We start from the raw sequence: 198,887 nt of genomic DNA, 5'->3' as shown, positions 1-198,887 counted from the left end.
CACTGTCTACACCCAGGTCGAAGCCCTCGTGGAGGCCCACCCTCTTCACCAGGTCCTGATGTCTTTGCCGGCCGTCGGCATCAGGACCGCAGCACGGATCCTCACCGAAGTCGCCGACAAAGACTTCCCCACCGCCGGGCACCTGGCCTCCTACGCCGGCCTGACACCGGTGACATGGCGCTCAGGGTCCTCCATCCGCGGCGACCGCGCCTCCCGAAGAGGCAACAAAGCCCTCAAACGCACTCTCTACCTTTCCGCGTTCGCGGCCCTCAAAGACCCGCTCTCCCGCGCCTACTACGACCGCAAACGAGCCGAAGGCAAACGCCACAACCAAGCCCTCATCGCCCTCGCCCGACGCCGCTGCGATACCCTCTACGCCATGCTCCGCGACGGCACCCTCTACCAGGCAAAACAACCCGCAGCAGCTTGACGAAAAACATAGGGACACTCTCACTTCCTGAGGCAAATAACCGGACGCTCTCTCAGGTCCGGTGCCTTCCCGACGAACCCTCTCTCACTCCGGTGGGAGGGGGTTCGTCGTTTCCGGCCGTAAGTGGGAGGGCATCGGGGTGGTGTCCGAACGTTCGGGCCGGGTCCAAATCATTGGCTTTTCTAACCTGTATTGCTCAGAAAACGTCGCTTTATCTTAAGTGATGGGAGGCTCATACTGATGGAAAGAAGGTCCTCACCTACGGAAAGAACGAGTGTTAGCCATGACCCACATTTCGACGGAGCCCGGTGTCCGCACCGGAAAGACGGTCACCGAATCGGCCCCTAAGGGCGGTTCACACGTACCTGAGGCCCAGGCCTTGGCCGGGGAAGCCATCGCTCTGGTGCGCCACTGGCTGACGGAAGCCGCCAAGGTGCCCGTAGACTCCTCCGCTGAACAGCTCGCCGGTGTCCTGAAGGACCCGAACGGCCTCGACTTCACGGTGGGCTTCGTCGACGGCGTGGTCCGCCCCGAGGACCTGCACGTCGCCGCCCGCAACCTGGCAGCCCTTGCCCCGAAGGTCCCCGCGTTCCTGCCCTGGTACATGCGCAGCGCCGTCCGCCTTGGCGGCACCATGGCCCCCGTCCTGCCGCGAGTTGTCATCCCGGCGGCCCGGAAGGTGCTCCGCGAAATGGTGGGCCACCTGATCGTCGATGCCACGGACGCCAAGCTGGGCCCGGCCATCGCCAAGATCCGCAAGGACGGCATCAAGCTCAACGTCAACCTCCTCGGCGAAGCGGTGCTGGGTGAGCACGAGGCTTCCCGCCGGCTCGAGGGAACCCACACCCTGCTGGCCCGCCCCGATGTGGACTACGTGTCCATCAAGGTCTCCTCCACCGTCGCGCCGCACTCCGCCTGGGCGTTTGACGAGGCCGTGGAACACGTCGTGGAGAAGCTCACCCCGCTCTTCACCCGCGCCGCGTCCTTCGCGGCCAACGGCGGCAAGGCCAAGTTCATCAACCTGGACATGGAGGAGTACAAGGACCTGGACATGACCATCGCGGTCTTCACCCGGATCCTGGACAAGCCCGAATTCAAGAACCTCGAGGCCGGTATCGTGCTCCAGGCCTACCTCCCGGACGCCCTCGCCGCCATGATCCGGCTCCAGGACTGGGCCGCCGCCCGCCGCGCCGACGGCGGAGCCGCCATCAAGGTCCGCGTGGTCAAGGGCGCCAACCTGCCCATGGAACAGGTCGAGTCCTCGCTCCACGACTGGCCGCTGGCCACCTGGGGCACCAAGCAGGACTCGGACACCAACTACAAACGCGTCATCAACTACGCACTGCACCCGGACCGGATCAAGAACATCCGGATCGGCGTCGCAGGCCACAACCTTTTCGACATCGCCTTTGCCTGGCTTCTGGCCAAGCAGCGCGGCATCGCGGATACCGCACAGCAGAGCATCGAATTCGAGATGCTGCTGGGCATGGCGCAGGGCCAGGCCGAAGCCGTCAAGAAGGACGTCGGTTCGCTGCTGCTCTACACCCCTGTGGTTCACCCGGCCGAGTTCGACGTGGCCATCGCCTATCTGATCCGCCGCCTCGAAGAAGGCGCCAGCCAAGACAACTTCATGTCCGCCGTCTTCGAGCTCAGCGAAAACGAGGTGCTCTTTGAGCGCGAGAAGCAGCGCTTCCTCGCCTCCCTGGCAGAGCTCGACGACGAAGTTCCCGGCCCCAACCGCCGGCAGAACCGCAGCCTCCCGGCCGAGCCGATGCCGCATGACTCCTTCGAGAACACCCCCGACACGGACCCCTCCCTGCCCGCCAACCGTGACTGGGGCCGGGCCATCCTGGACCGCGTCCCGTTCTCCACGCTGGGCAACGCCTCCGTGGAAGCTGCCACCATCACCGACGCTGAAACGCTCAACACGGTGATCGCCACCGCCGTCGAAAAGGGCAAGGCCTGGGGCGCCCTCAGCGGTGCCGAGCGCGCCGCCGTCCTGCACCGCGCCGGCGACATCCTGGAGGCCCGCCGCGCGGACCTGCTCGAGGTCATGGCCAGCGAAACCGGCAAGACCATCGACCAGGGTGATCCCGAGGTCAGCGAAGCAGTGGACTTCGCCCACTACTACGCCGAGTCCGCCCGCAAGCTCGACGACGTCGACGGCGCAACGTTCGTGCCCGCGAAGCTCACCGTGGTGACCCCGCCGTGGAACTTCCCGGTGGCCATCCCGGCCGGCTCCACCCTCGCGGCGCTCGCCGCCGGCTCCGCCGTCGTGATCAAGCCCGCCAAGCAGGCCCGCCGCAGCGGTGCCGTGATGATCGAGGCGCTCTGGGAAGCAGGCGTGCCCCGCGACGTCCTGACCATGGTCCAGCTGGGGGAGCGTGAGCTCGGCCAGCAGCTGATCTCCCACCCGTCCGTGGACCGTGTGATCCTGACCGGAGGCTATGAGACCGCCGAACTGTTCCGTTCCTTCCGCAAGGACCTGCCGCTCCTGGCCGAAACCAGCGGCAAGAACGCCATCATCGTCACCCCCAGCGCCGACCTTGACCTCGCCGCCAAGGACGTGGCCTACTCCGCCTTCGGTCATGCCGGGCAGAAGTGCTCCGCCGCCTCACTGGTGATCCTGGTGGGCTCCGTGGCCACCTCCAAGCGGTTCCACAACCAGCTGATCGACGCCGTCACCTCACTCAAGGTGGGCTACCCGGAGGACCCCGCCAGCCAGATGGGTCCGATCATCGAACCCGCCAACGGCAAGCTCCTCAACGCACTCACCACCCTTGGTGAAGGCGAAAACTGGGCGGTCGAACCGCGGAAGCTCGACGACACCGGCCGGCTCTGGAGCCCCGGTATCCGTTACGGCGTGCGCCGCGGATCGTACTTCCACCTCACCGAGTTCTTCGGACCAGTGCTCGGCGTCATGACCGCGGACACCCTGGAAGACGCCATCGCCATCCAGAACCAGGTGGAGTACGGCCTGACAGCCGGCCTGCACTCACTCAGCACTGAAGAGGTGGGCGTATGGCTGGACACCGTCCAGGCCGGCAACCTCTACGTGAACCGCGGCATCACCGGCGCCATCGTGCAGCGCCAGCCGTTCGGCGGCTGGAAGAAGTCCGCCGTCGGTGCAGGAACCAAAGCGGGCGGACCCAACTACCTCGCCGGACTCGGCGACTGGGTCAGCAAAGCCAGCACGGCCGGCGGCCCTGGTGAAAGCCCCAAGACGGCTGTGACCCACGCCGGCGTACGTCGTCTGGCGGGTGCCGCGAAGGACGCACTGGATGCTGCCGCCTTCGAAGCCCTGCAGCGGGCCCTGGCCTCCGACGCCCTTGCCTGGGCCGATGAGTTCGGCACCGCCAAGGATGTCTCCGGACTCAGCGCGGAGCGGAACATCTTCCGCTACCGCTCCCTGCCGGTAACGGTCCGGCTCTCCGAGGGCGAACCGGTCGCCACCCTGGTCAGGACGGTAGCCGCCGGTGTCCTGGCGGGTTCGGCACTGACGGTCTCCACCGCCGTCGAACTCCCCGCTCCGCTGCAGGCGGCGCTCGCCGCCCTGGACATCACCGCCACGGTGGAGGACGACGCCGCGTGGCTGGCCTCCGCCGCGAAGCTCGCGGACGCCGGAAAGCTGTCCGGCGGCCGGATCCGGCTCCTTGGCGGCGACGCGACGGCGCTGGCTGAAGCCACCGGCGGACGCCCGGACCTGGCCATCTACGCCCACCCGGTTACCGAAGCCGGCCGTGTGGAACTGCTGCCCTTCCTGCACGAGCAGGCAGTCAGCATCACCGCACATCGCTTCGGCACGCCCAACCACCTCTCGGACAGCCTGATCTAAGGGGCGCAGGCCCGCCCCGCCCTGCGCGACGCGGCCACCGAGTTATCTCCCACAAGGCAATCGCCGCCGGCAGGCACCCGAGGGTGCCTGCCGGCGGCGATGTCTATTTGCGGCGATATCGGTTGACGGAGCTAGCCCAGGTACCAACCGGGCGGCACCCACGAGGCCGGGACCGAGTGTGCCGAGAATTCTTCGCATCCAGTGCAGAAATACGTGACTTCACCCGGCTTCCGGACGGTGCCGTCGTGCCGGAACGTGGCCGGGACAAACGTCTCCAGGTAAATGAATTCATCCGTCCCGCAGCTTTCGCAGTAGGGGCTGCCTACAAACTCAGTGTCCACCAGGGTGGCGGCGGGGTGCGGTTCGCGCTGACTGACTAGGTCGGCGTGTGGGCTCGTTTCGTGATGCACCGGCGTGTTGCGGTGTGTCCCAACGGTCAGCGGGCGTACCGTTTTGTGGGAGTGGACTGAATTTGAGACTGAAAGTTGCGGGTGGTTCGTGGTTGGCGTCATCGCATGCCTATCCCGAACTTAGTCCGTCAGGCGCCCCCAAGGCAGCGGCGGCGGACACGGTTCGTCATCGAATCGTTGTCATTGGCTTCTGCTTAACCTTTAACAAAATTCAGCATAATTTACGCACGTAATATCTTCAATCACTTACGTGGAATAACCACCTGCCCGGGGCCAACTACCTACTTACTTAATGAGTTGCAGTGCCCTGACGCGGGCGAGTGCTGACTGCTATGCGGAGCGCTTGAGCGTGCGCCCAACAATTGCCTGAGTGAGTGCTTCGATCACTTCGGCATTGGCCAGCGGGTTGCGGATGAGGGTGAAGTCGACGTCTCCCACGGGTGGCAGGTCAAAGCGGCGGGTGATGATCTTGAGGTCATCCGGGACCAGCGAGGACGGCATCACGGCGACCCCGATGCCGGCTCTTACTGCCGCCAGGACTCCGCTGATCTGCCGGGTGGTGCACGTAATGCGCCAGGTCCGGCCCCGGGATTCGAGGGCGTCGATGGCAAGCTTCCGGCTGAGGCTGGGCGACGGGTAGGCGATCAGCGGTACAGGGTCCCCGGGCTCCAGCACGGTCTGCTCCAAGCCCACCCAGGCGAAGGCGTCGTGCTGGACCACGGTTCCGTCCTTGGCCCCGGCGACCCATTTCACGAACACGAGGTCCAGCTGGCCGGCGTTCAGTTTCCGGTAGAGCTGGTCGCTCTGGCCCACGGTGAGTTCCAGGTTGATCTGGGGGTAGATCTGGCGGAACTCCCGGAGGATGCGCGGGAGCCCAGTGATCGCGAGGTCGTCCGCCGTCCCGAATCGCAGCCGGCCGCGCATGGCGGACCCGGAGAAATAGCGGGACGCCGCATCGTGGGCGGCCAGGATGGTCCGCGCAAAACCTGCCATGGCGTCGCCATTATCCGTCAGCCGCACGTCCCTGGTATCCCGGGCAATCAGAACCCGTTTGGCCGAGGCCTCCAGCTTGCGCACATGCTGGCTGACCGTCGGCTGGGCCAGGCCGAGCCGCTCCGCCGCCTTGGTAAAGCTGAGGGTCTCGGCAACCGCCAGGAAGGAGCGGAGCTGGGCGGGTTCAAACATGGCACTCCTGGGATAACGGGCGGCGTGCCGGGTGGCGGCCCGGCACAACCGGGCAAGCCCCTCTGCGGCATTACGTTTCGCAATGTTAGTTATAGGAACAATACGCTTCATAATTCTTTGGGGCCACCATAGCGTGGACGTATCCCGCCCGCCCGCACCCTTGAGGATTCCCTGTGGCACCCCCTCCGCCTTCCACGGCAACCGTCAGCCAGCCCGTCATCGATTCCGCAGTTTCCCCGTCACCGCAGTCCGCGTCGCGGACACCGTCACTGGAGCCGCTGTCACGGCAGCCGCAGGACGTCACCCAGCCGATCGCCGTCGTCAGTGAACGGCTGCCTTGGCGCCACACCTTCATTTCCCTCCGCGTCCCCAACTTCCGCATCTTCGCCATCGGACACTTCATCGCGGTGATCGCACTCTGGATGCAACGGATCGCGCAGGACTGGCTGGTGCTGCAGCTGTCAGGCTCCGTCACGGCGGTGGGCATCACCGTGGCGCTGCAGTTCATGCCGTCGCTGGTGCTGGGGCCGTGGGGCGGGATGATGGCGGACAGGTTCCCCAAGCGGAAGATCCTCATCCTCTGCCAGTCGGTTGCCGCAGGGCTTGCCGCCGCCCTTGCCATCCTGGCGCTGAGCCAGCGCATTGAAGTGTGGCACGTCTACGCGATCGCTCTCGTTCTAGGGCTCGTCACTGTGCTGGACCAGCCGGCCCGGCAGGTCTTCGTCAACGAACTCGTGGGCCCCACGTACCTGCGCAACGCCATCAGCGTGAACTCCACGACGTTCCAGCTGGGCGGCCTGATCGGACCCGCACTTGCCGGCATCCTGCTCACTGCGGTGGGCGCAGGCTGGGCCTTCGCCGCCAACGCCGCGGCCTGCTGTTCCACGGTGGCCATGTTGCTGCTCCTGCGCAAGGACCAGTTGTTCATCTCTGCGCCCGCGCCGAAGCGCAAGGGGATGCTCCGGGAGGGGCTGCAGTACGCGCTGAGCAAGCCCACCATCTACTGGCCGTGGCTGATGGCCGGGTTCATCGCCGTTTTCGCCATGAGCCTGCCTGTGCTGCTGGCCGCGTTCGCGGACCACGTATACGACGCCGGTGCCGGCGGCTACGGCCTGCTGAACGCGCTGGTGGCGCTAGGTGCGCTCGCCGGTGCGATAACCTCCACCCGCCGCCGGCAGCTGCGACTGCGGTCGGTGGTGCTGGGCGCCGGAATGTACGGCCTGATGCTCTGCCTGGCGGCGCTGGCGCCGTCCATGGTGTGGTTCGGCGCCGCCATGGTGCTCTCCGGTTTCTGGTGCCTGATGTTCCTCACCGCGGCCAACCAGTTGGTGCAGATCAGCTCCAACATGGGGATCCGGGGACGAGTCATGAGCCTGTACATCATGGTGCTGATCGGCGGCCAGGCCATCGGCGGCCCCATGATGGGCTGGATTGCCGAGCACCTGGATCCGCACACCGCCATTCTGGTCTCCGGCGGGGTGCCGGTCCTGGCAGCGGTGGCTGTCGCCGTCGTGCTGGCCCGGCGCGGTGAGCTGACCCTCACGGTGGACCTCAGGGACCGGCGCCGCCTCCTCCGGATTGTCAGCCGGACGGCGAAGAAGCCGGCGCGCCGCCTGCCCGGGAGTGCCGGGCGCACGGCGCCCCAGCCGGCCCCTACCCGCCCAGAGGGGCGTGCGGGTACTCCGCCTGCCGCTGCTGGAACTGCAACACGTCCTTGTTGAGGATCTCGCCGCCGCGGATTTCAATGGCGCGGGCGATCGTCTCGTTTCCGGCCCAGGCCTCGGGGCCGGAGATGACGGTCTCCAGGAAGGGAAGCAGTGCCTCGCTGATTTCCCAGCTGGAGGCGTTCCACAAGTACGACGGACTATGGTCCACGGCGTAATAGTCGATATGGTCGCCCACAGTGAGCATGGGCTCGGCGAAGGTGGTGGTCTTCGCCCAGCTGAAGCCCATTCCCTCATCGCAGGAAACGTCCACGATCAGGCTGCCGGGACGGAACGCGCTGAGGTCCCCTTCACGCAGGTACGTCAGCGGGGCGTTGGGGTCCTGCAGCGTGCAGTTCACCACAATGTCGCTCTCGGCCAGGAACGGCGCCAGCGGCACCCTGCCGCGTTCGGTGATGACCTGGCTGAGGAACGGCGCCTTGTCGTCATGGTCGAACTGGGCGATCCGCACCGAGTGGATGGGCGAGCCGACGGCGGCCACGCCCCGGTTGGTGAGCACCTGGACATCGTGGATGCCGTGGGCGTTCAGCGCCGTGACGGCACCGCGGGCCGTTGCCCCGAAACCGATGACGACGGCGCTGAGCCGCCGTCCGTAGACGCCCGTGGAGCCGGTGAGGGCGAGGGCGTGGATGACCGAGCAGTATCCGGCCAGTTCGTTGTTCTTGTGGAAGACATGGAGGCCGAAGCCGCCGTCGCCCGCCCAGTGGTTCATGGCCTCAAAGGCGATCAGCGTGAGCTTCTTGTCGATGGCCAGCTGGGTGACGGCGCGGTCCTGGACACAGTGCGGCCATCCCCAGAGGACCTGGCCGTCGCGGAGTTCGGCCAGGTCCTCCGGCTGAGGCTTGGGCAGCAGGACGACGTCGGCGTCGGCAATGATCTGGCCCCGGGTGGCAATCCGTCCCACGAGGGTGGCCAGGTGGCGGTCCGAAACGCCGAACCGTTCACCGTAGCCTTCTTCGAGGATGATGTTCCGCCGCAGCTCAGGTGCTATGCGGTCAAAATGCAGGGGATGGAGCGGGAGCCGGCGTTCGTCAGGCTTGCGGGTGCTGGCCAATACTCCGAGGCTGAGGTGGTTCTGGGAACCGGTCACTTCTTTTTGGGGCTCGCTGCCTTGGTGGCGGTTGCCTTGTCGAGGGAGCTGGGCGGCGCTGCCGCGGCCCTCTTGTCGGCTCGTTTTTCCTTGATGGATTTGCCGGATTTTGCGGATGCTGCTTGACGCGGGGACTTGTCAGCCATGATTGCTCCTGTAGCGGAACCGAAGGGGTTCCTGACTTCTGACGATACAGGTAGCCGCCTAATGCCCCGGCGGAAGAAGCAGGGGGAAGGAATGGAGCGGCTGACGGGAATCGAACCCGCGTATCAAGCTTGGGAAGCTAGCGCTCTACCATTGAGCTACAGCCGCAGAGGGACCAGCCACTACCTCGGCTGTGTCCCGGTTGCGTCAACCGGATTTACTTTACCCCAGCCGTGCGCACTCCCAGAACAGGGACACGTCCGTCCGGCGAAGGCGCCCTTTCGATAACGCTTCGGTCCTTTCGATAACTCTTCGGTTAAGGCACGGCCGCAGCCGCTCCGACGCTGTCCCGGCTGACTATCCTGTTGGGGTTAGCTGCAGTATCAGGGGAACGGGCTACGCATAAAAGCTGTCCGACTATCAAGGGATCCCCGTGGCATTTGCAGAGTACGAGGTCGTCGTGGAACGCGATGCCATGACCGTGTACCACTTCCTGCAGGACGGGCTGAACCTTCCCTTATGGCGGGAAGGGATCCGGAACATTGAACTTCGCTCGGGCGCGGTGGGCGCCTGCGGTGCCGTTTATCAGCAGACCCTGGCGGGCCCGGCCGGCCGCCCCATCGCCGCGGACTTCCAAATCACCCAACTCCGGCCGGGCGCCGAGATCCAGTTCCAGGTGGTTGCCGGCCCGGCCCGCCCGCACGGCGGCTACTACCTGAGCAGCGAGGGAGCAAAGACCCGGATCAGGTTCGCGCTGGAGTCACGGCCCAAAGGACTGGCCGGACTGATGGACTTCATGATCCAACGGACCATGAAGGCGGAGGTCGCGCAGTTGGAACGACTTAAGGAAGTCCTGGAAACGCGGCCCGCGGAGCCCTGACTGACGTTTGAGCGGCTACTGGGCGAGGCGCTGCCCCGCCCACGCGCCGGTGACGGACGACGGCGACGCCAGGGTTCCGGTGCTGAGGTCCCAGTACTGCACCACGTCGCCCGCGCGTCGAAGGGCCAGCCCCGTCGAGTTCAGGCCCGTAACGTCCCGCATCGGACGGATGGCTGTAACGTCCGACCATCCGCTGGCCACCACCGTACGGGTTTCGACGCGCGGTGCCGGCGCGCCTGAGCCGCGGAAGAGGCGGACATATCCGTCGGATTGGCGGGCCAGCAGGTCCTGGAAACCGTCGCCGTCGTAATCGGCCATGGCGAGCCGGTTGGCTGAGACGCCGGACGCCATGAGCGTCCGCTCCACCAGGCCGGTCTTCCCCCGGTTCGGATACAGCCAGAGGTTGCCGGAACCGTCCAGTGCCACCAGCTGCGGGAGCCGGTTGTTCGCGCACCAGCCCCCGACCGCCAGGGTCATTCCGGCCCACCCGGACTGGCCCAGTGCCACGGCCGGAAGGAATCCGCCGCCCGCCGAGCCTGAGTGCAGAGTGACCCGTCCGTCAGTCCACTGGACCAGGACGTCAAAGACGCCGTCCCGCTCCCAGTCCGTGACAAAGAGTTCCTTGGCCGAGCCGAATCCGGTCCCGATGACCTGCTGTGCACCGTACCCCCGGTTTCCCAGTGACGGGCGGCTGACGAGTTCACCGGACGAGTTCACCGATACAAGGTCTCCGGGACCCTTGATGGCGGCTGCCGCCAGGTCCGTCGTGGGCGGCATGTGCCGCACCAGCGGATCGCACATGCTGGCGGGCTGGTCGGGCATCGCAGTGCTGCCGCCCGGGCTGCTGGTGGTTCCCGCTGGCAGCGTGCCGTATCCGAAGAAGTCCACCACGCCCCACATGGTGTAACGGTTGGGGGTGGTCTGCCAGTTGCCATCCGTGAAAGTAATGCCGATGCCCATCACACTGAACCGGGGGTCCTTCAGGATGGCGTTGTGCGCGGGCGAGCCCTTCCACCACTCCACAAGCTGGGCGGCGTCGCGGTCCCAGCGGACGGCGATGACTTCGCCGGCGCCGTTGGTGGGGCTGAGGGCCCGCGAGTCCGTCCAGAAGCTCGAACGGTGTTCGATCACTTCCCGGGACGCGATGCTGTCCGACCATTCCTGGGCCATCGCGGCTACCGTGGCGTGGTACTTCACGGCGGGCAGGCCAAACGAAGCCCGGTAGCTGTTGATGGCGTTGAACACCGCAAGAATTTGGGACGACGCGTCGTCCCTGACCAGGGCCTCGGCCGTGAGCGATTCGGTCTTGAGCGACTCCGTACCTGCGACGGGAGCGGGCTGGGTCTGCAGTCCGCCCTGGGTGGGGGCTGCCAGGTCGGACTCTGTGGCGGACAACGGAGGAATCGACGCCGGCTCGGGCGGGGAGCCCCCGGCTGGCGGGGCCGGCGGCGCTTCTGTGGAGAGGGCGCCGGCGGCGTCGACCGTGCCCGCCGTCCCGAAGGTATCGGCCAAGGCGGTGCCGCTTGGGTCCCCTTCCGTGATGTCCGGGTCCACGGCGGGGGTGAGCCGCTGTCCCGGTGCGGCCTCCGCGGTGCCCGTGTCGCCGTCGTCCGCGAACGACGGCGGGCCGAGGGTGACGCTCTGCGTCTGCTGGCCCGCAGCTGAGGACGCAGGGGGATTCGAGCTTGAGGAAGGTCCCCCCAGCTGGCCGGCCGCGGGCGGGATCAGTGCCAGGGCGCAGACCATGAGCGCCAGTGTCCGTGCCGAAATCTTCCTCAAGCCAACCCCAGATCCGTCGGTGCCGACTCCTTATGCAGGGCGGGCAACCGTCACAGCCGCAACATCAGACTTAGTCTGTAACGGAGATGACGTTCCTTAACAGCAGCAACAGTAACGCTGGACCGCGGGCTCGGCAATGGTGCGGTATTTTTGAGTGTGCTGATCTCTGACCGCGATATTCGTGCCGAAATTGATTCCCAACGGATTGTCCTGGATCCCTATGACCCGGTGATGGTCCAGCCGTCTTCCGTGGACGTCCGGATTGACCGGTTCTTCCGGTTGTTCGACAACCACAAGTACGCGCACATCGACCCCGCCGAGGACCAGCCTGAGCTGACGCGCCTGGTGGAAGTGGACCGCGGAGAGCCATTCATCCTCCACCCGGGCGAGTTCGTGCTGGGCTCCACGTATGAAACCGTCACCTTGCCGGACGACATCGCGGCACGCCTCGAAGGCAAGTCCTCACTGGGCCGGCTGGGGCTGCTGACACACTCCACCGCAGGGTTCATCGATCCCGGGTTCTCCGGTCACGTCACGCTGGAACTGTCCAACATGGCCACGCTGCCCATCAAGCTGTGGCCGGGCATGAAGATCGGCCAGCTGTGCTTCTTCAAGCTGAGCTCCGCCGCCGAATTCCCCTACGGTTCCGGCGAGTACGGCAACCGCTACCAGGGCCAGCGCGGCCCCACCGCCAGCCGCAGCTACCTGAACTTCCACCGCACCGAGATCTGAGAGAGCGTCGCCGGAAAGGCAGCCGGATCTGAGAGAGCGTCAGATGGGGCGGGCGGCCGGCCGGGGTTTTGCCGGACGGCGGCGCAGCATCTTGACGGCCGGCTCCACGTAGCGTGCCGCCAGCGGTCCCATGATGGCCATGATGAGCACGTAGGCCGTGGCCAGCGCAGCGAGGTCGTGCGGCACCACGCCGGAGGCCACCGCCAGGCCGGCGATGACGATGGAGAACTCGCCGCGGGCAATCAGCGCGGCTCCCGCGCGGAACCTACCGGGCAGGGCAATTCCCGCCCGCTTTGCCGCCCAGATTCCGGTGATCATCTTGGTGGCGGCCGTGAGGACCGCGAGCATCAGGGCCCACCCGAGGACCGGCGGGATGGACGAAGGGTCGGTGTTGAGGCCAAAGACCACGAAGAAGATGGCTGCGAACAAGTCCCGCAGCGGCTCGAGGATGCGGGTTGCGCTGTGCGCGGTGGCGCCGGAGATGGCGATGCCCAGCATGAACGCCCCCACTGCCGCCGAGACCTGCATGGCGGCGGCCAGCCCGGCAACGAGGAGCGCCGCGCCGAGCAGGTTCAGCAGGAATACTTCTGAATTTTCGCTGTGCACCGCCTTGGACACGTGGTGCCCGTGCCGGAGGGCCACCACCAGCACCACGGTGACCACTGCGAGGGAAATCCCGACGGTCTGAAGTCCCACCAGGAAGCTGACCCCGGCGAGGGTGGCCGTGAGGATGGGCAGGTATACGGCCATGGCCAGGTCCTCAAAAACCAGGATGGAGAGCACCACCGGGGTTTCGCGGTTACCGATCCGGCCGAGGTCCGTGATCACTTTTGCGGCGATGCCGGAGGAGGAGATGTACGTGACGCCGCCCATCACCATTGCCCCCACCAGGCCCCATCCCAGCAGGACAGCCAGCCCCGCTCCGGGAATGAAGTTCAGCACGAGGTCCAGGACGCCGGCTTTCCAGGACCGGCGAAGGCCGGTGACAAGCTCGGCCGCCGTATATTCCAATCCCAGCATAAGTAGCAGTAGGATCACGCCGATCTCGCTGGAGAGATGGGCGAATTCGTGCATTCCTTCGAGCTTGACCAGCCCGCCGGCCCCGAAGAACAGCCCGCCCACCAGGTACAGGGGTATGGGGGACATCCCGATCCGCCCGGCCAACCTGGCAAGCAGGCCAAGGCAGAACACGACGGCCCCCAGTTCGATGAGGGTTAGCGCGAGCGGGTCCATGCCGCTCAGCCGTTGCGCAGGATATCGGCCGCCGTATCGAGACCTTGTTGCGTTCCCACCGCCACGAGCAGGTCGCCGGGGTGAAGGACGACGTCGGGCCCTGGGGAAGGGACCACTTCGCCTTCCCGCATGATGGCGACGATGGAGACGCCGCTGCGGGTGCGTATGCAGGCCTTGCCCATGGGCTGGTTATGGAATGGTGAGTCCCCGCCGATGGAGAACTGGCGTGTGACGATCCCGGGAATTTCGCGGTGCTCCTCGGAAAGCTGCATCGCCAGGCGCTGCCCGCCCAGCAGGTTGCCCAGGGCCGCGGCTTCTTCGGCGGTCAGGGGGATGGACGCCTGGCACGTATCGGGATCGTCCCAGGTGGAAACGATCAGCTCCGTCTGCCCCTCCCGGTATTCCACCACGCCGATCCGGCGGCCGGAAGCAGTCATGAAATCCTTGCGCCTGCCAAGGCCAGGGAGGTCTGTCTCATCCACGTTCATGGCACCAGCCTAGTCCGCGCAGGGGGAGTTGGAGTGTCGAAATGGCGAATTACCGGCCGCAGCTTCAGGCCGCCGGAACGACCGCGATTTCCACTTTTCCGGGTGCCTTGACCGGCAGGAGTACCAGCAGCCCGGCCAGCAGCACCACCATGATCCCGAGGATCCCCCAGCGCTGGGCTTCGCCGGGCGCAACCAGCGGGGAGGCCACCGCGATGCAGAGCGTGAATAGTGTTGGTGCCAGGAAGCTGACCGCGCGGCCGGTGGTGGCGTAGAGGCCAAAGAGCTCCCCGGATTCACCGTGCGGCGCGAGGCGGGCAAGGTAAGCGCGGGAGGAGGACTGGGCCGGTCCAACGAAGAGGCACAGGAAGAGCCCGAACACCCAGAAGGTGGTGGTGCCTGCCCAGGCCTGGCCGAAGAAGACGTAGCTGCCGTTGCCCAGGACCAGGATGACGGTGCCCGCAAGCAGTAGTCCGATGAGCGAGCCGATGATGACCGCTTTCGGCCCGACCCGGTCATCCAGGAACCCGCCGATCATGGCCCCCACAGCCGCGACCACGTTGCCGAAGATGGCAAAGAAGATGACTTCCTTCAGTTCGAAGCCGAAGGTTCCCGCAGCGATGATTCCGCCAAACGTAAAGACGGCGGCCAGGCCGTCACGGAAGATGGCGCTGGCGAGGAGGAAGAAAATGGTGTGCGGGCTGGTCCGGTAGATCGCCTTGATGCGGCGCACCAGTAGGCCGTAGGAAGCCAGGAAACCCAGCTTGGCGGCCTGCCGCGGCCTGGGCAGCTCCGGTACGGCGAACAGGACGGGCAAGGCAAAAATGAAGAACCAGAGCGCGGAGAACACCGCCACGAGGCGGATGTTGAGGCTGTCCTCGGTGGACGCCCCGAACCAGGCGAAGCTGGGCTGGACGAACAGCTGCAGCACGATCAGGAGTGCGACGATGCCGCCCAGATAGCCCATGCCCCAGCCGAAGCCGCTGATCTTGCCGATGTTCTTCGGGGTAGAGACCTGCGCCAGCATGGCGTTGTAGTTCACCCCGGCGAATTCGAAGAAGACGTTGCCCAAGGCGATGAGCGTGACGCCCAGCAGCAGGAACTCCGGCCGAGGGAACACAAAAAAGCACAATCCGGTCAGGACCGCGACGGCGGCCGTGTTGACTCCCAGCCACAGCTTCCGGCGACCGCCGGTGTCCGAACGCTGGCCGGTCACCGGGGCAAGGAGGGCGATGGCCGCCCCTGCAATGGCCAGCGCACCGCCGAGCACCGCAGAGGCCTGGTCCTCGCCGCCGAAGGCGTTGGAGGTGAGGTACACAGTGAACACGAACGTGGTCATCACGGCGTTGAAGGCCGCCGAGCCCCAGTCCCAGGCGGCCCACGCGAGGACCTTGCCCTTGCTGGTGGCCAGGGTTCCGGACTCCAGTTTGGACGGGGGCTGCGTAGCCGCGGAGGCGGTGACGGGATTCATAGGCTGAATGCTATCCGCCGTCAGCGCAACAAGGAGTGAACGAAAGGTGGAAACTCCCCGGCGTCACGGGGAATACGGGCCCCGGCAGCCGGATGCGTGTGAAAAGTGTTTGCATCCGCTTGATAAACTGTGTGCACCGAACCTGACGAATGACCGCCTGCTCCAACTTTTGACAATCGAATTCCTGACGTTGCGGAGATACCAGTGATCACAGTCCTTGCCGTGCATTTCGCGGTGGCTGCCGCGGCGCCGTTCTTCTTCAGGAAATTCCGCAGGAATTCGTTCTACGCGCTGGCCGCGGTTCCCGCGGGCTCGTTTGTCTGGCTGCTGCTGCAGCGCGACGCCGTGTACCAGGGCGCGGCCGGCCAAGCCGACGCGGCACCAGAACCCACAGGCAGCGCCGTCACCCAAATACTTCCCTGGATCCCCGAACTCAAGATCGAGCTTGCGTTCCGGATGGATCCCCTGGCCTGGATCATGTCCCTGCTGGTGCTCGGGGTGGGTGCGCTGGTGCTGGTGTACTGCGCGCGCTACTTCAAGAACAAGGACAGTAACCTCGGCGGCTTCGGCGCCCAGCTCCTGGCCTTCGCCGGGGCCATGTTCGGCCTGGTCACGGCCGACGACCTGCTCCTGATGTTCATCTTCTGGGAGCTCACCACGGTCCTGTCCTATCTGCTGATCGGTTACGCCCGCACCAGGCTTTCAGCCAGGCGTTCGGCCCTGCAGGCACTGATGGTCACCACTGCAGGCGGTCTGGCCATGCTGGTGGGCCTCATCATCCTGGGCTTCAGCGCCGGAACGTACCGGATCTCGGCCATCCTGGAGCAGGCTCCCGGACTGGCGTCCGGGCCGGCGGCCGGGGCCGTGGCCGCCGCCGTCGTGCTGATCCTCATCGGTGCCGTCACCAAGTCCGCGCTGATCCCGTTCCACTTTTGGCTGCCTGGGGCGATGGCGGCCCCCACCCCGGTAAGTGCGTACCTGCATGCCGCGGCGATGGTGAAGGCCGGGGTGTACCTTGTGGCGCGGCTGGCGCCAGGGTTCGCGGAAACGGCGTACTGGCTGCCCATGGTTCTGGGGCTGGGCCTGGCCACGATGCTGGTGGGCGGGTACCGGGCGCTCCGGCAGACCGACATCAAGCTCATCCTGGCGTACGGCACGGTCAGCCAGCTGGGCTTCCTCACCATGGTGGTGGGCCTGGGCAAGCCGGATGCGGCGCTGGCCGGGCTGGCCCTCCTCCTGGCCCACGGACTCTTCAAAGCCACCCTGTTCCTGGTGGTGGGCATCATCGACCACCAGTCCGGAACCCGCGATCTCCGCAAGCTGTCCGGCGTCTACAAGTCCTCCCGCGCCCTTGCCGTGGTTGCCGCCATCGGTGCCGCGTCCATGGCCGGAATCCCACCGCTGGCGGGCTTCGTGGCCAAGGAATCGGTGTTCGAGGCCTTCGTGCACTACGGCACGTCCCCTGACGTTGCTGCCCCCTGGGGCCTGGTGGTGCTCGTGGGGCTGGTCCTGGGGTCCATTCTTACTTTCGCCTACAGCGCCCGTTTTATGTGGGGCGCCTTCGCGTCGAAGCCCGGCATCGAGCCCACCCCGTTCAAGGCCATTAAGCCGTCCTTCCTGTTCGCCCCTGCAGTGCTGAGCCTGCTCACCATCGTCTACGGGCTGTGGCCGGCACCGGTGGACGGCTGGATCCAGCCGTACGCTGCGGAGTTCGTGCACGACGGCGGTGATCCGGCCAAAGCCGCGGGCCACCTGGCGCTGTGGCACGGACTCACTCCCGCGCTGGGCCTAACGGCCCTCACCTTCGTGCTCGGCCTGGCCATGTTCTACGGCCGCACCCTCGTGGCCAGGGCGCAGGGCACCGTGCCGGCGTGGGTGGACGGCGACCGTGCCTACCAAATGACCATCGGCGCGCTGGACGACGTCGCCGTGTGGGTCACGGGACGCACGCAGCGTGGTTCGCTGTTCTTCTACCTCGCCGTGATCCTTACAGTGGCGTTCGCACTGCCGCTCACCGCCCTGCTCATTGCCGGGAAGCCGCTGCCCGACGGCCTGTACTTCATCGACCCCAATTCGCCGCTGCAGCTGGTGGCCGGCGCCGGCATCGTTATCGGGGCTCTGGCGGCTGTGCGGGCGAACAAGCGGTTCCTGGCCGTGCTGATGGTCTCCGTGACCGGCTACGGCATCGCACTGATGTTCGCCCTTCAGGGCGCACCGGACCTCGCCCTGACCCAGATGCTGGTGGAAACCATCATCCTGGTGGCGTTCGTCCTGGCCATGCGCAGCCTGCCCGCGGAGCTCCGGGACCGCACCGGCGGCAAGTACCGGGTGATCCGTGTGATCATCGGGGCGGCGTTCGGAGCCACCATGATCTTCGTGGCCATCTACGCCATGGGGGCCCGGGTTGCGACGCCCGTCTCCCTGGAGTTCCCACGGCTTGCCTACGAAGGCGGCGGGGGACTGAACATCGTCAACGTCACCCTCGTGGACATCCGGGCGTGGGACACCTTCGGTGAGATCTCCGTGCTGGCATTGGCCGCCACCGGCGTGGCCAGCCTCATCTTCGTGAAGGGGCGCGGCGACGGCATCCGGGCCTCGTCCTCCGTGGCCGAGGGGACAGTGGGCCGCCGGTCCAGTGCCGGCCAGAGCTCCCGTGACAGCGCGGCACTGGCCCTGAGCCGTAAATTTGCGGCCTCCACCAGGGACGCCTGGCTCGTCGCCGGGCGCACCATGGCCCCCGAGCGCCGCTCCATCATCTTTGAGGTGGTCACCCGGCTGGTGTTCCACTCGATGATCGTCTTCTCCATCTACCTCCTGCTGGCCGGCCACAACCTTCCCGGCGGCGGCTTCGCCGGCGGCCTGACGGCAGGACTCGCCCTGACCATCCGGTACCTGGCCGGCGGCCGCTTCGAACTGCGGGAGGCCACCCCGGTAGGCGCGGGCACGCTCCTGGGAATCGGGCTGGCCACGGCCGCGGCCTCCGGGGTGGTGCCGCTCCTGCTGGGCGGGCAGGTGTTCCAGAGCGCCATCATCGAACTGTGGCTGCCGGTGTTCGGCGACATCAAGTTCGTCACCTCCACCATTTTCGACATCGGCGTTTACATCGTGGTGGTGGGGCTGGTACTGGACGTGCTCCGCAGCCTGGGCGCCGAAATCGATGAGCATTTTGAAGAAGACCCGAACGGCGAGACCGAAGGGCAGGAACCGGACGGAATTCCGGCCGAAACCACCGGGAGGGGGAAGGCGTGAGCGTCAACCTGACACTGCTGACTGTCATGGGCGCGCTCTACGCGTGCGGCATCTACCTGATCATGGAACGCAGCCTCACCAGGGTGCTGCTGGGCCTGATGCTGCTGGCCAACGCCACCAATCTGCTGATCCTGGCTACCGGCGGCTACGCCGGCCTGGCCCCCATGTTCAGCAAGGATACAGACCCCGGGGACTACAACGATCCCCTCCCGCAGGCACTGATCCTGACATCGATCGTGATCTCCTTCGCGGTGACCGCGTTCATGCTGGGCATCATCTACCGAACCTGGGTGCTGGCCCGCCGCGATGAGATCCAAGACGACGTCGAGGACATCCGCGTGGCCGAAACCCCCAGCTTCGATGCGGAGGATGATTCCGAGATTCCGCTCGAAACGTCCGAGTTTCCGCTGACCATGATCGGTTCGGACGGCAAGGGCATCACCGATTCGGACCTTTCCGGCCGCAGCGGCGCGGACGGCAGCGGCCGGGGCGACAGCCCCGAAGCGGGCGAACCCACCGTGAAGGTGGGCGCCCGCACCATCAAGGCCGAGGACGCCGCCGCCGAAGAACAGCCCGGCTCCCAAAACGTGACCCCCGGCCCGGAAGGAGGCGTGAAGTGAACATCGCAAGCTTTGCCCCGCTCGCCGTCGTACTTCCCATCCTTGGTGCCGCGCTGACGTTCGTGCTGATCCGGCACTCGCGGGCCCAGCGGGCCGTCAGCATCACGCTGCTGTCGCTGACCCTCCTGCTGGAATGCGTGCTGCTGGCTTCCGTCTGGGACGGCGGAACCGCCGCCGTCAACATCGGCGGCTGGCCGCCGCCGTGGGGCATCGTGATGGTGGTGGACCAGTTCTCGTCCCTGATGCTGGTGGTCTCTTCCACTGTCAGCCTCGCGGTGCTGGTGTACGCCACCGGCCAGGGCATGGCCGACGGAGACCAGGACGCGCCGCTGTCCATCTTCCACCCCACCTACCTGATCCTGGTGGCGGGAGTGTCCAACGCGTTCCTGTCCGGCGATCTCTTCAACCTCTACGTGGGGTTCGAGATCCTGCTGACGGCAAGCTATGTGCTGATGACCCTCGGTGGAACCGGCCCACGCATCCGCGCCGGCGTCACCTATGTGGTGGTCTCCGTGGTGTCCTCCGTCCTGTTCCTCATCGCCATCGCCATGATCTACGGCGCCACCGGAACCATCAACATGGCGGACCTCGCCGTCAAGCTCGCGGACCTGGACTCCGGGACGCGGATGCTGCTGCACGTGATGCTGCTGGTGGCCTTCGGGATCAAGGCGGCTGTGTTCCCGCTGTCCTTCTGGCTGCCTGACTCGTACCCCACCGCACCCGCCCCCGTCACCGCCGTGTTCGCCGGCCTGCTGACCAAGGTGGGCGTCTACGCCATGGTGCGCACCGAGACGCTCCTCTTTCCGGGGGACTCGCTGAACACTCCGCTGATGGTGGCGGCCCTGCTGACCATGGTGGTGGGCATCCTGGGTGCGCTGGCCCAGAGCGACATCAAGCGTCTGCTCTCGTTCACGCTGGTGAGCCACATCGGCTACATGGTGTTCGGGCTGGCGATGTCCTCCGTGGCAGGACTTGGTGCGGCCGTGTTCTACGTGGCCCACCACATCACCATCCAGACCAGCCTGTTCCTGGTCACCGGCCTGATCGAACGCCGCGGCGGGAGTTCGTCGATCGACCGGGTTGCCGGCCTGGCCAAGCTGTCCCCGATGCTTGCCCTGCTGTTCTTCGTTCCCGCCATGAACCTGGCCGGAATCCCGCCGTTCTCGGGTTTCCTGGGCAAGCTCGGATTGCTGCAGGCCGGTGTTCAGCTGGGCACCCCGCTTGCCTACGCCCTGGTGATCGGCGGCGTCCTGACCAGCCTGCTCACGCTCCTGGCCATTGCCCGGGTGTGGAACCGCGCGTTCTGGCGCAAGCCCGAGGACGCCGAAAACCCCGACCCCGTGCTGCTGGCGCCCCCGGAGGACTCCGACACCGGCGACCGTGCCGGCAAACGCAACGTCACGCTCCTGCCGCGCACCATGGTGGGGTCGACTCTGGGGCTGGTGGCTTTCGGCGTCGCACTCACCGTGTTCGCCGGCCCGCTGTTCCGGGTGGCAGACCAGTCCGCGGTGGAAATGCTGGACAGGTCCTCCTACATCCAGGCGGTGCTGGGTGAAAACGCCCCCGTACCCACGATCGCGCAGCCGGAGCCCGCGCAGCCTGAGCCCGTGCAGCAGGAGGGACAGAAATGAACCGCCGACGGATTTCCATCCGGCAGGAACTGCCGCTGCTCGTGTGGCTGGTGTTTGTCTGGGGTGCCCTCTGGCAGGACTTCAGCCCCGGAAACCTGCTGTTCGGTGCGCTCATCGCCGTAGTGGTGGCCCGGCTGTTCTACCTGCCCCCGGTGGAACTGGGCGGCAGGTTCAGCATTGTGCGGGCCGTCCCGTTCGCGATCGTCTTCCTCGGCAAGGTGGTGGCCGCCAGCTTCCAGGTACTCTTCCTGGCCCTGGCCCGGGGGCCGAAGGTGACCAACGCCGTCGTCGCCGTCCAGTTGCGGAGCCACTCGGACCTGATGGTGACAGCCACGGGCCATGTCCTCTCGCTGATCCCGGGCTCGCTGGTGGTGGAGGTGGACCGCTCCACGTCGACGCTCTACGTCCACGGGCTCAACGTGCGGAGCGGGGAGGACATTGCGAACCTGCGCAAGGAGGTCCGGGATGCCGAGGCAGCGTTGATCAGGATCATGGGCACCCGCGAGGAACTGGCCGCTCTGAAAGAGGAAGTGGGCGCATGATGGAAATCGTCCTGACCATAACGGCCGTGATCCTGTCCCTGGCGGCAGCCGGAGCCATTGTCCGGATCGCCATCGGGCCGTCCCTGCTGGACCGGGTGCTGGCCTCGGACGTATTGCTGGCCATCATCGGGGCCGCGCTCTGCATAGACATGGCCGTCAACAGGCACCTGAACAACCTCATGCTGCTCGTGGCGCTGTCCATCATCGGTTTCATCGGGTCCGTGACCGTGGCGCGCTTCGTGGCCGACAGGCGGGAGCAGCCCAATGAATCCTGAACCCTCCGCCGTGGACACCATTGTTGACGCGGTGTCCGCCGTCTTCATGGTGGTGGGCGCCCTGATGTCCCTCGGTGCGGCCATCGGCCTGTTGCGCTTCCCCGACCTGATGAGCAGGATGCACGCCGCCACCAAGCCGCAGGTGCTGGGTCTCTTCCTGCTGCTTGCCTCGGTGGGCCTGCAGCTGCGGACCTGGTGGGTGTGGCCCGTGCTGTTCGTGGCGTGGATCTTCCAGGTGCTCACCGTCCCGGTGTCCGCGCACATGGTGGGCAGGGCCGGCTACCGCACCAAGCACCTGCACAAGGAACTGCTCACCACCGACGAGCTGGAAGCTGTGGTGCTGAAGGCGGCAGACAAGAAAGCCGCCGCCAAGCGGGCCGCCGACGAGGACGACGGCCCGGCCTAGCGGCGGCCCATGAGGGACTAAACGATGTCCTGGCTCTTGGCGAAGCGGGTGATGGCACGCTGCGTGCCCCGGTTGGCCAGGACCTGGATGATGGCGCTGACAGCGGCCGAAATCAGCGCAAAGGTCAGGGCGCTGCGCAGGGTGGTGGGGACGTCGTCCTTGTCGCCCTTGGGCGGCTTACGGCCGGTGATCTTTTCCCAGACGACGTCAACGGCCTTCGTGCCGGCGAATCCGGCCAGCAGGCTCACTCCGGTTCCAAGCAGCTTGATGAAAAAACTCACTCCAGTACCCCTAACAGGTGGGAAACGACGGAAACAGGGCTTCCCCTAGCCTAACCGCATCAACCCGCCCGGATCACCGCGCATTGTGACACCCGCCCCGGGATTTCGCGGCCCCGCGGGTGTAAACTGATCCACGCCCATAAGGGCGAATTGATACGACAGGGGAGCGTCGCCGTCGGGCATCACTGGAAGAGTCCAGGGAACCGGAGGCGGGCGCTGAGAGTGCGGACAGCCGCAGACCCTCGAACCTGATCCGGTTAGTACCGGCGCAAGGGAGTCGAGTTCTCAGAGTGTCCGGCAGCAGGCGGCGGAAGCCGCGGAGCGCCCGGGGAACACTCTCCCCTCCTGTACCTCAGGAGGAAGAAAATGACTGGAATTACCGCCAAGCAGTCGCTTGGCAACAGCAAGTACAGCTGGCGTGTGGTGGACATCGTGGTTGCCGCGTTGATCGCAGTGGCCGGCGGCGTCATCTTCTGGGCCTGGTCCCAGGGGGCCGCCGCAGTGTCGCCGCCCATGAACGCCGTCTACCCGCCGCTGACCGGCCTCATCGCCGGCGGCTGGATGATTCCCGCCGTCCTGGGCATGCTGATCATCCGCAAGCCCGGAGCCGCCCTGTTCTGCGAAACTGTCGCCGCCACCGGTGAACTGATCATGGGCTCGCAGTACGGAGCGTCAGTGCTGTTCTCCGGCTTCGTGCAGGGGCTGGGGGCGGAGATCATCTTCGCGGTGTTCGTCTACAAGAAGTTCAACCTGCCCGTTTCGCTGCTGGCGGGTGCCGCCGCAGGCCTCTTCTGCGGCCTGAACGACTCGTTCGCACCCTGGGGCTGGAATATCGCCTACGCTGCCGGCGACAAGCTGGCCTACATCATCTTCACAGCCATCTCGGGCGCCGTCATCGCCGGCGGCCTGTCCTGGCTCGCCACCCGCGGCCTCGCCAGGACCGGTGTGCTGAGCTCCTTCGCCTCCCGCAAGGCAGCTGCGGAGCCCGTCTTCTCCTGATGAACGCACACTGCTCATGACGCCTTCCGACACCGTCCGCCCGGCCGCGGTCACGGCACGCGGCTGGGGCTGGCGGCATGCCGGCCGGTCCCTGCCTGCCGTCCGCGCCCTGGACCTGGACATTCAGCCGGGCGAACGCGTGCTGCTGCTGGGTCCCTCCGGCGCGGGAAAATCCACGTTGCTGCACGCCCTCGCCGGGGTGCTCGGCGACAGCGACGCCGTAGCCCGGCACGATGGCGCGCCGGATGCGGATGACTCCGATGAGACGGGCGCCCTGCTGATCGACGGCGCTCCGCCCCGCGCCCAGCGGGGGCGGACCGGCCTGATGCAGCAGGACCCCGAGACGCAGGTGGTCCTTTCCCGCGTGGGGGACGACGTCGCCTTCGGCGCCGAGAACCTCGCTGTGCCGCGCACGGACATCTGGACGCGCGTCGGCGAGGCGCTCGACGACGTCGGGCTGGCTTACCTGCCGCTGGACCACCCGACGTCGGCCCTCTCCGGCGGCCAGAAGCAGCGCCTGGCGCTCGCCGGCATCCTGGCCATGCGACCGGGGCTGCTGCTCCTCGACGAGCCCACCGCCAACCTGGACCCTGCGGGGGTCCTGGAGGTCAGGGACGCCGTGGGCAGGTGCCTGGACAAAACCGGGGCCACGCTGGTGGTGGTGGAACACCGCGTGGGCGTCTGGAAAGACCTCGTGGACCGGATCGTGGTGCTGCAGCCCGGATCGGCCACGGACTCCGCGGTGCTGCTGGACGGGCCCCCGGACCAGGTCCTGGCACAGGCCCGGGACATGCTTGTTGCCGCCGGTGTCTGGGTTCCCGGGTATGTTCCCGCCACCCGGGCGCGGTCCGGCGGCACCGGAGCGCAGGGTTCTGCGGGTGCCGGTGACCCGGGGGGCGCACGGGGCGGGGGCGCCCGGGGCCGGGAACCTCCTGTTGGCGGCCGAGAACCTTGCGGTCTCCCGCGAACGTCCCCGCCGGCGGCGCTTCAAGGCTGTCCCTCCGGTACCGGTGCAGGCCGGCATCACGGCACAGGTCCGGGCCGGCCAGGCCCTGACCGTCACCGGGCCCAACGGTTCCGGAAAGTCCACGTTTGCCCTCACCCTCGCCGGGTTGCTCCAGCCGGTGGAGGGCAGGGTTTCCGCCACCGTTGACCTCAGCGAAGGCGCCGGGATCGACCCGTACAAGTGGAAAGCGGAGCAGCTGATCTCCCGGATCGGCACCGTTTTCCAGGAACCGGAGCACCAGTTCGTCACCGGCCGGGTGCTGGATGAGCTGATGTTCGGCCCGCGGCACCTGGGCCACGGCGAGGAACGCGTGGACGAACTCCTGGAGCGGCTGCGGCTGACCAAGCTGGTGGAGGCGAACCCCTACACACTCTCGGGCGGGGAGAAGCGCAGGCTGTCCGTCGCCACGGTGCTGGCCGCCCATCCCCGGGTGCTGATCCTCGACGAACCCACGTTCGGCCAGGACGCCAACACCTGGGCGGAACTGGCGTCCTTCCTGTCCGAACTCCTCGACGCCGGCACCGCTGTGGTGTCGGTGACCCACGACCAGGAGTTCAGCGACGTCCTCGGCGGCACCGAGCTGAAACTTGATGCACCGGAACCCGGCCGGCCCGGACTGCGCAACCCGGAGGTGGCCGCCCCATGAGGGAAGCATTGACTCTGCAGGCGAACCACGCCCTGCTGACCCGGGCCAATCCGCTGGCCAAGTTCGCCGTCGTCATGCTGATGACCGTGGTGCTGGCGCTGTCCATCGACTGGGTGTCCGCCTCCGTTGCGCTGGCCTTTGAGCTGCTGCTCTTCCCGCTGGCCGGACTGACCGTGGCGTTGCTCTGGCAGCGTGGCTGGCCGCTGATCCTGGCGGCTGGGCTGGGCGGCTGGAGCACCTCGATCGTGGCCCCGGACAGCGGAAGGATCCTGCTCGACGTCGGCATCTGGTCCATCAGCGAAGGTTCGCTGGAGCTGGGGCTCGGATTCCTGCTGCGGGGGCTGGCAATCGCCCTCCCCGCGGTGCTGCTGATGAGCTGCACGGACCCGACCGACCTCGCTGACGCCCTCGCCCAGAAAGCGAAGCTGCCGCACCGGTTTGTGCTGGGCACCCTGGCCGCCATGCGGCTCGTGGGGCTGATGGCCGAAGAATGGCAGACGATCGGCATGGCCCGGCGCGCCCGCGGGGTGGGCTCCCACGGGAGTCCGGGGCAGCGCCTCCGGGCGATGCTGGGGCAGAGCTTCGGGCTCCTGGTCCAGGCCGTCCGCCGGGCCTCACGGCTTGCTGTCACCATGGAGGCGCGGGGGTTCGGCGGTGCGCGGCGGACCTGGGCACGTGAGTCCACGTTCAGCACCCTGGACATCTGGGTGGTCCTCGGCGGAGTGCTGATTGCCGCCGCGGCCGTGTCCGCCGCCGTCGGCGCAGGGACGTGGAATATGGTGTTCCTCGGGCAGCAGTAGGCCCGGCCGCCACCCGATATATCGCACGGGATGAATAATCTGTGAGCTTGACGGCAGTTTCCAGCGTTTCGCAGCCTGGAATAACTCATGCGTGATATTTTTTTCGTATGACTCAAGAAACTGCTGAACACGTAGGCCTGCTGCTCCGCGATGCCCGCGGCGAGAAGGGCTGGACCCAGGGGCAGCTGGCAGCCGAGCTGGGCACCAGCCAGAGCGCCATCGCCCGGATGGAACAGGGCAAGCAGAACCTCAGCCTCAAAATGATCCAGCGGCTCGAGGCCATTGTAGGCCGCAGCATCGTCAAAGTGGGCCGCCCGCAGATGACGCACCTCCGGGTGGAAGGCGGCCGCACGCTGTCCGGTTCCGTGGACGTCAACAGCAGCAAGAACGCCGGCGTGGCACTTCTCTGCGCCAGCCTCATCAACCGCGGCACCACCACGTTGCGCAGGCTGGCCCGGATCGAGGAAGTGAACCGGATCGTGGAGGTGCTCACCAGCATCGGTGTCGAATGCACCTGGCTCAACGCCAACGACCTGCAGATCCGCCGCCCCGCAGTCCTGGACCTCGATTCCATGGACGTGGAGGCTGCCCGGCGCACCCGCAGCGTGATCATGCTGCTGGGCCCGCTCCTGGACGAATCCGCCGAATACCGGCTTCCGTACGCGGGCGGCTGCGACCTGGGCACCCGCACCGTGGAACCGCACATGCAGGCCCTGCGCCAGTTCGGCCTGTCAGTGGACGCCAAGTCGGGTTTCTATTCGGTCCAGGCCCCCCCGGCCGACGGCGACAACCGCACCTTCGTGCTGAGCGAACGCGGTGACACAGTCACCGAAAACGCCATCATGGCGGCCGCCCACCGCCGCGGCACCACGGTGATCCGCAACGCCAGTCCCAACTACATGGTCCAGGACCTCTGCTTCTACCTGCAGGGCCTGGGCGTGGTGATCGAGGGCGTGGGGACCACCACCCTGAAGATCACCGGCCTGCCGTCCATCGACGTCGACATTGAATATTTCCCGTCCGAGGACCCGATTGAGGCGATGAGCCTGATCACCGCCGGCATCGTGACCAATTCCGAGGTCACCATCCGCCGGGTTCCCATCGAATTCATGGAGATTGAACTCGCCACCCTGGAACAGATGGGCCAGGAGTTGGAGATCTCCGGCGAGTACTTTGCCCGGAACGGCCGCACCCGGCTGGTGGACGTCACCACGAAGCCTTCCGCGCTGCATGCCCCCACGGACAAAATCCACCCCATGCCGTTCCCGGGCCTGAACATCGACAACCTGCCGTTCTTCGCAGTCATTGCGGCCAATGCCGAAGGCCAGACCATGATCCACGACTGGGTCTACGAGAACCGCGCCATCTACCTCACCGAGCTGAACAAGCTGGGGGCACGCGTCCAGCTGCTGGATCCGCACCGGATCTACGTCAACGGCCCAACCCGGTGGCGGGCCGCCGAGGTGGGCTGCCCGCCCGCCCTCCGCCCGGCCGCCTGCATCCTGCTGGCCATGCTGGCCGCCCGCGGGGTGTCCGAGCTTCGCAACATCTACGTGATCGAGCGCGGGTACGAGGACCTGGCCGAGCGGCTGAACACCATCGGCGCCAAGATCGAGTACTTCCAGGACTGACCCGGCCGAACCTGCCAGCCGGGACCGACCGAACCGCGGCGCCGTTGCTGCGCCTGTCGTACGGGGCGTCACGGGGGCACAATGTATGCATGCGAACTTTCGGGGTTGAGGAAGAGCTGCTGATTGTGGACCCCGTGACCGGGGAGCCGCTGGCGCTGGCGGACGCCCTGCTGACGGGGCGGAAGCTCGCTGCCGACGACGCTCCGGACAAGCCCCGGATCCCGGACCCCCACGATCCAACCCATCACGACGGCGACACCGGGCTGACTGCCGAACTGAAACTAGAGCAGATCGAGACCCAGACCCGTCCGTGCCTGAACTATGGGGAGCTGCTCCTGCAGATCCGCCAGGGCCGGGTCCTGGCCGACACCGCCGCCAAGAAGCACAATGCACGGGTGGCGGCGCTGGCAACATCGCCGATTGCCTCCACCACGCACACCACGCCGAACCCCCGCTATGCCACCATGCAGGAGCGCTTCGGGCTCACCGTCCATGAGCAGCTGACCTGCGGGTTCCACGTGCACACTTTCGTCGAATCCCCGGAAGAAGGCGTGGCGGTCATCGACCGGATCAGGGACAAACTGGCGGTGCTCACGGCGCTCAGCGCGAACTCGCCGTACTGGAACGGCGTGGAGACCGGCTTTGAAAGTTACCGCACGCAGGCCTGGAACCGCTGGCCGACGTCGGGCCCGTCCCAGATCTTCGGAACGCACTCCATGTACCGCCGCGTGGTCACCCGGCTGCTGGACAGCGGCGTGCTGCTGGACGAAGGCATGATCTACTTCGACGCGAGGCTCTCGCGGAACCACCCCACCGTGGAAGTCAGGGTGGCTGACGTCTGCCTGCAGGCCGAGGACGCCGCCCTGATCGCCGTCCTGGTGCGCGGCCTGGTGGAATCGGCCAGCAGGGAATGGCGGGCCGGTGTGGACCCCGCACCGGTACCGACGGTGCTCCTGCGGATGGCGGCGTGGCAGGCCAGCAATTGCGGACTCCGCGGAGAACTCCTGGATTTCGGCACGTTCCGTCCTTCTCCTGCCGAGGAAGTGGTGGAGGCGCTGGTGGACTACGTGGCGCCTGTCCTGGCGGAACAGGACGAGCTGGAACTGGCCCGCGAAGGCGTGCGGCGCATCCTGGACCGCGGGACCGGTTCGGAGCAGCAGCGCCACGTCATGCAGGAAAGCCTGGCTGCGACCCCGGACGCGGCCACCGGGCTGGCGGCCGTTGTTGCCCACGCGGTGGAAGTCAGCATGCGCCGGACCGAAGCCATCACCGCGCGCGAGAAGGCGCCGGTGCTGTTGCGCGTCCGCCAGTCCTGATCAGGTTCCTACTACCCCGGAGCGCGCCATGGAAACCGAATACGCAACAGTCGCCGGCCATGATGTCACCACCATCACCTGCGTCTGTGGCAACACCGTCAGCGACGACGGACTGATCCAGGCCAACTCCGAAGGAATGCCTGTCCACCTTGGCGAGGACACTCCCGTGCCTGCCGGACTGGCCGAGTGGCCCGGGGACGAGGACCTCTACACGCTGTGCCCGGCATGCGGCCGCGTCTACCATGACACCGTCATCGAAGAGACCGGAACCGCGCCCGTGGCCTTCACTGTGGATGTTGCGTCGGGCCCGGTTGCCGAAGCGATCCGGCTGCACTGGGAGCTCGACACCTGAGGTTCCCCGGGCCAGGCGGAAACAGGTAGTGGACACTCTGTTCCGGGCTTGGTGCCGTGCCGTAGCTTTGGCGCTATCGCGTCAGTCAGCGGTGCTCGAGGGGGATCGAACGCACCGGCGGACCTGCCGGAACCCGGCCGCCCGCCAGACACGATCCCGTCCACCACTTGCGCGCGCGCAGCAGCACGCCGCATCAGCCAGGCACTGACCGCCCGGCGGATCCGGTTCCGGAACGCGCCCCGAATCTCCCGGGGCGGACCGGTTCATCGAACGGGGATCAGTCCATGCAAAGGCGCATCACACCAGCAGCCCTCCTCCTGACGGCGTTCCTGGCGCTCACCGGGTGCGGAACAAACACCGGCACCACAACCACCGGTACGGAAACCGCCACCTCGTCGCCCCCAGCCTCGAGCGCCACGCCAAGCCCGGCGAAGACCTACACGGATGCGGACCTGAGCAGCCTGCTGTCCACCCTGAAGGATTCCCAGGGGCGCCCCCTGACGGTGGTTCCCGCGGCGCAGATCGACCAGGGCATCATCAAGGCCAAGGAAGTGCTCAAGAGTGCGGTGTTCACGCCGCCGGCGTGCAACGTCTTTGCCGACAGCAACTCCCAGATTCCCGAGGACAGCACGTATGCGGCAGGAACCACCGTCTCGGCTGCGGACAAGACGGCGATAGTCGTCACCGTCATTGCCCTCAAGGATGCCAAGGAGCTGACGGACCATCTGGATGCGTCCAGGAAGGCTTCGGCGGAGTGCAGCAACTTCACCGTTGAACTGGCGGGACAGAAGATCACCACCGAGGTTCAGCCGGTAGACGCCCAGACGAAAGGCGACCAGTCCTTTGCCGCGCTGGCCAGGCAGAGCCTCTCCACCGGCGAGAAGCAGACGGCGCTGACCATGACAGGGATCAAGGGGAACTTGGCTGCCACGGCGGTGAAGGCCGGTCCGGACGTGACCCCGAACGCCGCGCCCGAGCTCGCCCAGCTGATTGACACCATCCTCGCGCACGGCTGACGGGCGGGGCGCAAGGGGCGACCCGCAAGACGCCGTGAAGCGCGAACGGACAGTTAGGGCCCTCAACAGCGCGGGAAACAGGGCCGTATCTGTCCGTTCGCGCTGGTCAGGTTCAGGCTGGTCAGATCTGTTTCAGCGCCTGCTCCAGGTCGCGGATGAGGTCGTCCACATCCTCGAGTCCCACGGACAGGCGGACCACGCCGTCGCTCAGCCCGATGGCCGCGCGGCCCTCCGGGCCCATGGCACGGTGGGTGGTGGTGGCCGGGTGGGTGATGAGTGTCTTGGCATCGCCAAGGTTGTTGGAAATGTCGATGATCCGCAGCGCGTCCAGCAGCGCAAAGGCTGCTTCCTTCGCCGTACGGCCCGCCGACGGTGAAAGCTCCAGCGTGAGCACGGTGCCGCCGGCCTTCATCTGCTGGGCCGCCAGCTCATACTGCGGGTGGGATTTCAGCAGCGGGTACTTGACCCAGCTGACCGCCGGCTGCCCCTCAAGCCATTCGGCGAGGCGCAGCGCGGAGGCCGAGGAATGGTTGACGCGCAGCGCCATGGTTTCCAGGCCCTTCGTCAGCACCCAGGCGTTGAAGGCGGATAGTGCGGGCCCGGTGTGGCGCATCAGCTGCTTGACCGGCCCGTCGATGAACTCCTTGGTGCCCAGGATGGCCCCGCCAAGGACCCGGCCCTGGCCGTCGATGTGCTTGGTGCCGGAGTACACGATCACGTCCGCGCCGAGTTCCCCGCAGCGCTGCAGCAGGGGAGTGGCAAAGACGTTGTCGACGACGACGGTCGCCCCTGCCGCGTGTGCCAGTTCGCTGACCGCGGCGATGTCCACGATTTCCTGCATCGGGTTCGACGGCGACTCAAAGAAGACCGCCGTCGTGGGCTCCGAAAGGGCGGCGCGCCACTGCTCCAGGTCCGGGCCGTCCACGAAAACCGTTTCCACGCCCCACCGGGGCAGGATCTCGTTCAAAATGACAAAGCAGGAGCCGAACAGCGAGCGGGCGGCCACCACCCGGTCACCGGCAGCCAGCAGGGCGCCCAGTGCCGTGAAGACGGCGGACATGCCGGACGCCGTCGCAAAGCAGGCTTCGGTGCCCTCGAGCAGCCGGAGCCGCTCCTGGAACGTGGCCACGGAGGGGTTGCCGTAGCGGGAGTACACAAACCGTTCGTCCTCGCCGGTGAAGGCGCGTTCGGCGGCGGCCGCGGATTCGTACACGAACCCGGAGTTGAGGAAGATCGGCTCGGCGGTCTCCTGGAAATTGGTGCGGTCAAGGCCGCCGCGGACAGCCTGGGTATCGGGGCTCCAGCCGGCGGCGTCGGGATTGAAGGTCACTTAGTTCTTTCCGAGGTTGGTGGGCAGTCCGCGGTTCTTCCAGCCGTTGACGGTGCGTTCGCCGAATCGGTCCGGTTCGCCTTCAAACCCTTCGAGGACGTTGTAGGCGGTGAACCCGGCCCGCGTGGCGGCAATCGCAGCAGCGACGGACCGGACACCGGAACGGCAGAGGAACACCAGCTCGACGCCGGAGTCCTCGGGTGCCTGTTGCTTCAGTTGGTCGACAAAATCCGGGTTGGGGATGCCGCCGGGGAAGGTCCACTGGATGAAGAGGGGATCGTTGTCCGTGGCCTTGGTGTCCGGGATGCCGATGTGCGCCCACTCGCCCTCAGTGCGCACATCCACCAGGACCGCGCCCTGTTCGAGTTTGGCCCAGGCGTCCTGCGGGCTCAGGTCCCCTGCGTAGCTCACGCGTGGCCCTCGAAAGCTTCGCCGGACAGATCGGCGTCGAACTCAAGTTCGTCCACTGCGGTTGCCACTGCAGCGTCGGAGCTGGCGACGGCCTCGGGCAGGATCACGGCCTGGGCCACGATCACGCTGGTGCCGTTGAAGGTTGCCGCCGGGCTCCCGTGGAGGACATAACCATCAGCCAGTGCGGCTGAGATGCGCTCGCAGAACGAACGGTCATCGGGGCCGGTGATGAGCCGGTAGGACAGCTTTTCCTGCGGCAGCGCCACGGGCGGGTTTTGGTCGGCGGCGGCCAGTTCGGCGGCCGGGGCCAGCGGTGCGGGTGCGTCGGACACGACGGATCTCCTTCTCTCACGCTTGCAACTCGAGTATCGATATGCCGAGTATTCACCTGAGGCACCCCGCCGCGGAAGGAGGGTTGCCGACCGGCCAGTCAGGGCTTGGCGCCGGTTCTCATTACTCCCCAAAAACGTAACACTTACGACGGCGGCCCGCACCGCCGTCGTCGTCATCTTCCGTAACGGGACCGGCCGCACCGCGGCGCCATAGGGGCACCGTCCATGCCCGGTACGTGACCCCGGATTGCAGTTACAAATGCCACCGCCGGGAGGATAATGACGGGAGATGAACCGCCGTCACGCCGGATGAAATCAGGCAGCCGTGAATGAATCGAACCGGAATACAGTCAGTCCCATGCTGCACTTCGGTTGGTTCGTGGGTCACGGTTTCGGCGTCCAGGGCTGGGGCACGCCCGGGTACGGCATCGGATACGACTGGAAAAAACCCGCCCTGTACCAGCACGCGGTGCGGGAATTCGAACGCGCCGGGCTGGACCTGTTCATCATCGAGGATTCCCTCACGGTGCCGGACACGTACGGGGGGACCGCCGAAGTGTCGCTGGCGCAGGCGTCCTTCGCGCCCAAGCACGATCCGTTGGCCCTGGTGCCCTACCTGCTCTCCGCCACGGACCACCTCGGCATTGTTCCCACCATCAGTGCGTCCTTCTACCCGCCGTTCACCGCTGCGCGTCTGCTGGCCACGCTGCAGCACTTCTCCAGCGGCCAGCTCGGCTGGAACGTGGTGACCTCCGGCAGTGACCTTGCCGCGCAGAACTACGGGCTGGACCAGCAGATCGAGCATGACCTCCGCTACGAGAAGGCGGAGGAGTTCGTTGACGTGGTGCGCAAACTTTGGCGCAGCTGGGAGCCGGACGCCATCGTGGAGGACGCGGTGGCAGGCGTCTTCGCGGACCATACGAAGGTCCACCCGATCAACCACGACGGCGAATTCTTTAAAGTCCGGGGGCCGCTGAACACCGCGCCGCTGCCTGAGGAACCGGTGCTGGTGCAGGCCGGAGCGTCGCCGCGGGGCAAGGCGTTCGCCGGCGGCAACGCGGACGTCGCAATTGCCCTGGCCAGGGGTGCTGACAGCATGAAGGCCTACCGCGATTCGATCCGGGCCGAGGCGGCCGCGGCAGGACGGAACCCCGACGACGTCAAGGTGCTGTATGTCCTTAAGCCCACCGTGGTGGGCTCCCGTGCCGAAGGGGATGAGCTGCGGGAGCAGCGCCGCCAGCTCACCCAGCGCGACATCGACAGCCAGTTGAACTCCATCTCCTACCTCTCCGTGATCGACTTCAAACAGTTCGACCTCGACGCTCCGCTCCCCGAACTCACCACGAACAGCAACCAGGGCACCCTGGACCATTTCGCCAAGGCGGGCCCGCCCGGGTCCACGCTGCGCCAGCTCCTGCAGGCCCGCAGCGGCGGCGCGGGGGACAGCATCATCGGCACGGCCGACGAGATCGCCGACTACCTGGAGGAAACCGGCGCCCAGGTGGGCGGGGACGGGTTCCTGTTCTCCGGTTTCGTTGATCCGGCCACCGTTCACGGCGTGCTGGACCGCTTGGCCCCGGTGCTGCGGCGCCGCGGGCTGCTCCGGACAAGCTATGGCGACGGCGGCTTCCGCCGGAACCTGCTGGACTTCTAGTCGCCATGGGCAGCGGCAGCGGGAACTTCCTGATCGGCACGGCGCACCTGCGGGCAAGGGACCTCGCCGGGGCCGCGGCTGATCCGGCTGTGAAGTTCGTCCTGAGCGTGGACGCCCTGGAACTGATCGGGCTCTCGCGGGAGGTGGTGCAGCGGACCATCGACTCCGGCCGCCGCGTCTACGGCCTCAACACGCTGCTGGGGTCAGGCCGGGACACCGCCGTGGACGAGAAGTCGATCCTCGCCTACCAGGTGCAGGTGGTCCGTTATCACAACAGCGGGGTGGGGGAGCTGCTCGGCGCTGATGAAGTCCGGGCCGTGATCCTGGCGCGGCTGGTGGGCTTCAGTCGCGGCGGCTCCGGAGTCCGGCCGGAGACAGCCCGCTTCTATGCCGAAATGCTCAACCGGGGCGTGGTCCCCGCCATCCCGCGCGACGGATCCGTAGGTTCCGCCGACCTGACCCACCTTGCCGCCGTGGCCGCCGTCGCCATCGGGGAAGGCCAGGCCGTTGGGGCGGACGGGCGGCTGCTGCCCGGCGGGCAGGCACTGGCCGACGCCGGGCTGGCGCCCCTGGAACTCGCGCCCGGCGAAGCCCTGGCCCTGGTCAGCTCCAACTCCTATTCAATCGGCGTCGGCGCGCTGGTGCTGCACCGCCTCCTGCGGCTCGCCGACCTTGCGGACACCGCGCTCGCGCTGTCGCTTGAGGCGACGGCAAGGCACGACGGCGGCGGCAACCTCAGCCCGTTTTCGCCGGCTGTGCAGGCGGCCAAAGCCGTCCACGGGCAGTCGGTCACTGCGGCCCATGTGCTCCGGCTCCTGGAGGACGGGTGGCTGGAGGATCCGGCCCGGGAGGCATCCGTGCAGGACGCGCTCTCCTTCCGCGCGGCACCCCAGACCCACGGCGCCGTCCGGTGGCAGATCACGGCACTGGAGGATGCCCTGGAGGTGGAGCTGAACGGCCGCGGCGACAACCCGCTCACCGACATCGGGTCCGGGCGGATGGTCTCCGGCGGGAACTTCCAGCCCATGCAGCTGGCGCTCGCATTCGAGGCGCTGCGCCTGGGGCTGGCCCATCTCGGGATCAGCAGCGAACGCCGGATTGCCAAGCTTTATCCGCCGCAGCGGCGGATCCGTCAACGGCACCTCGAGGCTGCCAGGAACGGAGCACCGCTGGAGCCGGAAGAGCTGCCCGGACTGCTGTGGTACTCGGCGGCAGGCCTGTTGTCCGAGCTCAAAGTCCTGGCGGCGCCGGCCACCCTTGGTGCGCCCACGCTGTCTGCGGATGTCGAAGACCACTCAACGCTGGCCCCGCTGGCCCTCCAGCTGCTGGAGCGTTCCGTGGATGCCGCCGGGAGGCTGCTCGCCATTGAGGCGCTGACCGCCGCGTACCTGCTGGGCGGAGCTGAGTCGCGTGCGGTGCGGCCGCTGGGAAAGGGGACGGGTGCCGTCGTCGAGCGTCTTTCCCCCCTGCTGGCCCGGCACCTGCCGGCGGCAGCGCTCGTGGAGCAGGCCCGCGCCGAACTGGACGCCTTCCTCTGCAACGGCTTCAACAGTGCCCTGGACGCCGCCCCGGAAACCCGCACCACCGGCGGGCCCGCCAGCGGCACGGAAAGGCAACGATGAGCACCATGACAGGCAGGCACGCGGTCCGGGACGCCGATGTTGCGGCGGATGCCGCAGCCGTCCTGGCCCAGGTGGGGAACACCCCGCTGGTGCCACTGGACGTCCTGGGCAGGGGCCTGGGCAGCGCGGTCTACGTCAAGCTCGAATCCGACAATCCGGGCGGATCCATCAAAGACCGGACGGCGCTGAGCATGGTCCGGGCCGCTGAGCGCAGCGGTGAACTCCGGCCGGGCGCAACCATCGTGGAGAGCACCTCCGGGAACACCGGGATCGGGCTGGCGCTGATCGGTGCACTGACCGGACACCCCGTGGTGGTGGTCACCGGGGACACCATCTCATCCGAGAAGCTCGCCGCGCTGCACCGTTATGGCGCCAGGGTGGTGGTGACGGACTGGACCGCGCCGTCGGAGTCGCCGGAGAACGCGCGGGCCGTCGCGGCCCGGATCACGGCGGAGAATCCGGGAGCCTGGCGGCCGCAACAGTTCGACAATCCGGCCAATCCGCTGGCCCACTACGAAGGGACAGCGCCGGAGATCTGGCAGCAGACGTCCGGGAAAGTGACCCATTTCGTGGCCGGTATCGGCACCGGCGGCACCATCAGCGGCAACGGCCGGTACCTGAAGGAAAAGACCGGCGGCCATGTGGAGGTGATCGCCGCGGATCCTGTTGGCTCCGTGTACAGCGGGGGCCACCCGGGCAAGATCCTGGTTGACGGCGTGGGTAACTCCTGGCCCCAGGCCGAGTGGCCCAAAATATTCGACCGCGCCATCGTGGACCGTTTCCTGCGCATTCCAGACAACGAGGTGTACACCACGGAGCACCGGTTGCTGAATGAAGAGGGACTGTCCCTGGGGCCCTCGTCCGGGCTTGCGGTGGCAGCCGCCCTCAGGGTTGCGCGGGCCGCCCCGCACGGGTCCGTGGTGGTGGCGATAGCGCCCGACGCCGGCAGCAACTACCTGAGCAAGGCCTTCAATCCGGTATGGCTGGCCGACAATCATATCCACCTGGCGGCCGAATTCGTGGAGGATTAGCTCGCGTGCTTAGCATCACGACTCGGATACGGCTAGAGACAGACAGACCGGTCTCGTTGTACTCTTTTGAAACGTTCGCGGTTCCCGCATCCTCGAAACAAGTATGCGGTGTAGTCAAGGACGGGTCCCGGGCTCAGCCGGGACCAGCTCTTATAAAGGAATAGCCAATGTCAATGGATGAGAATTCTTTTCCAGCATTGACCGATGGAGAATCGACTGCGTACCGGGGACCGCAGCCGAACCCGCCTTCGGACGTGAGTGATCCGACGATCCGTGGACAGGCGTGGGACATCATCGAGTCCGTACTGGATGACGCCACTCCGCAGAGCGAGTGGGCACGTGAGCAGTTGCGCAGCCGGATGGAATCGCACCCGGGGAATCCCGAGCGCGCCCTCCTGGAGCACCTCATGGCCACACGGAGCATCACGGATGAGCAGTCGGACGATTCCGAGCCCAACCTGCCCAGCCCTGATTTGCCGACTCCCGACGAGGACTACGGCAACACGGTGCTGTTCACCCGCCGGAGCAGGCGCCGCATCGAGGCGATCCTCGGCGACAGGATGCTCCTCACCGCGTTCCAGCCCATCCACGAGCTTGCCGGCAGGAACGTCGTCGGCGTTGAGGCCTTGACGCGTTTTGTCAGCGACGACGGCGCCAGCGCGGATCACTGGTTCAACGAGGCCGCTGCCGTCGGCCTCGGGACGGACCTTGAATTTGCCGCCCTGCAGGCAGCCCTTGTGGCCGCGGAACAATTGCCGCCGCACGTCTACGTGGCGTTGAACCTCTCACCGGCCACGTGCCTGGACCCCCGGCTCCGGGCGTTCGTGGAGCAGTCCCAACTGGCGGTGGACCGGATCGTCGTCGAACTGACGGAACGCCTTGCCGAATACGAATACGATCCTGTGGTGGAGGCACTGGCACCGCTTCGTTCGCGCGGACTTCGGGTTGCTGTTGACGGCGCCGGCGCGGGCTTCGGTTCGATGAGCCAGGTCACGCACCTCAGCCCGGACATCATTAAGCTCGACCGCAGCCTCATCGCAGGAATCGACCACGCCGCGGGCCAGAAAACCCTGGGCGCGGCCATGGTGGAGTTTGCCCGGCAGGTTGGCGCGGACCTGGTTGCCGAGGGAATCGAAACCCAGGCCGAGCTCACCGCGGTCATGGACCTTGGGATGGCCTACGGGCAGGGATACCTCCTGGGCCGCCCCTCGGTCCAGCCGCTCGACTGGGCCGCCTGGCGAACGTCGGCCCACCGCGAGGCGTCCACGTCGGGATCTACCGGCCCGGCCAACTAGACGCTCTCTCGGTTGTTGCTGCCTGAGCCGGGACGCTCTCTCAGTCCCGGCTGATCACTCGATGGCCTGCATCCTGCTGATATCTCCACGGTGCGCCTGTCGGATCATTTCGCCGTTCAATCAGGGCGGCGGGTGATCAGGCGGCCGACAACCGGCACACCAAGTGGAAGAGCGTTGGGAATTTACCGACCCCAGGTGAGAGAGCGTTGGGCGAGGGGTGGGTATAGTGCCCGCTATGGATGACAAGGCAACTCTGCACCGCTACCTGCGCACGCGGCGTGCGGACCTCCTCGCCAAACTCGACGGGCTGGACGAGTACGACGCCCGGAGGCCCCTGACGCCGACCGGCACCAACCTGCTTGGCCTGGTGAAGCACGTGGCCAGCGTGCAGCTTGGATACTTCGGCGAGGTCTTCGGGCGCCCGAGTCCGCGGGACCTGCCGTGGGACGCCGAGGACGCAGAACCCGACGCCGACATGTGGGCTGGCCCGGAGGAGACTCGGGAGCAGATCGTTGAACTCCATCGGTTCTCCGCTGAGCACAGCGACGCCACGATTGACGCGCTACCGCTGGACGCGCCAGGGGAAGTGCCCTGGTGGCCGGGGGAACGCAGGCACGTCACTCTCCACCAGATCCTGGTGCACATGTGCGTGGAAACGGCCCAGCACCTGGGCCACGCCGACATCCTCCGCGAGCTCATCGACGGATCAGCAGGCCAGCGGCCGGGAGACCCGAACCTGACATCGCGCACCGCCGAGGAATGGGCCGCCCACCGCTCGCGGATCGACGCGGCGGCCCGCGCCGCGGCGGACCAAGTGAGAGAGCGTCCGGGAAATGGGGGCAGGTGGTGAGAGAGCGTCCGGCGGGGTGGAGGGGGCTACTCGATCGTGGCGAACAGCTCGTTGAGTTCGTCGGTCAGCTGTTTCCGGAGCGCGGGCGTGCCGATTTCCTTGCCGTCGATGTGGTTCACCGGAGCCAGCAGCCGGATGCTGGAGATCAGCCACACGGCATCGGCGTCGAAGAGATCCCTCGGCTCCAGCGGGCCGTAGCCGAGTTCCCAGCCCGCAGCCTTGGCGGCAGCAAAGAGCGCACCCTGCGACGTTCCCGGGAGGATGCCGCTGTCCAGCTGCGGGGTGATGAGGCGGCGCACCGTGCGGGTGCCGCCGTCGCCGTCGTCGACCGTGTCAAGGTGAGCCAGCAGGACGGTGGACGTGGGGCCTTCGAGGACACGGCCGTCGGAGGACGTGAAGATGACATCGTCCGCCCCCTGGTTGTGGGCGTAGCGCAGGGCCGCCATGTTGACCGCGTAGGAGAGCGTCTTGGCGCCCAGCAATAGCCACGGCGCCCGTTCGCCCACTTCACTGTCGTAGCCGCGGTCCAGGAGGATGACATCGATTCCGGTCTCGCGCTGGCGCCGGCCGGCGGCGGGGACGGCGGAAGCCTGGACCCAGCAGGTGGGGCGCGCTCCGCCCTCGGCGCCGCGGGTGCAGATCAGCTTCACCACCGTCTCATCTTCCTCCGGTGTGCCGGCGGGATGCTGGGAACGGTATTCGGCCACCGCCGTCGCGATGGCCCGGCGCCAGGTGTCCTCCGCGGGGATGTCCAGCTCCAGTGCGCGGGCCGAACCCTGCAGCCGCCGCAGGTGCGCATCGAGCTTCCGCGGGTTTCCGCCAACAGCCAGCATGGATTCAAAAACGCCGTCGCCGCGGGTGGCGCCCTGGTCCGTGGCCATCAGCTGCGGCTGTGAAGCATCGGCGATCCGGCCGTCGTCGAACCGGGGGTCAAGGAAAACGAGAACGGTGGCCGGGGCAGCAGGAGTCATGCCTCAAGCTTAGCGTCGGCGCCGCTTCCTTCCCCTGCGGGGGATAGGCTGTGCTGGATGCCTCTCCGGAACCGGTCCGGCGGGCGAGTAACCGTTGGAGTCTGTCTGTGTTGTGGCCGTTTCCGCTGGTGGGCACCGCGCCTTACTGGCTCGTGCTGGCGCTGAGCATTGTTGACCTGGTCATCCGGGTGCTGGCGCTGGGAATCATTCCGGGCAACCGCCGTCCCACCACGGCCATGGCCTGGCTGCTGGGAATCTTCTTTGTGCCCGCTCTCGGACTGATCCTGTTCCTGCTTTTCGGGAACTTCAAACTCTCCCGAAAGCGCCGTGCACAGCAGGACGCCGTGAACAAGCGGGTCCGCGCCGGCACCTCCCAGCTGGCCGCCGTCGAAAGCGAATACGACGGTCCGGAATGGGTGGCTTCAGCAGCGGAACTGAACAAGACCCTCGGTTCGCTGCCCATGGTGGACGGCAACAGCGTGGAGCTACTGCCCGGGTACCCCGACTCCATCAAGGCCATGGCCGCCGCCGTGCGCGGAGCGAAGAACTTCGTCAATGCCGAGTTCTACATCATGAGCACGGACCACATCACCGACGACCTGTTCACCGCCCTGGAAGAGGCCGCGGAGCGCGGCGTCCAGGTCCGTGTGCTGTTCGACCACCTCGGCACCCTGCGGATCAAGGGCTACCGCAAGCTCATCGCGCGCCTGAAGGCCAGCAAGATTCAGTGGCGGCCCATGCTGCCGCTGAATCCTGTCCACGGCCAGTGGCGCCGGCCCGACCTGCGCAACCACCGCAAGATCATGGTGATCGACGGCGAAATCGCCTTTACGGGCTCGCAGAACCTGATCGAGCCCTCCTACAACAATCCCCGGCACCGCAAGGTGGGACGGGAGTGGGTGGAGCTCATGGCCTGCCTGCGCGGGCCGATTGTCACCACGCTCAACGTGGTCTTCGCCACCGACTGGCTCAGTGAGACGGACGAGTCCCTGGAGGACCAGCTTGCCCACCGGCCCGAGATGGCACCGGGTGCCGTGACCGCCCAGGCCGTCCCCAGCGGCCCCGGCTTCATCACCGAGAACAACCTGCGCCTCTTCAACACCCTCATCTACTCCGCCCAGCACAAGATCTCCATCTGCAGCCCGTACTTCGTCCCCGATGATTCGCTGCTCTATGCGGTGACGACGGCGGCGCAACGGGGCGTCGACGTCGAACTTTTCGTCTCGGAAAAGGGGGACCAGTTCCTGGTCCACCACGCTCAGCAGTCCTACTACGAGGCGCTGCTGGAGGCGGGCGTGCGGATCTACCTGTACAAGGCGCCGTTCGTGCTGCACGCGAAGCATTTCACCATCGACGACGAAGTGGCGGTCCTGGGGTCCAGCAACATGGACATGAGGTCCTTCTCGCTCAACCTGGAGGTTTCGGTGATGCTCCTTGGCGCCGACATCGTTGCCAAGATGCGTGCCGTGGAGGACACCTACCGGGGCATCTCCCGCGAGCTGACGCTCGAGGACTGGATGGAGCGGCCCATGGCGGTCAAGTACGTGGACAACGTCGCGCGGCTCACGGCCACCCTGCAGTAGGGCCCTGCATTAGGGCTACGCTGGAGCAGGCGGGGGTCAGCTTTCCGGGAAGCCCGCGCCCAGCGCGGAGAGGACTCCGTACGCCTTGGTCCGGATTTCGTCGTACTCCTCCTGCGGCGAGGAATCCGCCGTGATGGCCCCGCCGACGCCGAGGCTCAGCTCCGTGCCGCCGGCACCGTCTGCGCGGATCACCAGGGTCCGGATGGCCACCGCGGTGTCCATCGCCCCGCTCAGGGAGAAATAGCCGATGGCGCCCGAATAGACCCCGCGCGGCGCCCCTTCCAGGCGGTCCAGGATGGCCATGGTGCTGATCTTCGGCGCCCCCGTCATGGAGCCCGCGGGAAAGCAGGCTGCGACGGCCTCGGCGCGGGGCAGCCCCGGCTTCAGCTTGGCATCGATGGTGCTGACCATCTGGTGGACCGTGGCGTAGCTTTCGATCGCGCAGAGCCTGCTGACAGTGACGGATCCTGCGACGGCGAAGTGGCTGAGGTCGTTGCGGAGCAGGTCCACGATCATGATGTTCTCGGCCCGGTCCTTGGGAGAGGATTCCAGGTCATCGCGCAGCTCCTGGTCCCGCGCCGGTTCCGCGGCCCTGGGGCGGGTGCCCTTGATCGGCTCGGCGCGCATCCCGCCGTCGGCCGCTATCCGCAGGAAACGCTCCGGCGACGTGCTGGCCACGGTGAGCCCGCCGAACCGCAGGTAGCTGGCAAACGGTGCCGGGTTTTTCCGGCGCAGCGCCAGGTAGGTGCGCCAGGGGTCCACCCCGTCCGGGCCGGCCGGCACAGCCGCGCTGACCGCCGTGGTGAGGCACACCTCGTAGGTGTTCCCCTCGGCGATTTCATGTTGGGCTTCAGCGATCTTGAGCTTGTAGGCCTGCTCGGTGTCACGTCCGGTGAACGCCGGGGCGGGCTGTGTTCCGGGTACGACGGCGGCGCTGGCGCCGGGTTCCGAGGGGTCAGCGGCCGCAGCCACTGAGGCGGCCGCGACGGCCGAGCGGGCAAAATCCAACCATTCCGTGGCGTCCGGCGCCGCCAGGGCGAGCAGCCAGACGCTGCCTTCCCGGTGGTCCAGGACCACGGCCCGGCCGGCGAAGATCATGGCGGCGTCCGGGATGTCGGACGGAACGTCACTGCCGCCGGTTTCGCGCTTCAGTTCGTAGCCCAGGTAGCCCAGCCAGCCGAGGGTGAATTCGCAGGCGTAGCCCTCCGGTGCGCGGACCGCCCGGCGGCCCCAGACGCCGTCGAGCCAGCGGAAGAACGGTCCGGCGGTGGCCACCGTGGCGGTGCCGGTGGTCAGCCGGGTCACGCCGGAACGGTGCCGGGCCTCCTGGCCGAAACTGCCGCCGTCGTCCGCCAGAATGCTGAAGCGGCTGCGCTCGGCTGCCGCTCCCGCCGTCCGGAGCGAGGAGTCCAGCCACACGGCATTGGGCGAACGGCCGTAGAGGGAGTCGAAGAGCAGGGCGGCGTCGGGAACGCAGTCCAGACGCTCGGCATGGAGTTGCAGCCCGCGGCGGGCCGAGAGCTCTGGCAGCAGCACGGCAGCCAGGGCGGGGAGGTACTGGAGTGCCCGGAGGACGTCATCGGGGGCGGTGCCGTCGGCCCGGTTGAGCACCTGGATATCTGCATGGTCCTGCACCGCGTCCGTTGCCAGCCATTCCTCCTCCTGCGCGGCCCACTGGTCCCAGAACGGTTCGTAGGTGCTGCCGTCGCGTGCCAGGGCACGGGTGCGGCGGTCGCCGTCGGAGGACTCCGCCCACACGACGGCGTCCAGCAGCGGGCGGGCCGAGGAGGCCGCGGCACCCACACCCTCAACGATGACGATCTCCGCCGGCAGCGTTGTGCGCGCCGGGCCGTCATAGTGGTTCTCCCAGTCCCAGCTGACCCATTCGGCCGCTTCGCCGCGGCTCAGCGGGGCGAGGACGGTGGTGACATAGCGCTCGATGCCCGCCGCGAGGCCGTTCCAGCCGGGATAGATGTCCTCAAGATGGAAGAGAGACACCTTGTGGTGCTCCCGCAGCCGCGCGGCAAGCTCGATTGCGAGGGTGGTCTTTCCTGCGCCGGACCGGCCGTCGATGGCAATGATCACGGGTGCAGGGGTCATGAAATAGAGCGTACCTGCTGCCCGGACGGGTTCTGTTGCTGCACTTCCCGCCGCGCATGGTCCACGATCCCGGGCACAGCGGCCTTGATGAGGTCCCACGTGACGTCGAAGTCGGCGTGGCCGCCGTACCAGGGGTCCTCGATGCCCTGGTCCAGCAGGTCCCGGCCGGACACGGCCGGATCGAAGCTGCGCAGCATCCTGACCCGCGCCAAGGCCTCCCCGTCAGGGGCCGTGGCCCGCAGCCAGCCGTAATGGTCCACGTCCAGGGCAAGGATCAGGTGGCGGTCACGGAACCATTCGGGGCGCCATTCCCGCGCAACGTGCCGGTCCGAGGCAAGTTGGTGGGCTGCCAGCTTACGGGCGGCCCGGGGATCGATGGGGCGCCCGGCCTCATAGGCCGTGGTTCCGGCTGAATCCACCACGACGTCGCCGGCGAGCCCCGCTGCTGCGAAGGCCTCGGCCAGCATCAGCTCGGCCATCGGGGACCGGCAGATATTTCCGGTGCACACCGCGATGATCCGGTATGGGCTCGACATTGAGGACATGGAGCAAGCATGGGGGATGGCGCCCCCTCTTGGCTAGTCACAGGCCGTGCGCATTACGGGCGGCTGAACAGCGTTACGAGGCCTGTTATATCCGGTGGGCGCGGTCAGCGCCCGGGAACAGATCGCATGGCATCTCAGTTATGAGTACTGAGGAAGAAAAATGAGCACTACATGCACTGCACTGGTCATTCCGGCCCGATTGGGTGACGCCCTGAGAGCAGTGGCCCTTGAGGCGACTACAGACACTCTCCAGCGGCTGGTCGGGGGACATTTGGAATCCGTCAGCCGCGGCGACTGGCACGTCTACCTGAACGCCGAAGGCCACCTCATGAACCTGCCGCCGAACATCCGCGCAGCCCAGCTTATTCATGAGGCCGGGCTCGACCTGTCGGATGCGGCCAGGGGCACGGCCGTGTTCCTGGGCCGGACCGAGCGCGGCGGCGAGGCAGACGTACCGGAGCACCTGTTGCGCCGGGCGGAAGAAATGTTCGGCTCCCCGCTGGCAGCCTGACGAGCGGGGTTCAGAGGCCGGCCAGGCGCGCGAGCAGCGCGTACACCCCCCAGAGCCCGGCGCCCAGGAGGATGCCGAGATAGGCGAGCACAAGCCGGGTGTCGCGCAGGTAGCACTTCGACTTTGTCAGCCCCTTCCGGCGGGCTTTCCAGTATCCGACGAACCCGATGGCCGCGAACACGGCCAGGGCAACCGGGCCGGTCAGCCAACCCAGCAGTGCGATCGTGGCGAAGATGCAGAGGCGCAGCGGATCGAAGGGAACGCCGGCCTGCGGATCCGGGTCGTCGTCCGACTGGCCGCCGTGGGCGCCGTGACGGGTGGCGTGGGCGCGCAGCAGTTCCGACGGCAGGGGGCCGGATGCGATGCGCTTCGCGTCGGAATCGGAACTCATCATCATCCTTAGAGTTGGCGCACCGGGAGCAGCCGGACACCCGTGGCCGTGCTCATCCGTTGCCTGGACAGGGCCGGCCACGCCTGGACGGCGCAGAAGGGGGCGCACTGGTGATCGCCGGCGTCACTCTTGGTTCCGACGTGCACGCAGCATTGGGTGAGCCTCTCCTCGATCATGGTCGAAATGTCCATGAACGGCTTGACCATGATCCGGGTAACGCGTTCGGCCAGGAGCCTGCGCAGCCGTTGTTGCTGGCCCGGGAGTTTGCCGGCCGCCAGCGTGGTGAGCGTGCCTATCCCGAGGTCGCACTGGGTGCAGATGTTCTTCCAGAGATCCGCTGTCCGGGGGTGGGACAAGGATGACTGTTCGCTCAGAAGATCGAGCAGCGAGGACTTCATCAGGCTGCGCAGCTCCAATGGAATTGCACTGTCGGCGATGCGGTTGGCGATGCTGTCAGGATTGAGCTCCAGCCAGGCGAGCAGCCGATCGTGCCCGATCAGCGATGTCAGCGACCGCCACACCCCGGCGTCGTCCTTCAGCATGTAGCCGACTGACGCGCAGTGCGGATGCGAGCACGGCAGGGCTGTCAGGTCATGCCACGAGACCACCCCGTTGGTTTGCCCGGCCAACCTTTCGAGCACTCCCGTGTGAGTGAGCCGGTCCAGGGGATCGATGCCGTGTCCGCGGCCGGAGCCGAATACCGGCTGCAGCGCGACCCCGCCGACGAACGGGGTTTCCAGGGCCCGCATGACGACGGCGCCCACCTCGCCGTCGTTGACGCCGAGCGTTGCCGTCATCGTCAGGGTGGTGAAGACCCCTGCCTCGGACAGGCGCTCGATGGCCAGGTCCTTGAACCGGGTCAGGTCTCCGCCGCGGTGGTGGATGGAGGCTTCTTTGGACGGGCCGTCGTATTGGAGGTACACCTCCACGCGGTCCCGGTGCCTGGCCAGCAGCGCTAGGAGTTCGTCGTCGGTGGCCATGAGCATGCCGTTGCTGTTCACCATGATCCGGACGATCGGCCGGGCGACGAGCTCATCCAGAAGTTCGGCCAGGTATGGATAGAGCGTGGGCTCGCCGCCGGAGAGCATCAGGACGTCCAGCCGCCCGTTTTCGCGGGCAAGCCGGGTGTCGATATTCGCGAGTACCTCGCTGAGCGGCGCCACTCCCTGCAATTGCGGGCCTGAGGCGGTGAAGCAGGTGGGGCAGCGCAGATTGCAGTGCTCGATGATGTCCTGCAGGAGGATGCACGTGTGCTGCGTCTGCATGGCGGGAAGCCCGTAGGCGTAGGCCTCGGGTATCGGGCGGAAGTTGCCCGCCTGGTCGGGGATGTGCTGCTTGGTGGGCGCCTGCCACTTTTCCAGGTAGCGCAGGATTTCGGGCGATTCGTCATACAGCGTGCGCACCAGGCCGTGATCGGGGCAGCCGCGTTCGAGCCACACGCGATCATCGCGGATGAGCAGCACCCCGGACAGGCGCCGCACCTGGGCAAGCGGAGGATTGGTCTCATGGCAGCGCGGGCAGAACGCCGTGACATAGCGGTGGATCCGGTCGCCGCGCAACGGCTGGCCGGGGCCCGGAAGCGACCGTCCTGCGGCCAAGGGTGAAGGGCTCATGTCAGGCTCCCATCTGAGCGAGGGCTCCGACGCAGAGTCCGCCGCCGAGCAACGTGAACATTCCGAGGCCGATCAGAAGCCCGGCGCCGAAACGCGATGTCCGCCGTCTGAGCGCTAGCAGGACGGATACCAGCAAGTACAGGATGATCGGCAGGAACGCGGCCGTTCCTCCCAAGAAGCCAGACGGCCACATGGTGGGCCCGCCGAGGGGGATTGTCGCGCCAAGGTAGACGGCATAGAGCGCCAGGGCGCCGAGCAGCACTCCGAGTCCTATCGAACCCCCCTTTGGCTGTTGCGGCGTGCCGCCCGGGTGCGGCGGCGGGTTCCGGGGAACGTCAGGGTTGTCCTCGCTCATGCAACTCTTCCTTTCAACTCCGGGCGGAGCGGTTTCCCGAACACCCGCCACATTCGCCAGGCCAACAGGGGGAGAACCGCCAGCAGGAACCACTGGGGGCGGCTCATTCCCAGCCAGATCACCTCATTGCCGCGAACAAACTCCACGCCGAACCTGAAGAGCGCGTAAGCGGTCACGTAACAGATGAAGAGGTCGCCGGGGTGTGCGAGGCGATCGCGAAAGCGCCACATAACGGCGAACGCGGCAGCATGGAAGACGATTTCGTAGGCAAAGGACGGATGGAGCCCGGCCCCGGGGGTCCCGCCGATCAGTGCTGCCTGCGCGGGGGTGAGCACGATTCCCCAGTCGCCGCCGGTGGGGGTGCCGGGCAGTTCGGTGAGGAGGCAGCCGACCCGCCCCAGAACCATGGCCAGTGCGACGGCGGGTGCGAGCAGGTCACCGGTGGATTCACGGTAGCCTGTCAGCCGCTTGCCCAAGTGGACGCCGAACCATGCACCCACCAGGCCTGCGAGGATGCTGCGGTCTCCGTTGCCCCACCAGTCCGCCAGGGAGACCTGCCGGGAGATATCCCAGGTGAGCACGCGGGATCCGATGGCACCGAAGGCGACGGCGAAGCCTGCGATGGGCCACAACCGGGGATCGGAGAGGCCGCGGCGGCGCTTCTCATAGGCGTAAAACATCAGGGCTGCGACGATTCCCAGCCCCGTCAGAACGCCATGCGCAAGCCCATCTCCCGCGAAGGGAAGCCCGATCATGTGCAGAGTGTAACAGCGCGTGCTCAGGCTGCCTTGACCACGGGGAGCTCGTCCCAATGGGTGGTGTACCTGGGCGAGAGCATGGTGCGCTGCATGGACCAGTCCGGGCCGCCCCGGATTCCGGCGTGGCCCAGCCCCACCGAGCCGCGCCCGTAGCGGCGGCTGATGTCCTCCAGCAGAATGCCGATGCCGCGTTCCTCGCGCGGGTTCGCAAACACCGGCAGCGGCGATTGCTGGCCTGTGGGGCGCAGGTCGGTGACCATAATGCCGGCTCGGACGTATTTGGTGCCTTCCTCGATCCGGGGGAGCAGGGCGTGCGCGGCTCTGGTCAACAGCACCGGATCCGCGGTGGGCATGGGCAACGTGACGCAGACCGACGGGTAGGACGTGTCCAGCGGGTTGTAGTGCGAGGTGCCGGCGAAGGCAGTGAGCACCTTGGCCTGCAGGCTGTGCTTGGCCAGGCGGGCGCTGGCTTGCTGGCCATAGACGCTCATGACCTGTCGCAGGTCCGCGGCCGCGGTGATGGGCGTGGAAAACGAACGGCTGAAGATGAGCTGGTCACGTCCAATGCGCTCCTCTTCCAAGGGGATGCACGCGGTGCCATGTAGCTCCAGGACCGTGCGCATCAGCACCACCGAGAAGCGGTCCCGGATCCACACGGGATCGGCGCGGGCAAGGTCCAGGATGGAGTGGATGCCCATGCTGTTCAGGCGTTTTGTCAGCCGGGCGGCCACGCCCCAGAGCTCGATGACGGACAGCCGGCCCATCAACGCTTCGCGGGCCGTGGCCGGCATGGAGTCCCAGCGGCACACGCCGTTAAGGGCGGGATTGTTCTTGGCCCATTTGTTGGCCAGCTTCGCGAGGGTCTTGGTATTGGCAATTCCTACGCAGACCGGCACCCCGATGTTGCGGCGAACAGCTGTCTTCATGGTCTGCCCGAGATGCAGGAGTTCGTCCGGGGTGCCTTTGACTCCCAGGAAGGCTTCATCGATGCTGTAGACCTCCAGCCAGGCCGAGTAGCGGCCCAGAAGCTCCATAACACGGGCGCTGATATCGCCGTACAGCTCGTAGTTGCTGGATTTGGCCACCAGCCCCCATTCCTTGGCGCGGGGGGCGATCTTGAACCACGGCTCGCCGACCGGGATGCCAAGAGCTTTGGCTTCAGGGGACCGGGTGACCGCGCAGCCGTCGTTGTTGGAGAGAACGACCAGGGGGCGGCCTTCCAGCGAAGGATCGAAGGCCCGCTCCGCCGAGGCGTAGAAGCAGTTGACGTCCACCAGGGCAATCTCCCGGACGGTGTCCGGGGTCCGGGTTTCAGGAATCGCGAGCGCTTCAGACATGGTGCAGGCAGCGGGTGGCCACGCCCCAGATCACCAGGTCCGACAACGCCGGGACCCGGATGTCCGGATAGCGGGGGTTGTCCGCCTGCAGCACCACTCCGGACGCCGTGACCCTGAGCCGCTTGATGGTCAGCTCACCGTCCAGGACCGCTATGACCACTGATCCGTCCTTGGGGTCCAGGGCGCGGTTGACGATCAGTTCGTCGCCGTCGCTGATCCCGGCTCCTTCCATCGAGTCTCCGGACACCCGCACGATGTATGTGCTGGTGATGTCCTTGATGAGGTGTTCATTGAGGTCGATCCGGCCGTCAAAGTAGTCCTGCGCCGGCGAAGGGTACCCCGCTGCGACTGGTACAGGAGAGATCAGTACCGACAGCAGGGATGTGCCCGCATCTATCACGCGGGGACCGATAACTATGCCCACAACACACCTTTATTCGAATATATGTTCGATACTTCAGTGTAGACCCAGGCTCGGACATTCGATATTCTCTTCGCTTGCTAGGATCAGCCCCATTGTCCCGCCCGTGAGGATTCGCCTGAAGGGGAAGAGCAGTGAAGTCCAATCATTATGACGATTTTGCCGGGAACTACTCGGCTGAAAATGAGTCCAGCCTCCTCAACGCCTATTACGAGCGGCCGGCGATGATTGGCCTTGCCGGCGACGTGGCCGGTCACCGGGTCCTCGACGCTGGCTGTGGCTCGGGGCCGCTGTCCGCCGCGCTGGCCGCGAAGGGCGCCGCCGTGACCGGCTTCGATTCCAGTCCTGCGATGCTCGCATTGGCAAGACAGCGATTGGGTCCGACCGCAGACCTGCACCTGGCCGACCTCAGCAAGCCGCTCCCTTTCGCCGATGGCTCCTTCGACGACGTTGTCTCGTCCTTGGTCCTGCACTATCTGGAGGACTGGTCAGCACCACTTGCCGAACTGCGGCGCGTACTGAAGCCGGGCGGTCGCCTGATCCTGTCGGTCAACCACCCCACCGTTAGCGTGATCAACCAACCCGCCGAGGACTACTTCGCAATCCGGCAGTACTCGGAGGATTACGAGTTCGCTGGCGAGCCTGCGGTCCTGACCTTCTGGCACCGACCACTTCACGCGATGATCAGCGCCTTTACGTCGGCGGGATACCGCGTAGCCACCGTGAGCGAACCAGAGCCATCTCCAGACACACCGCACGATCTCCTTCCGCCGCGCATCCTCAACGGCGAGAGGACAGCGTTCCTGTCCTTCATCTTCTTCGTCCTCGAGGCAGACAAAGTCAGAACCGGAACCGACATGCCCGATTCGGCGGATGAGGATCTGGCTCGGTTGGCGCGACGTGGCTGAACGAAAGACCCCCGCCCGGACATGTCCGGGCGGGGGTCTTGTGCTGTTGGATCCGCTGCCGGCATCGGCCGGCCGCGGGGTTAGCGGGTCGAAGCGGTCTGCAGCGACTGTTCCATAGCGGCCCAGGCGGCGTAGCTGCCGTCCAGTTCGACGACGTCGTACCCGGCCCGGCGCAGCGCGCTGGCGGCTACGGAGTTCCGCACGCCGGACTGGCAGTAGGACACGATGGTGCCGGCGGTGGGCAGTTCATCCAGGTGCCACATGACGCGGCCGCCACTGAGCTGGTAAGAGCCCGGAACGTGCCCGGCCTTGTGCTCGGTCTTGTTGCGGACATCCAGGACCATTGCGGCGTCGAAGCCCTCGAGCTCCTCGGGCTGGATCAGCTTGGGCGTGAAGGTGGGCAGCCCGTCGATGCCGGTCAGGTAGCCCGCCACGTTGTCGATGCCCACGCGGACCAGGTGGTCCCACATGTCCTGGGCCTGTTCCTGGTCCTTGGCCAGGAGCACCAGCGGGTTCTTATCCGTCTCGGGGTTGACCACCCAGGCGCCGTAGCTGGCAACGGATTTGCCGGCCGGAACGTTCAGGGACCGGACCACGGTGCCCTGGTGGACCTCGCCGTTGGAGCGGGTGTCGATGAAGGTCAGGGTGTCTTCTGCCAGGCTCCTTGCGACGTCGGCCGCGTCCAGTTCCTGCAGCGGGGCACGTTCGCCCATGACGGCGGGGCCTTCGCGGTTTTCGCGCTTCATGCGGCCGAAGTAGGCGTGTGCGTCCGGCTGGCCGTCGAGCAGTTCGTCGATGAATCCCTGCTCGTCGTTGGCGGCCAGGTACGGGCCCCACCAGGCGTACAGCCGCTCGTAGCCCACCGTGGAGGACGGGATGGCGCCGAGGGCCTTGCCGCAGGCGCTGCCGGCGCCGTGTCCCGGGTAAACCTGGACGAAGTCGGGCAGGGTCAGGAACTTGTCGCGCAGGCTGGCGAACAGCTGCTTGGCACCCAGGAACCGGGTGTCCACGCCGCCGGCGGCTTCGTCCAGGAGGTCGGGGCGGCCGAGGTCGCCGGAGAAGACAAAGTCGCCCGAGAGCAGGTACCCGGCCTCGCTGCTGAACGCGCCGTCCGTGATCAGGAAGGACAGGTGTTCCGGAGTGTGCCCCGGGGTGTGGAGCGCCTGCACGGTGATGTTACCGATGGTGATCTTGCTGCCGTCGAACAGGCGCTCGCCGTCGAAACCGTACTGCCAGTCGGGGCCGCCTTCGCCGGAGACATAGATCTTGGCCCCGGTGGCGGCCGCGAGTTCCCGGGTGCCTGAGAGGTAGTCGGCGTGGATGTGGGTCTCGGTAACGGCCACAATCTTCATGCCGTTGGCTGCTGCGAGGGAGCGGTAGGTGTCGATGTCACGGCGGGCGTCGACAACAACTGCCTCACCCTTCCGCTGGCAGCCGATGAAGTAGCTGGCCTGGGCGAGGTCTTCATCGTAGATGCGCTCGAGAAGCATGGGGTTCTCCTTCGTAAAAGTTTGTGGGGTTCCTGGGTGGCTCCCCGTTGGTCTACTCAAAATCATAATACCCCGGGGGGTATATCGCAAATGGCGTGGCGTTGTGGTTTTGAAACCGTCAGCCGATGCTTCGGGCGCGCCACTTCGCCAGTTTCTCCAGTACAGATCTCCAGCGTCCGGACGGAGGTTCGTCCGGTGCCGGGGGTGCATAGCTCACCGGATGGCCTTCCCGGTACCACTCCGTGATGCCGCCCGCGATGTTGATCGCGTCGTGGCCCTGGGCAGTGAGGAGTGCAGTGGCCTGGCTGCTGCGCTTGCCTGAACCGCACAGGACGTAAAGCGTGCTGTTCGGCAGGTCCTGCTGCCGGAACGGCAGTTCCTCGAGGGGGACGTTCAGGCTGCCCGGGATATGGGCGACGGCATACTCGTCCTGGCCCCGCACGTCCACCACCACCGTGCGGGGCCAGATTGCCGCCAGGTCGCCGGGCGTAATACTGCGCATCGGCTTCTGTGGATATTCGTCAGGACTGATGCTGCGCTGCCTGCGCGCGCAGTGCTGCCATATCGAGGTTCTTGACGCCCTGGATGACCTGCTCCAGCCCTGCCGCATTGAGCGCGCCTGGCTGGGAGAAGACGAGGGTCTTGTCCCGGAAAGCCATCAGTGTGGGGATGGACGTGATGCCGGCAGCAGCCGCCAACGCCTGCTCGGCTTCCGTGTCCACCTTGGCAAAAACGACGTCGGGGTGCTTCTGGGACGCTGCGTCGTAGGTGGGGGCGAACATGCGGCAGGGGCCGCACCAGCCGGCCCAGAAGTCGATGAAGACAATGTCGTTGTCCTCAAGCGTCCGGGCAAGCGATTCTTCCGTGATGTCGATGGTTGCCATGGCTGAATTCCTTACGTGTGGCCGGTGGGGCGGGGGCGGGGTTGTGGCTGCGGATGAGGCAGGCCGGTTAGGTGGCGGGGAGTCCTGCGCGGCTCCAGGCGATCATGCCGCCGGTCATTGTGTCGGCGCTGAATCCGGCGCCATTGAGCGCATCTGCCACGCGGGCGCTACGGTTGCCGCTGCGGCAGACGACGATGACGGGAACGCCGGGGTCCAGCTCGGACAAGCGGGCCTGCAACTGCCCCATGGGGATGTGCAGGGCGCCGGGGATCATGCCTTCGGCGACTTCGAAGTCTTCGCGGACATCGAGGATTTGTGCGCTGGTGCGCCGTTGCTCAGTTTCGGTGACGGTGATTTCTGCCATGACTGGGTTCCTTTCCGGAGTGTGGGTGAATGTTTAGCGGACCGGTTCGCCGGCTTGGTGCCGGTCAGGCTGTGACGGTGCTGGCCGTAACCCAGGCGGCGACGGCGAAGATCAGGACGGCGAACGAGATGCGGACGTGCTTGTCTTTGAGCAGGCGGGCCAGCCGGGCTGCGGCGATTGAGCCGAGGATGGCCGGTACCGTGAAGGCCAGGACTGTGGACCATTCGATGGTGAAGCCGGCGGCGTGTGCCCCGAAGCCTGCGGCGGAGTTGATGACAATAATGGCCAGGGAGGAAGCGACGGCCTGCTTCATGCGCAGTCCCAGGAAGAGCGTGAGGGCCGGCGTGATGAGGAATCCGCCGCCAACTCCCAGCAGGCCCGTCAGGAAGCCGACCAGCAGCCCGACTCCGACGGCCTTGGGAGCGCAGGAGCGGAAGGCCCGCGTGGGGCCCGTGCTGCAAGATCCCTCTACTTCGTTGGTGCGCATCAGCATACGAACGCCGGCAACCACCATGATGCCCGCGAATGCCAGCATCAGTATGTTGGGATCCAGCAGCCGGCCCACGGCCGCGCCTCCCCACGCGGCCGGGATGCCGGCGGCCCCGACCAGCAGCACGACTGGCCAGTTGATGCCTTCACGGAACCGGGGCAAAAGTGCTGCCAGCGACGAGAGGCCAACCACCAGCAGGGAGGTGGGGATGGCCTCCGCGGGGCTGAGGCCCACTCCGTACACCAGGGCAGGGACGGCGATGATCGATCCGCCGCCGCCGACCACGCCGAGGACTATCCCGACGAGTAGCCCCAATGCCAGAGCTGAAATCATGCCGCCTGCGCCCGGTTCTGGTCGGTCTGCACCCCTGCAGCGGGCAGCTGCAGGATGGCGGATTCGCGGGTGGGTTCCTTAGCCGCCTTGTTCCACGGCATCGCGGAGAGGGCCTGGCCCATGGCGCAGGTGTTGGTCGCTGCGGAGAATGTCAGGCCCGTGCCGACAGCTCCTGCGAGCAGGCGGATTTTGGGTGAGACGAATTTGCCTCCGGCCAGGCCAAGCACCACCAGGGAGCCGGCTGCCAGCCGGACCTGGCGCTCCAGGTCCCAGCGGGCCTTGCCGCGGACAACGTTTCCGCCGGCGGCAGCGAAGCCCGGCACGCCGCCGGTCAGGACGTAAGCGGTACCGATGCCTGCGCCGCCGAGGCGCTGCCGTGCCTGCTCAGCCCGTGCGCCGGACTGGCAGACCAGCACAACACGGCTTCCCAGCCGGGTGGCCAGTTCGTCCGTGTGCTCGGAAAGCAGCGGGAGCGGAACGTTGTACGAACCGCGGATGTGCAGGGATTCGAATTCCGCGGCCGATCGTACGTCGATCACCACGAGGTCCTTGTGTTCCTGAAACCAGGTCTGCAGCGTTTCCGGATCCAGGGCGGTGACTGCGGGGGCGGCCGGTGAAGCGGAGGAGGAGGCCGAAGCGGAGGGGCGTGTCATTGATGTCCTTTCGAGACGGATCAGGTAGAGCTGAATACCCCACCGAGTATTGCAGATACCCCTAGGGGTAGTCAAAAACACCCCAGGGGGTATATTCTGGAGTGCATAACAACCCTTTATCCGGAGGCATCATGGAACTCGATTCAACCGACCTCGCACCGGTCATCAACAGGCTCAAGCGGGCTCAGGGGCAGCTGGCCGCGGTGACCCGGATGCTCGAAGAAGGCCGCGAGTGCAAGGACATCGTCACCCAGCTCGCCGCGGTGTCGAAGGCGCTGGACCGCGCGGGATTCGCCATCATCGCCAGCGGACTTGAGCAATGCCTTGTCCGCAAGGATGCGAGCATGGACACGAAGGACCTGGAAAAGCTCTTCCTGTCCCTGGCCTGAGCCGCACCCGTGCTGTAATTCACTAACGCCCAGCACTGAACCGTTCCGGCCTGACCGGACCCCAGCCGAGGAGACAATATGACGTACACCCACACCGTGACCGTCCCGCTATCCTGGAGCGACGCCGTGGAGCGTACTCGTGAGGCGCTCGCCGGACAGGGATTCGGCATTCTGTCCGAAATCAATGTCCGCGCGACCTTCGAAGCCAAGCTTGGCCAGGACGCTGCCGAAGCGCTCGGAGACTACGTCATTCTGGGCGCCTGCAACCCCGCCCTGGCCAGCCGCGCGCTTGCCGCCGAGCCGGACCTCGGTGCGCTGCTGCCCTGCAATGTGGTGGTGCGACGCGGCCGGGACGCGGGCATGACAACCATCCAGGCCATTGATCCGCAGACCATGGTGCAGCTCAGCGACAGTCCCGCCGTTGCGGAAGTAGCCAACGACGCCGATGCCCGGCTGCGTGCAGCGCTGGCGGTTCTGGAGGCGCAGGAGGCCCCGCGCTGAGCGGCTTCCGGCGCCGGGTGTGGTTATTTTCGTCACGGTTTCTGCGTCCTGCCGCAATCCTGGTTTCCCGGGCCCCATACTGAGATTGACGCGGTGATGTCCTGCGCCCGGCCAGTCAGGAGGAAGAGCATTGAACACTGTGATGTCCGTAGTGACAAACGAGTATTTCCCTGCTGCGGCGGTGCTTTTTGGAGTAGTCCTTTTTTGGACGGTCGCCTTCTTCGGGGGCCTGTCACTCCTGAGCACCAACCAGCCGCCCATTGCCACACTCACCTGGCTGCTTTTCGTCTACACTGCAGCGGTTCTTTCGCCCCTCGCGGGACTGCTGGCCGCGGTGGACCTCGTCCGCCGCTGGTGGCGGAACCGCTCCGCGCGTGCAGCCGGCCGCGTGGCCGGAACCAAGTCCGCCTAGCCCAACCAGGGGAAAACGGGTAGCGTCCACTCGCACGCGGCGGGGTGTAATCTCCTAAAATTGTTATGGGGCCGGCGGCGAAAAGCCCGCTGAGACCCGGGCTGTCCCCAGTCGCCGTCGGCCCTTCCCCGCGGCGTAATCACGCTGTGGGATGGGGCGCCGGGCGGTCTTCGCGTGGGTCGCAGGATGCGTTCTGACGCGTGCCTGTTCCGGGCCGCCTGTTTAGGCAGCCAGCCCCGTGTCCACGGGCAGTCCGCTCAGGCGCCATTCGAGCATGCCGTCGTTCAGCCTTAGGGCGCTGCGGCCCGTGGAGTGCAGAAAGTCCACCGCTTCGTAGGCGAGCACGCAGTAGGCTCCGCGGCAGTAGGCAACAATCTCCCTGTCGGGCGGCAATTCGCCGAGCCGGCTGCTGAGCTCTTCCAGCGGTATCGACAACGCGCCGGGGATGTGGGCCGCGCGATACTCCTCCGCGGGGCGGACGTCGAGCACGGTGACGGTTCCGGCCCCGACCTGAGCCAGAAGGTCCTCCCTGGTCATTTCCGCAGGCTGCCCCGCGGTGCTGTGGGCATCGTTTCCCGTGAGGCCAAGGTAGTCCGCGCGCTTTTGTTCGACGTCGGCCACGCGCGAGCGGGCGACGCTGCGCACCAGGCTGTACAAGGCGGCAACATCCGGCCCAGCCAGGGCGTAGAAGATCCGGGCGCCGTCCCTTCTGGTGGCCACCAGGCCCGCCTGCTTCAGGGCCTGCAGGTGGGCCGAGGCGGTGCTCAGGCCGAGACCCGCCGCCGCAGCGAGGGACTCGACGCTCCGTTCGCCCTGGGCCAGGAGGTCGATCAGCTCCAGGCGCTTACCGTGGCCCATTGCCTTCCCTACCTTGGCGAACTGCTCGAACAGTGCGGCCTTCTTCGCGCGGTCACCCATGCCTACCTCCAATATTCCATGTAATAATGGAATCATAGCATTCCACGTTTTCGTGGAATGCCAGACTAGCCGCGCGCAGCTCCCCGTGGAAAGCAGCGCCCGCCCAAGCAAGGAATGCAGACCCATGACCCCAGGAATCACCGCCCCGAAACCCCGGTCCGGCACGAGGGATGCCATAACGCTGGGGCTGCGGCAGAATCTCGCCCAGTTCATGATCCTGGTGGCAGTCAACGCACTGGTCGGCGGGACGCTGGGCCAGGAGAGGACCGTCCTGCCGCTCCTCGCCGGCGAAGTCTTCCACCTGGACCTCTACACCAGCGCCTTGACGTACATCCTGGCGTTCGGCGTGGCCAAGGCAGCCACGAACTACTTCGCCGGAACGCTGTCGGACCGCTACGGGCGCAAGCCGGTCCTGGTGGCAGGCTGGCTGGTCGCGCTGCCCGTCCCGCTGATGCTGATCTTCGGGCCGACTTGGGGGTGGATCGTCGCAGCCAACATCGTCCTCGGCATCAGCCAGGGACTGACCTGGTCCACCACTGTCATGATGAAGATGGACCTGGTGGGGCCGTCCCGCCGTGGCCTGGCGATGGGCCTCAACGAGGCGGCCGGATACCTCGGCGTCGCCGGGACCGCCCTGGCCACCGGCTACATTGCCTCCACCTACGGGCTTCGTCCCGGCCCCTTCCTGCTGGGTGCCGCCTTTATCGCCGTCGGCCTGGGGCTCTCAGTCCTCACTGTGCGCGAAACGCACCACCATGCCAGGGCCGAGGCCGCCAACCATGTCTCGGTCCATGAGGGGGCCCACGCGCAGCTGAGCAACCGCGAGGTCTTCACCCTGACGAGCTTCCGTGACAAGTCCCTGTCCTCCGTCAGCCAGGCGGGCATGGTGAACAACCTGAACGACGGTCTGGCCTGGGGTCTTTTCCCCGTCCTGTTTGCGGCCGCCGGGCTGACGATTGAACGCATCGGCATCCTTGCGGCGGTGTATCCGGCGGTGTGGGGCGCCGGACAGTTGGTGACGGGGGCGCTGTCCGACCGGATCGGGCGCAAGCCCCTGATCGTAGGAGGCATGCTGGTGCAGGCGATTGCGCTCGGCATGGTCGCCTTTGGTGCCGGCTTTGAAACCTGGCTGGCCGCGGCGGTGTTGCTGGGGGCGGGCACGGCCATGGTCTACCCGACGCTGCTTGCCGCCATTGGCGACGTTGCGCACCCTGAGTGGCGGGCCAGGTCGGTGGGGATCTACCGGCTGTGGCGCGACGGCGGCTTTGCCGTGGGCGCCCTGCTGTCCGGAATCATTGCCGACGCATACGGCATCCCTGCGGCAGCCGTCGTCGTGGCCGTCCTGACCGGAGTGTCCGGTGTGGTGGTGGCCGTTCGCATGCGCGGCGCAGACCACAAGCCCGCCCGCCGGACCGCGGGTGAACCTTTCCGCGATTGACCGGCTGCGATATTCTGGCTTCGGGTTATGCAGGCAGCCCGCGGATTCTTCCGTGAGGATTGCCCATGGGCCCGAAAATCCACGGCGTCAGAGGCCGCTTTGCCGGCATTGCCGAACGGCGCGTCTTCAAGTCCTTCTCCTCATTGTCGTCCGTTCCCACCGACGAACTCGAGGCCCTGGCCGGCCTCTTGACATCCAGCGGCAACACTCCGGGCCCCAACCACTCCGGCCTCGTGCGGCCGGTGGTCATGGCCGAACTGGCGCGCCGGAAAGAGGCCGGGCATAAAGGGCGGCGCCGCCCGGACGCCCCGGCCCACTAGGCGCCGCCCGGACGCCCCGGCCCACTAGGCCCGCCCGGCCCACTAGCCCCGCGCGGACGCCCGGCGCACTGGACCGGCCTATTCGGATGCTCCGACACCCCACAGCGCTTTGCGGAGCAGTGCCTTCAGCTGGGCCGACTCCGCCGCGGGCAGGCCGTCGAGGACTTCCGCTTCAGCCTTTCGTGCAGCTTCGCTGGCCTGCTCGAGCAATTTTCCTCCCTTGGCCGTTGCTGTCACGGTCTTTGCCCGGCGGTCCTGCTTTCCGGGCGCCCTCGCCACCAGGCCGCGCTTCTCCAGCTCATCCACCAGGGCCACAATCTGGCTGGGGTCCAGGCTGAGGAAGTCGGCCATTTCGCGCTGCGTCGGCTCCAGTCCGCTGTTTGCCAGTATCAGGACGGAGTACGAGCGCTCCTTGAGGTCGAATTCGGCCAGTGCCCTGTTGTTCACAACGGACCCTGCGGCGTGCAGCTTGGCCAGCAGAAATCCGAGGTCCTGGCTGATGGACGCGGCGACCAGCTTGTGGGTCTGCTCGGTCCGCTGACCGTCCTGTGCCTCGATCGTCATGTCCCACTCCAATAATCTTCAAAACAAATCGTTGACATTTTCAACTATACGTAATTTCATGGATACAGAACAGCATCCCACGTTGATGGCCGGGATGCACAAGGTCAGCTAGCAAAGGAGCAGCCATGAGCCTGTCAGGCAAAGTAGCAATCGTCACCGGAAGCGGCCGGGGCCTCGGCCTCGCCTACGCCAGGGAACTGGCCCGGCAGGGCGCCGCCGTCGTCATCAATGACGTCGACGCCGAAGTGGCTGCAGACGTGGTCCGGACCATCGAGGCCGACGGCGGGAAGGCCGCCGCCGTCGTCGCTCCCGTCGGCAGCACGGAAGTTGCCAAGCAGCTGGTGCAGGCGGCCGTTACGGAGTTCGGCCGCTTCGACATCCTGGTCACCAACGCCGGCATCCTTCGGGACAAGAGCCTGCTGAAGATGACCGACGAGGACTTCGACGCCGTCATCAACGTCCACCTCCGCGGCACCTTCACCTGCGTCCGCGAAGCGTTCGCGTACTTCAAGGAGAACGGAATCGCCGGCCGCATCATCACCATCGGCTCGCCCACCGGGCAGCGCGGCAACTTCGGCCAGACCAACTACGCCGCTGCCAAGGCCGGCATCGTGGGCATGGTCCGCACCTGGGCGCTGGAAATGAAGAAGGCCGGGGTGACCGCCAACGCCGTCATCCCGGTGGCGGCCACGGCCATGACCAAGACTGTCCCGTACTTCCAGAAAGCGGTGGAGGCGGACGAACGCGGGGAGGCCATGCCGGCCTTCTTCCGCCACGAGCTCGGTTTCGGAACGGCCGACGACGTCTCCGGGCTGGTCGCGTTCCTCGCCTCCGATGCGGCGGCCGGCATTACCGGCCAGGCGATTGGTGCGGGCGGCGACCGTCTTCAGCTCTGGACCCACCCCGAGGCCGCGGCCACCGAATACCGCGAGGGCGGCTGGCGTTACGAGGACCTCGTGGAGAACTTCGGCCCGCTCTTCGGCGGCAAGCTGCAGAGCGTGGGCGAGGAATTCCTGCCGCTGCCCGACAACCTGAAGCCGGAGGCGCAGCCTGCCGCAGCGCCCGTGAAGGTGGGCTAGCCATGGCCGCCATCCGCTACGAGCTTGGCATCGACGCCGCCACGCTGGATGCGATCGACATGCACGTCCACCTCGAAGTGGACGGCCACGGCCACGAGTCGCTCCCGCCGGCACTCACCGAGGCCTCGGCAAAGTACTTCAAGTCCGAGGACCGCACACCGTCGCTGGACCGCATCGCCGAGGTCTACCGGGAACTGAACATGGCCGCCGTCGTATTCACCGTGGACGCGCGGACCCAGCTCAAGCACGAACCAAACAGCATCGAGGACCTGATCGCTGGCGCCGCCCGGAACAATGACGTGCTGATCCCGTTCGGCAGCGTGGATCCGCGCACCGGGGCCGAGGCCATCCAGGGTGCCAAGCGCCAGGCCGTGGACCTGGGCGCCCGCGGCTTCAAGTTCCATCCCAGCCTGCAGGGCTTCGACCCCTCGAACGAACAGTTCTACCCGTTGTGGGAAACACTTCAGGAACTGGGCCTGCCCGCCATCTTCCACACCGGCCAGAACGGCATGGGCGCCGGCCTTCCCGGCGGGTACGGCATCAAGCTGGCCTACTCCAACCCGCTCCTGCTGGACGCCGTGGCCGCAGACTTCCCGGAACTGCAGATCATCATGGCCCACCCGTCCGTGCCATGGCAGGACGAGGCAAACTCCATCGCCACGCACAAGGCCAACGTGTTCATCGACCTCTCCGGCTGGTCGCCCAAGTACTTCCCGGAGTCGCTGGTGCGCATGTCCAATTCAGTACTCCAGGACAAGGTCCTGTTCGGCACCGACTTCCCGCTCATCACGCCGCAGAAATGGCTGGCCGCGTTCGCGGACCTGCCGCTCAAGGACGAGGTCCGGCCCAAAATCCTCAAGCACAACGCAGTGCGCCTGCTCGGACTGGACGGCTGAGATGAGCGTCACCACCGCTGAGCAGACCCCTTCTGCCGAAAAGACCCGGCTCTACGGCGTCTGCGACTATTACGACGCCGAGTCCCTCCTCACGGCGGACGAGCGCCGCGTGCTGGGCAGGCTGCGGAGCTTCCTGGACCGGGAGGCGCAGCCCCTGCTGGCCGATTACTGGGAGCGTGGCGAGTTCCCTACCCAACTGGCGCAGCCGCTGATCGACCTGGACCTGATGGAACCGGCGGAACTGACCGGTGGTCCTGGTACCGACCGCCACCAGGCCCGCGGCATCTACCAGGGCTTCCGGATCTTCGAACTGGCCCGCACTGACGCCTCGCTGGCCACCTGGTACACGTCCCAGGCCGGGCTCTTCCGCACGGCCATCCGGGTGGGGGCCTCACCGGAGCAGCAGGCCGAATGGATGCCGAAGGTCATCGACTTCTCCCTCAAGGGCGTCTTCTCCCTCACCGAACCGGACTCCGGTTCGGACATCGCCGGCGGACTGTCCACCACCGCCCGCAGGGACGGGGAATCATGGGTCCTGAACGGCGCCAAGCGCTGGATCGGCGGAGCAGTCAGCGCTGACGTGCTGGCGGTCTTCGCCCGGGACCAGGAAGACGGCCAGGTGAAAGCCTTCCTGGTGGACCGCGAGGCGGACGGCGTGACGCTGGAGAAGATCCACCGCAAGACCGCGCTGCGGATGATGCAGAACGCCCACATCACCCTGGACGGTGTCCGCGTGCCGGAATCCATGCGGCTGCACAACGTGAACTCCTTCAAGGATGTGGCAGCGATGCTCCGGGCCATGCGTTCGGACGTCGCCTGGATCGCCACCGGCATCCAGGCCGGTGCGTTCGAAGCCGCCCTGCGCTATGTGACGGAACGCCGGCAGTTCGGCCGCCAGCTGGGATCCTTCCAGCTGGTCCAGGAAAAACTGGCCCGCATGCTAGGAAACCTCACGTCCTCCCTGTCCCTGGTGGTCCGGCTGACCGAACAGCAGTCCAAGGGCATCTACCGCGACCAGGACTCCGCCCTGGCCAAGATGCAGACGTCCCTGCTGATGCGCGAAACCGTGGCGCTTGCCCGCGAAGTGGTGGGCGGCAACGGCATCACCCTGGAAACGGACGTGGCCCGCTTCCATGCCGACGCCGAAGCAGTCTACTCCTACGAAGGCACCCACGAAATCAACGCGCTCATCGTGGGCCGGGCCCTGACCGGCGAAAGCGCCTTCACCCGCTAACGCGGCACCAACCGGACTGCGCTTACTGAACAGCGACAACTGAACCAAACAGCAACCGAAACCCGACGGCGGCAGCACTGCACCGGCGTCGTACTTCCGCAACTCCAAAAACAACACCAGGAGGCTCACATGCCCAATCTCGTCGTCGACTTCGACAAACTGCTCACCCTCGCCGGAACCGACCTCGGCGTGACCGAATACCGCGAAATCACGCAGGAACAGATCAACAAGTTCGCCGACGCCACGGGCGACGACCAGTGGATCCACGTGGATCCGGAGCGCGCCAAAGACGGCCCGTTCGGCGCCCCGATCGCCCACGGCTTCCTCACGCTCTCCCTGATCATCCCGTTCTGGGGCGAGCTGTTCGACGTCGACGGCGTCACCACCAAGGTGAACTACGGCCTGAACAAGGTCCGCTTCACCTCGCCGGTGAAGGTGGGCTCGCGGATCCGCATGCGGGCCACCATCGCCGAAGTCACCGAGGTCAAGGGCGGCGCCCAGATCAAGGTGTCCAACACCATCGAGATCGAGGGCCAGGAGCGCCCCGCCGTCGTGGCCGAATTCCTGGCCCGCTTCTACAAGTAAGCATCACGTAACACACCCCCTTTTGTCCCTCTGTCCTAAAGGAACAGCCATGTCTGGACTCACTCAGCTTCAAGCCATGGGCACGGCCGAACGCCGCAAGGAAGCGCGCACGGTCATCGCCTCCAGTTATCTGGGCAGCACCATCGAGTACTACGACTTCCTCCTCTACGCCACGGCTGCCGCCGTCGTCTTCCCCAAGGTGTTCTTCTCCGGGATGGACGACTGGGTAGGCGTGGTGGCCGCCTACGGCACCTTCGCCGCCGGCTACGTGGCACGCCCGCTCGGCGGGATCATCTTCGGCCACTTCGGCGACAAGCTGGGCCGCAAGGGGATGCTCATCGTGTCCATGCTGGTCATGGGCGTGGCCTCCACCCTGATCGGCCTGGTCCCGGACGCCTCCGTGGCGGGGCCGTGGGGCGCCGTCATGCTGGTGGTCCTGCGCGTCTTCCAGGGCATTGCCGTCGGCGGTGAATGGGGCGGTGCCGCCCTGATGGCGCTGGAACACTCGGAGTCCGGCAAACGCGGCTTCGCGGCGTCGTTCGTAAACGCCGGTGCCCCGACCGGCGCTGTGCTGGGCACGTTCATCATGGGCGCGTTCTCATCACTGCCGAACGACCAGTTCCTCGCCTGGGGCTGGCGGGTTCCCTTCCTGCTCTCCTTCGTGCTGCTGGGCGTGGGCATGTTCGTCCGCCTCAAGGTCTCCGAGAGCCCCATCTTCAAGGCCGCCCTCGAGCAGGAAAAGCGCGAACAGGCCGAAGGTGCGCGGGCGGAAGGCACAAACGGAACGGGCGGCACCGCCCCGGTCCGCCGTGAAATACCCCTCCTCCAGGTGCTCCGCCGGCCCAAGACGCTGATCTTCACCATGCTGGCCGGGGCCGCGGGCTTCGCATTACAGGTGGTGCTGGCAACGTTCGCGGTGACCTTCGCCGTCTCCAAGGGTGCCGACCGACAGGGCGTGCTCTACGCCTACGCCGCAGCCTCCCTGGTCTCCATCGTCTTTGTGGTGTTGGGCGGAAGGCTCTCAGACAAGCTGGGCCGGCGGCCGGTGATGGTGGGCGGACTCGTGCTCTTCATCGCCTACCTCGTGCCGATGTTCCAGCTGCTGTCCTCCAACAACATCATGCTGATCTTCGTGGCGTTCGCCGTGGGCCTGATGATCCACTCCACGCTGTTCGGCCCGCTCGCGGCGTTCGTTTCCGAACAGTTCGGCACCACCTCGCGGTACACGGGCGCCTCGCTGGGCTACCAGCTGGCAACCCTGCTCGGCGCGGGCTTCACGCCCGGCATCGTGGCGCAGATCTTCAAGGATTCCGGCCAAAACACCGGGTCGGTGGTCTGGTACCTGGCCATCATGTCCGTGGTGTCGATCGTCTTCATCCTGCTCACCCGGGAACCCAAGAACAACGATCTCCAGACAGTCCGGCTCTGATCCGGCCGCCAGGGACTACCGTCTAATTAGAAAGGACTTGCCATGGACAATTTTGGCATCGGCTCGTGGCTGCAACGGCGCCGCCCGAAGTCGGGCAACAAGGCAGCAATCATCGCCGGAGACCGCGAGGTCAGCTACGAGCAACTGGCGGAACGCTCGGCCCGGCTTGCCAACGCCTTCCGTGACCGCGGCGTAGCCCGCGGGGACCGGGTGGCCTACCTGGGGGAGAACCATCCGGCCTTCCTGGAGACGCTCTTCGCCTGCGGCACCCTGGGCGCCATCTTCGTCCCGCTCAATACGAGGCTGGCACCCCCGGAAATCCAGTTCCAGCTGGAGGACTGCGGCGCCGTGCTGCTGGTGCACGCGGCGAGCCTCTCGGACCTGGCGGTCCGTGGCGCGGCAGGGACTGCGGTGGGTGGCCGGATCGCCGTCGACGACGTCCCTGTGACAGGAAATCACCACAAAACCGGAAATCACGACGACGGTGCTGCCCCTGCAGCGGATAAGCCGGCGGCGGCAGTGGAGAACTTTGAGGCTGTGGTGGCGTCCGGCGCGGACCGCCCCATCGATGAACCGGTGGCACTGGACGACGGAGCCATGATCCTTTACACCTCCGGCACCACGGGCCGCCCAAAGGGCGCCCTGCTTACCCACGGGAACGTCACGTGGAACGCCATCAACGTCATCGTGGATTTCGATTTCTCCTCCACGGACGTCGCGCTGATGATCTCCCCGATGTTCCACGTGGCCTCCCTTGATATGGGGGTCCTGCCGACGCTCCTCAAAGGCGGAACGGTCATCCTCGAATCCAGGTTCGACCCCAGCCGCGTCCTGGCCCTCATCGAGCAACACCGCGTGACGACCATGAGCGGGGTCCCCACCACGTATCAGCTCATCTGCGAACACCCCGCGTGGGCAACCACGGACCTCAGCTCGCTGAACAAGCTCACCTGCGGCGGCTCCGCGATTCCCCTGCGGGTACTCGCCGCTTACGAGTCCCGAGGCCTCCAGATCGGCACCGGCTACGGCATGACCGAAACCGCCCCTGCAGCAACGGTCCTCCCGGCGGCGCGGTCCCGGGACAAGGCCGGATCGGCAGGCCTGCCGCACTTCTTCACGGACGTCCGGATCGCTGACCTGGCTGATCCCGGCGCCGGCCCGGCGGAGCCTGGCACGGTCGGGGAGATCCAGATCAAGGGCCCCAACGTCATCCACGAATACTGGAACCGGCCCGACTCGACGGCCGATTCCTACACCGCGGACGGCTGGTTCAAGTCCGGCGACATGGGCTACAAGGACGGCGACGGCTTTGTGTTCATTTCGGACCGGCTCAAGGACATGATCATCTCCGGCGGCGAGAACATCTATCCGGCCGAAGTGGAGCAGGCCATCACCGAGCTGGACGCCGTGGGCAGCGTGGCCGTGATCGGCGTGCCGGACGAGAAGTGGGGCGAAGTGCCGCGTGCCGTGGTGCTCCTGCGGGAAGGGGCGCAGCTGAGCGAAGAGCAGCTGCGGGCCCACCTGGACGGCCGGCTGGCCCGGTACAAGATACCGAAGTCGGTGGTGTTCGTGGACGAGATGCCCCGGACGGCGAGCGGCAAGATCCGGAAGGCGGACCTGCGGAAGCTGACCCCCGCAAACGGCCAGCTGCAGTAGCGCGAACGGACAGTTGCGGCCCCGGGGGCGGGCGCGGACGGACAGTTGCGGCCCCGTCCCCGGACCGGGAATAATCTTCATAGCTAGAGACTTGAGTCAATTGCACTCAACTTTACCTACGGAGGGTACATGCCAACGTTTTTTGGACCTGCCGGTACCGGCAGCGGTTCGTTTGACGAGTTCCTTGCGCGCTACCTGCAGGGCCAGCGCGCGGCCCGGTCCGGGCGCCCCACGGACATCACCCGGCTGCTGAGCCGCCGCACCCACGAGGTGCTCTCGCTCGCCGGCCAGTTCGCCGTGGACCTGGGACACGGTGACGTGGATGCCCTGCATATCCTGCGGACGATGGCCGGGGCGGAACCGGCTATCGGTTACGTGCGCCGCGCCGGGTCTGACCCCGCGGCCGTGGCCAAGGCCGCGGAAGAACGCCTGCCGGAGAAGTCCGGCCGGCCGGGGGCTAGCGCTCCGGCGCTGACGCCGTCCGCCCAGCGGGCACTGCTGGACGCCTACCAGGTTGCCCGGGCATTCGGATCCACGTACATCGACCCGGAGCACCTGTTCTTCGCCCTGGTGCTGAACCAGGATGCCCCCGCCGGGCAGGTGCTCGCGGCAGCCGGCGTCACGCCCGAGTCCTTCCAGGCCGGCGCGCGCGAGGCTGCCGGCACCGAGCCGTCCGGAGCCGGCACCCCGGACGCTGCGGCATCCGCGCACGGTCCGGGCGCCGCTTCGGAGACTCCGACGCTGGACACCTACGGGACGGACCTGACGGCCCTGGCGCGTGAAGGCCGCCTGGACCCGGTCATCGGGCGCTCCGACGAGACGGCACAGACCATCGAGGTCCTTGCCCGGCGCACCAAGAACAACCCCGTGCTGATCGGCGAAGCGGCGTGGGCAAGACGGCCATTGTGGAAGGCCTGGCGCAGGCCATTGCCGCCGACACCGTGCCGGAGCAGCTCCGCAACAAGCGGGTCATTTCGCTGGATCTCCCGGCCATGCTTGCAGGGACCCGCTACCGCGGCGACTTCGAAGAGCGCCTGACCAAGGCGATGGACGAAGTCACCGCAAACCCGGGCCGGTTCATCCTGTTCATCGACGAGCTCCACACCGTCATCGGTGCAGGCGGCGCGGGCGAAGGCGGCATGGATGCGGGCAACATCCTGAAGCCGAGGCTGGCCCGCGGCGAACTCCACGTCGTGGGTGCCACGACGCTGAACGAATACCGCAAGGTGGAAAAGGACCCCGCCTTCGAGCGCCGCTTCCAGCCCGTGCAAGTGGGTGAGCCCGCCATCGAGGATGCCGTGCAGATCCTTTCCGGGCTGCGCGAACGGTATGAAGAACACCACGGTGTCCGCTACACCGACGAGGCGGTTCGGGCCGCCGTCGAACTGTCCGCCCGGTATGTGACGGACCGGTTCCTTCCCGACAAGGCGATCGACCTTATTGACCAGGCGGGCGCCAGGCTGAGCCTGAAACTCGGCTCCCGGCAGGATGCTGCCTCCCTGCGCGAGCGGCTGGCGGCGCTCGAGGACTCGAAGAACGCGGCGATAGCGGCGGAGGACTTCGAGGAAGCCTCCCGGCTGCGGGACGAGGCGAAGGAGCTGAAGGAAAAGCTCGACGGCGGCGCGAACGGCCAGGAAGCCCCCGGCGCCGAGTCCGCCGTCGTGGGTGAAGCGGAGATCGCCGAGATTATCTCCCGCGCAACGGGCATCCCGGCGAGCCGGATCACCGAGGGTGACCGGGAACGCCTGGCCCGGCTGGAAGAAGACCTGCACCAGCAGGTTATCGGCCAGGAGGATGCCGTGAGCCTGATTGCGAAGTCAGTTCGCCGCAACCGCACGGGCATGGGCGCCGCAGGCAGGCCGATCGGGAGCTTCCTGTTCCTGGGCCCCACCGGCGTGGGCAAGACCGAACTCGCCAAGGCCCTGGCGGGATCGCTCTTCGGCAGCGAGGACTCCATGATCCGCTTCGATATGAGTGAGTTCGGCGAGCGGCATACGGTGAGCCGACTGGTGGGTGCCCCTCCGGGGTATGTGGGTTACGACGAGGCCGGGCAGCTGACCGAGCGGGTGCGGCGGAATCCGTACTCGATCGTGTTGCTCGACGAGGTCGAGAAGGCCCACCCGGATGTGTTCAACCTCCTCCTGCAGGTTCTCGACGACGGGCGGCTGACGGACGGCCACGGGCGCACTGTGGACTTCCGCAACACGGTGGTCATCATGACCTCGAACCTCGGCTCGGAGTTCCTGGCCAGCAAGGCGGGACCCACCGGGTTCACTGCGGCCGGGGAAGGAAGCGCGTTCGGCTCGGAGAAGGCTCTGCGAGACCGCGTCCTGGCGCGGCTGCGTGAATCGATGCGGCCGGAGTTCCTCAACCGCATCGACGAGATCGTCCTGTTCCGCAAGCTCGACCAGGTCCAATTGCGCCAGATCGTCCGCCTGATGCTGAACGACACCGAAGCCCGCCTGCGCTCGCAGGGCATCGGACTGGTGGTGGGCGAGGACGCGGTGGACTGGATCGCCGAGCGGGGCTACGAACCCGAGTACGGTGCGCGGCCGATGCGCCGTGTGATCCAGCGCGAACTCGATGACCGGATCGCCGATCTGCTGGTGGGCTCAGGCCTGGCAGCCGGGGGACAGGTCATCGTTTCCGCCGACGGGCCGGAGCTGGTGGTGGCTGCCGGCAGCCCGGAGGTGCCGCTGGCTGCGTAAAGGGGAGCAGCGCGAAGGGACAGTTGCGGCCCGGCCGGCGACGCATGACGCGTTGCAGGCCGGGCCGCGTGCTGCCTCAGTCGATGACGGCCGGCGTCAGCTAACGGACAGTTGCGAACGGACACTTGCGGCCCTGGGCGTGCGGGCCCCGCTCCTAGTGGATCAGCGCCAGCATGACGCCCACGGCCACGAAAAGCACCCCGAACGTCCTGTTCAGGAGCCTCTGCCCGTGGGCATCGTGCGTGAACCGCTGGAAGGACTTGGCGGCGGCGGCGAAAAAGAACCACATGACCAGAATGTCGATCACCACAACCGTGGCGGTGAGCACCAGGTACTGGGGCAGCAGCGGCTGCTCCGGCCGGATGAACTGCGGCATAAAGGCCAGGAAGAAAACCACGGCCTTGGGGTTCAGCAGGTTCACCCACAGTCCCCGGCGGAACATGGACCCGGCCGGTTCATTCCGGAGCTCGGCCGCCTTCTCCTGGTCCAGGTCCGGCTTGTGCAGGAACTGGCGGATGCCTAGGTAGACGAGGTAGGCGGCGCCGGCGTAACGGATCACGTTGAACGCGACGGGCGAGCTGGCCACCAGGACGCCGACGCCGAGTGCCACGATCACCACGTGGATCACCAGCGCCGCCTGCTGCCCCAGGATCCCCCAGATGGAACGCCGGAAGCCCGAGTTCAGCGAGTTGCTCATGGTGTTGATGGCACCTGCTCCGGGGGTGAAACTGATCAGGACGCCGGCGCCGGCCAGGGCCAGCCAAAGGGAGGGTTGCACCCATCCAGTTTACGGGTGTTGGCCTGAGGGGCGGACGCCGTAGCTGAGGATCATGTTCCCCTTGCTGGTCCGCTGCGAATCCTGCAGCTCCAGCCGCGTCACCGGATCCCCGTCCTCGAACAGCCGCCGCCCACTTCCGGCAATGACCGGGTGCACCATGAGCATCAGCGAGTCGAGCAGCCCCGCGAACAGGAGTTGCCGGGTCAGCGAGATGCTGGCGAACACGGCAATCTCGCCGCCGTCGGTGTTCTTGAGATTGGCTACGAACTCCTCCAGCGGGGCGTCCATAAGCCGGGAATTCTGCCACTCGAGTTCGCCCGAAAGAGTCCTGGAGGCCACGAACTTCTGCAGCGGATTGATGAATGCGCCAAACCCGGCGTCGGCCGCCGCGCCGGGCCAGTAGCCCGCCCACTGCTCGTAACCCACCCGGCCCAGGAGTCCGGTGTCCACCCGGGCCATCATTTCGTTCATGCCGGCGCCGAGTTCGTCGTCGAAACTGTCGAACTGCCACAGGTTGGGGGCTTCAACTACTCCGTCCACGGAGTAGAAAAGGCCGGCCGTCAATGTGCGCATGGTGATTCTCCTCGCTGGTGGTCTTCTTGCATCCTAAGTACGGATGGGCCAGCGGGGAATGGGTGCGGCGATTTCCGAGCAGACACGGCAACTCAGTCACATTTTCCGAACATTGAGTGCACCCAGTGAGTCATGGTGCACGGAAGGTCATCGTGGCCGGAGTACTGGTCAAAGTAGTGATGAGCCCCGGCAGACATGTACCCGGTTTCGTCCTGGCCAAAATGCCCGCTTCACTGACAACCTCTACGCGGTCCAGCACGCCACACCCGTAATTGGACGTGTCGAACCTAAGCCCGCGCAATGACCTCGCCGTTGGGAATCAGGAACCAGCCGTCCTCTGTGGAACCCCAGCGGTGCCATCCGGCAGAAATCCTGGCGAGGTCGGCGGCGTTGGCGAAGCCGTATTCCAGGGCCTGGTCCGCGAAGGCCGAGTGGAGTACGCGCTCGCCCCACACCCGTGCCTGCCACCGGCGCTGCTGGCCCGTGGCGTACAGCCAGTTGCTGCTGGTGGGTGCCACGTCCGTAAACCCGGCCGCTTGCGCCCAGGAGACCAGCCGGCGCCCGGCGTCGGGTTCCGCGCCGTTGCGGCGCGCAATGCGCTGGTACAGCTCCATCCATTCGTCCAGTTCCGGGATGTCCGGGTACCAGCTCATGCCGTGGAAATCGGCGTCGCGCACCGCCACGATGCCCCCGGGCCTGGCCACGCGGCGCATTTCGCGCAGGGCTTCCACGGGATCCGTCAGGTGCTGGAGCACTTGGTGGGCGTGGACGACGTCGAACGTTTCGTCGTCGAAGTCCAGGTCGTAGATGTTCCCGGCCACGAACTCGACGTTCTCCACCCCGCGTTCGGAGGCAAGGGCAGCGGCGTGGGCGATGACATCCGGGGAGCGGTCCAGCCCGGTGACGTGTCCCGGTGCCACGAGGACGGCGAAGTCGCAGGTGATGCTGCCCGGCCCGCAGCCCACATCCAGCACGGACGTGCCCGGGGCGAGGTAAGGAAGCACGAACGCGGCGGAATTCTCCGCGGTCCGGGAGGCATGGGCGCGGACCACGGACTCGTGGTGTCCGTGCGTGTACACGTCTTCAGGCTGCTGCGCACTCATAAGGAAACGCTACCGCTCCGGGGGGAAAATGCGCGGCAATCGAAGGGAGGAAATCGGGCGGTTATTCCGGCCCCAACGCTGCCGGCCCGGCCGCTTCCGGTCCGGCCGCTTCCTGGGCTGCGCGGATGGTCGCCTGGGTCATGGACTCCATGAAGCGTGCCGCCACCTCAAGCTCTGCGGGGGTGAATTCAGCCATCGCGGCGCCCATGTGGCGGGCCAGCGGAAGGAACATGGCGCCGCCGTCGCGGTAGGCCTTGGGTGTCATGCGGAGCTGGACCTGCCGGCGGTCGGAGCCCAGCCGCTCGCGGATCACGTGGCCGGACTGGTCCAGGCGGTCGATCAATGCTGTGGTGGCGGGGGAGCTGAGATGGAGTTCCTTCCGCAGGACGCCGGGTGTGACCACCGTGCCCTTCGCGGCATGCCGCATGATGACGGCAAGGGCGTTCAGGTCCGTGCGGTGCATGTCATTCCGTCCGCCTGCTGTGTCCACATAGCGGTTGGCTTCCAGCGTGAACTCCTGAAGCAGCAACACGAGCGCCGGGGGACCGCCGGGAGTGCGGACTGCGTCGTCGTCTGCCATCCCTGCCTCCATCTGTTTCCCGGGCTGTTCTTCACGTCCGCCGTCCTGAGGATCTTACTTCAGCCCGGTGCTCCGCCGGCCCGGCACTGCTTCCCGGCCGGGCGGTAATTTCCGGCTAGAGAGGATATTTCCAAAACAAGCTAGTCTGGCACTTATCTCTATGAGAGAGATAATCTATGCTGGAATAAATTCTACTCCGTTCGCGACCTCCAGAAGGAACCATGAAACCCAAACTCCGCTCCCGGGAGCGCGTCCCGTTCTGGCTCCGCTGGCTGGTGCCCGTGTTGCTCGTTCTGACCTGGCTGGCCGTCGCCGGTGTTGGCGGCCCCACCTTCGGCAGGCTGGACGAAGTGTCATCCAACGACCAGGCGTCGTTCCTTCCCTCCGGCGCTGAAGCCACGGAGGCGCAGGACTGGCAGGCAAAATTCAGGGACTCCGACGAGATTCCGGCCGTCATCGTCGTCGAGAGCGATTCGGCCTTCACGCCTGCGCAGCTGGGCGAGGCTGCCGCCCTCAAGTCCACGCTGGAGGAACTGCAGGCGGTCGGCACGGTCATCGGGCCCATCCCGTCGAAGGACGGCGAGGCGGTCCAGTTTGTGGTCCCCATTTCCTCCTCGGGCGAGGTCAAGGAGATCGTCCAGGAGCTCCGCGACGAGGTCAAGGCGTCAGCACCGGAAGGAATGCAGACGTTCGTGACCGGTCCTGCGGGGCTGACCGCGGACCTGGTGAGCGCCTTTGCCGGGATCGACGGCATCCTGCTGCTCGTGGCCCTTGCCGCCGTGTTCATCATCCTGCTGATTGTCTACCGCTCGTTGCTGCTCCCCATCGCAGTGCTTTTCACCTCGGTGTTCGCGCTCTGCGCGGCCATCCTGCTGGTCTTCGGCATGGCCAAGCTCGGCTGGATCCAGCTCAGCGGCCAAAGCCAGGGCATCCTCTCCATCCTGGTCATCGGCGCCGCAACGGACTACGCACTGCTGTATGTGGCCAGGTTCCGCGAGGCACTGACCCACACCACCAACCGCACCGCCGCCGTCCTGACCGCCTGGAGGGGGTCCTTCGAGCCCATCCTGGCCTCCGGCGCAACGGTGATCATCGCCCTGCTGTGCCTGCTGTTCTCCGACCTCAACTCCAACAAGGCGCTGGGCCCGGTGGCCGCAGCCGGCATCCTGTGTTCGCTCTTTGCGGCCCTCACGCTGCTCCCGGCCCTGATGGCTTTGCTGGGCCGCGCCGCCTTCTGGCCGTTCCGTCCCAAGTTGGTACCCGAGGCCGAACGTGAACCCCGGTTCGTCACCGGCCTCGAAGGCCAGAAGGGGCTGTGGCGCGCCACCGGTTCCCTGGTGTCCCGCCGGCCCCGGACCGTCTGGGTCGCCTCGGTGCTGCTGCTCCTTGCGGCCTCGGCAGGCATCCTGCAGCTCAAAGCCAACGGGGTGCCGCAGACCGACGTCATCCTCACCGCCTCCAACGCGGTGGACGGCCAGGATGCCCTGGCGCGCCATTTCGACGCCGGCTCCGGCAGCCCCGCGGTGATTGTCGCCGACGAAGCGAAGGCGCAGGAGGTACTGGACAAGACCAAGGCGACCGACGGCGTCGGCGATGCCTACCTCCTGGCGGAGGGCAGCGTGCCGATCACGGGAGCCCCCGGCACCCCCGCTGAGCCCGGCGTCCGCGACGGCAAGGTCCTCATCAACGCAACCCTGAATTACGCGGCCGACTCCGGCGACGCCGAGAACGTGGTGGTGAAGCTCCGCGAGGACCTCAAGAAGATCGACGACGGCGCGCTGGTGGGCGGCGTGACCGCGACGGCACTGGACACCAACACCACGGCCCAGCGCGACCTGATCGTCATCATCCCCGTGGTCCTCGCCGTCATCCTGGTGATCCTCATGCTGCTGCTGCGCTCGGTGCTGGCCCCGGTCCTGCTGGTGGCATCGGTGGTTCTGTCCTACGCCGCGGCCATGGGCGTCTCCGCGCTGGTGTTCAACAACATCTTCGGCTTCCCGGGCGCTGATGCCACCGTGCCGCTGTTCGGCTTCGTCTTCCTGGTGGCGCTGGGCGTGGACTACAACATCTTCCTGATGAGCCGGGTGCGGGAGGAGTCACTCAAGCACGGCACCAGGCCGGGAATCCTGCGGGGCCTCGGCGTGACGGGCGGCGTGATCACGTCGGCAGGAGTTGTCCTGGCCGCAACCTTTGCGGCGCTGGGCGTCATCCCCATCATGTTCCTGGTCCAGCTCGCCTTTATTGTGGCCTTCGGGGTCCTGCTGGACACCGTGCTGGTCCGCTCGCTGCTGGTCCCGGCGCTCTCCTATGACCTCGGTCGGCGGATCTGGTGGCCCGGCAAGCCGGGGCGTCTGGAGGACGACGAGCGTGCGCTCGCCGGCTCGCGCGGCGACGAGGGCAGCTTGGAGACCGACCTGGAGGGTGCCGCGCGCAGGTAGGCGCGCTGCGGCCTCAGCCCTGGGCCTGCCACCACGCGACCGTTGCCGCTGCGGCGTGCGGCAGCGGAGTGGGATGCAGCCCCAGGGCGGCCTCGCTTGCCCGCGAATCCATCACAAAGGGCCGCTCGAACTGGTAGAGCATCTCGGCCAGCTCCCGGGTGCCGGCGGAAAAGAATCCCATGGCCCGGAGGGCCCAGCCGGGCACTGCGCCCATTGCGGGCGCGGGCACCCCGCCCGCTTCCGCGAAGGCCGCCGCAAGCTGGCGCTGCGTGACGGCCGGGCCGGTGGGAGCGTGCCACACCCGGTTCCACTGCGACGGCGTCTGCGCGGTACGGATCATGGCCGCGGCAAGGTCCGGCACATAGGTGAACGAGTGCGGCTGGTCCGCGCTGCCGATCACCAGAATCCTCTTCCCGGCCAGCACCGCCGGCACCATGCGTTCACCGGCGTGGGCGGTCAGCACCCGCGGGCCGAAGAAATCGCCCGCCACCACGCTCACGGTATTCGTGGGGGAGGCTGCACGCGCCTTCAGCAGCGCGGTGCGGACACCGCGCTTTCCGCCCTGCGCCTCCCGCGGGCTGTCCTCCGCCATCACGGCGTCCGGCCGGCTATAGGAGTAAAGGCTCTCAGGAAATACGACGACGGCGCCCGCCTCGCCGGCCGCCGCCAACACGGCCTCCTCCGCCGCCGGAAGTTCCCGCAGCCAGGCCTCCGCAGTGTAGGCGGAGCCGTGGATGCAGTGGAAAACTGCCGACGCTCCGGCGAACGCTTTGCCGAGCGGTGCGGGGTTGGAAACGTCCACAGGCAATCTGTCGATCAGCGCGTGCTCCGGGCCACTGCCGGAACGGGTCAGGACCCGCACCCGCTTGCCCTGGCCGGCCAGCTGCTCCGCCACGGTCCAGCCAACGGGGCCGGCGCCGGTCACCACATACAGTTCGGGCATTGGATTCTCTTTCCTCGGGAGCTTCAGTCTGGCTCGCTTGGGGGCTCATTGATCAGAGAGCAGTGCTCTCGAAATTAAGAATGCTCCACGCGTCAGGCAAAGTCAAGAGCAGTGCTCTCAATTGTTGACACTGCTCTGAAAAATGGAATGCTGGAGGCATGCCAGCTACCGATGCCGCCACCCCGGCGCCCCGCACACCGCGCGAGCGCGCCAGGGCGCAAACCATCGCCGACATTGTCCGGCTGGGCCGGGAGCACCTGGCTGTCCACGGTGCCGCGGCGCTGTCTCTTCGGGCCGTGGCCAGGGACCTGGGGGTCGTGTCCTCCGCGGTGTACCGGTACGTGCAAAACCGGGACGAGCTGCTGACCCTCCTGCTGATCGATGCGTACGGCGAGCTGGGGGACGAGGTGGACGCCGCCGTTGGCCGCGTGGCGGAAGCTGACTTTGCGGGGCGCTTCTATGCGCTGGGGCGTGCTGTCCGCGGCTGGGCCGTCCGCGAGCCCGCCCGCTATGCCCTGCTCTTCGGCAGTCCCGTGCCCGGGTATCGGGCTCCGGCGGAGCGCACCACGGGGCCGGGGACCCGGGTGATCTACAGCCTGATGGCCATCTTCGACGCCGCCTGGCGGGCCGGCGCGGTGCGGGTGGAACCCGCGTCCGTGGCCGCCGGGCCCCCGGCTGTGATCCCTCCGCCCCTGGCCCGCGACTTGACGTCGATCCGGGAGGAGCTGGGGCTCGGGCTTCCGGACGGGATACTGGCGCGGGGAGCGCTGGTGTGGACGTCGCTTTTCGGGGCCATCAGCTTCGAGGTATTCGGCCAGTACGGCGAAAACACGTTCGCTGCGAAGGACGTGCTGTTCGAGCATCACCTGCAGGTGCTGGCCGGCATCGCCGGTCTCGAATAGCGGGCGCGGCCGCGGACGGCAGAGTGCCGCCTACCATTTTGTGAGCGCTAACAAATTTTCCTTGTATCTCAATTTACAACGATATAAAGTGTGTCTCAGCCCGCAGCCGCCTGGCCCGGTCCAACGGGACCGCAGGAGCCGGACGGCCGGTGATTTTTTCCAACGGCTACGTCCAAAGGAGTGACGGTGAAGCAAGTTGATACACGCCGAATGCAGATGACCCGCAGGCAATTGCTGCTCGGGGGGCGGTGTGCTCGCAGGCAGCCTTTCGCTCGGAGCGAGCCTGACAGGGTGCGGAGGCGCGGCCCAGGCGGCGGGGAACGACATCCGCTTCTGGCACCTTCTCTCCGGCGGAGACGGCATCAAGATGATGGCCATGATCGACAAGGTCAACACGGACCACCCCGACTTCAGGATCAAACCCACCGTGCTCGCCTGGGGTGCGCCGTATTACACCAAGCTCGCCATGGCCTCCGCCGGCGGCCGTCCGCCGGAGGTGGCCGTGATGCATGCGGCCAGGGTGCCCGGCTATGCACCCGGCGGACTGCTGGATGCCTGGGACCTGGACCTGCTGGCGGAGTTCGGGGTCCGTCCGGAGGACTTCGCCCCGCGAATCTGGGAGAAGAGCCAGTTCAACGGCCAGGTATTTTCGCTGGCGCTGGACTCGCACCCGTTCGTGATGCTCTACAACACCGACGTGGCGGACAAGGCCGGGGTGCTGGGGAACGATGGCCGGCTGGCGGAGATCTCATCGCCGTCGCAATTCCTCGAGGTGAGCCGCGAACTGCAGCGGGTGACCGGCAAGCACGGGCTCTCCTACGGTTACCTGGGCGACGGCGCGCAGATGTGGCGCCTGTTCTATACGTTCTACCGCCAGCACGGTGCGGACTTCGTCCTGAATCCAGGGACGCCCGCGCAGGTGGAGCGGGATGTGGCCATCGACTGCCTGGAGTTCATCACGTCCCTGCTGGACAACACCATTTCAACGAAAAGCGGCGACGGCGGAACGGCCATCGCGGAGTTCGCCAGCCAGGGTTCGGGGCTGCTTTTCACCGGCGTGTGGGAGTTGCCCACCATGAAAACGGCCGGTGTTCCGCTCGGTGCCAGCACCATCCCCACCCTCTTCGGGACGCCCGCGGCCTTCGCCGACTCGCACTCGTTCGTGCTGCCGCACCAGGCTTCGCTGGACGAATCCAAGCGCCGCGGCGTCTACCAGTTCGTCGCCTCCATGCTGAAAGGCTCCTTGAGCTGGGCGGAGGCCGGCCATATTCCGGCCTATCAGCCGGTGGTGAAGTCCAAGGAGTACGCGGCGCTGACCCCGCAGGCAGATTATGCGCACGCGGCGGACATCATCAACTACGACCCCCAGGCCTGGTTCACCGGTTCGGGGTCCGACTTCCAGGGCTATTTCGCCGAGAACGTCCAGAACGTGTTCCTTGGACGGGACAAGGCCGCCGACGGCTGGGATGCCTTCATGAAGCGCATCAATACAGTCCTCGCCATGCCGAACCCGGTGTGAGCACCAGGCGCGGCAAGGCCGCCGAACCCCGCTTGAGAATCGACGTGAGCATCAATCCGCTTGTGACAAAGGAGTCCCCATGAGCACCGCCCGCACCACAGCGCCCGCCGCGAGATCCCGGCGTTCCAGGCGTGACAATATCCACGGCTGGGCCTTCTCCGCCCCGTTCCTGGCTTTCTTCCTGATGTTCCTGGTCTGGCCCATGGTTTCCGGAGCCGTCATGAGCCTCACCGGAAAGTCCCTCACCGGCGCCAACGGCGGGTTCATCGGCCTGGCCAACTACGCCGAGGCGTTCGGCGACTCGGACATGTGGCGCTCGCTGGGGAACACGCTGTACTTCACGCTGATCAGTACGGTGCCGCTGGTGGTCATCGCCCTGGCGCTGGCAGCAATCGTCAACATGGGCCTTCCCGCGCAGTGGCTGTGGCGGCTCTCTTTTTTCTCCCCGTTCCTGCTCGCCTCCACGGTGGTGTCGCTGTTCTTCGCCTGGATGTACAACCCGGAGCTTGGCCTGTTCAATGACCTGCTCGCCAAGCTGGGCATTCCGCCGGTGGCGTGGCTGAACGATCCCGCCGTGGCGATGTGGGCCATCGTGATTGCGACGGTGTGGTGGACCGTGGGCTTCAACTTCCTGCTGTACCTGGCCGCGCTGCAGAACATCCCGCAGCAGCACTACGAAGCGGCCTCGCTGGACGGCGCCGGCGGATGGCGCCAGTTCTTCTCCATTAGCCTTCCCCAGCTGGGCCCCACCACGGTGATGATCGTGATCCTGCAAATCCTCGCGTCCCTGAAGGTCTTTGACCAGATCTACCAGATGACCGAGGGCGGCCCGGGCGGGGCGACCCGGTCCATCGTCCAGTACGTCTTCGAGGCCGGATTCACAGGCTACCGGCTGGGTTATTCGGCAGCCATTTCCTACATCTTCTTCGGCCTGATCCTGGTCATCGCGCTGGCCCAGGCCTTCATCACACGGAAAAGGAGCGCCTAGCCATGGCTACCCCCACACTTTCCAGGCCCGCACTCCAGCCCAAAGGTTCCACCGAAGCGGCACCAAACCGGCCCCCGAAGGCGCCGCTGTCCCGCATCCTGGCCACCGTCGTCGTGTCCGTCCTTGCCGTGGCGTGGCTCGTGCCCTTTGCCTGGGCCACGGTCACCGCGCTGAAGAGTGAAACGGATGCCGCGTCCACCCCCATCAGCTGGATACCGGCGTCGGGCTTTACCCTCGATGCCTTTGCCAAAGTTCTGCAGAGCGGCAACATCCCCACCTGGACGCTCAACTCGCTCTTCACGTCCGCGGCGATCACCGCCATCACGCTGGTGATTTCCGCGTCCGTGGCCTACGCCATTTCGCGGATCGATTTCCGCGGCAAGAGGATGCTGATGGGCGTGATCGTGGCCTCCATCATCATTCCGCCGCCGGTCCTCATCATCCCGTTGTTCCAGCAGATGCAGTCGCTGAACCTGATCGACACGTACTGGGCGCTGATCCTGCCGCAGGTGATCCACTCGCCCATGGTGTTCGTGCTCAAGAAGTTCTTCGACCAGATCCCGCGGGAACTCGAGGAGGCGGCACTGATGGACGGCGCCGGAAGACTGCGGATCTTCACCACGATCGTGCTGCCGCTGTCCAGGCCCATCCTGGCCGCCGTGGCCATCTTCGTGTTCATCGGTGCCTGGAACAACTTCCTCTGGCCGTTCATTGCCACCAACGAGAGCTCGCTGCTCACCCTGCCGGTGGGCCTGCAGACCATCAAGAGCGCCTACGGGATCCAGTACGCCCAGAACATGGCCTCTGCGTTGCTTGCCGCGCTTCCCCTGATTGTGGTGTTCCTGTTCTTCCAACGCCAGATCATCAGGGGCGTGGCCACCACCGGCCTCGCCGGCACCTAGTTACCGCCACTCTTCCCCGCCCGCTTCACCACCCGCCAAACCACCAGGACTGGAGAATAAATGTCCCGCGCACGCATCACCATTGACCGCGACTTCACCGTAGCCGAGGTTCCCCGCCGGATTTTCGGATCCTTTGTTGAGCACATGGGCCGCTGCGTCTACACCGGCATTTACGAACCGGGCCATCCCCGGGCGGACGAGCGCGGCTTCCGCCGCGACGTCATGGACCTCGTCAAGGAGCTCGGCGCCACCGTGGTCCGCTATCCCGGCGGCAACTTCGTCTCCGGCTACAACTGGGAGGACGGCGTCGGGCCCGTGGCGGAGCGGCCGCGCCGGCTCGACGGCGCCTGGCACACCCTGGAAACGAACGCCTTCGGCCTGCACGAATTCGTGGACTGGTCCAGGGAGGCCGGGGTGGAGGTCATGGAAGCCGTCAACCTGGGCACCCGCGGCGTCGATGCCGCCCGTGAGCTGGTGGAGTACGCCAACATTCCGTCCGGCACCCGGCTCTCCGACCTGCGCCGCAAGAACGGACACGAGGATCCGTTCAACATCAAGCTGTGGTGCCTGGGCAACGAGATGGACGGACCGTGGCAGATCGGGCACAAGACGGCCGAGGAATACGGCCGGCTGGCGCAGGAGGCCGCCAAGGCCATGCGCTTCGTGGACCCGGACATCGAACTGGTGGCTTGCGGCAGCTCCAACTCGGGCATGCCCACGTTCGGCGCCTGGGAGCAGACCGTCCTGACCCACACCTACGAGCAGGTGGACTACGTCTCGCTGCACGCCTACTACCAGGAGCACGACGGCGACGCCGGCAGTTTCCTGGCCAGCGCCGTGGACATGGACTACTTCATCGAATCAGTCATCGCTACCGCGGACGCCGTCCGGGCCAAGGGCAAGCACAGGAAGCACATCAACCTCTCCTTCGACGAATGGAACGTCTGGTACACCCGGCCCGGCGACGCCGACAGCCCCGAGCAGGTGGGCAAGCACGGCTGGCGGGAGCACCCTCGCGTCATCGAGGACAAGTACAACGTGACGGACGCCGTCGTCGTCGGGACCTTCCTGAACTCCCTCCTCCGCCACGGTGACCGCGTCAAGATCGCCAACCAGGCGCAGCTGGTCAACGTGATCGCCCCCATCCTCAGCGAGGAAAACGGTCCGGCATGGAAGCAGACCATCTTCCATCCCTTCGCCCGCATGGCCGAGCTGGCGCACGGGCAGATCCTCCGGCTCGCCGTGGACTCGGACAAGTACAGTAACGCAAAATTCGGCGACGCCGACCTGGTGGACGTCAGCGCCACCTGGAACGAGGAAACCGGGCGCATCGCCTTGTTCCTCGCCAACCGCGGGCTGGAGGAAGCCGCCGACATCGAAGTGGTCCTCCGCGGCTTCGATGCCCGGCAGGTGGTCCGGGCGGACGTGCTGCGGATACCCGACGGCGCGGACCGGTTCATCACCAACACGCAGGACAACCCAGGCGCCGTCGGCCTGACTCCGCTCGAGGGGGTCAAGGCGGCCGGCGGCGAAGTCCGCGCGAGCCTGCCTGCCCTGTCCTGGGCGGCCATCGAACTGGAGGTCGTGCGCAACTGACCACCCCTGTTGAAGCGCCGGGCGGATGGATAGACTGCCCCTGCGCCCGTCCGGGCGCCCGATGCTTCCAGGAGGGAACCGTCAGTGTCAGAGAACAGCGAAATGTCGCAGAACAGCGAAGACGAAGCGGAAAAGCAGCGCACCGAACCCGCGCCGGCAGTCGAAGGTGACAGCGGCCAGTATGTCGACGGCGACTACGGCAAGGCGGGAATTGCGCACGACGACCAAGCGGCAGTCGGCGACGGCGAATATCCCGAAGGCGATTACGGAACCGCCGGGGAGGTCGAGGAACCTGCCGGCGCCGTCGAAGGCGAATACGAAGCCGGCGATTACGGCAAGGCCGGCACGGCGGGCGAGAACCTGGTGACACTCGAGGAATCCGAGTACCCGGACGGCGACTACGGCAAAGCCGGTACTGCCGGGCCGACCGCCGGTACTGCCGGGCGGCCGGATACCGCCGGGCGGGCGGATACCGCCGGGCGGGCGGCTACTGCAGAGGAGTCCGGCGACGTTCCCTGACCGCTAACCGGCTCCTGACCCACCCCTGGCCGCGGTTTCACGCACAGCGAAACCGCCGCCAGGGGTCGGCGTGTGTGGCGGAAAATCGCCGTTTTTGAGTCTCTGCGCGTACTTGGCGCGCCCAAATTACACCGGCGTTCCGCTAGTTGAGCGCAGTTGACTCAACTTTGGATTGACTTAATTCCTCCCCTGAGTAGAGTTGAGTGTAGATCGCTCAATCAGTGGGCGTGCCTGAATCTCGACCAGCGTTTCCAAGGAAAGAAGGAAGCAACACATGTCACGTGCAGTAGGTATCGACCTCGGAACCACCAACTCCGTCGTCTCCGTTCTCGAAGGTGGCGAGCCCACCGTTATTGCCAACGCCGAGGGTGGCCGCACCACGCCGTCCGTCGTTGCGTTCTCCAAGTCCGGCGAAGTCCTGGTCGGCGAGATCGCCAAGCGCCAGGCCGTCAACAACATCGACCGCACCATCGCCTCCGTCAAGCGCCACATGGGCACCGACTGGACCGTCGGCATTGACGATAAGAAGTACACCGCGCAGGAAATCTCCGCCCGTATCCTGATGAAGCTGAAGAACGACGCCGAGTCCTACCTGGGCGAAAAGGTCACCGACGCCGTCGTCACCGTTCCCGCGTACTTCAACGACGCCCAGCGCCAGGCAACCAAGGAAGCCGGCGAAATCGCAGGCCTGAACGTCCTCCGCATTGTCAACGAGCCCACCGCCGCTGCCCTGGCTTACGGCCTGGACAAGGGCAAGGAAGACGAACTCATCCTGGTCTTCGACCTCGGTGGCGGAACGTTCGACGTCTCCCTGCTGGAAGTGGGCAAGGACGAAGACAACTTCTCCACCATCCAGGTCCGCTCCACCGCCGGTGACAACCACCTCGGCGGTGATGACTGGGACCAGCGCGTCGTGGACTACCTGCTGAACCAGCTCAAGGTCAAGGGCATCGACCTCTCCAAGGACAAGATCGCCCTGCAGCGCCTCCGGGAAGCTGCCGAGCAGGCCAAGAAGGAACTCTCCTCCTCCACCAGCACCAACGTCTCCCTCCAGTACCTCTCCGTCACCCCCGACGGCCCGGTCCACCTGGACGAGCAGCTCACCCGCGCCAAGTTCCAGGACCTCACCAAGGACCTCCTGGACCGCACCAAGAAGCCGTTCCAGGACGTCATCAAGGAAGCCGGCATCAAGCTCTCTGAGATCGACCACATCGTTCTCGTGGGCGGTTCCACCCGCATGCCCGCCGTGTACGAGCTCGTCAAGGAACTCGCCGGCGGCAAGGAGCCCAACAAGGGCGTCAATCCGGATGAGGTCGTCGCCGTCGGCGCCGCACTGCAGGCAGGTGTCCTGAAGGGCGAGCGCAAGGACGTGCTGCTGATCGACGTCACCCCGCTGTCCCTCGGCATCGAAACCAAGGGCGGTGTCATGACGCACCTGATCGAGCGCAACACGGCCATCCCCACCAAGCGTTCAGAGACCTTCACCACGGCTGACGACAACCAGCCGTCCGTGGCCATCCAGGTCTTCCAGGGCGAGCGCGAGTTCACCCGGGACAACAAGCCGCTGGGCACGTTCGAGCTGACCGGCATCGCTCCGGCTCCGCGCGGCGTTCCGCAGGTCGAGGTCACCTTCGACATCGACGCCAACGGCATCGTGCACGTCTCGGCGAAGGACAAGGGCACCGGCAAGGAACAGTCCATGACCATCACTGGCGGCACCGCGCTCTCCAAGGAAGACATTGACCGCATGGTCAAGGACGCCGAGGAGCACGCAGCCGAGGACAAGGCCCGCCGCGAGGCAACCGACACCCGCAACACGGCCGAGCAGCTCGCCTACTCCGTGGACAAGCTGATCGCCGACAACGCCGACAAGCTGCCCGAAGAGGTCAAGACCGAGGTCAAGGCCGACGTCGACGACCTCAAGAAGGCCCTCGAAGGCACCGACGACGCTGCGGTGAAGACCGCCTTTGAGAAGCTGCAGGCTTCCCAGAGCAAGCTCGGCGAGGCCATCTACGCACAGGCCGGTTCGCCGGACGGTGCAACGGGTGCCGCAGGGGCAGAAGGCGCACCCGCCGGCGACGCCAAGGCTGATGAAGACATCGTCGACGCCGAGATCGTTGACGAAGACGAGAAGAAGTAATCATGCCGCATCACGGTAACGAGGAAGAACACGACTCTTCCGCAGGCCAGCAACACGCGCGCGACAGCCGGGAGAACGAGCGTCAGGAGAACGAGCCGCAGAAGCCGGTGATCCACGACAACCGCAAGGTTGATCCGAAGACCGGCCAGGCCCGCCACCCTGACCAGGAACCCGCTGGCGCCGGGCACTCCGGCGCCGGGGACGCACTGTCCCAGGCCGAGGACATCCTCAACAGCGTTGAGGTTCCGGCCGAGGAATCGGTGGCCCAGGGTGTAGGCGCGGAGGAGGCGGAGGAACTCAGGAACGATCTCCGCCGCCTGCAGGCTGAATACGTCAACTACCGCAAGCGCGTGGAACGCGACCGTGCCGTGGCAGGGGAGATGGCCGTCGTCGGCGTCCTGAACTCGCTGCTTCCGGTACTGGACGACGTCGACGCCGCCAGGCAGCACGGCGACCTGGCCGACGGCCCGTTCGCCGCGATTGCCGCCAAACTGGAGAACGCGCTGAAGACCTACGGCCTGGTGCGCATCGATGAGACCGGCGTGGAGTTCGATCCGACCATCCACGAGGCCCTCATCCAGCAGCCCGGCCAGGACGTCGAAATCGACACCGTCAGCCAGGTCCTGCGCTCCGGCTACAAGGCCGGCGAGCGGGTCCTCCGGGCAGCACAGGTTATCGTCGCAGTTCCGGCTTAGCATTACCCCATCGAGATGGCAGTTCGCAGCAGTGATTCGCAAGAACATTGCCGCGAACTGCCATCTCGGCACAAAGATTTGAAAGGAAACGCCATTGGCTAGCCAGGACTGGGTCGACAAGGACTTCTACAAGATCCTTGGAGTCGCCAAGGACGCTTCCGACGCCGATATCAAGAAGGCTTACCGGAAGCTTGCGCGGCAGCACCACCCGGACACCAATGCGGGGGACGTGGCTTCGGAGAAAAAGTTCAAGGACATCTCCGAGGCGTACTCCGTGCTCTCTGATCCGGATGAGCGGCAGCAGTATGACGCCATCCGTGCCATGGGCGGCGGCGCTCGGTTTGCTCCCGGCGGCGCGGGCGGCGCGGCCGGCGGGGCCGGATTCGAAGACCTCTTCGGCGGCCTCTTCACCGGCGGCGGCGGACGCCACTCCGGGGGCTACAGCACCTCGGGCGGCATCCCGCCGGAGTTCGCTGACCTCTTCGGCGGCCAGTTCGGCGGACCCGGTTCCGGAGCCGGATTCCAGCGCGCCCCGCAGAAGGGCGCCGACCGTACTGCCACCACCACCATCTCGTTCGCCGGTTCCATCCGCGGCACCACCATCGGCCTGCGCGAGCCGGACGGAGACGTGATCGACGTCCGTGTCCCGGCCGGGATCAAGGACGGCCAGAAGGTCCGCGTCCGCGGCAAGGGCCAGTACGGCCCCGCCGGCAACGGCGACCTGATGGTCACGGTCAACGTCAAAGGCCATGATTTCTACACGCGCGACGGCGACAATCTCCGCATCCACGTTCCGGTCACCTTTCCGGAAGCTGCCCTGGGCGCTGACATTGAAGTGCCCACGATCGACGGTGAGAAGGTCAAGGTCCGTGTCCCCGCGGGGACGCCGTCGGGACGGACGCTGCGTGTCAAGGGCCGTGGCGTCAAGCACGCGAAGGCCACCGGCGACCTGCTGGTGACCATCGACGTCGTGGTTCCGCAGAAGCTGACAAAGGAAGCGGAGGAAGCCGTCAAGGCGTTCGCCGAGGCCACCGGCGGCCAGGACGTGCGGGCCGGACTTGCAGCCAAGGCGCGGCTCTAGGAAACGCGCGTGTACGTACTGGGACTAGCGGGAGGAGCCGGGCGTGGACATTGATTTCGATCAGCCGATCTTCGTGATCTCGGTGGCGGCCGAGCTCGCGGATATGCACCCCCAGACGCTGCGCCAGTATGACCGCCTGGGCATCGTCTCTCCCAGCCGTGCGCCCGGCAAATCCCGGCGCTACTCCCAGCGGGACGTCAACGTGCTCCGGGAGGTGCAGCGGCTCTCGCACGAAGGGGTATCGCTGGAGGGCATCAAACGGATCCTCCAGCTGGAAAACCAGGTGGCCGCCCTGCAGCGCCGGGTGAGCGAATTGACCGAGGAACTGAGCCGCCGCCGCAGCCCCCTGGATTCGCGGATCTTCGCGGCCGGAGCAGCCGGCGACGTGGTGAGCCTGGCCCGCGGCCAGCGGCCCCGCGCCCGCTCCCAGGCCGTGGTGGTGTGGCGGCCCCGCCCCACGGAGTGACCGCGGACGGGAGCGCGCTGTTGTTCTTGACAGCTCAGGGATGCCGGAACAGAGTGGATGGTTACGCCTGTTCACTGCCAGTCTTCACTGTCCCGGAAGGAACGCCTCATGGCCTTTGTCTCTGTTGGAAAAGAAAACAGCACCACCGTTGAGCTCTACTATGAGGACCACGGGCAGGGACAGCCGGTGGTCCTCATCCACGGTTACCCGCTGGACGGCGCATCGTGGGAACGGCAGACCAGCGCGCTGCTCGAGGCTGGCTACCGGGTCATCACCTATGACCGCCGCGGCTTCGGCAAGTCCAGCCAGCCCACCGAGGGCTACGACTACGACACCTTTGCCGCCGACCTTAACACCCTGCTCACCGAGCTCGACCTGGCCGATGCCGTGCTGGTGGGCTTCTCGATGGGCACCGGCGAGGTGGCCCGCTACCTCAGCACCTACGGCTCGGACCGGGTTTCCAAGGCAGTGTTCCTCGGCTCCCTCGAGCCGTTCCTGCTGAAGACGGAAGACAACCCCGACGGCGTTCCCCAGGACGTGTTCGACGGCCTGCTGAGTGCAGTGAAGGAAGACCGCTACGCGTTCTTCACGGAGTTCTTCAAAAACTTCTTCAACACCGACGACACCCTGGGCAGCCGCCTCAGCGAAGAAGCGCTGCGGGCCAACTGGGCCACCGCCAGCAAATCCTCCGCGCACGCCTCCGTGGCTGCCCAGCCCACCTGGCTGACCGACTTCCGCGCCGATATCCCGAAGATCGATGTCCCCGCGCTCATCGTCCATGGAACCGCGGACAACATCCTGCCCATTGACGTGGCCGGCCGCCGGTTCAAGGATGCACTGCCCAACGCGGACTACGTGGAGATCGAGGGGGCGCCGCACGGGATGTGCTGGACCCACGCGCAGGAAGTCAACGAAGCTCTCCTGGCCTTCCTGAAGAAGTAGCGCGGAGCGGCGCTAGCTGGTTTCGGCCTGGACCCTGAGCTGCATCAGGGCCAGGTCGATCAGCGGGGTGTCCGCTCCGAGGACCCGTGCACGCCGGGTGAAGTCGCCCAGCAGGTGTTCCGCCTCACCGGGAAGGCCGGCAACGACGTCGCGGTACAGGGACGACGTGAACGTGGACCCCGGCTGCGTCAGCATCGCCAGGGATGCCTCGGTTTCATGGTCCGGCACCGGATAGCCGGCAGCCGCCGAGACGGCGCCGGCTTCCGCCAGCACCGACTGCACGAAGTCCGTGCCGCCGGGCACCGCCACGATGGCGCCCACGGGTCCCCGCATCAGGCAGGTCACGCTCCCTGCCGCGACGATGAAGACCCATTTGTGCCACATCGAGGCGAGCGCGTCGGCCGTGGCCGAAGCCTTGAACCCGGGCACGGTAAAGGTTTCAACAGCCCGCAGGACACGGTCGCTCGGCGGGCCGGACAGTTCCCCGACAGTGAGGGTGGCCAGCGGATTCATCTGCAGGATGTCGCCGTCGTCCGTGACGGTGGTGACCACCTTGACGATCCCGCCAAGAACCCGGCCGGCGCCGAAAGCAGCCACCAGCGAGTCCAGGTGGGCCATGCCGTTCAGGAATGGCACGATGACGGTTTCCGGCCCTACTGCCGGTGCGAGATCCGCCAGTGCCCGGGGCAGGGCGGAAGCCTTTACCGTAACCAGCACCACGTCGTACGGGCCGGCAAGGTCCGCCGCGGTGACCAGCCTGGGTTCAATGACGTCTTCCCGGCCGAGGCCCGTGATCCGGAGCCCGCGCCCGCGCAGTGTGGCTGCCCGCCCTTCCCGGACCAGGAACGTCACGTCCCGGCCGCCCTGCGCCAGGCGCGCACCAAAGTATCCGCCGGTGGCTCCGGCACCGACAACCAGGATCCTTGCGGCGTTCTGCTGACTGGCCATGTTGCTCCTGAGGGATATGTGTCGCCGTGAATCCCAAGATGACGGCGAAAAAGTTTCGTTCAGGTTAACTTTGCCACCCGCAGTTTCCGCCATTTTGTCAGCGAACTTACCGTCGCCGCCGCGCCGCACCGGGGGACTGGCCTCTTGTGAAATAGCGCGGAAACGAACCGTCATGCCTGGCGAAACAATTCGCTCCTAGATTGAGCCCCACGGGTCAACGTGAGGGCCCTGGAGACCAGCCGCTGCCCCGAGGCAGCGCGGAGCGAGAAGCAGGTAATCATGAGGGTTTCAGTAACTAAGCGCGCTTTGATGCCGCTGGCCGCGGCGGCCATCGTGACCGCCCTGGCCGGCTGCGGCAGCCAGATTTCGGACCCGGCGTCCGCCAATTCCACCGCCAGCGGCGGCAGTTCCTGCGTTGACACGTCCGGCAGCAGCGTCAAGGTGGGATTCATCAACTCGCTCTCCGGCACCATGGCCATCAGTGAAAAGACCGTCTTCGATTCCCTGAGCCTGGCGGCCGAGGAAATCAACGCCGCCGGCGGCGTCATGGGCAAACAGCTTCAGGTGGTCAGCGAGGACGGTGCCAGCGAACCAACGAAATTCGCCGAACGCGCCGGGAAGTTGATCCAGCAGGACTGCACGGCTGCGGTCTTCGGCGGCTGGACCTCCTCCAGCCGCAAGGCCATGCTCCCGGTCTTCGAAGCCAACGACGCCCTGCTGTTCTATCCCGTGCAGTATGAAGGCCTGGAAGCCTCCAAGAACATCTTCTACACCGGGGCCACGACCAACCAGCAGATCATCCCCGCCCTCGACTACCTCGCTGAGCAGGGCACCAAATCCATCTACCTGGTGGGCAGTGACTACGTCTTCCCCCGGACGGCCAACAAGATCATCCAGGCCTACGCGGCAGCACACGGGATGAAGGTCCTCGGCGAGGATTACGCCCCGCTGGGGTCCACGGAGTTCTCCACCATCGTGAACAAAGTCCGCGATTCCAAAGCCGACGCCGTCTTCAACACCCTGAACGGCGACAGCAACGTGGCCTTCTTCCGGCAGTACAAGAGCGTTGGCCTGTCCGCCGAATCCATGCCGGTGGTCTCGGTGTCCATCGCCGAAGAGGAAGTCCCCGGCGTCGGACTGGACAACGTCAAGGGCCAGCTCACGGCCTGGGACTACTACCAGACGCTTGATACCCCTGCCAACAAGAAGTTCGTGGCCGCGTTCAAGGCCAAGTTCGGCGCCGACCGTGTGACCAGCGACCCCATGGAGGCCGCGTACACCTCGCTGTACCTGTGGAAGGCCATGGTTGAAAAGGCCGGATCCTTCGAGGTGGACAAGGTCCAGGCGGCGGCCGGCGGCGTGTCGTTCGAGGCGCCCGAAGGAACAGTCACCGTGGACGGCGAGAACAACCACATCACCAAGACCCCCCGGATCGGAAAGATCAACTCCGAGGGCCTGATCGACACGGTCTGGTCTTCACCCAAGGCGGTGGAACCCGACCCGTTCCTGGCCAGCTACGACTGGGCCAAGGACCTGGCCAAGTAGCAGCTTCCACCACCCTGAAGAAACCCGGAGGAAAGGCCCGCTGGAATGGAACTGCTGATTGGACAGATGTTTGCCGGACTCAGTCTCGGCTCGGTGCTGCTGCTGGCCGCGCTGGGGCTGTCGCTGACCTTCGGCCAGATGGGGGTCATCAATATGGCCCACGGTGAGTTCATGATGGCCGGTGCGTACACGGCCTTCGTGGTGCAGCGGACCATCTCCGACGCCGGCGCCTCACTGCTGGTTTCCATTCCGGTGGGCTTCCTCGTGGGAGGCCTGCTGGGGCTGGTGCTTGAGGCTGTCCTCCTGCGCCGGATGTACCACCGGCCGCTGGATACCCTGCTGGTCACCTTCGGGGTGGCCCTCATCCTGCAGCAGGCCGCCCGGGACATCTTCGGCGCGCCGAGCGTGGATGTCCGGGCACCGGCCTGGCTGCAGGGAAACATCGAACTGCTGGGGGCCCCCATCCCGCTCACCCGGCTCTTCATCCTGCTGCTGTCCCTGGTCTGCCTGGCCGGACTGGCCCTCATCCTGAAGGCGACGCCGCTGGGGCGCCGCATCAGGGCGGTGGTCCTCAACCGGGACCTGGCCGAAACCAGCGGCATCTCCACCCGGCGCACGGACCAGCTGACGTTCTTTATCGGATCGGGCCTCGCCGGAGTGGCGGGCGTGGCCGTCACGCTGATCGGTTCCACCAGCCCATACCTCGGCACCAACTACATCGTGGACGCCTTCCTGGTGGTGGTGGCCGGCGGAGTCGGCCAGATCAAGGGGGCCGTCATCGCCGCCTTCGCCCTGGGCGTGCTGCAGTCCGTCTTTGAGTTCTCGACGACGGCCAGCATCGGCAAGGTCCTGATCCTGGTGCTGATCGTGGTCTTCCTGCAGCTGCGGCCGCAGGGAATCTTCAGCCTCAAGACAAGGAGCCTGGCATGAGCACCTTCCTGCAATCCCGGTGGAGTGTCCTGGCCGGCTTCGCCGCGGGTGCTGTGCTGTTGCTTGTGGCAGCACCCGCCGCGCTTTCGGTCTTCAACCTCGCCCTGCTGGGAAAGTTCATCTGCTTCGCGATCGTGGCAGTGGGGATCGGACTGGCGTGGGGTCGCGGCGGCATGCTGACCCTGGGCCAGGGGGTGTTCTTCGGGCTCGGCGCCTACATCATGGCCATGCACCTCAAGCTGGCGGACGCCGCCCTCTTCGGCGGGTCCGGCGTGCCGGACTTCATGTCGCTGTATGGCAGCGGCGAGGTCCCCGGGTGGTGGGAGCCGTTCCGGAGCCCGGTGGTGACCCTCATCGCCGTCGTCCTTGTTCCGGGGCTGGTGGCGCTTGTCCTGGGGCTCGCCGTCTTCAAACGGCGGGTCAAGGGCGCCTATTTCGCGATCCTCAGCCAGGCGCTGGCAGCCGCTTTCGCCGTGTTCCTGATCGGCCAGCAGGCAACCACCGGCGGCTCCAACGGCCTCAGCGGCTTCCGGTCCTTCTTCGGGTTCGACCTGAAGGACCCCTCCAACAAGCTCATGCTGTATTCGATCGCTGCCGTGGTCCTGCTGCTGGCCCTTGCCGCGGCGCGGCAGCTGATGCGCAGCCGGTTCGGCGAACTCCTGGTCGCGGTCCGGGACCAGGAAGAGCGGGTCCGGTTCCTGGGGTACGACCCCGCCACCATCAAGACCGTGACCTACGTGATCGCAGCAGTCATGGCGGGGATCGCCGGTGCCCTGTTCGTACCCATCGTGGGGATCGTCTCGCCGGCCGATGTGGGCGTCATCCCGTCCATCGCCTTCCTGATCGGCGTGGCAATCGGCGGCCGGGCCACCCTCCTGGGCCCGGTCCTGGGAGCCCTCAGCGTAGCCATTGCGCAGACCAGCCTGGCGTCCACCTTCCCGTCGTTCTGGGTCTATTTCCAAGGCCTGCTCTTCGTGCTGGTCATCGGGTTCATGCCCGGCGGCCTCGCCTCGCTGCCGCGGCTCATATCCCAGCTGAAACAGCGCCGGACAGGCCAGCGCAGCACGGCGCCTGCCCCCGCGGCGACCCCGGACTCCGCAACGGCACCAACCACAATCCCGGAAGGGGCAAGCCGATGACCACCCCCACGCTCCTGCCCGGCGGCGAACCACAGGCCGGCGGCCTCCGCCACGGCCGGCCCAAGTACCTCGAGGTCCGCGACCTTACGGTGGCCTTCGACGGCTTCGTCGCCGTGGACAAGGTCAACCTCGGCGTCACCCAGGGCGACCTGCGGTTCCTGATCGGACCCAACGGGGCCGGCAAGACCACCATCATTGATGCGATCACCGGGCTGGTTCCGGCCACCGGGTCCGTGAACCACACCGGCACCGAGATCCTGGGCCGGAAAGTCCACAAGATCGCGCGGCTGGGGGTGGGCCGGACGTTCCAGACGGCCAGTGTCTTTGAAAACCTCTCAGTCCTGCAGAACCTGGACATCGCCGCCGGCCCGGGCCGGAAGGCCCGCCAGCTGCTGAGGAGGCGGAAGTGCGTGGACCGTGCCGTGCAGGAAGCCCTGGAGATCATCGGGCTGGACAAGGACGCGGACAAGCAGGCGGGAACCCTGGCGCACGGGCAGAAGCAATGGCTGGAAATCGGCATGCTGCTGGTCCAGGACTCGGATGTGCTGCTCCTGGACGAACCCATCGCCGGAATGAGCCAGGACGAGCGTGACGAAACCGGGCAGCTGCTCCGCAGGATCGCCGCAAGCCGCATCACGCTGGTGATCGAACACGATATGGACTTCGTCCGGGAGTTCGCCACCTCCGTGACAGTCCTCGCAGCGGGGAAGGTCCTGAGCGAAGGCAGCGTGGCACAGGTCCAGGCGGACACAAAAGTCCAGGAAGTCTACCTCGGGACCGCCGGAATGGAAGGGCACTGATGCTGGAGATCACGGACCTGCAGACCGGTTACGGGCGCACCCAGGTCATTTCCGGAGTGGATATCACCGTCCCTGACGGGTCACTGGTTTCGATCCTGGGGCACAACGGAGCCGGGAAGACCACGCTGCTGCGTGCCGTCGTCGGGCTCCTCAAGCCCACCCGCGGCACCATCACCCTGGACGGCGAGGACATCTCCGCCCTCCGGCCGCACCAGCGGGTGGCACGCGGCATGGCCTACGTCCCGCAGGGTCAGCAGTCGTTCGGACAGCTGACCGCGCTGGAGAATCTCCAGCTCGTGGCTGACGGACGCCGGAACGCCAAGGAACGGGTGGCCGAGGCGCTGGACATGTTTCCGGCGCTGAACCCGCTGCTGGCCCGCCGGGCCGGCCTCCTGTCCGGCGGCCAGCGGCAACAACTGGCCATCGCCCGGGCGCTGATCACCGAACCCACGCTGCTCATCCTGGACGAGCCCACCGAAGGGATCCAGCCCAATGTCGTGGCCGAAATCCAGGAAACCATCATCAAGCTGTCCCAGCGCAGCGGGATGCGGGTCCTGCTGGTGGAACAGCACATCGGCTTTGCGCTGAACGCCGCGGACAGCTACTACGTGCTGGCCGCCGGCCGGGTGAGCTCCCGTGGCACCGGTGGAGCGGAATCCGCCGGGCAGGTCCGTGAAGCGATGCTGATCTGAGCGGGCCGCCGCAGGGGAGCGGGACGCCGGACTGAGTACCCGCGCGCGGACCCGGAGGGCCCGGCCGGCAGAATAGAGTACACACTACTCGTGACGGACCGCGGACCCAGCGGCTTGAATGGACCACAGCTTGGTCTCACAGCTTGGTCTCTGGTCTCTGGGGGTTTTACTCATGTGTGTTTTGTGCGTTCCCATGGTGTCTTGTCCGCGCCCTGCCATGCAGGGCGGCGTCCGATGAGCGCGGGGATGGAATCCGTTGCCCTCTTCGCCGGATCGATGGCCGGTCTGGTCATCCTGTCCCTGGGGCAGGCCATGGTGGTGGCTTGTCTCTGCTTTGACATGGTCCGTGCACTGTCCGTGCCCAGGTCCCACCGGCGCTATGTGGCCAGCACCGTCTTCCGGACGCTGGCCCTGCCGTCGGTCCTCGTCATGGGCATCAGCGTCCTGGTTGACGCCGTGTTCTGGTCGTGGATGGACGTTGCCATGGGAGTCTTCGTCATCGTGATGATCATCTTCCGCCTGCACCACGACAAGGACGAGGACAACTGGTGGAAGGGCAAGGGCAAGAAGCTCGCCCGCTGGGCCCGGAAACAGCTGTCCTCGGGACGTTCCCTGGCCCCGGCCATGGGCTGACAGGCAGCCCACGGCGCCAGTTCCGAACCGGGGGCTGCCCGTCAGTCGTTGAAGAGGCCGGCCAGGTCCTCGGCCGTCAGGGAACCGCCTGAAAGCGCATCGCCCTCCATGACATCCGCGAACAGCTGCGACTTCTTGGCCTTCAACGCCATGACTTTTTCCTCGATGGTGTCCTTGGCAACCAGCCGGTAGACCATGACGTTGCGGGCCTGGCCGATCCGGTGGGTACGGTCCACCGCCTGCGCCTCGGAAGCCGGGTTCCACCAGGGATCCAGCAGGAAGACATAGTCCGCCTCGGTCAGGTTCAGGCCGAAGCCGCCGGCCTTCAGGCTGATCAGGAAAACGGGGGCCGAACCGTTCTTGAACTCGTTCACTACGTCCGAACGGTTGCGGGTCCCGCCGTCGAGATAGCAGAATTCGATCTTCTCCTCGATCAGCCGTTCACGGACCTTGCCCAGGAAACCGGTGAACTGGCTGAAAATCAGGGCCCGGTGCCCCTCGGCCACCAGGTCCTCCAGCTGCTCGAAAAGCACGTCCAGCTTGCTGGACCGGACCCCGGACAGGGACGGGTCCACCAGCGATGCGTCCAGGCTGAGCTGGCGGAGCAGGGTGAGCGACTGGAAAATGGTGAAGCGGTTCTTGTTGACGTCTTCAATGAGGCCCAGGATCTTCTGGCGCTCCCGCTGCAGGTGCGTCTGGTACACCTTCTGGTGCCGCGGGTTCAGCACCACCTCAAGGATCTGTTCCTGCTTGGGCGGCAGGTCGTGGATGACCTGCTCCTTGGTGCGGCGCATCATGAGCGGACGGACACGACGGCGGAGCTTGTCCAGCTGCCCCTTGTCGCCGTTCTTTTCCACCGGCTTCTGATAGTACTCGGCGAACCTCTTGGGACTCGCGAACAGGCCGGGCGCCACAATCGAGGTCAGCGCCCAGAATTCCATCAGGTTGTTTTCCAGCGGCGTGCCGGTGATGGCCAGCTTGAATGCAGCCGGCAGCTTGCGCGCGCACTGGTAGGCCTTGGACTGGTGGTTCTTGACGAACTGCGCCTCGTCCAGCACCAGGGCGGCCCACTCCCGCGAGGCATACGCTTCGTAGTCGATCCGGAACAGGGCGTAGGAGGTAATCACGATGTCCGCGCCGGCCATGGCCTCGGCCGGGTCCACCCCGTTCTTCGCGAACGTTTCGCCGATGGCGCGGACGGTCAGTCCGGGAGCGAACCGCGCGGTTTCGGCTTCCCAGTTGCCCACCACGCTGGTGGGGGCCACCACGAGAAAGGGTGCGGCGCCGTCGGCCGCTGTCCCCTCAGGCGCCGTCCCCTCAGGCGCAGTCCCCTCAGGCGCGGCGGCTTCCTTAGCAGCACAGACCAGTGCGAGGGCCTGGACGGTTTTGCCCAGGCCCATGTCGTCCGCCAGCACCCCGCCCAGCCCGTGCTTGTAAAGGAAGCTGAGCCAGTTGAAGCCTTCCAGCTGGTACGGGCGAAGCTCGGCGTTCAGGGTCGCCGGCAGGGGCAGCCCCTTGATGCCGCCTTCCAGCAGCCCGCCCACGGCCTCGCGCCAGGCGGCGGCCTGCTCGTCCACAACGCCGAGGTGTGCCAGTTCGTCCCAGAGCCCGGCCTGGAACCGGCTGATCTGCAGCGGCGCGTCCTTGTTGTCCTGGAGGGAACGGGCCTCCTCGATCAAGGCCCGCAGCTGATGAAGTTCCGGAAGGTCCAGCGAGAAGTAGGCGCCGCTGGGCAGGAGCATCTTCGTCTGGCCGGCGGCAAGGGCGGAGAACACGGCAGCGAAGGAAACGGGCTGGCCTTCGAGGGAGATCTGGATCCCGAGATCGAACCAGTCTCGCTGGTCCGTGGCCTTGGTGGAGATGGCCACCACGGGGGCTTCTTCGGCCTCCCGGTAGTCGGCGATCTCACCTGAGGTGTCCACCACCACGTCCGGGGTGTTGCGGAGCCTGGGGAGCACTTCCTCGGTAAAGGCAAGGGTGTCCAGGCCGCTCAGTTCGGCCGAGGCGGCCAGCCGCGGAGTGCCCCAGCCGCCGGTGGCGGATTCACCCAGCTTGGGGACAACCTCCCAGGGCTGCCCCACGGCCTCGAGGATGCGGGCCTCCGTGGGGTCGTCACGGTAGCCGTGGTCGCCCGGGTGCCTCCACAGCGGCTGCGCCGTGACCAGGTTCCCTGACGTGTAGTGCCATTCCCAGTGCAGCCGGACTTTGTGGTCGGCGCCGTAGTTGGCCAGCAGCGACAAGGTAGGCACGGCCAGCGTGGGCAGCTCCACGGACTCGTCCGACGCCGTGACGCGGGCTGCCTGCTTGAGCTTGGGGTAGAAGCCGGTGAGGAAGCGGGTCTCGTCCCGCGCCGGAATGTGCAGGGTGCTGCCGGCCGTGACGAACGTCAGGAGTTCCTCGCTGAGGCCGCCCTCCAGGGGAGCCAGCGTGATGATCGATCCGTTGCCCGTGCCGGGAAGCGCGTCCGCTCCGGACGTCAGGAAGATCCCGTGCGCCGGCCGGCCGATCGTCCCCACGGACGCCGGATCAACCACTTCCCCTTCAACGGTGATGGTGGGAGCAAGCGTCAGCCCGCCGTCGTCGGACGTTTTCACGGTTGCGACGGCGGCAGGTGCGACGGCGGGAGGTGCGACGGCGGGAACGGCGCCGGCACCAGAGCCTGCCTCCCTGCCGGACGTGCCGAAACGGGTCAGGTTAAGCCCCACCGAGGCCGGCTCCTCCACGAACCGGACGGGCTCCTGGCTGCCGGCGTGGACCAGCGCGACGCCGATCTTCCGGGCCTGGGCCAGCAGGCTCCACAGGTTCTTCCCGGCGTAGGTGTTCAGCCCCAGCCAGGGCGCGGTGGAATTGTGCTGCCGGTTGGCGAGCGCGGTGTGGGACGCGAGGAATTCCTGCATCCACTCCACATGGGCCTCGTTGCATTCACGCCGGTAATTCAGGTAGCTCAGGGTGTTCCAGGAGACGTCGCCCCGGATCCACTTGCCTTTGGCGCCCATGATCACCGGGCGCGCCTTGAGCTGGCGGACGCTGCGGAGCGGATCACGCCGGCCGGTGTAGGAAAAGTGCGGGGCCGGCTCTTCAATGTCGAACTGCAGCGCCAGCGGGATGCCGTTGGTGGACGGGGTGATTCCCGGCCGGGCAATCAGCGGGCCCAGCGCCTGCTCCCAGTCCGGCATATCCTGCGCCAGGGGTTCGCGGGACAGGCGGGTGGCCTCGGCCGGGGCCAGGAGCTGGACGCGGATGGCCGGGCTGTCCTCGGCCGCGAACAGCAGCGCAGCCACATGCTTGCAGTCCTTGCGCACCGGGCAGCTGCACACTCCCACCGTGCAGCTCCAGCCGCCCGCCTTGCGGACCAGCTTCGCGGTGGTTGAATAGGGCGCGTCCGAGCCGCCGCGGACCTTGCCGAGCATCAGCCCGGTGGCGGCATCAAAAGAGATCCCCGAGACCCGGCTGCCCATGGCGTAGGCGAGTCCGGCCGCGAGGGAGCGGTCGTTGATCGCGGGGGTCTGTATTGCCAGTGCCGCACTCTCGTCCGGTTGGGATGGCATGGTGCGCGCTACTTTCAGCGGGTCAAAAATCTGCAGGTTATCTGATCCATCTTACCGAGCCGGAAGAGGCCCTGAAACTTCGCCCAACGTTCAACTCCGCCTCAACCTGCGGACCGGTCCGGCGAATAGCGTGAAAGGGTCCTGAGCACCACCCGCTTTCAGCAGTGAAGATTTCCCATGAGCACCGGTCAGACCGCCAGCAAGCACCCCGTCGTACTGGCAATCGACAGCACCGAGGCAGCCAACGAGGACGTTGTCGACTCCAACGTGACCGTGGTCAACGCCATGTACGCGGAGCTCCTCGACGCCCCGGAAATCGCGCCGAACGCCCTGCGCAGCTACTACGTCGACTTCTACCTCACCCAGGCGCTGGCCGGAGGCTTCGGCCAGTACGTCTTCACGGTTCCGGAACGCGAAGAGATCGACGCCTACGTCCGCGAAGGACTGGAAGGCATGGGTGCCGTTGCGCACCTGGCGCTGTTCAACCGCACCGTCGCGGCCTTCGACGCGCTCTCCGAGGACGACGCCGACGCTTACTTAGACGGTGACGCAGAAGGGGACGCGCTGGGGGACGCGCTGGGGGACGCGCTGGGGGACGCGCTGGGGGACGCCGACGGCGGGACCGCCACCCCGGAGGCGGTCAGGGAACTCGAAGAGCTCGACGACGCCTTCGAGTCGCTGCTGGAGACCGAGGACATCCTGGCCCTCAATGCCAACTGGCTCCGCGGCCAGGACGGCCTGCTGCTCCTGGACGATGAGCAGTTGGAACTGCATATCGCCGAGCGCGTGGCGCAGATCCCCAACCTCGCCGAACGCCAGGCCGAGGCGGCGGAGGAGGCCCTGGAGAACGCGCCGGAGTTCGAACTGATCATCCGCGAACTGTGCGACGTCGCCGGCCAGGAGCTGCAGAAAATCACCATGGGCGATCCCAACTACGAGCACAACGGCGAAACCGTCCTCGCCTGGCACTTCACCACGGACCGGGGTGATTTCATCATGGTGGAAGAGGACGAGGAGGCCTACATGATCAGCCCCGCAACCAAGGAGATCGTTGCCGCTGTGGAGTTCGAAGAGGCCGACGCCTAGGGTCCCGCACAACTCCGGACGGGTCGCGGGGGGACACCTGAAGGACCCCCGGCGGCAACGCGGCCGTGCGCCACCTGTAAAATTGAGCGAAATCAGACCAACAGCACAAACGCCGGCGCCGGCTTATACCGGCGCCGGCGTTTCTGCATCACGATGATCGGTGGACATGTCGCTCAGGTTTCTCCCCAGCAAACTCACGCCACGGGCCCTGTGGGCCGCGGTGGCCGCTGCCTTGGCGCTCGTGCTGGTGGCGGTGGCCATGGTGGTGGGGTCGGGGTCGAAGCCTGAGGCGGCCGGGCCTGCGGATGACGCACTGGCCGACGTCGCTGACGCCCAGGCCGAGGCCAAGGAAAACTCCGGCCACTATGGCTCGTTCTGGCTGGCAGGAGGAGACCGCAGCCTCGAAAACCTGGCGCGTCCGTTGCGGACCGACGGCGTCTCGGACCTGCGTGCCATTGAATGCGCCGACGGATGGGTGGCCGCCGTCCGGGTAGGGGAGGACGTCTTCACCCGTTCCAGCGGGCAGGACTCCGGTGTACGGGCAAAGGCGGTGCGGGCAGGCGCCGCGGACATTCCCCGCCCGGACTGTGTCACACCTGTCGCGGTGGAGGCCATGCTGGCCGACCTGGGTGCCGGGCCGGAACTGCCCGTGCCGGCGGAGTCTGCGTTCGCCCGGCCGGAGGGAGCCTCCGCCTACCGGCCCAGCTACCACATCACCCCGCGCGAAAACTGGATGAACGATCCCCAGCGACCGTTCTGGCTGGACGGTCTCTGGCACTACTACTATCTCTACAACGCCGGCTACCCGGAACAGAACGGCACTGAGTGGTACCACCTCACCAGCACCGACCTGGTCCACTGGAAAGACGAGGGCGTGGCCATTGAAAAGTACAAGAACGGCCTGGGCGACATTGAAACCGGCAGTGCCGTGGTGGATTACGAGAACTCAGCAGGGTTCGGCAAAGGCGCCGTCATCGCCGTCATGACCCAGCAGGACGACGGCGTCCAAAGGCAGTCGCTGTTCTATTCCACTGACAAGGGCTATTCGTTCAAGCCTTACGACGGGAACCCCGTGATGGACAACCCGGGGGAGCAGCACTGGCGCGACCCGAAGATCATCCGTGATGACGCGAACAACCAGTGGGTGATGGCCCTGGCGGAGGGTGAAAAGATCGGCCTGTACGCCTCGGCCAACCTGAAGGAGTGGCGCTACCTGTCAGGCTTTGAACGCAAGGGCCTGGGGATCCTTGAATGCCCCGAACTCTTCCAGCTCGACGTCGACGGCGATCCCGCCAAGAGGACCTGGGTGCTTGCTGCCAGCGCCAACGGGGCCGAGGAGGGAAAGTCCACCGGCGTCGCGTACTGGACCGGGACGTGGGACGGGACCCGCTTCGAGCCGTCGGACCAGAAGCACCAGTGGCTGGATGACGGCTCCGACTTCTATGCCGCAGTGACCTGGGACGACCCCCGGCTCACCGAGGCCCAGCGCATGGGGTCCCGTCACGCCATTGCCTGGCTGAACAACTGGGCCTACGCACGCAAACTGCCTACCGAAGACTGGCACGGCGGCGCCGACACCGTGGTGAGGGATATCCGGCTGAAGACAGTCTCCGGAAAGCCCACGCTCGTCTCCACGCCCACCCCTGCGTTGAAGTCGCTGGAAGGGGAGACTGCCACCGTGGAGAACCGCAAACTGACGCCGGACGGTGCAGCCGGGCTTCCCGCGACGGGCCATCCCGCTTCGGCTGGCGGGGCGTACCGACTCGACCTGACGCTCGAACGCGCGGCGGGCGACGACGGCTCCGAGGCCAAGGTGGAGCTGCTGGCCGAAAACGGGGTCTTCGCCACGGTGGGCTATGACTTCGCATCGGAAACCGCCTTCGTCTCCCGGGACGGCGCGGCCAGGGAAACCGTCGGACTCGCGCCCGACTACGGCGTGCTCCGGCGGGCGGCCTCCGCACCCCGCGAAGGCCGCGTCCAGCTGACCGTCTACGTGGACTACAGCTCCGTGGAAGTGTTCGTCAACGGCGGCGAACGGACCTTATCGTCACTGGTTTTCCCCGCCGGGGCACCCAAGGGGCTGAAGGCGCTGGCCAAGGACGGGACGCTGACGCTCAAGTCCTTCAGCTACACGCCGATGGCCGCCACGTCCTGATCGGCCCCGTGATGATCGGACCGGTCCTGGGCCGCCGCGTCCTGGGCCGCCCGAAGTTCGTCGAGGGTGGGTGGGTTGGCGCCGGGACGGCTGACCGTGATGGCGGCCGCCGCCGATGCTGTCCGACCGATGGCCTCGAGCACGGAAGGGGCCAGCCCGGCGGCGCCGCGGGTCAGCAGCCCCAGGATCAGTGCGGCCATGTAGGAGTCGCCGGCGCCGATGGTGTCCGCCACGGACGTGGTCACGGACGGAATATGAAGGCTGCCTTCGGCCGCGCGGAGCAGTGACCCCTCGGCTCCGGCCGTGATGACAGCCAGCCCGGCGCCCAGGGCCAGGATCCTCTCCGCCGTCTGCTCCAGGTCCTGCCCCGGGTACAGCCAGTGGGCGTCTTCGTCGCTGAGCTTGACGACGTCGGTCAGGGGGACGAGTTCCTCGAAGAGGGACTTCGCTTCACTGTGGCTGCCGAGCAGCGCCGGCCTGATGTTGGGGTCGTAGGTGACCATGCAGTCCCGGTGTGCCTGCTCCAGCAGGGTCCGGACGGCGGCGGCGCCGGGTGCCAGGAAGGTGGCGATCGAGCCGGTGTGAAGGACCTTCGGGAAATAGGCCGGCGCCAGTGGCTTCAGCCGCCAGTCAATGTCGAAGACGTAGCTGGCCGAACCGTCCGCGGCAATCGTGGCCGTTGCCGAGGCAGTGCGTTCGAGGGAACGGGCCCCCGGCAGGAGCACCACTCCCGCGCTGGACAGATGGGCTTCGATCGCCGCCCCGCGGGCGTCGTCGCCGATTGCCGTCAGCAGCCCGGCGCTGACTCCCAGCCGACCGAGCCCGTAGGCGACATTGGCCGGCGAGCCGCCGGGGTGCTCCACGTTGCCGTCGGGGCGGCTGACGACATCGATCAGCGCCTCGCCGACGACGATGACGTCGAAACTGTCGGCAGTGGAGGGGTACGAACCGGAGTTGAACATTTGGTCTCTTTCGTGAAGCCGTCCGCGGACCGGTGATCCGGTCCGCGGACGGAGTTGGGGATACTGCGGGGGTGTTTAGGCCGTGGCCGCGCCGGTCATGATGGCCACCGCGTCGGTCATGCTGTGTGACTGAGGTGTGATGGTGGCCGCGCACTTGCCTAGCCGCTGGATGTGGATGCGGTCCGCGACGTCGAACACGTGCGGCATGTTGTGGCTGATCAGGATCACGGGGAGCCCGCGGTCCCGCAGGTCCCGGACCAGTTGCAGAACCTGGTTGGATTCGCGCACGCCGAGCGCCGCCGTCGGCTCGTCCAGGACCACCACCTTGGAGCCGAACGCCGCAGCCCGGGCTACGGCGACGGCCTGGCGCTGGCCACCGGAAAGGTTTTCCACCGGCACTGTCACGTCCTGCAATGTCGAAATGCCCAGCCGGGTCAGCTCTTCCTTGGCCTTGCGGCGCATGCCTTTGGTGTCGAGGACGCGGAAGATCTTGCCGAGCGGGCCGGGCAGGCGTTCCTCCCGGCCCAGGAAGAGGTTGGAGGCCACGTCCAAGGCAGGCGAGACTGCCAGGTTCTGGTATACGGTTTCAATGCCGTGGACGCGGGCGTCCTGCGGGCGTTTGAAGTGCACCTGCTTGCCGGAAACCATGAGTTCGCCCGAGTCCGGAATCTCGGCGCCGGTGAGGCATTTGATGAGCGTGGACTTGCCGGCGCCGTTGTCACCGATGATGGCCAGGACTTCGCCGGGGTACAGGTCGAGGCTGACACCGTCCAGGCCTACTACGCGGCCGAAGGTCTTGACGAGGTTCCTGGCCTGCAGGATGGGCTGGCGGAGCCCGGTGTTGGCAGGCTGGAATTGGGTGGCGGTCATGATTTCACCTTTCGGATCCACTGGTCGATGGACACAGCGAGGATGATGAGGACGCCCACGGCGAGGGTCTGGTAGAGCACATCCAGGCCGGCCAGCGACAGGCCGTTGCGGAACACGCCGACGATCAAGGCGCCCAAGAGGGTTCCCCAGACGGAGCCGCGGCCGCCGAAGAGGCTGGTTCCGCCGATGACGACGGCGGTGATGGAGTCGAGGTTCAGGTCCACGCCGGCGTTGGGGCTGGCGGCGTTGGTCCGGCCGATCTGGATCCAGGCGCCGATGGCCAGGACGGCGCCGGCGGCGAGGTAGACGCTCATGAGGACTTTGTTTACGGGGATACCCGCCAGCCGGGCGGCTTCCTTGTCGTCGCCCACGGCGTAGACGTGCCGGCCCCAGGCGGTTTTGCCGAGGATGAACGCGATGGCGATGTAGAGCAGCAGCATCACGACGACGCCGGTGGAGATCCGCACCGGGCCCACCGGGAAGGTGGTTCCGGTCCAAGTCAGCAGGTCCGGCATCGCCGAACCGCGCACGGTGGCCCCGTTGGAGTAGAGAAGGGTCAGCGCGATGAAGATGTTCAGTGTGCCCAGGGTGACGATGAACGGCGGGAGCCGGAACCTGGTGACCAGGAACCCGTTCAAGGCTCCGGCGGCGAGTCCGATGACCAGGCCCGCGAGCAGCGCGACGGGCGCGGGCAGTCCGTTGTTGACGGCCAGTTGGGCCACGACCATCGAGGAGAGGATCATGACAGCACCGACGGAAAGGTCGATGCCTGCCGTGAGGATAATGAGGGTCTGGGCGATGGCCAGGGTGCCGACGACGGAAACCTGCTGGGTAATCAGGGAGAGGTTTTCAACCCGCAGGAACCTGTCATTGAGCAGGCCGAAGACGACCACCGCGATGAGAAGGACGAGCGCAGGGCTGACGGCGGGGTAACGGTGGAGGATATTGCGTATCCGGCTAAGCGGCGTCTGTCGGTCGAGGAATTCCTCCGCCAGGTCGGCATGCCCGGCGCTGGGCGGGCCGGCGGTCTGTTGCTGGGTCACGATATGTCCTGATCTTCGATGATGGGTGCTGCTGCGTAGCTAGCTAGCTCGGGAGATGAAGTGCGGGGCGGCCCAACAGGCTCAGACCTCCCCGCATTCAGTGAAACTGGTTGGCTACTTTCCCCAGCAGATGTCGGATGCCGCGGTGGTGGTGATGCTCTTGATGCCGTCGGCAGGCTTGTCAGTGACGAGTTCGACGCCGGTGTTGTAGAAGTCCAGGCCCTCGGAGTTGGCGGGCTTCTTGCCAGTCTTGGCCAGGTCAACGATGGCCTTCACGCCGAGCTCAGCCATCTTGACCGGGTACTGCTGGGCCGTGGCGCCGATGACGCCGGACTTGACGTTGTTGACGCCCGTGCAGCCGCCGTCAACGGAGACGATGAGGACGTCCTTTTCCTTGCCGGCGGACTTCAGTGCCTCGAAGGCGCCCGCAGCGGCAGGCTCGTTGATCGTGTAGACAACGTTGATGTTCGGGTTCTTGGACAGCAGTGTCTCCATGGCCGTGCGTCCGCCATCCTCGGCGCCCTGCGAGGCCTGGCTGCCGACGATCTCGTAGTCGCCGCCCTTGCCGCCGGTGTACTTGCCGGTCTTGGCTTCATCGCCGTTCTTCTTCTTGTCCGCGGTATCGATCCCGAGGCCAGTCAAAAAGCCCTGGTCACGGTTGTAGTCGACCGAGACGACCTTGTCATCAAAGAGGTCGACCAAGGCGATGGTTGCTTTCTTGCCGCCCAGTTGCGCGGCGGTCCATTTGCCGATCAGTTCACCGGCGGCGAAGTTGTCCGTGGCGAAGGTGATGTCAGCAGCATCCGCCGGGTCCGGGGGAGTGTCCAGGGCGATGACGAAGAGGCCGGCGTCCTTGGCCTTCTTGAGGGCGTCGACGACGGACGGGCCGTTGGGGGTGATCAGGATGCCCTTGTCGCCCTTGGAGATGGCGTTTTCGATGGCTTGGATCTGGGTGTCCTCATCGCCGTCGGCCTTGCCGGCTGCCAGCTTGAGGTCCACGCCGTCGGATTCGGCGGCCTTCTTGGCGCCGTCCTGCATGGAGACGAAGAACGGATTGGAGGTGGTCTTGACGATCAGCGAGACGCCGATCTTGTCCGACGACGAACCGCCGGTGGAGCCGGTGGAGGAGGTGTTTCCGCCGCACGCCGTCAGGCTGAGCGTGCCGAGCGTCAGGACGGCGCCGAGGGCGAACAAACGGGTTGCGACGGTCCGTGGGGCTGTGGAACTCAACATTGAATCTCCTGTTTCCGTGGCACGAGTTGTGCCTGACAACGATGTCATGGAACATGTAACCAAGCTCACAAGGTACAGTCAAGGCGTAAATCGATAATGAAGGACGAGGTTTGACAACGATGTCTAATCGTTACCAGACAGAGGCGACGCTGGGCAGGCCCACAATGCGCCATGTGGCGGCGCTGGCCGGGGTTGGCATCAAGACGGTGTCGCGCGTCATGAACGATGAACCGGGTGTTTCCGAGTCGACCCGGCTCCGCGTCCTCGAGGCCTCCCAGCAGCTCAACTACCAGCTGGACATGGCCGCGGGAAGCCTCCGGCGGACCGGGCGGCAGACGCTGAGCATCGGCCTGCTGCTGCCCAGCGTGTCCAACCCGTTCAGCGGCGAGATCCACCGTGCGCTGGAGGACTCGCTTGCTGAACGCGGGATCGCGGTGTTCGCCGCCAGCCTGGACGACGATCCGCAGCGTGAGAAAGCACTTGTCGCCGCATTCCTGGGCCGGCGGGTGGACGGCCTGGTGCTGACGCCGATTGCCAAGAGCCAGGCATACGTGATCCCGGAGCATTCCCGGGACCTGCCCATGGTGTTCATCGACCGCGAACCCGTAGGCATCGACGCCGATGCCGTGGTGACGGACAACGCCGTAGGTGCCGCTACAGCGGCCTCCCACCTGCTGGCCCACGGGCACCGGAAGCTCGCCTACCTGGGCGACCGCACCGAAATCCAAACGGCGCGGGAGCGGAGGCAGGGCTTCATCGAGGAACTCGGGAGGGCCGGCCTCGCCACGTCAGCTGTTCCCGTTCGCGAAGGACTGCATGACGAGGAGTCGGCGCGGCTGGCGGCACGGGAGCTCCTGGCCTCCGACGACCCGCCCACCGCCATTTTTTCCAGCCAGAACCTCGTCACCTTTGGTGTGATGAGGGCGCTCAAGGAGCTTGGTGCCAGCAAACGCGTGGCACTGGTGGGGTTCGACGACTTCACGCTGGCGGACATGATGGAACCGGGGATCACCGTGATTGCCCAGCACCCGGAGCGGATAGGCAAGCTCGCGGCCGAGCGCCTGGTGGCCCGCATCGACGGCGACCGGATTGCCCCGGCAACATACATCGTGCCGTCGGAACTCATCGTGCGGGGGTCCGGTGAGATCCCGCCGTCCTGACCGACCTGCCTGGTCCGCTTTTTGCCTTGCCCCACACACCCCCAGTGCAAACACATCCTTGAAAGGGAGCACCATGACCAAAACGCTTTACGCCGAATTCACGGTCAAGCCCGGCAGCGAAGCCCGGGTGGCCGAAATGATGCGCGAACTCACCGAGAAAGTCCGCAGCGAACCGGGCAACGAACTGTTCCTGCCCTACACGCGTGAGTCGAACCCGAGGGAGTACTTCGTCTTCGAGGTGTACCGGGACGAGGCTGCGTTCCAGGAACACATCAGCGCGGATTACGGTGCGGCATTCAATGGAGAGCTGGTGCGCCACATCGAAGAAGACGGTTCAGTCCTGACCTGGCTGCAGCCCGAGGCCTAAGGAGTTCGCGGGCGAAAGGGCCGGTGCCCGCGGGGGGATCCCGCGGGCACCGGCCCTCGTCCTTTGGGTGGTGCAGCTACCTGCTGTTCTTCACCGTACTGAGTGCGGCGGCAAACATGGATGGCTGAAGCGGGGTTACCGTGAGCGACTTGACCCTGGCCGTGCCGCCTTCGGCAAAGAGGGCCACTTGACCGGCGCCGGCACCCGGGAACACCTGGTCCGTAATGGTGCGCAGGCCGTTCTGGGCAAAGACCTCCACCGACGCGCGGTCAACGTAGATCCGCAGGGTCACGTTGCCGCTTCCATCAACGGTCACCGGCGCCGAGTCCACAGACGTGAACAGTGGGTGAAAGCCGGTGTTGCCGGAATTGCTCCGGTCCACGTAGACCTCGCCGGCTGCTGCGTCGTAGCCGATCTCAGTGGACGTTGTTCCGTCTCCCAGGACCGTTATGCCGGACTTGGCTGCCGTTCCCGGGGCGAGCGTGACATCGATCCTTTGGACATCGCCCGCCGCCGTAGCCGGAAGCGGGTGGACGCCCGGTGCAATGCTGCGGGCCGTCTTCTCGCTGTAGGAAGATTTGGCGGCCAGCTTGTCCACCTGGCTTGCCGCCTTCTGGGTGAGCCGGGGCCCGTCAGCAGTCTGGATGAGGCTTACTTCGCGGGGCAGCGACATCGCGCTGCGCCAAGGGGAGGTGGGAACGACATTGGCGTAATCCCAGTTGTTCATCCATCCGAGCATGACGCGCTTGTTCTGGGGCATGTTGCTGAAGGATACCGAGGCGTAGTAGTCGCGGCCGTGGTCCAGCCAGTCATAGCCCTGCAGTCGGGGCTTGGCTGGCTGTGCCGAGGCAATGAACTCATCGGCCAGGATGTGCCCCCAGCCGAAGCGGTTGTTGTCCACGATCCGAATGCTGGCCTGGCGGCCCCTGAACTCCGTAACATTCCACGATGCCCAGTCCAGGACTTCGCTGTTGGCTCCAGTGGCGGACCGGACCACGTGCCCGTCCACCACGAGGTTGACTGTGGTTTCGTCCGAGCGGGGAACGGCCGCCTGGTCGGTCAGCATGACGTGGTCAAGGGTGAGGTGTCCCCAGCCACCGGCTGCCTGGTCCACAACCCTTAGCTGTGCGCTCCGGCCGGCGAACTCCGAAACGTCCCAGCCCTTCCAGTTGAGCGCGCCTGCGTTGTCTCCACTGAGCGTTCTGACAACGTTGCCATCGATCAGGAGCTGGGCTTCAAGGACTTCCCCGGAGTCGGCGGCGCGTTGGCCGCCGCCGACGAGCATGCTCATGAAGTTTCGGGAGACGGTGAAGGCCGGGGACGTGAGGGTGCCCTGGCGGCCATCACCGGGGGCACCTCCCGCTTCGAAGGTGTTGATCCGTTTGGCCCCGATGAAGTAATCGCCGCCTGCCGTGGCCGGCTGGAAGGCGGGCGCCAGGTCCGCGGTTCCGGTCCAGCCGGCGTCGGCCAGTGTGCTGCCGTCCGGAACCTCGAAGCCGTTGAACAGCAGGTCTCCGGCCGGGGCATTGTTGTCCAGCTTGTCCGAGATGCGGGGATGCTGTCCGCCGCCCACGAGGAAGTTGATGTAGTCACTGCCGACCGTGAACGCCGGTGAATTCATGGAGCCCAGCGGCCAGTCGCCGTCGTTGAAGGAATTGACCAGGCCGGCTCCGGCGTAGCCGGTGACCTGGTTCTGTCCTGCCAGTGTTCCCTGTGCCGGTGTGTCGGCAAACGGACCGTTCTTCCAGTTTCCTTGCTCGTTGTTGACCATCCAGCCGCCATAACTTCCGTCGTTGAAACCGGCCAGCGGAGTTCCGGCCGGGAGGGAATCCACGGGGTCTGTGGTGTCCGCAGTGAACGCGGTGCCGTCAAAGTCACCCACGAAGTACTGCCCTGCAGAACCGCCCGCCACGCCGCCGGGATTGATGTTCACCACCATGACCCACTTGACGTTGTCCGGGTTTCCGTCCACGGCCAATGGAAACAGGTCAGGGCATTCCCATAGGCCGCCAGTTGCGTTCGCCGGCCCGAAGGAGCTCAGCTCGGTCCAGTCCTTGAGGTTATCGGACTTGTAGAGGAGCACCTTGTGGTCCAGTGCCTCCACGGCGGTCATCACCCAGTAGCCGCCGTCGGGGGTGTCGTACCAGAAGACCTTCGGGTCGCGGAAGTTGGCTGAGTTGCGGTTGAGTACAGGGTTCTGGCCGTACTTGGTCCAGGTCTGGCCCTGGTCCAGGCTGTACGCCAGGGACTGCGCCTGCAGCCCGCGGTGCGGGGATGCGTCCTTGTAGGCGCTGGTAAAAATCGCCACCAGGGGAGGAATCGTCGCGGTGCCGAAGCCGGAGGAGTTGTTCTTGTCCACCACCACGCTGCCGGAGAAGATGTCCTGCTGGTCATCCGTGGGGATCGCCAGCGGTTGCTCCTTCCAATGGACCAGGTCAGTGGACGTCGCGTGCCCCCAGGACATGTTCCCCCAGGTGTTCCCGGACGGGTTGTGCTGGTAGTAGAGGTGGTAGACGCCCTTGTAGAAGACCATCCCGTTGGGATCGTTCATCCAGTTCTTCTCCGGCGAGAAATGGACGGCCGGGCGGTACTGCTCTTCACCCGGAGTGGTTGACGCTCCGGCCGGGATGGCCCCGGCCAAGGCGCCGCCAAGGGCCAGGCCTGCCAGTGCCACGGCGGCGACTGCCCGCAGGCCAAGGTTTCGTGTTGTGTGCATAGTGCTGAGGTCGCCCTTCATCGCGCGTGCCTTTACCAGGAAGACAACGTTGTCAGTGGAGGGAACGCTAAATTAAGTCCACGAGACAAGTCAACGGACTGGTACGCGACAGACCGAATAAGGCACGGCAGAGCGCGGCGGGCAGGACCACCCCGGCGTCGCTGGTCCCCGGCGGTTCCTAGTCCTCCACGCCGGTCCGGTACGAGGCCAGGAACGCGGCGATCCTTCGGACTGCTTCCTCGATGTCCTCCACCGACGGGAGGATGACGAAGCGGAAGTGGTCCGGCCGGGGCCAGTTGAACGCAGTGCCGTGCGAGACCAGGATTTTCTGTTCACGCAGGAGGTCCAGGACAAACTGTTCGTCGCTCTTGAAGGGGTAGAGCTCCGGGTCGAGGCGGGGAAACAGGTACATGGCTGCCGACGCGGGGACACACGTGACGCCGGGAATGGCGGTGAGCAGCTTGTGGGCGCGGTCCCGCTGCTCGCGGAGACGGCCGCCCGGCCGGACCAGGGCCTCGATGCTCTGGTAGCCGCCAAGGCACGTCTGGATCGCGTGCTGGGCGGGCACATTGGGGCACAGGCGCAGGGAAGCCAGCAGCTCCAGGCCCTCCCGGTAGGCCAGTGTCGCCGCAAGCGGGCCCGTGACGGCCACCCAGCCTGCGCGGTACCCCGGCATCCGGTAGGCCTTGGAGAGGCCGCTGAAAGTCAGGACGCAGATGTCCTCGGCCACCGAGGCTGTATGGATGTGCCGGGCCTCCTCGTACAGGATCTTTTCGTAGATCTCGTCCGAGAACAGCACCAGATGGTGTTTGCGCGCCAACGCCGCAAACTGCTCCAGGATGTGCCGCGGGTACACGGCCCCTGTGGGGTTGTTCGGGTTGATGATCACGATTGCCTTGGTGCGCCTGGTGATCTTTGCTTCGACGTCGGCCATGTCCGGCCACCAGTGCTCGTCCTCGTCGCACAGGTAGTGCACCGGTTTGCCGCCGGTCAGCGTGACGGCCGCTGTCCACAGCGGGTAATCGGGGGCCGGAATGAGGATTTCGTCGCCGTCTTCCATGAAGGCCTGGAGGCACATGGAAATGAGTTCGCTGACGCCGTTGCCGATGAAGATGTCCTCGACGCCGATCTGCATCAGGCCGCGGGTCTGGTAATACTGCGAGATGGCCGTGCGCGCCGAGAAGATTCCCTTGGAATCGCTGTAGCCCTGCGCCCCGCGCAGGTGGTGGATCATGTCCACCACCACAGACTCGGGGGTCTCCAGCCCGAACGGCGCGGTGTCGCCAAGATTCATCTTGAGGATCCGGTGCCCTTCGGCTTCCATCTCCTTCGCCGCCTGGAGGATGGGTCCGCGGAGTTCGTAGCGGACGTTCTGGAGTTTGCTGGAGTGCTGCATGGGACGCATGCTTGATCTTTTCACAGCCCGGGCAGGACAGCACCTGCGTTTGAGCTTGCCGCAGCCGGGGTCTGCCGGGTCTTCGCGGCGTTCCTAGGATCGGTCGGCTTCCCCGTCTTTTGATCCTGATGCCGCTCCGGTACCCCTTGCCCTGCCCGGGCCCTGCAAAAGAATTTTCAGCGCCGCGTAACTTTTCCGGAACCCGCAGCGATGTAAGGGGAGTGTGGACCTCGTCCGCACCGCTTGAGTGGCCGGATCCAACCTGGCCGTTACTGACACTGTTGTATATGTTTTCGGAGGGTTTCATGTCCTTGTTCACTGTTTTTGCCACTAGTAAGGTTGCCGCGAGCGCATTGGCGGCCGGTACGCTGGCGGTCGGTGGCGCCGGCGCAGCCGCCTTTGCCGGAGCTCTTCCTTCTGACGTTCAGCAGAGCGCCCACGAACTGCTCGGCGCCCCCGCTCCCCACGTCGGCGGCGTGTCCGAGACCGCCACGGCCGACGCCACCGCCGAAGCTTCCGCTTCTGCCACGCCGTCCGCTTCGGCAGATGCCGCTGCAGCCGGCTCCGATGAGGAAGCCAGCGCAGACGCCGCGGCAACCGCCGTCGGCCCGGATGCCACCGGCCCCGCCGCTTTCGGCCTGTGCACCGCCTTCACCAAGGGCGGACTGGACGCATCGTCCACCGGCTTCAAGTCGCTGGCCATCGCCGCTGAAGGCGAAGCCAACATCGAAGGCTACTGCGCGGACGTGAAGGCCGAAGGCAAGGCAACAGGCAAGGCAGCTGCCAAGTCCGAAGGCGCCAAGGCTGAGGGCTCCGGCGAGGCCGCAGCCGACGTTGAGGCTCCGGAGGTTCCGGAAGCCCCCGAGCTGCCCACCCAGGCAGCGGTTCCGGCAGCCCCGGAAGTCCCCGCCGAGGTCCCCACCCAGCTCCCGGAGCTGCCCACCTCAGCTGGCCGTCCGTAACACGGGCACCTATGGTGGACCGCGGGACTTTTCGCTGTGGCGGAAGTCCCGCGGTGCAACCGGCGCAGGTTCGCAGCCTTCCGAACCTCGGACAAATGTGACCGCGCTGCGCGGGATGGAGGGGCCTTAGGGTGCTGGACACTTTGGCAGATGAATACGTGCACACGGACGGGGCCGACCCCGCCGTGATGTTCACCCTTGTCTACCGAAAGTTCTCCGGCGCCGTCCTCGGTTACCTGAGGGCGCGCGGAGTGGATGATCCCGAGGCGGTCACGCAGGACGTGTTCCTGGCCTTCTATCCGAAGCTTGAAGGCCTGAGCGGCGGACTTCAGGGTGCCAAGTCGCTCATTTTCTCCATTGCGCACGCGCGGATGGTGGACCACTACCGCCGCAACGAGCGCACACCGGTCCTCAGTCCTTATGAGTCAGACCTCGACGGACGAAGCTCGGCCTCGGCCGAGGAGCTGGCGCTCGCGAAGGTGGACGGCGGCGGCGCGGGAGCCCTCCTCGAGGGACTCAGCCCGGACCACCAGGAAGTCCTCGCCCTGAGGGTGGTGGCGGACCTGTCCGTGGAACAGGCCGCCGAGGTCATGGGCAGAACGCCGGGAGCCGTCAAACAGCTGCATCGCCGGGCGCTTAGCGCCCTTAGGGAACGCGCCTCAACAGGAAGCCAGGCACATCATGAGTGACAACTCCTCATCCCGGAACCAGCGGATCATCGACGAACTGCTGGCCGACGCCGGCATGGAAGACGCCGGCGATCTTGGCCCCGTTCTGCTGGAACTGCGTGCCCTGGCCGCCGACAGCCCCCGGCCGTCCGCCGCGGTGGAAGCGCTGATGGCACCGGCCGCAACGCTGACAGCGGTCCCCGCTGTTCCTGCTGACCCTGCCGCTGCCCCCACACTCGCTATGGCACTGCCCGCTGCCACCTCCGCCGAGCCTGCTCCCGGCCAGCCGGCCGTGGATGAACTGGCTGCCCGGCGGCGCAAACGCCGGCTGCCTCTGACGGCCCTATCCGTCGCGGCTGCCCTGGCCGCCGGAGGTGCCGCTGCGGCAGCCTCCGATGAAAACTTCCGCCACACCCTGGGCAACGTCGGTCATGCCGTGACCTTCTTCGTGGGGACCCTGACTCCGGGAAACGGCGGCAACACTTCCGGCCAGCCGTTGCCGGGGACCGGCGGAACGACGCCGGGCTCGCCCGCGCCCGCCTCACCGGTGCCGTCGCCGGCGGACGGCGGATCAGTCTCCGGCGGGCAATCCGGTCAGGGCAGCGCAGGGGAAACCGCCGCACCCTCGCCGGGCACGGCCCGCACGCCCGGACACACCCTGCCGGGGGAACCCGATCCCCTCGACCCGGGAACCGTTCCGGGGCACCTGTCCACGGGGAAACCGCTCCCGGCTGCCCCCGTGAGCCCGGATCCGTCCGAGCTTGTTCCCACGCCGCCGGTGGAGCTGCCCGTCCCCGAGCTGCCGGTTCCTTCCCCGGGCCGCTGATCGCGGGTGCCGGGGAGGCGCCGGGTCAACCGGCGGCTAGTAGCCGCCGGCGGCGGCCTTCACCATGTCTCCCGCCGGGCTGACCAGGTACCAGACGTCGTTGACTCCCTGGCCGGTGATGTCACCTGCGGCCTTGTCCTTGACGTAGTAGTACACAGGCAGGCCGTTGATCGTCACCTGCTTCTTGCCCTCCGGCGTTGGGATTGTTGCCACGGTGCCGGTGACGCCCTCGACAGCGGGAGCGTCCGATTCCGTGAGCACAGGCGGCCATGCGGCGATGCAGGCACCGGTGCACGCGCTGGTGGCGGAGTCCTTCACGTCCTTGGTGAAGAAGTAGACGCTCATGCCTTTTGCGTCCACCACGATTTGGCCGGCGGCCGATGACGCCGTCTTCAGTTCGGCTGCTCCTGCGGGGACGGGGGACGACGACGTTGCCGCGGGAGTGGACGCCGACGTCGTCGAACCTCCCGCAGTGGTGGGCGTCGACGGTCCGGTTCCGCCGCCACAGGCGGTGAGTGCCGCGGCCAGCGCCACAATGTACAGGCCGGTGCCCCAGTGGTTCTTCATGTTCGGCTCCTTGGATTCGTGCCGGCCAAAACGGTGCGGGAATCAATGCGGACCGGCGCTACCCGGTACGACGTGCCAGGGAACAGAATGGTTCACAAGCGGAACGGATGGCAGCGGCTGCTCCGTGCCGTGTGCACCGGTGAACCGTTTGCGGCCGGGCGGCGTCATAAGTGGGGAATGGCGGGCGTCCGGCCCGCCGCGGCAGCGCAAGGCAGCACACACCATGCAGGGCACCATCAGCACAGCGGGAGGGGCGGGGATGCCGCTCGATGAAGACGTCGTGGCAGCGATTTACCGGGAGCACGGCCCGGCGCTGCGGCGCTTTGTGCTGAGTGCCTGCCGGGATCCGCACCTGGCTGAGGACGTCGTCCAGGAAACCGTGCTCCGCGTCTGGCAGCAGGCTCCGGAGATTACCGGCAGCCTGCGGAGCTACCTTTTCCGCACCGCACGGAACATCATGATCGACAACTACCGGAAGGCCCAGCGCCGTCCCCTCGAGGGGGCCGAACGGGATGTGGCGGATCCCGCGGAAGCCAGCGAACGCGTTGACGAACTGCTCAACCGCGTCCTGATGGAGGAGGCCCTGCTCCGGCTAAGCACCGAACACCGGGACGTCCTGGTGGCACTGCACTACCGCCGCTGCACTGTCGCGGAGACGGCCGTGGAGCTGAACATCCCCGCCGGGACGGTGAAGTCCCGTGCGTTCTACGCGGTGCGGGCGCTGCGGACCATCCTGGACGAAATGGGGGTGCAGCGGTGAGCAGCGCGGACGAGCACCACCTGCTGGGCGCGTACCTGCTGGGCGGCCTGGAACCGGCTGAAGCGCTGCGGTTCGAGCAGCATCTGGCAGGGTGCGCCGACTGCCGCCGGGAGCTGGACGAACTCGCCAGCCTGCCGGCGCTGCTGGACGCCCTGCCTGTTGCCGACGCCGTCGCCCTGAACGGGCCGCCGGCAGCGGCGGCTACCCCGGAAGCTACTTCGTTGGGGGCAGCAGCTTCCGCGGGGGAGCCCGCCGCGCTGCTGGATGAACTGGCAGTACGGCGGCGGAAGTCGCGACGGCGGCGGGCGGCGTTCGTCGGGGCGGTAGCCGCCGCGTGCCTGGCATTGGGGGTGCTGGCTGCGCCGCTGGTCAACCAGCCGCCCCGGCCGGACGCGAGCTACTCCGTGGAGGCCCCGGGCGGCCTCCAGGTCCAGCTTGCCCTGATGAAGAAGGCATGGGGGACTGAGGTCTCGTTTTCCGGCACCAGCCTTCCCACCCAGGGCACCCTGTCCCTGTGGGTCAAGGGCGAGGACGGCACCGAGGACCGGGCGTGCAGCTGGTCCGCGACGCCCGGAGGCCGGTCCAGGATCACGGGGGCAACGCCCGTGCAGATCAGCCGGATCAGCAGCGTGGAACTGCGCAACGAGGGCCAGCAGACAGTGGCCGTCATTTCCATGGTGGACGGCTCGTCCGGAGCCCATTGACGCGCTCCGCGGCCGGTGGGACGCTGGGCACATGGTCCGCGGCAGGACCGGGCGGTTCGCCCGGATTCAGCCCTTTGGCATCGACAAGGTGGCAGCCGCCGTCGGTGGTGATCCCGACGTGCTCCGCATGGAGAACCTGGACACGGACATCGCGCCGCCGCCGTCGGCCATCATCGCCACGCGCGAGGCAGTCGGAAACAAGGCCGCGAACAGCTGGCTCCCCTTCACCGGCACGCTGGCCCTCCGCCAGGCCGTGGCGCACCGCCTCCGGCAGCAGACCGGGCTTTCCTACGATCCACGCTCCGAGGTGGTGATTACCGGCGGCGCGCTCGCCGGAATGCTGAGCGTGCTCCTGGCAACCGTGGACCACGGCGACGAAGTGATCCTCACGGATCCCACCTATGCGGGCATGATCAACAGGGTCCGCCTGGCAGGGGCAGTGCCCGTGTTCGTCCCGCTCGTGGTTTCGGGCGGACGCTGGCGCCTCGACCCGGCACGGCTGGCGGCGGCGGTTTCCGCCCGCACCCGCGCCGTCCTCCTGATGAGCCCGTCCATGCCGTCCGGCCACGTTCTCAACGACGCCGAGTGGGGCGCCGTCCGCGACGCCTGCCAGCACGCGGACTGCTGGCTGCTGTACGACGCCGCCATGGACCGGATCCTGTTCGACGGACTGCCGTACCGGCATCCGGCGTCGTTCCCCGAACTGGCGCCGCGCACCATCACGCTCGGCGGAGTCTCCAAGAACTACCGCATGATCGGCTGGCGGGTCGGCTGGGCGGCCGGCCCCGCGGAGGTCATGGGCGACGTGGCCCTCGCGGCGATCTACAACACCACCGTGGCCAGCGGCTTTGGCCAGGCCGGGGTCCTCGCTGCCCTCACCAACAGCGACGACGGAATTGCCGGCGCCGTCCAGGAATGGCAGTCGCGCCGCGACCTCGTTGCCGCCGAGCTGGCCGGACTTCCCGTGGTGATGCCCGAGGGCGGCTGGTCGATGCTGCTGGATGCCGAGGCGCTGGGGCTGCGGGCACCGGAACTCTCCCGGCGGCTCCTGGCTGCCGGCCGGATCGCCGCGACCCCCATGACGGCGTGGGGCCAGGACGTGGCGCCAAGGTACGTGCGCCTGGTCTACGCCACCGAACCCCTGGCGCGGCTGCAGGGCATCGGGGCACGGGTACGGGCCTCCCTGGAGGCCCCGGAACCGGTTCGCGGGTTCGGCCCGGCGACGGCGTGACGTCACGCAGTTCGCGGCCCGGAGCCACGAACTCGGGCGACTTCGCGGGGTGCTAGGGCGTCAGGCTGCGGAACTCCGCCACGAGCTGCGGGTCCTCGCACGCCCGGGCGAAAGCCTCGATGCGCTTTTCGATCTCGCGCCCCAGCAGCCAGCTGCCGATTCGCTCAGCCGCGGGCCGCAACCATGCCGGCCGGCAGGAAAAGGTGTATTTCCAGACCGCCCGGGTCCCGCCGTCGGCGGGGGTGAAACGCCACCCGCCGCCAAAGTTGCCGAAGAACCACGGCCCGGACACCATGGTCATGCCCACGTTCCGGGGCGGTGCGAAGGAGACGTATTCGCTCACCATCACCAGGCCCATATTCGACACCGTCCGGGTGCGTACGCCCTTGCCGGCAGCCCGGGCGCCGTCCAGCCAGCCCTGCGACGAGATGAAGGGATCCCACTTCAACCGGAAGTCACCGGTGGACTGGGAGAACGCAAAGGCGGTCTCCGGATCGAGTCGGATGAATCGTTCGGCGCGTACCTGGGGCATGCGTCCACCCTAGCGGGGCGGCCCGGGCGGACTCAGGCGGCTCACATCTTGGCCAGTTTTGCCCGCATCATGGAATAGACGCCGTAGCAAATCAGGCCGATTCCGGCGGCGGCCAGCAGATAGAGCCCGAACGGCTGGTCCCGCAGGGCCTTCAGGCCGCCGTCGAGCCCGGTGGATTCCTCCGGGTGTGACCGGATGGTGGCGATGACAATCAGCAGGCCCACCAGCAGCAGCGCGAAGCCCTTCGCGACGTAACCCACCACGCCCAGGACACTGACGGCAGTACGCGTGGTGCCCGGGGCAGGCATCCTGAGGTTCTTTTCGAACGACTTCCGGACGCCGCGGATCCCATACACAATCCCTGCGACGGCCACCGCGGCGCCGATGACAATCAGCAGCGCGACCCCGCCGGGGGCTTTCATCAGCGCAATGGTGAAATCGCTGGTGGACCGGCTGTTGTCCTTCCCGGTGCCGATGGCGAACGAGGCCAGCGTAACGGCGAAGCCGGCAAAGACCACGGCCTGGCCCGCTGCCTTAAGTTTCTTGCCGATTTTTTCGCGCTTTGGCAGGTGGCTGAAGTCGAAGATCGCATCGCTGGTCTGCCAGATGGCGAGCGCAACGCAGGCGGCGAAGCTGCTCCACAGCAGGATGGGCCCGGCCGGCTGGCCGGAGAGTTCCTCCACGGCACCGCTGACGTCCGCCTTGCCCTCACCGCCCATCGCCAGGCGGATGGCGATGGCACCCACCAGGAAATGCAGGATGCCGCTCACGGCGAAGCCGGCCCGGGCCATGATCTCCAGCGGACGCGAATTGGTGACTTCCTCAGCCGTCCCGGCGGCTTCTCTCAGTTCTTTTTTGATGTCCGGATCCTCGTGCAGTTCTCGTCGCTGCGGGTTTGTCCCGCCGTTGGTGTTAAAGGCCAATCGTGCCACGGGAACCGGCTCCGGAACAGTTCCCCGTCCGGGCACAGCGGCCTGCCCCGTTTCCCGCTCCGGAACGTGAGCTACGGCGGTGGCGGGCGGGGCGCCCCGGGCTGCCGGAGGGGCCGCATGGGGAGTGATGCCCATGGCACCCCCTGGTGCAACGTGGCACGATATGGACCAGCCACCACCTCGCACCTGCATCACTCTCTGGGGAGAAACCATGACTTTTTACGGTGCTGACGTCAGTCAGCTTCGCGCCTTGGCCAAGGCCGCAGACAAAGCTGCTTCGCAGCTCAGCACCAGGGCCACCTCGCTGCAGAGCCAGATCCTTGCCGCCCCGTGGAAAGGCGGCGACGGCGAGCGTTTCCGGCAGGAGTGGACCGGCAGCCACCGCCCCAGCATCGAGCGGGTGGTGGCAAGCCTCCGGCAGAACTCGAAGATCCTCCTCCAGCACGCCGCGGAGCAGGAAGAATCCTCCGCGGCGGGCACCGGCGGAACCGGCGCGGCGACGGGCGGGCTCCCCGCCCTGCTTGACCAGGCAAAGAATTGGGTGCAGGAAAAACTCGAAGCTGCCCGCGAGGCCGCCGAACACCGCGCTGACCTCCAGGGCCAGCTGGACAGGATGGCCGGGGCCAGCCCCGAGGAACAGGCCAAGTGGTGGGACAACCTCTCCGCCGCGGACAAGAAGTACCTGATCGAGGGCGAAGGCCCGGACGGCCCGCTGGCCAGGGACCTGATGGCCATGGACGGCGGTATCCCGGCCTCAGCGCAGGACCTCGCGCGGCAGCACCTGCTGGATCTGGCCAAGGAAGACATCCCCGTCTACACCGAGACGGGCAAGGCCTCCATCGAAGCCCGCGTCCTGTGGGTCCACGGCGGCGCCGAGGTGGGCACCGAGGTGGTGGAAAACGCGGACGGCTCGGCCACCGTGAAGGTCTACGGCAACATGGGCCTGGGCGTGAACGACGCTACGGGGTCCGCCGGTGCCACCCTGACCGGCGAAGTGGCCCGCGAGTACACGTTCGACAGCATTGAAGAAGCCATGGCGGCCCGGAACCAGATGTACGCGGACCTTCCGCCGGACAGCGTGGGCGATATCAAGGATGTTGCCGGCAACCCGCCGGACTACATCCTGGACACCCTGAACGAGGCCGCCTCCGATAACGGCTCCAGCGGCCACGAGGACAAAGCCAAGGGGTCGCTGAGCTTTGAGGCAGGGGCCGATTCGGCCGATGCCGCCGCCTCCGCGAAGCTGGAACTGGCCTATGAGAAGAACCTCAGTGACGGGACATCCAAGGGCAGCGTGGAAGTGTCCGCGAAAGGCAACCTGGACCTGGACGGCCGGACGTTCGAGGCTTCGGGCAAGGGCGGCCTGGAGCTGAACATGGACAAGGAGAACAACCTCAGTTCGGTGTCCCTGTCCATGGAAGGTACCGTGGCGCAGGGCGTCAAGGAGGGCATGGATGTCAAAGCCGGCAGCGTGGAATCCAGCGTGACCGCAGGCACGCAGGGCACCGTCAAGATCGACATCGACTACACGCCGGAAAACAGCGCAGTGATCGACAGCTACATGAAGAACGTGGCCCTGGGGAACGACGCCGCAGCGGCCAGGGACGCCGCGAAGCTCTACGAGGCCGGGTCGGCCACGGTCCAGGTGAACAGTGTGGTCACGGCGTCCAACGAGGCCGGTTTCGACGTCAAGGCCGGCGAGGTCAAGGTCAGCACGGAGAACCAGGTCAGCACCAACGTCAGTACGTACCAGAAGGTCCCGAACGACACCAAGCTGTCCCGGCTGTAGTTCCACCGCCTGCCCGGCAAACGCCGCGCCTGCCCTGCCAATATTGAGTTACCGCTGAAGGAGCAACCACCAGCCATGACAGTCCACATCGAATCCCCGCTCGGTTTCACGGCGGATTTCCCCGAGCACACCCTGGTCCTGGACGACTCCACCGCCGGCCCCGACACCGAACAGTTCGGGCTGCTGGGGGACGTCCTCGTCACCGTCATCAAGGATGACACCTCCGTTGAAGGTCCGGCAGAGGCCAACGGCTGGGCGCACCTCATGTCATCCCACTACCTTGAAGAGCGCGGCGGCAGCCTGCTGACCGAGGGCGAACTCAACCTCCCCGGCAAAGCCGCCTACGCCGTCGTCGTCGGCTATGACGACCAGCGGGGCGACGCGAAAGCGGCCGCCACTGTGGGCGTGTGGGAGAAGGACCGGTTCATCGGTGTGGTGGTGATCTGGCCGTATGCCGACCCCCAGCTCGAGCCGCGGATCGGCCTGCTCAAGGAAGTGGTCGGCGCCATCAGGGTGAGCTGAGGCGGCACTTAGCCGAGGAGGGGCCAGGGGCCGGCCAGGCCCGCCCAGGTCCACATGCCGCCGGTCAGGTTGAAGGTGGTAAAAGCCAGGCCCAGGAGCCCGGTGATCCTCCCTGCGTTCATCCGTCGTGACCGTTTGATCGCCACGATTCCGGTGATCACCGAGGTCAGGACCAGACCGGCCAGCAGGCACACCAGAATGGTCAGCAGCGCCCAATAGCCGCTGGTGTCCGCCAGCGGGACGTTCGCCATCAATGGCTCGGCGGCCGCCATGATGAACGTTGACAGGCCCACCATGGCCGCGACCGGTGCCAGCACAGCACACACCAGGCTGGTGATGCCGGCCGCCAGCCCGCGCGAATCAGCGGACGGGCGTTGCGGGGCGGCGGGCTGTGCGGAGGCCATGGTGCATCATAGCCGCCGGTAGCACAGATCGAAGATGAGGCGGCCTGCTTCGTGGGCCTTGCTTTCGAAGCTCGTCCGGATGCGGCCCTCGAAGCGCGGCGCCCAGCCGCCGGTTTCGTCCACGCCTTCGTTGGGGCCGGTGTGTTCGGTGCTCACCGGGGCACGGCCCTCCTTGACCGGCGCCCCGCCCACCAGGGACTCGACGCCGGACTGCCACACCTGGGTGAGCGGGCTTTCCGGGCCCCTGCGCTCGCCGTCGTGCAGGTTCACGAAGTCGGCGGAGCCGGCCATCACATCGCGGACATGGACGGCATAGTTGGACCAGTCGGTGGCCACACGGAACAGGCCGCCGGGCTTCAGCGCCGTGGCAACGAGGGCAGCGAACTCGGGCTGGATGAGCCGGCGCTTGTGGTGCCGCGACTTGTGCCACGGGTCGGGGAAGAACACCCACACCTCGCTGACCGAACCCGCGGGCAGCATGGTGGCCAGGACTTCCGGGGCGTTGGCCTCCACGACGCGCACGTTGCTGAGCTTGCGGCTGTTGATCTTGATCATGGTGTTCGCGAGGCCCGGCGTGTACACCTCCACGGCCAGGAAGTCCCAGTCCGGGTTCTCTTCGGCGGCGTGGCAGACGGCATCGCCCAGGCCCGATCCGATCTCCACGATCAAAGGAGCCGTCCGGCCAAACTCCGCCTCGGCGTCGAACACGTAGTCCGGGTGCACCGACGTGTTGGCGATGTGCCGCGGGACATCCACGGCCCAGCGGTCCGAGTGCTCCTCCCAGGCCTGCTGGCGGCGGCCCTGCAGCCGGGTTCCGCGGCGCACGAAACTGACCGGCCGGCCGCCGTACGTACCGAACGAGGCCTGGCTCCCGGGAGTCACAGGGCGTGCTGCCTGCGGATGCTCCGGTGCGGCCTCCGGCGACTGGGCAGGGGAGGGCTCGGGGGTTTCTGGGGATTCACTCATCCTTTCCAGAATAGTTGAGTTTTTGTCCAGGTAACGCGGGTGGAGAGCGCTCCAACTCGCGATAGGCGGACAAAAACTCAGCCTCAAAGGGGACAACCGGCCGGTCAGAAGAGAATCATGAAATCCCCTTTCCTGATCACGAGTGTCAAGGCCACAAAGACCAGCAGACCGGATATCCACAAAGCGGAGACAGCGGCAGTCCGGCTGTTTGATCCGCGCGGTGCCCCCCGGACTGCACCGATGCCCAGGAAAACGGACACAAGTCCAAAGAGCACCGGAAGGCTCCAGAGGACTGTGGGTGCAACCCAGTCCAGGGAGCCGCGCCCGGTATCGGCCCGGGTCAACAACGCCGCAAGGAGGCTCATGGGAATAGTGACGAACAAGCTCCCCGGTGCAATAAAACTGAAAGTCAGGCTGGTGGTCCCCGCGCCACTAAAAGGACGGTAGGGCGGCGGTGGTTGGGCAACCGGCCCCAGCCCCTTGGCGGGAGGCGGGACCGCAGGAGGCTGGGGCGCAGGCGGGCGGACGGGAGGTAATTCGATGGAGGCCGATTCGATGGGTGGATCGTGCGGCTGCGGAACGCTCATGACTCCCCTTACCTGATGACGGGTCCCGAGGCGGCGGGACATGGTCAACCCAGCGTAGGAACGGGCATGCTGTGCCGGCATCGTGATTCGTCCCTATGTGGAAAACTCCTGCGAGAATGGGGCGCGTGACCGAAGCCACGAACCGAGCCCAAAACACCGCAGCGAGCGGCCCCGCCAACACTGCCGCCCCAGGGCGCCCCAAGGGCGACACCTCCGGAACGCTGGTGGACGCCGAGATCGACGACGTCCCCGCAGCGGAGCCCACCCGGGTGGGCAGCCGCCGCGCCGTGGCCTACCTGGGCGTGTGCCTGGTCCTGATCGGGCTGAACCTCCGCACCGTCTTTTCCAGCTTCTCCGCGGTACTGCCCGAAGTGACGGCCGACGCCGGTCTGCCGGGCTGGGCGGTGGTGGTCCTCACCACGGTGCCCGTGACCCTGCTGGGCGTTTTCGCCCCGCTGGCGCCGGTCCTTGCACGGCGTTTCGGTGCCGAGCGGGTGCTGCTTGGAGCCATGGCCGTGCTCACCGCCGGCCTGCTGCTGCGCCCGGTTGAGCTGCCCGGTCCCGGCCACCTTCCGGCGCTGCTGGCCGGGACAGCGGCCTGCGGTGCCGCGATCGCCCTGTGCAACGTGCTGCTGCCCGGCCTGGTGAAGCGCGACTTCCCGCACCGGCTGGGCCTGATGGGCGGGCTGTACACCACGGCAATCTGCGCCTCGGCCGCCCTGGGCGCGGGGTTCACCTACCCGGTCTTCAGCGCGTCGGGGGAGTGGACGGCGGCGCTGTGGTTCTGGGCGCTGCCCGCCGCCGTCGTCCTTCTGTTGTTCCTTCCGCTGGCGCTCCGGCAGCGGCACCCGCGGCACCAGGCCGTTGCCGACGGCATCGACGTCTGGCGCTCGGCGGTCGCCTGGCAGGTGACCATCTTCATGGTGCTGCAGGCCATGATGTCCTTCAGCGTGTTCGCCTGGCTGGCACCCATCCTGCGGGAACGCGGAGTGGACGGCGGGACGGCCGGCCTGATCGTCTCCGCGTCCATCGTCCTGCAGATGCTCGGTTCGCTGTTCGCGCCGGCGCTGGCCGCACGGTTCCGCGACCAGCGGGCCATCAACACGGTGGTGGCCCTGATGACCGGCGGCGGGTTCGCGCTGAGCATTTTCGGGCCGCTGGACTTCATCTGGGTGTGGACCGGGCTGCTGGGCCTCGGGCAGGGCAGCCTGACGGCCGTGGCGCTCACCATGATCATGCTGCGCACCCGGGACGGGCACACGGCGGCACACCTGTCCGGCATGATGCAGGGCGTGGGCTACGGCGTCGGCTCCACGGGCACGCTGATGGTGGGGCAGCTGCACCAGGCCACGGGATCCTTCACCGCGGCGGGTGTGCTGTTCCTGGTGGTGGGGTCGCTCGCCGCGGTATTCGGTTTCCGGGCCGGGCGGGACCGCTTCATCGGCGGTTAACCGGCTGAGGGGGCGGCACCTGCCGCCCCCTCAGCCCCCTGCTGCGCAGGGCCCGGCCTCAGTCCTTCCCGAGGCCGGCCGTGCTGACCTTGCTGCCCCCGGTTTGGGCGGTGACGCTGTTCAGGGCGGTGAGGTCGAAGATGCCGTTGATGTCCGCCTGCTTGGTGGTGCCGGCCTTCACGCCGTCCTCAAGCAGTTTCTTGTAGGTTCCGGCCAGCGGATCAACGGTAAAGACGATGTTCTTCAGGGACCGACCGATGACGTCAGGCTTCAGCTCGGCGCCGGATGCGTCCTTTAGGGCGGCGTTGATGACGGTGGACTGCTCGTCGGCGGCCGCGGAGTTGAGCCAGGCCACGGACTCGGCGTGGCCCTTCAGCAGGGCTTTGACGGTGTCCGGGTGGTCCGCGGCGAACTTCTTGCTAACGATCAGGATGGTGGTGGGGAACTCGCCCGGCTTGCCCGTCAGCGACCCGTCCCACAGATCCTTCTCGTCCACCAGGACCTTCGCGCCGGCCTGCAGCACCAGCCGGGACGCCCAGGGCTCGGGCAGCCACGCGCCGTCGAGCTTGCCGTCCTGGAACAGCTTCAGGGTCTGCGCGTTCTCGGTGGGGTTGATCGCCACGTCCCCGCTGCCGTCCGTGCCGGTCTTGTACCCCTGGCCGGCCAGCCACGCCCGCAGCGCCACATCCTGGGTCCCGCCGAGCTGCGGCGTGGACAGGGTCTTGCCCTTCAAGTCCGCGGCCGAGCCGATCTCCGGCTTCACCACCAGCTGCGCCCCGCCGGCCGCGGCACCGGCGATGATGCTGACGGACTCGCCCTGGCTCTTCACGAACGAATTGATCGCCGGGTTCGGGCCGATGTATGTGGCATCTATGGCACCGGCGTTCAGGGCTTCGATCGCGGCCGGACCGGCGTTGAACACCTGCGTGCTCAGCTTGGTCCCGCCCAGGCTCCTGGCGATGAAGCCTTCCTTCACCCCGACCAGCGCCGGGGCGTGCGTGACATTGCCGAAGTAGCCCAGCTTCAACTCCGCGGCAGGCGTAGGGGCCGCTGCCTCGGCGGAGGGATTACGGGACAGTGTTGACGCCACCACGGCACCGGCGGCAATGAGCAGCACCAGGCCGAGGGCAACCAGAACCTCAACTGCGCGCTTGCGCTGTGGGTTCCTGCTCTCTCCTGCCACGATGCGGGTCATTCCGGGCTGGGGACTTGTCATTGTTTCACCATAGGGAGTGTCATAAACGAGGTTCAATGACTCGGAAACGGGGGGTCACGCGCGTTCATGCAGCGTCATATTCGCGAAACACAGGGCAAGGCTATTCCCGCCAGGGCGGCGGCGGTTTCGGGGCCACGGCCATTGCTGGCCGGGCGGCAGGCTGCCATTCTTGCTGGACCGGCTCCATCGGCACCATCGGCACAAGGGAAAGGACGAGACGATGCCCCTCTATCTGTCGAAGTTCAGCTACACACCCGAAACCTGGGCGAGGCTAATCGGCAACCCTGAAGATCGCAGGAAAGCCGCCCAGGCCTACATCGAATCCGTCGGCGGAAAGCTCCACGGCTTCTGGTACGCGTTCGGTTCCCACGACGGCTTCAACCTGTGGGAGGCCCCGGACAATGTGTCCATGGCGGCGGTGGCACTGGCGATCAGCGGGGGCGGCGCGCTGAGCTCATTCGAAACGACGGTGCTCCTGACCGTCGACGAAACACTGGAGGCACTTCGGAAGGCCGATGAGATCAAATACCAGCCTCCGGGCACCTAGCGGTTCAGTGCGGCGGCGGTTCGGGCCGGCTCAGTCCTGCATGCGCTCCAGCCGGTATGTCAGCTTGGCCTCCCGTTTGGGGTCGTCGCCCAGGGATTTGGTGCGCGCAATGTAGTCCACGCCCCAGGTCTTCAGCAGGAAATCGTCGGCAATCCTGACGTGCCCGGCGGGGAACTTGTAGTCCATCCGCTTGGCCACGCCGGACCAGTCGGCGGCACCGAAGAGTTCCTCGGCGTCGGCCACGGTCCGCACGCCGTTGGCCGCCAGCAGGTCCCCCAGCCAGCCGTACTGCCGGGCCTGGCTCCTGGGGTGTTCGGACAGCAGCCGGGCCAGCATGTCCTGGAGGATGTCCCCGGTGAGCTCGGTTGCGGCGGGGTTGGCGGCGAACTCGGCTGTGCTCTCGGCCTGGCGGCGTTTGACGATGTCGTTGATCGCGGAGAACTGGGCGTCCGCGAGTTCGATCAGGGTTGAGGCCATGGTGAACGCGCGGTCCACCTCCGCGTTGGCCTCGGCCAGGCCCTTGTAGCGGATGTCATGTTCGAAGGCGGCCCACGCGTGCTGCAGCACGGTCCGGATCTGGACCTCGAAGCGCTCCCCGATGTAGGTCTGGCATCCCACGGGAACGTTCTCGGCAGGGACTTCGAGGATGAGATGCCGGCCGGCGTAGCCGATCTGGCCGTTCCGCCGCTGGGAGCTCGTTTTGTCGTCGCCCTCGCGGCACCTGAACTGCCCCTTGAGTGCCGTGGCAACGTCCGCGATGTCCGGCTCCAGGAACATGATGACCCGGACGCCGATCAGGTCGTCGAGCTGTTCGAGTCCGCGTTGATACTTGAATCTGCCGTCCGCGGTGAGCCGGTCCAGCTTTCCCTTGACCGAGCCGGGGTCCTTGACCCGGGCCTGCACGGTGTGGTGGTTGAGGCCGTCATCCCGGAGCCGGGCGCGGATGGCGTGCTCTATTGCTTCCGAGGCCTCGTTCAGCCGGGGCAGCAGCGCGCTGTATTGCTCCAGGGAGCTGGCAACAACCGACTCATGATCTTCCAACCGTTCCCCCTCAGATCACCCGTCACCCGGATCACCGCGCGGCGCATCTATCAAGCAGAGTATCCAAGGGCGCCGGTTTCAGCTACTGCCGCGGCCCCGTCAGCCGAAACGAACCGCAGGAAACCATCGTCCCTGTGCCTTGGAGGCCCTGCTCAATCCCCTTTGACGTTGATCAGCTGCCGGAGGGTGTGGCGGATCCTCACCAGGTCCCGCGCGTCGCGCATCACGACGTCAATGGGCTTGTATGCCGCCGGAATCTCGTCAATGAAGGCCTCGGTGGCACGGAATTCGATCCCCTGCATGGCCCTTTTCAGCTCGCCCAGCGAGAAGGCCTTGCGCGCCGCTGTCCGCGAGTACTCCCGGCCGGCACCGTGGGGCGAGGAATTGAGTGACGCCGGGTTGCCCAGCCCTTCCACCACGTAGGACGCCGTCCCCATGGAACCCGGAATGAGTCCGGGATCCCCCGCCTCAGCCTTGATGGCACCTTTCCGCGACACCCAGACGGACTTGCCGTAGTGCTTCTCCTGCCGGGTGAAGTTGTGGTGGCAATTGATCCGCTCCAGCTCCTTCACCGGGCCGCCCACCCAGTTCCGGAACCTGGCGATCACGCGGTCCATCATTTCCTCGCGGTTCAGCAGGGCGAAGTGCTGGGCCCAGCGCAGTTCCTCGATGTACCGTCTGAACTCCGGCGTGCCTTCCTCCAAGTAGGCCAGGTCCGGGTCTGGCAGGCGGATGTGCTTCTTTGCCGCCATGTCCCGGGCCACGCCGATGTGATGCTGCGCGATCTTGTTGCCGACGCCGCGCGAGCCGGAATGCAGGAACAGCCACACTGCGTTTGTCTCATCCGCGCTCACCTCGATGAAATGGTTGCCCGAGCCCAGCGAGCCCAGCTGGAGGTGCCACTTTTCCATGTACCGGGCGGGGTTGAAGCCGGCGTTGGCTGCCAGCTTCCGCAGCTCGGCGATCCGCGGCTCCGCTGAGGCCAGGACGTTCCTGTTGTTGTGGCCGGCCGAGAGCGGAATGACCCGTTCAATGTCCTCGCGCAGCCTCTTCCGGTCCTTCGGCAGGTCCACCAGCGAGTACTGGGTGCGGACGGCGATCATGCCGCAGCCGATGTCCACTCCGACGGCGGCAGGAATGACCGCGTGCAGGGTGGGAATCACGGAGCCCACGGTGGCGCCTATGCCCAGGTGGGCGTCCGGCATCAGCGCCAGGTGCGGATAAATGAAGGGCAGCCGTGACGTCTTCAGGGCCTGCTCGCGGGTCTTGTCGTCCAGGATCGAGGCCCAGTTGAGCAGCTTGCTGTTGATGGTCTCCACGTTTCGCCTCCCACCGATAAGGATACGAAACGACAAAACCGCGGCTTCTTCGCGAGACCTGACCGTGAAGGTCCGGATCTGCGAACAAGCCGCGGTTTTCGTGAATCAGATGCTGTAGCGCTCGTCCTCGTGGTCGCCCGGGTGGTCGTTGACCAGGCCGGCAGCGAGCGTGTTGCCGTCCAGCGGATCGATCACCAGGAACGCGCCGGTGCGGCGGTGGTGCAGGTAGTTTTCCAGCGGCAGCGGGGCGGCGAGCCGGAGCTGCGCGTGGCCGATGTCGTTGAGCTCCAGGCTGGACGCGCCCTCAAGCTTGAACGTGGCGAGGTCCAGTTTGCCGCTGACGCTGCGGACCAGGGCCTGCACGGTGCGGGTGCCGTGCTTGACCAGCACCTTGGCTCCTTCACGGAGCGGCTTCGGGGACAGCCAGCACAGTGCCGCGTAGAGGTCTGCGGAGGTTTCGCGGACGGTGCCGGCGGCGGCGATCGTGTCACCGCGGGCGACGTCGAACTCGTCAGCAAGGCGGATGGCCACGGACTGCGGTGCCACGGCTTCGGTGAGCTCGGCGCCCGCGAAGTCGATTCCCGTCACCGTGGTGGTGCGCGGGTCCTGGCCGGGGGTCAGCACGCTGACCTTGTCCCCCACCTTCACCGAGCCTTCGGTGATCTGCCCGGCGTAGGCACGGTAGTCACGGTATTTCTCGACGTCGAGTCCGCCGGCAACCGCGTCGGGAGCCAGCGCGCCCTGCGGCCGGATGACCAGCTGCACCGGGAAGCGGAAGCTCTCCAGGTGGCTTTCGAGTTCGTCCGCGGCAGGAAGGGTTTCGAGTACCTCGAGCAGTGCCGGGCCGGTATACCAGGGGGTGCGCTCCGAGCGCTCCACCACGTTGTCGCCGTCGAGCGCGGAAACCGGAATGACCAGCAGGTCGGCAATGCCATCCGAACCCAGCCCGAGTTCGCGGCCCACCTTCTGCACGTCGGCTTCGATGTCGCGGAACACGCTTTCGCTGAAGTCCACCAGGTCGATCTTGTTCACGGCTACAATCACGTGGGTCACGCGGAGCAGCTGCAGCACGGAGAGGTGCCGGCGGGTCTGCTCCAGGACACCCTTGCGGGCGTCAATAAGTACGACGACGGCATCCGCGGTGGACGCGCCGGTCACCGTGTTCTTGGTGTACTGCACGTGCCCGGGGCAGTCAGCCAGGATGAAGCTGCGGCGATCCGTGGCGAAGTACCGGTAGGCGACGTCGATGGTGATGCCCTGCTCACGCTCGGCACGGAGGCCGTCGGTCAGCAGTGCCAGGTCGATCCCGCCGGCAGAACCGCCGAAGCCGCGGTCCGCGGAGGTGCGGGCAACGGCGTCGAGCTGGTCTGCAAGGATCGCCTTGGAGTCGTGAAGGAGGCGGCCCACCAAAGTGGACTTGCCGTCGTCGACCGATCCGGCGGTGGCGAAGCGAAATAGCGTCGAAGACAAAATGCGGTGGGCGAGGGGGGCCTCATCAAGAAGGGCAGCCGCGCGGGCCGTATCGATTTCAGTGCTCATTAGAAATAGCCATCCTTCTTGCGGTCTTCCATGGCGGCCTCGGAGATGCGGTCATCCGCACGGGTGGCGCCACGTTCGGTGATGGTGGAGGCGGCAACTTCAATGACGACGTCGCGCACCGTGGCGGCGGCCGATTCCACGGCGCCGGTGCAGGACATGTCCCCCACGGTTCGGTAGCGGACGGTCTTGGTGATGACTTCCTCGTCGGGGCGGGGCTGGGAAACCTCGCCCACGGCGCGCCACATGCCGTCGCGGGCGAAGACCTCGCGGTCGTGGGCGTAGTACAGGCCGGGCAGTTCGATGTTTTCGCGTTCGATGTAGCGCCATACATCCAGTTCGGTCCAGTTGCTGATGGGGAACGCGCGGACGTGCTGGCCCACGGTGTGGCGGCCGTTGTACAGGTTCCACAGCTCGGGGCGCTGGTTGCGCGGGTCCCACTGGCCGAATTCGTCGCGGAGGCTCAGGATGCGCTCCTTGGCACGGGCCTTGTCCTCGTCGCGGCGGCCGCCGCCGAAGACGGCGTCGAACTTGTTGCGCTGGATCGCATCCAGCAGCGGGACGGTCTGCAGCGGGTTGCGGGTGCCGTCGGCACGCTCGGCCAGTTCTCCGGAATCGATGAACTCCTGGACGGAGCCGACAACCAGCTTCAGGCCCAGGCGCTCCACGGTCCGGTCGCGGAAGTCGATGACCTCGGGGAAGTTGTGGCCGGTGTCCACGTGCAGCACCGGGAAGGGGACCTTGCCCGGCCAGAACGCCTTGGTGGCGAGGTGCAGCATGACCACGGAGTCCTTGCCGCCGGAGAAGAGCAGCGCAGGCTTCTCGAACTCGGCCACGACTTCGCGGATGATATGGATGGCCTCGGACTCGAGGGTGTCCAGGGACGAGAGGCGGGCCGGGGCTGCTTTCGGAGAATCAGCGTCAAGTTCCAGCACAGACAGCTCCAGGTCCTCGTTGGTGGTTTCGATGCTCATACGTGAAGTCCGCATTCTGTCTTGTCGGTTCCTGCCCAGCGGCCGGCGCGGGGGTCATCGCCGGGCGCTACCTTGCGTGTGCAGGGCTGGCAGCCAATGGACGGGTAGCCCTGTGAAAGCAGCGGGTTGACGGGAAGGAGGTTGTCGTCGGAGTACTGCACCAGCTGGTCGAAGCTCCAGGCCGCCACCGGGTTCACCTTGACCAGGCCGTTGGCCTCGTCCCAGGTGATCAGCGGGGTGTTGGTGCGGGTGGGGGCTTCGTCGCGGCGCACGCCGGTGAACCACAGTTCGTAGCCGGACAGGGTGCGGCGCAGCGGGGCCACCTTGCGGAGGGCGCAGCACTGGGCGGCGTCGCGGGCAAAGAGGTCCTTGCCGAGGAGGCGGTCCTGCTGCTCCACGGTGTTCTCCGGAAGGACGTCCACCACGTTGACTCGGAGGTTTGCGGCCACCTCGTCGCGCGTGGCGTAGGTTTCCGGGAAGTGGTAGCCGGTCTCCAGGAAGAGGACGTCGACGCCGGGAAGCTGGTCGGCCACGAGGGCCGGCAGGACGGCGTCGGCCATGGAACAGGCCACCGCCACGGCGGGCAGCTCGAAGTTCCGGGCCACCCAGGCGATGACGTCGCGGGCGGGGGCATCCCAGCCGAGCTCGGCGGCGCCGGCCTCGGCGATGGCCTTGAGCTCGTCGTGGGAACGGAGCTTCGGGGCGGCGGTTGCCACCGTGGCATCGACCTGGGCAGAGGCCTCAGCCGGAGCTGCCACCGGATCGACTCCCAATGCGTGCTTGCTCATTGCAGGTCCTCCTCATCGGCGGCGTGGGCCCACTCGGCGAAGGTCTGGCCCTCGGCGTGCTCGGCCACGAACTTCCGCACCACGCGTTCCACGTAGTCGGGCAGGTCCTCGACGTAGACCTTGAGGCCGCGGACGGTGCGCCCGAGGCCGGCTTCTTCGCGGGTGGAGGAAGCCAGCCCGCCGCCCAGGTGGACCTGGAAGCCGGGCGTGGGGTCGCCGTCGGGCGTTGGCAGCATCATGCCCTTGAGGCCGATGTCCGCGGTCTGGATGCGGGCGCAGGAGTTGGGGCAGCCGTTGATGTGCAGGGACAGGGCGTGGGGCAGCTGGCCGCTCTCCGAGAGGTCGGCGAGGCGGCGTTCCAGCTCGGCCACGGCGGTTGCGGCGGTGACTTTCGTTTCCACGATGGCCAGCTTGCAGTATTCGATGCCGGTGCAGGCGATGGTGCCGCGGCGGAACACGGACGGCCGGGCGGAGAGGCCCAGGGCGTCGAGCTCGGCCACCAGCGGTTCAACCTCGTCCTTGGGGACGTCCAGCACCACCAGCTTCTGGTGCGGGGTGGTGCGCAGGCGGTAGGAGCCGCGCGCTTCGAGGGTGTCTGCGAGCTTCACCAGCTGCGCGCCGGAGAGGCGGCCGGCGATCGGGGTGGCGCCGATGAAGAACTTGCCGTCCTTCTGTTCGTGCACGCCCACGTGGTCGCCCGGGGTGGACGGCTTGGGTGCGGCGGGACCGTCGGCCAGCTTGTAGCCGAGGTATTCGTCCTCGAGGATCTGGCGGAACTTCTCCGGGCCCCAGTCGGCCATGAGGAACTTCAGGCGCGCCTTGGTGCGCATGCGGCGGTAGCCGTAATCGCGGAAGATGCTGGTGACGCCGAGCCACACGTCGGCTGCCTGCTCCGGCGTAACGAAGGCGCCCAGGCGCTTGCCCAGCATGGGGTTGGTGGACAGTGCGCCGCCGGCCCAGAGGTCGTAGCCGATGCCGAGTTCGGGGTGCTTGACGCCTACCAGGGCGAAGTCGTTGATCTCGTGCACCACGTCCTGGCTGGGGTGGCCGGTGATGGCGGTCTTGTACTTGCGCGGCAGGTTGGACAGCAGCGGGTTGCCGATGAACCGCTCCCCCAGCTCTTCGATGAGCGGGGTGGGGTCGATGATCTCGTCCTTGGCGATGCCGGCCACGGGCGAGCCCAGGATGACGCGGGGGACGTCGCCGCAGGCTTCGGTGGTGGACAGGCCGACGCCTTCCAGCCGGTTCCAGATCTCGGGGATGTCCTCCACCCGGATCCAGTGCAGCTGGATGTTCTGGCGGTCGGTGAGGTCGGCGGAGTCCCGGGCGAAGTCCACGGAGATGTTGCCGATCACGCGCAGCTGCTCGGTGGTGAGCGCACCGCCGTCGATCCTGACCCGGAGCATGAAGTACTTGTCCTCAAGCTCGTGCGGCTCCAGCGTGGCGGTCTTGCCGCCGTCGATCCCGGGCTTGCGCTGCGTGTAGAGGCCCCACCAGCGGAAGCGGCCGTGCAGGTCCTGGCCCGGGATGGAGTCGAAGCCGTCCTTGGAGTAGATGGACTCGATACGCTCGCGGACGTTGAGGCCGTCGTCCTCCTGCTTCCAGGTTTCGTTGGCGTTGAGCGGCGTGGTGCCGTCAACCTTCCACTGGCCGTGCGGCTTCGCTGCCGGTCGGTTGGCGCGTGCGGGTCGCTTGGCGGCAGCGGAGTCCGCGGACGCTCCGGCTAGAGCTGTATCAGTCATGCATCGACTGTAGGTCCCACCCGAAAGCCGCCACAAAGGGTCAGAAACGCGAGGTCACCTAGGGAAATATTTCGTCATGAATCGCCGGACGGCCTTGAAGAAGCCCCTGGGCTGTGCATGGTTCGGTGTGCCAACGGGACCTCCGGCAGGGGCTTTTGAGGGGGTCCCGGAAGCGGTCCCTGCGGGTGCGGCCGCGGCCCCGGCGGGTGCGTCCGCGCCGGTCTGGGCGACGGCGGCGTCGTAGCGGTCAAGCGCAATCTCGGCCATCAGCCGGGAGGGCAGCAGCGGCTCCGTCACTACGTCGGCTTCGGCCTTGACTAGCTGGTCGTGGAAGAACCCGTGCGCCAGCAGATACGACGCAATAATCACCCGTCCCTTCCCCTCGCCGCCAGGGTATTCGGCACGCAGGGAGGCGACGGCGTCGGGCACCGACGGTTTGGCGGCCGCGCCGTAGGCGGGCACGATCCTGTTGCCGCGCAGCGCCCTGAGGTGTTCGGCGAGCTCTTCGACGCTGACCGAGGCCTTGGGATTGGTGGACCCCGCGGCCGCCAGCACCACGGCGTCGTTCTCGGTGGCACCCGCCTCGCGCAACCGCTGGTCGAGGATCTCCGCCAGCCTGGGGTCCGGCCCCAGCGGTTCCGAAGCGCTGCTGCCTTCCCGTCCCCGCGCCGCCTTCGCGATATCCACCTTGGTGTGGAAACCCACGCTGAGCAGCAGCGGGACTATGACGGCCGGCTCGCCTTCCGGCAGCCCGGCCATAACATCCACCAGGTCCGGGTCCTGGACATCCACGTAGGCTTCGCGGACGTCCAGGCCGGGGCGCAGCTCAGCGATGTCGGCACGGAGGCCGTTGACCTCGGCGCCGCCCAGCGGACTGGACGTTCCGTGGGCACAGGCGATCATGATGGGGCTATTCATAGGGGCTAGCGTAACGTTGGAGCAGCCCCATCCGCCCCTTCCACCTTGACCGGGACGCCCATTGACCATCTCATTCGACGCCGTTCAGGTATGGCTGGATCTGGCCGGCATCTTCTTCTTTGCGGTCTCCGGATCCTTGCTGGCGGCGCGGAAGCAGTTCGACATCCTCGGCTCCCTGCTGCTTGCGTCCCTGGTGTCCCTGGGCGGCGGCGTCATCCGCGACATCATCCTCAACAGCGGCCCTCCCGCGGCGTTCACCAACCCGGCCTACCTGGCTCCCCCGCTGCTGGCCACCGTGCTGGTGTACTTCCTGTTTTCCAGCGTCCAGCGCTACACGTCGCTGCTTATCCTGTTCGACGCCGGCGGGCTGGCATTGTTCTGCATCACCGGTACGCTCAAGGCCCTGGCTGCCGGGATGAACCCGGTGGCGGCGGTGCTGCTGGGGGTCACGACGGCGGTGGGCGGCGGCCTCCTGCGCGACATCACAGCCAATGAGGTGCCCCAGCTGTTCGACCCGAAGGACCTCTATGCCCTCCCCGCCTTCACCGGGGCGGCGCTGACCACCGTGCTGTGGGTTTCCGGTTCCTTCAACGCCGTCACGGCAGGTGCCGCTGCCGCCGTCGTGTTCGCCTTCCGGGTGACGGCCTGGCGCCGTTCCTGGTACGTTCCGCTGGCCGTCCGGGGGTGGCACCGGCTGGGTCTGGGGACGGCGGAAAACGGGGGCCGCGATTAGCTAGGATAAGAACCATGACTGACATGTTCCTCGAGAAGTTCCGCGCGCTTGTTCCGAAGTATCTCGAAGACGAATGGCAGGAAGAGGACGGGCTGTCCCCCGAAGAACTCGACGAGGCCCTTTCCGAGCACCAGTTCCAGATTCCGTTGGTCCTGCGCGAGTTCTACCTGGCGTTGGGCGGCTGCGAGGACCTCATGGAGGCCTACCACTACTTCTGGGACCCCGAGGAACTCGAGGTTGATGACGAAGGCTTCCTGATGTTCCTGGAGGACGAGGAAGAACAGTTCACCTGGGGTTTCCGCGTGGGCGATCTTGGCGTCCCGGACCCCATTGTGTACCGCCGCAACAATGCCCGCGGGCAGTGGAAGAGCGAAGAAGGCACGTTCTCCGAGTTCGTGTTCGACATGTTCGAGTGGGCGTTCAACGACGAAGAGGACTAGGTTCGCCGGGCTTCTACGTGGGCCACCGCCGTCGTGACCCTGTTTCAGGCCCCAATCCCGGCAACACCCTCCAAGTCCGGCGTGTCTGGCCGCCAACAGCGGTAAAACGGGTCACGACGGCGGGGCAGACGCGGGGTGGCCAGCCGCAACTGGCGCTGTGCTCACCAATGGGCAAACCTGCCCTCCGCACGAAGACGCAGAATGGCACGGATCTCATCCACCATGGCTTGGGGATGACGCACCACATCTTCGTAGCAGTAATGGAGCGTCAATCGGCCGCCGAGCATGCTGGCCCTGCTCCTGCGATGGTCCTTTTTAATCTGCCCGGACTCAAAATGGGACGCTCCGTCGAGTTCCACCACCAGCCAATCGTCCACGAGGCAGTCGACTTCACCCACTCCTGGCAGTTCAACATGCATGCGAACATTGAGGCCCGCACGGACAAAATGCGTATGGGCCAATATTTCCAGGAGTGAATCCGCCCTGGGAATCAGGAGATCCAGCACGGCGCGTGCCCTGCCGTTTCGTTTGCCCGGCAGCTTCTTCCTGAGGAATTCCGCGGTGATGTCTCCGCGCTGCGCGGCGGACTGCACCATAACCAGCGACTCCGGTTCCGGCAGGCATCTCAGGGCATGAATGAGCACGTCCGCCAGGCCGGCCACAGGTAGGTACGGATGCCGGGGGTGGGTGCAGGGTGAATGGTCCACCACTCCAGGCTTCGGGACTCCGTTCCCGCAACTTAGGTGCAAAGCACGGGCTGGGTGTAAAGCCCAGAGGTTGTAGAAGGGGGCGGCTGAGATGCACGTGAGCCGCCCGTTTGAACGAAAAGCGGCCACAACGCCGTCGTCCGCGGTTGTTGTTGTGTAGATGCCCCGCAACGGACGCATCAGCCGGCCGGCTGCCACGGCAGCCTCAAGCTCGGGTCGCTTGAATCCGGCGGCGAGCAGTTGGCTTCGCCTGGCGGCGCCGCCTCGATGACGTAGGTAGGTGAGCAGATCCATGGAGCCATGGTGGATTGGGCTCCCGGGCCGGAACATGGCGCGCTAGGCCTATGTGGACAAGCTTCAGCTGCCGTCGTGACCTCTTTTCGTGCTGAGGGGGCAGACGACGCGCCGAGGCTACGGCGTGTTGTCGAGGTTGGCCGACAAAAGATGGTCACGACGGCGAGGCGAGCCAACGCTGAAGCGTCCGAAAACTGTGACACGCCGATTAACACTCCGGTTCGCGTTTATGACAAAGCTGTCATAGACTCTTTCACGGATCCACTAAATGCCTCCGGTGGATCTGATGCGAACGGAGAAACGGCCCCGGTTCGATGCAGCGTATGACTCGTATTGCTGCAAAGAACCGGGGCCGTTCCGTTTAAGCCGGAGGCACGCGGCAGGGCAAATTAGCTCGCGCGGTCCACCACGGCCAACGCAAAACTGGTGAGCGAGGACTTGACCACTCCTTCGGGCAGCGGCGCCAGCGCGGCGATGGCTTCATCGGCCCAGGCACGCGCCACGACCCACGACTCCGCGGTGACCCGGTGGTCGCGCAGGCCGGCCACGGCGGCGGCGAGGGCCTCGTCCGAGGAGAGGTCGCCGTCAATCAGCTTCAGGAGTTCGACGGCGGACTGGTCACCTTCGGCGGCGGCGTTGCGCAGGAGCAGCACCGGCAGGGTGGGCACGCCCTCGCGCAGGTCAGTGCCCGGGGACTTGCCGGATTTGACCTTGATGCCGGTGACGTCGATGACGTCGTCGGCCAGCTGGAAAGCCACGCCGATCTTCTCGCCGTACTCCACCAGGAGCGGCTCGTAGGCTTCGTCGGCACCGGAGAAGATGGCACCGAGCTGGCCCGAGGCGGCCACCAGTGAACCGGTCTTGTCCGCGATGACGGACAGGTAGTGCTCCACGGGGTCCTCATCGGGACGCGGTCCCACGGTCTCGTGCAGCTGGCCCAGGCACAGCCGCTCGAAGGTGCGGGCCTGGATTCCCAGTGCGCGGGAGCCCAGCTCGGACACCAGGATGGACGCGCGGGCGAAGATCAGGTCGCCGGTGAGGACGGCCACGGAGTTGCCCCAGACCTCGTGGGCCGTGGGTGCGCCGCGGCGGAACGGGGCGGAGTCCATCACGTCGTCGTGGTACAGCGTGGCCAGGTGGGTCAGCTCGACCACCACGGCGGCCTGCACCACGGCCGGACGCGAGGCGTCACCGAGGTGGGCGCAGAGCAGGGCCAGCAGCGGGCGGATCCGCTTACCGCCGGCTTCCACCAGGTGACGCGACGTTGCATCGGCCAGCGGATCAGAGTTGGCAATGGCCTCGCGGAGCTTCTTTTCCACGCGGGCAAGGTTGGTGGTGATGGCGGGGCCCAGCTCGGGGTCGTCCGCGATGGCGGCGAAACCGGCCGGCAGCTGGAGGCCTGTGGCGATGGCGGTGGTGTTCAGGTCAGGTTCCCTGGCGTCCGGCAGGCCGTGTCCGGCGTGGGTCCAGCTGTGCTTGGCAGAGTTCGTCACGGGTTAACCCTAACTTTTTGTTGCGGAAACCGCGGATGTGTAGCTGGACGGGGACAGGGAGGTGTTGGAGGTGGCAGGCACCAGGGCCTCCAGGAGCCTGATCACCCTGTCCTCGAATCCCTTGGCTGATTCATCCGTGACGTTGGCCATCAGCCGGACTACGAACTTCATGAGTGCGGGCAGCGGCATGCCGGTGCGGAGCGCGAGCTTCATCACCGACGGCTTGCCGATCACCGAGGCGAACGCGCGGCCCAGGGTGAAGTGGCTCCCCCACTGGCCGCGCACATAGTCCGCGTACCCCTTGAAGTGGAGGTCGGCGTCGTCGTGCGTCCACTTGGCGTAGCGGCTCTGCCAGGTGCTGGCGTCGATGATGTATTCGGCCGCAAAGCGGGCGGATTCCATGGCGTAGGAGATGCCCTCGCCGTTGAACGGGGACACCATGCCGCCGGCATCGCCCAGGAGCAGCAGCCCGGGGTAGTAATGCGGGGTGCGGTTGAAGCCCATGGGCAGTGCTGCGCCGCGGATCTCGCCCACCTGGTTCTCGGGCGTGAAGCCCCACTCGGGGGGCATGCCGGCGGTCCATTCACGCAGGACCTGCTTGTAGTCGAGCTTGCCGAATTCCTTGGAGGAGTTCAGGATGCCCAGGCCCACGTTGGAGGTGCCGTCGCCCACGCCGAACACCCAGCCGTAGCCGGGGAGCAGTTCGCCGTTGCGGCCGGGAAGTTCCAGCCAGCCCTCCATCCAGTCGTCGTCGTGGCGGGGACTGGTGAAGTACGTGCGAACGGCGACGCCGAGCGGACGGTCGTCGCGCTTCTGGATGCCGACGGACACGGCGGTACGGGAGGAGTTGCCGTCCGCGGCGAGGACGACGTCGGCAGGGAAGTCGCGCGTCTCCCCTGTCTTGCGTCCGGACTCGTCCAGCAGTGCGGCGCGGGCACCGACGACGCGTCCGTCCGCCGCGCGCAGGGCTTCAGTGACGCTGTGCCCTTCCAGGATGGTGGCACCGGCGGCCTCGGCGTGACGGGCCAGCTCTTCGTCGAAGCCCAAGCGCGTGCGGATCAGGCCGTACGTGGGGAAATCGGAGACTTCCGGCCAGGGCAGTTCGATGGTGCGGCCGCCGGCGATCAGCCGGAGGCCCTTGTTGCGCCGCCAGCCGCCTTCTTCGGTGTGCGGGAGGCCGAGCTTCTGGATCTCGCGGACGGCGCGCGGCGTGAGGCCGTCGCCGCAGACCTTTTCGCGCGGGAACCTGGTTTTTTCCAGCACCGTGACGGGGATGCCGGCCTTGGCGAGGTAGTAGGCGGCAGTGGACCCTGCGGGGCCGGCGCCGACGATCAGTACGTTCACGGCAGCGTGGCTAGCCCGCGGGCCGGGTGATGTTGCGGCGGAGCTTCGCCACGGGGCCGGTGTGGTTGGCGATGGCGGCGGCGCTGCCGGACAGGGGCTTGTGTGCGCGGTGGACGGCCACGATGCCGCCGCTGAGGTTGCGGTAGGTGACCTTTTCCCAGCCGGATTCCTGCAGCCAGCCGGCCAGGTGGTCCTGGTCCGGCCAGGCGCGGATGGACTCGGCGAGGTAGACGTAGGCGTCCGGGTTCGACGAGACCTTCACGGCAATGGCGGGCAGGGCGCGCATGAGGTATTCGGTGTACATGGTGCGCCAGAGCGGGATCACGGGCTGGGAGAACTCGGCGATGACGAGTTTTCCACCGGGCTTGGTGACGCGCAGCATTTCAGCCAGGGCCTTCTTCGGCTCATTGACGTTGCGCAGGCCGAAGGAGATGGTGGTGGCGTCGAAGCTGTTGTCCGCGAACGGCAGGCGGGTGGCGTCGCCGGCGATGAAGTCGATATCCGGGCGGCGGCGCTTGCCCACTTTGAGCATCCCCAGGGAGAAATCGCAGGCGATGACGTCGATCCCCGCGTCCGCGTAGGGCTCGCTGGAGGTGCCTGTTCCGGCAGCCAGGTCCAGCACCCGCTGCCCCACCTTCACATCCATTGCTTCGACGACCACCCGGCGCCAGCGGCGCGTCTGTCCCATGGACAGGACATCGTTCACGACGTCGTATTTGGGGGCGACGTCGTCAAACATCGTGGCTACTTCGTCCGGACGCTTATCCAAGGATGCTCGGTTCACCATGACATTGTCTCAAATGTTGGGCTGACCCACGAACCACGGCGATTCTTTGGGCTGTGGGCTGAAAGCTGCCCGGTCGCGTTCGCCCCAACATGGTGCCGGCCCGGCTCCAACAGGGTGCCCGGCACCGCCCCAACGAGGCGCCGGCGCCCGCCAAACGAGGCGCCGGCCGCACTCGGGAGTACTGTTATCTCATCATGACGAGTACGTTCCGCACCTTGACAGTCCCTCTGGATGGAAGATCATTCTCCGGGGGGCTGCCGTCATTTCTGGTCCGGGACGATGTCCTCTGCTGGACCCGCCGCGAAGCCGGCCTGGTGGGCTTCGGCGAGATCGCCCGCTTCACGGCCACCGGGCCCGAGCGTTTCCTCGAGGCCGACATCTGGTGGCGGCACCTGGTCCTCGAGGCGGACGTCACCGACTCCGTCGAATGCCCCGGCACCGGGCCGGTGGCCTTCGGCTCCTTCGCCTTCTCCAAGGTGTCCACGCACCGTTCACGGCTGATCGTTCCCGAAATCGTTGTGGGGGTCAGGGACGGCCGCGCCTGGCTCACCCAGTTAACGTTCGACGACGGCGAACTCACCGAGGCGGGCGCCCTCGCCGCCCTGGACCGCTGGCTTGAGGCCGACCCGCTGGACGGTGACTTGCTTGCGACGGAACTGCCGGCGACCGGGTCGGCGGACACCGCCGTCGGGCTGCCCAGTGGCGACCGTCCCGGCGGCGAGGGGCCCACTGACCCGGCTGCCGACGTCGTACCTAAACTCGAAACCGGATCACTCAGCGAGCATGACTGGATGGCGGCGGTGGCTGCCGGCGTCGAGGAAATCCGGACCGGCAAGCTGGAGAAGCTGGTGCTGGCCAGGGACATCGTGGCCACGATTCCTGAGGGCGTGAACGCGGCGGAAATCCTGCGCCAGCTGGCCGTCCGGTACCGCGAATGCTGGACCTACGGCGTGGACGGCCTGGTGGGCTCAACACCGGAAATGCTGATCCAGGTGGAGGGACGCACGGCGCAGGCGCGGGTCCTGGCCGGAACGCTGGACCGGCGGGATGCCGAGGGAATGGACGGCTCGCCGCTGGAATTTGCCGAGCGTGTGCTGGCGGGGTCCGAGAAGCAGCGGCATGAGCACGAGATCGCCATCCAGTCGCTCACCACGCAGCTGGCGCCGTTCTCCGAAGCCATGAACGCGCACAGCGAACCGTTCATCCTGGAGCTGCCGAACGTGTGGCACCTGGCCTCGGACGTGAAGGCCGAACTGACCGAGGTGGAGGGCCATGTGCCCACGTGCCTCGCGCTGATCAACGCACTCCACCCCACGGCCGCGGTCTGCGGAACCCCCACCACCGTGGCGGGCGCCCTGATCCGCAAGCTGGAACACATGGACCGTGGACCGTACGCCGGACCGGTGGGCTGGCTGGATGCGGCGGGGAACGGCGAATGGGGCATCGCGCTGCGCGGCGCTGTGGTCGAGGCGCCGGACACGGTGCGGCTCTACGCCGGCTGCGGCATCGTGGAGGGATCCCACCCTGAAGCTGAGCTCGCCGAGACGTGGGCGAAGTTCCGGCCGATGCTCGAATCGCTGGGCATCAAAAGCTGACTTCGCCGCCGCCAACCTAACTGACTGGCTCGCAGGCCGGCGGTCGCCCGGCGGGCCGAGAGTCCGGGATTTCAGACAATGCCGCGGCGCGGGGTCTTGCGCTAGCCTCGATATTAGTTATCCAATAGTGAAACTAAGTTTTCTGTGATGCACATCTCAGGTTCGGCGATACACTATAAGCCGTTTTAGTCACGCATACCCCTGCAACAAAAGGTAAGAAACTATGCAGCCCATGTCCTCCGCCACGGCAAAGCTGGCCGCCAAGGCAGCCGCAATCCTCGCCGTCGGCGCCCTCTCCCTCACGGCCTGCGGCGGCAGCTCCACCCCCGCCGCGTCCTCCGCAGGCGGCGTCCAACTCATCAACGCCGGCAAGCTGACCGTTTGCTCCGACGTCCCCTACGAGCCGTTCGAGTTCCAGAAGGACGGCAAGATTGTCGGCTTCGACATGGACATCGCCGCCGAGGTCGCCAAGGACCTGAAGGCTGAACTCAGCGTTGTGGACAGCTCCTTCGAGGCCATCGAGACCGGCACTGCGCTCACCGGCTGCGACGTTTCCATCTCCTCGGTCTCCATCACGGACACCCGCAAGGCTGTCATGGACTTCTCCAACCCGTACATGGACGATGACCTCACCCTCGTGGCCAGCGAAGCGTCCGGCATCAAGGACATCGACAGCGCCAAGGGCAAGAAGGTGGGCGTGCAGCAGGCCACCACCGGTGCCAAGTACGCGCAGGAGAAGGGCATCGACGCCCAGCAGTTCGAAGATTCCGGACTCCTGGTCCAGGCTCTCCAGGCCGGCACCGTCGACGCCGCCCTCGGCAACCAGTCCGTCCTGGCCTATGCCATCAAGGACGACGCCAAGTACAAGCGCGTGGAAAACTACGCCACCGGCGAGAAGCTGGGCATCGCCATCAAGAAGGGCAACACCGCCATGGCTGACCAGGTCAACTCCACGCTCAAGCGCCTGACCGACGACGGCTCCCTGAAGAAGTACGAGACCACCTGGTTCGGCGAAGCCGCCAAGTAGCCCACGCTCCAGAGACCTACGCAGCCGGGGCCCCGTTCAGCATCTGTCCATCAGCCTGTACGGGGCCTCAACTGCGCAAACGAATGTGAGAACACCATGGCAATGACCGCACGTCAACGAGCCAAAGTCAGCCTGTACGTCCAGGCCGGAATCTTCGTTGTGGCTGTGGCCGCGCTGGTTCTGGCCACCGACTGGAAGACCATCGGCACCAGCGTCTTCAACTTCGCCAAGATCGGCCCGATGTTCCCGGACATCTTCTTCTCCGGCCTCAAGAACACCCTCATCTACACGGCCCTGGGCTTCATCGTGGGCCTGTCCGGCGGACTGCTGCTGGCTCTCATGAAGCTTTCCAGCTTCCCGCTCTACCGCTGGATCGCCACCGGCTACATCGAGTTCTTCCGCGGCATTCCCGCCCTGCTGGTGTTCATCGCCTTCGGTTACGGTGTTCCGCTCGCGTTCGGTGTGCAGTGGAACGTGACCATCGTGGTGATGATTTCGCTGGGCATGGTGGCCGCGGCCTACATCGCGGAAACGCTCCGCGCCGGCCTGCAGGCTGTGCCCAAGGGACAGCTGGAGGCCGCCCGCTCGCTGGGCATGCCCCAGTGGCGGGCCATGGTGTCCATCGTGATCCCGCAGGCGTTCCGGATCGTGCTGCCGCCGCTGACCAACGAAGTCATCCTCCTGACCAAGGACTCCTCGCTGATCTACGTGCTGGGCCTGACCGCCTCGCAGTACGAGCTCACCAAGTTCGGCCGCGACGGCATCTCCAGCCTGGGCGCAGGGCTCACCCCGCTCCTCGTGGCCGGTGCGTTCTACCTGGTGATCACCATCCCGCTGAGCCTTTTGGCCCGGAAGTTCGAAAGCCGCTCCGCGCGGACGAAGCGATAGGCAGGAACAGTCATGAACGACGTCGTACATTCCTCCGGCACCGCCGGAACCCGCGGTTCCGCCGTGCATGCCGCCGGAGTTTCCCTGAAGGACCTCCGCAAGTCCTACGGCTCCAATGAGGTCCTCAAAGGCATCAGCCTGGACGTAGCCCCCGGCGAGGTTGTCTGCCTGATCGGCCCGTCCGGCTCCGGCAAGTCCACCCTGCTGCGCTGCGTGAACCTGCTCGAGCAGCCCAACGAGGGCACCATCCACGTGGGCGGCTTCGAGGCAACCGACCCCGACGTGGACATCGACAAGATGCGCCGCAAAGTGGGCATGGTGTTCCAGCAGTTCAACCTGTTCCCGCACCTGAACGCCCGGCAGAACTGCACCATCGCCCAGACCAAGGTGCTCAAGCGCGGCCAGGCCGAGGCGGACAAGGTGGCACAGGCCAACCTGGACCGCGTGGGCCTGGGCCATCTGGCGGACCGCTTCCCGGACCAGCTTTCCGGCGGCCAGCAGCAGCGCGTTGCGATTGCCCGTGCGCTGAGCATGGACCCCGAGCTCATGCTGTTCGACGAGCCCACGTCGGCCCTGGACCCGGAGACGGTGGGCGACGTCCTGTCCGTCATGCGGAACCTGGCCAAGGAGGGCATGACCATGCTGGTGGTGACCCACGAGATGGGCTTCGCCCGCGAGGTGGCCGACCGCGTGGTCTTCATGGATGGCGGCGTTGTGGTGGAGGAAGGCGTGGCCGAGCAGGTCATCAGCGCACCCACCCAGTCCCGCACCAAGGAGTTCCTGAAGCGCGTCCTGGATCCGACGCACATCGACATCTCGAAGTAGCTGCCGGGGCTGAGGACACTGAATCGGTCCGGGGACACTCATATTCGGGTGTCCCCGGACCGATTCTGCGTCCTGGCGCTGTTTGCGTTTCCTGCGGAGGAACGACGACGGCGTGCCACCCCGGCCGTCGCCAGCTTGCCTTCCACCTCGCCCGGCTTCCAGAGATCCGCCCAGTCCCACCGGACCACATTGCGTCCGGTGGCCCGGATCCGGTCCTCCCGGAGTTTTTCGTCCACCACGACCTGCCCGGGCGTCCTGCCTTTGAGGTATTCCGGCTTGAGATACTTCTCAACGCCGTCGAATTCCCCGACGGTCCGGCTGCCCTTCCAATAAAAGTCGGTGAAGGCCACGAAACCGGTGGAGCTCCGGACCTCGTACTGCAGGGTTGGTGACTCGAACCCCGCCACGTGGATCAACCCCCGGCTGTAGGACTCCCCGGCCGACCCGGACTGCGGGTCGGCAAACTCTACGGCCGCCCGCACCCTCCGTTCTACGGCCGCCGGGTACAACCCTGGCAAAGCAGCGAGGAGACCTGCCTTGGTGAGCGCCGGGAGTCCGCGAGCCGGATCGGGCTTTAACACGTGGTCCAGCGGAACTAGTGCCTCGGCAAACGGCACGGTTGCCGCGAGGTCCAGCACCGTTACCACGCGTGAGGTGACGAGCAGACCGTCCACCGTGTCGGCGTCGAGGTTTTCAGGCTCAACCAAATGCCTCCGCACGCCGTTGCGGGATCTGCCGCCTCCCCTGAACGTAGTGAGAGCGTGCACCGGCTGGCCCCGCTGGATGGTGGGAATCCCCCACACCGATGCCCCGGAATGATGCGAGAAGACCGGCGGGACGATGGAGGTGTCCGCAACCGCCTCGATCCGGAGCCTGTACTGTTGCCAGGCGGCGAGCCCGGCCCAGGCTGACGCCTCCACATAGACACCCTGCCTAATACGCACCAGCGCGCCGGATTTCACTGCTGCGGGCAGTGAGCGGGTGCTCGCGCCGGTCTCGGCAAGATGGCGGGTCAGGATCAGGCGGGGAAGCGCGCGCATACCGAAACCATCGCAGGGCGCGAAGCGTGCCGAAAGATGCCGGGCCAGCTATGTGGACAACCCCACCCCGCCGCGGGACACAGTTTCGGCCCGAGGATGCGGGTTAATCCGTGTCCTCGGACCGAAACGGCGTCCTGGGGTTACGCCAGCACGCCGCGCACCGCCTCCGCTACTGCGGCCTTGATCCGGCCGTGCAGCTCCCGGAGGCCACTCCGGTCGGTGCGGACCTCAATGATGCTGCGGCCCTGCGGCGGTGCGGCGAGCGCCTCGGCGAGTTCCGCCGTGGTACGCACTGAGCAATGCTCGACGCCGTACGCTGCGGCGAGCGCCGCGATGTCAACTGTGTGCGGGGTTCCGAAGAGGCGTTCGACGGCGTTCCCGTACGTTCCGGACTCCTGCACGGCGCCGTGTTCCAGCAGGTTGAAGATGGCGCCGCCGGAGTCGTTCAGGACCACGATGCGCAGCAGGGGGTCGTTCTCGGCGAAGCCCGGGAGGAGCCCGCCGGCGTCGTGCAGGAAGGTGACGTCGCCGACGAGCAGCGTGGTTTCCTGCCGGCCGCCCCGCGCGATGCCCGTGGCGGTGGAGATGGTGCCGTCGATCCCGGCGAGGCCACGGTTGGCGAAGACGGTGGCGTGCGGCTCGGGCGCGGGCTGGCCGGCGAGGTCCACGTCGCGGATGCCGTTGGAGGACCCCAGCACGAGCTGTCCCCGCGCGTGATTCCACACCAGTGCGCCCACGGTGGGTCCCGTCGCGGCAGGTTGCTCGGACAGCACCTGGTCGAGCGCACGCTGGGCGGCCGCACCGGCCAGCAGCCAGGCATCCAGCCATGCCGACGAGCCGCGGCCCGAGAAGTCGGCGAGGTCGCTGAGGTTGTCCAGCGGGAGCTCGGTCCGGCGGCCCGGCTCGTACCAGGCCACGGGAACCGGCTGGTAGAGGGCCGAGGGGACGTCGGCGCGGGCCAGCAGCGCGGAAACCGGACGGGAGAGAGTTGGCCGGCCGAACAGCACCACGCGTTCGATGGGCTGGGCGGAATCGGGGCCGAAATGCTCCAGCAGCAACCGGTAAGGCCCCACGGCATTGGGACCGAAGCGCGAGTTGGAGGACGGTTCGGCCAGCAGCGGCAGGCCATGGGCGCGGGCGAACGCTTCGGCGACCGGCCCGGCGTCGTGCCCTGCCAGCACCACGGTGCGCCGCTCGTCAAGCGTGGCCGCTGCCGGCGAGAGGGTGAGCGGCTCCGGGCCGCGGCCGATCTGCCAGATTCCGGGACCGGCAGCCTCCGGCAGGTGGTCGCCGGCGGCGGGGACCAGCGGATCACGGAAGGCCAGGTTCAGCTGGACAGGCCCGGGCGGGGTGTCCTCGAAGACTCCCGTGGCCGCGCTGAGCGCCGTCTCCACGGCACGCTGCGGGTCTGTGCCGGCGGGGACGTCGACGGCGAAACGGACGTGCTCGCCGAAAAGGTCCAGTTGGTCCGTGGTCTGGTTGGCGCCGGTCCCGCGCAGCTCGTCGGGCCGGTCGGCGGACAGGACCACCAGCGGAACAGCGGCGTGGTTCGCCTCCATCACCGCGGGCATCAGGTTCCCGACGGCGGTGCCGGACGTGGTGAGCACGGCAGCCGGCGCTCCCGTGGACAGGGCCAGGCCAAGGGCCGTGAACCCGGCCGACCGCTCGTCGATCCGGACCAGGAGTTCCACCCGGCCGGAGGCGTCGGCCTCGGCGAGCGCGTAGGCCATGGGCGCGGACCGGGAACCGGGCGAGACCACGACGTACCGGACTCCGCCGTGGAGCAGGGTTTTGACGGCGATCCGGGCGGCTTCGATCGCCGTCAGGGTGCCGGATCCTGAGCGGGCCGGGGAACCCGTGGGGTCGCCTTCGGAAAGCGGGGCATCGTCGGCGGCGGCGTAGGCGTTAATCGGGTCCAGCGGGTTCTCAGAAGTCACCAATCCAGTCTCCCACCAACCCAACGCTCCCTCACTTTCTTCGGCGAAGTAACGACGGCCAAAAACCACCAACAGCTGAGAGGCCGCAGTCGCCAAAAAACCCGCCACAAGTGAGAGAGCGTCCCAAGATGAGCGGGGCTCACACGAGTTAGGTAAACTGCAGCAAAGCAGTGATTACCCACCGGAGGATCAGCCCATGAACCGCAAGGCCACCGCACTGGACGTCGCCAAGCTGGCGGGCGTCTCGCGCAGCGCTGTGTCGCTGGTGCTCAACGGGCGGGGCAACGGCAACGTGGCGCTCGAAAGCCAGCAGCGCATCCGGGAAGCAGCCGCCGCGCTCAACTACTCGCCGAACAAGATTGCCCTGAGCCTGCGCAACCAGCAGTCGCGGATCATCGGGATAGTGTCGGACGAGGTGGTCACCAGCCCGTTCGACGGCAACATCATCGCCGGCGCGGATGCCGTGGCACGGTCGCACGGCTTCGTCACCGTGGTGATGGATACGGAGCACGACGAGTCCCGGGACGAAGGTGCCGTGGAAACCCTGCTGGACCGGCAGGTGGACGGGCTCATGTACGTGACGGTGGGTCTGCGTCCCCTGAACGTGCCGCCGAACATGGCCCGGGTCCCGTCGATCCTGGCCAACTGCTTCGACGACCGCCCCGACGCAGGGCTTCCGGCCGTTATCCCGGACGAGGTACGCGGTGGCCGGGAAGCCGCCGAGCACGTGATGTCCCTGGGCCACCGGGACATCGCCTTTCTCGCCGGCGACTCCCTGACCCCCGCTGCGCCCCGCCGGATAGAGGGCTACCGCGAAGCCTTCAGCGGCGCGGGCATGCCTGTCAATGAGGACCGCGTCATTCAGGTGGGCTGGGACATCGACGCCGGATTCCACGGCGCCATGAAGCTCCTCGACGGCGTGGAACCGGCCGCCCGTCCAACCGCGATCCTGTGCGCCAACGACCGCCTGGCCATCGGCGTCGTGCTGGCCTGCTACCGGCTGGGGCTGAACGTTCCGCAGGATGTATCGGTCATGGGCTACGACGACGAATTCCGCGTCGCGAAGACCATGGTGCCGGCGCTCAGCACCATGGCCCTCCCGCTTCGGGAGATGGGCGCGGCTGCCATGACGGCGCTGCTCACCGAGGTGGAGGCTGCCCCGAACGGAAAGCACGACGACGACGGCACTGCTGCCGCCGGCGCCCCCGCCGTCACCGGCGCGGACACGATGGTTCCCTGCCGGCTGGTGGTCAGGGATTCCACCGGCCCCGTCCCGGCCGGGCGCTAAGACCCGGCCGGGACCAGCCACGCGCTAAGAGGGCTGACCGAGTTCCCAAACCTCGGCCGTCGCGCCGGCGGGAAGCCGGAGCTGCCACTCTTCCCCGTCGGCCGGGTAGGCGCGCAGCGTCGTGGCCACCGAACCGGCCCGGTACACCTCAACCAGCGAAGCATCCACGAACACTCGCAGCTCCTCCCCCGGCTCGACCGTTCCGCTGAACACTGTTTGCCGGGTGCCGTCCCCCACGAGCAGGAGTTCGACGGCGGTGTCCCCGCCGCCCGCACCGGTCCTGACGCCCGGGCCCGCGGTCACCAGCGCTTCGGCAAACGCAGGCAGCTGAACGCTCCCTGCAGCTTGGCTGGCCACCAGCGTTCCGCGGTAGGCATCGATTTCAGGGGCGGGGCTGACCACCAGGGCGCCGTCCACCACCGAGAGCTCCCGTGGGAACGTCAGGACCCCGGCCCAGCCGGCGGCGTCAACGTCGTCCTGGCTGCGGCCGCGGCGTCCGTCCCGGCCCGGTCCTTCGTTGGCCCACCCCAACAGCAGGGCCCGGTCCTCCAAGGCCACCACCTGCGGAGCGTAGAAGTCGCGTCCGTGGTCGGACTTTCCGCCGCCGCGGGGTGTGAAGACCGGCAGCCCGGTAGCCGGGTCCTCAGTCAGGGAACCGATCAGGTGGCCCACGCCGTTGGCGTGTTCGTGCGCGTCGCCGGAGAGCCAGAGCGAGAACATCATCAGCCAGGTCCCGGAATCCCCGGAGTCCCATGCGGAATCCCCGGAGTCACCGCCGGCACCGGAGGAATCCGGCACGCGCACCAGCTGCGGGCATTCCCAGATTTCAGCCGGTGTGAACTCGGAGGCCACCGGGTTCTCCGAGGTCAGCCAGATGCCCTGGTATTTCCAGTCGGACATGTCCTCCACCGTGTACAGGAGCAGCGCCGCGTGCCCGTTGGCGAGGCCGGCGCCCTGCATGGCGTACCGCTTGCCGTTTAACCGGAAGATGAACGGATCCCGTACCGCTGTGACCTGACCGTCGGCGGGCATCGTTGCCGCCACATGGCCGGTCTGCTCCCAGTAGACAAGGTCCGCCGAACCGCGGGCGATGACCACCTGTGAGTGCCCCCCGTCGCTGCGGACGCCGGAGTACGCGGCGGTGGGAACGCCGCCGTCGTCCGTCACCACACCGGTCCAGCAGCCGTACTCATCCGGACCGCCGCTCTGCGGGCGCAGCGCCACCGGGTGTTCCTCCCAGCGCACCAGGTCGGCGGAGCTCACGTGGCCCCAGGCGATCCGGTGGTGCCGGGCGGAGTCCGGGTTGTACTGGAAGAACACGTGGTACCGGCCGTTGATGAAGCTGACGCCGTTGGGGTCGTTGATCCAGCCCTGCGCGGGACGCGGGTGGAAACGCGGGAAGGCGGGGTCGGGGTGATGGGCGGCGACGTCGTCGAAACGAACGGCGGCGAGGTCCGGGGAGGGCATGGCGGGGCCTTTCGGTGGGTAGGTTATTTTCCGGTGCCGGCCGTGAGGCCGTCCTGGAGTGCGCGCTGGCCGAACATAAAGACCACCAGCGCCGGAATCATGGACAGGACCACGCCCGCGAGCACCACGGAGATGCTGCCGGTTCCCAGGTTGCCCTGGAGCGAGACAAGTCCCAGCGGAAGCGTGAAGTTTTGCTCGGAGATGGTCAGGATGAGCGGGCGGAAGAACTCGTTCCAGTGGAAGTTGAATGCGAGGATTCCCACGATCGCCATGCCGGGCATCGCCAGCGGTGCATATACGGAACGGAAGGTCCGCCAGGGGCTGGCGCCGTCGATCGAGGCGGCCTCGGCCAGCTCGGCGGGGAGTCCCATGAAGTACTGGCGCATCAGGAAGGTGCCGAACGCCGTCGGAATGGCCGGGAGGATCAGCGCCAGCAGCGTGTCCGAGAGGCCCATGCCGCGGATCAGCATAAAGACGGGAACGATCGTGACCTGCACCGGCACCATCATGGTGGCCAGCACAATCGAGAAAAGCGCGCCCCGGCCGCGGAACTTCAGGTGCGCGAACGCATAGCCCGCCAGCGCCGCGGAGACCATCTGGCCCACCGCGATCAGCCCGGTCACCAGGGCACTGTTGAGGACGAGGAGGAAGATATTCAGCTGCTGGAATACTTCTCCGTAGGACGTGAAGTCGGGGTTCCACGGAAAGAACGACGGCGGCAGCTTGAAGGATTCCGACGGCGATCGCAGCGAGGTGGACAGGGTCCACAGCACGGGGCCCAGCGTCAGGGCGGCAGCGATCAGCAGCAGGATGATGCGGAGGGCGAAGGCCCCGTTGAACCGGCGCCGGTTGGGGGACGTTTCCGGGAGGCCTTCGGACAGCCGGGGGGAATGTCCGGCCAGGCCGTGGTCTGTTGTGGTTGTCATGGCTGGCCTTACTGGTAGAAGACGAATCGTTTGCTGAGCCGGAACTGCGCGGCCGTGATGGCCATGATGATCAGGGTGAGCAGCACGCCGATGGCGGAGGCCTGACCGAACTCGAGCCGCTGGAAGGCCGATTCAAAGATGACCATGACGGCGGTGCGGGTGGAGTCGCCGGGGCCGCCGCGGGTCAGCACGTAGGGCTGGTCGAAGACCTGCAGGGCGCTGATGATGGCCATCACCGAGGCCACCAAGGTGGTGGGGCTCAGCAGGGGCAGCGTCACGTGCAGGTGCTTGCGCCAGCCGGTGGCGCCGTCGATCGCTGCCGCCTCGTATGTCTCCACGGGAATGGAGGCCAGGCCGCCAATGAACAGCAGGAAGGAGAACCCGAAGTTCTGCCACACGTACACCAGAATCACGACGGCGGCGGACCCGCCCGGCGTGGTCAGCCACGGCACGGCGGGGATGCCCACGAGGGACAGGAACCAGTTGACCACGCCGAACTGTTCGTTGAAGAGGTACCGCATGAAGATGGACACGGAGGCCGCGGACAGGATCAGCGGGAAGAAGAAGGCGGAGCGGAAGAACACCCGCAGCCAGGCAGGCATCTTCTCCTGCACCATGATGGCCAACGCCAGGGCGAGCCCCAGCTGAAGGGACACGGCCACCACCACGAACATAATGGTGTTCAGGAAGGACACCCGGACGGTGGGGTCCTGGACCACTTCGGAGAAGTTGTCGAAGCCCACGAACGTCGGAGCGGAAATGATGTCCCAGCGGAAGAAGGCCAGGACCACGGACGCCACGATCGGGATCAGCGTGAACAGGCCCATGCCGAGGATGGTGGGTGCCAGGAAGATCCAGGCCAGCCAGCGCTGGCTGTGCCGTGACTTGGCGCCTAGTTTCGTGGCGTTCCTGGCGGGTGCAACCCCCGGCGCTGCCGGCCCGGCGGCCCGCTTCGGCCGTTCCCGGTGCGGGGTGGTGGTGCTCATGACTGCCTCCTCAGGGCCAGTTCAAGGTCGCGCTGCATGGAGGCGAGGGCCTGCTTGAGCTGGCGCTCGTCGCCGCTGACCGCGAGCGATACGTTCTTCATGAGGGCCGTTTCGACGGCGGCCTGCTGCGGTGGCGCCGGGATGGGGCCCGTGGTGGGGAACCGGTCCAGGGTGTCGTAGAAGACCTTCCAGTGGGCGGGACCCTTGCCGGCGTAAAGCTGCTCGTTGACCATGGAGCGGCGTGCCGGCGTCGTGATCGGGTTTGGGAAGATCAGTTCCATGGCCTCGCGGCTGGAGCTGAACTTGATCCATTCCCAGGCGGCGTCCTTGTCCTTGGCGGTCTTCATGATGGCGTAGCCGGCGGTGCCGAACTGGTGGCGCTGGGTCTTCCAGCGCGGGAAGAACTGGACATCGAAATCGTTCGCACCCATCCCGGCCTCGTGCAGTCCCTGCACCCAGTAGCCGCCGGCCGGCGTGGTCCCGATGCGGTTGGACGCGAACAGTCCCACGAGGGAGCTGCCGCCCCCTTCCTCCGGGCGGACGCCGAGCCCGTCCTTGACCAGTCCGCGGAGGTAGTCGAAGGATTCGAACACGCGGTCGTCGTTGGCGTTCGGCTCCAGCCACTGGTAGCCGCCGGACCGGAGGCTGCGGGAGGGATCGTTGGCGTAGAAGCCGTCCCAGAGCCACTCCCCGCCAGCGGACCTGGTTTCTTTCAGGAAGCTGGTGTCGTTGGCGTAGAGCCACGGCACCACCCCGCCGAAGAGCCGGTTGGTCCAGTAGTAGGGCGTGAAGTCCGAGGTCCGGGCTTTCCGCATGGCGGCGAGGCTGTTGCGGAAGTCCATGTGGGTCCAGTCGTCCGCCGGGCGCTCCAGGCCGGCCTGCGCGAACGCGGTGGTGTTGTAGTACATGTTGGCCGCATTCCAGTCCATGGGGAGCTGGTACAGGCTGCCCTTGTACATGAAGGCCTCCACCAGGCTGGGGTGGACGTCGTCGAAGAACTCCCTCATGTCCGCGGCGTCGCGGCGCACGTACTCGTCCAGCGGGTGGGCGAGCTTTTCGGCGAACAACTGGGCGCCTTCGGTGGCCACGTAGACCACGTCCGGCGGGGTGCCCGCGGCCACCATAGTGAGGATCTTGGTGAAGAAGTCTTTCCAGTCGACGGCCTGAATGGCCTGGACCTTGACCCTGATCTCCGGGTGGAGGCGGGTGAAGGCATCGATGGCGCGCTGGCGGGCGGCGGCGTCCGCGGCGGTGCCCATGATGGCGATGCTGAGGCTGTTGTCCCCGCGGCCCGGAATGTCCGTCCCGGAGAGCCGCGGCCACGATGCCACGGTTGCTCCGATGATTCCCGCGCCCAGGGCACCAAGGGCGGTACGGCGGGTGATTTCCCGCAGGTGCCCGTTTGTGGCTCCGGTCATGTCATTTTCCTTCCTAACACGTGTTAGGAACTGTAGATCGCCAACCTAACACGTGTCAAGCGTCACAACCTTGAGGCGCGTCATCCGACGCTCTCTCACGTCTTGCCGCTTTCACCCGGACGCTCGTTCACTTTCTGCTGGAACCAACAGGATCTGAGCGAGTGTCGGAGCCAAGGCACCGACGTAGCGGCGGCGGCAGGCGCGCGGCCAGGCTCGCCGACCCACCCGCGCTGATGCTCATACTTTTGCCAATACTCATGCTTTTACCGACAGACCGACGCCGACGCCGACGCGCTCGCCACGCTGACACACGCGACAGAGCCGACGCACTCCCCAGTCGTCACCCTAAGCGCATAGACTCTTGAGGGAAGGAGAAGTGATATGGCAAAAGGTCCCACGGTTTACCATGTAGCGGAGCGGGCTGGCGTCTCCATCGCGACGGTCTCCTTCACGTTCCGGCAACCCGACAAAGTCAAAGCGTCCACTCGGGAACTTGTCCTGGCTGCGGCGGAGGAACTGGGCTACGTTCCCAGCGCCAGCGCCCGCGGCCTGGCACGGGGCCGGACGGGCGCCCTGGGACTGTTCGCCTACGACTACCTCCTGGACCCGGCGGACGGAATCCGCGGCGACGGCCAGGACCCCCACGAACCTGCAGCTGCCGACCTTGAACGCCGGAATGAAGATCTCCGGCTGTTCCCGCTGTATGTGGACGAGGTCCAGCGCGGCGTCGAACTGGAATGCTGGCGGCGCGGGCAGGCGCTCCTGGTGGGCGGCGGAAATCCGGAAAACAATGAGGCTGTCTTGTCGGACATCGCCGGCCGCGTTGACGGTCTTGCTGTGTTCCCCCGCTCCGTACCCAGCGAGGCCCTTGCCCGAATCGCCCGGCGCATCCCCGTGGTGGAGATCTCCGAGAGCGTGCACAACCGCGAGCTGGACCACGTCACCGTGGACAACGTCTCCGGTGTCCGTGCTATCACCGAACACCTCATAGCAGCGCACGGACTATCCGAACTGATGTTCCTCGGCGGCATGCCGTCCTCGGACAACGATGAACGGCTCGCGGGCTTCCTCGGTGCGCTGAGCGATGCCGGACTGCCAAATACGCGGGAGCCGAAGTACCCGTGCGGCAGCGAACAATCCGTCACGGAGGTCGTCCGGGCCATATGCGAGCAGGGCTCATTGCCCGACGCCTTTGTGTGCGCCACCGACCAGGACGCACTGGTGGTCATGGACGCTTTGGCCGCTGCGGGCGTCAATGTTCCAAGGGACGTTGCCGTGACGGGCTTCGACGGCATCGCGGCCGGGCGGGTCATCCGGCCGTCCCTGACCACCGTGCGCCAGCCGATGGAACAGATGGGTCGCACCATGGTGGACCTACTCCTGGACCGGCTGGATCATCCTGACAAGCCGCCGGCGGCCATCCGCCTGCCCGTGCGCGTCATCCTCCGTGAAAGCTGTGGCTGCCAGCCGGGCTAAGCCCGCAGTCCCCCACCGACAACCGGCCGTCCCAGAAGAGGGATAGCCCGGACGATTCCCCGCGCCCGACGCCGCCCCCGCGGCGCGAAGCCAGCCTCCCCAACGACGCCCTCGAGGCGCGCACCCGGCACATCCTCCGCGCCCAGCAACCACTCCCCGTGTAACAACTTTCTTTCGCGCAACTGTTGCCAAGATCACTTTCAATGCGCTTAGATTGGTCTTAGCGATAAATCAAAGCGCTTAGATACTTCGAAAAGCGGTGCCCCAACGGTGCCCGCCCCTCCGCGCCCAGCCGATGACGGCCGTGCCTGCGGAACCCACGAAAGGAACAAAGATGATCCATCCGAACGCTCTGAAGGCAGCCGCCGTCGGTCTTGCGGCCACACTGCTGCTGACCGCCTGCGGCAGGGACTCCACAGGTTCTTCCGCCGCATCATCGGCCCAGCCGATTGCCTCGGGTGCGGCCTCCGGCACCATCACCCTGTGGGCCCAGGGCAGCGAAGGCGAGGCCCTGCCGGCACTGCTCAAGGAGTTCGAGTCGGAGAACCCCGGCGTCAAAGTGAATGTCACGGCCATCCCGTGGGACGCCGCGCTCAGCAAGTACCAGACGGCCATCGCCGGCGGGACAACCCCGGACGTCGCCCAGATGGGCACCACCTGGATGGGCGATTTCGCGGACTCCTTCGACCCAACACCGAAGGAGATCGATGCCGGCAGCTTCTTCCCAGGCTCGGTGAAGTCCACTGAAGTTGAGGGCACTGCGTACGGCGTGCCCTGGTATGTCGACACCCGCGTGGTCTACTACCGCAGCGACCTCGCCGAGAAGGCCGGCATCACCAAGGCACCGGAAACCTGGGATGACTTCAAAGCCCTGGCCAAGGGGCTCCAGGACAAGGCCGGAGCGAAATTCGGAGTCCAGCTGCCCACCGGCGGCGCCGACTCCTACCAGGCCACCCTGCCGTTCCAGTGGTCCAACGGCGCCAAGCTCATGAACGACGACGGCACCAAGTGGACCCTCGATACGCCGGAAGCAGCAGAGGCCCTGAAGTACTACTCGAGCTTCTTCGCTGACGGGATCGCGTCCAAGGCCGTGTCCACGGGAACCACTGCCGAGGCATCCTTCGTGGACGGCTCCGCCCCCATGATGATCAGCGGCCCCTGGCACGTCGGGCTGCTCAACAAGGCCGGCGGAGAGGGCTTCGAGGGCAAGTACAAGGTTGCCCCGATGCCCAAGGAGAAGACCTCGACATCCTTCGTTGGCGGGTCCAACATGGTGGTGTTCAAAAAGTCCAAGAACCGGGATGCCTCCTGGAAGCTGGTGCAGTGGCTGTCCAAGCCCGAGACCCAGCTCAAGTGGTACAAGGCCACCGGCGACCTGCCCTCGCAGCAAAGCGCCTGGCAGGACCCGTCGCTTTCCGAGGACAGCAAGCTCTCCGTCTTCGGGGACCAGCTCAAGACCACGAACAACCCGCCGGCCGTCCCGAACTGGACCCAGGTTGCCGCAGCCGCGGACAGCGAAATTGAGCAGATCGTCAAGGCCGGCAAGGACCCCGCCGAGGCGCTAAAGTCCCTGCAGCAGACCGCAGATTCGATCGGCACCGGGAAATAACAGTGGCCACAACCACCAACACGATGCCTGCCGGCACCTCGAAAAGTGCCGGCACCTCGAAAGGTGCCGGCAGGCCTCCGGCCCGGGCAGGACGCACACGGCGGCGCCGGAACGCGCTGACAGCGTGGCTGTTCGCGCTGCCTTTCGTCCTCATCTTCTCCGTCTTCATGCTGGGACCGCTGGTGTCATCGTTCCTGATGTCATTCACCGATTTCACCAGCCGGGACATCGACAACCCCCTCGCGGTGGGATTCGTCGGGATCGACCAGTACGCCGCGCTCTTCCGGAATCCGCAGTTTCTGCACTCCGTCCTGAACACGGCCTATTTCGTTGCGGCGGGCATCCCCCTCACCACGGTCCTTGCCCTCGCTTTGGCTGTGGCCCTGAACAATGGCATCACGCGCTTCCGGACGGCCTTCCGCGTTGGCTTCTACACACCTGTGGTCACCAGCATCGTTGCCGTAGCCGTGGTGTGGCGGTTCATCCTGCAGCCGGACGGGTTGCTGAACGTCATGCTCGGCTGGGTGGGCATCGCCGGACCGGACTGGCTCAACAGCACCACGTGGTCCATGCCGGCGCTGATTATGCTGGCGGTCTGGCGGAACCTGGGCACATTGATGATCATCTTCCTGGCCGGGCTCCAGAGCGTTCCGGCCGACATCCTCGAGGCCGCGGAAGTGGACGGCGCCAACGCCTGGCAGCGATTCATGAAGATCACCCTGCCGATGCTGCGTCCAACCCTCCTGCTGGGAACTGTGCTGTTGTCGGTCGGCTTCCTGCAGTTTTTCGAAGAACCGTTCGTGATGACCAAGGGTGGCCCGCTGGATTCAACCCTGTCGGTCAGCTACTTCACGTACAACCAGTTCGGGTTCGGGAAATACGGACTGGCGTCCGCGGCCAGCTACGTGCTCTTCGTGGCCATTGCGCTGTTGAGCCTGCTCCAATTCCGTGCCCTGCGATCCAAGGACTGAGGCCCGCCCCATGACGATCCCTGAAACTTCCCCGCTCCCTGCACCCGCTGCACCGGCTCCGCCGGAGCCAACTGTTGCGGCACCCGCCGCAGGGTCCCCCGGAAACGTAACTGCCGCCGTCGTGCGCGGAACAGCCCCGGTTCCAGCGGCCGCCGCCGTCAAGCCACCCAAGGACAGAAACGTACGACGGCGGTCCGGCCGGCGCGCGCCGGCGCGGCGCACGCTCACGTACGCCGCCCTCGTGGCCGGAGTTGCCGCGACGCTCCTGCCATTTGCCTGGATGTTTCTTGGCGCGTTCAAGACCCAGGGCGAACTTCTACGCCGTCCCATCACGTGGTGGCCGGAGCAGCCGACCCTGGACAACTTCCTGGTCTGGTTCAACGAGCTGCACATTGGCACGTTCTTCCTCAACAGTGTTGTGGTTGCTGTGTTCACGGTCCTCGGAAACCTGCTGTTTTGCTCCATGGTGGGCTACGCGCTGGCCAAGATGGATTTCCCTGGCAAACGCTTCCTGTTCCTGCTGGTCATGGTCATGCTCATGGTCCCGGGCGTGGTGACGTTCGTTCCGCTGTTCGTGATGGTCAGCAAGCTTGGCCTGGTCAGCACGTATCCGGCGTTGATCCTGCCGTTCCTTGCGGCACCGATGGGCGTGTTCCTGATGCGCCAGTTCATCATGGGCATCCCGGACTCCCTGATCGAAGCGGCCCGCATCGACGGTGCCGGTGAACTGCGCACCTTCCTGCGGATCGTCATGCCGTTGTGCGGGCCGCCGCTTGCCACCCTTGGCATCCTGACGTTCCTCGGTTCCTGGAACAACTTCCTGTGGCCGCTGGTGGTGGCCCAGAGCGAGGACATGTACACCCTGCCCGTGGCACTGTCCCTCTACTCCACCGGCCAGAATGCCACCGACTACGGGCTGCTCCTGGCCGGATCGGTGCTCATCATCACGCCCATCCTCCTGCTGTTCGTCGCCCTCCAGCGGTACTTCATCCAAGGCGTCGCAGCCACCGGTATCAAATAGGCCCGCCGGCCCGCAGCCTTCCATGCCTTCCAGCCACTACCTGACGCAAGAGAGCACCCATGACTTCACAGACCCAGACCAGTTCCCGCCCCGGACGCACCGCCCGCCCCGGAACGTCCATAACCGCCGACGGCACGGAATACCGGGACCTCAACGGCAACGGGATCATGGATCCCTTCGAAAACCCGGACCTCAGCCCGCACGAGCGCGCCGCCGACCTGGTGGCGCGCCTCAGCCTCGAGGAAAAAGCGGGGCTGATGTTCCACACGGTTATTGAGACCGGACCGGAGGGCTCCCTCCTTGAGACACCGGGCAACATCAGCAAGTCCCCCACCAGCACCGTGATCCTGGGCAAGTTCATGAACCACTTCAACATCCACGCCCTGGGCACCGCCCGTGAGGCCGCCCGCTGGAGCAACGCCCTTCAGTCGCTTGCCGAGCAGGCACCGCACGGAATCCCGGTGACGATCTCCACGGACCCGCGCCACGCATTCATCGAAAATTCCGGTGTCTCGTTCACCGCGGCCCACTTTTCGCAGTGGCCCGAGCCGATCGGCCTCGCCGCGGTGGGCAGCGCCGACCTGATCCGCCGTTTTGCCGAGATCGCCCGCAAGGAGTACACCGCCGTCGGCATCCGTGCCGCCCTGCATCCCACGGTCGACCTCGCCACCGAGCCCCGGTGGTGCCGGCAGGCGGGAACCTTCGGACAGGACTCGGAACTCAGCTCGAAGTACGTCGTCGAATACCTCCAGGGGTTCCAGGGTGACGAGCTGGGGCCGGACAGCGTTGCCTGCACCACCAAGCACTTCCCCGGCGGCGGTCCGCAGCGCGACGGCGAAGACGCCCACTTCCCCTACGGCAGGGAACAGGTCTACCCCGGCGGCCGCTTCGACGAGCACCTGGCCCCGTTCCGCGCGGCGATCGCGGAGAAGACCAGCGCCATCATGCCCTACTACGGCATGCCGGTGGGCGTCGAACTCGACGGCGAACCGGTCGAGGAAGTCGGATTCGGCTACAACAAGCAGATCATCACCGGTCTGCTCAGGGACAAGCTCGGCTACGACGGCGTGGTCCTCAGCGACTGGGAACTGGTCAACGACAACATCGTGGGCGACCAGGTGCTGCCGGCGCGGGCCTGGGGCGTCGAAGAACTCACGGCTCCCGAGCGGATGCTGAAGATCCTCAACGCCGGGGTGGACCAGTTCGGCGGCGAGGAATGCACCGAGCTGCTCATCGGCCTGGTCCGCGACGGGCTGGTGAGCGAGGAGCGCCTGGACGAATCCGCGCGCCGCTTGCTTCTGGTCAAGTTCCAGCTCGGGCTGTTCGACAACCCCTTCGTGGACGAGGACGCCGCGGCCGAAACCGTGGGCAACGCCGAGTTCCGGAGTGAAGGACATCGCGCCCAGTCCCGGTCCGTCACGGTGCTGGCCAACGGAACGCACGACGGCGGTACTCTCCTGCCGCTGACCGGCTCGCCATCGGTTTATGTCGAGGGGATGGACCCGCTGAGTTTCGACGGTTTCGGGACCGTGGTGCAGGACCCGGAGGAGGCGGACATTGCCGTGATCCGGCTGCACTCCCCCTGGGACCACCGCGACGACCTGTTCCTGGAGCAGCACTTCCACGCGGGGAGCCTGGACTTCCCGCCCGGACTGGTCTCCCGGCTCCGCACCCTGGCCGAAAAGATTCCGCTGATCATCGACGTGCGGCTTGACCGGCCAGCAATCCTGACGCCTCTCGCCGGGTTCGCTTCGGCCCTCATGGGCACGTTCGGCGTCTCGGACACGGCGCTCCTCGACGCCCTGTTCGGACGCATCGAGCCCCAGGGCAGCCTCCCGTTCGAGATTCCACGCACCATGGACGCAGTGCGTGCTTCACGCTCGGACGTCCCGGGCGACACCGCCGACCCCCTCTATGCGTTCGGGCACGGGCTGCGCTTTCCGCAGGGCCCTCTCTCACCTCCCGCGGCTTAGTCCCGGAAGCTCTCTCAGTTCCTGCGGCAAGTGCCGCAGGAAGTGAGAGAGCGCCGGGCGCTACATGTTCTCCGGCGTCTCGATGCCCAGCAGGTCCAGCCCCTCGGACAGCCTGTGGAGGACGAGTCCGCACAGGGCGAGCCTGGACTGGCGGACGGACTCGTCCGCCTTCAGCACCGGGCACTGGTCGTAGAACGAGGTGAACAGTTGCGAGAGTTCGAACAGGTAGGAGCACAGCCGGTGCGGCTCCAGCAAGTCCCCCACCCGCCGCAGGGTGGCGCCATACTCCAGCAAATGAAGGGCCAGGGCCCGCTCGGCCGGTTCGACGACGGCGATCCTGGCTTCCGCCGTCGGCTCCCCCGCCACCCCGCGAAGCTCCGCCGACGCGGCCGCGGCCTCCTCCGCCTTCCGCAGGATGGAACGGATCCGGGCGGCAGCGTACTGCACATACGGGCCCGTGTTGCCGCTGAGCGCCAGCATCCGGTCGAAGTCGAAGACGTACTCGGTGTCGTGCCCCACGGCGAGGTCGGCGTACTTGACGGCCCCGATCCCCACCTGCCGGGCGGTGACGGCGCGTTCCTCCTGCGAGAGGTCGGGGCGGCTTGACTCCACCACCGCGCGGGCACGGTCCACGGCCTCGTCCAGCAGGGCCATGAGCTTCACCGGAGTGCCGGATCGGGACTTCAAAATCTTGCCGTCTTCGCCCAGCACGTTGCCGATCTGCACATGGGTGGCTTCCACAGTGTCCGGGAGCCAGCCGGCCTCGCGCGCGGTTTCAATCACCATCCGGAGGTGCACGTTCTGCGGGGCACCCACCACGTAGAGGATGCGGTCCGCATGGAGTTCGTGGACCCGGTACCGGATGGTGGCAAGGTCGGTGGTGGCGTACCCGTAGCCGCCGTCGGATTTGCGGATGATCAGCGGCAGCGGTTCACCGTCCCTGCCTTTGAAGCCCGCCGGGAACGTGCACAGCGCCCCCTCGCTGATGCGGGCCAGGCCGCGCTCCTCCAGTTCCTGGCACAGCTGTGCCAAATGCGGATCGTACGAGCTCTCGCCGGCGATGTGGTCGTCCTCGAGGCTGACTCCCAGCGTGGCGTAAATGGCATTGAAGTACAGCTTTGAGTGGTCCACCAGCCGCTGCCAGACTTCCAGCGTCTCCTCGTGGGCCGACTGCAGTGACACCACGCGAAGGCGGGCGCGCGTGGCGAAGTCGGGGTCGCCGTCGAACTTTGCCCGCGCCGCCTGGTAAAAAGCGCTGGGGTCCTCCACCAGCAGGGCCGCCTCGGGCGAGTCCTCGCCGATCTCCAGCCAGTGCTCGATCAGCATGCCGAACGGCGTGCCCCAGTCGCCGATGTGGTTCTGCCGGATCACCGTGTGGCCCAGCGCCTCGAGGACGCGGACCAGACTGTCCCCCACCACGGTGGTGCGGAGGTGCCCCACGTGCATTTCCTTCGCAACGTTTGGGGAGGAATAGTCGACGACGACGCGCTGGGCCTGCGTCTCCGGCCCGCCTTGCGGCCGGGATGCCTGGGCGTTGAGGAGCTCCTCGATCCAGGTGCCGTCGAACGTGAGGTTGATGAAGCCAGGGCCGGAGATTTCGACGCCGGTGCAGAGTCCGTCGAGCTCCAGTGCCTCGACGATCCTGGCAGCAGCATCCCGTGGCGGCAACCCGACCTTCTTGGCGAGGGCCATGGCGGCGTTGATCTGGATGTCGGCGAACTGCGACGGCCGGACAACTGGATCAGTGTCCCGGAACTCTTCGCCGAACGCATGGGCAATAGCTGCCTGGACTCTGGGGACAACCATCTCGGCCGGATTATTCACAAACTCAAAATTATCAGTCCCGGCCCCTTCCGACCCTCTCACCTACCCGCGTTGCGCTATCACTTATGGTCCCCAAAACAGCTTCTAAAGGACCACAAGTGATAGAGCAACGGGCGGGCTGGATGTAGGCGGAGGCGGAACCGTGACTACGCGTCCGTGCGGAAGACCTGGACCACGGACGGGCGCGGGGCGCGGACCTGGCCGCTCGCCGGCGTCGTGCCTGCCGCAACGTAGTCCGGGAAGTACGAGTTAGGCGCGTCGAACGTGCCGTCTTCGCCCGGGTGCTGCACGGAGACGAAAACGGTGCGCTCGTCGTCGTGCACGATCGGTCCGCAGGTCTCGGCGTCGCGCGGCACGGCCAGGAACTGCTCCACCTTGCCGCGCTCGGCGCCGTCGAGCGTGACCTTGAACAGACCGTCCGCGCGGCCGATGCCGGAGGGGGCGCCGTCGGTGGAGATCCACAGGTTGCCCACGGCGTCGAAGGCGAGGTTGTCCGGGCAGGAGATCGGCGAAACCTGGTCCACCGGGAAGCCGGAGAAGTAGGTGACGTCGCCCTGGGCCGGATCGCCGCAGACCATCAGTAGGTTCCAGGTGAACGTGGTGGAGGTCTGGTCGCCGGATTCGGTGATTTCCACGATGTGGCCGTCGCGGTTGGCGTTGCGCGGGTTGATCTCGGTGGCGCCTTCCTTGCCCGCCTTGCCGCGGTCCGAGTTGTTGGTGCAGGCCACGTAGACCTTGCCGGTGTGCAGGCTCGGCTGGACATCCTCGCAGCGGTCCATCTTGGTGGGGCCCACCTTGTCCGCGGCCAGGCGGGTGTACACCAGGACCTCTTCAACGGACGGCATGCCGGGGACGCAGGACTTGCCGCCCACCACCAGCGGCAGCCATTCGCCGGTGCCGTCGAAGGCGCCGTCGGCCGGAACTGCGCCGGTGCCGGTGATCTCGGCGGCCGGTGAGTTGCCGGTGAACTTGGCGACGTAGAGGTCGCCTGCGGAGAGGAGGGTCATGTTGTGCTTGCGGTCGCCCTCCCGGTACTTGTCCTTGGACACGAACTTGTACAGGTAATCGAAGCGCTCGTCGTCGCCGGAGTAGGCCACCACGTGACCGGACTCGGCCACGATCACGTTGGCGCCCTCGTGCTTGAAGCGGCCCAGGGCGGAGTGCTTCTTGGGGGTGGAGGTGGGATCGAACGGGTCAACTTCCACGATCCAGCCGAAGCGGTTGGCTTCGTTCTCGTAGCCCTTGTTGCGGGTGTCGAAGCGCTTGTCATCAATTTCCCACTGGCGCGCGGTGGCCTTCGAGGTCAGGCCGTAGCGCTTGTCCTCTGCCGATGTGCCCGGCGAGACAAAGTAGCCGTTGAAGTTCTCTTCGCCGGAGAGGATGGTCCCCCAGGGGGTGGTGCCGCCGGAGCAGTTTCCCAGCGTGCCCTTGATGGCGCGGCCGGACGGGTCGTCGATGGTCTTCACCAGCGAGGATCCGGCCACCGGCCCGGTGAGTTCGTAGACCGTGCTGTTCAGGTAGCGGCGGTTCAGTCCGGCGCCCTTGACGTAGCTCCACGGCTTGTTCTTGTTCTTCCGTTCCAGTTCCACCACGGTAAGGCCGTGCGCAGCCTGGCCCACTGCGCGGACGTCGGCTGCCGGCATGGTGGCCGGGAACATGATGTTCTCGTTGGTGTACTCATGGTTCGCGAACAGCACGGCGCGGCGGCCCTTGCTGCCGGGGATCTCCAGGATGTCCGAGTAGTCGTTGTTGTAGCCGAACTGCTGTTCCTGCGCGGCGGCCGTCTGCTTGTTGAGGTCGAAGTCCGGCGCGGTGTTGAAGATGGGGTCGCCCCAGCGGATGACCGGCTGCCAGGTGAACCCTGCGGGCACGGTCAGCTTGTCCACGTCCGCCGCGATGGACGGGATCGCGGTGAACTGCAGCTTGGACTTGCCGAAGCCGTCCTTTGCGGCGGCGGCCAGGCCGGTGCCGCCGTCGGCCACTGCGGTTCCGGCGGACGTCACCGCACTTCCGAGTACGACGGCGAGCGCACCGGCGGCGCCGAATCCCAGGGCGGCGCGGCGGGACATCGTGGCAGAGGCGATGTCGCGGAAGTAGCTGTTGGAGCTGGTGTTGCAGACGTCGCCCGAGCAGGCGTTGTCGCACTTCAGCGCGCAGGTGACGGGGCTGCGCTTGCCTTTGGTGTGGCCAAGCATGGGGAGTAGGGCAAACTTGCGTCCGGTCGTTTCAGACATGGGGGCCTTCCAAGGGATGTGATGCGGTCCCGCCCACCCTTCCAGCCAGTTCCAACACGCAGCCGTCAGCCAGATGAATTCCCGGTTAACCGATAGTGACCTCCGGGAATCCTTGGCTGAGTCCTGCGTGGACGCGGCGGAGCCGGTCCAGCCACCAGTCCCGCCGGTCCTCGGCTGCCGCGTAGCGCTCAAGCAGCCCGGCGTCGGCGGTGACGTCGCGGACGCGGATGGCGCCGTCGTCGGCCACCAGCGGATCCAGCGTGATGTCCTGTTCAAACAGCGACACCGTTCCCAGCCCGCACGCATAGGGCAGCTCCGGGAGCGCCGCCGCCAGGGCCAGCCCGGCGCGGATCCCCACCGAGGTGTCCAGCGCGGAACTGACGACGGCCGGCAGGCCCGCCTGCGCCACGATCTCCAGGGCGCGCCGCACTCCCCCGAGCGGCGCCACCTTCACCACGATCAGGTCCGCCGCCCCTGCCCGCGCCACGCGGAGGGGGTCCTCCTCCTTGCGCACGCTCTCGTCCGCGGCGATCAGCACCGGGATGCCGGCGGCCCGCAGCCGGCGGCGCACTTCGGCCAGGCCCTCGATGTCAGGGACCGGCTGTTCGGCGTATTCAAGTCCGACGGCGGACAGCCGGGTCAGTGCCTCAACGGCGGCGGCCACGTCCCAGCCGCCGTTCGCGTCCACCCTGACGGCGGCGTCCGGCAGGGCGCTGCGGACAGCGGCAACCCGGGCGGCGTCGTCCTCGAGCGTCTGGCCGCGTTCAGCCACTTTGACCTTGACGGCGTCCACCCGGCCGAAACGGGCCAGGATCTCCGGAACACGGTCCGCGGTAACAGCGGGAACGGTGGCGTTGACGGGGATCACTGACCGCAGCGCTGGAGGGAAGCCCTGCCAGCCGGCCTCGACAGCGGAGGCGAGCCAGCGGGAAGCCTCGGCGTCCCCGTATTCGGGGAAGGGGCAGAATTCGCCCCAGCCGGCCGGGCCGTCCAGCAGCAGGGCCTCGCGCCGGGTGATGCCCCGGAATTTCACGCGCATGGGCAGGCTCACCACGTGCGCTGACGCCACCAGCTCGTCCAACGAAGGGAGATCCTGCGGAGGGAGGTTTTGGGGCTGGCGGTGTGTGTCGGCGGGCATGTTTTCACTCTACCGGCCACGTCTGACGGTAATTCGGCCAGCCACTCCCCTGGTAGGGCCGACGGCGACTGGGGGCGAGCTTCACGTCTATGAGACTCGTCGCCGCCGGCCCAGCTCAAGGAGCCCCGGGCCTGCATTTCCTGCGGTAAACCGCAGGAAATGCTGCGGGGCCGGCCGGTCCGCAACCCGGCCGTTAATAGAATGCTAGGGTCCCGGATTCGGTGCCGCATGAGTACTTGCTACTCGTTTTTGCCCCCGGATCGTACTCACGGAACCGGCCACCACGCGCCGCAAACAGCGCATGATGGCCGGCTGGTTTCCGTCCGGTTACCGGTGCCCGTGATCGTCATCCTTGGCGCGGTCCAGCATCTTGCAGATGTCCTTCGCGTGCCGGATGCTGTTGTGCGTGATCTCGCCGGACACTACTTCCTTCTGGTCGGTGGAGGCGTACACCACGTTCCCGGACAGCCGGCCTTCGGTGAAGTAGAACGCCTTGGGCAGGCCCTCGTCTTCAAAGGCCTTCTCCTCGGCAGCTCCCATGGCATAGATCAGGGCTGGACCCCGGCCGGACAGGTGGGCGCTCAGCCCGTCCGCCGCAAGCCGCATCGTGAACGGCCCGGAGACGTCCAGCTCGTCGATGGTGGCGCCGTCGGAGGCGCGGGTCAGGTCGATCGTGGCGTCGCCCCGGTACTTGATGACCAGCGTGCCGTTGTCCTTCTTCTCGCCCTTGTACTTCACCTCGCGCTCGTCGCCGGCAGATACCTTGATGGTGGTGTCACAGGCTTCGAACTCGTAGTCCGCGTAGTACGCGTCGGGAACGGAAACGTACTTCCCGTCCGTGTCCTCCGGGGGCCACGGCCCCACTGCGCTTCCCCCGCCGTCGGACCCCGCAAACGCCGGGGCCGAAACTCCCGATAGCAACGCCAGCGACAGGGCGGCGGGCAGGCACAATTTCCTCATTTTTCGGTTCATGGCAGCACTCCTGAAATGTGGCAGGAGGGGGCGCATACGGACCTGTCCTGCCGATGTTAAACATCAAATGCCCGCAATGGGCGAACGAGACCAGTTGTGATGCGGTGATATTGCGGCCGCTGAGTCCGGGCCGACAATACGATCAAGCTAGCCCCGGCTCCACCGGGGTGTCAACGGGTTTTTGCGGATGCCAATGCCCTGCGTGTCACCGTCCCGGGACATTGGCATCCGCCACGGTCGCCGGCTTAGTGCTGATCGGCTGACGGCCGCTAGGCCAAGCGTAAGAAGGACAGCCGCCCGCGGGCACGAGTATTTGCTACCTGTTTTGGCGCCGGATTGCCGCCAGTAGCGGCCGCCGGTACGGACATGTCACGGCTGCGGCACTTCGGACACGTCCCGCTTCGGACACGGCACGGCTGCGGCAGGTGCTACAGCAGGCCGGCCAGGGCCAGGCCCGCGGCCGCTGCACCCACGGCCGCAATGGCGGTGCCGATGCCGTTCAGCAGGGCCAGTCCCGTGCGGCGGGACTGGACGAGCCGGACGGTCTCGAAGCTGGCCGTGCTGAACGTGGTGTATCCGCCCAGGAATCCGGTGCCGGCGATGGCCTGAAGTTCCGGGGGCGCGGCGCGGACGATCACCGCCCCGGCCACCAGGCCCAGGAGGAAGGACCCGGTGATGTTGATGGCGATCGTGCCCACGGGCAGTGCGGTGCGGAGTTTGGAGCGGACCAGCCCGTCGACGACGAAGCGGGTTCCGGCGCCGAGTCCGCCGGCCAGCCCGAGCAGGAGAATGGTCAGGACGTTCACCGGCTGCCCTCCTGCCTGTCGGGGTGCCGCGTCGAATCCCGAAGGCGGGCGGCGCCCTCCCGGCGTCGTGCAGTCCTGCTGTGAAACACGACGGCGGCCCGGATCCCGGCCACTGTTGCGATGGCGCCGCCGATCAGTGTGACGGCGACGTAGATTACTGCGTCGGCGATGCGTCCGGCGCCGATGAGCGTGTTCGTTTCCAGCGCCAGCGTGCTGTAGGTGGTGAAGGCGCCCATGAACCCGGTTCCGGCGAGCAGGCGGACCATCCTCCGGCGTCCGGCGTCGGGGCCGCGGCGGACCAGGGCCTCCAGCAGGACGCCGAGCAGCAGCGCCCCGGTCAGGTTGATGATCAGGGTGGGCAGCGGCCACCCGTCCGGGGCGGGCAGGACGGTGCTGAGGCCGTAACGGGCCAGGGCTCCGAACACGCCGCCGGCGATGACCACCAGCACGAAGCCGGGGTGCAGGTGCACCGGGCGGCGGGCGCGCGCCTCGCCGAGCGTGCCTTCATCCGTGTCGTCGGCTGTTGCCGGCGGTTCCATCAGTGTCCCTCCTGCGGACGCTGTCTGGCGTGCGGGGCGAGCGGAACCACCAGCACGGGCCGGTGCTGGCGGTGGGTGAGATGGACGGCGACGGACCCCACCAGCAGCTCCTCGAAGCGGGCTCCGAGGCCCCGTTCGCGGGTGCCGACCACGATGACCGAAGCATCCGTGGTCTCGGCGAGCCGTCCCAGTGCCCTGGCCGGCTCACCGCCAAGTTTCACGAATGACCAGCGGATGCCGGTTCCGTCCAGCGCTTCCTGAAGGCGTTCGGCGATGCCGGCGCTGATGCCTTCGATGTCGTCGTCGACGCCGTCCGGATCAATCGGCAGGGCCTCGACCCGCCCGTCGGGTTCTTCGGCGAGATAGGTGGTGACGTCCACATAGGCGCAGATCAGCTCCACGTTCAGGCTGTAGGCCAGTTCCGCGGCGCGGTGTGCCACGGCCAGCGGCTGGCCGGGGACGACGCCCATGAGGACGGGCCCGGTGATCTTCCGCGGGACGTATGCCGTGGACCCGGTGGCGGGCCGGGTTTCCTTCGCGGGATCGTTCATGGGGCGCTCCTTTCAGTGGCGTGGGCGACGCCGAGGTCCGCGAAGAACGTATCACCCGTATCCCCGGAGCGGTATGACACCGGCGCCCCGGCCCCCTCCGCAGACGGCTCCCAGCATTCTGTGGGACGCTGATGGTGATGAGTTCCCACCTTAAAGATTCCCGACGACGGCGGCCCGCCGGGCAGGTGCGTGGCGCAGTGGCGCTGGGTGCGTTGTGCCTTCTCGCGACGCTGGCCTGCGTGGCCGGTGTGATTGCCACGTATTACTTCTTCGTGCGGACCACCACGGGCCAGTACATTGACGAATCCGCCCTCGTGGAGGCGGTGGCCATCCACGGCCCGGCCGGGAAGGCCGCCACCAGGTTCCTGGACTGGCTGCCCACCATCTCGCTGGTGGTGGCCGCCGTCGTCGTCCTGTTTGTGACGGTGATCCGGAAACGCTGGCGTGCCGCGGGCATCGCCGTGTCCGCATGTATTGCCGCGAACATCGCCACGCAGGTTTTGAAGGAGCTGCTGCCGGAGCGGCCGTTCCGCGGGGTGGAGACCCTGGAGCTGAATTCGCTGCCGTCCGGACACACCACGCTGGCGGCCTCGGCTGCGGCCGCGGTGTTCCTCATGGCGTCACCGCGCTGGCGGCCGTTTGCGGGGTTTGCCGGCGGCAGCTTCGCCATTGTGTCCGGAATTTCCACGGTGGTGAACCAGTGGCACCGCCCGGCGGACGTCATCGCCGCGTTCCTGCTGGTGGGTGCGTTCGCCATTCCGGCCGGTTGGCTGATCATCCGCACCGGCAACGCCTGGAATGTGTGGGACGGCTTCGGCGGGCACTGGGCGTCCTCCCGCTGGTGGATCCGGCTGCCGGGCATGATCTCCCTGCTGTTCGCGGCGACCGCCACGTTCCTGCTTACCCGCTACGTTCCCGGCCAGGGCGGGAGCGGCACCAGTTACTTCTGGGGCGGAATCTCACTGATTGTGGTGGCCGGATATCTGGCCACCGTGGCAACAACTGCACTGTTTGCGTTTGCCGCACGACGGCGGGGCGCCGGCCGGCGCTGACGGGCCGCCGGCTGTTGCCGCACGGCGCTGGATTCCACCTCACGATTGCCCCGCCTACTTCAGGAACGCGGCGTCGAAGGAGTTGAGGTCCACCGGGACGCCGTTGAGGCTGTGCTCGAACTTCTGCTGGATGCCGATCCGCATGGTGGTGGCCGTGTTCCAGCCGCCGTACTGCACCGGGGCGGGCGCAAGGTAGTCGGCCGACCAGCTGGAGTACTCGAGGGGGCTGGCGGTGTTGGTGTCCCACAGCGGAACGTCGGAGAACGCCGTGCTGTTGTTCATCAGGTCCGGCCACATGCCGCTGCCGCTGTAGATCACGGGCCGCACCCCCATGCTGCGGACGCCGTCCACCATGGCCCGGGTCACCGGAGGGCTGCCCGGCTCCACGTCGAGGGCGAAGAACTGAAGCTGCGCAGCGTACGGGCCGGCAGCGCTGATGCCGCCCTGCCAGCAGCTGGCGTCGCGGGTGTACACGGCAATTTTCAGGCCGGCGTCCAGCGCCATCTTGAGCTGGGGCTGTGTCCGGTACCAGGGATCACACGTACCCCACGCGGTGGAGTGCATGACGTACAGCCGGACGCCGTCGTCGTACGCTTTTTTGAACCAGGCGGGATCGTTGATCGCCGCGGTGGTGTCCACCACCTTGACCGAGGAGTTCGTTGGCGGGAGGGTTTTCGCGGGCTGCATCTTCGCCTCCTGGGGCGGTGTTTTCTTCGATGCCGCGGGCTGCAGGGATGCCGGCTGCGCCAAGGACGCCGTCTGGGCCGCGGCGGGAGCCGAAGCCGGTGCGGCCGCAGGTGCGGTGCCGAGGCTCAGCAGGAGGGGCAGCGCGGCAAGGGCCGCAACAAGGTTGATCTGAAGCAAACGATACTCCTGGGTCTGGCCCGCCCGATGTGATCGGAGGCAGGCATGGCGCAGCAACGGCCGCGTTCGAGGGGGATGCGCGGTTGATCGAGCCCAGTTCCCGGTCAACCCGTGGGACGTTGCACGCGTAGTGCAAAGGTCCGCAGCCCACTTTACGGGTGTTGCGGCGGGTAGCGAAAACCGCAAAGACGAGTGTTGACGGCACGGGCACGTGCATCTAGGGGGCCGTGGAAGGCGAATCCCATTTACATTGCTGCCGCCGAGGGACAGAATAAATCGCACAACAGCCCCACTGGCTCAGCAGCGAGCTGACTTCCACGCTGCTTCAAACAGGGGGTTGCTCTGATGGCCGGTATCTACGATTCCAAGCTCTCCGCGCGGGTGGATTTCCCGGCGAGGGCACGGGCTGTCGCTTCCATTCCGTCACTGCTCAGGGTCCAGGGATTCCTGCGCACTCATGCCGGCCGCCAGGACAAGCCGGGAATCTGCGACTTCACCCTCGGGAACCCGCATCAAATGCCGCAGGAGGCATATGTTGCGGCGCTGCGGGAACAGCTGGAACCCCGGAACGAGGGCTGGTTTGCCTACAAGACCAACGGCGTCGAAGCCCAGAACGCCGCGGCGGCATCGCTGCAGCGCCTGCTGGAGATGCCGTTCGAGCCGGAGGATATCCACCTCACCACAGGCGGTTTCACGGCCATCGCCATGGCGTTGAAGGCCGTGGCCGATCCGGGCGACGAGGTGGTCTACAGCCTGCCGCCGTGGTTCCTGTATGAGCCGATCATCACCGAAGCGGGGCTGGTCCCGGTCAAAGTGCGCATCAACCCCGAGACGTTCGACCTGGACCTCATGGCCATTGCCTCCGCCATCACGCCGCGGACCAGGGTGGTGATCGTCAACAGCCCCAACAACCCCACGGGCCGGATCTACCCGGAGACGCTGCTGGTGAAGCTGGCCGCGATGCTGGAACTCGCCTCGGAGCGGAACGGGCGCCGGATCTATTTGTTGTCCGATGAGGCATATAACCGGATTGTGTACGACGGCGCCCGCTTCCACAGCCCGGCCGAGTATTATCCGTACACGCTGCTGGCCTACTCCTACGGGAAAACGCACCTGGCGCCGGGGCAGCGCGTGGGGTACCTAGCGTTGCCGCCCACCATGCCGGACCGGGATGCCATGCGGGACATACTTGGCGGGCTGCAGGTTGCCATGGGCTGGATCTACCCCAACGCCCTGCTTCAATACGCGCTGCCCGCGCTGGAGACATTCACCATCGACGTGGGGCAGCTGCAGCGGAAGAGGGACCGACTCTTCGAGGAGCTGACGGGGATGGGCTATGAGCTGCACCGGCCGGAGGGCTCGTTCTACCTCTTTGTCCGCTCCCCGGTGGCCGACGACGAAGCGTTCACAGAGTCCTTGGCAACCCATGATGTCTTTGTGCTGCCAGGAGTCCTGTTCGAAACACCCGGGTTCTTCCGGATCTCACTGACTGCCAACGAGGAGATGGTGGAACGCAGCTTGCCCGCGTTCGCAGAGGCGATCCGGCTGGCGGGGATGGGGTAGGCGGGGCTGACCGCGGGCACCGGGCGGCTGCTGGCCTCGGGGCCGGAGCCGGGCATCCGGAGCCGGGCGGCCTGCTGGCCTCGGCCAGGTGGCCTGGTGGCCGGAGCGCTACCCTTTACCCTGTCCGAGCCTGGCCACAATGGACGGGTGGACCAGCATGTTTCCCGACCCCGCATGGCGTAGGGTGTCCATCACGGTTGGCAGGGGGCCCGCCTGGGGAAGGAAGGCACAGACTCCCAAGGCCGCTGCTTCGCACAGTGCTTCCGGGCTGCATTCGGAGGCCAGAATGACAATCCTCGCCGCCGGCAACGCGAGCAGGATCTGTCTGGCAGCGTCCAGCCCGGTCCCGTCGGGCAGACGGTAAGCCATGACCAAGGCATCGGGCTTCACGTCGCGCGCCATGGCTATGGCCGATTCAACGGATGTGGCCGCTCCTACGCTGCGCAGGCCTGGTTCGCGGTTCAGGGCATCAGTGATCTGTTCGACGAACTGTGCGGACGGCCCGACGGCCAGGACCAGCCTTTCGGCATCGCCGGACTCGGGCAGTCCGTATCCCGCACGTCCTCCGGATTCCCCTCGTCCTTCGCGTTCCGCAGGCCCGGTGCGTGCCGTCCCCGCGATCTCCAGCACCGACTCCGGCCCGTCGGCCGCGGCGGTGGCCTGCAGGAGGCGTACGTGGGCCGCTTGCAGGAGGGGGCCCGGCGCGCATCCCATTTCCTGGTCCATGACGTGCCGGCACCGGTCGAACGCCCGAAGTGCCGCGGTCAGCTGCCCGGACCGTTCCAGTCCAAGGACCAGCACTGTCCAGGCGCGCTCGGCCAGGACGTCGTCCTCCAGCGCCGAGGTAGCCCAGGCCATGGCGATTTCGGAAAGCCCCTGCGCGCAGGCCGCCTGGGCCGCCATGACCTTGGCTTCCACTACCCGCGCCGCGTGCATGGACCTTTCCTGCTCGGCCCAGGCGGGCAGCAGTTCCCCGCCCAGCAACGGCGCAGACGCCAGGGCGAGTGCCTCCGTCAGGAAACTGAGGGCGCGACGGGGTTCCGCCTGCGCGGCCAGGCGGAAGAGGACATCAAACCGGTCCAGGTCCAGATCCACCAGGGCCCGGTCCATCAGATAGCCGCCCGTGACCGTCTTCAGCGGGCCCGCCTTTCCCGTGCCGGGCTGGAGGTGGCGGCGCAGCACGCTGACGTGGCTTTCCAGGGTGGCGAGCGCCAGGACGGGGGCCCGCCCCTCCCACAGCAGGTCGATTAGGCGGCCCTTGGACACCGGGGTACCCAGATGGAGCAAAAGGATTTCGAGGATCTGGCGTGGCTTGGGTCCGCCCAGGTCATGCGCGCCCAGTGTATGACTCCCCCGGCGGATTGTCAGCGGGCCCAGAATGCTGACGTCCAGTTTGGCGGACGGCACTCCGGACTTCGAGGCCGACGGCGACCGGCGCGGTTCCGCAACCACCTCCGCTTCCAGCATGCGGGTAACCCCCAATTCCACACCGACGGCGATTAGGGACAATCCTTACTCAGCAAGCTGATGATCCGCCTGAGTAGCCACTACTTGTTAATCGGCCGCAGCTCCCCCAAAGACCGCCCCGGCTACGCATTGCGGCCCCGTGCCCCCGAACACGCCGCGACATGTGTTGACTCGCCGCAGGTCGCGGAGGAATATCGCATTTGTCCGCACCGGCGCTGTCCTGGCTCTCCGTCGCCGTGCAGCGCGGGTGGCCCAGCCGGAAGAAGGATCCCCCATGTCCATATTCGCCAGCACTCCCGAAAGCCAGGCGTTCGGCCTGAAGGCGAAAATTTACGACGACGAACTGCGGTCCCGCGGTTATGTCGCCAGATTCACCAAGGACATGGCGGTTAACCCGGAGGCTTACGTGGCGTTCGAAGCACTCATCAGCGCCATCACCCAGAACATGGATCTGCGCCGTTACGAGCTGGTCACCTTGGCCGCCGCCCAGGCGCTCGGATCGGCCCACTGCCGGCTTGCCCACGGGGTGAAAGCCCTGCGGGCGATTGACGAGGAGGAGCTCATCCAGATTGCCCGGGATTACCACAACGCGGGCCTGTCACCGGCGGAGGTGGCCATGATGGAGTACGCCGAAAAGCTCAGTACCGACGCCGTGACCATGACGGACGCGGACACCCTGGACCTGCGGGACCACGGCTTCACTGACCGTGAAATCCTGGACATCACGCTCGCGGCGGGTGCACGGAACTACCTGAGCCGCGTCCTGCAGGCCATCGCTGCCGAAGTGGACGTCCCCACCAAGCTCTCCCCTCAGCTCCGCAGCGCACTGCTGGCGCCCCTGGCACAGTACGGAGCAGAAGCGAAACCCCGCCACCGCGGCGCCTGAACCGGCGCCTGAACCACTGCCGCCGTCGCCTGTCTCACGCCAGGGCGGCGGCGAGCGCCTTGAGGATCCACTCCCGGTAGGCTTCGGGGGTCCACCCGGCGTCGTTCACCAGGGTGCGGTAGGCCTGCGGATGGCCCAGGGACCAGATGGCAGCGGCAGCGTCTTCGTCGGTCATGCCCGAGGTCAGGCCGCCGCGCTCCCTGACCGCCGCGGCCGCTTCGTGATAACGCGTCAACCGCTGCAGCGCGCGGGCCTTTTCCAGCTTCGCCACGTCGGCATCCACGGCTGCTGCCTGGGCGATCACGCCCAGCACCGTGCCGGTCCGCTGGTGCACCTCGACGAACCAGTCCGCCAGCATGGCCAGCAGCGCGTCAAGATCCGGGGCTTGGCGGGTCCGTTCGCGCATGAACTCCAGCACCTGCGCCGGCGCGTTGGGACCGGAAGCCGCATCATCCAGCACGGCCGAGAGCAGCGCCGCCTTGTTTCCCACGGAGTTATAGACGGTCTGCACCGCCACGCCACTCTCGGCAGCAACCCCTTCGATGGTGGTGCGCACGTAGCCGTTGGCAGCGAAGAGCCTGCGGGCGGTGGCCACGATGTGGAGCCGGGTGTCCGCCGCCTGGGCCGTCCTGCGCGTGACCCGGGGTGCTGTTGTCTTTGATGGTGCCGCCATGAAATTAGACTATCCCTCCACTCACTGGAATGCTATTCTAATGACATCAAAACATGGCAGTTGTTCGGTCATAAGGAGCCAGTGATGGACCAGGACATTCAGCAGTTTGATGTGGTGGTGCTCGGCGCCGGCCAGGCGGGACTTGCCGCCGGCTATCACCTTTCCAGGACGGGACTGCGGTTCGTCATCCTGGAGCAGGCACCGCGGATCGGGGACGTCTGGCGGGCCAGGTGGGATTCCCTCCGCCTCTTCACCCCGGCCCAGCGCGTCGGCCTTCCCGGCCTTGCGTTCCCGGCGGCGCGGAACACGTGCCCCTCCAAGGACGAGTTTGCCGACTATCTCGAGGCCTACGCCCGGCAGTTCAGCCTCCCGGTCCGGACCGGCGTCCAGGTGGCCAGCGTGGGCGCCACGGAGACCGGCTTCGCCGTCACCACCAGCGATGGCGTCCTTCAGGCGCGCAACGTGATTGCCGCCGTCGGCGCCAACGCGCTCCCCCGCATTCCGGCTGCGGCCGCCGGCCTGGACGCCGAGATCCTGCAGCTCCACAGCTCGCAGTACCGGCGCCCCGCGGACATCCCGGACGGCGACGTGCTGGTGGTGGGCGCCGGGATCTCCGGTGCGGAGATCGCGCTGGAGCTCGCCGCCACCCACCGCACCTTCCTTTCCGGCCGCCCCACGCCCCATGTGCCCGATCCCGTGCTGCGCTGGGCCGACCCCCTCTACTGGCGGTTCATCCATTTCGTCCTGACAACGGACAACCCGCTGGGGCGGAAGGTGTCTGCCAACTTCCACCGGCACGGGGCGCCGCTGTTCCGGATCTCCGTCAAGGACCTGGACAGGGCCGGCGTGGTCCGGCTGCCGCGGTTCAGTGCCGCTGCCGGCGGACAGCCAGCGTTCGACGACGGGACCTCCCGGAGCGTACGCACCGTCATCTGGGCGACCGGCCACAAGCCGTCACTCGACTGGATCGAGGGACTGCCCGTGACGGACTGGGGTTGGCCGATAACCCGCCGGGGCGTGGTGCCGGAGCTGCCCGGACTGTATTTCGTGGGCATGCCGTTCCAGTACTCGCTCACGTCGGGGCTGGTCGGCGGGGTTGGCCGGGACGCGGCATACGTCGTGGACGGCATCCTGGAGCGCACCAAAAGCGGCGTCCCCACGCCAGCGAAGTAGCGGCCGCCCCAACCGGTAGTGAGAGAGCGTCCCAGAGAAACGCGGCAGTAGTGAGCGAGCCTCACAACCTGCCGCTGGTTAGTTAGGCCCCGGGAGGGCGTGGTGCGCTGCGGGGTCGAACGTGTCAAACCTGGACGAGCCCATCATGAAGATCCCGCGCTGGGGAATCCAGAAGTCGCCCAGCCGGGTCTGCACCGGTAGCGCCCGCGGGCTGCCCAGGTCCTCGCCGCGCAGCGTGGCGGTGCTGCCGGAGATGAACCACATCCGCTTGGGGTTGGCACGGAAACCCTGGCCGTTGGGTACCCGGCCAACGAGCCCGATCCTGCCGGCCTGCAGCGCGGGCCCGGCCACGGCTCCCATGACCCGCAAGAAGGCCGGGCTACCCCACAGTTTCGCCGGCAGTGCGGAGGCGAGCGCGGACATCGCCCGGGTGACCGGTGTGGCGGCGAGGCTGACCTCCCAGTGGAGGCCGACGTCGTCCGCTATGTCCACCGTGAAGCGGCGGTCATCGAGCCATGCGACGTCGATCCGGTGGACCGATGTGGACTCCAGGGCGCTGCCGAAGTAGCGGGGGCAGGACACGTCCGCGGGCACGTCCGTGTACATGATCCAGGAGCCCGGTGGGCGCCGCATCCACACGGCGGTGTAGCCGGGCCCCACCGAGGTGGTGGGAAACCGCCGCAGCGCGAGGAGGTAGCCGGAGCTGAACGGCTGGCCCATGATGCCGTAGCCGGTGAACCGCTCGTCCGCTCCTTCGGGGAGCCGTGATTCGCGTTCCGCAGCGGCGATGAGTGATCTGATGGATTCCATGGCGCGCTCCTATGCCTCGCCGGCCGCCGCCGCGGTGGACACTGATTCCTGGTACTGGTCCGCGGGCATGATCCGCATCCGGTTGTGGCCCTGCCAGGTGCCCGTGAACGGCGCCAAAAAGTCAACAATTTTCATACCGGCAGTCTGGCCCTCATCCGCCCGCGCCGCTAGTGCCCGGAACCGTAGGCCGCCGCTAGTGCCCGGAACCGTAGGCCGCCGCTAGTGCCTGGAACCGTGGATGCGTGGCCACTCCGGGGCGTCCAGTGGCCGGGGGTTAGGCACGGTTGCCGCGGGTAGGATCGTGAGGTGAAAAAACAATCCTGCGGTAACTGCGGTTCGGCCGTGTACTTTGAAAATTCGGTCTGCCTGCACTGCGGAACCAATCTGGCATATCTGCGGGATTCGCGCGCCGTGGTGGCAGTGGACGGCCAGGGCCGGCACACAGATGAATCGGGAGCCGTCTGGCACCGCTGCGCGAATTTGCTGCTGTCCGGCTGCACCTGGCTCGCCCCGGAGAGCGGCCGCCAATGCTTCAGTTGCGACCTCACGCGTACCCGGCCCAACGACAGCGACGCCAAAGGCCTTTCGCAGTTCGTGGCGGCCGAGCAAGCCAAGCGCCACCTCATTGCCGAACTCGATGCCCTGGGCTTGCCCATCGTCACCCGCGCCGAGGACCCCGACGGCGGCCTGGCGTTCGATTTGTTGTCGAGTGTCAAGGACAACGTGGTGATCGGCCACGCCGACGGAGTGGTCACCATCAACCTGGCCGAGAGCGACGACGCCTATCGCGAAAGAATGCGTACCCAGCTCGACGAACCGTACCGGACCATGCTCGGTCATTTCCGGCATGAAGTGGGGCACTATTTCGAGACCACGCTCGTCTTCAGCCACGACGGCCGGACGCGCGAGGCCAGGGGACTGTTTGGCGACGATACCAAGGACTACCAAGCGGAAATCGACCGCCACTACAGCGAAGGCGCTCCGGCGGACTGGAACGAACAGTACATTTCAAAGTACGCCACCATGCACCCCTACGAAGACTTCGCAGAGTCGTTCGCCCACTACCTGCACATCTGCGACACCTTGGACTCCGCCCGGGAGTTCGGACTCATTTCAACCACTCCCCGGGATTCCTCTTTCCGGGCGGTGGTGGAAGCGGAATGGCTGCCGCTCTCGATCGCCCTGAACCAGGTCAACCGCAGCATGGGGAAAGCCGATCTGTACCCGTTCGTGCTCTCCGCGCCCGTGATCGACAAGCTCGAGTTCGTACACCGCCTGCGCACTGAGGCGGCGGCCGCCCGCTAATACCGCCCGCGCGCCCGCCCGCTGATATAGCCGGCCAATACCGCGCGGCTAGTAGTTCCGGCGGTGTTTGAGCCGCGGAATCGTGATGGCGAAGACGACGGCGGCGGCGAACCCCAGCACGCCGGTGGCCCACACGCCGGCCCCCAGGGAGACTGCGGCGGTGACGCCGGAGAGGAGGACCGGGCCGCCGGTGGCGCCGGCGTCGGCGATGAAGCGCCAGAGCCCCAGGAACTGGCCGCGGCCGCGGTCCGGGGAGAAGTCGGCGCCCAGGGTCATGATCAGGCCGGAGCTGATGCCGTTGCCGAACCCGATCAGCAGTGCCGCCAGCAGCAGGCCCACGAAGCTGCCTGTCAGCGGAATGAGCATCAGGGCGGTTCCCATGATCACGGTGGAGGGGATGGCCACCCATTGCCTGCCCTTGCGGTCCATCAGCTTGCCGGCCGGGTAGAACACCAGCATGTCGATCGCCCCGGAGAGGCCGTAGATCAGCGAGGCGTGGGTGGCGTCCATGCCCAGGTTGTCCGCCCACAGCGGGATGACCACCTGGCGGGAGGCACGCAGCGCGCTGAGCAGCAGGATCCCGGCGCCCACGGTGAGGAACACGCCGGCGTGGGACACGGCGATGCCGCGCATGGTGGGCTCGGGCCCGCGGTGGCCTTCGCCGGGGCCCCCAACAGCAGGCAGGTCCGGGATGGTGACGGACAGGATGGCGGCCGCGGCCATGGCCGCCACGCCCACCCAGTATGCGCCGCTGATTCCGGCAAACTGCATCACGCCGGCGCCCACGAACGGGCCGATGAAGATGCCGATCCTGCTCACGCCGCCCAGCGTGGACAGGGCGCGGGCGCGGAAGGCCACCGGCACCGCCTCGGTCAGGTATTTCTGCCGGGCCAGGCTGAAAACGCTGGCGGCCATCCCGACGACGACCATCGCCGCGGCGAGCAGCCACAGTCCGTCGGGAATCACCGAGGACAGCCCTGCCGCCGTCAGCGCCAGGGCACCGGCCGCGGCAGCGCCGACGATGGACCAGCGTTCGCCGAATTTGAGGGTGATCAGGGAGGCGGGCAGGTTGAAGAACCACGAGCCCAGGCCGATCAGCGTGACGATCAGCGCGGCCACGGCCACAGACGCGCCGAGGTCGCGGGCGGACAGCGCCACCACCGGCAGCACCGCCCCCTCACCGATGCAGAACAGCAGCGCCGGTCCGAACGCGGGCACGGCAATGCTGCGGAGGCTGAAGGGTTTGGTGGCTTGTGCGGAGGTCATCCCTTTCATCCTATGACCGAATGAGCGCTCACAACTCCCCGGGCTCGGCACAAGGCGCGGGCCGGGCATTAGCCGCACAGAGCGGGGCGACCGTGACCTCCCTCATCGTCCTCTTCCGGGACTAGGATCAGATATCGCCTCATACCTTTTCGCAATCCCCGGTTAAGGACCACCTCATGCCATCGAAGTCCGCCAGCACGCGCGTACCTGTTGAACAGCCGCCCGCCGTCCGCGGCGGGCTGGCTGACCGGCTCAGCGATCTTGCCCGGGAGCTGCAGCATGAACAGGACACCGACGCAATCCTGACGATCATTGTCCACGCCGCCCTGGAACTGATCCCGCACGTCGCGGAGGCATCCATCAGCCTGGTGACCGGCCGCCGCACCATCGATTCCCGGGCTGCCTCGGGTGAACTTCCGGTCAAAATAGACGCGCTGCAAAGTGAGATGGGCCAGGGTCCCTGCCTCGACGCGGCGTATGACCAGCGCGTGGTGCGGGTTCCCGACCTGGGCAAGGACGAACGGTGGCCCGGCTTCGCGCAGGCGGCCTGCGACCTTGGCGCACGCAGCATGCTCTCCATCCAGCTCTTCGTTGAGGGGGACAAACTGGGCGCCTTGAACCTTTACGGCCAGGATGTGAACGTCTTCGACGACGAATCGGAACAGATCGCGCTCCTGGTGGCTGCCCACGCCGCCGTCGCGTTCTCCGACGCTAAGGAGATCGCGCAGCTGACGCAGGCGCTGGACACCCGGGACCTGATCGGACAGGCCAAGGGGATCCTGATGGAGAGGTTCAAGATCACGCCGCAACAGGCCTTCCTGGTCCTGACCAAGGCGAGCTCCGACTCGAACATCAAGCTGCGGGACGTGGCCGAACACCTCGCCAGCAGCGGGGAGATCCTCACGCGCCGGGGGTGACCGGAGCCCGCCGCCAAGAAGCGCCCCAAAAGGAAAGCGCCTAAACGTACCCGTCCACGATCGCGGCCGCGATCTCCTTGTAGGCGCGCCTCGTCTCGGGCTTGAGCACGTCCAGGGTGACCAGGTCGCCGTCGGCCACTCCGCGGTCGTGGGGAACGGCGATCAGCTGCCGGCACATGCCGGAGAGGTGTTCCTCGATGGCGTCCTTGTCCACGCGGGAGGACACCTCGTCCTTGTCGGTGATCACCACGATCGCGTTGCGGGCCAGGTCCTCGTAGCCGTGGCTGGCGAGCCACTGCAGGGTGCTGCGTGCGCGCTTGGCGCCGCTCACCGCGTACCCGGCGGCAATCACTAGGTTGTCCGCGGACTGCAGGATCCCGCTCATGGCGTTGTGGGTGACGCCGGTGCCGCAGTCGGTCAGGGCCACGGAGTAGTAGCCGGAAATGAGCTTGCGGATGCGGAGGTATTCCTCGGCCGTGAGCGAGTCGGACACTTCCGGGTCCTGCTCCCCCGCGATCAGGTGCAGCCGCCCGGCGTGGTGCATGTAGCGGGCCAGTGCGGTGAGGGAATCAACGGATTCGATGTTCCTGAGCAGGTCCGTGATGGTGCGCGGGCTGGACTGCTGGTAGATGCCTTCGCCCAGTGCGCGCTCCACGAGGTCGCCCGAGTCCGGGTTGGCGTCGATGGCGCAGGGGGCGTCGCCGCGGAATTCGGCGAGGGTCAGGCCCACACCCACGGTGGTGGAGGTCTTGCCGATGCCGCCCTTGAGGCTGAGCACCGCGGTGTTGTAGCTGCCCTGCAGCTGGCGGGAGATGCGCCGGCCCAGTTCGTCCTCTTCGCGCTGCCGGGGGCCGGGGCCCAGGTTAATGGCTCCGCCGGTCAGGGCGTAGAGGGCGCCGCGGAAGCCGCCGCGGGGGCGCGGTTTCTGTTCGCGGACGAAGGAACCGGGCGAGGTGATGAAGTCGGAGGCGGGAGCCTCCGCGGCTGCCAGTTTGGCGGCCTGGCGGGAAACGTTCGACGGCGGCGCGCTGGGTTCCGCCGGAACGGCGCCCCTCCGGGAGGTGGCCGGCTGCGCCGCCGGCTGGCCGGTGGGCTGGGCAGCGGGCTGGGCAGGAACCGAGGCAGGAACGGAAGCCGGCACCGGGGCCGGAACCGCCTCGAGAGCCTCGGGAGTTGCTTCCGCTTCTGCCTGTGCGTCGGCGACGGCTGCCGCTTCGGCCCAGGAACTCCGCCGGGTGGGTGCGGTGCGGCTGTTGTTCGGGGTGGCAGCGGCGGGCATGGTTCCTGTCCGGGCGTCCGGAGACGCACCTGCCGGGCGACGGAGGTCGCGGCGGCGGCGCGGCTGGGGCTGCCCTGCATTGTGTGCAGTGGCGCGTGCGTTCTTATCGGCCGATTCGGGCATGTTCGTCCCCCCAGGACATTCGGCAAAGCGTGCAACGGCTCTTTAGGGCTTCGGTCAAACAGCAATTCTAGGCGCTGCGTTGCCACGGCCCGTTGACCGCTGGTTCAGAACAGCCGTTTTTTCAGGGAAAACGGCCCGGGCGGGGCGGAGCAGTCCCGTGAGATCCGCCACCCCCCGACGTCATTGCCCGCTCCGCGGACCTTGCCGGCTTCCTCGAGGCCGCCCGGGACTGGCTCGCCCGGCACGTCGCCAGGCAGTGAGCACCATCACCCGCTGATTCATCCCGTCAAAGGTTGACACTTCAACCAAACTCAGGCATAGTTATATGCAAATGCATGAACATCCCACCCCGCTGAACCAGGAGACACACACCATGACGATCCAACTCACCCCCGGCACCTGGACCCTCGACCCGGCCCACACCGAAATAGGTTTCTCGGTCCGCCACGCAGGCATCAGCAAGGTCCGCGGCCAGTTCACCGAGGCCGACGCCACCCTGGTGGTCGGCGAGACGGTGGAGGCTTCCTCGGTCCGGGCAACAGTGCAGATGGCTTCCTTCGATTCGAACGACGACAACCGCGATGCGCACGTGAAGGGCCCGGACTTCTTCGACGTCGAGCAGTACCCGCACATGACCTTCAAGGCCACCGAGGTGCAGGGCAAGCCGGAAGACTTCCGCCTCAGCGGCGACCTGACCATCAAGGACACCACCCTGCCGGTGACCTTCGACGTCGAATTCGGCGGCATGGCCGTGGACCCCTTCGGTGCCACCCGCGCCGGCTTCTCCGCCACCGCCCAGATTTCCCGCAAGGCCTTCGGCATCACCTGGAACGCCGCCCTCGAAGCCGGCGGCGTGCTGGTGGGCGACAAGGTCACCATCACCATCGACTCGGCCTTCGTGCTCCCCGCCAGCTAATCCACAAACCCCCACACACACCAGCCGCCGGAATAACCGCGGCGCCACTCATAGGAGTACACATGTCCAAGAGCACCGTTCTCACCCTGGTCGGCAGCCTGCGCGCCGGCTCCACCAACCAGCAGCTGGCCGAAGCGATCCAGCTGAACGCGCCGGAGCAGGTTGACGTGGTTATCCACGAGACCTTGGCCAACATCCCGTTCTACAACGAGGACATCGACGTCGAGGGCCAGGTTCCGGCCGCCGCCGCAGCCCTGCGCGCCGCCGCCAACGACGCCGATACCCTCCTCCTGGTGACCCCGGAGTACAACGGGACCATGCCGGCGCCGCTGAAGAACGCCATCGACTGGCTGTCCCGCCCGTACGGTGCAGGCGCCCTTGCCGGCAAGCCCACCGCCGTCGTCGGAACCGCGTTCGGCCAGTTTGGCGGCGTCTGGGCGCAGGACGAAGCCCGCAAGGCCGTCGGCATCGCCGGCGCCCAGGTGCTCGAGGACGCCAAGCTGGCCGTTCCCGGCTCCATGGCCCGCTTCGCAGAAGTCCACCCCAAGGACGACGCCGAAGTTGTGGAGCAGATCAAGGGCGTCTTCACCGCCATCGCAGATGCGCGGACGGTCGCAGCGGCCTGATTCCGGCCACTACCCGTTTCACCCCGGAACGCCCCCGGCAGCAGAAACGCTGCCGGGGGCGTTCTTGTTCACAGTTGCCCCGGCGGGGCCTGCGCTTTACATTGAGGCATGGCCAACTCTCCCGAGCACGAGCGCGTCCTGGAACTTCAGGACCTTATTGTCGGCACCCAGAATGTCGCCGAGTTCCTGGAGCGCCTGTCGGTCATGGCGGCCGGGGCGCTGAGCCGTGACACCTCCGTGAAGATCGAATGCGGCGTCACGCTGAAGCGGCGGCGCCGGACCTTTACCGTGGCCGGAAGCAGCCCGAAGGCGGTCCTCCTGGACGAGATCGAGCAGCGCATCGGGGACGGCCCGTGTATCGAGGCGCTCAGAATCAAGGAACCGGTGCTGCTGGCCGACGTGGACAATGATCCGCGCTGGCCGGAATACCGCAAGGCGCTGGCGGACGAAGGCTGCCGGGCAACCCTGGGTGTGCCGCTGGAACTCGGCGAGGACGCGGCCGCCGCACTGAACTTCTTCGCGTTCGGACCGGGTGTCTTTACCGCTGCCGTCATCCGGGAGGCCGTGGAGTTTGCTGATCTGGCCGGCGGCGCCGTGCGGCTATCGGTGAAGCTGGGCACGGCGCAGTCGCTGGCGGACGATCTGACGGCTGCCATGGAGAGCCGCACGTCCATCGATCTGGCGTGCGGTGTGATCATGGGCCAGAACCGGTGCACCCAGGCGGAGGCGATGGCCATCCTCACCAAAGTGTCCAGCAACCGCAACCAGAAGCTGCGCACGGTGGCCGAGGAAATGCTGGCCAACCTGGCCGGCGGCGACGTCCGGACCCACTTCGACGCGTAACTTAACGCACGACGCCGGTTGGCTGGGTTGCCGCCCGTCTAGGATGCGAGCGCACCGCGGCTGACAAGGCTCAGCCGGCGGCCACTCCCCTGCCGGTCAGTCTTTCGGCGAGCCCGGAGAGCAGGATGCTGATGCCCTCATCCAGCTCCGCCGCGCCGTCGTAGTCCGCCAGCACGGGCGCGAGCTCGCGCAGGTGGGGGAAGTCCCGGGCGGGGAGCCGGTGGAGGCCGAGCCTCAGCAGGGCAACATTTTCTTCGGCGTCCACAATGAATTCCTGGAGTTCATTGAGGATGTGGCCGTACAGGAAGCCGTAGTACGCGCGGTACACATGCAGGGCGTTGTTCGGCTCAAAGCCCGCCTCGATGAGCAGCCCCAGAATCTGCTCCAGCGGGCGCAGCGTCCCCAGCGGCCGGAGGCCCAGCGGCGTGGACAGCGGACGCGTCACCAGCAGGGGCACAACATTGGGGTGCCGGAGGGCCAGGAGCCGGAGGTCGTGCGCGATCCGGCGGAGCTGGGCCTGCCAGTCGGGGTCTGTCGGGAAGATGGCCAGCTCGTTGAGGACCAGTTCGGTGATCCCGTCCAGCAGGTCGGCGCGGTTGGCCGCGTAGCGGTAGAGGCCCATGGGGTCCCGGTCCAGGGCCTGGCCCAGGCGGCGCATGCTCAGGGCTTCGAGCCCCTCGGAGTCCACCAGTTCGAGGGCTGTTTGAAGGACCACCTCACGGTTCAGCCGTTTTCTGGAGTCTGTGTCCTGCGGGGCTGACATGGCGGGGGTCCTTACGTCGGTGTGGCCAGTGGGTGGGGGCATGTGGCTGCCCACTCTTGCTTAACCCGTAGTCTACGCCTAGAGTCTACGGTGTAGATGCATTCCACGGAGACTATTTTTCTAGCCCTTTGGATGCGGCTCGTCACTGCTGCTAATCCAGGGCGTGGAACGCCTCAGGCCTTGTGCAGGGATTTGAGGTGCAGCTGCTGTAGCCGAATGGCGGCACTTGACGCACAGTATGGAAAAGAGCCAATCATGGGCGTTTCAAAAATTGACCGATTTCTCAGCGAAGCCACTACTCCGGACCAGGACGGCGACGCATCCCTCAGGAAAGACCAGCTCTACGGGCTGTACACCAGCTGGTGCATGCTCAACCAGTTCATCCCGGCCACAGCCGGGGAATTCTGGTCGGAGATGAAGACGCGCAGGATCAGGTCTGCGGACAGCCGCCTGCGCATGACGGGTGCCGCCGCCGCGGACTACATCCTGGCAACCCGCCCGGCCCTGGTCTAGCAGACCAAAGGCCCGGCAGAAGCACGACGACGAGAGGCCGGTTCGCGGTCAGCCTTGGGGGCTGACCCGGGAACCGGCCTTTTTCGCGCCCGGACGCGCACGGCCTCCGCTCCGCCGTGCCGGCGCCGCCTACCGGGGCAGCGCCTTCATCCCGCTCTTCGAAAGCGACGATCGCTGGCCGCAGTTGGAGCAGGTGATGCGGTACGTGCGGGACATGGTGAAGATCGGAACGAAGAACACCGTGAACTTGGAGGCCCGTTCCTCGAGGTGCTGCTCCACATACTGGCCGCAGTAGCGGCACGCCGAATGCCTGCCGGGCAGCGCCCGCAGGACGGTCTTGAGGCCGAACAATAGAAGCATCTGTGCCTTTCCGGGTTCCCCGCCGCTTCGATGGCGCCGGGGTGGCGAAACACCCGATTGATCAGGGTGCTTACGATCTAATAGTAATCATGCTTAGTATTAGGTGAGGTTTAACCAGCAGACCCAACACCGTGCCCCCAGCCGCGGTCTCCCGGAAGGCAGGCAATTCGCACATGGCTTTGGCCCAGCAGAACAGACCGGCAGGATGGTCCACCCACCGCCTATTGTCGACGGCGGCGCGGCTGGACGAGCGGCGGATCAACCGGCGGCTCGTCGGCCTGGGACTCACGAAGTCGTCCTTCGATGCCCTGGACTGCGTGGAGGAGCTGGGCCCCGCCACCCAGAACTGCCTGGCCGACGAGCTCGGAATCACCGCCCAGAGCCTAGGTAAGATCCTGGACCGGCTGAAGGACCTGGGCCTCCTCACCAAGGAACGCGGACCAGGTGACGGCAGGAGCCGGAGCGTCCGGCTGACGCCCCGGGGGCGGTCCGTGCTCCGGACGGCCGAAGAGCTGGTCCGCGGGCTCCCCCGCCCCGAGCGCGACGTCGAAGTGGACCTGCGCCGGCACCTCGAACAGCACATCGCGCACCTCTCGGAGACGCAGCTAACAGACTCCCAACAGGCCCAGGCCCAGGCCCGGCCGTAGGACCCGCAACCCTGTTAAAGCTGTTAAAGCTGTTACAGAAGTGACAGAAATAAAGCTGAGTGAATCTTGAGCTTTCCTTGGCCGCCACTTGAGTGTGCCCCCTAAGACTCAAGTCATCGGAGCCGGACTGGCCCCGAGGGTCTGCGGATACACCGCACAAGGTCAAGGGGCACTGCAATGAGCAAAGTAGCTGGACGCAAAAAGCGCATCATCATCACCACCGCCGCCCTGGTGGCCATCGGCGGCGGCGCAGCCTTCGCCTACTGGACTGCCGCCGGCGTCGGCGACACCACCACCACGGCCGGCACGCCCACCAACTTCACCATCACCAGCACCGTCGCCGGCGGCGCACTCTCCCCCAACGGCCCCACCCAGACGTTCACCTTTACCGTCACCAACCCCGGCACCGGCGTCCAGAAACTCACCAACATCACCGCCGCCGTCGCAGGCACCAACGGCGCCGCCTGGACCAGCGTCACCGGCTGCTCCAAGGACGACTTCGCCGTGGGCAGCCCGTCCTTCACCGCCACTGAAATCCCTGCTAACGGCTTCATCACCGGCACGGTCACCCTACAGATGGTCGACCGTCCCGGCGTCAACCAGGACGGCTGCAAGGGCGCCACTGTACCCCTGCACTTCGCCGCCAGCTGAAGAGCCCACGGCATAACCATCCTTCTCAACACCGCAACGTTCATTCCCCAATGGTGAACGTGGCACCCCCCGCCACCCCCTGAGCCAATCTCGAGAAGGTGCGTATGTCCGGCAGGCGCAACACCAGCTCCCCCGGAAGCCCCCGTGGCTTTCGGCGGGGGCTGGTGCTGTTTCGGCGCCTGTTCGGCCGCGGCGTCGCCACCGGCGCTGTGCTGGTGGTGGCAACCCTCTTTGGCGCCACGGCGGCTTCCGCTTTTTGGCCGGCCACCGGAACGGGAAGTACGACGGCGGCAGTCGCCACCCTGGCACCGCCCGCCAATGTGACAGTCCCGTCGAGCAGTAACTCGACTGTGGCGGTGTCCTGGACCGGGTCAACCGGCATTCCCGCCCCGACCGGCTACTACGTCACCCGCATCGCCGGCACCACGGCAATGCCTGCCTGCGGCAGCAGCCCGGCCACCCTCATCACCGGCGCCAGCTGCACGGACGCGTCCGTTCCTGCGGGCACGCATCAGTATGTCGTCACGGCGGTGTACCGCTCCTGGACCGCAAGCAGCCTGCCCAGCGCAACGGTGACTGTCAGCAGCGCCACCTTCTTCAACTTCGCTGTCCAGCCGGCCACCACCGCCGTGGCCGGATCGGCGCTGCCGTCCGTCACGGTAGAGCTGCGCACCGCGTCGGGGACCAAGCTGCCGACGCCAGGGGTTCAGGTGACGGTCGCCATCGGCGCCAACCCGGGCGGCGGCACGCTCTCCGGCACGCTGACGGCCACCACCAACAGCCTGGGCGAGGCAACGTTCAGCGGCCTGTCCATCAACAAGGCCGGCACCGGCTACACACTCGTTGCGTCCAGCCCCGGGGTGTCCGGCGCCGTGAGCTCAACGTTCACCGTTACGGCAGCAGCCGCCACCCAGCTGGTGGTCTCGGGGCCGGCCTCGGGCACGGCGTCCGCAACCGCAACAGTGGGGCCGTTCACCGTGCAGCGTCAGGACGCCTACGGGAATCCCGTGACGGCCGGCAGCACCGACGTCGCCCTGGCCTCGAACTCCAGCGGCACCAAGGTGTTCGCCGCAACCGCCGTCGGCGCAACCGTCACGAAGGTGACCATTCCGGCAGGGGCCGCGTCGGCGTCGTTCTTCTATGGCGATACCAAAGCCGGAACCCCCACCGTTTCGGTCAGCGCCGTGGGCATGGCGGCGGCTGCACAGCCGGTCACCATCTCCGCCGCAGCGGCGTTCAAGCTCCTGTTCGGGCCCACGCCCATCGCCCCGGTCAAGAACGCGGTGATCAGCCCGGCCGTCACGGTCAGCGTTGTGGACACCTTCGGCAACCTGACTGCGAGCACGGCCGCGGTCACGGTGTCGTCCCAGTGCGTCCTGAAGGGCACTCTCACCGAGACCGCTGCGGGCGGTGTGGCCTCATTCCCGAATCTCACCTTCTATGGCAACGGGTCCGGCTGCACCGTCGTCGCCACCAGCGCCCCGCTGCAGTCGGCCACGAGCAACACCTTCAGCTACGGCTGACCCGGGCCCGGCCACAGCTGGTGAAGCGGGTGTTCGCGCAGGATGCGTATGGGGCTGCTGATACGAGTGGTACCTGAGGGGAAGACGGGTAGATGGTACTCGTGCCTCACCCGGCCACCGGTTCCTACAGTGGAGTCATCGCAACCGGCCGGACAAGGGCTGCTAACTGGCCCAGGTGGTCCCGGTTCCGGACGGGCGATACCAAGGGCCCGCCATTGGGTGGTGCAGGAGCTGAGCACCCTGCCCCTGCCCGACGGCGGGCCCTTTACACTGCTTGCGCCGGGACCGGCCGCGTGCTGGGATGTACGCAGGCGACCCGCCTCACCGGTTTTCGGGCCGGCCACAGATGCAAAGGAGCTTCATCATGGCAGGACTCAGCAGCAAGTTCGACAAGGCGTACGAGGACAAGAGCATCGAGGAGTTGGCCAAGGCGCCCGTCGGCGCGCTGCAGGGCGTCTCGGACGACGATGCCCAGAAGCTTCAGGATGCCCTGGGCATCAAAACGATCAAGGACCTGGGTACCAACAAATACTTCCTCTGGGCACAGGCCATCGCCAAGCTGGCCGAATAGGCGCTGCGGGCAGCGGCGCCCTTCGGGTCAGACCCGGAACAGCGCCGCTGCCACCACGCCCGCGGTGAGCACCAGGAGGACGCCGAGCAGCAGGTAGCCGCGCCATTTGGGGCCGGAGCGGTGCGGGTTGATGTCTACGTAGGGCATTACCGGCGGACCTTTACGGGAACGGGCTTCACTGCGGCGCCGCGCTTGAGGCGGAGCAGCAGGTATAAAGCGGAGAACGGAATGAACAGGGTTCCCATTAGTGCGCACAGCGCAAAGGCATAATCGGTCAGGTCCACGGAATTACCTCCAGGATGCGTCGTTGCACTCGAGGCTGGCGTTCAGGACTTAAGACTCTGGCGGCCGGCAACGAACGGTGGGATCCCCCATGTCGGATCGCTGCTCACCCTACGTGGGCCGCGGCACATTTGTCCAACGCAGTAAAGCGCGGCACAAATACTGTCAACAACGTGCCGGATTTACGCCCTGGGTTTCCGCACTCAGCGCTGCAGCGCCATCAGCACCACCGCGGCCGTGGCCACAGCCAGCGCCGCCAACCCCACGTTGCCCAGCACGCGGAGGCGCCCCCTCCGGAGTTCACGTCGTGAATCCCGCGCGGTCAGTCCCTTCACATAATTCCCCATGCCGGCGATAGTACCGGCACAATCTTTCCGGGAAACCAAGTCAAGCGGATTATGACGCCAGGCTAGAGTGACCAGCTTTTGGATTTCGACGCGCGGCTGAAGCGGCCTGAGGAAGCAATCAGTGCTTTACACCTTCCTATCAATGCCGATAAATTGCGCGTGTGCCGGTCCACGCAAAGCAATACGCAGCTTGGCTGGAGGTCGCTGGAGACCTTCTCCGACGGCCCGAGCATGCGCCATTTCCTCGGGAAGAAATCGCAGGTCAGCTGAACTCCTCCCTGAACGCAGCGTGCTCGAGCTGGAGTCGCGTAGGTGTGAACGGCGTCGACCAACTTTTAGGCTGCTGGCCGGGAAATTATCTTCCTAGGAAGCCTCCGGGAGATAGGGCAGCGGATTCCTCATGGCAACCTTTACTCCGTTGGTATGCACTTACAGGAGAAACTGCGCCCCAAACCATGGGACGCGTTCCACCGGCGATAGCTGACGCAGGCATCCAAGCTGAGTGGGCCGAGATTGCCCGACCGTTGGGGATCAACTACCAACTGTCGATACCGGTGTCGATCGCGGGGGGCATACACCAAGCATTTGTGATCTCCCGACCAGATCGAGAGTTTGACGATGGCGAACTGGCTCTTGCCGCGCTCGTACAACCGATTCTTCAGGTGCTGTTCCGCCAGCACGGATCTTTCACTGAAGCGTTGATTCCCGCCGTCCGACAGGAGGTGAACTCGTTTCTGACCAGCCGAGAGCTACAAATATTAGCTCTTCTTAGCCAAGGCCTCACTGCGGAGTCACTAGGGCATCGCCTCCATATCTCGCCCCTGACAGTGCGCAAACATCTCGAGCACATTTACCGCAAACTCAACGTCTCCGACAGGTTGCTGGCTGTCCAGCGCGCCACGGAAATTGGACTTCTCGACTGACGTTGCCAGTTGTAGGTCTTAGGACCGGTTCAAAGTGGCCACAGCACTCGGACTACCACACGAACCTCCCCCGCCTACCCGAGCTATACGCGGTTGCGCGTATAGCTCGGTCCGCAGGTGACGCAATAGCGTAATTGATGTGGCGCACCATCTGGATTCTTCAGGAATCGCCACTCAGACAGTAGTTCATCAGGGGGTCCTTAGGGTCTCTCCCTGTCAGGGCGTTCTGCCCATAGCGGCGACTGCCCTTGTGGTCGCACATTGATCGGGTAGCCGAACGTACGTTCCAACAAAATGCATGATATTTACAGGAGGCAAATCATGACCGGAAGTGTGTCAAAAGTCCTGAGCGCAACGTTTGCGGCGTGTACCGTCCTGGCGCTAGGGGCAGCACCAGCAACAGCTGCGAGCAGTACCGGCGCCCAAACCTACCAGCAGAATTTTTGTGAAGTCTTTGGCCCGTACACCGTATGCAGCATTTCGCACGGTGAATACACCGTTGTCACCACCCCGAGCGGAAACACGATGTATCAGAACAATGGCAAGTTCGAGTACACCATCTCCGTGAACGGAGAAATTTACTATTCTTCCGAAGGCACCGCTCACAATCAGTATTTGTTCAAGAAAGGAGAGCTCCAGGAGAACCACTACCGCGCCTCGCAGACTGATACTCAGCCGGGCCAAACCTGTACCTACTCGTACGCGTATCATTTCGCGAACGGCCAGGTGCAGTTCGACAACAACGGATTCGAGTGCGTGCCCGTTTGAATGAAACGATCCGTTGCAAGCAGCTGTGCCGTCAGGTCGGCTACGCTGTTCGGCCGGCTACCTTCAAGAGGTTCCGAATGACACTAACGGTCATCCGCTAGTGTCATTCGGGTGCTAGGCCGGCGGTTTCCGGGGGCATGTTCTGCTGGTCCAGCCAGGATCGGACGGGGTACGGATCATCAGCGACGATGTTCCTCGCCACAAAGCGGCGGATCGCTTCCTTGACGGCTCTAATCATGCACTTACGCTACGGGCCGGCAACTCCTCCAGACAGAGTGGTCTGTACTCGTCTCTTTCGCCTCTGACCACTCGTTTATGGTCGAATTCGGTACTTGTTTTACGCCAGTTCCGCCGTTTGGTGTTAGCGGACCCTTTACGGATTCATTAAGTGTGATTACTGCTGGAATTTAAACATTTGCGCTGCACCTAGCGCCGGTTTCAGCGGGAGGAGCATACTTTTAACGCCGCCCCAATTGATGGATAATTTCCACCCGGGCGGCTCATTCACCGGCCTGCCCATCGGGCCCGCCGGCATCCTGGCGAAGGCGGGCATCTCGCACCCCGCGCTTCGCGTCCCTTACCGAACAAGGAAATCTCGGGTCTCAGAGGGTTGGAACAAAAAATGAGGAATCGCACCAAAACAGGGCTGATGTCCATGGTGGCCGCGGCCGTCCTGGCCGTTGGGATGGCCCCCGGTACCGCCGTCGCGCACGAGGGCTCAGGGCACGGCGGCGGCTCGGACAAGAGTGATGACTGGAAGAAGAACTCCGAGCAGCGCAGGCTGGTGAAAACGCTGCGGGATGTCACGGACGATTACCGCTGGCTGGATAACGCAAAGAAGGACGGCTACAAGAAGATCACCGAATGCATCGAGAAGGACGGCGTGGGGGCCATGGGCTTCCATTACGCCAAGGAGTCGTTGATCGATGACAAGACGCAGGCCCGCAAGCCGGAGATCCTCGTGTACATGCCCAACGAGCGCGGCCGGATGAAGCTGGTGGCGGTGGAGTACCTGTCCACGGCAGCGGAGCGGCCGGAACTCGCCGGTGTGGACTTCGATAACGGCCCGTTCCCGGGCACGTTCGCGCTGCACGCGTGGGTGTGGAAGGACAATCCGGACGGCATGTTCGCCGCGTACAACCCTGCCCACAGCTGCCCGAAATAGCGGCCGGCCTTCGTAGGTAAGGGTTACGCGTGAAGGATGGCGGCACTGCGGTTCGCCCGCCGGGCCGCCGCCCTTCACACCGTTGGCGGGGCGTCAGCCCTTCGCGGTGATCAGTGCCTTTTGCAGCAGGGGAACCAGCTTGCTGTTCCGGCCCCAGACGGGGTCGAAGATCTGCAGTTCCCAGCACTCGGCCAGGGACTTGGCGAGTGTCTCGTTGGTCCAGTCGGTGTAGGTCTCATGGGCGTAGGAGGGTCCGCCGGAGCTGCCCAGCCAGGTGAACTCCCTGGCGCCGTCCAGGGTCACGCAGATCTGCCCGGTGCCCGATTCGCCCGGAGGGAAAATCAGCACCACCAGGTCCGTTTCCACCAGCACCGCGGAAATGATGGCTGCCGACTGCTCGGTGCAGCGGCCGGTCACAAAGGCGCGCTGCCCGTGGCCGCCGGACAGCTCCGCCCCGGGCTGCGAGTCGTCCGTCAGGAAGCCAAGCCGGTTGATCGCGGCCAGGGCCTCGCTCAGGGGGCCGTTCTCTCCGGCGTACTGCGGCGCGGTGTAACCGGGCACGTAGCTGAGGGAACCCTCGAGCCAGCGTGCGGTCAGTTCACAAGCACCTTCGAGCGTGGTGCAGTTGCGCCACGCGTCCTCGTCGGGGACACCTTCAAACATGCACTGTCTCCTTTAGTTCCCCAATGGTCACTAGCAGAATGTATCACTGCTCACAGTGGTCACGCTTGGTCACTTCCGTAACACGTTGGCGGGGAGCGAGCCGCCGTCAGGGCTGCACTTTGTAGCGGTACATGAACGCGGCCATCTGGTCCCGGAGAATGGACGCCGCCGGCCGGAACGTGGTGGATCCGTCCGTTTCCTTCCAGCCGTTGCTGATGCCCTGCTTGGCCAGCCAGGAGATCTCCTTGTAGAAGGTGTGGGTGACGGGGATGTCCGCAAAGGGGGACGTTGCGTCCGGCACGAAGTCGGGGGAACCCGGGTGCAGGTGGAGGTAGTGGCGGTAGAGGAAGGCTGCCATCTGGTCCCGATTCACGGTGGACGCCGGCCGGAACGTCCACGTGTGGTCGGCCTCCTCCCAGCCCTTGCTGATGCCCTGCTTGGCCAGCCAGGAGATCTGCTTGTAGAAGTGGTGCGTGGTGGGCACGTCCGCGAAGGGCGACTGCGCCGGCGGCACAAAGTCCGTCGGGCTGCCTGCAAGCCGGTAGAGGAAGGCGGCCATCTGGTCCCGGTTCACCTGCTCTGCCGGGCGGAAGACGCGAGTGCCGTCGGACAGCGTCCAGCCTTCCGTGATGCCCTTGAGCCCCAGCCAGTCGATCTCGGTGTGGAACGCTGACGCGGACGTGATGTCGTTGAACACCACGGGGCTGAAGGTGAAGGTCCAGCTGGAGGCCTGGCCGGCCACCAGGGCGTAGCCGGCGGTGGCGCGGGAGGTCACGGTGACGGTGCCGCTACCGGCGTAGGTTGCGGCGGGAACCACTTTCCCGGCCACCAGGTACTCCACGCCGGTGGCCGAGGGCACCGTGTAGGTGTCGTTGGGGGCGCCGATCTTGTCCGTGAACTGCACCGGGGCCGGAACCGCACCTGTGGCCACGGTGGCTGTGGAAGCGCTGGTCCGCTGCGCGGACAGGTAGGCGTCTTTGGTACCCGTGACTCGTACCGCGAGGGTCTTTCCTTTGTCGTCCGCGGTCACGGTGTAGGTGCTGGCTGTGGCACCGGTGACGGGCGCGCCGGCACGAAGCCACTGGTAGGACAGCGCCACCGGCGCCGGCTGCCATACGCCGGGGTTCGCGGTCAGGATTCCGCCCACAATGGCCTGCCCGCTGATGACGGGGTCATAAGGGGCCGTCACGGGGGCGGGCGCCACCGTGGCCGTGGGCGCGGAGGTCATGGAGACGCTGGCCCCGAAGAACCGGCTCCCTGTCACCGTGACGGCCAGGGTGGCGCCAACGTCCGCGGGCTGCAGCTGGTAACCCACGGCCTGCGCCCCCGGGATGGCGGTACCGTTCCGCTTCCACTGATAGGAGAAGGTGATGTCGCCGGGCGTCCAGTTCTGGACAACGGCGGACAGGTAGTTCCCGACGACGGCCTGGCCGCTGATGGCGGGGGTGGTCCCGGTGATGGTCCGGTCCGGCTGGAAGTTCAGTGCCGCCGTGGCGTCCAGCGCCCCGCTGCCGCACGTTTTGGGGCTGACGCAGGCCCAGGAATAGTTTTTGGCGGTGGCTTTCATCCGCGTTTCCACGTTGGCCGGGGTGGCCAGGTCCCCCAGCCGGGACATGAGCAGCGCGGCAAGCCCGGAGGCGTGCGGGGCCGCCATGGAGGTTCCTTCCGAGGCTGCGTAAGCTTCGGAGACCACGGGCGTCGTGGTGCCAAAGTTGAATGCCACCGCGATTCCGTCCTGCGACGTCTGGGTCATGTCGCCGCCCGGTGCCGCGACGTCAACGGTGGATCCGTAGTTGGAGTAGGGCGCAAGGTAGCCCGTGCGGGCGACGGCGGCCACGGAGATCACGTTCTGGCAGTTGGCGGGGCTTGACGAGGAAGCCGGCATGTTCTCGTTCCCGGCGGCGGCCACCACTGCCGCGCCCGTGCCGTAGGCGAAGTCCACCGCGTACTGCAACGTGGCCGAGCAGGGCTGGGCGGCGCCCAGGCTGAGATTGATCACGCGGGCCGGGGTGGGGTTGGAGGGCAGCCCGGCCACGCTTCCGCCGGCGGCCCAAATGATGCCGTCCGTGATGTCGGAGAGGTAGCCGCCGCAGGGGCCCAGGGCACGGACCGGGAGAATCTTGGCCTCGGGGGCGACCCCGGCGAGGCCCACGCCGTTGTTCGTGATGGCGGCGATGATGCCGGCCACCTGGGTGCCGTGCCAGGAGGACGGGCTGGCCGGGATGCCGTCACCGCACATGCCGGCTGCGGTCCAGTCGCCTTCATCGCGGGGATTGGCGTCCCGGCCGTTGGAGTCGCGGGAGTAGGCGGGATCGGACATCATGTCGTATCCGGGGAGGATGTTGGCATTCAGGTCCGGATGGCTGGTGATCCCGGTGTCCACCACGGCCACCACCACGCCGGCTCCCTTGGTGGCCGTCCAGGCACCCGGCAACCTCATCCCGCCCGAGGCGTCCCCCAGCGCCCACTGCTGCGAGTAGAGGGGATCGTTCGGGGCGGCGGCCGGGTACATCCTGCTGTCCGGTTCGGCGTATTCGACGGCGGGGTCCGCCTTCAGCGCGGCCAGCGCCTTGCCGGTTTCTGCGGCATCGAGGGTGCGGTCCGGGCGCAGGACGCGGGCTCCCGCCGCCGTCGCGCGTATGTCGGAGACGGGAACGCCGACGTCCCGGGCAACAGTGCTGACGGATTCCTTGCGCAGGGCGGACCCGGGCGCGGCTGACTCCTTGAACTTCACAATGAACTGGTCCGTGGCGGCATCGCTGCCGGCAGCCGCATGAGGCGGCGCCGGCGCTGCGGGAAGCACGGGCGCATCGTCGGCCACGGCCGGAAGCGGAAGCGACGAGCCGCACAGCAGTGCCACTACACCGGGTATCAGGAGACGGGAAGACAGACGGGTGCGCAGAGCGTGCAACATCGCGAAATCCTAGGGGCCAGGCGTCGACCCCCCCAGGAGCCGGACCGCGGGAAAACAGAGACCGCGAAATCCGCGTCAAGCACGAGTGTAACAACGTTTGATTTATTGTCACGAACGTATTTTCCGGGCTGCCACGAGGGCTAAGAACTGGCCCGGCGGCGGCAGATCTGGTCTGCCGCCGCCGGGTTTTCATGCCGTTCGGGTCACGGCAGGTTGGCGTAGCGGTACATGAACGCAGCATCTGGTCCCTCAAGATCGAAGAGCCGGCACGGAAGGTCTTGGACCCGTCGGTTTCGGTCCAGCCATTGGTGATGCCTTGCTTGGCCAACCAGGAAATCTGTTTGTAGAAGTTGTGGTTGGTGGGGATATCCGCAAACGGGGCAGTGGCTTCCGGCACATAGTCGGGCGAGCCCGGGTGCCGGTAGATGAAGTGCCGGTAGATAAAGGCAGCCATCTGGTCGCGGTTGACCGTCGCCGCCGGCCGGAAAGTCCAACTGCCGTCAGCTTCCTTCCAGCCCTCGCTGATCTTGGCCGTCCAAAGCCAGGAGATCTCCTTGTAGAAATTGTGGGTGGTGGGCACATCCGCAAAGGGCGACTGGGCCGGCGGCACAAAGTCCGGGCTGCCGGCCAGCCGGTACAGGAAGGCCGCCATCTGGTCCCGGTTCACCGGCTGTGCAGAGCGGAAGGTCCGGGAACCGTCCGGCTCGGTCCATCCCTGCGTCACGCCTGCTGTTGCCAGCCAGGAAATTTCCTTGGCGAACGCCGACCCCCCGTTGATGTCGCGGAACGGCGGTGCCGGTTCAACGGCTACGGGTGCCGAGTCCGCGGTCACCGTTCCGTACCCGGCTTTGACGCCGGTCACCCGCACGGTGAGGGCAGCCCCCACGTCGGCGATCGCCAGCTTGTAGGCTGCCGAGGTTGCACCGGCAATCGCGGCTCCGGAGCGGTACCACTGGTAGCTCAGCGAGTCCGGTGCCGGCGTCCAACTACCGGGTACGGCGGTCAGCGTGGAACCGACGGTGCGGCTGCCGCTGATCGAAGGCGTCGACGCCGAAAGCCCCCCTTGGAACGTAACCGTCCACTCGGCGGTAGCGCCCTCGGCAAGGACGTAATCCGTCTTTGCCCGCGCCGTCACCGTGACCGTGCCGGAACCGGGGTAGTCCCCCGCCTCCACAACCTTGCCGTCCACCAGGTACTCAACGCCTTCTGTCGCCGGAATGGTGTAGGTGTCCTCGGCGGTGCCGTCGTTGTCCGTGAAGACGACGGCTGCCGGCGTCACCTTGTGTGGGGTCGCCTTGAACGTGAATGCCCATTCTGCGGCCGCGCCCTCGGCGAGAACGTAATCAGCCGTGGCCCGCGCCTTCACAGTGACCGTACCCGCACCCGGGTGCGTTCCAGCCTCGACGACGGTGTCACCCAGAAGGTATTCAACGCCCTCAGTGGCAGGAACCGTGTAGGTGTCCTCGGCAATGCCGTCCTTATCCGTGAAGACCACGGCTGCAGGCGTCACCTTGTACGGGGTCGCCTTGAACGTGAATGCCCATTCTGCGGCCGCGCCCTCGGCGAGAACGTAATCAGCCGTGGCCCGCGCCTTCACCGTGACGGTTCCCGCACCCGGGTGCGTTCCAGCCTCAAGAACCTGGTCGTTGACCAGATATTCGACGCCTTCCGTCGCAGGGACCGTGTAGGTGTCCTCGGCAGTGCCGTCCTTATCCGTGAAGACCACCGCTGCAGGCGTCACCTCATACGGGGTCGCCTTGAACGTCGTGCTCCACTCGACTGCAGCGCCCTCGGCCAGAACGTAATCCGCCTTAGCCCGCGCCTTCACCGTGACGGTCCCCGAACCCGGATGCAGTCCGGCCTCTACGACCTTGTCGCCGATCAGGTACTCAACGCCCTCGGACACAGGAACTGTGTAGCTGTCCTCCGCGGTGCCGTCCATATCCGTAAACACGACGACCGCAGGCGTCACCCCTTTGAACCTATCCAAATTGACAACGCCTATTGTCTGGAACCCGGTGGACCTATTACCAAGCGTGTCATCCAAGGGATACAGATTGGCGTTCCACTGGCCCGTCGCCGCACCCTGAGGAATCGTCATCGTCCGCTCCCAGACACCATCCCTTGCGTCACCAGAGACCAGCGCCAACGCACCAAACCCCTGAGTCTGACCCGACGCACCGTGCCCCAACAGCACATACGGAGCCTCCACCCCTGCCTGATCCGTCAGCCGCACCGACACCTTCACCGTCGCCGGCCCATCATCCAAATTCCACGACGTAGGCGACACCGACGAACTCACCAGCACAGGCCCCACCACATCAGCCGGAGCGCCAGCCACATCAACTGTTCCGATCGTCTTGAACCCGGTGGACGTGTTACCCAAAGTGTCATCCAAGGGATACAGGGTCACTTCCCATTCCCCCGTGGCGGCACCCTGAGGAATCGTCATCGTCCGCTCCCAGACACCATCCCTTGCGTCACCAGAGACCAGCGCCAACGCACCAAACCCCTGAGTCTGACCCGACGCATCGTGCCCCAACAGCACATACGGAGCCTCCACCCCTGTCTGATCCGTCAGCCGCACCGACACCTTCACCGTCGCCGGCCCATCATCCAAATTGAACGACGTCGGCGACACCGACGAACTCACCAACACCGGCCCAGCCACATCGCCTGGAGAGCCTGCAGTTTCCGTGAAATCGTGGGACCACTCGAACTGCGATCCAGCGGCCAACGTATAGCCTGTTTGCGCTCTCGCAGTGACCGTAACTAAACCACGGCCCATACGGGGACCAGACATAGCCAGGTTCCCCGCAATCAGATAGTCGATGCCGGTGACCTCAGGAATGATAAGGATGTCGTCCGCTATACCGTCTAGGTCAATAAATGTGACGGGAGCTGCCGCGACTTCAACGTCGCCCTCCCCGTCCTCGATAAGATTCCTAAACGAGTGCGACCATACTGATGTGGAATCTGGCGCCAATTCGTAGCCTGCCTCCGCTCTTGCGGAAACTGTCACCAAGCCCAAACCCGGATATGTTCCAGCTTCGACGACCGTCTCATCGACCAGATACTCGACACCCTCGATGGCAGGAACTGTATATGTATCCTCTGCTATGTCGTCCACATCTGTGAAGACCACGGCCGCGGGATGTACAACGCCGCCAATGTTGACGTTTAGCTGGCTGAAGTCGAACGTGGTCGTCTTCGGATCCTGCAGACCCGAGGGGTACTTATACAACGAGCCGCTGGGACGATAATCAATCACGCGATTGTCCGCCTGGACATAAACGGACTGAACAGTCAGCGCGCCTGCGGCATATCGAGAACCGTCTACAACAGCTACAGCCGTCCCCGAGTAAGCTGCCTCCCCACTGAAGGTGGCTTGGTGGCTGTTGCCGAGCGAGTCCGCGAAGTAGACCGCCACAAACGATGCCGGAACGTCTTCAACGGTCCAATCAATCGTCACCGTGTCACCCGGACGCGCAACGTCAGGCGACGTACGCTCGATGCTCAACAACGACGACGGCACAGACAAATCCACGGGCGTTTCAACGTTGATGTTTAGCTGGCTGAAGTCGAACGTGGTCGTCTTCGGATCCTGCAGACCCGAGGGGTACTTATACAACGAGCCGCTGGGACGATAATCAATCACGCGATTGTCCGCCTGGACATAAACGGACTGAACAGTCAGCGCGCCTGCGGCATATCGAGAACCGTCTACAACAGCTACAGCCGTCCCCGAGTAAGCTGCCTCCCCACTGAAGGTGGCTTGGTGGCTGTTGCCGAGCGAGTCCGCGAAGTAGACCGCCACAAACGATGC

183 protein-coding genes, 1 tRNA gene, 4 pseudogenes and 2 riboswitches are annotated in these 198,887 nt (G+C 66.5%); of the genes and pseudogenes, 99 read left to right on the top strand and 89 right to left on the bottom strand.

What is annotated here, in order from left to right; translation table 11 throughout:
- The coding region (locus tag TV39_RS20125; protein WP_043485153.1) for an IS110 family transposase at positions 1–430 on the top strand (430 nt) is incomplete at its 5' end.
- Positions 431–713: 283 nt separating this feature from the next.
- Entirely contained in the window at positions 714–4,265 is a 3,552-nt protein-coding gene (locus TV39_RS20120) for a bifunctional proline dehydrogenase/L-glutamate gamma-semialdehyde dehydrogenase (protein ID WP_043485150.1), read from the top strand.
- A gap of 740 nt (positions 4,266–5,005) precedes the next feature.
- Here TV39_RS20120 and TV39_RS20110 read toward each other — a convergent pair.
- Positions 5,006–5,860, bottom strand: a complete 855-nt coding sequence (locus tag TV39_RS20110) for a LysR substrate-binding domain-containing protein (protein ID WP_043485144.1) — start codon at positions 5,858–5,860, stop codon at positions 5,006–5,008.
- 173 nt (positions 5,861–6,033) lie between these two features.
- On the opposite strand from TV39_RS20110, the gene TV39_RS20105 reads away from it, so the two are divergent.
- Positions 6,034–7,581 (top strand): MFS transporter, encoded by a 1,548-nt coding sequence (locus TV39_RS20105; protein ID WP_043485141.1) that lies wholly within the window; start codon positions 6,034–6,036, stop codon positions 7,579–7,581.
- On the opposite strand, the gene TV39_RS20100 is transcribed toward TV39_RS20105, so the two are convergent.
- The 3 genes from TV39_RS20100 to TV39_RS20095 form a co-directional block, all read right to left on the bottom strand.
- On the bottom strand, positions 7,514–8,674 hold the full coding sequence (locus tag TV39_RS20100) for a N(5)-(carboxyethyl)ornithine synthase (RefSeq protein WP_043485138.1): 1,161 nt from the start codon (positions 8,672–8,674) through the stop codon (positions 7,514–7,516). The genes TV39_RS20105 and TV39_RS20100 overlap by 68 nt on opposite strands.
- Complete coding sequence (locus TV39_RS22420) at positions 8,671–8,820, bottom strand: hypothetical protein (RefSeq protein ID WP_198011525.1); 150 nt, start codon at positions 8,818–8,820, stop codon at positions 8,671–8,673. The genes TV39_RS20100 and TV39_RS22420 overlap by 4 nt, the downstream gene beginning before the upstream one ends.
- Positions 8,821–8,912: 92 nt before the next feature.
- Positions 8,913–8,986 (bottom strand) — tRNA-Gly (locus TV39_RS20095).
- Between the two features lie 265 nt (positions 8,987–9,251).
- Here TV39_RS20095 and TV39_RS20090 point away from each other — a divergent pair.
- Positions 9,252–9,698 (top strand): SRPBCC family protein, encoded by a 447-nt coding sequence (locus TV39_RS20090; protein WP_043485135.1) that lies wholly within the window; start codon positions 9,252–9,254, stop codon positions 9,696–9,698.
- A 15-nt stretch (positions 9,699–9,713) separates the two neighbouring features.
- On the opposite strand, the gene TV39_RS20085 is transcribed toward TV39_RS20090, so the two are convergent.
- Positions 9,714–11,477, bottom strand: a complete 1,764-nt coding sequence (locus TV39_RS20085; protein WP_082049914.1) for a CAP domain-containing protein — start codon at positions 11,475–11,477, stop codon at positions 9,714–9,716.
- Between the two features lie 156 nt (positions 11,478–11,633).
- On the opposite strand from TV39_RS20085, the gene dcd reads away from it, so the two are divergent.
- Positions 11,634–12,209 (top strand): dCTP deaminase, encoded by a 576-nt coding sequence (gene dcd / locus TV39_RS20080; protein ID WP_043430109.1) that lies wholly within the window; start codon positions 11,634–11,636, stop codon positions 12,207–12,209.
- 39 nt (positions 12,210–12,248) lie between these two features.
- On the opposite strand, the gene TV39_RS20075 is transcribed toward dcd, so the two are convergent.
- From TV39_RS20075 to TV39_RS20065, 3 genes are all read right to left on the bottom strand, one after another.
- Complete coding sequence (locus tag TV39_RS20075; RefSeq protein WP_043485133.1) at positions 12,249–13,442, bottom strand: cation:proton antiporter; 1,194 nt, start codon at positions 13,440–13,442, stop codon at positions 12,249–12,251.
- Positions 13,443–13,447: 5 nt separating this feature from the next.
- Positions 13,448–13,930 carry a cation:proton antiporter regulatory subunit gene (locus tag TV39_RS20070; protein WP_043485130.1) on the bottom strand — a complete coding sequence of 161 codons (483 nt, stop codon included), beginning with the start codon at positions 13,928–13,930 and terminating at the stop codon, positions 13,448–13,450.
- 64 nt (positions 13,931–13,994) lie between these two features.
- On the bottom strand, positions 13,995–15,398 hold the full coding sequence (locus TV39_RS20065) for an MFS transporter (protein WP_043485128.1): 1,404 nt from the start codon (positions 15,396–15,398) through the stop codon (positions 13,995–13,997).
- A 204-nt stretch (positions 15,399–15,602) separates the two neighbouring features.
- Here TV39_RS20065 and TV39_RS20060 point away from each other — a divergent pair, with 204 nt between their 5' ends.
- From TV39_RS20060 to mnhG, 6 genes are read left to right on the top strand one after another with little or no spacing between them, the layout of a single operon-like run.
- Positions 15,603–18,647, top strand: coding sequence for a Na+/H+ antiporter subunit A (locus tag TV39_RS20060; protein WP_043485126.1), 3,045 nt, complete (start codon positions 15,603–15,605; stop codon positions 18,645–18,647).
- Complete coding sequence (locus tag TV39_RS20055) at positions 18,644–19,267, top strand: Na(+)/H(+) antiporter subunit C (protein ID WP_043485124.1); 624 nt, start codon at positions 18,644–18,646, stop codon at positions 19,265–19,267. The genes TV39_RS20060 and TV39_RS20055 overlap by 4 nt, the downstream gene beginning before the upstream one ends.
- A complete protein-coding gene (locus TV39_RS20050) occupies positions 19,264–20,898 on the top strand; it encodes a Na+/H+ antiporter subunit D (protein WP_043485122.1) in 1,635 nt (544 codons plus the stop codon). The genes TV39_RS20055 and TV39_RS20050 overlap by 4 nt, the downstream gene beginning before the upstream one ends.
- Complete coding sequence (locus TV39_RS20045; protein ID WP_043485119.1) at positions 20,895–21,440, top strand: Na+/H+ antiporter subunit E; 546 nt, start codon at positions 20,895–20,897, stop codon at positions 21,438–21,440. Before TV39_RS20050 ends, TV39_RS20045 begins: the two co-directional genes overlap by 4 nt.
- A complete protein-coding gene (locus TV39_RS20040) occupies positions 21,437–21,715 on the top strand; it encodes a monovalent cation/H+ antiporter complex subunit F (protein WP_043485117.1) in 279 nt (92 codons plus the stop codon). The genes TV39_RS20045 and TV39_RS20040 overlap by 4 nt, the downstream gene beginning before the upstream one ends.
- A complete protein-coding gene (gene mnhG, locus TV39_RS20035; protein ID WP_043485115.1) occupies positions 21,705–22,121 on the top strand; it encodes a monovalent cation/H(+) antiporter subunit G in 417 nt (138 codons plus the stop codon). The genes TV39_RS20040 and mnhG overlap by 11 nt, the downstream gene beginning before the upstream one ends.
- Before the next feature lie 17 nt (positions 22,122–22,138).
- Here the strand turns inward: mnhG and TV39_RS20030 are convergent, their stop codons facing one another.
- The gene (locus TV39_RS20030) at positions 22,139–22,402 is read right to left on the bottom strand and encodes a DUF4235 domain-containing protein (RefSeq protein WP_011693690.1); all 264 of its coding nucleotides are present in this window, start codon (positions 22,400–22,402) and stop codon (positions 22,139–22,141) included.
- Positions 22,403–22,552: 150 nt separating this feature from the next.
- Positions 22,553–22,695: riboswitch (TPP riboswitch) on the top strand.
- A 73-nt stretch (positions 22,696–22,768) separates the two neighbouring features.
- Between TV39_RS20030 and TV39_RS20025 the strand changes: the two genes are divergently transcribed.
- From TV39_RS20025 to TV39_RS19995, 7 genes and pseudogenes are all read left to right on the top strand, one after another.
- Positions 22,769–23,401 (top strand): ECF transporter S component, encoded by a 633-nt coding sequence (locus tag TV39_RS20025; protein WP_043485112.1) that lies wholly within the window; start codon positions 22,769–22,771, stop codon positions 23,399–23,401.
- A gap of 16 nt (positions 23,402–23,417) precedes the next feature.
- Positions 23,418–25,053, top strand: a pseudogene (locus TV39_RS22765) (ABC transporter ATP-binding protein).
- The gene (locus tag TV39_RS20015) at positions 25,050–25,853 is read left to right on the top strand and encodes an energy-coupling factor transporter transmembrane component T family protein (protein WP_043485109.1); all 804 of its coding nucleotides are present in this window, start codon (positions 25,050–25,052) and stop codon (positions 25,851–25,853) included. Before TV39_RS22765 ends, TV39_RS20015 begins: the two are co-directional and overlap by 4 nt.
- A gap of 107 nt (positions 25,854–25,960) precedes the next feature.
- The gene (locus tag TV39_RS20010) at positions 25,961–27,484 is read left to right on the top strand and encodes a UDP-N-acetylglucosamine 1-carboxyvinyltransferase (protein ID WP_043485108.1); all 1,524 of its coding nucleotides are present in this window, start codon (positions 25,961–25,963) and stop codon (positions 27,482–27,484) included.
- A gap of 89 nt (positions 27,485–27,573) precedes the next feature.
- Positions 27,574–28,800: a glutamate--cysteine ligase 2 gene (locus TV39_RS20005; protein ID WP_043485106.1), complete on the top strand. Its 1,227-nt coding sequence runs from the start codon at positions 27,574–27,576 to the stop codon at positions 28,798–28,800.
- A 28-nt stretch (positions 28,801–28,828) separates the two neighbouring features.
- Entirely contained in the window at positions 28,829–29,152 is a 324-nt protein-coding gene (locus TV39_RS20000; protein ID WP_043485105.1) for a hypothetical protein, read from the top strand.
- Between the two features lie 284 nt (positions 29,153–29,436).
- Complete coding sequence (locus TV39_RS19995; RefSeq protein WP_043485103.1) at positions 29,437–30,168, top strand: hypothetical protein; 732 nt, start codon at positions 29,437–29,439, stop codon at positions 30,166–30,168.
- Between the two features lie 121 nt (positions 30,169–30,289).
- Here the strand turns inward: TV39_RS19995 and TV39_RS19990 are convergent, their stop codons facing one another.
- The 3 genes from TV39_RS19990 to TV39_RS19980 are packed head-to-tail and all read right to left on the bottom strand — an operon-like array spanning position 30,290 to position 32,202.
- Positions 30,290–31,498: an O-succinylhomoserine sulfhydrylase gene (locus tag TV39_RS19990; RefSeq protein WP_043485102.1), complete on the bottom strand. Its 1,209-nt coding sequence runs from the start codon at positions 31,496–31,498 to the stop codon at positions 30,290–30,292.
- Entirely contained in the window at positions 31,499–31,909 is a 411-nt protein-coding gene (locus TV39_RS19985; protein WP_043485100.1) for a rhodanese-like domain-containing protein, read from the bottom strand. It lies immediately after the preceding gene.
- A complete protein-coding gene (locus TV39_RS19980; RefSeq protein ID WP_442853514.1) occupies positions 31,906–32,202 on the bottom strand; it encodes a DUF1737 domain-containing protein in 297 nt (98 codons plus the stop codon). The genes TV39_RS19985 and TV39_RS19980 overlap by 4 nt, the downstream gene beginning before the upstream one ends.
- A gap of 52 nt (positions 32,203–32,254) precedes the next feature.
- A riboswitch (SAM riboswitch) is annotated at positions 32,255–32,367 on the bottom strand.
- Between the two features lie 232 nt (positions 32,368–32,599).
- Here TV39_RS19980 and TV39_RS19975 point away from each other — a divergent pair.
- From TV39_RS19975 to TV39_RS19955, 5 genes are all read left to right on the top strand, one after another.
- A complete protein-coding gene (locus TV39_RS19975) occupies positions 32,600–33,895 on the top strand; it encodes an NtaA/DmoA family FMN-dependent monooxygenase (RefSeq protein WP_043485097.1) in 1,296 nt (431 codons plus the stop codon).
- Between the two features lie 5 nt (positions 33,896–33,900).
- Positions 33,901–35,517, top strand: coding sequence for an aromatic amino acid ammonia-lyase (locus TV39_RS19970; RefSeq protein WP_043485094.1), 1,617 nt, complete (start codon positions 33,901–33,903; stop codon positions 35,515–35,517).
- Entirely contained in the window at positions 35,514–36,548 is a 1,035-nt protein-coding gene (locus TV39_RS19965; RefSeq protein ID WP_043485091.1) for a PLP-dependent cysteine synthase family protein, read from the top strand. The genes TV39_RS19970 and TV39_RS19965 overlap by 4 nt, the downstream gene beginning before the upstream one ends.
- Positions 36,549–36,802: 254 nt before the next feature.
- Complete coding sequence (locus tag TV39_RS19960; RefSeq protein WP_235347463.1) at positions 36,803–37,843, top strand: EAL domain-containing protein; 1,041 nt, start codon at positions 36,803–36,805, stop codon at positions 37,841–37,843.
- A gap of 235 nt (positions 37,844–38,078) precedes the next feature.
- Positions 38,079–38,693, top strand: a complete 615-nt coding sequence (locus tag TV39_RS19955; protein ID WP_043485088.1) for a DinB family protein — start codon at positions 38,079–38,081, stop codon at positions 38,691–38,693.
- Positions 38,694–38,719: 26 nt separating this feature from the next.
- Here TV39_RS19955 and TV39_RS19950 read toward each other — a convergent pair whose 3' ends face one another.
- Positions 38,720–39,664 (bottom strand): aminodeoxychorismate lyase, encoded by a 945-nt coding sequence (locus tag TV39_RS19950; protein ID WP_043485085.1) that lies wholly within the window; start codon positions 39,662–39,664, stop codon positions 38,720–38,722.
- Between the two features lie 107 nt (positions 39,665–39,771).
- Between TV39_RS19950 and cls the strand changes: the two genes are divergently transcribed.
- Positions 39,772–41,247 (top strand): cardiolipin synthase, encoded by a 1,476-nt coding sequence (gene cls, locus TV39_RS19945; protein ID WP_200891063.1) that lies wholly within the window; start codon positions 39,772–39,774, stop codon positions 41,245–41,247.
- Positions 41,248–41,283: 36 nt separating this feature from the next.
- Here cls and pabB read toward each other — a convergent pair whose 3' ends face one another.
- Both pabB and TV39_RS19935 read right to left on the bottom strand, forming a co-directional pair.
- Positions 41,284–43,347, bottom strand: a complete 2,064-nt coding sequence (gene pabB / locus TV39_RS19940) for an aminodeoxychorismate synthase component I (RefSeq protein WP_043485083.1) — start codon at positions 43,345–43,347, stop codon at positions 41,284–41,286.
- The gene (locus tag TV39_RS19935; protein ID WP_043485080.1) at positions 43,344–43,892 is read right to left on the bottom strand and encodes a low molecular weight protein-tyrosine-phosphatase; all 549 of its coding nucleotides are present in this window, start codon (positions 43,890–43,892) and stop codon (positions 43,344–43,346) included. Before TV39_RS19935 ends, pabB begins: the two co-directional genes overlap by 4 nt.
- A 160-nt stretch (positions 43,893–44,052) precedes the next feature.
- Between TV39_RS19935 and TV39_RS19930 the strand changes: the two genes are divergently transcribed.
- A complete protein-coding gene (locus tag TV39_RS19930; protein ID WP_043485077.1) occupies positions 44,053–44,403 on the top strand; it encodes a DUF3846 domain-containing protein in 351 nt (116 codons plus the stop codon).
- Between the two features lie 10 nt (positions 44,404–44,413).
- Here TV39_RS19930 and TV39_RS22190 read toward each other — a convergent pair whose 3' ends face one another.
- The 6 genes from TV39_RS22190 to TV39_RS19900 are packed head-to-tail and all read right to left on the bottom strand — an operon-like array spanning position 44,414 to position 49,281.
- Positions 44,414–44,794, bottom strand: coding sequence for a hypothetical protein (locus tag TV39_RS22190; RefSeq protein WP_144406479.1), 381 nt, complete (start codon positions 44,792–44,794; stop codon positions 44,414–44,416).
- 8 nt (positions 44,795–44,802) lie between these two features.
- The gene (locus TV39_RS19920; protein WP_043485074.1) at positions 44,803–46,407 is read right to left on the bottom strand and encodes a radical SAM protein; all 1,605 of its coding nucleotides are present in this window, start codon (positions 46,405–46,407) and stop codon (positions 44,803–44,805) included.
- A gap of 1 nt (position 46,408) precedes the next feature.
- Complete coding sequence (locus tag TV39_RS19915) at positions 46,409–46,762, bottom strand: hypothetical protein (protein WP_043485072.1); 354 nt, start codon at positions 46,760–46,762, stop codon at positions 46,409–46,411.
- A complete protein-coding gene (locus tag TV39_RS19910) occupies positions 46,759–47,517 on the bottom strand; it encodes a prolipoprotein diacylglyceryl transferase (protein ID WP_043485069.1) in 759 nt (252 codons plus the stop codon). Before TV39_RS19910 ends, TV39_RS19915 begins: the two co-directional genes overlap by 4 nt.
- A 23-nt stretch (positions 47,518–47,540) precedes the next feature.
- A complete protein-coding gene (locus tag TV39_RS19905; RefSeq protein WP_043485066.1) occupies positions 47,541–48,857 on the bottom strand; it encodes a Y-family DNA polymerase in 1,317 nt (438 codons plus the stop codon).
- Positions 48,850–49,281, bottom strand: a complete 432-nt coding sequence (locus TV39_RS19900) for a LexA family protein (RefSeq protein WP_043485064.1) — start codon at positions 49,279–49,281, stop codon at positions 48,850–48,852. Before TV39_RS19900 ends, TV39_RS19905 begins: the two co-directional genes overlap by 8 nt.
- A gap of 131 nt (positions 49,282–49,412) precedes the next feature.
- Here TV39_RS19900 and TV39_RS19895 point away from each other — a divergent pair, with 131 nt between their 5' ends.
- Entirely contained in the window at positions 49,413–50,186 is a 774-nt protein-coding gene (locus TV39_RS19895) for a class I SAM-dependent methyltransferase (RefSeq protein ID WP_235347462.1), read from the top strand.
- Positions 50,187–50,266: 80 nt separating this feature from the next.
- On the opposite strand, the gene TV39_RS19890 is transcribed toward TV39_RS19895, so the two are convergent.
- The 6 genes from TV39_RS19890 to TV39_RS19865 all read right to left on the bottom strand — a co-directional run bounded on the left by TV39_RS19890 (position 50,267) and on the right by TV39_RS19865 (position 54,400).
- Positions 50,267–51,676 carry an MBL fold metallo-hydrolase gene (locus TV39_RS19890; RefSeq protein WP_043485061.1) on the bottom strand — a complete coding sequence of 470 codons (1,410 nt, stop codon included), beginning with the start codon at positions 51,674–51,676 and terminating at the stop codon, positions 50,267–50,269.
- A gap of 118 nt (positions 51,677–51,794) precedes the next feature.
- Positions 51,795–52,178, bottom strand: a complete 384-nt coding sequence (locus tag TV39_RS19885; RefSeq protein WP_043485058.1) for a rhodanese-like domain-containing protein — start codon at positions 52,176–52,178, stop codon at positions 51,795–51,797.
- 19 nt (positions 52,179–52,197) lie between these two features.
- The gene (locus TV39_RS19880) at positions 52,198–52,560 is read right to left on the bottom strand and encodes a thioredoxin family protein (protein WP_043485056.1); all 363 of its coding nucleotides are present in this window, start codon (positions 52,558–52,560) and stop codon (positions 52,198–52,200) included.
- 67 nt (positions 52,561–52,627) lie between these two features.
- Positions 52,628–52,924 (bottom strand): rhodanese-like domain-containing protein, encoded by a 297-nt coding sequence (locus TV39_RS19875; RefSeq protein WP_043485055.1) that lies wholly within the window; start codon positions 52,922–52,924, stop codon positions 52,628–52,630.
- Positions 52,925–52,988: 64 nt separating this feature from the next.
- Complete coding sequence (locus tag TV39_RS19870; protein ID WP_043485053.1) at positions 52,989–53,747, bottom strand: sulfite exporter TauE/SafE family protein; 759 nt, start codon at positions 53,745–53,747, stop codon at positions 52,989–52,991.
- Entirely contained in the window at positions 53,744–54,400 is a 657-nt protein-coding gene (locus TV39_RS19865) for a rhodanese-like domain-containing protein (protein ID WP_043485051.1), read from the bottom strand. The genes TV39_RS19870 and TV39_RS19865 overlap by 4 nt, the downstream gene beginning before the upstream one ends.
- A gap of 131 nt (positions 54,401–54,531) precedes the next feature.
- Here TV39_RS19865 and TV39_RS19860 point away from each other — a divergent pair, with 131 nt between their 5' ends.
- The 3 genes from TV39_RS19860 (at position 54,532) to TV39_RS19850 (ending at position 55,702) form a co-directional block, all read left to right on the top strand.
- Complete coding sequence (locus tag TV39_RS19860; protein WP_043485049.1) at positions 54,532–54,789, top strand: metal-sensitive transcriptional regulator; 258 nt, start codon at positions 54,532–54,534, stop codon at positions 54,787–54,789.
- 78 nt (positions 54,790–54,867) lie between these two features.
- A complete protein-coding gene (locus tag TV39_RS19855; RefSeq protein WP_043485047.1) occupies positions 54,868–55,290 on the top strand; it encodes a DUF302 domain-containing protein in 423 nt (140 codons plus the stop codon).
- Positions 55,291–55,432: 142 nt separating this feature from the next.
- Entirely contained in the window at positions 55,433–55,702 is a 270-nt protein-coding gene (locus TV39_RS19850) for a hypothetical protein (RefSeq protein WP_235347461.1), read from the top strand.
- A gap of 222 nt (positions 55,703–55,924) precedes the next feature.
- Here TV39_RS19850 and TV39_RS19845 read toward each other — a convergent pair whose 3' ends face one another.
- Positions 55,925–56,620, bottom strand: a complete 696-nt coding sequence (locus TV39_RS19845; RefSeq protein ID WP_043485044.1) for an ArsR/SmtB family transcription factor — start codon at positions 56,618–56,620, stop codon at positions 55,925–55,927.
- Positions 56,621–56,744: 124 nt separating this feature from the next.
- Between TV39_RS19845 and TV39_RS19840 the strand changes: the two genes are divergently transcribed.
- Both TV39_RS19840 and TV39_RS19835 read left to right on the top strand, forming a co-directional pair.
- Entirely contained in the window at positions 56,745–58,058 is a 1,314-nt protein-coding gene (locus tag TV39_RS19840) for an MFS transporter (RefSeq protein ID WP_043485042.1), read from the top strand.
- A 65-nt stretch (positions 58,059–58,123) separates the two neighbouring features.
- On the top strand, positions 58,124–58,378 hold the full coding sequence (locus TV39_RS19835) for a hypothetical protein (RefSeq protein WP_043485038.1): 255 nt from the start codon (positions 58,124–58,126) through the stop codon (positions 58,376–58,378).
- Positions 58,379–58,456: 78 nt separating this feature from the next.
- On the opposite strand, the gene TV39_RS19830 is transcribed toward TV39_RS19835, so the two are convergent.
- Positions 58,457–58,942, bottom strand: a complete 486-nt coding sequence (locus TV39_RS19830) for a MarR family winged helix-turn-helix transcriptional regulator (protein WP_043485035.1) — start codon at positions 58,940–58,942, stop codon at positions 58,457–58,459.
- Between the two features lie 125 nt (positions 58,943–59,067).
- Here TV39_RS19830 and TV39_RS19825 point away from each other — a divergent pair, with 125 nt between their 5' ends.
- The 7 genes and pseudogenes from TV39_RS19825 (at position 59,068) to TV39_RS19795 (ending at position 68,529) form a co-directional block, all read left to right on the top strand.
- The gene (locus TV39_RS19825; RefSeq protein ID WP_043485033.1) at positions 59,068–60,021 is read left to right on the top strand and encodes an SDR family NAD(P)-dependent oxidoreductase; all 954 of its coding nucleotides are present in this window, start codon (positions 59,068–59,070) and stop codon (positions 60,019–60,021) included.
- A gap of 2 nt (positions 60,022–60,023) precedes the next feature.
- Positions 60,024–60,917, top strand: coding sequence for an amidohydrolase family protein (locus TV39_RS19820; RefSeq protein WP_043485031.1), 894 nt, complete (start codon positions 60,024–60,026; stop codon positions 60,915–60,917).
- A 1-nt stretch (position 60,918) separates the two neighbouring features.
- Positions 60,919–62,151 (top strand): acyl-CoA dehydrogenase family protein, encoded by a 1,233-nt coding sequence (locus tag TV39_RS19815; RefSeq protein WP_043485028.1) that lies wholly within the window; start codon positions 60,919–60,921, stop codon positions 62,149–62,151.
- Positions 62,152–62,280: 129 nt separating this feature from the next.
- The gene (locus tag TV39_RS19810; RefSeq protein WP_043485025.1) at positions 62,281–62,736 is read left to right on the top strand and encodes a MaoC family dehydratase; all 456 of its coding nucleotides are present in this window, start codon (positions 62,281–62,283) and stop codon (positions 62,734–62,736) included.
- 49 nt (positions 62,737–62,785) lie between these two features.
- Complete coding sequence (locus tag TV39_RS19805; protein WP_043485022.1) at positions 62,786–64,165, top strand: MFS transporter; 1,380 nt, start codon at positions 62,786–62,788, stop codon at positions 64,163–64,165.
- Positions 64,166–64,207: 42 nt separating this feature from the next.
- Positions 64,208–65,821 (top strand): o-succinylbenzoate--CoA ligase, encoded by a 1,614-nt coding sequence (menE, locus tag TV39_RS19800; protein WP_043485019.1) that lies wholly within the window; start codon positions 64,208–64,210, stop codon positions 65,819–65,821.
- Positions 65,822–65,950: 129 nt separating this feature from the next.
- Positions 65,951–68,529, top strand: a pseudogene (locus TV39_RS19795) (ATP-dependent Clp protease ATP-binding subunit).
- A 154-nt stretch (positions 68,530–68,683) separates the two neighbouring features.
- Here the strand turns inward: TV39_RS19795 and TV39_RS19790 are convergent.
- From TV39_RS19790 to TV39_RS19775, 4 genes are all read right to left on the bottom strand, one after another.
- Positions 68,684–69,307 carry a LysE family transporter gene (locus tag TV39_RS19790; protein ID WP_043485017.1) on the bottom strand — a complete coding sequence of 208 codons (624 nt, stop codon included), beginning with the start codon at positions 69,305–69,307 and terminating at the stop codon, positions 68,684–68,686.
- 9 nt (positions 69,308–69,316) lie between these two features.
- Complete coding sequence (locus TV39_RS19785) at positions 69,317–69,880, bottom strand: dihydrofolate reductase family protein (RefSeq protein WP_043485014.1); 564 nt, start codon at positions 69,878–69,880, stop codon at positions 69,317–69,319.
- Between the two features lie 287 nt (positions 69,881–70,167).
- On the bottom strand, positions 70,168–70,983 hold the full coding sequence (locus TV39_RS19780; RefSeq protein WP_043485012.1) for a methyltransferase domain-containing protein: 816 nt from the start codon (positions 70,981–70,983) through the stop codon (positions 70,168–70,170).
- Positions 70,984–71,044: 61 nt separating this feature from the next.
- Positions 71,045–71,563, bottom strand: coding sequence for a MarR family winged helix-turn-helix transcriptional regulator (locus TV39_RS19775; protein ID WP_043485010.1), 519 nt, complete (start codon positions 71,561–71,563; stop codon positions 71,045–71,047).
- Positions 71,564–71,784: 221 nt separating this feature from the next.
- Here TV39_RS19775 and TV39_RS19770 point away from each other — a divergent pair, with 221 nt between their 5' ends.
- Positions 71,785–74,001, top strand: a complete 2,217-nt coding sequence (locus TV39_RS19770; RefSeq protein WP_043485008.1) for an MMPL family transporter — start codon at positions 71,785–71,787, stop codon at positions 73,999–74,001.
- Between the two features lie 13 nt (positions 74,002–74,014).
- On the opposite strand, the gene TV39_RS19765 is transcribed toward TV39_RS19770, so the two are convergent.
- Positions 74,015–74,944 carry an NAD-dependent epimerase/dehydratase family protein gene (locus TV39_RS19765; protein ID WP_043485007.1) on the bottom strand — a complete coding sequence of 310 codons (930 nt, stop codon included), beginning with the start codon at positions 74,942–74,944 and terminating at the stop codon, positions 74,015–74,017.
- Positions 74,945–75,102: 158 nt separating this feature from the next.
- Here TV39_RS19765 and TV39_RS19760 point away from each other — a divergent pair, with 158 nt between their 5' ends.
- The 11 genes from TV39_RS19760 (at position 75,103) to TV39_RS19710 (ending at position 86,694) form a co-directional block, all read left to right on the top strand.
- The gene (locus TV39_RS19760) at positions 75,103–75,846 is read left to right on the top strand and encodes a TetR/AcrR family transcriptional regulator (protein ID WP_043485005.1); all 744 of its coding nucleotides are present in this window, start codon (positions 75,103–75,105) and stop codon (positions 75,844–75,846) included.
- 250 nt (positions 75,847–76,096) lie between these two features.
- Positions 76,097–77,365, top strand: a complete 1,269-nt coding sequence (locus TV39_RS19755; RefSeq protein ID WP_235347460.1) for an extracellular solute-binding protein — start codon at positions 76,097–76,099, stop codon at positions 77,363–77,365.
- A gap of 79 nt (positions 77,366–77,444) precedes the next feature.
- Entirely contained in the window at positions 77,445–78,353 is a 909-nt protein-coding gene (locus TV39_RS19750; RefSeq protein WP_043485004.1) for a carbohydrate ABC transporter permease, read from the top strand.
- Between the two features lie 2 nt (positions 78,354–78,355).
- The gene (locus TV39_RS19745) at positions 78,356–79,255 is read left to right on the top strand and encodes a carbohydrate ABC transporter permease (protein WP_043485002.1); all 900 of its coding nucleotides are present in this window, start codon (positions 78,356–78,358) and stop codon (positions 79,253–79,255) included.
- A gap of 60 nt (positions 79,256–79,315) precedes the next feature.
- Positions 79,316–80,851: an arabinosylfuranosidase ArfA gene (arfA, locus tag TV39_RS19740; RefSeq protein ID WP_043485000.1), complete on the top strand. Its 1,536-nt coding sequence runs from the start codon at positions 79,316–79,318 to the stop codon at positions 80,849–80,851.
- An 84-nt stretch (positions 80,852–80,935) separates the two neighbouring features.
- The gene (locus TV39_RS19735; protein WP_200891062.1) at positions 80,936–81,370 is read left to right on the top strand and encodes a hypothetical protein; all 435 of its coding nucleotides are present in this window, start codon (positions 80,936–80,938) and stop codon (positions 81,368–81,370) included.
- A 274-nt stretch (positions 81,371–81,644) separates the two neighbouring features.
- Entirely contained in the window at positions 81,645–83,510 is a 1,866-nt protein-coding gene (gene dnaK, locus TV39_RS19730; RefSeq protein WP_043484998.1) for a molecular chaperone DnaK, read from the top strand.
- Positions 83,511–83,512: 2 nt separating this feature from the next.
- On the top strand, positions 83,513–84,205 hold the full coding sequence (locus TV39_RS19725) for a nucleotide exchange factor GrpE (RefSeq protein WP_200891061.1): 693 nt from the start codon (positions 83,513–83,515) through the stop codon (positions 84,203–84,205).
- Between the two features lie 94 nt (positions 84,206–84,299).
- Positions 84,300–85,286 (top strand): DnaJ C-terminal domain-containing protein, encoded by a 987-nt coding sequence (locus TV39_RS19720; RefSeq protein WP_043484996.1) that lies wholly within the window; start codon positions 84,300–84,302, stop codon positions 85,284–85,286.
- A 43-nt stretch (positions 85,287–85,329) separates the two neighbouring features.
- Positions 85,330–85,752, top strand: a complete 423-nt coding sequence (locus TV39_RS19715) for a heat shock protein transcriptional repressor HspR (RefSeq protein ID WP_043484993.1) — start codon at positions 85,330–85,332, stop codon at positions 85,750–85,752.
- A 108-nt stretch (positions 85,753–85,860) separates the two neighbouring features.
- On the top strand, positions 85,861–86,694 hold the full coding sequence (locus TV39_RS19710; RefSeq protein ID WP_043484991.1) for an alpha/beta fold hydrolase: 834 nt from the start codon (positions 85,861–85,863) through the stop codon (positions 86,692–86,694).
- A 12-nt stretch (positions 86,695–86,706) separates the two neighbouring features.
- Here TV39_RS19710 and TV39_RS19705 read toward each other — a convergent pair whose 3' ends face one another.
- Entirely contained in the window at positions 86,707–87,642 is a 936-nt protein-coding gene (locus TV39_RS19705; RefSeq protein ID WP_043484988.1) for a ketopantoate reductase family protein, read from the bottom strand.
- Positions 87,643–87,921: 279 nt separating this feature from the next.
- On the opposite strand from TV39_RS19705, the gene urtA reads away from it, so the two are divergent.
- The 6 genes from urtA (at position 87,922) to TV39_RS19675 (ending at position 93,381) form a co-directional block, all read left to right on the top strand.
- Positions 87,922–89,187 (top strand): urea ABC transporter substrate-binding protein, encoded by a 1,266-nt coding sequence (gene urtA / locus TV39_RS19700; protein WP_043484985.1) that lies wholly within the window; start codon positions 87,922–87,924, stop codon positions 89,185–89,187.
- 45 nt (positions 89,188–89,232) lie between these two features.
- Complete coding sequence (urtB, locus tag TV39_RS19695) at positions 89,233–90,117, top strand: urea ABC transporter permease subunit UrtB (RefSeq protein WP_043484983.1); 885 nt, start codon at positions 89,233–89,235, stop codon at positions 90,115–90,117.
- A complete protein-coding gene (gene urtC, locus TV39_RS19690; protein WP_043484982.1) occupies positions 90,114–91,256 on the top strand; it encodes an urea ABC transporter permease subunit UrtC in 1,143 nt (380 codons plus the stop codon). The genes urtB and urtC overlap by 4 nt, the downstream gene beginning before the upstream one ends.
- Entirely contained in the window at positions 91,253–92,056 is an 804-nt protein-coding gene (urtD, locus tag TV39_RS19685; RefSeq protein WP_082049912.1) for an urea ABC transporter ATP-binding protein UrtD, read from the top strand. The genes urtC and urtD overlap by 4 nt, the downstream gene beginning before the upstream one ends.
- Positions 92,056–92,748 (top strand): urea ABC transporter ATP-binding subunit UrtE, encoded by a 693-nt coding sequence (urtE, locus tag TV39_RS19680; protein WP_043484979.1) that lies wholly within the window; start codon positions 92,056–92,058, stop codon positions 92,746–92,748. The genes urtD and urtE overlap by 1 nt, the downstream gene beginning before the upstream one ends.
- Before the next feature lie 246 nt (positions 92,749–92,994).
- A complete protein-coding gene (locus tag TV39_RS19675; RefSeq protein ID WP_043484976.1) occupies positions 92,995–93,381 on the top strand; it encodes a hypothetical protein in 387 nt (128 codons plus the stop codon).
- A gap of 41 nt (positions 93,382–93,422) precedes the next feature.
- On the opposite strand, the gene TV39_RS19670 is transcribed toward TV39_RS19675, so the two are convergent.
- Positions 93,423–96,929, bottom strand: coding sequence for a DEAD/DEAH box helicase (locus tag TV39_RS19670; RefSeq protein ID WP_043484973.1), 3,507 nt, complete (start codon positions 96,927–96,929; stop codon positions 93,423–93,425).
- Positions 96,930–97,106: 177 nt separating this feature from the next.
- Between TV39_RS19670 and TV39_RS19665 the strand changes: the two genes are divergently transcribed.
- Both TV39_RS19665 and TV39_RS19660 read left to right on the top strand, forming a co-directional pair.
- Positions 97,107–98,015 carry a DMP19 family protein gene (locus TV39_RS19665; protein ID WP_043484972.1) on the top strand — a complete coding sequence of 303 codons (909 nt, stop codon included), beginning with the start codon at positions 97,107–97,109 and terminating at the stop codon, positions 98,013–98,015.
- Between the two features lie 166 nt (positions 98,016–98,181).
- Positions 98,182–100,170, top strand: coding sequence for a glycoside hydrolase family 32 protein (locus TV39_RS19660; protein WP_043484970.1), 1,989 nt, complete (start codon positions 98,182–98,184; stop codon positions 100,168–100,170).
- Here TV39_RS19660 and TV39_RS19655 read toward each other — a convergent pair.
- The 4 genes from TV39_RS19655 to TV39_RS19640 all read right to left on the bottom strand — a co-directional run bounded on the left by TV39_RS19655 (position 100,143) and on the right by TV39_RS19640 (position 104,278).
- A complete protein-coding gene (locus TV39_RS19655; RefSeq protein ID WP_043484969.1) occupies positions 100,143–101,132 on the bottom strand; it encodes a carbohydrate kinase family protein in 990 nt (329 codons plus the stop codon). The genes TV39_RS19660 and TV39_RS19655 overlap by 28 nt on opposite strands.
- 75 nt (positions 101,133–101,207) lie before the next feature.
- A complete protein-coding gene (locus tag TV39_RS19650) occupies positions 101,208–102,002 on the bottom strand; it encodes an ATP-binding cassette domain-containing protein (protein ID WP_043484967.1) in 795 nt (264 codons plus the stop codon).
- Positions 101,999–103,045, bottom strand: a complete 1,047-nt coding sequence (locus TV39_RS19645) for an ABC transporter permease (protein ID WP_043484964.1) — start codon at positions 103,043–103,045, stop codon at positions 101,999–102,001. Before TV39_RS19645 ends, TV39_RS19650 begins: the two co-directional genes overlap by 4 nt.
- Positions 103,046–103,159: 114 nt before the next feature.
- Positions 103,160–104,278, bottom strand: coding sequence for a substrate-binding domain-containing protein (locus tag TV39_RS19640; protein ID WP_043484963.1), 1,119 nt, complete (start codon positions 104,276–104,278; stop codon positions 103,160–103,162).
- A gap of 164 nt (positions 104,279–104,442) precedes the next feature.
- Between TV39_RS19640 and TV39_RS19635 the strand changes: the two genes are divergently transcribed.
- Complete coding sequence (locus tag TV39_RS19635; protein WP_043484960.1) at positions 104,443–105,438, top strand: LacI family DNA-binding transcriptional regulator; 996 nt, start codon at positions 104,443–104,445, stop codon at positions 105,436–105,438.
- Between the two features lie 73 nt (positions 105,439–105,511).
- Positions 105,512–105,805 (top strand): putative quinol monooxygenase, encoded by a 294-nt coding sequence (locus tag TV39_RS19630; protein WP_043484958.1) that lies wholly within the window; start codon positions 105,512–105,514, stop codon positions 105,803–105,805.
- Between the two features lie 76 nt (positions 105,806–105,881).
- Here TV39_RS19630 and TV39_RS19625 read toward each other — a convergent pair whose 3' ends face one another.
- Together TV39_RS19625 and TV39_RS19620 are read right to left on the bottom strand one after the other, a co-directional pair.
- A complete protein-coding gene (locus TV39_RS19625) occupies positions 105,882–108,542 on the bottom strand; it encodes a GH32 C-terminal domain-containing protein (protein ID WP_043484955.1) in 2,661 nt (886 codons plus the stop codon).
- Between the two features lie 157 nt (positions 108,543–108,699).
- On the bottom strand, positions 108,700–109,926 hold the full coding sequence (locus TV39_RS19620) for a pyridoxal phosphate-dependent aminotransferase (protein WP_043484953.1): 1,227 nt from the start codon (positions 109,924–109,926) through the stop codon (positions 108,700–108,702).
- Between the two features lie 296 nt (positions 109,927–110,222).
- Here TV39_RS19620 and TV39_RS19615 point away from each other — a divergent pair, with 296 nt between their 5' ends.
- The 3 genes from TV39_RS19615 to TV39_RS19605 all read left to right on the top strand — a co-directional run bounded on the left by TV39_RS19615 (position 110,223) and on the right by TV39_RS19605 (position 112,373).
- Positions 110,223–110,879, top strand: a complete 657-nt coding sequence (locus TV39_RS19615; protein ID WP_043485208.1) for a hypothetical protein — start codon at positions 110,223–110,225, stop codon at positions 110,877–110,879.
- Between the two features lie 131 nt (positions 110,880–111,010).
- Complete coding sequence (locus TV39_RS19610; RefSeq protein ID WP_043484952.1) at positions 111,011–111,568, top strand: RNA polymerase sigma factor; 558 nt, start codon at positions 111,011–111,013, stop codon at positions 111,566–111,568.
- On the top strand, positions 111,561–112,373 hold the full coding sequence (locus TV39_RS19605; protein ID WP_043484951.1) for a hypothetical protein: 813 nt from the start codon (positions 111,561–111,563) through the stop codon (positions 112,371–112,373). The genes TV39_RS19610 and TV39_RS19605 overlap by 8 nt, the downstream gene beginning before the upstream one ends.
- Positions 112,374–112,409: 36 nt before the next feature.
- Here the strand turns inward: TV39_RS19605 and TV39_RS19600 are convergent, their stop codons facing one another.
- The gene (locus tag TV39_RS19600) at positions 112,410–112,940 is read right to left on the bottom strand and encodes a COG4315 family predicted lipoprotein (protein WP_043484949.1); all 531 of its coding nucleotides are present in this window, start codon (positions 112,938–112,940) and stop codon (positions 112,410–112,412) included.
- Positions 112,941–113,199: 259 nt separating this feature from the next.
- On the opposite strand from TV39_RS19600, the gene TV39_RS19595 reads away from it, so the two are divergent.
- The 3 genes from TV39_RS19595 to TV39_RS19585 are packed head-to-tail and all read left to right on the top strand — an operon-like array spanning position 113,200 to position 115,635.
- The gene (locus TV39_RS19595; RefSeq protein WP_043485206.1) at positions 113,200–113,700 is read left to right on the top strand and encodes a sigma-70 family RNA polymerase sigma factor; all 501 of its coding nucleotides are present in this window, start codon (positions 113,200–113,202) and stop codon (positions 113,698–113,700) included.
- Positions 113,697–114,404: an anti-sigma factor family protein gene (locus tag TV39_RS19590; protein WP_043484948.1), complete on the top strand. Its 708-nt coding sequence runs from the start codon at positions 113,697–113,699 to the stop codon at positions 114,402–114,404. The genes TV39_RS19595 and TV39_RS19590 overlap by 4 nt, the downstream gene beginning before the upstream one ends.
- A gap of 31 nt (positions 114,405–114,435) precedes the next feature.
- Positions 114,436–115,635: a pyridoxal phosphate-dependent aminotransferase gene (locus tag TV39_RS19585; protein ID WP_043484945.1), complete on the top strand. Its 1,200-nt coding sequence runs from the start codon at positions 114,436–114,438 to the stop codon at positions 115,633–115,635.
- Positions 115,636–115,687: 52 nt separating this feature from the next.
- Here the strand turns inward: TV39_RS19585 and TV39_RS19580 are convergent, their stop codons facing one another.
- Both TV39_RS19580 and TV39_RS19575 read right to left on the bottom strand, forming a co-directional pair.
- Positions 115,688–116,167: an SRPBCC family protein gene (locus TV39_RS19580; RefSeq protein WP_043484942.1), complete on the bottom strand. Its 480-nt coding sequence runs from the start codon at positions 116,165–116,167 to the stop codon at positions 115,688–115,690.
- Between the two features lie 41 nt (positions 116,168–116,208).
- Positions 116,209–117,099, bottom strand: a complete 891-nt coding sequence (locus TV39_RS19575; RefSeq protein ID WP_442853513.1) for a DUF1206 domain-containing protein — start codon at positions 117,097–117,099, stop codon at positions 116,209–116,211.
- Positions 117,100–117,310: 211 nt separating this feature from the next.
- On the opposite strand from TV39_RS19575, the gene TV39_RS19570 reads away from it, so the two are divergent.
- Both TV39_RS19570 and TV39_RS19565 read left to right on the top strand, forming a co-directional pair.
- Positions 117,311–118,888, top strand: coding sequence for a hypothetical protein (locus tag TV39_RS19570; RefSeq protein ID WP_043484940.1), 1,578 nt, complete (start codon positions 117,311–117,313; stop codon positions 118,886–118,888).
- A 75-nt stretch (positions 118,889–118,963) separates the two neighbouring features.
- Complete coding sequence (locus tag TV39_RS19565) at positions 118,964–119,410, top strand: hypothetical protein (protein WP_043484937.1); 447 nt, start codon at positions 118,964–118,966, stop codon at positions 119,408–119,410.
- Positions 119,411–119,418: 8 nt separating this feature from the next.
- Here TV39_RS19565 and TV39_RS19560 read toward each other — a convergent pair whose 3' ends face one another.
- From TV39_RS19560 to TV39_RS19550, 3 genes are all read right to left on the bottom strand, one after another.
- Entirely contained in the window at positions 119,419–119,814 is a 396-nt protein-coding gene (locus tag TV39_RS19560; RefSeq protein WP_052500640.1) for a hypothetical protein, read from the bottom strand.
- Between the two features lie 6 nt (positions 119,815–119,820).
- Positions 119,821–120,780 (bottom strand): tRNA (guanosine(46)-N7)-methyltransferase TrmB, encoded by a 960-nt coding sequence (trmB, locus tag TV39_RS19555; protein WP_043484935.1) that lies wholly within the window; start codon positions 120,778–120,780, stop codon positions 119,821–119,823.
- 104 nt (positions 120,781–120,884) lie between these two features.
- A complete protein-coding gene (locus tag TV39_RS19550) occupies positions 120,885–121,145 on the bottom strand; it encodes a hypothetical protein (protein ID WP_144406478.1) in 261 nt (86 codons plus the stop codon).
- Between the two features lie 347 nt (positions 121,146–121,492).
- On the opposite strand from TV39_RS19550, the gene TV39_RS19545 reads away from it, so the two are divergent.
- Positions 121,493–122,818: an MFS transporter gene (locus tag TV39_RS19545; RefSeq protein ID WP_442853512.1), complete on the top strand. Its 1,326-nt coding sequence runs from the start codon at positions 121,493–121,495 to the stop codon at positions 122,816–122,818.
- A 58-nt stretch (positions 122,819–122,876) separates the two neighbouring features.
- Here TV39_RS19545 and TV39_RS19540 read toward each other — a convergent pair whose 3' ends face one another.
- Positions 122,877–124,034 carry an ABC transporter substrate-binding protein gene (locus TV39_RS19540; protein ID WP_235347458.1) on the bottom strand — a complete coding sequence of 386 codons (1,158 nt, stop codon included), beginning with the start codon at positions 124,032–124,034 and terminating at the stop codon, positions 122,877–122,879.
- Between the two features lie 220 nt (positions 124,035–124,254).
- Between TV39_RS19540 and TV39_RS19535 the strand changes: the two genes are divergently transcribed.
- Complete coding sequence (locus TV39_RS19535; protein ID WP_043484929.1) at positions 124,255–124,581, top strand: GYD domain-containing protein; 327 nt, start codon at positions 124,255–124,257, stop codon at positions 124,579–124,581.
- A 30-nt stretch (positions 124,582–124,611) separates the two neighbouring features.
- On the opposite strand, the gene TV39_RS19530 is transcribed toward TV39_RS19535, so the two are convergent.
- The 7 genes from TV39_RS19530 to TV39_RS19500 all read right to left on the bottom strand — a co-directional run bounded on the left by TV39_RS19530 (position 124,612) and on the right by TV39_RS19500 (position 132,899).
- Entirely contained in the window at positions 124,612–125,622 is a 1,011-nt protein-coding gene (locus TV39_RS19530; protein WP_052500639.1) for a GTP pyrophosphokinase, read from the bottom strand.
- Positions 125,623–125,774: 152 nt separating this feature from the next.
- Positions 125,775–126,941 (bottom strand): RtcB family protein, encoded by a 1,167-nt coding sequence (locus TV39_RS19525; protein ID WP_043484927.1) that lies wholly within the window; start codon positions 126,939–126,941, stop codon positions 125,775–125,777.
- A 105-nt stretch (positions 126,942–127,046) separates the two neighbouring features.
- Positions 127,047–128,480 carry a sulfate adenylyltransferase subunit 1 gene (locus TV39_RS19520; RefSeq protein ID WP_235347457.1) on the bottom strand — a complete coding sequence of 478 codons (1,434 nt, stop codon included), beginning with the start codon at positions 128,478–128,480 and terminating at the stop codon, positions 127,047–127,049.
- A complete protein-coding gene (cysD, locus tag TV39_RS19515) occupies positions 128,480–129,451 on the bottom strand; it encodes a sulfate adenylyltransferase subunit CysD (RefSeq protein ID WP_043484925.1) in 972 nt (323 codons plus the stop codon). The genes TV39_RS19520 and cysD overlap by 1 nt, the downstream gene beginning before the upstream one ends.
- Positions 129,448–130,239: a phosphoadenylyl-sulfate reductase gene (locus tag TV39_RS19510; protein ID WP_235347456.1), complete on the bottom strand. Its 792-nt coding sequence runs from the start codon at positions 130,237–130,239 to the stop codon at positions 129,448–129,450. The genes cysD and TV39_RS19510 overlap by 4 nt, the downstream gene beginning before the upstream one ends.
- Positions 130,236–131,981 carry a nitrite/sulfite reductase gene (locus tag TV39_RS19505; RefSeq protein WP_043484922.1) on the bottom strand — a complete coding sequence of 582 codons (1,746 nt, stop codon included), beginning with the start codon at positions 131,979–131,981 and terminating at the stop codon, positions 130,236–130,238. Before TV39_RS19505 ends, TV39_RS19510 begins: the two co-directional genes overlap by 4 nt.
- Positions 131,982–132,035: 54 nt before the next feature.
- Positions 132,036–132,899 (bottom strand): sirohydrochlorin chelatase, encoded by an 864-nt coding sequence (locus tag TV39_RS19500; protein WP_043484920.1) that lies wholly within the window; start codon positions 132,897–132,899, stop codon positions 132,036–132,038.
- Positions 132,900–132,960: 61 nt separating this feature from the next.
- On the opposite strand from TV39_RS19500, the gene TV39_RS19495 reads away from it, so the two are divergent.
- Together TV39_RS19495 and TV39_RS19490 are read left to right on the top strand one after the other, a co-directional pair.
- Positions 132,961–133,632 carry a trimeric intracellular cation channel family protein gene (locus tag TV39_RS19495; RefSeq protein WP_043484917.1) on the top strand — a complete coding sequence of 224 codons (672 nt, stop codon included), beginning with the start codon at positions 132,961–132,963 and terminating at the stop codon, positions 133,630–133,632.
- 14 nt (positions 133,633–133,646) lie between these two features.
- The gene (locus TV39_RS19490) at positions 133,647–134,072 is read left to right on the top strand and encodes a hypothetical protein (RefSeq protein ID WP_043484916.1); all 426 of its coding nucleotides are present in this window, start codon (positions 133,647–133,649) and stop codon (positions 134,070–134,072) included.
- 161 nt (positions 134,073–134,233) lie between these two features.
- On the opposite strand, the gene TV39_RS19485 is transcribed toward TV39_RS19490, so the two are convergent.
- The 4 genes from TV39_RS19485 to TV39_RS19470 all read right to left on the bottom strand — a co-directional run bounded on the left by TV39_RS19485 (position 134,234) and on the right by TV39_RS19470 (position 138,694).
- Complete coding sequence (locus tag TV39_RS19485; RefSeq protein ID WP_043485185.1) at positions 134,234–135,073, bottom strand: type IV toxin-antitoxin system AbiEi family antitoxin domain-containing protein; 840 nt, start codon at positions 135,071–135,073, stop codon at positions 134,234–134,236.
- A 389-nt stretch (positions 135,074–135,462) separates the two neighbouring features.
- Positions 135,463–136,566 (bottom strand): polyprenyl synthetase family protein, encoded by a 1,104-nt coding sequence (locus TV39_RS19480; RefSeq protein ID WP_043484914.1) that lies wholly within the window; start codon positions 136,564–136,566, stop codon positions 135,463–135,465.
- 9 nt (positions 136,567–136,575) lie between these two features.
- A complete protein-coding gene (locus tag TV39_RS19475; RefSeq protein ID WP_144406477.1) occupies positions 136,576–137,910 on the bottom strand; it encodes a geranylgeranyl reductase family protein in 1,335 nt (444 codons plus the stop codon).
- A gap of 10 nt (positions 137,911–137,920) precedes the next feature.
- Positions 137,921–138,694 carry a demethylmenaquinone methyltransferase gene (locus TV39_RS19470; RefSeq protein WP_235347455.1) on the bottom strand — a complete coding sequence of 258 codons (774 nt, stop codon included), beginning with the start codon at positions 138,692–138,694 and terminating at the stop codon, positions 137,921–137,923.
- A gap of 197 nt (positions 138,695–138,891) precedes the next feature.
- Between TV39_RS19470 and TV39_RS19465 the strand changes: the two genes are divergently transcribed.
- The 4 genes from TV39_RS19465 (at position 138,892) to TV39_RS19450 (ending at position 143,032) form a co-directional block, all read left to right on the top strand.
- The gene (locus tag TV39_RS19465) at positions 138,892–140,292 is read left to right on the top strand and encodes an isochorismate synthase (RefSeq protein WP_043485182.1); all 1,401 of its coding nucleotides are present in this window, start codon (positions 138,892–138,894) and stop codon (positions 140,290–140,292) included.
- Positions 140,293–140,515: 223 nt separating this feature from the next.
- Positions 140,516–141,319: an ABC transporter substrate-binding protein gene (locus tag TV39_RS19460; RefSeq protein ID WP_043484910.1), complete on the top strand. Its 804-nt coding sequence runs from the start codon at positions 140,516–140,518 to the stop codon at positions 141,317–141,319.
- A gap of 96 nt (positions 141,320–141,415) precedes the next feature.
- On the top strand, positions 141,416–142,207 hold the full coding sequence (locus TV39_RS19455; RefSeq protein WP_043484908.1) for an amino acid ABC transporter permease: 792 nt from the start codon (positions 141,416–141,418) through the stop codon (positions 142,205–142,207).
- Between the two features lie 12 nt (positions 142,208–142,219).
- Entirely contained in the window at positions 142,220–143,032 is an 813-nt protein-coding gene (locus TV39_RS19450; RefSeq protein ID WP_043484906.1) for an amino acid ABC transporter ATP-binding protein, read from the top strand.
- A 38-nt stretch (positions 143,033–143,070) separates the two neighbouring features.
- On the opposite strand, the gene TV39_RS19445 is transcribed toward TV39_RS19450, so the two are convergent.
- Positions 143,071–144,072 (bottom strand): hypothetical protein, encoded by a 1,002-nt coding sequence (locus tag TV39_RS19445; protein ID WP_043484904.1) that lies wholly within the window; start codon positions 144,070–144,072, stop codon positions 143,071–143,073.
- A gap of 140 nt (positions 144,073–144,212) precedes the next feature.
- On the bottom strand, positions 144,213–146,009 hold the full coding sequence (gene menD, locus TV39_RS19440; RefSeq protein WP_200891060.1) for a 2-succinyl-5-enolpyruvyl-6-hydroxy-3-cyclohexene-1-carboxylic-acid synthase: 1,797 nt from the start codon (positions 146,007–146,009) through the stop codon (positions 144,213–144,215).
- Positions 146,010–146,205: 196 nt separating this feature from the next.
- On the opposite strand from menD, the gene TV39_RS19435 reads away from it, so the two are divergent.
- Positions 146,206–147,297: a LacI family DNA-binding transcriptional regulator gene (locus TV39_RS19435; RefSeq protein ID WP_043484902.1), complete on the top strand. Its 1,092-nt coding sequence runs from the start codon at positions 146,206–146,208 to the stop codon at positions 147,295–147,297.
- A gap of 24 nt (positions 147,298–147,321) precedes the next feature.
- Here the strand turns inward: TV39_RS19435 and TV39_RS19430 are convergent, their stop codons facing one another.
- Genes TV39_RS19430 through TV39_RS19415 form a run of 4 tightly spaced genes read right to left on the bottom strand, consistent with a single transcriptional unit; the run spans position 147,322 to position 152,094 of the window.
- Positions 147,322–148,764 carry a glycoside hydrolase family 32 protein gene (locus TV39_RS19430; RefSeq protein ID WP_043484899.1) on the bottom strand — a complete coding sequence of 481 codons (1,443 nt, stop codon included), beginning with the start codon at positions 148,762–148,764 and terminating at the stop codon, positions 147,322–147,324.
- Positions 148,765–148,787: 23 nt separating this feature from the next.
- Positions 148,788–149,690 (bottom strand): carbohydrate ABC transporter permease, encoded by a 903-nt coding sequence (locus tag TV39_RS19425; RefSeq protein ID WP_235347454.1) that lies wholly within the window; start codon positions 149,688–149,690, stop codon positions 148,788–148,790.
- 8 nt (positions 149,691–149,698) lie between these two features.
- Positions 149,699–150,676, bottom strand: coding sequence for a carbohydrate ABC transporter permease (locus tag TV39_RS19420; RefSeq protein WP_043484897.1), 978 nt, complete (start codon positions 150,674–150,676; stop codon positions 149,699–149,701).
- Positions 150,673–152,094, bottom strand: coding sequence for an extracellular solute-binding protein (locus TV39_RS19415; protein ID WP_043484894.1), 1,422 nt, complete (start codon positions 152,092–152,094; stop codon positions 150,673–150,675). Before TV39_RS19415 ends, TV39_RS19420 begins: the two co-directional genes overlap by 4 nt.
- A gap of 381 nt (positions 152,095–152,475) precedes the next feature.
- Between TV39_RS19415 and TV39_RS19410 the strand changes: the two genes are divergently transcribed.
- From TV39_RS19410 to TV39_RS19390, 5 genes are all read left to right on the top strand, one after another.
- Positions 152,476–153,570 (top strand): LacI family DNA-binding transcriptional regulator, encoded by a 1,095-nt coding sequence (locus TV39_RS19410; protein WP_043484891.1) that lies wholly within the window; start codon positions 152,476–152,478, stop codon positions 153,568–153,570.
- 334 nt (positions 153,571–153,904) lie between these two features.
- On the top strand, positions 153,905–155,179 hold the full coding sequence (locus TV39_RS19405; protein WP_043484889.1) for a sugar ABC transporter substrate-binding protein: 1,275 nt from the start codon (positions 153,905–153,907) through the stop codon (positions 155,177–155,179).
- Positions 155,180–155,202: 23 nt separating this feature from the next.
- Positions 155,203–156,150, top strand: a complete 948-nt coding sequence (locus TV39_RS19400) for a carbohydrate ABC transporter permease (protein WP_043485174.1) — start codon at positions 155,203–155,205, stop codon at positions 156,148–156,150.
- A 10-nt stretch (positions 156,151–156,160) separates the two neighbouring features.
- Positions 156,161–157,171, top strand: a complete 1,011-nt coding sequence (locus TV39_RS19395) for a carbohydrate ABC transporter permease (RefSeq protein ID WP_082049907.1) — start codon at positions 156,161–156,163, stop codon at positions 157,169–157,171.
- Between the two features lie 59 nt (positions 157,172–157,230).
- Positions 157,231–159,144 (top strand): glycoside hydrolase family 3 protein, encoded by a 1,914-nt coding sequence (locus tag TV39_RS19390; protein ID WP_043484882.1) that lies wholly within the window; start codon positions 157,231–157,233, stop codon positions 159,142–159,144.
- 60 nt (positions 159,145–159,204) lie between these two features.
- Here TV39_RS19390 and argS read toward each other — a convergent pair whose 3' ends face one another.
- The 7 genes from argS to TV39_RS19355 form a co-directional block, all read right to left on the bottom strand.
- Entirely contained in the window at positions 159,205–160,950 is a 1,746-nt protein-coding gene (gene argS / locus TV39_RS19385; RefSeq protein WP_052500638.1) for an arginine--tRNA ligase, read from the bottom strand.
- A 164-nt stretch (positions 160,951–161,114) separates the two neighbouring features.
- Positions 161,115–163,202, bottom strand: coding sequence for a PhoX family protein (locus TV39_RS19380; protein WP_043484877.1), 2,088 nt, complete (start codon positions 163,200–163,202; stop codon positions 161,115–161,117).
- A gap of 85 nt (positions 163,203–163,287) precedes the next feature.
- The gene (locus TV39_RS19375) at positions 163,288–164,340 is read right to left on the bottom strand and encodes an o-succinylbenzoate synthase (protein WP_043484875.1); all 1,053 of its coding nucleotides are present in this window, start codon (positions 164,338–164,340) and stop codon (positions 163,288–163,290) included.
- A gap of 327 nt (positions 164,341–164,667) precedes the next feature.
- Positions 164,668–165,312, bottom strand: a complete 645-nt coding sequence (locus tag TV39_RS19370) for a hypothetical protein (protein WP_043484874.1) — start codon at positions 165,310–165,312, stop codon at positions 164,668–164,670.
- 428 nt (positions 165,313–165,740) lie between these two features.
- Complete coding sequence (gene crcB / locus TV39_RS19365; RefSeq protein ID WP_043485172.1) at positions 165,741–166,109, bottom strand: fluoride efflux transporter CrcB; 369 nt, start codon at positions 166,107–166,109, stop codon at positions 165,741–165,743.
- Positions 166,110–166,114: 5 nt separating this feature from the next.
- Complete coding sequence (locus TV39_RS19360) at positions 166,115–166,657, bottom strand: fluoride efflux transporter FluC (RefSeq protein WP_144406476.1); 543 nt, start codon at positions 166,655–166,657, stop codon at positions 166,115–166,117.
- On the bottom strand, positions 166,657–167,208 hold the full coding sequence (locus TV39_RS19355) for a universal stress protein (RefSeq protein ID WP_082049905.1): 552 nt from the start codon (positions 167,206–167,208) through the stop codon (positions 166,657–166,659). Before TV39_RS19355 ends, TV39_RS19360 begins: the two co-directional genes overlap by 1 nt.
- A 131-nt stretch (positions 167,209–167,339) precedes the next feature.
- On the opposite strand from TV39_RS19355, the gene TV39_RS19350 reads away from it, so the two are divergent.
- A complete protein-coding gene (locus TV39_RS19350) occupies positions 167,340–168,260 on the top strand; it encodes a phosphatase PAP2 family protein (RefSeq protein WP_043484871.1) in 921 nt (306 codons plus the stop codon).
- A 54-nt stretch (positions 168,261–168,314) separates the two neighbouring features.
- Here TV39_RS19350 and TV39_RS19345 read toward each other — a convergent pair whose 3' ends face one another.
- Complete coding sequence (locus TV39_RS19345; RefSeq protein ID WP_043484869.1) at positions 168,315–169,124, bottom strand: hypothetical protein; 810 nt, start codon at positions 169,122–169,124, stop codon at positions 168,315–168,317.
- A 345-nt stretch (positions 169,125–169,469) separates the two neighbouring features.
- Here TV39_RS19345 and TV39_RS19340 point away from each other — a divergent pair, with 345 nt between their 5' ends.
- Positions 169,470–170,687 (top strand): aminotransferase class I/II-fold pyridoxal phosphate-dependent enzyme, encoded by a 1,218-nt coding sequence (locus TV39_RS19340; protein ID WP_043484867.1) that lies wholly within the window; start codon positions 169,470–169,472, stop codon positions 170,685–170,687.
- Between the two features lie 108 nt (positions 170,688–170,795).
- On the opposite strand, the gene TV39_RS19335 is transcribed toward TV39_RS19340, so the two are convergent.
- Positions 170,796–172,154, bottom strand: a complete 1,359-nt coding sequence (locus tag TV39_RS19335) for a BTAD domain-containing putative transcriptional regulator (RefSeq protein ID WP_043484864.1) — start codon at positions 172,152–172,154, stop codon at positions 170,796–170,798.
- Positions 172,155–172,428: 274 nt separating this feature from the next.
- Here TV39_RS19335 and TV39_RS19330 point away from each other — a divergent pair, with 274 nt between their 5' ends.
- Entirely contained in the window at positions 172,429–173,040 is a 612-nt protein-coding gene (locus TV39_RS19330; RefSeq protein ID WP_043484863.1) for a carboxymuconolactone decarboxylase family protein, read from the top strand.
- A 34-nt stretch (positions 173,041–173,074) separates the two neighbouring features.
- Here the strand turns inward: TV39_RS19330 and TV39_RS19325 are convergent, their stop codons facing one another.
- Positions 173,075–173,713 (bottom strand): TetR/AcrR family transcriptional regulator, encoded by a 639-nt coding sequence (locus tag TV39_RS19325; RefSeq protein ID WP_043484860.1) that lies wholly within the window; start codon positions 173,711–173,713, stop codon positions 173,075–173,077.
- Positions 173,714–173,797: 84 nt separating this feature from the next.
- Here TV39_RS19325 and TV39_RS19320 point away from each other — a divergent pair, with 84 nt between their 5' ends.
- Positions 173,798–174,886: a flavin-containing monooxygenase gene (locus TV39_RS19320; protein WP_043484857.1), complete on the top strand. Its 1,089-nt coding sequence runs from the start codon at positions 173,798–173,800 to the stop codon at positions 174,884–174,886.
- A gap of 78 nt (positions 174,887–174,964) precedes the next feature.
- Here the strand turns inward: TV39_RS19320 and TV39_RS19315 are convergent, their stop codons facing one another.
- Both TV39_RS19315 and TV39_RS22760 read right to left on the bottom strand, forming a co-directional pair.
- Positions 174,965–175,696: a hypothetical protein gene (locus TV39_RS19315; protein ID WP_043484856.1), complete on the bottom strand. Its 732-nt coding sequence runs from the start codon at positions 175,694–175,696 to the stop codon at positions 174,965–174,967.
- Between the two features lie 9 nt (positions 175,697–175,705).
- Positions 175,706–175,831, bottom strand: a complete 126-nt coding sequence (locus TV39_RS22760; RefSeq protein ID WP_268747804.1) for a hypothetical protein — start codon at positions 175,829–175,831, stop codon at positions 175,706–175,708.
- A 171-nt stretch (positions 175,832–176,002) separates the two neighbouring features.
- On the opposite strand from TV39_RS22760, the gene TV39_RS19310 reads away from it, so the two are divergent.
- The gene (locus TV39_RS19310) at positions 176,003–177,001 is read left to right on the top strand and encodes a zinc-binding metallopeptidase family protein (RefSeq protein WP_043484855.1); all 999 of its coding nucleotides are present in this window, start codon (positions 176,003–176,005) and stop codon (positions 176,999–177,001) included.
- A 48-nt stretch (positions 177,002–177,049) separates the two neighbouring features.
- Here the strand turns inward: TV39_RS19310 and TV39_RS19305 are convergent, their stop codons facing one another.
- Complete coding sequence (locus TV39_RS19305) at positions 177,050–178,267, bottom strand: MFS transporter (protein ID WP_043484853.1); 1,218 nt, start codon at positions 178,265–178,267, stop codon at positions 177,050–177,052.
- Between the two features lie 176 nt (positions 178,268–178,443).
- Between TV39_RS19305 and TV39_RS19300 the strand changes: the two genes are divergently transcribed.
- Complete coding sequence (locus tag TV39_RS19300) at positions 178,444–179,184, top strand: GAF and ANTAR domain-containing protein (RefSeq protein ID WP_043484851.1); 741 nt, start codon at positions 178,444–178,446, stop codon at positions 179,182–179,184.
- A gap of 40 nt (positions 179,185–179,224) precedes the next feature.
- On the opposite strand, the gene TV39_RS19295 is transcribed toward TV39_RS19300, so the two are convergent.
- Positions 179,225–180,586: a MinD/ParA family ATP-binding protein gene (locus tag TV39_RS19295; protein ID WP_043484849.1), complete on the bottom strand. Its 1,362-nt coding sequence runs from the start codon at positions 180,584–180,586 to the stop codon at positions 179,225–179,227.
- Positions 180,587–180,959: 373 nt separating this feature from the next.
- On the opposite strand from TV39_RS19295, the gene TV39_RS19290 reads away from it, so the two are divergent.
- From TV39_RS19290 to TV39_RS19280, 3 genes are all read left to right on the top strand, one after another.
- A complete protein-coding gene (locus TV39_RS19290) occupies positions 180,960–181,502 on the top strand; it encodes a YceI family protein (protein WP_082049916.1) in 543 nt (180 codons plus the stop codon).
- Positions 181,503–181,564: 62 nt separating this feature from the next.
- Positions 181,565–182,128, top strand: coding sequence for an NAD(P)H-dependent oxidoreductase (locus TV39_RS19285; RefSeq protein ID WP_043484847.1), 564 nt, complete (start codon positions 181,565–181,567; stop codon positions 182,126–182,128).
- Between the two features lie 108 nt (positions 182,129–182,236).
- Positions 182,237–182,971 carry a GAF and ANTAR domain-containing protein gene (locus TV39_RS19280; RefSeq protein WP_043484846.1) on the top strand — a complete coding sequence of 245 codons (735 nt, stop codon included), beginning with the start codon at positions 182,237–182,239 and terminating at the stop codon, positions 182,969–182,971.
- A 70-nt stretch (positions 182,972–183,041) separates the two neighbouring features.
- On the opposite strand, the gene TV39_RS19275 is transcribed toward TV39_RS19280, so the two are convergent.
- Positions 183,042–183,734: a TetR/AcrR family transcriptional regulator C-terminal domain-containing protein gene (locus TV39_RS19275; RefSeq protein WP_043484844.1), complete on the bottom strand. Its 693-nt coding sequence runs from the start codon at positions 183,732–183,734 to the stop codon at positions 183,042–183,044.
- A gap of 255 nt (positions 183,735–183,989) precedes the next feature.
- Here TV39_RS19275 and TV39_RS19270 point away from each other — a divergent pair, with 255 nt between their 5' ends.
- Positions 183,990–184,247, top strand: coding sequence for a hypothetical protein (locus TV39_RS19270; RefSeq protein WP_043484842.1), 258 nt, complete (start codon positions 183,990–183,992; stop codon positions 184,245–184,247).
- A 129-nt stretch (positions 184,248–184,376) separates the two neighbouring features.
- On the opposite strand, the gene TV39_RS19265 is transcribed toward TV39_RS19270, so the two are convergent.
- Entirely contained in the window at positions 184,377–184,607 is a 231-nt protein-coding gene (locus tag TV39_RS19265; RefSeq protein ID WP_043484840.1) for a zinc-ribbon domain-containing protein, read from the bottom strand.
- 173 nt (positions 184,608–184,780) lie between these two features.
- Here TV39_RS19265 and TV39_RS19260 point away from each other — a divergent pair, with 173 nt between their 5' ends.
- The 4 genes from TV39_RS19260 (at position 184,781) to TV39_RS19245 (ending at position 187,999) form a co-directional block, all read left to right on the top strand.
- Positions 184,781–185,254, top strand: coding sequence for a MarR family winged helix-turn-helix transcriptional regulator (locus TV39_RS19260; RefSeq protein WP_082049903.1), 474 nt, complete (start codon positions 184,781–184,783; stop codon positions 185,252–185,254).
- A 177-nt stretch (positions 185,255–185,431) separates the two neighbouring features.
- Positions 185,432–185,905, top strand: coding sequence for a hypothetical protein (locus TV39_RS19255; RefSeq protein WP_043484837.1), 474 nt, complete (start codon positions 185,432–185,434; stop codon positions 185,903–185,905).
- Between the two features lie 164 nt (positions 185,906–186,069).
- Positions 186,070–187,428 carry a hypothetical protein gene (locus TV39_RS19250; RefSeq protein ID WP_043484835.1) on the top strand — a complete coding sequence of 453 codons (1,359 nt, stop codon included), beginning with the start codon at positions 186,070–186,072 and terminating at the stop codon, positions 187,426–187,428.
- Positions 187,429–187,792: 364 nt separating this feature from the next.
- Positions 187,793–187,999 (top strand): hypothetical protein, encoded by a 207-nt coding sequence (locus tag TV39_RS19245; RefSeq protein WP_043484833.1) that lies wholly within the window; start codon positions 187,793–187,795, stop codon positions 187,997–187,999.
- Between the two features lie 146 nt (positions 188,000–188,145).
- Here the strand turns inward: TV39_RS19245 and TV39_RS22305 are convergent, their stop codons facing one another.
- Positions 188,146–188,283 carry a hypothetical protein gene (locus tag TV39_RS22305; protein ID WP_160292512.1) on the bottom strand — a complete coding sequence of 46 codons (138 nt, stop codon included), beginning with the start codon at positions 188,281–188,283 and terminating at the stop codon, positions 188,146–188,148.
- 201 nt (positions 188,284–188,484) lie between these two features.
- Entirely contained in the window at positions 188,485–188,628 is a 144-nt protein-coding gene (locus TV39_RS22300; RefSeq protein WP_160292511.1) for a hypothetical protein, read from the bottom strand.
- A gap of 455 nt (positions 188,629–189,083) precedes the next feature.
- Between TV39_RS22300 and TV39_RS21480 the strand changes: the two genes are divergently transcribed.
- On the top strand, positions 189,084–189,551 hold the full coding sequence (locus TV39_RS21480; RefSeq protein ID WP_052500636.1) for a helix-turn-helix transcriptional regulator: 468 nt from the start codon (positions 189,084–189,086) through the stop codon (positions 189,549–189,551).
- Between the two features lie 321 nt (positions 189,552–189,872).
- The gene (locus tag TV39_RS22185) at positions 189,873–190,319 is read left to right on the top strand and encodes a hypothetical protein (protein WP_144406475.1); all 447 of its coding nucleotides are present in this window, start codon (positions 189,873–189,875) and stop codon (positions 190,317–190,319) included.
- 103 nt (positions 190,320–190,422) lie between these two features.
- Here the strand turns inward: TV39_RS22185 and TV39_RS22755 are convergent, their stop codons facing one another.
- Positions 190,423–190,557 (bottom strand): hypothetical protein, encoded by a 135-nt coding sequence (locus TV39_RS22755; RefSeq protein ID WP_268747803.1) that lies wholly within the window; start codon positions 190,555–190,557, stop codon positions 190,423–190,425.
- Positions 190,558–190,941: 384 nt separating this feature from the next.
- Here TV39_RS22755 and TV39_RS19230 point away from each other — a divergent pair, with 384 nt between their 5' ends.
- Positions 190,942–191,484: a hypothetical protein gene (locus tag TV39_RS19230; RefSeq protein ID WP_052500635.1), complete on the top strand. Its 543-nt coding sequence runs from the start codon at positions 190,942–190,944 to the stop codon at positions 191,482–191,484.
- Positions 191,485–191,577: 93 nt separating this feature from the next.
- Here the strand turns inward: TV39_RS19230 and TV39_RS19225 are convergent, their stop codons facing one another.
- The 4 genes and pseudogenes from TV39_RS19225 to TV39_RS22655 all read right to left on the bottom strand — a co-directional run.
- Positions 191,578–192,147, bottom strand: a complete 570-nt coding sequence (locus TV39_RS19225) for a DUF6919 domain-containing protein (RefSeq protein WP_043484828.1) — start codon at positions 192,145–192,147, stop codon at positions 191,578–191,580.
- A gap of 106 nt (positions 192,148–192,253) precedes the next feature.
- On the bottom strand, positions 192,254–194,587 hold the full coding sequence (locus TV39_RS21870; protein ID WP_235347451.1) for a S8 family serine peptidase: 2,334 nt from the start codon (positions 194,585–194,587) through the stop codon (positions 192,254–192,256).
- 138 nt (positions 194,588–194,725) lie between these two features.
- Positions 194,726–195,061: pseudogene (locus tag TV39_RS22870) on the bottom strand (hypothetical protein); the annotation flags it as partial.
- 706 nt (positions 195,062–195,767) lie between these two features.
- Positions 195,768–197,003 (bottom strand): annotated as a pseudogene (locus tag TV39_RS22655) (peptidase S8/S53 subtilisin kexin sedolisin); the annotation flags it as partial.
- Positions 197,004–198,887: the final 1,884 nt, after the last annotated feature.

Source organism: Arthrobacter sp. SPG23 (genome assembly GCF_000876655.1).
Classification (GTDB): domain Bacteria; phylum Actinomycetota; class Actinomycetes; order Actinomycetales; family Micrococcaceae; genus Arthrobacter.
Note: the sequence above shows the minus strand (reverse complement) of the source record. Positions and strands in the feature narration are given on the sequence as shown.

What these genes read in the sequence shown, in the direction of transcription:
- TV39_RS19865 (WP_043485051.1), bottom strand. Translation starts at nt 54,400, where the DNA reads ATGACACGCCCCTCCGCTTCGGCCTCCTCCTCCGCTTCACCGGCCGCC.
- TV39_RS20015 (WP_043485109.1), top strand. Translation starts at nt 25,050, where the DNA reads ATGAGGGAAGCATTGACTCTGCAGGCGAACCACGCCCTGCTGACCCGG.
- TV39_RS19920 (WP_043485074.1), bottom strand. Translation starts at nt 46,407, where the DNA reads ATGAGCCCTTCACCCTTGGCCGCAGGACGGTCGCTTCCGGGCCCCGGC.
- TV39_RS20045 (WP_043485119.1), top strand. Translation starts at nt 20,895, where the DNA reads ATGAACCGCCGACGGATTTCCATCCGGCAGGAACTGCCGCTGCTCGTG.
- TV39_RS19380 (WP_043484877.1), bottom strand. Translation starts at nt 163,202, where the DNA reads ATGTCTGAAACGACCGGACGCAAGTTTGCCCTACTCCCCATGCTTGGC.
- TV39_RS19625 (WP_043484955.1), bottom strand. Translation starts at nt 108,542, where the DNA reads ATGAAGGGCGACCTCAGCACTATGCACACAACACGAAACCTTGGCCTG.
- TV39_RS19630 (WP_043484958.1), top strand. Translation starts at nt 105,512, where the DNA reads ATGACCAAAACGCTTTACGCCGAATTCACGGTCAAGCCCGGCAGCGAA.
- TV39_RS19780 (WP_043485012.1), bottom strand. Translation starts at nt 70,983, where the DNA reads ATGAGTGCGCAGCAGCCTGAAGACGTGTACACGCACGGACACCACGAG.
- urtE (WP_043484979.1), top strand. Translation starts at nt 92,056, where the DNA reads ATGCTGGAGATCACGGACCTGCAGACCGGTTACGGGCGCACCCAGGTC.
- TV39_RS19520 (WP_235347457.1), bottom strand. Translation starts at nt 128,480, where the DNA reads ATGAGCACTGAAATCGATACGGCCCGCGCGGCTGCCCTTCTTGATGAG.
- TV39_RS19245 (WP_043484833.1), top strand. Translation starts at nt 187,793, where the DNA reads ATGGCAGGACTCAGCAGCAAGTTCGACAAGGCGTACGAGGACAAGAGC.
- TV39_RS19655 (WP_043484969.1), bottom strand. Translation starts at nt 101,132, where the DNA reads ATGTTCAACTCCGGTTCGTACCCCTCCACTGCCGACAGTTTCGACGTC.
- TV39_RS19890 (WP_043485061.1), bottom strand. Translation starts at nt 51,676, where the DNA reads ATGCTTCTCGAGCGCATCTACGATGAAGACCTCGCCCAGGCCAGCTAC.
- TV39_RS19640 (WP_043484963.1), bottom strand. Translation starts at nt 104,278, where the DNA reads ATGTTGAGTTCCACAGCCCCACGGACCGTCGCAACCCGTTTGTTCGCC.
- TV39_RS19815 (WP_043485028.1), top strand. Translation starts at nt 60,919, where the DNA reads ATGAGCGTCACCACCGCTGAGCAGACCCCTTCTGCCGAAAAGACCCGG.
- TV39_RS19435 (WP_043484902.1), top strand. Translation starts at nt 146,206, where the DNA reads ATGAACCGCAAGGCCACCGCACTGGACGTCGCCAAGCTGGCGGGCGTC.
- pabB (WP_043485083.1), bottom strand. Translation starts at nt 43,347, where the DNA reads ATGACCCCTGCACCCGTGATCATTGCCATCGACGGCCGGTCCGGCGCA.
- TV39_RS19745 (WP_043485002.1), top strand. Translation starts at nt 78,356, where the DNA reads ATGGCTACCCCCACACTTTCCAGGCCCGCACTCCAGCCCAAAGGTTCC.
- TV39_RS19850 (WP_235347461.1), top strand. Translation starts at nt 55,433, where the DNA reads ATGTCCGTAGTGACAAACGAGTATTTCCCTGCTGCGGCGGTGCTTTTT.
- TV39_RS19810 (WP_043485025.1), top strand. Translation starts at nt 62,281, where the DNA reads ATGCCCAATCTCGTCGTCGACTTCGACAAACTGCTCACCCTCGCCGGA.
- TV39_RS19905 (WP_043485066.1), bottom strand. Translation starts at nt 48,857, where the DNA reads ATGTCTGAAGCGCTCGCGATTCCTGAAACCCGGACCCCGGACACCGTC.
- TV39_RS19300 (WP_043484851.1), top strand. Translation starts at nt 178,444, where the DNA reads ATGCCATCGAAGTCCGCCAGCACGCGCGTACCTGTTGAACAGCCGCCC.
- TV39_RS19295 (WP_043484849.1), bottom strand. Translation starts at nt 180,586, where the DNA reads ATGCCCGAATCGGCCGATAAGAACGCACGCGCCACTGCACACAATGCA.
- TV39_RS19375 (WP_043484875.1), bottom strand. Translation starts at nt 164,340, where the DNA reads ATGCCCGCCGACACACACCGCCAGCCCCAAAACCTCCCTCCGCAGGAT.
- TV39_RS22190 (WP_144406479.1), bottom strand. Translation starts at nt 44,794, where the DNA reads ATGAGTTCCGATTCCGACGCGAAGCGCATCGCATCCGGCCCCCTGCCG.
- TV39_RS19580 (WP_043484942.1), bottom strand. Translation starts at nt 116,167, where the DNA reads ATGCCCCAGGTACGCGCCGAACGATTCATCCGACTCGATCCGGAGACC.
- TV39_RS19355 (WP_082049905.1), bottom strand. Translation starts at nt 167,208, where the DNA reads ATGAACGATCCCGCGAAGGAAACCCGGCCCGCCACCGGGTCCACGGCA.
- TV39_RS19565 (WP_043484937.1), top strand. Translation starts at nt 118,964, where the DNA reads ATGACAGTCCACATCGAATCCCCGCTCGGTTTCACGGCGGATTTCCCC.
- urtD (WP_082049912.1), top strand. Translation starts at nt 91,253, where the DNA reads ATGACCACCCCCACGCTCCTGCCCGGCGGCGAACCACAGGCCGGCGGC.
- TV39_RS21480 (WP_052500636.1), top strand. Translation starts at nt 189,084, where the DNA reads ATGGGACGCGTTCCACCGGCGATAGCTGACGCAGGCATCCAAGCTGAG.
- TV39_RS19315 (WP_043484856.1), bottom strand. Translation starts at nt 175,696, where the DNA reads ATGGAATCCATCAGATCACTCATCGCCGCTGCGGAACGCGAATCACGG.
- TV39_RS19505 (WP_043484922.1), bottom strand. Translation starts at nt 131,981, where the DNA reads ATGACTGATACAGCTCTAGCCGGAGCGTCCGCGGACTCCGCTGCCGCC.
- TV39_RS19915 (WP_043485072.1), bottom strand. Translation starts at nt 46,762, where the DNA reads ATGAGCGAGGACAACCCTGACGTTCCCCGGAACCCGCCGCCGCACCCG.
- TV39_RS19600 (WP_043484949.1), bottom strand. Translation starts at nt 112,940, where the DNA reads ATGAAGAACCACTGGGGCACCGGCCTGTACATTGTGGCGCTGGCCGCG.
- TV39_RS19535 (WP_043484929.1), top strand. Translation starts at nt 124,255, where the DNA reads ATGCCCCTCTATCTGTCGAAGTTCAGCTACACACCCGAAACCTGGGCG.
- TV39_RS19650 (WP_043484967.1), bottom strand. Translation starts at nt 102,002, where the DNA reads ATGACCGCCACCCAATTCCAGCCTGCCAACACCGGGCTCCGCCAGCCC.
- TV39_RS19820 (WP_043485031.1), top strand. Translation starts at nt 60,024, where the DNA reads ATGGCCGCCATCCGCTACGAGCTTGGCATCGACGCCGCCACGCTGGAT.
- TV39_RS20000 (WP_043485105.1), top strand. Translation starts at nt 28,829, where the DNA reads ATGGAAACCGAATACGCAACAGTCGCCGGCCATGATGTCACCACCATC.
- TV39_RS19765 (WP_043485007.1), bottom strand. Translation starts at nt 74,944, where the DNA reads ATGCCCGAACTGTATGTGGTGACCGGCGCCGGCCCCGTTGGCTGGACC.
- TV39_RS19830 (WP_043485035.1), bottom strand. Translation starts at nt 58,942, where the DNA reads ATGACGATCGAGGCACAGGACGGTCAGCGGACCGAGCAGACCCACAAG.
- TV39_RS19510 (WP_235347456.1), bottom strand. Translation starts at nt 130,239, where the DNA reads ATGAGCAAGCACGCATTGGGAGTCGATCCGGTGGCAGCTCCGGCTGAG.
- menE (WP_043485019.1), top strand. Translation starts at nt 64,208, where the DNA reads ATGGACAATTTTGGCATCGGCTCGTGGCTGCAACGGCGCCGCCCGAAG.
- TV39_RS19335 (WP_043484864.1), bottom strand. Translation starts at nt 172,154, where the DNA reads ATGCTGGAAGCGGAGGTGGTTGCGGAACCGCGCCGGTCGCCGTCGGCC.
- TV39_RS19835 (WP_043485038.1), top strand. Translation starts at nt 58,124, where the DNA reads ATGGGCCCGAAAATCCACGGCGTCAGAGGCCGCTTTGCCGGCATTGCC.
- TV39_RS19285 (WP_043484847.1), top strand. Translation starts at nt 181,565, where the DNA reads ATGTCCAAGAGCACCGTTCTCACCCTGGTCGGCAGCCTGCGCGCCGGC.
- TV39_RS19855 (WP_043485047.1), top strand. Translation starts at nt 54,868, where the DNA reads ATGACGTACACCCACACCGTGACCGTCCCGCTATCCTGGAGCGACGCC.
- TV39_RS19910 (WP_043485069.1), bottom strand. Translation starts at nt 47,517, where the DNA reads ATGATCGGGCTTCCCTTCGCGGGAGATGGGCTTGCGCATGGCGTTCTG.
- TV39_RS19265 (WP_043484840.1), bottom strand. Translation starts at nt 184,607, where the DNA reads ATGCTTCTATTGTTCGGCCTCAAGACCGTCCTGCGGGCGCTGCCCGGC.
- TV39_RS20010 (WP_043485108.1), top strand. Translation starts at nt 25,961, where the DNA reads ATGACTCAAGAAACTGCTGAACACGTAGGCCTGCTGCTCCGCGATGCC.
- TV39_RS19880 (WP_043485056.1), bottom strand. Translation starts at nt 52,560, where the DNA reads ATGGCAACCATCGACATCACGGAAGAATCGCTTGCCCGGACGCTTGAG.
- TV39_RS19615 (WP_043485208.1), top strand. Translation starts at nt 110,223, where the DNA reads ATGTCCTTGTTCACTGTTTTTGCCACTAGTAAGGTTGCCGCGAGCGCA.
- TV39_RS19560 (WP_052500640.1), bottom strand. Translation starts at nt 119,814, where the DNA reads ATGGCCTCCGCACAGCCCGCCGCCCCGCAACGCCCGTCCGCTGATTCG.
- TV39_RS19390 (WP_043484882.1), top strand. Translation starts at nt 157,231, where the DNA reads ATGACTTCACAGACCCAGACCAGTTCCCGCCCCGGACGCACCGCCCGC.
- TV39_RS19465 (WP_043485182.1), top strand. Translation starts at nt 138,892, where the DNA reads ATGACGAGTACGTTCCGCACCTTGACAGTCCCTCTGGATGGAAGATCA.
- TV39_RS19485 (WP_043485185.1), bottom strand. Translation starts at nt 135,073, where the DNA reads ATGGATCTGCTCACCTACCTACGTCATCGAGGCGGCGCCGCCAGGCGA.
- TV39_RS19775 (WP_043485010.1), bottom strand. Translation starts at nt 71,563, where the DNA reads ATGGCAGACGACGACGCAGTCCGCACTCCCGGCGGTCCCCCGGCGCTC.
- TV39_RS19965 (WP_043485091.1), top strand. Translation starts at nt 35,514, where the DNA reads ATGAGCACCATGACAGGCAGGCACGCGGTCCGGGACGCCGATGTTGCG.
- TV39_RS19675 (WP_043484976.1), top strand. Translation starts at nt 92,995, where the DNA reads ATGGAATCCGTTGCCCTCTTCGCCGGATCGATGGCCGGTCTGGTCATC.
- TV39_RS19490 (WP_043484916.1), top strand. Translation starts at nt 133,647, where the DNA reads ATGACTGACATGTTCCTCGAGAAGTTCCGCGCGCTTGTTCCGAAGTAT.
- TV39_RS19370 (WP_043484874.1), bottom strand. Translation starts at nt 165,312, where the DNA reads ATGAACCGAAAAATGAGGAAATTGTGCCTGCCCGCCGCCCTGTCGCTG.
- TV39_RS19605 (WP_043484951.1), top strand. Translation starts at nt 111,561, where the DNA reads ATGAGTGACAACTCCTCATCCCGGAACCAGCGGATCATCGACGAACTG.
- TV39_RS22300 (WP_160292511.1), bottom strand. Translation starts at nt 188,628, where the DNA reads ATGGGGAATTATGTGAAGGGACTGACCGCGCGGGATTCACGACGTGAA.
- TV39_RS20075 (WP_043485133.1), bottom strand. Translation starts at nt 13,442, where the DNA reads ATGGACCCGCTCGCGCTAACCCTCATCGAACTGGGGGCCGTCGTGTTC.
- TV39_RS19705 (WP_043484988.1), bottom strand. Translation starts at nt 87,642, where the DNA reads ATGGCCAGTCAGCAGAACGCCGCAAGGATCCTGGTTGTCGGTGCCGGA.
- TV39_RS19415 (WP_043484894.1), bottom strand. Translation starts at nt 152,094, where the DNA reads ATGACCGGAGCCACAAACGGGCACCTGCGGGAAATCACCCGCCGTACC.
- TV39_RS19305 (WP_043484853.1), bottom strand. Translation starts at nt 178,267, where the DNA reads ATGACCTCCGCACAAGCCACCAAACCCTTCAGCCTCCGCAGCATTGCC.
- TV39_RS22420 (WP_198011525.1), bottom strand. Translation starts at nt 8,820, where the DNA reads ATGGCTGACAAGTCCCCGCGTCAAGCAGCATCCGCAAAATCCGGCAAA.
- TV39_RS19360 (WP_144406476.1), bottom strand. Translation starts at nt 166,657, where the DNA reads ATGGAACCGCCGGCAACAGCCGACGACACGGATGAAGGCACGCTCGGC.
- TV39_RS19975 (WP_043485097.1), top strand. Translation starts at nt 32,600, where the DNA reads ATGCTGCACTTCGGTTGGTTCGTGGGTCACGGTTTCGGCGTCCAGGGC.
- TV39_RS19425 (WP_235347454.1), bottom strand. Translation starts at nt 149,690, where the DNA reads ATGACAACCACAACAGACCACGGCCTGGCCGGACATTCCCCCCGGCTG.
- TV39_RS19760 (WP_043485005.1), top strand. Translation starts at nt 75,103, where the DNA reads ATGCCAGCTACCGATGCCGCCACCCCGGCGCCCCGCACACCGCGCGAG.
- TV39_RS19860 (WP_043485049.1), top strand. Translation starts at nt 54,532, where the DNA reads ATGGAACTCGATTCAACCGACCTCGCACCGGTCATCAACAGGCTCAAG.
- TV39_RS21870 (WP_235347451.1), bottom strand. Translation starts at nt 194,587, where the DNA reads ATGAGGTTGCCGGGTGCCTGGACGGCCACCAAGGGAGCCGGCGTGGTG.
- TV39_RS19430 (WP_043484899.1), bottom strand. Translation starts at nt 148,764, where the DNA reads ATGCCCTCCCCGGACCTCGCCGCCGTTCGTTTCGACGACGTCGCCGCC.
- TV39_RS19805 (WP_043485022.1), top strand. Translation starts at nt 62,786, where the DNA reads ATGTCTGGACTCACTCAGCTTCAAGCCATGGGCACGGCCGAACGCCGC.
- TV39_RS19460 (WP_043484910.1), top strand. Translation starts at nt 140,516, where the DNA reads ATGCAGCCCATGTCCTCCGCCACGGCAAAGCTGGCCGCCAAGGCAGCC.
- dnaK (WP_043484998.1), top strand. Translation starts at nt 81,645, where the DNA reads ATGTCACGTGCAGTAGGTATCGACCTCGGAACCACCAACTCCGTCGTC.
- cysD (WP_043484925.1), bottom strand. Translation starts at nt 129,451, where the DNA reads ATGAGCATCGAAACCACCAACGAGGACCTGGAGCTGTCTGTGCTGGAA.
- TV39_RS19635 (WP_043484960.1), top strand. Translation starts at nt 104,443, where the DNA reads ATGCGCCATGTGGCGGCGCTGGCCGGGGTTGGCATCAAGACGGTGTCG.
- urtB (WP_043484983.1), top strand. Translation starts at nt 89,233, where the DNA reads ATGGAACTGCTGATTGGACAGATGTTTGCCGGACTCAGTCTCGGCTCG.
- urtA (WP_043484985.1), top strand. Translation starts at nt 87,922, where the DNA reads ATGAGGGTTTCAGTAACTAAGCGCGCTTTGATGCCGCTGGCCGCGGCG.
- TV39_RS19750 (WP_043485004.1), top strand. Translation starts at nt 77,445, where the DNA reads ATGAGCACCGCCCGCACCACAGCGCCCGCCGCGAGATCCCGGCGTTCC.
- trmB (WP_043484935.1), bottom strand. Translation starts at nt 120,780, where the DNA reads ATGAGTGAATCCCCAGAAACCCCCGAGCCCTCCCCTGCCCAGTCGCCG.
- TV39_RS19935 (WP_043485080.1), bottom strand. Translation starts at nt 43,892, where the DNA reads ATGTCCTCAATGTCGAGCCCATACCGGATCATCGCGGTGTGCACCGGA.
- TV39_RS19870 (WP_043485053.1), bottom strand. Translation starts at nt 53,747, where the DNA reads ATGATTTCAGCTCTGGCATTGGGGCTACTCGTCGGGATAGTCCTCGGC.
- TV39_RS19620 (WP_043484953.1), bottom strand. Translation starts at nt 109,926, where the DNA reads ATGCGTCCCATGCAGCACTCCAGCAAACTCCAGAACGTCCGCTACGAA.
- TV39_RS22185 (WP_144406475.1), top strand. Translation starts at nt 189,873, where the DNA reads ATGACCGGAAGTGTGTCAAAAGTCCTGAGCGCAACGTTTGCGGCGTGT.
- TV39_RS20070 (WP_043485130.1), bottom strand. Translation starts at nt 13,930, where the DNA reads ATGAACGTGGATGAGACAGACCTCCCTGGCCTTGGCAGGCGCAAGGAT.
- TV39_RS20065 (WP_043485128.1), bottom strand. Translation starts at nt 15,398, where the DNA reads ATGAATCCCGTCACCGCCTCCGCGGCTACGCAGCCCCCGTCCAAACTG.
- TV39_RS19340 (WP_043484867.1), top strand. Translation starts at nt 169,470, where the DNA reads ATGGCCGGTATCTACGATTCCAAGCTCTCCGCGCGGGTGGATTTCCCG.
- TV39_RS19330 (WP_043484863.1), top strand. Translation starts at nt 172,429, where the DNA reads ATGTCCATATTCGCCAGCACTCCCGAAAGCCAGGCGTTCGGCCTGAAG.
- TV39_RS19500 (WP_043484920.1), bottom strand. Translation starts at nt 132,899, where the DNA reads ATGAATAGCCCCATCATGATCGCCTGTGCCCACGGAACGTCCAGTCCG.
- TV39_RS19930 (WP_043485077.1), top strand. Translation starts at nt 44,053, where the DNA reads ATGAGCACTACATGCACTGCACTGGTCATTCCGGCCCGATTGGGTGAC.
- TV39_RS19225 (WP_043484828.1), bottom strand. Translation starts at nt 192,147, where the DNA reads ATGTTTGAAGGTGTCCCCGACGAGGACGCGTGGCGCAACTGCACCACG.
- TV39_RS22755 (WP_268747803.1), bottom strand. Translation starts at nt 190,557, where the DNA reads ATGATTAGAGCCGTCAAGGAAGCGATCCGCCGCTTTGTGGCGAGGAAC.
- TV39_RS19450 (WP_043484906.1), top strand. Translation starts at nt 142,220, where the DNA reads ATGAACGACGTCGTACATTCCTCCGGCACCGCCGGAACCCGCGGTTCC.
- TV39_RS19825 (WP_043485033.1), top strand. Translation starts at nt 59,068, where the DNA reads ATGAGCCTGTCAGGCAAAGTAGCAATCGTCACCGGAAGCGGCCGGGGC.
- TV39_RS19400 (WP_043485174.1), top strand. Translation starts at nt 155,203, where the DNA reads ATGCCTGCCGGCACCTCGAAAAGTGCCGGCACCTCGAAAGGTGCCGGC.
- TV39_RS19570 (WP_043484940.1), top strand. Translation starts at nt 117,311, where the DNA reads ATGACTTTTTACGGTGCTGACGTCAGTCAGCTTCGCGCCTTGGCCAAG.
- TV39_RS20120 (WP_043485150.1), top strand. Translation starts at nt 714, where the DNA reads ATGACCCACATTTCGACGGAGCCCGGTGTCCGCACCGGAAAGACGGTC.
- TV39_RS19665 (WP_043484972.1), top strand. Translation starts at nt 97,107, where the DNA reads ATGAGCACCGGTCAGACCGCCAGCAAGCACCCCGTCGTACTGGCAATC.
- TV39_RS19840 (WP_043485042.1), top strand. Translation starts at nt 56,745, where the DNA reads ATGACCCCAGGAATCACCGCCCCGAAACCCCGGTCCGGCACGAGGGAT.
- TV39_RS19405 (WP_043484889.1), top strand. Translation starts at nt 153,905, where the DNA reads ATGATCCATCCGAACGCTCTGAAGGCAGCCGCCGTCGGTCTTGCGGCC.
- TV39_RS19585 (WP_043484945.1), top strand. Translation starts at nt 114,436, where the DNA reads ATGGTCCGCGGCAGGACCGGGCGGTTCGCCCGGATTCAGCCCTTTGGC.
- TV39_RS19410 (WP_043484891.1), top strand. Translation starts at nt 152,476, where the DNA reads ATGGCAAAAGGTCCCACGGTTTACCATGTAGCGGAGCGGGCTGGCGTC.
- TV39_RS20005 (WP_043485106.1), top strand. Translation starts at nt 27,574, where the DNA reads ATGCGAACTTTCGGGGTTGAGGAAGAGCTGCTGATTGTGGACCCCGTG.
- TV39_RS19725 (WP_200891061.1), top strand. Translation starts at nt 83,513, where the DNA reads ATGCCGCATCACGGTAACGAGGAAGAACACGACTCTTCCGCAGGCCAG.
- TV39_RS19970 (WP_043485094.1), top strand. Translation starts at nt 33,901, where the DNA reads ATGGGCAGCGGCAGCGGGAACTTCCTGATCGGCACGGCGCACCTGCGG.
- TV39_RS19710 (WP_043484991.1), top strand. Translation starts at nt 85,861, where the DNA reads ATGGCCTTTGTCTCTGTTGGAAAAGAAAACAGCACCACCGTTGAGCTC.
- TV39_RS20025 (WP_043485112.1), top strand. Translation starts at nt 22,769, where the DNA reads ATGACTGGAATTACCGCCAAGCAGTCGCTTGGCAACAGCAAGTACAGC.
- TV39_RS19395 (WP_082049907.1), top strand. Translation starts at nt 156,161, where the DNA reads ATGACGATCCCTGAAACTTCCCCGCTCCCTGCACCCGCTGCACCGGCT.
- TV39_RS19420 (WP_043484897.1), bottom strand. Translation starts at nt 150,676, where the DNA reads ATGAGCACCACCACCCCGCACCGGGAACGGCCGAAGCGGGCCGCCGGG.
- TV39_RS19670 (WP_043484973.1), bottom strand. Translation starts at nt 96,929, where the DNA reads ATGCCATCCCAACCGGACGAGAGTGCGGCACTGGCAATACAGACCCCC.
- TV39_RS19350 (WP_043484871.1), top strand. Translation starts at nt 167,340, where the DNA reads ATGGTGATGAGTTCCCACCTTAAAGATTCCCGACGACGGCGGCCCGCC.
- TV39_RS19875 (WP_043485055.1), bottom strand. Translation starts at nt 52,924, where the DNA reads ATGGCAGAAATCACCGTCACCGAAACTGAGCAACGGCGCACCAGCGCA.
- TV39_RS19320 (WP_043484857.1), top strand. Translation starts at nt 173,798, where the DNA reads ATGGACCAGGACATTCAGCAGTTTGATGTGGTGGTGCTCGGCGCCGGC.
- TV39_RS19260 (WP_082049903.1), top strand. Translation starts at nt 184,781, where the DNA reads ATGGCTTTGGCCCAGCAGAACAGACCGGCAGGATGGTCCACCCACCGC.
- TV39_RS19255 (WP_043484837.1), top strand. Translation starts at nt 185,432, where the DNA reads ATGAGCAAAGTAGCTGGACGCAAAAAGCGCATCATCATCACCACCGCC.
- TV39_RS19995 (WP_043485103.1), top strand. Translation starts at nt 29,437, where the DNA reads ATGCAAAGGCGCATCACACCAGCAGCCCTCCTCCTGACGGCGTTCCTG.
- TV39_RS19770 (WP_043485008.1), top strand. Translation starts at nt 71,785, where the DNA reads ATGAAACCCAAACTCCGCTCCCGGGAGCGCGTCCCGTTCTGGCTCCGC.
- TV39_RS19540 (WP_235347458.1), bottom strand. Translation starts at nt 124,034, where the DNA reads ATGACAAGTCCCCAGCCCGGAATGACCCGCATCGTGGCAGGAGAGAGC.
- TV39_RS19455 (WP_043484908.1), top strand. Translation starts at nt 141,416, where the DNA reads ATGGCAATGACCGCACGTCAACGAGCCAAAGTCAGCCTGTACGTCCAG.
- TV39_RS19445 (WP_043484904.1), bottom strand. Translation starts at nt 144,072, where the DNA reads ATGCGCGCGCTTCCCCGCCTGATCCTGACCCGCCATCTTGCCGAGACC.
- TV39_RS19550 (WP_144406478.1), bottom strand. Translation starts at nt 121,145, where the DNA reads ATGAGCCTCCTTGCGGCGTTGTTGACCCGGGCCGATACCGGGCGCGGC.
- TV39_RS19275 (WP_043484844.1), bottom strand. Translation starts at nt 183,734, where the DNA reads ATGTCAGCCCCGCAGGACACAGACTCCAGAAAACGGCTGAACCGTGAG.
- TV39_RS19270 (WP_043484842.1), top strand. Translation starts at nt 183,990, where the DNA reads ATGGGCGTTTCAAAAATTGACCGATTTCTCAGCGAAGCCACTACTCCG.
- TV39_RS19595 (WP_043485206.1), top strand. Translation starts at nt 113,200, where the DNA reads ATGCCGCTCGATGAAGACGTCGTGGCAGCGATTTACCGGGAGCACGGC.
- TV39_RS19280 (WP_043484846.1), top strand. Translation starts at nt 182,237, where the DNA reads ATGGCCAACTCTCCCGAGCACGAGCGCGTCCTGGAACTTCAGGACCTT.
- TV39_RS19290 (WP_082049916.1), top strand. Translation starts at nt 180,960, where the DNA reads ATGACGATCCAACTCACCCCCGGCACCTGGACCCTCGACCCGGCCCAC.
- argS (WP_052500638.1), bottom strand. Translation starts at nt 160,950, where the DNA reads ATGGTTGTCCCCAGAGTCCAGGCAGCTATTGCCCATGCGTTCGGCGAA.
- TV39_RS19785 (WP_043485014.1), bottom strand. Translation starts at nt 69,880, where the DNA reads ATGCGCACATTGACGGCCGGCCTTTTCTACTCCGTGGACGGAGTAGTT.
- urtC (WP_043484982.1), top strand. Translation starts at nt 90,114, where the DNA reads ATGAGCACCTTCCTGCAATCCCGGTGGAGTGTCCTGGCCGGCTTCGCC.
- TV39_RS22760 (WP_268747804.1), bottom strand. Translation starts at nt 175,831, where the DNA reads ATGAAAATTGTTGACTTTTTGGCGCCGTTCACGGGCACCTGGCAGGGC.
- mnhG (WP_043485115.1), top strand. Translation starts at nt 21,705, where the DNA reads ATGAATCCTGAACCCTCCGCCGTGGACACCATTGTTGACGCGGTGTCC.
- TV39_RS19660 (WP_043484970.1), top strand. Translation starts at nt 98,182, where the DNA reads ATGTCGCTCAGGTTTCTCCCCAGCAAACTCACGCCACGGGCCCTGTGG.
- TV39_RS19885 (WP_043485058.1), bottom strand. Translation starts at nt 52,178, where the DNA reads ATGCGCAGTATTACGCCCGGCGACCTGGCGGCAATCTGGCCCCGCACG.
- TV39_RS19845 (WP_043485044.1), bottom strand. Translation starts at nt 56,620, where the DNA reads ATGGGTGACCGCGCGAAGAAGGCCGCACTGTTCGAGCAGTTCGCCAAG.
- TV39_RS20110 (WP_043485144.1), bottom strand. Translation starts at nt 5,860, where the DNA reads ATGTTTGAACCCGCCCAGCTCCGCTCCTTCCTGGCGGTTGCCGAGACC.
- TV39_RS19230 (WP_052500635.1), top strand. Translation starts at nt 190,942, where the DNA reads ATGAGGAATCGCACCAAAACAGGGCTGATGTCCATGGTGGCCGCGGCC.
- TV39_RS19950 (WP_043485085.1), bottom strand. Translation starts at nt 39,664, where the DNA reads ATGACTCCTGCTGCCCCGGCCACCGTTCTCGTTTTCCTTGACCCCCGG.
- TV39_RS20040 (WP_043485117.1), top strand. Translation starts at nt 21,437, where the DNA reads ATGATGGAAATCGTCCTGACCATAACGGCCGTGATCCTGTCCCTGGCG.
- TV39_RS19325 (WP_043484860.1), bottom strand. Translation starts at nt 173,713, where the DNA reads ATGGCGGCACCATCAAAGACAACAGCACCCCGGGTCACGCGCAGGACG.
- TV39_RS19955 (WP_043485088.1), top strand. Translation starts at nt 38,079, where the DNA reads ATGGATGACAAGGCAACTCTGCACCGCTACCTGCGCACGCGGCGTGCG.
- arfA (WP_043485000.1), top strand. Translation starts at nt 79,316, where the DNA reads ATGTCCCGCGCACGCATCACCATTGACCGCGACTTCACCGTAGCCGAG.